This window comes from Homoserinimonas sedimenticola (assembly GCF_026094475.1).
GTDB classification, from domain to species: Bacteria; Actinomycetota; Actinomycetes; order Actinomycetales; family Microbacteriaceae; genus Homoserinimonas; species Homoserinimonas sedimenticola.
Genome location: NZ_JAPELL010000001.1, coordinates 653,171 through 882,364 on the forward strand (window position 1 = coordinate 653,171; position 229,194 = coordinate 882,364).

The 229,194-nt window shown below is 67.6% G+C and carries 214 protein-coding genes, 3 tRNA genes and 1 pseudogene (1 of these 218 running past the window's edge); 62 read left to right on the plus strand and 156 right to left on the minus strand.

What is annotated here, in order from left to right; genetic code table 11:
- Positions 1-91: 91 nt before the first annotated feature.
- Positions 92-361: an oligoribonuclease gene (locus OH146_RS03015; protein WP_265157243.1), complete on the minus strand. Its 270-nt coding sequence runs from the start codon at positions 359-361 to the stop codon at positions 92-94.
- A 57-nt stretch (positions 362-418) separates the two neighbouring features.
- On the opposite strand from OH146_RS03015, the gene orn reads away from it, so the two are divergent.
- The 5 genes from orn (at position 419) to OH146_RS03040 (ending at position 2,339) form a co-directional block, all read left to right on the plus strand.
- Positions 419-1,039 carry an oligoribonuclease gene (orn, locus tag OH146_RS03020; RefSeq protein ID WP_265157245.1) on the plus strand — a complete coding sequence of 207 codons (621 nt, stop codon included), beginning with the start codon at positions 419-421 and terminating at the stop codon, positions 1,037-1,039.
- A 55-nt stretch (positions 1,040-1,094) separates the two neighbouring features.
- Positions 1,095-1,170: transfer RNA gene (locus OH146_RS03025), tRNA-His, on the plus strand.
- A gap of 77 nt (positions 1,171-1,247) precedes the next feature.
- Complete coding sequence (clpS, locus tag OH146_RS03030; RefSeq protein ID WP_265157246.1) at positions 1,248-1,532, plus strand: ATP-dependent Clp protease adapter ClpS; 285 nt, start codon at positions 1,248-1,250, stop codon at positions 1,530-1,532.
- The gene (locus OH146_RS03035; protein WP_265157248.1) at positions 1,529-1,996 is read left to right on the plus strand and encodes a DUF2017 domain-containing protein; all 468 of its coding nucleotides are present in this window, start codon (positions 1,529-1,531) and stop codon (positions 1,994-1,996) included. The genes clpS and OH146_RS03035 overlap by 4 nt, the downstream gene beginning before the upstream one ends.
- Positions 1,989-2,339 carry a metallopeptidase family protein gene (locus OH146_RS03040; protein WP_265157250.1) on the plus strand — a complete coding sequence of 117 codons (351 nt, stop codon included), beginning with the start codon at positions 1,989-1,991 and terminating at the stop codon, positions 2,337-2,339. The genes OH146_RS03035 and OH146_RS03040 overlap by 8 nt, the downstream gene beginning before the upstream one ends.
- A 19-nt stretch (positions 2,340-2,358) precedes the next feature.
- Here the strand turns inward: OH146_RS03040 and dinB are convergent, their stop codons facing one another.
- Both dinB and OH146_RS03050 read right to left on the minus strand, forming a co-directional pair.
- Entirely contained in the window at positions 2,359-3,594 is a 1,236-nt protein-coding gene (gene dinB / locus OH146_RS03045; protein WP_265157252.1) for a DNA polymerase IV, read from the minus strand.
- A gap of 52 nt (positions 3,595-3,646) precedes the next feature.
- The gene (locus OH146_RS03050; RefSeq protein ID WP_265157254.1) at positions 3,647-4,363 is read right to left on the minus strand and encodes a M23 family metallopeptidase; all 717 of its coding nucleotides are present in this window, start codon (positions 4,361-4,363) and stop codon (positions 3,647-3,649) included.
- Between the two features lie 150 nt (positions 4,364-4,513).
- Between OH146_RS03050 and OH146_RS03055 the strand changes: the two genes are divergently transcribed.
- Positions 4,514-5,068, plus strand: coding sequence for a YceI family protein (locus tag OH146_RS03055; RefSeq protein ID WP_265157256.1), 555 nt, complete (start codon positions 4,514-4,516; stop codon positions 5,066-5,068).
- Positions 5,069-5,116: 48 nt separating this feature from the next.
- On the opposite strand, the gene OH146_RS03060 is transcribed toward OH146_RS03055, so the two are convergent.
- The gene (locus tag OH146_RS03060) at positions 5,117-6,046 is read right to left on the minus strand and encodes a cation diffusion facilitator family transporter (protein WP_265157258.1); all 930 of its coding nucleotides are present in this window, start codon (positions 6,044-6,046) and stop codon (positions 5,117-5,119) included.
- A 50-nt stretch (positions 6,047-6,096) separates the two neighbouring features.
- Positions 6,097-7,056, minus strand: a complete 960-nt coding sequence (gene ku, locus OH146_RS03065) for a non-homologous end joining protein Ku (RefSeq protein ID WP_265157260.1) — start codon at positions 7,054-7,056, stop codon at positions 6,097-6,099.
- 70 nt (positions 7,057-7,126) lie between these two features.
- On the opposite strand from ku, the gene OH146_RS03070 reads away from it, so the two are divergent.
- Positions 7,127-9,688, plus strand: a complete 2,562-nt coding sequence (locus OH146_RS03070) for an ATP-dependent DNA ligase (RefSeq protein ID WP_265157262.1) — start codon at positions 7,127-7,129, stop codon at positions 9,686-9,688.
- 42 nt (positions 9,689-9,730) lie between these two features.
- On the opposite strand, the gene OH146_RS03075 is transcribed toward OH146_RS03070, so the two are convergent.
- Positions 9,731-9,985 carry a hypothetical protein gene (locus OH146_RS03075; protein ID WP_265157264.1) on the minus strand — a complete coding sequence of 85 codons (255 nt, stop codon included), beginning with the start codon at positions 9,983-9,985 and terminating at the stop codon, positions 9,731-9,733.
- Positions 9,986-10,172: 187 nt separating this feature from the next.
- Between OH146_RS03075 and OH146_RS03080 the strand changes: the two genes are divergently transcribed.
- The 6 genes from OH146_RS03080 to OH146_RS03105 all read left to right on the plus strand — a co-directional run bounded on the left by OH146_RS03080 (position 10,173) and on the right by OH146_RS03105 (position 17,486).
- Positions 10,173-11,060 (plus strand): SDR family oxidoreductase, encoded by an 888-nt coding sequence (locus OH146_RS03080; protein ID WP_265157266.1) that lies wholly within the window; start codon positions 10,173-10,175, stop codon positions 11,058-11,060.
- Between the two features lie 29 nt (positions 11,061-11,089).
- Positions 11,090-12,184, plus strand: a complete 1,095-nt coding sequence (zapE, locus tag OH146_RS03085; RefSeq protein WP_265157268.1) for a cell division protein ZapE — start codon at positions 11,090-11,092, stop codon at positions 12,182-12,184.
- A gap of 36 nt (positions 12,185-12,220) precedes the next feature.
- A complete protein-coding gene (locus OH146_RS03090) occupies positions 12,221-13,936 on the plus strand; it encodes a long-chain-fatty-acid--CoA ligase (RefSeq protein WP_265157270.1) in 1,716 nt (571 codons plus the stop codon).
- Positions 13,933-15,483, plus strand: coding sequence for a glycerol kinase GlpK (gene glpK / locus OH146_RS03095; protein ID WP_265157272.1), 1,551 nt, complete (start codon positions 13,933-13,935; stop codon positions 15,481-15,483). The genes OH146_RS03090 and glpK overlap by 4 nt, the downstream gene beginning before the upstream one ends.
- A gap of 100 nt (positions 15,484-15,583) precedes the next feature.
- Positions 15,584-15,757 carry a hypothetical protein gene (locus OH146_RS03100; RefSeq protein WP_265157274.1) on the plus strand — a complete coding sequence of 58 codons (174 nt, stop codon included), beginning with the start codon at positions 15,584-15,586 and terminating at the stop codon, positions 15,755-15,757.
- A gap of 223 nt (positions 15,758-15,980) precedes the next feature.
- Complete coding sequence (locus tag OH146_RS03105) at positions 15,981-17,486, plus strand: sugar transferase (protein ID WP_265157276.1); 1,506 nt, start codon at positions 15,981-15,983, stop codon at positions 17,484-17,486.
- Positions 17,487-17,682: 196 nt separating this feature from the next.
- Here the strand turns inward: OH146_RS03105 and OH146_RS03110 are convergent, their stop codons facing one another.
- Genes OH146_RS03110 through OH146_RS03130 form a run of 5 tightly spaced genes read right to left on the minus strand, consistent with a single transcriptional unit; the run spans position 17,683 to position 23,704 of the window.
- Complete coding sequence (locus tag OH146_RS03110; protein WP_265160623.1) at positions 17,683-18,711, minus strand: glycosyltransferase; 1,029 nt, start codon at positions 18,709-18,711, stop codon at positions 17,683-17,685.
- A gap of 5 nt (positions 18,712-18,716) precedes the next feature.
- The gene (locus OH146_RS03115; protein WP_265157278.1) at positions 18,717-20,888 is read right to left on the minus strand and encodes a glycosyltransferase; all 2,172 of its coding nucleotides are present in this window, start codon (positions 20,886-20,888) and stop codon (positions 18,717-18,719) included.
- Entirely contained in the window at positions 20,881-22,068 is a 1,188-nt protein-coding gene (locus OH146_RS03120) for a glycosyltransferase (RefSeq protein WP_265157280.1), read from the minus strand. Before OH146_RS03120 ends, OH146_RS03115 begins: the two co-directional genes overlap by 8 nt.
- Complete coding sequence (locus tag OH146_RS03125; protein ID WP_265157282.1) at positions 22,065-23,105, minus strand: glycosyltransferase family 2 protein; 1,041 nt, start codon at positions 23,103-23,105, stop codon at positions 22,065-22,067. The genes OH146_RS03120 and OH146_RS03125 overlap by 4 nt, the downstream gene beginning before the upstream one ends.
- Positions 23,102-23,704, minus strand: coding sequence for an acyltransferase (locus OH146_RS03130; protein ID WP_265157283.1), 603 nt, complete (start codon positions 23,702-23,704; stop codon positions 23,102-23,104). Before OH146_RS03130 ends, OH146_RS03125 begins: the two co-directional genes overlap by 4 nt.
- Positions 23,705-23,981: 277 nt before the next feature.
- On the opposite strand from OH146_RS03130, the gene OH146_RS03135 reads away from it, so the two are divergent.
- From OH146_RS03135 to OH146_RS03160, 6 genes are read left to right on the plus strand one after another with little or no spacing between them, the layout of a single operon-like run.
- On the plus strand, positions 23,982-24,812 hold the full coding sequence (locus OH146_RS03135; RefSeq protein ID WP_265157285.1) for a hypothetical protein: 831 nt from the start codon (positions 23,982-23,984) through the stop codon (positions 24,810-24,812).
- 37 nt (positions 24,813-24,849) lie between these two features.
- Positions 24,850-26,355: an O-antigen ligase family protein gene (locus OH146_RS13860; protein WP_265157287.1), complete on the plus strand. Its 1,506-nt coding sequence runs from the start codon at positions 24,850-24,852 to the stop codon at positions 26,353-26,355.
- Between the two features lie 8 nt (positions 26,356-26,363).
- Positions 26,364-27,212, plus strand: coding sequence for a glycosyltransferase (locus tag OH146_RS03145; protein WP_265157288.1), 849 nt, complete (start codon positions 26,364-26,366; stop codon positions 27,210-27,212).
- Positions 27,209-28,741 (plus strand): lipopolysaccharide biosynthesis protein, encoded by a 1,533-nt coding sequence (locus OH146_RS03150; protein ID WP_265157290.1) that lies wholly within the window; start codon positions 27,209-27,211, stop codon positions 28,739-28,741. The genes OH146_RS03145 and OH146_RS03150 overlap by 4 nt, the downstream gene beginning before the upstream one ends.
- On the plus strand, positions 28,738-29,922 hold the full coding sequence (locus tag OH146_RS03155) for a right-handed parallel beta-helix repeat-containing protein (RefSeq protein ID WP_265157292.1): 1,185 nt from the start codon (positions 28,738-28,740) through the stop codon (positions 29,920-29,922). The genes OH146_RS03150 and OH146_RS03155 overlap by 4 nt, the downstream gene beginning before the upstream one ends.
- Positions 29,919-30,788, plus strand: a complete 870-nt coding sequence (locus OH146_RS03160; RefSeq protein ID WP_265157294.1) for a polysaccharide pyruvyl transferase family protein — start codon at positions 29,919-29,921, stop codon at positions 30,786-30,788. Before OH146_RS03155 ends, OH146_RS03160 begins: the two co-directional genes overlap by 4 nt.
- A gap of 21 nt (positions 30,789-30,809) precedes the next feature.
- On the opposite strand, the gene OH146_RS03165 is transcribed toward OH146_RS03160, so the two are convergent.
- A complete protein-coding gene (locus OH146_RS03165; RefSeq protein WP_265157296.1) occupies positions 30,810-30,983 on the minus strand; it encodes a hypothetical protein in 174 nt (57 codons plus the stop codon).
- Positions 30,984-31,000: 17 nt separating this feature from the next.
- Positions 31,001-31,879 (minus strand): DUF3097 domain-containing protein, encoded by an 879-nt coding sequence (locus OH146_RS03170; RefSeq protein ID WP_265157298.1) that lies wholly within the window; start codon positions 31,877-31,879, stop codon positions 31,001-31,003.
- Positions 31,880-31,994: 115 nt separating this feature from the next.
- Between OH146_RS03170 and OH146_RS03175 the strand changes: the two genes are divergently transcribed.
- The gene (locus OH146_RS03175) at positions 31,995-32,447 is read left to right on the plus strand and encodes an SRPBCC family protein (RefSeq protein ID WP_265157300.1); all 453 of its coding nucleotides are present in this window, start codon (positions 31,995-31,997) and stop codon (positions 32,445-32,447) included.
- Positions 32,448-32,457: 10 nt separating this feature from the next.
- Here OH146_RS03175 and OH146_RS03180 read toward each other — a convergent pair whose 3' ends face one another.
- A complete protein-coding gene (locus OH146_RS03180; protein WP_265157302.1) occupies positions 32,458-33,597 on the minus strand; it encodes an Rv2578c family radical SAM protein in 1,140 nt (379 codons plus the stop codon).
- A 32-nt stretch (positions 33,598-33,629) separates the two neighbouring features.
- Positions 33,630-34,181: a hypothetical protein gene (locus tag OH146_RS03185; protein ID WP_265157304.1), complete on the minus strand. Its 552-nt coding sequence runs from the start codon at positions 34,179-34,181 to the stop codon at positions 33,630-33,632.
- Between the two features lie 126 nt (positions 34,182-34,307).
- Here OH146_RS03185 and OH146_RS03190 point away from each other — a divergent pair, with 126 nt between their 5' ends.
- Positions 34,308-34,610 (plus strand): GNAT family N-acetyltransferase, encoded by a 303-nt coding sequence (locus OH146_RS03190; protein ID WP_265157306.1) that lies wholly within the window; start codon positions 34,308-34,310, stop codon positions 34,608-34,610.
- 6 nt (positions 34,611-34,616) lie between these two features.
- On the opposite strand, the gene OH146_RS03195 is transcribed toward OH146_RS03190, so the two are convergent.
- From OH146_RS03195 to OH146_RS03255, 13 genes are read right to left on the minus strand one after another with little or no spacing between them, the layout of a single operon-like run.
- Entirely contained in the window at positions 34,617-35,009 is a 393-nt protein-coding gene (locus OH146_RS03195; protein ID WP_265157308.1) for a hypothetical protein, read from the minus strand.
- Positions 35,006-35,908, minus strand: coding sequence for a cytochrome c-type biogenesis protein CcmH (locus OH146_RS03200; RefSeq protein ID WP_265157310.1), 903 nt, complete (start codon positions 35,906-35,908; stop codon positions 35,006-35,008). Before OH146_RS03200 ends, OH146_RS03195 begins: the two co-directional genes overlap by 4 nt.
- The gene (locus OH146_RS03205) at positions 35,905-36,399 is read right to left on the minus strand and encodes a TlpA family protein disulfide reductase (protein WP_265160625.1); all 495 of its coding nucleotides are present in this window, start codon (positions 36,397-36,399) and stop codon (positions 35,905-35,907) included. Before OH146_RS03205 ends, OH146_RS03200 begins: the two co-directional genes overlap by 4 nt.
- Positions 36,399-38,345: a cytochrome c biogenesis protein CcsA gene (ccsA, locus tag OH146_RS03210; RefSeq protein ID WP_265160627.1), complete on the minus strand. Its 1,947-nt coding sequence runs from the start codon at positions 38,343-38,345 to the stop codon at positions 36,399-36,401. The genes OH146_RS03205 and ccsA (OH146_RS03210) overlap by 1 nt, the downstream gene beginning before the upstream one ends.
- Positions 38,345-38,731 carry a cytochrome c maturation protein CcmE gene (locus tag OH146_RS03215; RefSeq protein WP_265157312.1) on the minus strand — a complete coding sequence of 129 codons (387 nt, stop codon included), beginning with the start codon at positions 38,729-38,731 and terminating at the stop codon, positions 38,345-38,347. The genes ccsA (OH146_RS03210) and OH146_RS03215 overlap by 1 nt, the downstream gene beginning before the upstream one ends.
- Positions 38,728-39,480 (minus strand): cytochrome c biogenesis protein CcsA, encoded by a 753-nt coding sequence (gene ccsA, locus OH146_RS03220; protein ID WP_265157314.1) that lies wholly within the window; start codon positions 39,478-39,480, stop codon positions 38,728-38,730. The genes OH146_RS03215 and ccsA (OH146_RS03220) overlap by 4 nt, the downstream gene beginning before the upstream one ends.
- On the minus strand, positions 39,480-39,863 hold the full coding sequence (locus tag OH146_RS03225) for a c-type cytochrome (RefSeq protein WP_265157316.1): 384 nt from the start codon (positions 39,861-39,863) through the stop codon (positions 39,480-39,482). Before OH146_RS03225 ends, ccsA (OH146_RS03220) begins: the two co-directional genes overlap by 1 nt.
- Positions 39,860-40,321 (minus strand): hypothetical protein, encoded by a 462-nt coding sequence (locus tag OH146_RS03230; protein ID WP_265157318.1) that lies wholly within the window; start codon positions 40,319-40,321, stop codon positions 39,860-39,862. Before OH146_RS03230 ends, OH146_RS03225 begins: the two co-directional genes overlap by 4 nt.
- A gap of 1 nt (position 40,322) precedes the next feature.
- Positions 40,323-42,845, minus strand: coding sequence for a cytochrome c oxidase subunit I (locus tag OH146_RS03235; protein ID WP_265157320.1), 2,523 nt, complete (start codon positions 42,843-42,845; stop codon positions 40,323-40,325).
- A 4-nt stretch (positions 42,846-42,849) separates the two neighbouring features.
- Positions 42,850-43,896, minus strand: a complete 1,047-nt coding sequence (gene coxB, locus OH146_RS03240; RefSeq protein WP_265157322.1) for a cytochrome c oxidase subunit II — start codon at positions 43,894-43,896, stop codon at positions 42,850-42,852.
- A 17-nt stretch (positions 43,897-43,913) separates the two neighbouring features.
- On the minus strand, positions 43,914-44,300 hold the full coding sequence (locus OH146_RS03245; RefSeq protein WP_265157325.1) for a cupredoxin domain-containing protein: 387 nt from the start codon (positions 44,298-44,300) through the stop codon (positions 43,914-43,916).
- Positions 44,297-46,069, minus strand: coding sequence for a GMC family oxidoreductase (locus tag OH146_RS03250; RefSeq protein WP_265157328.1), 1,773 nt, complete (start codon positions 46,067-46,069; stop codon positions 44,297-44,299). Before OH146_RS03250 ends, OH146_RS03245 begins: the two co-directional genes overlap by 4 nt.
- Positions 46,070-46,074: 5 nt before the next feature.
- Positions 46,075-47,025: a gluconate 2-dehydrogenase subunit 3 family protein gene (locus tag OH146_RS03255; protein WP_265157330.1), complete on the minus strand. Its 951-nt coding sequence runs from the start codon at positions 47,023-47,025 to the stop codon at positions 46,075-46,077.
- A 218-nt stretch (positions 47,026-47,243) separates the two neighbouring features.
- On the opposite strand from OH146_RS03255, the gene OH146_RS03260 reads away from it, so the two are divergent.
- Entirely contained in the window at positions 47,244-48,608 is a 1,365-nt protein-coding gene (locus OH146_RS03260; protein ID WP_265157332.1) for a cytochrome c oxidase assembly protein, read from the plus strand.
- Between the two features lie 8 nt (positions 48,609-48,616).
- Here the strand turns inward: OH146_RS03260 and OH146_RS03265 are convergent, their stop codons facing one another.
- Both OH146_RS03265 and OH146_RS03270 read right to left on the minus strand, forming a co-directional pair.
- A complete protein-coding gene (locus OH146_RS03265; RefSeq protein WP_265160629.1) occupies positions 48,617-50,140 on the minus strand; it encodes a DUF7059 domain-containing protein in 1,524 nt (507 codons plus the stop codon).
- A gap of 41 nt (positions 50,141-50,181) precedes the next feature.
- Entirely contained in the window at positions 50,182-50,631 is a 450-nt protein-coding gene (locus OH146_RS03270) for an ankyrin repeat domain-containing protein (RefSeq protein ID WP_265157333.1), read from the minus strand.
- A gap of 73 nt (positions 50,632-50,704) precedes the next feature.
- Between OH146_RS03270 and OH146_RS03275 the strand changes: the two genes are divergently transcribed.
- Positions 50,705-51,286 carry a YdeI/OmpD-associated family protein gene (locus OH146_RS03275; protein ID WP_265157336.1) on the plus strand — a complete coding sequence of 194 codons (582 nt, stop codon included), beginning with the start codon at positions 50,705-50,707 and terminating at the stop codon, positions 51,284-51,286.
- Between the two features lie 4 nt (positions 51,287-51,290).
- On the opposite strand, the gene OH146_RS03280 is transcribed toward OH146_RS03275, so the two are convergent.
- Both OH146_RS03280 and OH146_RS03285 read right to left on the minus strand, forming a co-directional pair.
- Complete coding sequence (locus tag OH146_RS03280) at positions 51,291-52,028, minus strand: YidC/Oxa1 family membrane protein insertase (RefSeq protein ID WP_265157338.1); 738 nt, start codon at positions 52,026-52,028, stop codon at positions 51,291-51,293.
- Between the two features lie 113 nt (positions 52,029-52,141).
- The gene (locus OH146_RS03285) at positions 52,142-52,462 is read right to left on the minus strand and encodes a hypothetical protein (protein ID WP_265157340.1); all 321 of its coding nucleotides are present in this window, start codon (positions 52,460-52,462) and stop codon (positions 52,142-52,144) included.
- 125 nt (positions 52,463-52,587) lie between these two features.
- On the opposite strand from OH146_RS03285, the gene OH146_RS03290 reads away from it, so the two are divergent.
- Positions 52,588-53,637: a zinc-dependent alcohol dehydrogenase family protein gene (locus OH146_RS03290; RefSeq protein ID WP_265157342.1), complete on the plus strand. Its 1,050-nt coding sequence runs from the start codon at positions 52,588-52,590 to the stop codon at positions 53,635-53,637.
- 13 nt (positions 53,638-53,650) lie between these two features.
- Here OH146_RS03290 and OH146_RS03295 read toward each other — a convergent pair whose 3' ends face one another.
- Both OH146_RS03295 and OH146_RS03300 read right to left on the minus strand, forming a co-directional pair.
- Positions 53,651-54,382 carry a DUF4097 family beta strand repeat-containing protein gene (locus OH146_RS03295; protein ID WP_265157344.1) on the minus strand — a complete coding sequence of 244 codons (732 nt, stop codon included), beginning with the start codon at positions 54,380-54,382 and terminating at the stop codon, positions 53,651-53,653.
- Positions 54,383-54,485: 103 nt separating this feature from the next.
- Entirely contained in the window at positions 54,486-54,779 is a 294-nt protein-coding gene (locus OH146_RS03300) for a DUF503 domain-containing protein (RefSeq protein ID WP_265157346.1), read from the minus strand.
- 48 nt (positions 54,780-54,827) lie between these two features.
- Between OH146_RS03300 and OH146_RS03305 the strand changes: the two genes are divergently transcribed.
- Positions 54,828-55,499 (plus strand): NAD(P)H-hydrate epimerase, encoded by a 672-nt coding sequence (locus OH146_RS03305; RefSeq protein WP_265157348.1) that lies wholly within the window; start codon positions 54,828-54,830, stop codon positions 55,497-55,499.
- On the opposite strand, the gene OH146_RS03310 is transcribed toward OH146_RS03305, so the two are convergent.
- The 3 genes from OH146_RS03310 to OH146_RS03320 are packed head-to-tail and all read right to left on the minus strand — an operon-like array spanning position 55,483 to position 57,115.
- Positions 55,483-56,475, minus strand: a complete 993-nt coding sequence (locus OH146_RS03310) for an NAD(P)-dependent alcohol dehydrogenase (protein WP_265157350.1) — start codon at positions 56,473-56,475, stop codon at positions 55,483-55,485. The two genes, OH146_RS03305 and OH146_RS03310, sit on opposite strands and share 17 nt — an antisense overlap.
- Complete coding sequence (locus tag OH146_RS03315; RefSeq protein WP_265157352.1) at positions 56,472-56,702, minus strand: helix-turn-helix transcriptional regulator; 231 nt, start codon at positions 56,700-56,702, stop codon at positions 56,472-56,474. Before OH146_RS03315 ends, OH146_RS03310 begins: the two co-directional genes overlap by 4 nt.
- A complete protein-coding gene (locus OH146_RS03320) occupies positions 56,696-57,115 on the minus strand; it encodes a hypothetical protein (RefSeq protein WP_265157354.1) in 420 nt (139 codons plus the stop codon). Before OH146_RS03320 ends, OH146_RS03315 begins: the two co-directional genes overlap by 7 nt.
- A 115-nt stretch (positions 57,116-57,230) precedes the next feature.
- Between OH146_RS03320 and OH146_RS03325 the strand changes: the two genes are divergently transcribed.
- The gene (locus tag OH146_RS03325; protein WP_265157357.1) at positions 57,231-57,752 is read left to right on the plus strand and encodes a metallophosphoesterase family protein; all 522 of its coding nucleotides are present in this window, start codon (positions 57,231-57,233) and stop codon (positions 57,750-57,752) included.
- Here the strand turns inward: OH146_RS03325 and OH146_RS03330 are convergent.
- Entirely contained in the window at positions 57,742-58,077 is a 336-nt protein-coding gene (locus OH146_RS03330) for a hypothetical protein (protein ID WP_265157360.1), read from the minus strand. The two genes, OH146_RS03325 and OH146_RS03330, sit on opposite strands and share 11 nt — an antisense overlap.
- A 104-nt stretch (positions 58,078-58,181) precedes the next feature.
- Here OH146_RS03330 and OH146_RS03335 point away from each other — a divergent pair, with 104 nt between their 5' ends.
- Genes OH146_RS03335 through OH146_RS03345 form a run of 3 tightly spaced genes read left to right on the plus strand, consistent with a single transcriptional unit; the run spans position 58,182 to position 60,687 of the window.
- On the plus strand, positions 58,182-59,192 hold the full coding sequence (locus OH146_RS03335; RefSeq protein WP_265157362.1) for an NYN domain-containing protein: 1,011 nt from the start codon (positions 58,182-58,184) through the stop codon (positions 59,190-59,192).
- Between the two features lie 44 nt (positions 59,193-59,236).
- Positions 59,237-59,902, plus strand: a complete 666-nt coding sequence (locus OH146_RS03340; protein WP_265157364.1) for a SatD family protein — start codon at positions 59,237-59,239, stop codon at positions 59,900-59,902.
- Complete coding sequence (locus OH146_RS03345; RefSeq protein WP_265157365.1) at positions 59,899-60,687, plus strand: hypothetical protein; 789 nt, start codon at positions 59,899-59,901, stop codon at positions 60,685-60,687. The genes OH146_RS03340 and OH146_RS03345 overlap by 4 nt, the downstream gene beginning before the upstream one ends.
- Before the next feature lie 43 nt (positions 60,688-60,730).
- Here OH146_RS03345 and OH146_RS03350 read toward each other — a convergent pair whose 3' ends face one another.
- Complete coding sequence (locus OH146_RS03350; RefSeq protein WP_265157367.1) at positions 60,731-61,759, minus strand: LLM class flavin-dependent oxidoreductase; 1,029 nt, start codon at positions 61,757-61,759, stop codon at positions 60,731-60,733.
- Positions 61,760-61,852: 93 nt separating this feature from the next.
- Here OH146_RS03350 and OH146_RS03355 point away from each other — a divergent pair, with 93 nt between their 5' ends.
- Together OH146_RS03355 and OH146_RS03360 are read left to right on the plus strand one after the other, a co-directional pair.
- Entirely contained in the window at positions 61,853-62,062 is a 210-nt protein-coding gene (locus OH146_RS03355; RefSeq protein ID WP_265157369.1) for a hypothetical protein, read from the plus strand.
- Positions 62,063-62,182: 120 nt separating this feature from the next.
- Positions 62,183-63,046, plus strand: a complete 864-nt coding sequence (locus OH146_RS03360) for a serine/threonine-protein kinase (protein WP_265157371.1) — start codon at positions 62,183-62,185, stop codon at positions 63,044-63,046.
- Positions 63,047-63,052: 6 nt separating this feature from the next.
- Here OH146_RS03360 and gatB read toward each other — a convergent pair whose 3' ends face one another.
- The 7 genes from gatB to OH146_RS03395 form a co-directional block, all read right to left on the minus strand.
- Entirely contained in the window at positions 63,053-64,585 is a 1,533-nt protein-coding gene (gene gatB, locus OH146_RS03365; protein WP_265157374.1) for an Asp-tRNA(Asn)/Glu-tRNA(Gln) amidotransferase subunit GatB, read from the minus strand.
- Positions 64,585-66,126 (minus strand): Asp-tRNA(Asn)/Glu-tRNA(Gln) amidotransferase subunit GatA, encoded by a 1,542-nt coding sequence (gene gatA / locus OH146_RS03370; RefSeq protein WP_265157376.1) that lies wholly within the window; start codon positions 66,124-66,126, stop codon positions 64,585-64,587. The genes gatB and gatA overlap by 1 nt, the downstream gene beginning before the upstream one ends.
- Positions 66,123-66,470, minus strand: coding sequence for an Asp-tRNA(Asn)/Glu-tRNA(Gln) amidotransferase subunit GatC (gene gatC / locus OH146_RS03375; RefSeq protein ID WP_265157378.1), 348 nt, complete (start codon positions 66,468-66,470; stop codon positions 66,123-66,125). The genes gatA and gatC overlap by 4 nt, the downstream gene beginning before the upstream one ends.
- Positions 66,471-66,506: 36 nt before the next feature.
- Positions 66,507-67,862, minus strand: a complete 1,356-nt coding sequence (locus OH146_RS03380) for an alpha/beta hydrolase family protein (protein ID WP_265157380.1) — start codon at positions 67,860-67,862, stop codon at positions 66,507-66,509.
- A 97-nt stretch (positions 67,863-67,959) separates the two neighbouring features.
- Positions 67,960-70,224: an NAD-dependent DNA ligase LigA gene (ligA, locus tag OH146_RS03385; protein WP_265157382.1), complete on the minus strand. Its 2,265-nt coding sequence runs from the start codon at positions 70,222-70,224 to the stop codon at positions 67,960-67,962.
- Positions 70,225-70,297: 73 nt separating this feature from the next.
- On the minus strand, positions 70,298-71,404 hold the full coding sequence (gene mnmA / locus OH146_RS03390; protein ID WP_265157384.1) for a tRNA 2-thiouridine(34) synthase MnmA: 1,107 nt from the start codon (positions 71,402-71,404) through the stop codon (positions 70,298-70,300).
- Between the two features lie 199 nt (positions 71,405-71,603).
- Positions 71,604-72,791, minus strand: a complete 1,188-nt coding sequence (locus OH146_RS03395; protein WP_265157385.1) for a cysteine desulfurase family protein — start codon at positions 72,789-72,791, stop codon at positions 71,604-71,606.
- A 95-nt stretch (positions 72,792-72,886) separates the two neighbouring features.
- On the opposite strand from OH146_RS03395, the gene glgX reads away from it, so the two are divergent.
- Complete coding sequence (gene glgX, locus OH146_RS03400; RefSeq protein ID WP_265157387.1) at positions 72,887-74,917, plus strand: glycogen debranching protein GlgX; 2,031 nt, start codon at positions 72,887-72,889, stop codon at positions 74,915-74,917.
- Positions 74,917-75,390: a Cys-tRNA(Pro) deacylase gene (gene ybaK, locus OH146_RS03405; RefSeq protein WP_265157390.1), complete on the plus strand. Its 474-nt coding sequence runs from the start codon at positions 74,917-74,919 to the stop codon at positions 75,388-75,390. Before glgX ends, ybaK begins: the two co-directional genes overlap by 1 nt.
- Before the next feature lie 81 nt (positions 75,391-75,471).
- On the opposite strand, the gene OH146_RS03410 is transcribed toward ybaK, so the two are convergent.
- From OH146_RS03410 to OH146_RS03430, 5 genes are all read right to left on the minus strand, one after another.
- On the minus strand, positions 75,472-76,086 hold the full coding sequence (locus tag OH146_RS03410; RefSeq protein ID WP_265157392.1) for a signal peptidase I: 615 nt from the start codon (positions 76,084-76,086) through the stop codon (positions 75,472-75,474).
- Positions 76,087-76,124: 38 nt separating this feature from the next.
- On the minus strand, positions 76,125-76,886 hold the full coding sequence (locus OH146_RS03415) for a hypothetical protein (protein WP_265157394.1): 762 nt from the start codon (positions 76,884-76,886) through the stop codon (positions 76,125-76,127).
- A gap of 53 nt (positions 76,887-76,939) precedes the next feature.
- On the minus strand, positions 76,940-78,400 hold the full coding sequence (locus OH146_RS03420) for an RICIN domain-containing protein (RefSeq protein WP_265157396.1): 1,461 nt from the start codon (positions 78,398-78,400) through the stop codon (positions 76,940-76,942).
- Positions 78,400-78,975, minus strand: coding sequence for a M73 family metallopeptidase (locus OH146_RS03425; protein ID WP_265157398.1), 576 nt, complete (start codon positions 78,973-78,975; stop codon positions 78,400-78,402). Before OH146_RS03425 ends, OH146_RS03420 begins: the two co-directional genes overlap by 1 nt.
- Before the next feature lie 151 nt (positions 78,976-79,126).
- A complete protein-coding gene (locus OH146_RS03430; protein WP_265157400.1) occupies positions 79,127-79,621 on the minus strand; it encodes an alternate-type signal peptide domain-containing protein in 495 nt (164 codons plus the stop codon).
- Between the two features lie 395 nt (positions 79,622-80,016).
- Here OH146_RS03430 and OH146_RS03435 point away from each other — a divergent pair, with 395 nt between their 5' ends.
- Both OH146_RS03435 and glgB read left to right on the plus strand, forming a co-directional pair.
- The gene (locus tag OH146_RS03435) at positions 80,017-82,092 is read left to right on the plus strand and encodes an alpha-1,4-glucan--maltose-1-phosphate maltosyltransferase (protein WP_372508451.1); all 2,076 of its coding nucleotides are present in this window, start codon (positions 80,017-80,019) and stop codon (positions 82,090-82,092) included.
- A gap of 23 nt (positions 82,093-82,115) precedes the next feature.
- Positions 82,116-84,260: a 1,4-alpha-glucan branching protein GlgB gene (glgB, locus tag OH146_RS03440; RefSeq protein WP_265160632.1), complete on the plus strand. Its 2,145-nt coding sequence runs from the start codon at positions 82,116-82,118 to the stop codon at positions 84,258-84,260.
- A gap of 84 nt (positions 84,261-84,344) precedes the next feature.
- Here glgB and OH146_RS03445 read toward each other — a convergent pair whose 3' ends face one another.
- Positions 84,345-85,286, minus strand: a complete 942-nt coding sequence (locus OH146_RS03445) for a tetratricopeptide repeat protein (protein WP_265157402.1) — start codon at positions 85,284-85,286, stop codon at positions 84,345-84,347.
- The gene (locus tag OH146_RS03450) at positions 85,283-87,073 is read right to left on the minus strand and encodes a DUF8094 domain-containing protein (protein WP_265157404.1); all 1,791 of its coding nucleotides are present in this window, start codon (positions 87,071-87,073) and stop codon (positions 85,283-85,285) included. The genes OH146_RS03445 and OH146_RS03450 overlap by 4 nt, the downstream gene beginning before the upstream one ends.
- Before the next feature lie 284 nt (positions 87,074-87,357).
- On the opposite strand from OH146_RS03450, the gene OH146_RS03455 reads away from it, so the two are divergent.
- Together OH146_RS03455 and OH146_RS03460 are read left to right on the plus strand one after the other, a co-directional pair.
- The gene (locus OH146_RS03455; RefSeq protein WP_265157406.1) at positions 87,358-90,036 is read left to right on the plus strand and encodes a DivIVA domain-containing protein; all 2,679 of its coding nucleotides are present in this window, start codon (positions 87,358-87,360) and stop codon (positions 90,034-90,036) included.
- Positions 90,037-90,053: 17 nt separating this feature from the next.
- Positions 90,054-91,097: an AI-2E family transporter gene (locus tag OH146_RS03460; protein ID WP_265157408.1), complete on the plus strand. Its 1,044-nt coding sequence runs from the start codon at positions 90,054-90,056 to the stop codon at positions 91,095-91,097.
- On the opposite strand, the gene OH146_RS03465 is transcribed toward OH146_RS03460, so the two are convergent.
- From OH146_RS03465 to OH146_RS03510, 10 genes are all read right to left on the minus strand, one after another.
- Complete coding sequence (locus OH146_RS03465; protein WP_265157410.1) at positions 91,094-91,816, minus strand: alpha/beta hydrolase; 723 nt, start codon at positions 91,814-91,816, stop codon at positions 91,094-91,096. The genes OH146_RS03460 and OH146_RS03465 overlap by 4 nt on opposite strands.
- A gap of 9 nt (positions 91,817-91,825) precedes the next feature.
- Positions 91,826-92,119 carry an Rv1322 family protein gene (locus OH146_RS03470; RefSeq protein WP_265157412.1) on the minus strand — a complete coding sequence of 98 codons (294 nt, stop codon included), beginning with the start codon at positions 92,117-92,119 and terminating at the stop codon, positions 91,826-91,828.
- Between the two features lie 13 nt (positions 92,120-92,132).
- Complete coding sequence (locus OH146_RS03475) at positions 92,133-92,711, minus strand: aggregation-promoting factor C-terminal-like domain-containing protein (RefSeq protein ID WP_265157414.1); 579 nt, start codon at positions 92,709-92,711, stop codon at positions 92,133-92,135.
- 146 nt (positions 92,712-92,857) lie between these two features.
- Positions 92,858-93,418, minus strand: coding sequence for a DivIVA domain-containing protein (locus OH146_RS03480; protein WP_265157416.1), 561 nt, complete (start codon positions 93,416-93,418; stop codon positions 92,858-92,860).
- Positions 93,419-93,452: 34 nt separating this feature from the next.
- Positions 93,453-94,439, minus strand: a complete 987-nt coding sequence (locus OH146_RS03485) for a phosphatidate cytidylyltransferase (RefSeq protein ID WP_308214939.1) — start codon at positions 94,437-94,439, stop codon at positions 93,453-93,455.
- Complete coding sequence (frr, locus tag OH146_RS03490; protein ID WP_265157418.1) at positions 94,440-94,994, minus strand: ribosome recycling factor; 555 nt, start codon at positions 94,992-94,994, stop codon at positions 94,440-94,442. It lies immediately after the preceding gene.
- A 58-nt stretch (positions 94,995-95,052) separates the two neighbouring features.
- Positions 95,053-95,769, minus strand: coding sequence for a UMP kinase (pyrH, locus tag OH146_RS03495; RefSeq protein ID WP_265157420.1), 717 nt, complete (start codon positions 95,767-95,769; stop codon positions 95,053-95,055).
- A 99-nt stretch (positions 95,770-95,868) separates the two neighbouring features.
- Complete coding sequence (gene tsf / locus OH146_RS03500; protein ID WP_265157422.1) at positions 95,869-96,696, minus strand: translation elongation factor Ts; 828 nt, start codon at positions 96,694-96,696, stop codon at positions 95,869-95,871.
- A gap of 36 nt (positions 96,697-96,732) precedes the next feature.
- The gene (gene rpsB / locus OH146_RS03505; protein WP_265157424.1) at positions 96,733-97,668 is read right to left on the minus strand and encodes a 30S ribosomal protein S2; all 936 of its coding nucleotides are present in this window, start codon (positions 97,666-97,668) and stop codon (positions 96,733-96,735) included.
- A 241-nt stretch (positions 97,669-97,909) separates the two neighbouring features.
- Positions 97,910-99,595: a BCCT family transporter gene (locus OH146_RS03510; protein WP_265157426.1), complete on the minus strand. Its 1,686-nt coding sequence runs from the start codon at positions 99,593-99,595 to the stop codon at positions 97,910-97,912.
- A 135-nt stretch (positions 99,596-99,730) separates the two neighbouring features.
- Here OH146_RS03510 and OH146_RS03515 point away from each other — a divergent pair, with 135 nt between their 5' ends.
- A complete protein-coding gene (locus tag OH146_RS03515) occupies positions 99,731-100,300 on the plus strand; it encodes a murein hydrolase activator EnvC family protein (RefSeq protein ID WP_265157428.1) in 570 nt (189 codons plus the stop codon).
- Positions 100,301-100,313: 13 nt separating this feature from the next.
- On the opposite strand, the gene OH146_RS03520 is transcribed toward OH146_RS03515, so the two are convergent.
- The 6 genes from OH146_RS03520 to OH146_RS03545 form a co-directional block, all read right to left on the minus strand.
- Entirely contained in the window at positions 100,314-101,318 is a 1,005-nt protein-coding gene (locus OH146_RS03520) for an FKBP-type peptidyl-prolyl cis-trans isomerase (RefSeq protein WP_265157430.1), read from the minus strand.
- Positions 101,319-101,440: 122 nt separating this feature from the next.
- A complete protein-coding gene (locus OH146_RS03525; protein ID WP_265157432.1) occupies positions 101,441-102,352 on the minus strand; it encodes a tyrosine-type recombinase/integrase in 912 nt (303 codons plus the stop codon).
- Position 102,353: 1 nt separating this feature from the next.
- A complete protein-coding gene (locus OH146_RS03530; protein WP_265157434.1) occupies positions 102,354-103,280 on the minus strand; it encodes a phosphodiesterase in 927 nt (308 codons plus the stop codon).
- A gap of 53 nt (positions 103,281-103,333) precedes the next feature.
- Entirely contained in the window at positions 103,334-104,554 is a 1,221-nt protein-coding gene (dprA, locus tag OH146_RS03535) for a DNA-processing protein DprA (RefSeq protein WP_265157436.1), read from the minus strand.
- Entirely contained in the window at positions 104,551-106,080 is a 1,530-nt protein-coding gene (locus OH146_RS03540) for a YifB family Mg chelatase-like AAA ATPase (protein ID WP_265157437.1), read from the minus strand. Before OH146_RS03540 ends, dprA begins: the two co-directional genes overlap by 4 nt.
- Positions 106,080-106,451: a YraN family protein gene (locus OH146_RS03545; protein ID WP_265157440.1), complete on the minus strand. Its 372-nt coding sequence runs from the start codon at positions 106,449-106,451 to the stop codon at positions 106,080-106,082. Before OH146_RS03545 ends, OH146_RS03540 begins: the two co-directional genes overlap by 1 nt.
- Before the next feature lie 161 nt (positions 106,452-106,612).
- On the opposite strand from OH146_RS03545, the gene OH146_RS03550 reads away from it, so the two are divergent.
- Positions 106,613-107,878, plus strand: coding sequence for an LCP family protein (locus tag OH146_RS03550; protein WP_265157442.1), 1,266 nt, complete (start codon positions 106,613-106,615; stop codon positions 107,876-107,878).
- Positions 107,879-107,936: 58 nt separating this feature from the next.
- Here the strand turns inward: OH146_RS03550 and OH146_RS03555 are convergent, their stop codons facing one another.
- The 5 genes from OH146_RS03555 to OH146_RS03575 form a co-directional block, all read right to left on the minus strand.
- Positions 107,937-108,260, minus strand: a complete 324-nt coding sequence (locus OH146_RS03555; RefSeq protein WP_265157444.1) for a DUF2469 family protein — start codon at positions 108,258-108,260, stop codon at positions 107,937-107,939.
- A 38-nt stretch (positions 108,261-108,298) separates the two neighbouring features.
- Positions 108,299-109,021, minus strand: coding sequence for a ribonuclease HII (rnhB, locus tag OH146_RS03560; RefSeq protein WP_265157447.1), 723 nt, complete (start codon positions 109,019-109,021; stop codon positions 108,299-108,301).
- Position 109,022: 1 nt separating this feature from the next.
- On the minus strand, positions 109,023-109,772 hold the full coding sequence (gene lepB, locus OH146_RS03565) for a signal peptidase I (RefSeq protein ID WP_265157449.1): 750 nt from the start codon (positions 109,770-109,772) through the stop codon (positions 109,023-109,025).
- 83 nt (positions 109,773-109,855) lie between these two features.
- Positions 109,856-110,203 (minus strand): 50S ribosomal protein L19, encoded by a 348-nt coding sequence (rplS, locus tag OH146_RS03570; protein WP_265157451.1) that lies wholly within the window; start codon positions 110,201-110,203, stop codon positions 109,856-109,858.
- Between the two features lie 156 nt (positions 110,204-110,359).
- Entirely contained in the window at positions 110,360-110,881 is a 522-nt protein-coding gene (locus OH146_RS03575; protein ID WP_265157453.1) for a hypothetical protein, read from the minus strand.
- Positions 110,882-110,951: 70 nt separating this feature from the next.
- On the opposite strand from OH146_RS03575, the gene OH146_RS03580 reads away from it, so the two are divergent.
- Positions 110,952-111,923 (plus strand): TIGR03557 family F420-dependent LLM class oxidoreductase, encoded by a 972-nt coding sequence (locus tag OH146_RS03580; RefSeq protein WP_265157455.1) that lies wholly within the window; start codon positions 110,952-110,954, stop codon positions 111,921-111,923.
- 52 nt (positions 111,924-111,975) lie between these two features.
- Here the strand turns inward: OH146_RS03580 and trmD are convergent, their stop codons facing one another.
- From trmD to OH146_RS03595, 3 genes are read right to left on the minus strand one after another with little or no spacing between them, the layout of a single operon-like run.
- A complete protein-coding gene (gene trmD / locus OH146_RS03585) occupies positions 111,976-112,686 on the minus strand; it encodes a tRNA (guanosine(37)-N1)-methyltransferase TrmD (RefSeq protein ID WP_265157457.1) in 711 nt (236 codons plus the stop codon).
- A gap of 9 nt (positions 112,687-112,695) precedes the next feature.
- Complete coding sequence (locus OH146_RS03590; RefSeq protein ID WP_265157459.1) at positions 112,696-113,475, minus strand: sirohydrochlorin chelatase; 780 nt, start codon at positions 113,473-113,475, stop codon at positions 112,696-112,698.
- A complete protein-coding gene (locus tag OH146_RS03595; RefSeq protein WP_265157461.1) occupies positions 113,472-113,879 on the minus strand; it encodes a nitrite reductase (NAD(P)H) small subunit in 408 nt (135 codons plus the stop codon). The genes OH146_RS03590 and OH146_RS03595 overlap by 4 nt, the downstream gene beginning before the upstream one ends.
- A 198-nt stretch (positions 113,880-114,077) precedes the next feature.
- Here OH146_RS03595 and nirB point away from each other — a divergent pair, with 198 nt between their 5' ends.
- Genes nirB through OH146_RS03610 form a run of 3 tightly spaced genes read left to right on the plus strand, consistent with a single transcriptional unit; the run spans position 114,078 to position 118,656 of the window.
- Positions 114,078-116,687: a nitrite reductase large subunit NirB gene (nirB, locus tag OH146_RS03600; RefSeq protein ID WP_265157463.1), complete on the plus strand. Its 2,610-nt coding sequence runs from the start codon at positions 114,078-114,080 to the stop codon at positions 116,685-116,687.
- Positions 116,681-117,466 (plus strand): uroporphyrinogen-III C-methyltransferase, encoded by a 786-nt coding sequence (gene cobA / locus OH146_RS03605; RefSeq protein WP_265160636.1) that lies wholly within the window; start codon positions 116,681-116,683, stop codon positions 117,464-117,466. Before nirB ends, cobA begins: the two co-directional genes overlap by 7 nt.
- Entirely contained in the window at positions 117,466-118,656 is a 1,191-nt protein-coding gene (locus OH146_RS03610) for a uroporphyrinogen-III synthase (protein WP_265157465.1), read from the plus strand. The genes cobA and OH146_RS03610 overlap by 1 nt, the downstream gene beginning before the upstream one ends.
- Here OH146_RS03610 and rimM read toward each other — a convergent pair.
- From rimM to OH146_RS03635, 5 genes are all read right to left on the minus strand, one after another.
- Positions 118,638-119,225: a ribosome maturation factor RimM gene (rimM, locus tag OH146_RS03615; RefSeq protein WP_265160638.1), complete on the minus strand. Its 588-nt coding sequence runs from the start codon at positions 119,223-119,225 to the stop codon at positions 118,638-118,640. The genes OH146_RS03610 and rimM overlap by 19 nt on opposite strands.
- The gene (locus tag OH146_RS03620) at positions 119,218-119,454 is read right to left on the minus strand and encodes an RNA-binding protein (RefSeq protein ID WP_265157467.1); all 237 of its coding nucleotides are present in this window, start codon (positions 119,452-119,454) and stop codon (positions 119,218-119,220) included. The genes rimM and OH146_RS03620 overlap by 8 nt, the downstream gene beginning before the upstream one ends.
- A 4-nt stretch (positions 119,455-119,458) precedes the next feature.
- On the minus strand, positions 119,459-119,965 hold the full coding sequence (gene rpsP / locus OH146_RS03625) for a 30S ribosomal protein S16 (RefSeq protein ID WP_265157469.1): 507 nt from the start codon (positions 119,963-119,965) through the stop codon (positions 119,459-119,461).
- 128 nt (positions 119,966-120,093) lie between these two features.
- Positions 120,094-121,065: a DMT family transporter gene (locus tag OH146_RS03630; protein WP_265157471.1), complete on the minus strand. Its 972-nt coding sequence runs from the start codon at positions 121,063-121,065 to the stop codon at positions 120,094-120,096.
- Between the two features lie 70 nt (positions 121,066-121,135).
- Positions 121,136-121,969 (minus strand): LLM class F420-dependent oxidoreductase, encoded by an 834-nt coding sequence (locus tag OH146_RS03635; RefSeq protein ID WP_265157473.1) that lies wholly within the window; start codon positions 121,967-121,969, stop codon positions 121,136-121,138.
- Positions 121,970-122,069: 100 nt separating this feature from the next.
- Between OH146_RS03635 and OH146_RS03640 the strand changes: the two genes are divergently transcribed.
- Positions 122,070-123,251, plus strand: coding sequence for a glycosyltransferase family 4 protein (locus OH146_RS03640; protein ID WP_265157475.1), 1,182 nt, complete (start codon positions 122,070-122,072; stop codon positions 123,249-123,251).
- A 33-nt stretch (positions 123,252-123,284) separates the two neighbouring features.
- Here the strand turns inward: OH146_RS03640 and OH146_RS03645 are convergent, their stop codons facing one another.
- Both OH146_RS03645 and ffh read right to left on the minus strand, forming a co-directional pair.
- Positions 123,285-124,100 carry a maleylpyruvate isomerase family mycothiol-dependent enzyme gene (locus tag OH146_RS03645; protein ID WP_265157477.1) on the minus strand — a complete coding sequence of 272 codons (816 nt, stop codon included), beginning with the start codon at positions 124,098-124,100 and terminating at the stop codon, positions 123,285-123,287.
- Positions 124,101-124,135: 35 nt separating this feature from the next.
- Positions 124,136-125,701 (minus strand): signal recognition particle protein, encoded by a 1,566-nt coding sequence (ffh, locus tag OH146_RS03650; protein WP_265157479.1) that lies wholly within the window; start codon positions 125,699-125,701, stop codon positions 124,136-124,138.
- A gap of 22 nt (positions 125,702-125,723) precedes the next feature.
- Here ffh and OH146_RS03655 point away from each other — a divergent pair, with 22 nt between their 5' ends.
- From OH146_RS03655 to lipA, 3 genes are all read left to right on the plus strand, one after another.
- A complete protein-coding gene (locus OH146_RS03655) occupies positions 125,724-126,254 on the plus strand; it encodes a gamma carbonic anhydrase family protein (RefSeq protein ID WP_265157481.1) in 531 nt (176 codons plus the stop codon).
- Positions 126,255-126,305: 51 nt separating this feature from the next.
- Complete coding sequence (gene lipB, locus OH146_RS03660) at positions 126,306-126,941, plus strand: lipoyl(octanoyl) transferase LipB (RefSeq protein WP_265157483.1); 636 nt, start codon at positions 126,306-126,308, stop codon at positions 126,939-126,941.
- Positions 126,942-127,012: 71 nt separating this feature from the next.
- Entirely contained in the window at positions 127,013-127,969 is a 957-nt protein-coding gene (gene lipA / locus OH146_RS03665; RefSeq protein ID WP_265160640.1) for a lipoyl synthase, read from the plus strand.
- A 6-nt stretch (positions 127,970-127,975) separates the two neighbouring features.
- Here the strand turns inward: lipA and ftsY are convergent, their stop codons facing one another.
- Positions 127,976-128,851, minus strand: coding sequence for a signal recognition particle-docking protein FtsY (gene ftsY / locus OH146_RS03670; protein ID WP_265157485.1), 876 nt, complete (start codon positions 128,849-128,851; stop codon positions 127,976-127,978).
- 100 nt (positions 128,852-128,951) lie between these two features.
- On the opposite strand from ftsY, the gene OH146_RS03675 reads away from it, so the two are divergent.
- From OH146_RS03675 to OH146_RS03685, 3 genes are all read left to right on the plus strand, one after another.
- Entirely contained in the window at positions 128,952-129,941 is a 990-nt protein-coding gene (locus OH146_RS03675) for a TIGR03885 family FMN-dependent LLM class oxidoreductase (protein WP_265157487.1), read from the plus strand.
- Positions 129,938-131,605 (plus strand): alpha-amylase family protein, encoded by a 1,668-nt coding sequence (locus tag OH146_RS03680; protein WP_265157489.1) that lies wholly within the window; start codon positions 129,938-129,940, stop codon positions 131,603-131,605. Before OH146_RS03675 ends, OH146_RS03680 begins: the two co-directional genes overlap by 4 nt.
- A gap of 130 nt (positions 131,606-131,735) precedes the next feature.
- Positions 131,736-132,302 carry a histidine phosphatase family protein gene (locus OH146_RS03685; protein WP_265157491.1) on the plus strand — a complete coding sequence of 189 codons (567 nt, stop codon included), beginning with the start codon at positions 131,736-131,738 and terminating at the stop codon, positions 132,300-132,302.
- 35 nt (positions 132,303-132,337) lie between these two features.
- Here OH146_RS03685 and OH146_RS03690 read toward each other — a convergent pair whose 3' ends face one another.
- From OH146_RS03690 to OH146_RS03705, 4 genes and pseudogenes are all read right to left on the minus strand, one after another.
- Positions 132,338-133,591, minus strand: a complete 1,254-nt coding sequence (locus tag OH146_RS03690) for an MFS transporter (protein WP_265157493.1) — start codon at positions 133,589-133,591, stop codon at positions 132,338-132,340.
- A 73-nt stretch (positions 133,592-133,664) separates the two neighbouring features.
- Positions 133,665-134,219 carry a DUF3553 domain-containing protein gene (locus OH146_RS13865; RefSeq protein WP_265157495.1) on the minus strand — a complete coding sequence of 185 codons (555 nt, stop codon included), beginning with the start codon at positions 134,217-134,219 and terminating at the stop codon, positions 133,665-133,667.
- A 100-nt stretch (positions 134,220-134,319) separates the two neighbouring features.
- Positions 134,320-135,297: pseudogene (locus OH146_RS03700) on the minus strand (RecQ family ATP-dependent DNA helicase); the annotation flags it as partial.
- Positions 135,298-135,373: 76 nt separating this feature from the next.
- Positions 135,374-139,099, minus strand: coding sequence for an AAA family ATPase (locus OH146_RS03705; protein ID WP_265157497.1), 3,726 nt, complete (start codon positions 139,097-139,099; stop codon positions 135,374-135,376).
- A gap of 165 nt (positions 139,100-139,264) precedes the next feature.
- Here OH146_RS03705 and OH146_RS03710 point away from each other — a divergent pair, with 165 nt between their 5' ends.
- On the plus strand, positions 139,265-140,311 hold the full coding sequence (locus OH146_RS03710) for a GNAT family N-acetyltransferase (protein ID WP_265157498.1): 1,047 nt from the start codon (positions 139,265-139,267) through the stop codon (positions 140,309-140,311).
- 54 nt (positions 140,312-140,365) lie between these two features.
- Here OH146_RS03710 and OH146_RS03715 read toward each other — a convergent pair whose 3' ends face one another.
- The gene (locus OH146_RS03715; RefSeq protein ID WP_372508452.1) at positions 140,366-141,349 is read right to left on the minus strand and encodes an ABC transporter substrate-binding protein; all 984 of its coding nucleotides are present in this window, start codon (positions 141,347-141,349) and stop codon (positions 140,366-140,368) included.
- Positions 141,350-141,392: 43 nt separating this feature from the next.
- Positions 141,393-141,860, minus strand: coding sequence for a MarR family winged helix-turn-helix transcriptional regulator (locus tag OH146_RS03720; RefSeq protein ID WP_265157500.1), 468 nt, complete (start codon positions 141,858-141,860; stop codon positions 141,393-141,395).
- 104 nt (positions 141,861-141,964) lie between these two features.
- On the opposite strand from OH146_RS03720, the gene OH146_RS03725 reads away from it, so the two are divergent.
- From OH146_RS03725 to OH146_RS03735, 3 genes are read left to right on the plus strand one after another with little or no spacing between them, the layout of a single operon-like run.
- Positions 141,965-142,873, plus strand: coding sequence for an SDR family oxidoreductase (locus OH146_RS03725; RefSeq protein WP_265157503.1), 909 nt, complete (start codon positions 141,965-141,967; stop codon positions 142,871-142,873).
- Positions 142,874-142,884: 11 nt separating this feature from the next.
- Positions 142,885-143,766 (plus strand): amidohydrolase family protein, encoded by an 882-nt coding sequence (locus OH146_RS03730; protein ID WP_265157505.1) that lies wholly within the window; start codon positions 142,885-142,887, stop codon positions 143,764-143,766.
- Between the two features lie 43 nt (positions 143,767-143,809).
- On the plus strand, positions 143,810-144,262 hold the full coding sequence (locus OH146_RS03735) for a MaoC family dehydratase (protein WP_265157507.1): 453 nt from the start codon (positions 143,810-143,812) through the stop codon (positions 144,260-144,262).
- 187 nt (positions 144,263-144,449) lie between these two features.
- Here the strand turns inward: OH146_RS03735 and mutM are convergent, their stop codons facing one another.
- From mutM to OH146_RS03810, 15 genes are all read right to left on the minus strand, one after another.
- A complete protein-coding gene (gene mutM, locus OH146_RS03740; protein ID WP_265157509.1) occupies positions 144,450-145,418 on the minus strand; it encodes a bifunctional DNA-formamidopyrimidine glycosylase/DNA-(apurinic or apyrimidinic site) lyase in 969 nt (322 codons plus the stop codon).
- Between the two features lie 9 nt (positions 145,419-145,427).
- Positions 145,428-146,156, minus strand: a complete 729-nt coding sequence (rnc, locus tag OH146_RS03745; protein WP_265157511.1) for a ribonuclease III — start codon at positions 146,154-146,156, stop codon at positions 145,428-145,430.
- A gap of 19 nt (positions 146,157-146,175) precedes the next feature.
- The gene (gene rpmF / locus OH146_RS03750; protein ID WP_147720795.1) at positions 146,176-146,379 is read right to left on the minus strand and encodes a 50S ribosomal protein L32; all 204 of its coding nucleotides are present in this window, start codon (positions 146,377-146,379) and stop codon (positions 146,176-146,178) included.
- A 2-nt stretch (positions 146,380-146,381) separates the two neighbouring features.
- On the minus strand, positions 146,382-146,966 hold the full coding sequence (locus OH146_RS03755) for a YceD family protein (protein ID WP_265157517.1): 585 nt from the start codon (positions 146,964-146,966) through the stop codon (positions 146,382-146,384).
- 34 nt (positions 146,967-147,000) lie between these two features.
- A complete protein-coding gene (locus OH146_RS03760) occupies positions 147,001-148,329 on the minus strand; it encodes an aspartate aminotransferase family protein (RefSeq protein ID WP_265157519.1) in 1,329 nt (442 codons plus the stop codon).
- Between the two features lie 52 nt (positions 148,330-148,381).
- Positions 148,382-150,601, minus strand: coding sequence for a transglutaminase TgpA family protein (locus OH146_RS03765; RefSeq protein ID WP_265157521.1), 2,220 nt, complete (start codon positions 150,599-150,601; stop codon positions 148,382-148,384).
- On the minus strand, positions 150,598-151,869 hold the full coding sequence (locus OH146_RS03770) for a DUF58 domain-containing protein (protein WP_265157524.1): 1,272 nt from the start codon (positions 151,867-151,869) through the stop codon (positions 150,598-150,600). Before OH146_RS03770 ends, OH146_RS03765 begins: the two co-directional genes overlap by 4 nt.
- A gap of 10 nt (positions 151,870-151,879) precedes the next feature.
- Complete coding sequence (locus OH146_RS03775; RefSeq protein ID WP_372508453.1) at positions 151,880-152,878, minus strand: AAA family ATPase; 999 nt, start codon at positions 152,876-152,878, stop codon at positions 151,880-151,882.
- 73 nt (positions 152,879-152,951) lie between these two features.
- Entirely contained in the window at positions 152,952-153,944 is a 993-nt protein-coding gene (locus tag OH146_RS03780) for an iron-siderophore ABC transporter substrate-binding protein (protein ID WP_265157525.1), read from the minus strand.
- 46 nt (positions 153,945-153,990) lie between these two features.
- Positions 153,991-154,809, minus strand: coding sequence for an ABC transporter ATP-binding protein (locus OH146_RS03785; RefSeq protein ID WP_265157527.1), 819 nt, complete (start codon positions 154,807-154,809; stop codon positions 153,991-153,993).
- Positions 154,806-155,855 (minus strand): FecCD family ABC transporter permease, encoded by a 1,050-nt coding sequence (locus tag OH146_RS03790; RefSeq protein WP_265157529.1) that lies wholly within the window; start codon positions 155,853-155,855, stop codon positions 154,806-154,808. The genes OH146_RS03785 and OH146_RS03790 overlap by 4 nt, the downstream gene beginning before the upstream one ends.
- Entirely contained in the window at positions 155,852-156,934 is a 1,083-nt protein-coding gene (locus OH146_RS03795; RefSeq protein ID WP_265157531.1) for a FecCD family ABC transporter permease, read from the minus strand. Before OH146_RS03795 ends, OH146_RS03790 begins: the two co-directional genes overlap by 4 nt.
- Positions 156,935-157,900, minus strand: a complete 966-nt coding sequence (locus tag OH146_RS03800; protein ID WP_265157533.1) for a siderophore-interacting protein — start codon at positions 157,898-157,900, stop codon at positions 156,935-156,937.
- Between the two features lie 51 nt (positions 157,901-157,951).
- Complete coding sequence (gene coaD, locus OH146_RS03805; protein WP_265157535.1) at positions 157,952-158,455, minus strand: pantetheine-phosphate adenylyltransferase; 504 nt, start codon at positions 158,453-158,455, stop codon at positions 157,952-157,954.
- Between the two features lie 46 nt (positions 158,456-158,501).
- Positions 158,502-160,661 (minus strand): ATP-dependent DNA helicase RecG, encoded by a 2,160-nt coding sequence (locus OH146_RS03810; protein ID WP_265157537.1) that lies wholly within the window; start codon positions 160,659-160,661, stop codon positions 158,502-158,504.
- A 52-nt stretch (positions 160,662-160,713) separates the two neighbouring features.
- Between OH146_RS03810 and rsmD the strand changes: the two genes are divergently transcribed.
- Positions 160,714-161,268: a 16S rRNA (guanine(966)-N(2))-methyltransferase RsmD gene (gene rsmD / locus OH146_RS03815; protein WP_265157539.1), complete on the plus strand. Its 555-nt coding sequence runs from the start codon at positions 160,714-160,716 to the stop codon at positions 161,266-161,268.
- Between the two features lie 126 nt (positions 161,269-161,394).
- Entirely contained in the window at positions 161,395-163,653 is a 2,259-nt protein-coding gene (locus OH146_RS03820) for a sialidase family protein (protein WP_265157541.1), read from the plus strand.
- Between the two features lie 4 nt (positions 163,654-163,657).
- Here OH146_RS03820 and thiL read toward each other — a convergent pair whose 3' ends face one another.
- A complete protein-coding gene (gene thiL / locus OH146_RS03825) occupies positions 163,658-164,632 on the minus strand; it encodes a thiamine-phosphate kinase (RefSeq protein WP_265157543.1) in 975 nt (324 codons plus the stop codon).
- Between the two features lie 24 nt (positions 164,633-164,656).
- Between thiL and OH146_RS03830 the strand changes: the two genes are divergently transcribed.
- Entirely contained in the window at positions 164,657-165,160 is a 504-nt protein-coding gene (locus OH146_RS03830) for a DUF3515 domain-containing protein (RefSeq protein WP_265157545.1), read from the plus strand.
- A 9-nt stretch (positions 165,161-165,169) separates the two neighbouring features.
- Here the strand turns inward: OH146_RS03830 and OH146_RS03835 are convergent, their stop codons facing one another.
- The 27 genes from OH146_RS03835 to OH146_RS03965 all read right to left on the minus strand — a co-directional run bounded on the left by OH146_RS03835 (position 165,170) and on the right by OH146_RS03965 (position 205,362).
- A complete protein-coding gene (locus tag OH146_RS03835; RefSeq protein WP_265157547.1) occupies positions 165,170-166,312 on the minus strand; it encodes a D-alanine--D-alanine ligase family protein in 1,143 nt (380 codons plus the stop codon).
- 90 nt (positions 166,313-166,402) lie between these two features.
- Entirely contained in the window at positions 166,403-167,968 is a 1,566-nt protein-coding gene (locus OH146_RS03840) for a Mur ligase family protein (RefSeq protein WP_265157549.1), read from the minus strand.
- Positions 167,968-168,702 (minus strand): alpha/beta fold hydrolase, encoded by a 735-nt coding sequence (locus OH146_RS03845; RefSeq protein WP_265157551.1) that lies wholly within the window; start codon positions 168,700-168,702, stop codon positions 167,968-167,970. Before OH146_RS03845 ends, OH146_RS03840 begins: the two co-directional genes overlap by 1 nt.
- 963 nt (positions 168,703-169,665) lie before the next feature.
- Complete coding sequence (locus OH146_RS03850; protein WP_265157553.1) at positions 169,666-170,262, minus strand: RHS repeat-associated core domain-containing protein; 597 nt, start codon at positions 170,260-170,262, stop codon at positions 169,666-169,668.
- A gap of 485 nt (positions 170,263-170,747) precedes the next feature.
- Positions 170,748-174,116, minus strand: coding sequence for an RHS repeat-associated core domain-containing protein (locus tag OH146_RS03855; RefSeq protein ID WP_265157554.1), 3,369 nt, complete (start codon positions 174,114-174,116; stop codon positions 170,748-170,750).
- Positions 174,117-174,259: 143 nt separating this feature from the next.
- Positions 174,260-175,297, minus strand: a complete 1,038-nt coding sequence (locus OH146_RS03860) for an NAD(P)H-dependent glycerol-3-phosphate dehydrogenase (RefSeq protein WP_265157555.1) — start codon at positions 175,295-175,297, stop codon at positions 174,260-174,262.
- Positions 175,297-176,061 carry a lysophospholipid acyltransferase family protein gene (locus OH146_RS03865; RefSeq protein ID WP_372508454.1) on the minus strand — a complete coding sequence of 255 codons (765 nt, stop codon included), beginning with the start codon at positions 176,059-176,061 and terminating at the stop codon, positions 175,297-175,299. The genes OH146_RS03860 and OH146_RS03865 overlap by 1 nt, the downstream gene beginning before the upstream one ends.
- A 10-nt stretch (positions 176,062-176,071) precedes the next feature.
- A complete protein-coding gene (gene murA, locus OH146_RS03870; protein ID WP_265157556.1) occupies positions 176,072-177,412 on the minus strand; it encodes a UDP-N-acetylglucosamine 1-carboxyvinyltransferase in 1,341 nt (446 codons plus the stop codon).
- A 23-nt stretch (positions 177,413-177,435) separates the two neighbouring features.
- Positions 177,436-178,050, minus strand: a complete 615-nt coding sequence (gene leuD, locus OH146_RS03875) for a 3-isopropylmalate dehydratase small subunit (RefSeq protein WP_265157557.1) — start codon at positions 178,048-178,050, stop codon at positions 177,436-177,438.
- A complete protein-coding gene (gene leuC, locus OH146_RS03880) occupies positions 178,050-179,561 on the minus strand; it encodes a 3-isopropylmalate dehydratase large subunit (protein WP_265157558.1) in 1,512 nt (503 codons plus the stop codon). The genes leuD and leuC overlap by 1 nt, the downstream gene beginning before the upstream one ends.
- A gap of 89 nt (positions 179,562-179,650) precedes the next feature.
- Positions 179,651-180,277 carry an FHA domain-containing protein gene (locus OH146_RS03885; RefSeq protein ID WP_265157559.1) on the minus strand — a complete coding sequence of 209 codons (627 nt, stop codon included), beginning with the start codon at positions 180,275-180,277 and terminating at the stop codon, positions 179,651-179,653.
- A 240-nt stretch (positions 180,278-180,517) separates the two neighbouring features.
- Positions 180,518-181,150, minus strand: coding sequence for a GPP34 family phosphoprotein (locus OH146_RS03890; RefSeq protein WP_265157560.1), 633 nt, complete (start codon positions 181,148-181,150; stop codon positions 180,518-180,520).
- 65 nt (positions 181,151-181,215) lie between these two features.
- Positions 181,216-181,890: a hypothetical protein gene (locus tag OH146_RS03895; RefSeq protein ID WP_265157561.1), complete on the minus strand. Its 675-nt coding sequence runs from the start codon at positions 181,888-181,890 to the stop codon at positions 181,216-181,218.
- Positions 181,891-181,933: 43 nt separating this feature from the next.
- Positions 181,934-182,980, minus strand: coding sequence for a hypothetical protein (locus OH146_RS03900; protein WP_265157562.1), 1,047 nt, complete (start codon positions 182,978-182,980; stop codon positions 181,934-181,936).
- 8 nt (positions 182,981-182,988) lie between these two features.
- Positions 182,989-183,198, minus strand: coding sequence for a hypothetical protein (locus OH146_RS03905; protein WP_265157563.1), 210 nt, complete (start codon positions 183,196-183,198; stop codon positions 182,989-182,991).
- Between the two features lie 75 nt (positions 183,199-183,273).
- A complete protein-coding gene (locus OH146_RS03910) occupies positions 183,274-183,540 on the minus strand; it encodes a hypothetical protein (RefSeq protein ID WP_265157564.1) in 267 nt (88 codons plus the stop codon).
- A 124-nt stretch (positions 183,541-183,664) separates the two neighbouring features.
- Positions 183,665-188,164: a type VII secretion EssC family protein gene (locus tag OH146_RS03915; RefSeq protein WP_265157565.1), complete on the minus strand. Its 4,500-nt coding sequence runs from the start codon at positions 188,162-188,164 to the stop codon at positions 183,665-183,667.
- Positions 188,161-190,503 (minus strand): transglutaminase TgpA family protein, encoded by a 2,343-nt coding sequence (locus OH146_RS03920; protein WP_265157566.1) that lies wholly within the window; start codon positions 190,501-190,503, stop codon positions 188,161-188,163. Before OH146_RS03920 ends, OH146_RS03915 begins: the two co-directional genes overlap by 4 nt.
- Positions 190,500-191,747: a DUF58 domain-containing protein gene (locus tag OH146_RS13870; protein WP_265157567.1), complete on the minus strand. Its 1,248-nt coding sequence runs from the start codon at positions 191,745-191,747 to the stop codon at positions 190,500-190,502. The genes OH146_RS03920 and OH146_RS13870 overlap by 4 nt, the downstream gene beginning before the upstream one ends.
- Before the next feature lie 5 nt (positions 191,748-191,752).
- A complete protein-coding gene (locus tag OH146_RS03930) occupies positions 191,753-192,721 on the minus strand; it encodes an AAA family ATPase (protein WP_265157568.1) in 969 nt (322 codons plus the stop codon).
- 32 nt (positions 192,722-192,753) lie between these two features.
- On the minus strand, positions 192,754-198,354 hold the full coding sequence (locus OH146_RS03935; protein WP_265157569.1) for an Ig-like domain-containing protein: 5,601 nt from the start codon (positions 198,352-198,354) through the stop codon (positions 192,754-192,756).
- A gap of 127 nt (positions 198,355-198,481) precedes the next feature.
- Positions 198,482-199,195, minus strand: coding sequence for a hypothetical protein (locus OH146_RS03940; RefSeq protein WP_265160645.1), 714 nt, complete (start codon positions 199,193-199,195; stop codon positions 198,482-198,484).
- Complete coding sequence (locus tag OH146_RS03945; protein ID WP_265157570.1) at positions 199,195-200,871, minus strand: serine/threonine-protein kinase; 1,677 nt, start codon at positions 200,869-200,871, stop codon at positions 199,195-199,197. Before OH146_RS03945 ends, OH146_RS03940 begins: the two co-directional genes overlap by 1 nt.
- On the minus strand, positions 200,871-201,986 hold the full coding sequence (locus OH146_RS13875) for an FHA domain-containing protein (protein ID WP_265157571.1): 1,116 nt from the start codon (positions 201,984-201,986) through the stop codon (positions 200,871-200,873). The genes OH146_RS03945 and OH146_RS13875 overlap by 1 nt, the downstream gene beginning before the upstream one ends.
- Positions 201,987-201,995: 9 nt before the next feature.
- The gene (locus OH146_RS03955; RefSeq protein ID WP_265157572.1) at positions 201,996-202,826 is read right to left on the minus strand and encodes a PP2C family protein-serine/threonine phosphatase; all 831 of its coding nucleotides are present in this window, start codon (positions 202,824-202,826) and stop codon (positions 201,996-201,998) included.
- A gap of 71 nt (positions 202,827-202,897) precedes the next feature.
- Positions 202,898-203,938: a TerC family protein gene (locus OH146_RS03960; RefSeq protein WP_265157573.1), complete on the minus strand. Its 1,041-nt coding sequence runs from the start codon at positions 203,936-203,938 to the stop codon at positions 202,898-202,900.
- A 182-nt stretch (positions 203,939-204,120) separates the two neighbouring features.
- Entirely contained in the window at positions 204,121-205,362 is a 1,242-nt protein-coding gene (locus tag OH146_RS03965) for an MFS transporter (RefSeq protein WP_372508455.1), read from the minus strand.
- Positions 205,363-205,447: 85 nt separating this feature from the next.
- Between OH146_RS03965 and OH146_RS03970 the strand changes: the two genes are divergently transcribed.
- Positions 205,448-206,143, plus strand: a complete 696-nt coding sequence (locus OH146_RS03970) for a TIGR00645 family protein (RefSeq protein WP_265157575.1) — start codon at positions 205,448-205,450, stop codon at positions 206,141-206,143.
- A 62-nt stretch (positions 206,144-206,205) separates the two neighbouring features.
- Entirely contained in the window at positions 206,206-206,628 is a 423-nt protein-coding gene (locus OH146_RS03975) for a GIY-YIG nuclease family protein (protein ID WP_265160646.1), read from the plus strand.
- Positions 206,629-206,679: 51 nt separating this feature from the next.
- On the opposite strand, the gene OH146_RS03980 is transcribed toward OH146_RS03975, so the two are convergent.
- Positions 206,680-206,755 (minus strand) — tRNA-Glu (locus OH146_RS03980).
- Positions 206,756-206,843: 88 nt separating this feature from the next.
- Positions 206,844-207,761 carry a diacylglycerol/lipid kinase family protein gene (locus OH146_RS03985; protein WP_265157576.1) on the minus strand — a complete coding sequence of 306 codons (918 nt, stop codon included), beginning with the start codon at positions 207,759-207,761 and terminating at the stop codon, positions 206,844-206,846.
- 60 nt (positions 207,762-207,821) lie between these two features.
- Here OH146_RS03985 and OH146_RS03990 point away from each other — a divergent pair, with 60 nt between their 5' ends.
- Positions 207,822-208,457 (plus strand): MBL fold metallo-hydrolase, encoded by a 636-nt coding sequence (locus OH146_RS03990; RefSeq protein ID WP_265157577.1) that lies wholly within the window; start codon positions 207,822-207,824, stop codon positions 208,455-208,457.
- Between the two features lie 47 nt (positions 208,458-208,504).
- Here OH146_RS03990 and OH146_RS03995 read toward each other — a convergent pair whose 3' ends face one another.
- The 9 genes from OH146_RS03995 to OH146_RS04035 form a co-directional block, all read right to left on the minus strand.
- A complete protein-coding gene (locus tag OH146_RS03995; RefSeq protein ID WP_265157578.1) occupies positions 208,505-208,732 on the minus strand; it encodes a DUF2795 domain-containing protein in 228 nt (75 codons plus the stop codon).
- A 126-nt stretch (positions 208,733-208,858) separates the two neighbouring features.
- Positions 208,859-209,449 carry an aggregation-promoting factor C-terminal-like domain-containing protein gene (locus OH146_RS04000; protein WP_265157579.1) on the minus strand — a complete coding sequence of 197 codons (591 nt, stop codon included), beginning with the start codon at positions 209,447-209,449 and terminating at the stop codon, positions 208,859-208,861.
- Between the two features lie 396 nt (positions 209,450-209,845).
- A complete protein-coding gene (locus OH146_RS04005) occupies positions 209,846-211,162 on the minus strand; it encodes an MFS transporter (RefSeq protein ID WP_265157581.1) in 1,317 nt (438 codons plus the stop codon).
- 55 nt (positions 211,163-211,217) lie between these two features.
- A tRNA-Gln gene (locus OH146_RS04010) sits at positions 211,218-211,292 on the minus strand.
- A 72-nt stretch (positions 211,293-211,364) separates the two neighbouring features.
- Positions 211,365-212,360 (minus strand): NAD(P)/FAD-dependent oxidoreductase, encoded by a 996-nt coding sequence (locus OH146_RS04015; RefSeq protein ID WP_265157583.1) that lies wholly within the window; start codon positions 212,358-212,360, stop codon positions 211,365-211,367.
- 2 nt (positions 212,361-212,362) lie between these two features.
- A complete protein-coding gene (gene gltX, locus OH146_RS04020; protein WP_265157585.1) occupies positions 212,363-213,838 on the minus strand; it encodes a glutamate--tRNA ligase in 1,476 nt (491 codons plus the stop codon).
- A gap of 129 nt (positions 213,839-213,967) precedes the next feature.
- Entirely contained in the window at positions 213,968-214,531 is a 564-nt protein-coding gene (locus OH146_RS04025; protein ID WP_265157587.1) for an HAAS signaling domain-containing protein, read from the minus strand.
- Complete coding sequence (locus tag OH146_RS04030; protein WP_265157589.1) at positions 214,528-214,854, minus strand: hypothetical protein; 327 nt, start codon at positions 214,852-214,854, stop codon at positions 214,528-214,530. The genes OH146_RS04025 and OH146_RS04030 overlap by 4 nt, the downstream gene beginning before the upstream one ends.
- Before the next feature lie 278 nt (positions 214,855-215,132).
- Positions 215,133-215,906, minus strand: a complete 774-nt coding sequence (locus tag OH146_RS04035; protein WP_265157591.1) for a fumarylacetoacetate hydrolase family protein — start codon at positions 215,904-215,906, stop codon at positions 215,133-215,135.
- A gap of 175 nt (positions 215,907-216,081) precedes the next feature.
- Between OH146_RS04035 and putP the strand changes: the two genes are divergently transcribed.
- Positions 216,082-217,581: a sodium/proline symporter PutP gene (gene putP / locus OH146_RS04040; protein ID WP_265157593.1), complete on the plus strand. Its 1,500-nt coding sequence runs from the start codon at positions 216,082-216,084 to the stop codon at positions 217,579-217,581.
- Positions 217,582-217,605: 24 nt separating this feature from the next.
- Here putP and OH146_RS04045 read toward each other — a convergent pair whose 3' ends face one another.
- The gene (locus tag OH146_RS04045; protein WP_265157595.1) at positions 217,606-218,715 is read right to left on the minus strand and encodes a branched-chain amino acid aminotransferase; all 1,110 of its coding nucleotides are present in this window, start codon (positions 218,713-218,715) and stop codon (positions 217,606-217,608) included.
- Positions 218,716-218,735: 20 nt separating this feature from the next.
- Positions 218,736-219,797, minus strand: coding sequence for a 3-isopropylmalate dehydrogenase (locus OH146_RS04050; protein ID WP_265157597.1), 1,062 nt, complete (start codon positions 219,795-219,797; stop codon positions 218,736-218,738).
- 167 nt (positions 219,798-219,964) lie between these two features.
- Between OH146_RS04050 and OH146_RS04055 the strand changes: the two genes are divergently transcribed.
- Positions 219,965-220,225: a DUF6458 family protein gene (locus tag OH146_RS04055; RefSeq protein WP_265157599.1), complete on the plus strand. Its 261-nt coding sequence runs from the start codon at positions 219,965-219,967 to the stop codon at positions 220,223-220,225.
- 66 nt (positions 220,226-220,291) lie between these two features.
- On the opposite strand, the gene serA is transcribed toward OH146_RS04055, so the two are convergent.
- From serA to mnhG, 9 genes are all read right to left on the minus strand, one after another.
- Complete coding sequence (gene serA, locus OH146_RS04060) at positions 220,292-221,884, minus strand: phosphoglycerate dehydrogenase (RefSeq protein ID WP_265157601.1); 1,593 nt, start codon at positions 221,882-221,884, stop codon at positions 220,292-220,294.
- A gap of 108 nt (positions 221,885-221,992) precedes the next feature.
- The gene (locus OH146_RS04065; RefSeq protein ID WP_265157603.1) at positions 221,993-222,367 is read right to left on the minus strand and encodes a hypothetical protein; all 375 of its coding nucleotides are present in this window, start codon (positions 222,365-222,367) and stop codon (positions 221,993-221,995) included.
- A 1-nt stretch (position 222,368) separates the two neighbouring features.
- Positions 222,369-222,764: a hypothetical protein gene (locus OH146_RS04070; protein ID WP_265157605.1), complete on the minus strand. Its 396-nt coding sequence runs from the start codon at positions 222,762-222,764 to the stop codon at positions 222,369-222,371.
- A 32-nt stretch (positions 222,765-222,796) separates the two neighbouring features.
- Entirely contained in the window at positions 222,797-223,495 is a 699-nt protein-coding gene (locus OH146_RS04075) for a dienelactone hydrolase family protein (protein WP_265157607.1), read from the minus strand.
- Between the two features lie 282 nt (positions 223,496-223,777).
- Positions 223,778-224,803, minus strand: a complete 1,026-nt coding sequence (ilvC, locus tag OH146_RS04080) for a ketol-acid reductoisomerase (RefSeq protein ID WP_265157609.1) — start codon at positions 224,801-224,803, stop codon at positions 223,778-223,780.
- An 80-nt stretch (positions 224,804-224,883) separates the two neighbouring features.
- Entirely contained in the window at positions 224,884-225,390 is a 507-nt protein-coding gene (gene ilvN, locus OH146_RS04085) for an acetolactate synthase small subunit (protein WP_265157611.1), read from the minus strand.
- Between the two features lie 3 nt (positions 225,391-225,393).
- Positions 225,394-227,184, minus strand: coding sequence for an acetolactate synthase large subunit (locus OH146_RS04090; protein ID WP_265157613.1), 1,791 nt, complete (start codon positions 227,182-227,184; stop codon positions 225,394-225,396).
- A 71-nt stretch (positions 227,185-227,255) separates the two neighbouring features.
- Entirely contained in the window at positions 227,256-228,950 is a 1,695-nt protein-coding gene (gene ilvD / locus OH146_RS04095) for a dihydroxy-acid dehydratase (protein WP_265157615.1), read from the minus strand.
- Positions 228,951-229,012: 62 nt separating this feature from the next.
- Positions 229,013-229,194, minus strand: partial view of a monovalent cation/H(+) antiporter subunit G gene (gene mnhG / locus OH146_RS04100; RefSeq protein WP_265157617.1) — the end only. The gene runs 205 nt beyond the window's last position; only the last 182 of its 387 coding nucleotides appear in the window; the start codon falls outside the window, past its right edge; it ends in the stop codon at positions 229,013-229,015.

A 229,194-nucleotide genomic window follows, 5' to 3' on the forward strand; every position in this document is an offset into this window, starting at 1 on the left:
ATTAGAAGGCTCCTGCTCTATCCCCTGAGCTACGGAGGCGGGCATTTAAGAGGATACCGCCCGACCGGTGAGGTGTTGAAGGGTGCCGAGGTCACTCGACCTCGGCGGGGTCTTCCACCTCTTCGCTCTCGCCCGGGTTGAAGGTGTAGGTGACGTGGTAGGTGCCGCCGACTTCGCGCCAGCTGCTCGCCTCGTAGCTGATCATCGCTTCGTTGCCGAGCTCGGAGGCCAGCACGGTGAGCGAGTCATCCCATGTTCCGTCGGTGCTGATGCGTCGGTCGGTCTGCCCGTCGCTCGGTCCGCCGCTGAAGATTGCTACGTACTCGTCGCCTTTGGCGATCGTCGGCTTCGATTCGGTCATACCTCCTTGGTACCACCGTCGCCGCCGCACGTCAGGGGGCGACGATAGGATTCCACAATGCCAAGCACCAATGACCGTCTCGTTTGGATCGACTGCGAGATGACAGGACTCGACCTTGACAAGGATGAACTCGTGGAGGTCGCGGTCGTCATCACCGATTACGACCTCGTCCCGGTCGACCCCGGTTTCTCGATCGTCATCAAGCCCGACCAGTCGGCCCTCGACAACATGGGTGATTTCGTGCGCAACATGCATGAGGAGTCGGGGCTGCTTGAGGAGATCCCCCACGGCGTGAGTCTCGCCGATGCGGAGTTCTCCGTGAACGAGTACATCCTGCGTTTCGTTCCCACTGAGCGGCGGGCGCCGCTCGCGGGCAACACGATCGGCACAGATCGGATGTTCCTGGCCAAGTACATGCCTCGCGTCGACTCCCACCTGCACTACCGGAGCGTGGATGTGTCGTCGATCAAGGAGCTCACGCGCCGCTGGTTCCCGCGGGTGTACATGAATGCGCCCGTGAAGAACGGCGGTCACCGGGCCCTTGCTGACATCCTGGAATCGATCCGTGAGCTCGACTACTACCGCAAGGCCGCCTTTGTCGCCGACCCCGGGCCGACGACAGAGGAGCTTCAGGTGATCTCGTCGGACGTCGTGAACGAATTCGCGTCGCGTCTGTAATAGAATCATCTGGTTGCCATCGCCGCGCGACTTTCTCGAGCGTGTGATGCACATGGTGGGCGTAGCTCAGTTGGTAGAGCGCTGGCTTGTGGTGCCGGATGTCGCGGGTTCGAGTCCCGTCGTTCACCCCAGTGGAGCGGCCCGACGAAAGTCGGACCGCTTTTCGCTTTCCCGTCGAGTGCGACGCCGCGTGTGAAAGGCTGGGTTCATGCCCGACACGCTCGAACACAGGGACGCGCGCGTGGAATCTGCCGTGGATGCCCCGTGGCAGACGATCGTCTGGAACGACCCCGTCAACCTCATGTCGTATGTGAGCTACGTCTTCCGCACCTACTTCGGTTTCACGGCCGTCGAGGCGGAGCGTCTCATGCTCGCCGTGCACTTCGATGGACGAGCTGTCGTGGCGACGGGCAGCCGCGAGGAGATGGAACGCCATGTCGAGGCGATGCACGACTACGGCCTGTGGGCGACCCTGTCGAAGGAGGGTGCGTGAGACGTTTCGAGCGACAAGCGGATGGTTCCGTTGTTGCTGAGATTGAGGATGCCGAGGTCACCCTTCTGACGACGCTCACCCATCAGGCGGCCGCTGTTGTCGGCGATGCGGACCTCGATGACCCTGCTGTGCAGCGCATCCTGCCGGACGCGTATCCGGACGACGCCGAGGCATCCGCGGAGTTCCGTCGCTTCACGCAGGCGGATCTGGCCGGGCGCAAGCTTGCGAATGCGGCGCGCATCCTCGACTGTTTGGAGCGGGTCGACTCCGGGAGTCTGACGCTCGGGCACGAGGATGTCACCGCCTGGTTGCGGGGGCTCACCGACATCAGGCTGATCCTGGCTACGCGGCTCGGAATCGAGACGGACGACGACCTGGGAGCATCCGCCGATCCGATGATGCGGGATGTGTACGACTGGCTCGGCTTCGTGCAGAACTCTCTTGTGGAGGCGATCGATGCCTGAGCTCTCCGCTGAGGAGTTCGAGCGTCTCGTGATCGAGGAGCTCGACCTGCTTCCCGACGACATGGTCGACGGTCTCGACAATGTCGTCTTTGTCACCGAGGACCGCCCCGAGGACGGCTCCCTCGATCTCCTCGGCGTCTATGAGGGGGTCGCGCTGACGGAACGCGGGCAGTACGGCTTCGGGGAGCTTCCGGACCGCATCGTGCTGTTTCGCGAGCCGCTGCTCGCCATCTGCGATGATCTGGATTCACTGCGCGATCAGATTCACGTGACGCTGGTCCACGAAATCGCCCACTACTACGGCATCGACGATGCGCAGCTTCACGAGCTCGGTTGGGCGTGATCAGACGGTAACGGCCGGATCAGTCTTCGCGCAGCCTCTCCCCACGCGGACTGCTCAGGAGTGACGCCGGCCGCAGGCTGTCAAGCCCGAAGCGTTGCGCGACCCCGTCGACCGTGCGCTCCGCATCCCGCCACCCCGGCTCGGTTTCCCACAGGGCGAGCGGAGCGCCTCCCGCGGCGGCGAGCTGCTCAGCACGCACCCCGATGAGGCGGACGGGCGGATGCTCGCCGAGCGCGTCCAGCAGGGCGCGCGCCTCGGTGTAGATGGTGCGGCCGAGGTCGCTGGGCGTCGCCAGGCGATGGGAGCGGCTGATGGTGGTGAAGTCGGCGTATCGCACCTTGAGCGCGACGGTTCCCGCCTCAAGCCCGCCGCGGCGGAGGCGCTCCCCGACACGGTTCGAGAGGCGCAGCAGTTCGCGTCTGAGCTGATCGTCGTCGCGCACGTCGGTGCTGAAGGTCATCTCGTGCCCGATGCTCTTCTCGACGCGCTCTGGGGTCACCTGCCTGTGGTCGATGCCGTTAGCAAGGTCGTGCAGCTTCGCGCCCAGAGCCGCGCCAAGGCTCCGCTCGAGGGCCGACCTGGGGCTCGCCGCGATGTCGCCGATCGTGTGCAGGGCGTGCCGCTCCAAGGCCTTCTCGGTTGCGGCACCGACACCCCAAAGGGCCGAGACGGGCAGCGGATGCAGAAATCGCAGGGTTTCAGCGGCGGGGATCACGAGGAGCCCGTCAGGCTTTGCTCGCCCGGAGGCGAGCTTGGCGACGAACTTGGTGGATGCGGCCCCGACAGAGCAGGCGAGCCCTGTTTCGGCGCGCACGCGCTCGCGGATCCTCTGGGCGATCTCCCCCGGGCTGCCGAGGACGCGCCCGGCGCCCGACACGTCGAGGAACGCCTCGTCGATGCCAAGGCGCTCCACGAGAGGCGTCATGTCGTCGAAGATCGCCATGACCTGCCGCGAATAGTGGCGGTACTTCTCGAAGTGCGGCTCGAGTACGACGGCGGAGGGGCACAGCCGCTTCGCCTGGCTGAGGGGCATCGCGGAACGCACGCCGAAGCGCCGGGCGGGATAGTTTGCCGCCGTGACGACGGACCGGGGTGAGTCGTGCGCGACGACCACCGGATGCGCGGCAAGCTCCGGTCGGTCGAGGAGCTCGACGGAGGCGAAGAACGCGTCGAGGTCGACGTGCAGGATGGGCGAGGTGGAGCTGTCGACGGTGGGCGCGCTCACCTGCCGCTGGCTGCCGTCCTGCTTGCTCACCCCCTAAGGCTAAGCGCAGCCGCCGACGCTGGCAGAAGCCCGGCTTGCGGCATCAGATTCGCGCGGCGATCCACTCGTAGGGGTTGACGGATGCGCCGCCACCCGGCCGCACCTCGAAGTGCAGGTGGGCGCCGTTTGCATTGCCCGTTGCCCCCACGCGACCGATGATCTCTCCCACCGCCACCGTGTCGCCGACGTTGAGCGGCATCGATCCGACCTGCAGGTGCCCGTACACGCTCGTGACAGCCTCCCCGTTGACGACGTGGTCGATGGTCACCGAGACGCCCATCGAGCCACCGCCGGCCGGTTCGGCCTTGCTCACGACCCCGCTCGCCATCGTCGCGATGGGGGTGCCAGCACCGGGGAAGATGTCGATGCCGTGGTGGAAGTTCGAACTGCAGTTCGCGCACACACGCGGGCCGTAGCCGCTCGCCACTGAGCTTCCGAACGGGAGCGGGTACTGCAGGGAGGGTGGAGCGATCGCGGCATAGCTGTCGCGCGGCACGGCCGCGAGTGGAAGGGCGCCCGCGACGACGAGCTGCTGGACGGCAGGAGCCGTGACATCCGCTGCAACCTGCTCAGGGGCGGCCATCGCAGGCAGGGCAAAGGCCGCTCCCGAGACGACGACGAGCCCGCCCGCGAGTTGGGCGACGCCCGAGCGAATTCGCTTCACGAGGGAGACGTGGCGAAGTCGGCGCTGAAGGGCGGGCGCAAGGGCAGGGACTTCGATGAGCGTGGGCGCGACGGAGGATACGTGGAGATGGGGCAAGTGGAGCGGTTCCTTGAAAGACGATCGGGTGGGCGCACTTTCCCGCGCGCACAAGCCCACAAGTGAACGTGACAAATCTGCCATTCTCCTGAGAGAAACAATTTTGACGAGGCGGGAATACGGCAGTTTTCCATGCGGTTGCATGGACTCATGACCAACACACTCGCACCCCACCCCCAGTACACCGTCGGAACGTGGCAGATCGACCCGACCCACTCGACGATCTCGTTCAGCGTCAAGCACCTCATGATCAGCAAGGTGCGGGGCACCTTCGAGAAGTTCTCCGGCACGATCGTGACCGCCGAGAACCCGGCGGAGAGCAGCATCGAGGCGACCATCGAGATCGCCTCGGTCAACACCAACCAGCCCGACCGCGACAACCACCTGCGCACCAACGACTTCTTCAAGGCCGACGAGTTCCCCACCATGACCTTCCGCTCGACCGACTTCGACGTCGACGGTGACGACTTCACCGTGACGGGTGACCTCACGCTGCGCGGCGTGACGAAGTCCGTGACTCTCAAGGGCGAGTTCGGCGGCATCATCACGAACGGCTACGGCCAGACCGTCGCCGCCGCGAGCGCCACCACCAAGATCAACCGCCACGACTTCGGCGTGAGCTGGAACGCCGCCCTCGAGGCCGGCGGCATGACCCTCGGCGACGAGGTGACGATCTCCCTCGAGCTGCAGGCAGTCAAGGCCTGAGCGGGTTCCGGGCATCCGTGACAATCCGCGGATGCCCGGGCCGTCCGTTCAGGGATGCTGCCTCGGTTCCCGCTCCGCGTGCTCCCTCGGTTCGAGCTGAAACGTCGAGTGCTCGACGTCGAAGTGGTCGGCAAGGCACGCGTCGAGCGACGTGAGGAGAGCGGAGGCCCGCCCCTCCGCAAGCACCACGTCCTCGACCACGACATGGGCCGAGAACACGTTCTGGCCGGGAGTCACTGCCCACACATGAACGTCGTGAACGTCGACGACGCCGGGCGCGGCCAGGACATGCTCGCGGATGAGGGTGACGTCGGTGCCCCGCGGCACCTCCTGCCCAAGCACGGCGACGACGTCGCGCAGGATCGCGAAGACTCGCGGGAGGATCAGGACGACGATGAGCAGGGACGCAATTGCGTCGGCGGCAGTGAAGCCTGTCACAAGAATGACGACCGCGGAAACGATCACGGCGATCGACCCGACGAGGTCGCCGAGCACTTCGAGGTAGGCCGCCCGCATATTGATGGTGCTCTTGGCTCCCGCCCGCAGCACCAGAAGAGCGATGACGTTGGCGGCGGCGCCGAGGATCGCGACGAGAAGCATGGGCGTCGCGTCAACGCCTGAACCCTCGGCCGCGAAGAGGCGCGAGAGTGCCTCGACGGCGACGCCGATCACTACTGCGGCAAGCAGCCCCGCGTTGACGAATGCCGCGAATACTTCGACCCTGCGATGCCCAAAGGTGCGCTTCTCGCTCGCCGGCCTCTCAGCGACGACGGTCGCGACGAGGGCGATGACGAGCGCGATGAGATCTGAGAGCATGTGCCCCGCGTCCGCGAGAAGCGCAAGGGAGCCACTCACTATGGCGCCAACGACCTCCGCGACCAACACGGCCGCGATGATGACGATCGCAATCAGGAGCCGACGGCGGTTAGCGCTGCCGACACCGTGCTCGTGACTGTGGTCGTGATCGTGGAAGCCCATCGGCACCACTTTACGTGGGCTCGTGCCGTTCCTTCCGAGGCATCCGGGCGTCAAGCGGACTTGCGCGTACCGCCTGTCGCCTTGGTGTTCTTCTTGGCAGCCGGACGCTTGCTGCCCGACTCCTTCGACTCGGACTTCTTGGTCGCCTCACCCTTCTTCTTCGAGGCAGGTTTTGACGCGGGCTTCTTGGGCGCCGACTTCGAGCTGCTTGCGGCACCAGACTTCGAGCGGCTCTTCTCGACACTGCGCCGCAGGGCCTCCATGAGGTCGAGCACCTCGCCGGCGCCCTCCCCCTCCTCCGTCTCACCGAAGGTCGCGTCGGTGTCGAGGGATTCGCCCTGCTCAAACTTCGCCTCGATCAGCTCGCGCAGCTGCTCCTGGTACTCGTCAGTGAAGCGCGAGGGGTCGAAATCTGCCTCGAAGGATTCGACGAGGGCTTCCGACATCTCCAGCTCTCGCTGGGAGATCCGCACCCGCTCGTCGAGGGCCGGGAAGTGCGCCTCGCGCACCTCGTCCTCCCACAGGAGCGTCTGAATCATGAGCACATCGCCGCGGACCCGCAGCGCCCCGAGGCGGGTCTTCTGTCGCAGCGCGAACTGCACGATGGCGGTGCGATCGCTCTCCTCCAGGGTCCGCCGAAGCAGGGCATACGCCTTGATCGACTTGGAGTCGGGCTCGAGATAGTAGGCGCGGTCGAGCATGATCGGGTCGATCTGATCGCTCGGCACGAACTCGACGACATCGATCTCACGGCTCTTCTCGACAGGCAGCGAGGCGAAGTCCTCGTCCGTGAGCACCACCGTGCGCTCTCCGTCGTCGTAGGCCTTGTCGATGTGGGCGTAGTCGACGATCTCGCCGCAGATCTCACACTGTCGCTTGTAGCGGATGCGACCGCCGTCGCGATCGTGCACCTGGTGCAGCGAGATGTCGTGATCCTCCGTCGCGCTGTACACCTTGACGGGCACATTGACGAGCCCGAAGGCGATGGCGCCCTTCCAGATCGCTCTCATGGCTCACATTGTGCGCTCCTTTCTCCCGCATTCACAGGGTTCCCACGGAATGCGGAGCACTATGGGCAATATGGCCACTCGAGAGCGCAGCACGGATCAGGTTGTCGACATCGACGGCAACCGGCTCAAGATCACGAACCTCGACAAGGTGCTCTACCCGGAGACGGGAACGACCAAGGCCGACGTGCTCGACTACCTCTCGCGCATCGCCGACGCCATGATCCCCCACGTGGCCCACCGACCTGCGACTCGCAAGCGCTGGGTGCACGGAGTGGGAACCGCGGATGCTCCTGGGCAGGTGTTCTTCCAGAAGAACCTCGACAACTCGGCCCCCGCCTGGGTTGCCCGCCGGGACATCCAGCACAGCGATCACGTCAACACCTATCCGCTCGTGAACGACCGGGCGACGCTCGCCTGGCTGGGTCAGATCGCCGCCCTCGAGATTCACGTGCCGCAGTGGCAGTTCGGCCGGACAGGGGTGCGCAAGAACCCGGACCGGCTCGTCCTCGACCTCGACCCGGGCGAGGGCGCCGGCCTTGCGGAGTGCGCCGAGGTCGCACGCCTCGCCCGCAGCATCCTCCAGGACATGGGCCTCGACCCCTTCCCCGTTACCAGCGGGAGCAAGGGTATTCACCTCTATGCCGCGCTCGATGGCGCGCAGGATTCCGACGCCGTGTCCGCCGTCGCCCACGAGCTCGCGAGGGCGCTCGAAGCTGATCATCCCGATCTCGTCGTGAGCGACATGAAGAGGTCCCTGCGACGCGGAAAGGTGCTCGTCGACTGGAGCCAGAACAACAGGTCGAAGACGACCATCGCACCGTACTCGCTCCGCGGCCGCCTGCGCCCCACCGTCGCCGCCCCCCGCACATGGCGAGAGCTTTCACAGCCCGGGCTCCGACACCTCGAGTACCGAGAAGTGCTCGAGCGGGTGCGTCGGCGCGGCGACCCGCTCGCCGCCCTCACAGCGGGGCACCTCGGGTCACTTGAGCCGACGCGTGAGCGGATGGAGGGCTTCGACGCGAGCCCGACGGCACTGGAGCGTCTCGAGAAGTACCGCAGCATGCGGGACCCCGCCAAGACCAGCGAACCCATGGGCGGCAGCGGCTCGACCAACCCCGAGCGTCCCAGCTTCGTCATCCAGGAGCACCACGCGCGACGCCTGCACTACGACTTCCGGCTCGAACACGAGGGCGTGCTGGTGAGTTGGGCGATCCCGAAGGGCGTGCCCGACGACCCCGGCAAGAATCACCTGGCGGTGCAGACCGAGGACCACCCGCTCGAGTACGGCACCTTCGAGGGTTCCATTCCTGAAGGGGAATACGGCGCGGGAGAGGTGACCATCTGGGACACGGGCACCTACGAGCTCGAGAAGTGGCGCGAGGGTAAGGAGGTCATCGCGACCCTTCACGGCGAGAAGCACGGCACCCATCGCTATGCCCTCATCCATACGGGTGGCCGCGACGGCAGGGACGAGAACAACTGGCTCATCCACCTCATGGCGCCCAAGGACGAGCGAAAGACCCGGCGCGGCACGAGGCGCGCGGATGCTGCGAGCACAGATGCTGCGGGCACGGATGCTGCGGGCACGGATGCTGCGGACAGGGATGCTGCGGACAGGGATGCTGCGAGCACGCCCTCGCGGGCAGCATCCGCCTCTCCCCCCTCTCCTCCCTCCCCCATGCTGGCGTCGAGCGGAGGCGAGGGTGACCGCGCCCTGTTGCAGAAGGAGGCGGAAGACTGGGCTTTCGAGATGAAGTGGGACGGCATTCGCGCGATCGCTGTCGTGGCTGGCTCCGAGTTGAGACTCATCAGCCGCAACGGAAATGACCTCACGCGCGCGTACCCCGAGCTCGCCGAGATCGCTGACGCGGCAGGCGGCGACGCCGTGCTGGATGGCGAGATCGTCGCGTTGAACCGTGCGGGGCGCCCCGACTTCGGGCGACTGCAGGACCGCATGAACCTCACGAAGACGGCAGAGATCGAACGCGCCCGGGACCGAACGCCCGTGCACTACATGGCCTTCGATCTGCTTTGGCACGGTGGCGAGTCGCTGCTGCGCCGCCCATACGACGAGCGCCGCGAGGCCCTCCTCCGAGAAATCGAGGAGACAGAACGCGTGCAGGTGCCACCCGCCTTCGACGGCGACCTGGAGGGGGCGCTCGAGACGAGCAACACCCTGGGGCTTGAGGGGGTGCTTGCCAAGCGGCGTGCCTCGACCTATACACCGGGTCGACGCTCACAGAGCTGGGTGAAACTGAAGCACCACCGCACGCAGGAGGTCGTCATCGCCGGCTGGCGCCCGGGCTCAGGCTCCCGCAGCGGCAAGATCGGCTCCCTGCTGCTGGGAGTTCCCGACAGCGAAGGCCACCTGCGCTATATCGGCCGCGTCGGCACGGGATTCAGCGAGAAGCAACTCGACGATCTTCGGACGCGGCTGCGGCGGCGCGAGCGCGTCACGAGCCCGCTCGACGACGTGCCGGCAGCGGATGCGCGCGACGCCACCTGGGTGACGCCCGCCCTCGTCGGCGAGGTCGAGTTCACCGAGTGGACGCGCACAGGTCGGCTGCGGCATCCGAGCTGGCGGGGTCTGCGGCCCGACAAGGAGGTCGCCGACGTAAAAGTCGAGGCGTGACCTGAGCGGTCACGCCTCGACTTGCGCTTCTGAAGCAGCGAACTATTCGATGCGGCGACGCGCGCTCTGCAGCGTTGCGAACTCGCCGACAATCGCGCCCGTGCGATCCGTCACGCGATAGCCTGCACCCCACAGCTCTTCGATGAGCCCCGCGAAGTCGGAGCCGCGCTTGGCGACCCAGACGCCGTGCCCCATCTCCGTCCATGCGATCTCGGCACTGCGCTGTGCCTCCTGCCGTTGAATCGTGCGAGCCGAATCGGTCCGCACCACCCCCCGCTTCTCGATTACCGACGTCATGCGATCACCATCACCCTCGTGCATCACCGGCTCACGGCAGCCCCGACAAGGCAGCATGCGCAATGAGTGAAATCCGGATGTCGCGACCCGATTCGCGACGTACCGTGAACGTACCCCCAATCGGGGTACACATCAACAGAGAATCCGCTGGGAACCGAGATCGTAGTGCGCACGTAACCTCGCGGCCATGAGCGACAACTCTTCCAACCCCGACCCGACGACGGAGTACCGCGAGGAGGGGTTCCCCAAGCAGAATCAGGACCAGCCCGGCACGATCGACGAGATGTCCCCCGAACCCGATCACGGTGAACACTCGTATCGGGGCAGCGGAAAGCTCGAAGGACGCCGCGCACTCATCACGGGTGGTGACTCCGGCATCGGCCGGGCGGTCGCGATCGCCTTCGCTCGCGAGGGCGCCGACGTGGCGATCTCCTATCTGCCCGAGGAGCAGGAGGATGCCGAGACGACGCGTGGCCACATCGAAGATGCGGGACGCAAGGCCCTCCTGCTGCCCGGCGATGTGCGCGACGAGGGATACTCGACGAGTCTCGTCACCCGCACGATCGAGGAGCTCGGCGGGCTCGACACCCTTGTGCTCAACGCGGGCTACCAGGAGGACCGCAGCTCGCTCGCCGAACTGCCGACGGAGGAGTTCCAGCGCGTCTTCGAGACCAACATCTATTCAATGTTGTGGATCGCCCGCGCTGCCCTGCCTCACCTCGAGGCTGGCGCCACCATCACTGTGACGTCGTCCATTCAGGCGCTCAAGCCCTCGCCGGGTCTCATCGACTACGCCATGACGAAGGCGGCTCAGGTCGCCTTCACGAAAGCTCTCGCGCAAGAGGTCGGGGAACGCGGCATCCGGGTCAATGCGGTCGCGCCGGGGCCGATCTGGACCCCCCTCATCCCTGGCACCGACTGGCCAGACAAACTGCCGAAGTTCGGGCAGGACACTCCGCTCGGACGCGCTGGGCAGCCTGCCGAACTCGCCGCCGCCTACGTGTACCTCGCCTCGGATGACGCGTCCTACGTCTCGGGGGCCGTGCTCCCGGTCACGGGCGGCAAGACGCTCTGACCTCTGCCGGCGAGCGGTAGCGTTGTGGGGTGAGTTCCACCCCCAGCGCCGCCGACCTCCGCGAGAGCATCGAGAGCGCCGCCGCCGCATCCGGCATCTCCCTTGACGAGCACCAGCGCACGGCAGCGGATGCTCTCGCCGCGTTCGGCGCACGCGTCGCGTCTGCGGGAACGCCGTCGCGTGGCGGCGGCCTCTACCTCTGGGGCACGGTGGGTCGCGGCAAGACCTGGCTGGCGGATGCGCTCGTCGCCGCCCTCCCCCTCGAGCGCACGCGACGACGCCATTTCCACTCCTTCTACCGGGATCTCCAGGCTGACCTGTATCGCGAGGGCGTGCCGGAGCCGGGGGCGATCGACGCCGCGATCGACGCGCTCGTTCGCGACGTCGAGCTCCTCTACTTCGACGAGTTTCACCTTCATGACGCGGGTGACGCGACCCTCGCACTGCGCGTGCTCCGCCGGGTCATCGAGGGGCGGGTCCCGCTCCTCGCCACCTCGAACTACCCGCCAGAGGGTCTCCTGCCAGATCCCATGTTCCACCACCTCTTCGAGCCTGGAGTGCTGCTCATCGCAAACGAGCTCGAGGTCGTCTCCCTCGAGGGGTCGACCGACTACCGACGGGTCGAGCGCAGCGACGAGCACCGCGAGGGCTTCGCGCGGGGCAGCTGGCAGGCGCACCTGCCCGCCCCTGAGCCGCGCGAGGACGAGTCCGTCGAACTGCGTGCGGGGGGCCGACCCGTGCGGGCACGGCGGGCGGATGCTGCGGACCTCTGGATCACCTTCGAGGAGCTGTGCGAGCGCGCCACGGCGGCGGCGGACTACCTCGCATGGGCCGAGCGCTGGCGTCACTGGGTCATCGAAGCGGTCCCGCGGCTCACGGAGTGCTCCCCGCAGGCGCGTCAGCGCTTCCTCAACCTCGTGGATGTGTTGAACGACCGCGGCGTGCCGGCGGTTTTTGTGAGCGAGCTCTCGCCCGAGCAGGTGCTCGCAGGGGCGCCCGTCCCCACCGCGCGGGGTGCGGCAGCCGATCGGGAGGAGTGGGGACTGGGTCTCGACGGGCTGCCGATCGACGTGGCCAGAACGGCGAGCCGCCTCGCCCTCCTTCAGAGGCCCGTCGCCGTCTGAGCGCTGGTAGGCCCGCGCCGAGATTAGGCTGTCCTGGTGAACCAGCAGCTCCCTCCCGACACCTCTTCTCGTCCCTGGCTCGAGAGCTACGCGCCCGACGTGCCCCACGACATCGAGGTACCCGCTGGCAGTCTCCTCGACATCGTGGAGGGCTCGGTGCGCGAGTTCCCCAATGCCATCGCGCTCGAGTTCTTCGGTGCGGAGACGAGCTATTCGCAGCTCGGCGAGCAGATCGAGCGGGCAGCGGAGGGGCTGAGGGCCCTCGGGGTCAAAGCGGGCGACCCCGTCGCACTCGTGCTGCCCAACTGTCCCCAGCACATCGCGGCGTTCTATGCCGTGCTGCGGCTTGGCGCGATCGTCGTGGAGCACAACCCGCTCTATACGGCGCGGGAGCTTCGGCACCAGTTCGAGGACCACAATGCGAAGGTGGTGATCGCCTGGGACAAGGTGGTCGAGCACATCCAGGCGTTCCCCTCCGATCTTCGGGTCGACGCGATCGTGTCCGTCGATGTCACGCGCGCCATGCCGCCGTTGATGCGCGCCGCGCTGCGCCTGCCGATCCCACGGTTGCGTGAGACTCGGGCCTCGCTGACGACGCCCGTTTCGGGCACCGTACCGTGGCACGAGTTGCTCGCCTCGCCCCGCCTCTCCCCCGATGTCGCGGGGCCCTCAGCGGGCGACGTCGCCGTTATCCAGTACACGAGCGGTACGACGGGTCGCCCCAAGGGGGCCACCCTCTCGCACGGCAATCTGGGGACGAACGCCGCACAGGCCCGCGCCTGGGTGCCGACCATCCAGCGCGGAGACGGCTGCGTCGTCTACGCGGTGCTGCCGATGTTCCACGCCTACGGATTGACCCTGTGCCTGACCTTCGCAATGAGCATGGGTGCCCGCCTCGTGCTGTTCCCGAAATTCGACCCGGACCTCGTGCTCAAGGTCGCGCGCAAGCATCCGCCGACCTTCCTCCCCGCCGTACCGCCCATCTACGAGCGCCTGCTCGCAGCAGCTGAGGTGAAGGGCGTCTCGCTCTCCGGCGTGCAGATCGCGATCTCGGGCGCAATGCCCCTCACGACCGCGCTCGTGGAGCCGTGGGAACGTGCCACGGGCGGATACCTCGTGGAGGGCTACGGGCTCTCGGAGTGCTCCCCCGTGCTCATGGCGAACCCTGTCTCCGAGGCACGCCGCGCGGGGACCGTGGGGCTTCCCCTCCCCGGAACCGAGGCTCGCGTGGTCGACCCCGAGGACCCTGCGGTCGAGCGTGCCCTCGGCGAAGCGGGCGAACTGCTCGTGCGCGGCCCCCAGATCATGCGCGGCTACTGGAAGAAGCCGGAGGAGACGGCAGAGGTCTTCGTCGCCGACCCCACGGGTGGCGACCCGTGGTTCCGCACTGGCGATATCGTCACGATCGACGCTGCCGGCTTCGTGACGATCGTGGACCGCATCAAGGAGCTCATCATCACGGGTGGCTTCAACGTGTCGCCGAGTGAGGTCGAGGAGTCGCTCAAGACCCACCCCGATGTCGTCGACGCAGCGGTCGTAGGCCTGCCGAGCGAACGCAACGGAGAGGATGTCACCGCCGCCGTCGTGCTCCGGGCAGGCGCGGGCGCGCAGCCCGAGGCGATCCGCGACCACGTGCGGCCGCTGCTCACCCCCTACAAGGTGCCGCGACGCGTCGTCATCGTCGATGAGTTGCCGAAGTCCCTCATCGGCAAAACCCTGCGCCGGGTCGTGCGCGATAACCTGCTGGAATGAGCGACGAGGCCCGGAACCCGCAGCGCAGCCCCGACGAACGCTACGTCCTCGCGATCGATCAGGGCACGACGAGTTCCCGGGCCATCATCTTCGACCATTCGGGTGCCGTCGTGAGCATCGGCCAGAAGGAGCATCGCCAGATCCTTCCCCGTGCGGGATGGGTCGAGCACGATGCATCCGAGATCTGGGCCAACGTGCGCGAGGTGATCGGGCAGGCGCTCTCCCGCGCGGACATCACCCGCCATTCGATCCACGCGGTGGGCATCACGAACCAGCGTGAGACGACGGTCGTGTGGGACGCCGGGACAGGCCGGCCCATCTGCAACGCGATCGTGTGGCAGGACACCCGAACGCAGGGCATCGTCGACCGCCTCGCGCGAGACGGTGGCCTGGACCGCTTCAAGGAGGCCACGGGCCTTCCCCTCAGTACCTACTTCTCCGCCACGAAGCTCGCCTGGATCCTCGAAAACGTCGAAGGGGCCCGCGAGCGGGCGGAGCGCGGCGAGCTCCTCTTCGGCACAACAGACACCTGGGTGCTCTGGAACCTGACGGGCGGCACGCGCGGCGGGTTGCACGTCACGGATGTCACGAACGCGAGCCGCACGCTCCTGCTCGACCTGCGCACCCTCGAGTGGCGCTTGGACATTCTCGACGTCTTCGGAATCCCCGCCTCGATGTTGCCCGAGGTGCGCAGCTCCTCAGAGGTCTACGGGGTCGCGTCCTCGTCGAGCCTCCTGCGCGAGACCCCGATCGCCGCAATCCTGGGTGACCAGCAGGCGGCCACCTTCGGCCAGGCCGCCTTCGGGGCGGGCGAGGCGAAGAACACGTATGGCACGGGGAACTTCCTCATCGTTGGCACAGGCACGGAGCCCGTGGCGAGCTCCAATGGCCTGCTGACGACGATCGCCTACAAGCTCGGAGACGGTGAGACGCACTACGCACTAGAGGGGTCGATCGCGGTCACGGGCTCGCTCGTGCAGTGGTTGCGCGACAACCTGGGGCTCATCTCCTCGGCCGCCGAGGTGGAGCAGCTCGCGCTCTCGGTCGATGACAACGGCGGTGCCTACTTCGTGCCGGCCTTTTCGGGCCTGTTCGCCCCGCACTGGCGACCGGATGCTCGTGGCGCCCTTGTGGGACTCACCCGTTTTGTCACCAAGGGTCACATCGCGCGGGCCGCTCTCGAATCGATCGCCTTTCAGACTCGCGAGGTGCTCGATGCCGCGACGGCGGATACCGGGGCGACGCTCGCCGAGCTCAAGGTGGACGGTGGCGCGACCGCCAACAGCACCCTCCTGCAGTTTCAAGCGGACATCCTCGACCTCCCCGTCGTGCGCCCTGAGGTGGGCGAGACGACGGCGCTCGGAGCGGCATACGCGGCGGGTCTCGCGACGGGATTCTGGCGCGACCTCGACGAGCTGAGGGCCAACTGGCGTGAGGGCGCCCGATGGGAGCCCACGATGGCCTCGGCCGAGCGGCAGCGACTCAATCGCAACTGGGACAAGGCGGTCCTGCGCACACTCGACTGGGTCGACGACGACGTCTCGTGAGCGCTCTCGCAGCCGCGGTGACCCCTTTTGGGGACACGCCGATGGCGCAATGAGCCCATTATGAGAAGACATTCATGTGGCACGCCGTTACGCTTGAGACATGGCCATCAGCAACGTCGCTTCTGCGCCCATCACCCCGACCGCGTCGATCCCGGTCGCCCCTTCTCCTGAGCTTTCGAGATCCGCTCGCCTCGACCTCCTTGCCGCGGCAGCACTGGGATTCGCGGGCGTTGTCGCCAGCCTCGTGGTCTTTCTCGCCATCACGCACCCCTGAGCTCGAACGAGCCCTGAGCGGTCGATAGGGCCTCCCCTCTCGGGCGGCCTGATTTCGGTGATGTTTCGTCGCATCCGCTGCGACATTAAATCGCTCGTGCGCCCCTAGAAAGGGGGGTCTGCTCTCGTTACCGTGGCATTCTCACCACGCATTCGCAGCACCCTCACTGCGATGAGTTGGCGCGACCTGGAACCACCGGGAAGCGGAGCGAGAAGGAGAGACCGTGACCGTAGCGATCCGCACGAACGACCTCGCCCAGTCGGCCTTCGCCCCAGCCCTTGAGCGAACGACGACGGCGAGCTGGGCGCAGCGCTTCGCAACACGGCTGGCCCTCAGCGACCTCTTCGTCGTGCTGATCGCGGTATTCGGCTCCCAACTGGTGTGGGTGCACGTCCACTCCTTCATGTCGGGCGACCCCGCGAGTACCAACGCTGCCCAGCCCTTCGCCTCCGTGTACTCGCTCGCCGTGAGTCTCGCTTGGCTCCTGCTCCTCACGGTCTCGGGGAGCCGCGACCGTCGCATCGTCGGCGTCGGCGCGATGGAGTACCGGCGAGTGGCGCAGGCCTCTTTCGCGACCTTCGGCGGCCTCGCGATCGTCGTCTACCTCTTCGACCTCCAGCTCGCCCGCGGGTACTTCCTCATCGCCCTTCCCGTGGGGCTGCTCGCCCTGACCCTTGTCCGCTGGTCGTGGCGTACATGGCTGCGAGCCAAGCGCCGCGAGGGCGACTACTCAACACGGGCCCTCCTCGTTGGCTCGCCCGAGTCGGTGCGGCACACTGTCAACGAGCTGGCACGCATGCCCGAGGCTGGCTATGCGGTGCTCGGCGCCTGCCTGCCGCTCGAGCGTCGGCATGACGACGCGGGTGTCCCCGTCGTCGGCTCCTTTGAGACGGTCTTCGAGGCGCTTCGCAGTTCGGGGGCCGACACGGTCATCGTTACGAGCTCCGACGAGCTGTCGGCCGAGCGCATCCGCCGCCTCAGCTGGCAGCTGGAGCCGGGGCGCCAGCACCTGATCGTCGCGCCCAGCCTGACCGATATCGGCGGGCCCCGCATCCACACACGCCCCGTAGCGGGGCTGCCCCTGATCCACGTCGAGACGCCCCGCTATGAGGGCCCCAAGCTCTACCTCAAGCGCGCCTTCGACGTCGTCGCGACATCCCTCGGGCTCGTGCTCCTCTCCCCTGTGCTCGCACTCATCGCCCTCGCGATCAAGCTCGACTCGGCCGGCCCTGTGCTCTTCGCACAGCCCCGCATCGGCCGCAACGGGCGCGAGTTCAAGATGCTCAAGTTCCGCACGATGGTGCCCGACGCCGAGGCGGTGCTCGAGCGGATGCGGCAGAACGGCGAGTTCGACAAGGATGACGGCAACGGTGTGCTCTTCAAGATGCGCGACGACCCGCGCGTCACGCGCATCGGCAAGTTCCTGCGCCGCTTCAGCATCGACGAGCTCCCGCAGCTCATCAACGTGCTCACGGGCGACATGTCGCTGGTCGGTCCGCGTCCCCCGCTTGCCCGGGAGGTCGCCGAGTACGACGGGCATGTGCACCGCCGCTTCCTCGTCAAGCCCGGCGTCACCGGCCTCTGGCAGGTGAGCGGGCGTTCCAACCTCTCCTGGGAGGAGAGCGTGCGCCTCGACCTCTACTACGTGGAGAACTGGACTCTCACCGGCGACCTCATGCTCCTGTGGCGCACCGCCCGAGCGGTCCTCGCCCGCGACGGCGCCTACTAGGCCGCCCGCACCACAAGCCCGATATGAGCTCGCGCACCCGGTCGGGTGCGCGAGCTCATTCTTTCCGGCGTGGGAGAACCGCGACCGGGTGAGGATCGTGGGGACCGGAATCACCTGATGCCGGCACACCCGCGCCACGAGAAAAACAGAAGGGCCCGGCCGGCGCGCGCGAGAACGCACGGCCGCCGGCGTCAGGTCAGCGAGCGGTGGCGAGCTCGTACGCCTCGCGCAGGCTGCGCTCGAGACGCTCGCGGGAGCACCGGCGCCTCACCACGGCTGTGCGCATCTCGACGTGATGGCGGTAGGCCCCGTCGTGCGAGAAGCGACGCACGGCCTGGGCAAGCTCACGTGCCGAGCCACCCGCCGTCGCGTAGCCAAGAGAACGCATGCTGGGGATCGTGCGGCTGATGACGGGCACCCCGAGCGATGCCGCCTCGATCGCCGATACAGGCCCGCCCTCCCACGAGGCAGTGTGCAGGTAGAGGCTCGAGCGCGTCAGCAGGTCCCGTACCTCATCGGGCTGCTTCCAGCCCGTGACGGTCGCGCCCGAGGCGCGCAGCATCTCGGGCACGCCTGCGGGACCATCACCGATCCAGACGAAGCGCATCCCGTCGTCTTGGCAGAGGTGCGCGACCTCGGCGAAGAGTTCGGGAGCCTTCTGTGACCCGAGCCTGCCCACCATCGTGACCGTCGGTTCCGGCGCGGGGCGCTCGCTCGACGCTGTCGCAAGTTCGGGGGTTAGCGGAGACGGGTTCGGTGCCACGACGACGGGGTTGATGCGGCTGAGGGTGCGGCTCAACATGCCCTCGTACGGGCTCACACTCAGTGTCGTCTGGGGCCGCTTGGCGAGCACATACTCGAGGGCGCTGAAGCCCCAGCGGACGGCGCCCGAGATATCCGTCCGCTCGAAGGCGAAACAGTGGGGCGAGTAGACGATGTGGGTGCCAACGGGCAGGAAGGCACGCGCAGCCCCCGCGAAGGAGGAGTGCAGATGCACGACATCCGGCCGCATGCGACGCACCGCACGCTCGACAGTGCGATAGAACCCCAGCAGTCCGCCGTCGTAGCTCGCAGCATCCACCCCGGCCGGCCAGCCGTGGGTCGACTGACCCTCGCGGCCCCGCGAGAGCACGGCGTGCTCCAGATCCGGCGTCGCTCGCACATAGTTGACGATCGCGCTCTGGACGCCCCCGCCGAGGGCCTCCGTGACGTGCAGGATGCGCATGCTGCTCACGCGACAGCGACTGGCGCGCGGTCTTCCGCCGAACGCACCACCCACCGCTGATTCTCGACGAGGTCATCGAGGGTCAGCTCGTCTGCCTCGCGAACGAGCGCGAAACCGCGGGCGGAGACGTAGTCGGCGAGATCGTCCTGGTGCCCGTCGACATGCTCACCGTGGGCCGCACGGCGAGGGATGACGATGGGGCGCTTGCCGGCCCGCAGAACGCTGAGAATGGACCCCGTGCCCGCGTGCGACACCACGATGTCGGCCGCGGCGATCTCCCGCGAGAGTTCCTCCGCCGGGAGGCTCACAACCGTTTCGATGTCGAGGTCGCTGACATCCGTCGGACCGACCTGCCACAGCACTGACCAATCGGACGGGATGATGGCGTGCAGGCGGCGGATCAGTCGCTCGAATCCGTAGTGGGCATTGCCCCCGACAGAGACCACGACGCGCGGCTTGTAGCCCTCTGGGGGAAGCGGCACCTCTTCGACGCTCAGGCCGTCGAAGACCGAGAGGGCGAAGCGCCAGCGGTCGTTCGTGGCGAAGGGGTACTGCACGTAGCGCTGGACACCGGGGATACGGTCGATGACGCGCCCGGTGGCGGAAAGCTCCCGCACACGCGTGCCGCTCTCGATATAGGAGAAGGGCACCTTGAAGATCTTGGCGGCGAGCAGCGCGGAGAGCGCCATCTGCGCACCGGTGCTGTAGACGTGGGTGATGTTCTCGCGGCGGAACACCTTCGCAAGCGACACGGCATCGCGGAGCACTCCGAGATACGCGCGCGGTGCGCGGTTCGGGAGACCGAAGACGCGCTCACCCCGCAGCAGCGAGCGGCTCTGCGCCGTGACATCCGTGACCCACAGCACTCGCTCTGTGCCCGCGATGCGGGAACGCAGCGAGTGCAGTTGCGTGAGGTGGCCGCCGCTCGTAGCGATGAGCATGACGGAGGATTCGGGACGCGTCGAGCGGTCGCGTGACATTGAGGGCTCCTTTGTGGATGGTGTTTCTGATCCGCGATGGGTGCGGTTCCCCGCGGCGCCACGCTGCGCCCAAGTGAAGAGTGCGAACTGCGAGTGAGGGGGCGATGAGAGCGCCGTGAGACACGCGTCACGAGTCGTGCGGGCGATGCCCTCCCAGTCGAGTGCGGAGAGATCCGGCTCGGACGAGCGAGGCGCTTCGCGCAGCCAACGCACCGCGTCGGCAAGCGTCTCTGCGTCGAAGTCCCCCTCATACGTCGACACCCAGTCGGGTCCCATCGCCTCGGCCAGTTCCGACATGGCTCCGATCGCGGGGACGACCACGGGGCGACCGGCCGTCAGGGCGAGGATGGCGGAACCTGAATTCTGGATGGCCCGGTAGGGCAGCGTCACAAGGTCGGCGGCGCGCAACCAGAGCGCAAGCCTTTCGTCATCCAGGGCGGCGAGCTCGAGCGTGGTGGCTCCTCCAGCCGCACGATCCGCTTCGGCGAGTTCCTTCAGCTCTGCCGCGACCTCGTCGTCGGAGGGCTTGCCCGCCACGACGATCCGCAGCCCCACCGCCTCGGGACGCCCCCGCAGGGCCGTCGCCGCGCGCACCAGGGCAGCCGCGTTCTTGTAGGGCCGCACCTGGCCTGCGAAGAGCACTACCGTCTCCCCGCGGTCGACTCCGAGGGCATCGCGCGCGTCCTCCCGCGTCGTCTCGAGCGGGTACTCGCCGCGATAGTGGCCGTGGGGCGTCACAAAGGCAGGAACCCAGGAGAGGGCCGGCCACTCACGCAGCGCCGTGCCCACGCCCGAGAGGGAGAGGGCGAGGATGGTATCAACGCTGCGTTCGAGCGTGCGGCGGTACCACCGGCGGACGAGCGACGATGAACGCTCTTCGTGCGGAGTCGGGTTGTGCACGGTCCAGATGACACGCGTGCCCATGACGCGACGAGCCCGGGCGAGAGCAAGGCGAAACACGGCAAGGCGCATGACGTGCCGCCAGGTGCGGTGGCCAGAGAGGAAGGTCAACTCCGGCCAGTGAAGGTGCACGATGTGCGGCGGTCGACGCACGAGACCGGAGAGCGAGAACTCCTCCACTGCGACGCGTGGAGAGTCATCGAGCCCCTCGAGAGCGCTCGCGAGCAGATAGTTGTAGGGGTTCGCATGCCGCGTGGAGAACGCGGGCGCCGAGGCGATCCTCAGTACCTCATTCATGCGTTCTCCCCTCTCGTGCCGAGGTGTTCGACTCGGCTCTCACTCCGAGGGCGAGGTCAAGGATCTGCTCATGCCGTGCACGCCACGAGTTCTCGGCGACAAAGCGCAACCGCTCCTCCTCCTGGGCGGGGCCGAGCGCGAGGGCCTCGTCGATGCGGGCGGCGAAGGCAGCGACATCCGGTGTCAGTAGCACCCGCTCGCTGATGCCTCGCACTGGGCCGAGATCGATCGAGAGCACGGGTGCGCCGCCGGCGAGGTACTCGTAGATCTTGAGCGGGCTCATGGCCTCGGTGAGTCGCGTGCGATTGTGAGCAACCATGCACACGTCGCTGTTGCGGATGGCGGCGACGAGCGGCTCTCGCCCGACCGGTGGGCGCACGTGAATGTTGGGCACGCTCGCGACAGCCGCGACCGACTTCTCCTCACCCACGACCCCGAGGAGCACGATCTGCAGATCGGGCCGCGCATCGGCGAGAGCGCGGAGCCCGTCGGTATCGAGCCGGCTGTCGAGGGTTCCGACGTACAGTGCGCGCGGGTGCGGGATCGACGCGAGCCAGTCCGGCTCCGGCGGCGTCGGCCCCTCCCACTCGCTGGGCTCGACGCCGTTGGGAACGACCCGGGACGGCCCCTTCGGCTGAATGCGGTCGATGATCTGCTGGGAGACAGCAGCGACGCTCGCGCCGCGCTCCGCGATCTCCTCGTAGGCGGCGCGGATTCCCGGCCACCACGGCTCCCTGGCGGGCAGCTCCGTCCAGTCGTCTCGCGCATAGTAGGTGACGGATGCCGCCCAGTCGAGTGGCGCGAAACCCGCGACGAGCGGACTCGCCGTGATGACGTGCGGAGTCCGCAGCCCGAGTCTCGATGCAGCGCGTCGCACGGAGGCGTCGTAGTCCTGGCCGGCCGCGCGCAGCTGAGGAATACCAACCGGGTCGCTCCCCCGCAGACGCAGGGGCGTGTGCAGGTCGACTCGGTCCCGGCGCGGGAAGCTCGCATCGCCGCGCCCGAGCAGCTTCTTGACAACGCGCTTGACGATACTCCGATGAGGATTTGCGACCAGGAGACCGTCGACGCGCGGGTGATCGAGCAGGGTCAGCAGCAGCCTGTCCGGCGGGCGGTTCATGCCGCGCTGCACGGCGTCGTCGTAGGTCTCGAAGGTGAAGGTGAAGACGAAGTCGTTCACGCGGCCGCCTCCTCTCCTCGTGGGCTGACGTCGGGTTCTCGACCGAAAAGGGTCTGCTCGGCGCGGGGATACCCGGGCAACCAGGCGCTCCTCAGCGCCCATGCACGCGACCACATGGCATCGCGGCGTCCCGTGAGCTGCTCGAGCGCGGCGCGCAGGCGCACCCCCGCAAGCAGGAGCCTCACTGCAACCGTCGAACTCGGTCGGCGCCAGATCGAGCGGAACATCGTGACCTTGCCCGCGAGCACCATCGCCATCTTGCGACCGCGATCGCCCGTCGAGGCGCCCACCGAGTGCGTGATGGTGGAGGCGGGCACGATGACGGGACGGTGACCGTTTCGGGCCGCTCGAAGCGAGAACTCGGCATCCTCGCCGTAGAGGAAGTAGCGCTCATCGAGACCCCCGAGCTGCAGGAAGTCGCGCCGGCGCATGAGGAGGAGGCATCCGGTCACGATGGGCACCTCGCGCACGGTGTCCCGCTGCCAGCGCCCAAGGGATTCGGGGTCGAAGACGCGAGATCGAGGGAACGCCGTCGAGAGTCCCGTCGCGAAGCACAGTAGCGACCACATGCTGGGCGCACCCCAGCACGAGCTTGGGTCGAGGGAACCGTCGTCGCGAAGCGTGCGGCCGCCGTAGACGCCGTGCTCGGGGTGGTCCTTCGCAAACGAGAGAAGCTCGGCAAGCGAGCGCTCCCGCACGATCGTGTCGGGGTTGAGGAGCACAAGGTACTCCTCCTCGGCATGTGCGACGCCCAGGTTGACGGCCCGGGCGAAACCGAGGTTTCGCCCAGATCGCACGACCGTTGCGGCGGGGAACTCGCGCTCGATCGCCTCGGCCGAGCCGTCCCGCGAGTCGTTGTCGACCACGATGACGTGCAACGGCACATCGTGCTTCGCAGCGAAGACGGAGGCGAGGCACGCCAGGGTGCGCTCGCGCGTGTTGAAACTCACGACGATGACAGCAAGGCCGGGCCGCTCGTCGCACGTCCGCCGCTGCAAGGACGCCGCAAGGCTGCTGGATGAGCGCTGTGAATTCACGGCCGGCCCCCCATCGGCGTGATGACGGCGCCCGCCTCCTCGCCGTGCTCCGCTCTCGCGAGAGCGGCATCCGCCGAGTCATCACCGCGGTGGCCTATGACCCGCGCGGGCACGCCTCCCGCAATGCTGCCGGCGGGGAGGTCGCGCGTGACGACCGCCCCGGCGCCCACTACGCATCCCGAGCCGATCGTCACCCCCGACGTCACGACGACATAGGCGCCGAGCCACACGTCGTCTCCCAGGGTGATGTCCCGCTCGATCTTCTCCTGATCCATGACGGGAATCCCCGGCCGAATGCCATAGTTCGACGCCGTGATGACGACGCCCGGGGCCAGCAGACACTTGGCCCCGAGCACAATGCGACCCGTCGAGTTGCCGGCCCACAGCATGCTGCGTTCACCGATATGGGTGCCGTCGCCGAGGCGGATGCGTTCCGCATTCCGAAACGAGACATTGGGGGCGAACGTGACGTTGTCGCCACGGTCGAGGCGCGACAGCTGACGAGCGTGGCTGTAGGAGTAGAAGTGGGCGATTCGAAGCCCGTGGAGGTAGGTTCGCACACTCGTCAGCGAGCGGACGACGTCGGTGATGGAACCCATGGGCGATCCTTTCGACGGGGTCGGTCCAGCTATGACAGACGAGCACCGCAACATGAATCCATCCGCGCTGGTACATGAGGTTTTTCTCACGCGCACCGCGTTGATTTCGCAGGAAGTCGCTGCCTAGGGTGAACTCCATTCCTGCGGCAAAGTCGCCGATTCACACCCACCACCAGCCGCTGGCCGTGGTCCGCTCTCGGTTCGCTGCCCGTCGGCGCCGCTGCAGCGACCGCCCTACCGGCACCGCCAACGCGGACGACACCCAGGGAGATACACGATGGATATAGGCCTTTTCTTCAAGGCGCTGTTCCGACACCCGATCCTTCTCGTGCTCGGCGTGCTCGTATCAGTGGGCGCAGCCCTCTTCTCGGGATTCACTCTCGAGAAGGGCACTTTCGAGCCCCGCGCCGAGCAGGACTACTCGGCGTCGACAACAGTGCTGTTGGAATCACCGAAGCAGTCTCTCTTCTCTGCCGAGATCCCGCCGCGCCCCATCATCGAGGGCCAGACGGCGGGCGACACCCGAAATCTCGCAGACACAGCCGTCATCTACGCATACCTCATCGGCAGTGATGCCATGCGTGAGCTCGTGGAGCAGGAGGTGGGCCCGCTCGGCGAGGACGAGAGCGTGAGTGCCATCCAGCGCACGACCCAGCCCGACGGCAGCGAGCGCTTCCCCGGCGACTACCACCTGCCGATCATCGACGTGCTGGGCACCTCGACCTCGCCTGCCCGTGCCGAGGCGATCTCGACAGCCGGAGCCGAAGTCTTCAAGCAGTACGCCGCCGCACAGCAGGAAGCGGAGGCAGTCCCCGAGGCCGACCGCGTGACGTTCCCCACTCTGCGCACGAGCGAGGCAGAGGCCCTCGAAGGCAGCAACCCGATCCTTCCGATCCTCGCGGTCGGGGTCGGCGTGTTCCTCGCCTTCGTCGTGCTCATCCTCATCGTCGACAACGCGGGACGTGGGCGCCGCGAGGCCAAGGCTCGCAAGAAGGAGGAGGCCGCGCTCGAGCGTGAGCGCGCCCGTGAGGAGCTGTACGGCGACGACGCGCTGAACCCCTCGGTGCGCCGCCCGGAGCACGCCGAGGACCATGCGCTCACGCACTGACAACAGCACTGGCGACAGCACCGGCCACGAGCGATCGGTGTCTTCGGCACAGGTCTCGTCGACACCGCTCTCGTCGGCACAGGTCTCGTCGGCACAGGTCACCTCGGAAAAGGAGGCGGCGACGAGTTCCACGGGCGCCGCGAGAGTGCGGGAGAAGGGCACCGGTTTCGTTCTGAGCTGGAAGTTCCTGCTCCTGGTGCTCATCGGAATCATCATGATCGTGCCCGCGCGGCGCTACGCCCTGCCGATTCCGAGCGCCTTCGCCCTCGAGCCCTACCGCGTCGCGGTTGCGCTTATCGTCGCACTCATCGTCGTAGCGATGCTCACCGATCGTGGCTTCCGCTGGCAACGTCTCACGTTCGGCGGCCTTGTCGTGTTCTATCTCGTGACGCAGGTCATCTCGATCGGGGTTAACGTCCCTGGACTCGTCGACGAGGGCCTCGCTGAGAACGCCGTCTCGAGCCTCGGCAGCGTCGTTCTGATCTCGGCCGTCTTCTTCGTCGTACGGATGCTCTCCACGAGCGAATCCGTCATCGACAGTGTCGTGAGCTTCACGGTCGTCGTTGGCGCGTTCATCGGAGCCTGCGTCGCGCTGGAACGGGTGACCCGCGTCAACGTGTTCATCCTCTTCGCGAACTCGCTGCCGTTCCTGCAGGCCACGTCGCTCGAGGAGAGCGAGTTCATCAAGCAGGGCACGGCGCGGGCCTTCGGGTCTGCGCAGCATCCGATCGCCCTCGCTGTGTTCCTCTGCATGCTGATCCCACTTGCGATCTACCAGTCGCGTCACGCCCGCTGGCCCGTCCAGCTCGCCAACAGGCAGCTCTTCTGGCTCGGCTGCACCCTGTGCCTCGGTGTCGGCATGATCTCCGCCGTCTCGCGCACCGGCTTCGTGATGCTCGGAGTCATGACGATCATCTTCATCATGATGCGGCCGAGCGCGATCAGTCGACTGCTGGTATTCGGCATTCCCGCCCTCGCACTGGCCTTCGTCGTTTCGCCTCGCAACATGCTTTCGATGCTGAGGGAGCTGACAAATCCCTCGGCGCTCATCGAGTCCCAGCTGACCGCTCCCGGCATGACCGGCTCCGGTCGACTCGCCGATCTTGGCCCCAGCCTGCAGCAGGCATCTGTGCATCCCATCTTCGGCACGGGGCTCGGCAGCCGCATCACGACGGGACGACAGGCCAACGCCTTCATCCTCGACAACCAGCTGCTGAGCACGCTGCTCGAGTCGGGCATCCTGGGAGTCATCGGCGTCATCGCCATGATCCTTGTTCCGGGCATCCGCCTGCTCGCTCTCGCCCGCCGCACGAACGCCGCCGAGCGAGGGTTGTCCGACCGCCAGCGTGACCTCGCGCTGGCGACCGGCATCGGCATCATCGGCTACTTCGTGGCCCTCTTCTTCCTCGACGCATTCCTCTTCATCCAGACCTTCCTCGCCTTCTTCCTCCTGCTCGGCATCGGCTCCTGGGCGGCATCGCAACAGACGCGGTACCGCGCCGTGCCCGCAAGCGTGCAGGCCATTCCGGTGGGTGCGAAATGAATCTGAGCGTGATCGTCCCAGCTCACGACGAGGCCGGGGTCATCGGCCGTTCGCTCCGCCGCATGCTGGAGGGAGCACCGGAGGGGCTCGAGGTGATCGTGGCGGCCAACGGCTGCTCGGATGACACCGCGGAGGTCTGCCGGGCCACCGCCCCCGAGGTGACCGTGCTGGAGCTCGAGACCTCTTCCAAGATCGCGGCGCTCAATGCCGCGGATGCCGCGGCAAGCCGATTCCCGCGCGCCTATGTCGACGCCGATGTCGAGGTGAGCGGGGAGGCTCTCGCGGCCCTCGCCGCCCTCCTCGATCGTCCGGGCGGCCCGCTCGTGGCGAGCCCCCGCATGGTACTCGACCTCGAGGGGGCGAGCGTCTTCGTCAAGATGTACTACCGCATCTGGGAGCGCACAGCATTCCGCACGCAGGGCCACGTCGGTTCGGGTCTCTACGCGCTCTCGCGCGAGGGTCGCGCCCGCTTCGGAGTCTTCCCCTCGGTCGTAGCGGACGACCGCTACGTGCAGCAGCTCTTCAGCCTCGACGAGCGTGCAACGCTCCACGATCACCATTTCGTCGTGCGCCCGCCCCGCACCCTCCATGCCCTCATAGCGAGGGGCGGTCGGATCGCAGCGGGCAATCAGGAACTCGCCCGGCTCGGCCTCGCCACGCGCCCGGAAGGCCAGAACGACACGGCGGAGCAGTCCGGAGTTCGCAGCGTGCTCCCCCAGCTACCGACACGGCCCACACTCTGGCTTCCCTTCGTCGTCTACTGCGTCACACAGCTGGCAACGCGGATCGTCGCGGAGCGCAAACTGCGGCGCGGCCAACTACACCACTGGGATCGGGACGAGACGAGCAGGGCATGAGCGACTCCCTGGCCCGCCAAACCTCGCGCGGCTCTATCGTGACGATTGCCGGGCAGTGGTCGCGGACCCTCCTCCAGCTGCTCTCGACGGTCGTACTCGCCCGGCTCCTCGCTCCCGATGACTTCGGCTTGGTCGCGATGGTCACCGCAATCGTCGGGGTCGCCGAGCTACTGCGAGAGTTCGGTCTCGGCAGCGCCATCGTTCAGGCCAGCAAGATCGACGAGCGGCAGTGGTCGTCGCTCTACTGGCTGTCTGCGCTGCTCGGGATCCTGTTCATGGGGCTCGCCGCAGCATCCGCTCCCCTCGTCGCCGCCGTCTATCAGGATGAGCGCCTCGTGCTCCTCACGGTCGCCCTCGCCCCCACCGTGCTCATCAACAGCCTCTGCATGCCGCTCCAGGCGCGACTGCAGAGGGAGCTTCGCTTCCGGAGCCTTGCGACCATCGAGGTCGTCGCGATGGCGGTCGGCGTCGCCGCATCGATCGCGGCGGCCCTCCTCGGCGCCGGCGTGTGGTCGCTCATCGTGCTCAACGCCGTGACCTTCACCTGGCGGCTGATCTCGCTCTCGTGGGCCGTGCGCCCGCACTTCGGTGCGCCGCGCATCGAGCGTTCCGTGCGCCCCCTCATGACGATCGGCGGCAGCGTGCTCGGGGTGCAACTGCTCAACTACGCGGCCAGGAACCTCGACAATGTCGTCATCGGTCGTGCTCTCGGCGCCGGCGTGCTCGGCATGTACTCGCGCGCCTACGCCCTGCTGATGCTGCCGATCAATCAGCTCAACGGGCCGCTCGCGCGGGTGGCGCTGCCCGTGCTCAGCCGTCTCCGCGATGAACCGGAACGCTATCGCCGCTACATCCGCGCTGCCCTGCTCGTGCTCGCCTACGCGTCCCTCCCGACCTTCGCGATCGCGGCCGCGCTCTCCGAGCCCCTCGTCGGTCTCCTCCTCGGCGAGCAGTGGGCCGAGGCCGCCCCCATCTTCAGCCTCCTGGCGATCGCCGGCGTCGCCCAGGCGCTAGGCAACGTCTCCGGGTGGATCTACATATCGCTCGGTCGAGCCCACGTGCAACTCGTCTACTTCCTCATCACGAAACCCCTCGTCGTCGCGTCCTTCGTCGTGGGAGTCCTGCTGGGTGGCGTGCACGGGCTCGCCCTCCTCTACGGCCTCGTGTCCCTCGCTCTCCTCGTTCCGGGCTTCCTGGTCGCCATCCGCGGCACGGCTGTCACCCCCGCGGATGTCGCGGCTCCCGTCGTGCGCCCCCTCCTGCTCACGCCACTCTGCTTCGGTGCCGCCTACCTCGGTTCGGTCGCGATCACGGCACCCGACATCGTGGAGCTCCTGGTGGGCGGCGTGTGCGGGCTGGCCCCGCTCGCGCTCTCGCTCGTACTGCCGGCCTACCGCCGCGATCTTCGCCAACTCACCGACTTCATCGCCCGAGCCCGCTCGCGGGGCGACGCTTCGCCTCCCCCCGAAGGCGCACCGGGCGCTCCCAGAGAAACGAATGTGCCCGATCCCGAGAGGAGCACAGCATGACCACCAGCATCCGCAGCTGGCGCCGTACCCGCACCACGGGTTCGCTCATCGGAGCAGTGTGCGCGACAGCCCTCCTTGTCGCGGGCTGCACGGGAGGCGACATCGACCGCGACGAGGAGGCGACTCCGAGCGCGAACGCACTCGTGGTCTCCCCTGACGGTTCGGGCGATGAGTGCACGGCGGAACAGCCTTGCGCCCTCGAGAGCGCCCTCGGGCAGGCCATCGCGGGCAGCATCGTGCAGCTCCTGGGAGGCGAGTATGGGGAGATCGACCTTGGCGCGGTGGGCAGCCTGGAGAGCGTCGCGGACAGCGTCATCGTCGAGCCGGCGCCGGGAGCCGAACCCGCGATCGACGCCATTCGCACCAACGCCCCCAACATCACGTGGCGCGACCTCGCCGTCGACGGAGTGATCTACCTGGACGACGACGCCGATGGCACGACGCTCGACGCAGTGCACGTGCAGAGTTCCGGCCTCTTCATCCACGCCAGCGACGTCACGGTAACCGAGTCGCTCTTCGAGGGCGGGAGCTCGATCGACGGCATCCAGTTCTCGGGCGCCTCGAACGTGCTGATCGAGAACAGTGTGATCCGCGACTACGACCAGACGGCGGATAACGATGTGCACGCGGACTGCGTGCAGATCTTCGACAGCAGCAATCTGGTGCTACGCGGTAACTACATCGGCAACTGCCACAACGCGAGCATCATCTTCTCGCCCGGCAACGGTGACGGCATAAGCAATGTCGTGATCGAGGCCAACCACATCCAGGGATGCGTCGTCAAGAACGAACTGTGCGGCAACGGCACCCTCCTCGACCTGCGCGAGTTCGCCTCCGATGTCGTAGTACGCAACAACACCATGATCGACGGCTCGGTGCTCGTGGAGGATCTCCCCGGCCTCGTCTTCGACCGCAACGTGATCGACTACGTCTCGAACTGTGACATGCCCATGACCAACACGATCGTCGCTCGGTGGAACACCGGGCTGTGCGACGAGCCGGCCGCGATCGGCGAGGACGGCAACCGCGTCGACGAGGTCGAGGTCATGGATCGGGCGGCCGGCGACCTGAGGCTTGTGAACCCGGATGAGGCGACGATCGACGGCGCGGGTGACGCGTCGCCCGCCGAGGAGTCGTTCGACGGCGAGAAGCTCAGCGAACAGCAGGCGGGGGCGGGATGACCGACACGATCGCGAGCACCGCCATCGGAACCCGGCAGGGCCAGGTCGCTCTGGGTGACGGCAACGGCGTGCCCGTCGTGCACTGGGATCCGCTCCGCCGCACTGGCCGCTGGGGGCGTCCCTCCCGCTGGTCACGGCCGGTGCGCAACTTCGGTGACCTGCTCGGTCCCATGATCGTTGCCCGCCTTGCGGCGGGTCTCCCCCGCCCGCCTGAGCCCGATCGCCGGCTCGTCGCGGTCGGCTCCATCCTGCACTTCGCCGCGCCCGGCGATGTCGTGTGGGGCACCGGGGTCAACCCCAAGGGTGAGCTGGATGCCGCAGTGCTCCGCACCCTCGATGTGCGTGCCGTGCGCGGCCCCCGCACGGCGCAACTGCTCCGCGAGAGCTACGGCCTCGAGGTTCCGTCCGTGTATGGCGACCCCGGGCTGCTCCTGCCCAACGTGTTCCCGGAGCTCTCGGAAGCGCCGTCGAGGACGCGCCGTGCCGTCACGGTGATTCCCAACCTCAACGATCTTGCGCCGCGGAGCACTCTTCCCGCCTCCTGGCGTGGCCACGTCGTCAATCCGCGGTCAAACGTCACCACGATTCTCCGTCGCATCCGCGACAGCAGCCTCGTTGTGGGTTCCTCGCTGCACGCGGTCATCGTGGCCGAAAGCATGGGCATCCCCGCGAGGGCGGTCGCGACCCCGCACGAGGACCCGTTCAAGTACGAGGACTACTACTTGGGGACTGGCAGAGATCCAAAGGGCCTTCTCGCATCGTCAGTCGAGGAGGCTCTGGATCTCGGGGGTGCGCCGCCGCTCAATTGGGACTCGCGTCCCCTGCTCGACGCCTTTCCGCGTGAGCTATGGACCGGTCAGCGTTAGCACCTGACCGGCGCAGCTCGCCTATCGGTCGGCGCGCTTGAGAACGTGCACGGGGATCGCGATCGCAACCGCGACCGCGAGGATTCCGGCGGCGAACGAGGCCAGCTCAAGACCCTCGATCTCGGGCGCGTAGCCCATGAGGACCAGACCACCGGCGAAGATGAGGAAAGACAGCACGAAGGCGACGATGTTCATACCCCGACTCTACCGCCTCAACGTACCGGCCCAGCGCCCTCAGAGCCCTCCGTCACGAAGTCGATCAGGTGCTCCACGCGGCCCAGCAGCACAGGCTCGAGGTCGGCGTAGCTGCGCACGGTGCCGAGGATGCGCTGCCACGCCCGAGCGATGTCGGCCTGGTCAGCGTGCGGCCATCCGAGGGCAGCGCAGATGCCCTTCTTCCACTCGATGTTCCGCGGCACCGTCGGCCATGCCTCCAGGCCCAGGCGGGCCGGCTTGACCGACTGCCAGATGTCCACATACGGATGCCCGACCACGAGGACGTGCGCACCATGCGGACCCTTCGCGACGGCGTCAGCGATGCGCTGCTCCTTCGAACCGGGCACAAGATGGTCGACGAGCACCCCCACCCGCCGCTCCGCGGAGGGGCGGAAATCCCGGATGATGGCCTCGAGATCGTCAATGCCCTCGAGGTATTCGACGACGACGCCCTCGACCCGCAGATCGTGCCCCCAGACCTTTTCCACGAGTTCGGCGTCGTGCCGCCCCTCAACAAAGATGCGACTCGCGCGGGCGACTCGCGCCACGTGATCGGTGACCGCGACGGAGCCGGAGGCGGAACGCAGCATCCCGCTCGTCGCCTTCCGCGTCGGCGCGACGAGCGTCACCGGCTTTCCCTCGAGGAGAAAACCCGGACCCAGTGGAAAGACGCGAACGCCGCCCGAGTAGTCTTCGAGCTGCACATTGCGTCCCTCGATTCCGACCACGGCACCGCAGTAACCGGTATCGGTCCATTCGATGACGAGGTCGTCTTCGGCCTCCACTGAAGGGGGCGGAGCGGGTCGCCTTCGACGCGAGAAGTCGGCGAGCACATCGGAGCTGTAGCGGTCGGGCCCGAAGCGGTCATCTGTCACCGCTCGAGGCTATCTGTTGCTCTGCGATCCCTGTGAATAGGGCCCGTCTCAGGCTCGCGTGACTAACGTCCGAAAGCGGGAGGAACTCCCTGACGACAACCGAAGGAGCATTGACATGGCCCAGGTAATCGAGACCATTGACGTGGACGTTCCCGTCCGGACCGCATACAACCAGTGGACCCAGTTCGAGTCCTTCCCCCACTTCATGAGCATGGTGAAGTCGATCACCCAGATCGACGACGAGACCACGCACTGGGAGGTCAAGATCGGCGGCCAGGACCGCGAGTTCGATGCGAAGATCACCGAGCAGATCCCTGACGAGCGCGTCGCCTGGAACAGCATCGGTGGTGACGACAACCACGCCGGCGTCGTCACCTTCCACAAGCTGAGCGACACGGAGACACGCGTGACGGTGCAGCTCGACTGGGAGCCGCAGGGCCTCGTCGAGAAGGCCGGCCAGGTGCTGCAGTTCGATGACGCCGCCATCAAGTCGGACATGAAGAACTTCAAGGAGTTCATCGAGGGCCGCGGCGCCGAGACGGGTGCCTGGCGCGGTGAGATCGACTGATCGCCGCTGCTCAGAAGAGCGTCGGCTGGGTCATCGCCGGTGCGGCGAGACCCGGCGGCAGCTCCTCTGCCATCAGCGAGGAGGGGGCATCGGCCCCTGACACGAAACGGGCGGATGCCGCAGGGCGTTCGCCCGTTCGCTGTTGCCGCCCCTCATTGAGCGCACGCGACATGACCCCTCCCGTCGACGGGTCCTCGCGCCCGCGCTCCAGGCCGTGTGCGCGGATGAGGGGCTTGATCTTCGCCGCCAACCACGCGCGGTATTCCTTGGGCGCATACGTGCCACCCGAGTACATCCGTCGATATCGGCCGAGAAGCTCCGGATGCTCGCGCCCGAGCCATTCGTAGTACCACTCCTTGACCCCGGGCTTGAGGTGCAGGGCTGAGTAGGTGACGGACGTCGCCCCCGCCGCCTTGATCCGCGAGAGAGCATCGTCGAGGTGCTCCCGCGTGTCGGTCAGGTAGGGAAGGATCGGCATCATGAAGACGGTGCAGTCGAAGCCCCGCTCCCGGGCCGCGGTGACGGTCGCGAGCCGCGCACTCGCGGTGGGGGTACCGGGCTCGACCGACTGCTGCAGCTCGTCGTCGAAGATCGCGATCGACATGGCGAGATCCACGGGCACGTGCTGCCGCACCTCCTCCAGGAGCGGCAGGTCGCGGCGCAGCAGCGTGCCCTTGGTGAGGATCGAGAGCGGTGTTCCCGTGCTGGCGAGGGCCGCGATGATCCCTGGCATGAGCCGGTAGCGTCCCTCCGCCCGCTGGTACGGGTCGGTGTTGGTGCCGAGGGCCACCGGATGCCTCCCCCACGAGGCCCTCGATACCTCCTTCGCGAGCACCTCGGCGACGTTGACCTTCACAACGATCTGCGTGTCGAAGTCTCGCCCCGAGTCGAGGTCGAGGTAGCCATGAGTGGGGCGCGCGAAGCAGTAGGTGCACTGGTGCAGGCACCCGCGCATGGGGTTGATGGTCCAACCGAAGGGCATCTTGCTCTGGCCTGGCACGCGGTTGAGGGCGGATTTCGCAAGCACCTCGTAGAAGGTGATGCCCTCGAAGTCGGGGGTGCGCGTCGTGCGCACGAGGTTGTTCAATCGGGCGAGCCCGGGCAGGGCATCCGCCTGTTCCTCGTTGATCTCCTGACCGCTCCAGCGCATGCCTCCATTAGAACATATGTTCGAACAAGGCGTCAGCCCTCGGGAACGGGCAAGGGGTCATTCGGACCGGGCGGGTGCAGCACCACGTCGATCGCCTCCTCGCGAGTGATGTGTCCCGGGAAGTTGTAGTGAGCGAAGCGCCCTGTCGGGTCATTCGGATCCTTTGGCATCGCGATGGACGAGCGGCGGAGCACCTCGGCCATCACCTCCCGCTCCTCTGGAAGGGAAGACTGGCCGCGGCGCACCACGATGGGGAATTCCAGGAACTTGCGCTTGCCACTCGTGAGCACCAGGTTTACCTGCCGCTTGTCACCGCGGCCAAGCGAATAGAGGAACGCGGCATCCACCTGCTCGAAGGAGAAGGTGCGCTTGCCGACGCGAATCTGCCCCGCCTCGAGGCTGACCACAGCCTGCGGGTAGCGAAGCCGGATGAGAAGGTGCACGACGACAAGGGACAGCACGAGGCCAACCGGCGCCATGAGCATCGAAAGCCCCAGATCTGCGTCGAGCAGATTAGAGACCTGCACGCCGAGTATGGCGACCCACAGGGGAATGAACACTACGACCGGACCCGGATATGTCATCCTCAGCGAGCCTGGGCGCCCAAGCTTCACCCACTCTGCCTCCCTAACTGGGCGCGCGTCGGCTGACATGAGCGCACCTTACATCGGGGAGGTGGAAATATCAGCGGCGTGAAGCAGGATGGACACATGAGCGACGCCACCGTGACCCCCAATGAAGCCGCGCACCGCTACGACCTCACCCTCGACGGCGAGCCGATCGGGCACCTCAACTACCGTGACGACGGCGACCGGCGCGTCATCCTGCACACCAAGGTCGACGACGATCAGACCGGTCACGGCTTCGGCACGCAGCTCATCGTCGCCGCCCTCGACGACATCCGAGCGAAGGGGCTTCGCACCGTCACGCTCTGCCCCATGGCCGCCGCCTACGTCAACAAACACCGCGACTACGACGACATCGTCGATCCGCCGCAGGTGCTCGACGACTGAGGAGCGCTACTCCCCCGGCATGGCGACTGCGAGCTCGGCATACATACCCTGAGCGTGATGGCCCGTCAGGCTGCAGTCGAGCTCGAGCGTCTCGCCTCCGCTGGCGGTGATGAGCAGTTCGTACTCCTCGCCGGGCGCGAGCTCGGGGGTCGCCCAGGTGCCCCCGATCCCCGAAACAACGAGATCGTGGTCGGTCGCCCCCGCATTCGTCACGAGCAGGCGCACCTCACCCGCAGCGGCCTGGGCCGTCCCCGTCACGATGTCCCACTCCGTGAGGCCGATCGCGATCTCGCTGCTCGGCGGGGCCAGCGACGGCGAAGGACCGGTCGTGGCGGGGGCGCACGCCGTGAGCAGCAGGAGGGCGAGCGCTGCGGGCGCGGGCCAGAGCATCCGTCTCATGTTCTGCCTTCCGTCAGCAGCTCGCGGACCTCGGTGGCGGCCGGATGCTCGGGCTCCAGCTCCATGAAACGCTCGAGCAGCTCTTCACCGCCCTGCACGCCCCCCTCCCAGAGGATCGTGCCGAGCAGAAGGAGCGCGGGGGTGTGCTCCGGTTCGATCGCGAGGATGCGTTCGAGGGCGGGCACCGCATCCACAGGGCGGCCGTCGCGAACGAGCACGGTCGCATGGAGGTAGGCGATGTCGGTGTCGAGGGGGCGTAGCCTGCTCGCCGCCGCATAGTGCTGCTCCGCCTCGGCGAGGAGACCCGCGTCGTCGAGGGCCCGCGCGAGCGCGAGCTGAAGCTGTGGGTCGCCCGAGTCGCTCTCCACTGCGTCTCGCAGGACTCCCACGGCGGGGGCCGCCCCTTCGGCCGTGGTGGGTGAGTGAGAGCCGGACGGCTCCGCCGCACTCGTGACCGCCCAGGCAGCGATGACACCCGCGAGCGCCGCAGCCGTCACGGCGAGGGGAATCCAACGCCTCCCCCGGTGCCGACGGGTCACGATGAGGATGACAGCGGCCGCGATGATGACGGCGGGCACGAGCCACAGCAACCACCCTCCCGCGAGCGGCGAAGGGTCAAGCAGAACCTCCGTGCCGTAGCGTTCCGCAAACCAGGCGCGGATTTCTCCCGCGCTGCGCCCCTCCTCGAGCTGCTCGTCGATGACGGCGCGCATTGCGGCCGCGACGGGGGCGGAGGAGTCGGCAACCGACTCGCCGACGCAGCTCGGGCATCTCAGGCTCTCGGCGACCTCACGCGCGAGGTCGCCCCGCTGGTTCGGCGCGAGGACGGCGGTGAGGATGCCGACGAGTGCGAGCGCGACGGCGCCCGCGATCGAGAGACCCACGGCCCAGCGCCTCATCCCTGCACCTCCGGCACCACGACGTCCGCGATCCACTCGTCGGTGACAGGTCCGAAACGCACCGCCGCGATCTCCCCCTCTCTATCGACGAGGAAGGACTGCGGCACACCCGTGACACCCCAGTCGATCGAGATCGCCCCATCGGCGTCGACCACGCTGGGGAAGGTGGCGCCCTCCTCCTCGACGAAGCGCTGTGCCGCATCGGGGTGGTCCTTGAAGTTGACCCCGAGGACGACGAGACCGTCGTCGCCCCATTCCTGTTCGGCCTGGGAGAGCGGCTGCACCTCCTCGCGGCAGGGACCGCACCACGAAGCCCACACGCTCACCACGACGACGGAACCCTGAAGTTCGGCGAGGTCGTGGTGTCTCCCGTCCATGTCGACGCCGGCGAGCGGCGCGGCCGGCTGGGAGACATCGACCGCGGGGCCGCAGGCGCTCAGGGCGGCGACCGCCACGAAGGCAACGGCCGCGCGGGCGCCCCGGCGTCGCATCACGCTGCACCCCCTGCTGCGCCCCCAGCGCCCACCACTGCCGTGTCGGGCACACCCGTGTGGCCTGATGTCGACCGTGTGCTCGGCACTCCCCCTCGCCGCGGCCTGGCGGGCCATGCCGCAATCGCGGCGCCCGCCACCGCAACGCCGCCTGCGACCCACAGCCAGGAGACGAGCGGGTTCACGGCGAGACGAATCGTCGCGGTGGTGTCAACAGGGTCGAAATCGAGCAGCGTCACGTACACGTCATCGAAGAAGAGGGGCCGGATCTCGGGGGCGGCGAGCATCGTGGAGTGCTCCTCATACCAGCGCAGCTGGGGTCGCGCTTCGCCGAGCGACTCGCCGTCGCGTTCCAGCAGCAGGCGGGCCTCGGCGATGTCGCGTCGACCGTCGTCCACCCTGTCCACCGAGACGAGCGTGGCGCTCGTGTCGCCCGCGAGCACGGTCTGCCCGACGGCCACTGTCCGTTCGGTGACGGCACCGATCCCGCTGCCGACGACGGCGAGCGCGGCGATAGCGACCCCGAGGTGGGCGAGGAGAGCACCGGCCCTGCGGCGGCGCCCTGGGGCGCGGCGGACGATGCCGACTACGAGACTCACGAGAACGAAGGCGGTGAGCCCCGCGGCGAGCGCGAGCACGACATCCCGCACCACAAGCGCCACCACCCCGCTCGTCGCGGCGGCCGTCACCGCCGGCAACCAGATGCGACCCAGCAGGGAACGCACCGAATCAGCGCCCCAGCGCAGCCAAGGACCGACCGCCATGACGACGAGCAGCACGACGGCGAGGGGGGCGAGAGTGCGCTCGTACCAGGGGGGTCCCACCGAGAGTCGGTCGCCCGAGACCGCGAGCACGACGGTGGGCAGCAGCGAGCCCGCAAGCACAATGAGGGTGACGAGCGCGAGGGCCACCCTGTTGATCTGCAGTGCCGTTTGGCGCGAAAGCACGGCGGCCCGGGCATCCGAATGAAACAGGGATCGCCCGTGTAGTGCGAGTACGACCCAGCCGGTGACGGCCGCAAGGAGAACCGCCAGCAGAAGGGGCCCGAGGGGCGACACACTGAAGGCGTGGATGCTCTGGATCACTCCCGAGCGCGTCAGGAAGGTCGCGAGGACCACGAGCGCGAAGGCGGCACCCCCGAGCACGATCGCCCACGGTCGCCAGCCGGCGCTGCGCATCCTCGGGCCGGTCACGTGCAGGAGTGCCGTGGCCATCAGCCAGGGCATGAGCGAGGCGTTCTCGACGGGGTCCCACGCCCAATATCCGCCCCAGCCCAGCACGGCGTAGGACCACCACGCTCCGAGCAGGATGCCCGCCGTCAACGGAATCCACGCGACCACAGTCCAGCCCCGCATGAGTCGCGCCCACGCGGCCCCCGTCGACCGCGTCAGGAGGGCGGCGCACGAGAGGGCGAAGGGAATCGCGAGAGCCGTGAAGCCGAGGTAGAGCAGGGGTGGATGGATGCCCATCGCCGCGTGGTCCTGCAGGAGCGGGCTCGGGCGGTCGGCGATCGAACCCTCGGCGAGGGTGAAGGGCGAGGCGACGATACTCACGGCGGCGAACGCCGCGACGAAGGCGCACAGCACGGCGGCGGCAGCCCCGAGCATCCGCGGCGGGAGGCGATGGAGTCCGTGAACGACGAATGCGACAGTGACAATCGCGAGGCATAGCAGCCAGAACAGGAGCGAGCCCTCCATGGCCGACCACAGCGCGGTGAAGCGGTAGTAGGCGGGAAGGGCCTCCTCCGTGACCTTCACGACATAGTCGACGGCGGTGTCGCGCGCCAGGAGCGCGAACTCCATGAGGGCGACCGCCGCCAGCACGGCAAGCAGCGAGAGCACGGTCGCCAACCGGGCCCACTGCTCCCGTCGCGCGAGCCAGAGAGCGGCCGCGGCGAGGGCGAGGATGCCGCAGCTCACGGTGAGCGCGTTGCCGATGATGCCCATCACTGCGACGGCGGTCGGTACTCGTTGGAATGGCGGAACAGCAGCTGCTCACCGAGCAGCACCCCGCTGCGGGTCCAGCGCCCCTCCACGACCGCCCCCTCACCCTCGCGCACGGAGTCGGGAAAGCGGCCCGGGTAGGCGACGCGCACACGGGTCACCCCGTCGGTGATGACCAGGGTCGACTCCTCGACGGCCTCGCGCACCGAACCCACGACGACGAGGCCGCCCACGCGCACGAGGCCGTCACCGTAGCCCTCTGCGACGGCCTCTGTGGGCGTGCGGTAGTAGATGAGGGCGCCGTCATTCGCCAACAACCCCACCGCACCGAGCCCCAGACTCGCGGCGACGAGGGCGGCGATGCTCAGTCGGCGGCGCGCACCGTTCATACGACCTCCGTGCGGCGCGGCAGCGCGTCATTCGTCTCCGAATCCGCCAGGTCGCTCCCCAGGCCGGCGACGCCGGCGGATGTCGCCCCATCCGAGTTCCGCCGAAGGACGGCGATGCGCCAGCGCAGGAGCCACACCGTGAACACCGTAAAGGCGAGGAACGAGACGCCGAGCGCAAGGCCCATGAGCTCGTGGAGGGGCGGCGTCAGGCTCGGGGCAAGCACGGTCGGCGGCTGGTGGAGGGTGCGCCACCAGAGCACCGAGAAGTGGACGATGGGCACGATCGCGAAACCACCGGTGCCCAGCATCGCGGCGGCGCGGCGGCCACGCTCACCCCCGAGCGCTCCGCGCAGAGCGAGGTACCCGAGGTAGATCAGCCCCATCGCGACGGTCGTTGTAACGCGCGCATCCCACACCCAGGCGGTGCCCCAGGTGCCGGCACCCCAGATGCTTCCCGTGAGGAGGGTGATCGCCGTGAAGTCGATGCCCGCCTCCGCTGCTGCCCGCGCCAGCCGGTCGGCGCGAGCATTGCGCGTCTTCAGGTACCAGACGCTGCCGAGCAGCACGAGCGCGAAACACAGATATGCGCTCCACGCCGCGGGAGCGTGCAGATACATGAGTCGCTGGATGGGGCCCTGCACGGCATCCGTGGGTGCGACGAGCGTCGAAAGCACGACCGCGACGGCGGCCGAGCCGAGCACGGCGGCAAGCCAGAAGCGGTCTCGGCGTCTCGCCTCGCTGCGCGGCATCATTGCGAGTAGAGGTAGGCGGCGATGTCCCGCGCGTCCTCCTCCGTCACCCCCAGGTCGGGCATGAGGGTTCCCGGTGCGATCTCTTGGGGATTCTGCAGCCATTCGATGAGCTCCTCCGGATGATTGGACACGTGGCCCGCGATGAAGTCACGCTCGCTGAACCCGTGCAGGTCGGGCGCGACCGATTCGTCGTCGACGCTGTCGATGTCAGGGATGCTGTGACACGACGTGCAGCCGTATTCGAGGATTGCCTGCCGTCCGCGCTCGGGGCTTCCGCCCTCCACGATGGTCGACTCCTCGTCGATGCCACCGCCGCAACCGGCAAGGGCGAGCCCGGCCAGAAGCGCAGCGGATGCCGCGGTGAAATGCTTCTTCGTCATGAGCACACCTCGAACACGAGAGGGTTGGCGGTGATGAGGATGATCCCGTAGCAGAACAGCAGCGACAGGACGGCGGCTGTCACCCCGAGAAAGCTGAGGACTCCTGGGCGATTTGCGCTCTCCCCGTTACCCCCGTCGCTCTCCGCCTGCTGCGTCGCGGCTCTGGAGTGGCGCGCCAGCACCCATCCGACGACGCCGGACAGCGCCGCGAGCACGAGCAGGACGATGTTCATAACGAGCAGAATCACGAAGAGCCCCGCCGCAGGCGCATCCGAATCCGCGCTCGCGGCGGCGGAGCACGTGAAATCCTGCACGCCCCACGACAACCAGAGCGAGGCGAGCCAGGCTGCGGGGGAAGCAAGCACGGCGATAGCCGCCAACGCGAGGTGCTTCCGCCGCGCGCGCGGATCGCGAGCGGCGCCCCGCTCACCCGACGCCATCACCCTCTCGGTCGTCATGTCAGATCACCAACCTCGGAAAGAGATCGATCGTCGCCCACGTCAGCAGCCACGTCGCGACGGTCGCCGCCCAGAAGATCGAGGAGTAGCGCAGAAGCATCCCCGGCCTGCTGTCGCGCCGGTGCCGCAGCCTTCCCATGACGGCAATGCCCGTGCCGAAGAGCGCTGCCAGTGTGACCAGCGACTGCGTCGCGAGAAGCGTCCAGACTGAGGACTGGTACGCGTGCTCGCTGGGGTCGATGTCACCCCCGAACCAGACGAGGCAGACCAGAAGCAGGGCCGCCGCCCCCGCCACAAGGGCGATGACCGCGGTCGTGAGGTGCGCGGTGCGCACACCAGGAGTGACGGTGCCCCATTCGACGTCGCCGCTGCGCCTGCTGCCCCAGCCGGTCGCGACCGCGGCGACCAGCAGCGCGATCGTCACGGCGACGAAGGCGAGGGTGTTGTCGACCATGCCGCCGACCGGCCACACTGCGGCATTCACCTGCAGGTAGAGCGCGGAGAACGCGAGAGTCGCGACAGCGATCACGGCAACGATCGCCGCCGAGGACGCGGCCCACCAGCCGATGGAGCGACTGCCGCGCGCCTCGAAGGGGAAGCGCCCCGCAAGCGGGGAGAGGTCGTTGCGGGCGAACTCCGATTCGTTGCGCCATGCCCATCCGGCAAGCCCGACGACCGCGATGAGGATGCCGAGGAACGACAGCGGATACCACTGGGTCAGCATCGCCACGGCGATGACCGCGAGGCCCACGGGAGAGACGAGGGGCCACAGGGTCGGTGATGGCATGAGCACGGCACCGTCGGGCTCCCCCGAGACGACCGTCGTCATGGGACTCGCACGGAACTCCTTGGGCTGATGCTCGAACGCCTCACGCACGGGCTCCGCGTAGGGGTGGTCGTCTGGGGCGGGGTTCCACCCGGGAGTGCGACTCGCCACAACCGGGATTGCGGGCCAGTTCTCCGACGGAGCCGGCGAGTCAGCAACCCACTCGAGGCTGTCGCCGTGCCATGGGTCTTGCGGAGCGGGACGCCCCCAGAACCAGGAGCGCACGAAATTGAGGGTGAGCACAAGCACCCCGGCGGCGAGCACGAAGGCTCCGATGGTGGAGAGCAGGTTGACGAAGTCGAGTCCGAGCTCGCGCTCATAGGTGTACACGCGCCGCGGCATACCCCAGAGCCCCGTGAGATGCATGGGGAAGAAGGTCGTGTGGAAGCCGACGAAGATGAGCCAGAAACTCACGTGACCCGCAATGGTCGAGTAAAGCTTGCCCGTGAACTTGGACCACCAGTGGTGGAGACCTGCGAAGACGGGGAAGAGCATGCCGCCGATGAGTACGTAGTGGAAGTGGGCGACGACGAAGTAGGTGTCGTGCACCTGCTGGTCGAAGGCGACCGAGGCGACCATGACGCCCGTGATGCCGCCCGCGACGAAGGTCACGATGAAGCCGATCGCGAACATCATGGGAACCGTGAAACGGGCCCGGCCCAGCCAGAGCGTCGCGAGCCATGCGAACACCTGGAGTCCGCTTGCGAGGGTGATCGCCATGCTCGATGCCGTGAAGAACGAGAGAGTGATCGAGGGCAGGCCCACCGAGTACATGTGGTGCACCCAGAGCCCGAGGCTCATGACCGCGGTCGTCGCGAGAGCGACCACGACGAGCGGGTAGGCAACGAGCGGATGCCGCGCGTGCACCGGGATCACGTGGCTGATGATCGCCGCCCCCGGCAGGAACATGACGTAGACCTCCGGATGCCCGAAGATCCAGAACAGGTGCTGCCAGAGGAGGGGGTTGCCTCCCGACTGGGTGTCGAAGAAGGCCGTGCCGATCGTGCGATCGAGCTCGAGGAGCACTGAGGCGACGATGAGCGGGATGAAGGCCACGATGATCGTGAACGAGACCGCGAGCATCGTCCAGGCGAAGATCGGCATGCGGTTCAGCGACATCCCCGGGGCGCGCGTGCGCAGTACGGCGACGCCGATCTCGATCGCCGCACCGACGGCTGCGATCTCTGCAAGCGTGAGGCCGAAGAGCCAGAAATCCATGGCCTTGTCGGAGAACTCGGGGCCGCTGAGGGGCACGTAGGCGAACCATCCGGCATCCGGAACCATCGCGAAGATGTAGCTGGAATACAGGATGATGCCGCCCAGCAGGTAACACCAGTAGTTGAAGGCGTTGTAGCGGGGAAACGGCAGATCTCGCGACCCGATCATGAGCGGCAGTAGATAGCTCGCGAGGCCCTCGAGGAAGGGCACGGCGAAGAGGAACATCATCGTCGTGCCGTGCATCGTGAAGAGCTCGTTGTAGGTGTCGGGCTCGAGGAAGTCGTTTTCGGACTGCGCGAGCTGCAACCTCATGAGGAGGGACAGCACGCCTCCGACGAGGAAGAGCAGGAACGCCGTGACCATGTAGCGCATTCCGACGTTCTTGTGCTGCACCGCCGAGAAGAACCCGCGGGCTCCCGGGGCGTTATCCCAGGTCTGCGAGTGGGCCTCTTTCGGCTCGATATGGCTCGTGCTGGTCACTCCGCTACTCCAGACTCTCGAGGTAGGTCAGGAGGGCCTGCAGTTCCTCGCCCTCGAGATCCGTGCCTGGCATCTTGTTGCCCGGCTTGATGGACTGCGGATCGAGGATCCAGCCGGCGAGATCGCCGCGCGTATTAGGAAGGATGCCCGCCGCGAGGGTCTCGCGGCTTGCAATGTGCGTCAGGTCAGGGCCGATGGTGGCATTCGCCGCGGTGCCCTCGATCGTGTGACAGTAGACACAGGACGACGACATGAAGACCTCGCGACCGAACGCGACCTCCTCGCTCTCCTCGTCGCCCGGGGTCCACTCGGCGGGTTCCTGCCTAGCCTCAAGCCAGGACTCGTACTCCTCTGCCTCGTGCGCCACCACGACGATGCGCATGAGCGCGTGCTGCAGCCCGCAGAACTCGGCGCACTGCCCCCAGTAGAGCCCCGGCTCGTCCGCGTGGAGCCAGAGGGCATTCGTGCGCCCCGGGATCATGTCCATCTTTCCGCTCAGCTCCGGCACCCAGAAGCTGTGGATCACATCGTCAGAGGTCACCTCGACCCGCACTCGTTCTCCGACGGGGATGTGGATCTCGTTGGCGGACACGACATCGTCTTCGGGATACACGACCTCCCACCAGTACTGATGGCCGATGACCTCGACGGTCGGCGTCTCCCCCGCCTGGGCCGGGTCGATGTCCCGGGTGACAAGGGTCGACGCGACCGTCACACCGGCGATCACCAGCCCCGGCACGATCGCTCCCGCAATGCCGACGATCCAGATGGCACGTCGCCCGTTGGCCGTCGCATCCGCATCAGGGTCGGCGCCCTCGTTGCGCGCTCGCTCCTCTCGTGCCCTGCGGCGCCGAACGAGGGCCACGACGAGCACGACGGAGACGATGACCCAGACGATGACGCCGATCCACAGCATCAGTTCCCAGAGACCATTGACCGCCTCCGCGCGCTCGCCCTGGGGATTCAGAATCGACTGCTGACCCTCGCGACTGCATCCGGCGAGAGCGATCAGGAGACCGCCAACGATGGTGGCGCCTAAGCCCCTACGCATGATCCTTCCCCGAGCCATCACTGCTCCTCCACCTGGATCACACCCACGATCTCTCCGTGGATGCTGCAGCGGTACACATAGGTGCCTGCCATGTCGAGGCGCAGAGAGAACGTCTCCCCCGGGCTGATGACTCCCGACTCCCAGCCCTCCGCGCCCGCGGGCACGATGGGCTCCTGCGCCGCATCGAGCGGCTCCGTGGTCACTCCATGTCGGCGCGACCCCGCATTGCTCCACCTCACCTCGGTGCCGGCGGGCACCGTGATCGTGCTCGGCTCGAAGCCACCGGCGGCCTCGCCATCGTGAATCTCCACGAGGACGGGAGGCGGCGTGCCCACGCCGGCGCAGCCAGCGAGCGCGGCCGTGAGCAGGAGCGCGGCGATCGAGGGGGCCAGCCGCGCGGTCATGACAGCAGCTCGCCGGGCGCGTCGAAGTAGCGGTCGCGAATAGCCTCCGCGGTGCGGTAGGCGAGTGCGGCCAACGTGAGGGTCGGATTCGGGCTCGGGTTCTGCGGGTAGAGCGCCGCGCCCGTCACGAAGACGTTGGGCGTGTCCCAGACCTGGCCGTAACTATTGGTGACGCTGTCGCCCGGATCGTTACCCATGATGCATCCGCCCGTCGCGTGTGTGCTCTGGTAGACGTCGTAGCGATAGTCGGGCAGTTCTCGCGTGTAGGTGGCCCGGTCCGGCCCCATCGCGTCCAGCATCTCGGCGCAGCGCTCCGCGATGAAGCGGTACATCCTGCGCTCGTTCTCGCGCCAGCCGAACGTGATCCGCAGCAGAGGTCTGCCCCAGGCATCCTTGTAGTTGGGGTCGAGGTCGCAGAAGTTTCCCGCGTAGGCCGGGCTCTCACCGTTGATTCCGACGCTGCCGACGCTGTCCCAATTCTGCGCGAACGACGCCTTCCAGTCGGCCCCCCACTGTCGGTCAGTGAGCCCCTCGAGCAGGCCGTTGGCCGACTCCAGCGGCTGCCGCTGCCCCGCGGAGGCGAAGATGCGGGCGCCGCCGATGAAGTCGAGGTCAGAGTGATCGAAGTGATCACTGTCATAGTCGAAGACCTGAGGAGCCGTGCATCCGTTGCCCATGTAGAAGTGGAAGCGCCGCCCCTCCCAGACGCCCTTCGCGGGGGTCTGACTCATCTGGTAGGTGTAGTTCTTACCCACCATCCCGCGGTCATTGCCGATGCCGTCGGGGTGCGCGTCGCTTCGAGCGAGCAGCAGGTTGCGAATGTTCTCGAGCGTGTACGAGGAGGAGACGACGATGTCGGCTGGCTGGAAATGCTCCTCGCCGTCGGCGTTGACGTAACGCACCCCTGTCGCCGTGCCATCGGGAGCCGTCTCGATTCCGATGACGTGACTCCGGGTGCGCACCTCGTAGCGTCCCGTCTCGAGCGCGGGCGGCAACCAGGTCGTGATCGGACTGGTCTTCGCGCCGACCTCGCAGCCATAGCGCGTGCAGAAGCCGCAGTAGAGACAGGCCGCGCGATTGTTGCCGAATCGGTCGGTGTAGCCGCGCGAAAGGATGCCCGCGGGAGTCGGGAAGGGGTGCAGCCCCAGCTTCTTCGTCGCTGCGCTGAACATCTGCCCGAAGGCGCTCTCCGCGAGTGGCGGATTGGGGTACGGCCTGCTTCTCGGACCCTCGAAGGGGTTGCCGCCCGGAATGATGGTTCCGCCCAGGTTTCCCGCCTGCCCCGAGATGCCCATGTCGTACTCGACCGTGTCGTAATAGGGCTCGAGGTCGTCGTAACTGATCGGCCAATCCTGCACGGTCATCTCGTCGGGAATGCGGTCGGCGCCGTAGCGCTCCGTGTAGTGCGTGCGGTATTCGAACGTCTCTGGAGCGAACCTCCAGCTGAGGGCGGTCCAGTGCACCATGGAGCCGCCGAGCCCCTGCCCCGGGTTGAAGGAGCCATACTGCCGCATCGGCAGCGCGGGGGAATTCGCGTCAGGCCTCCACGTCCATGACACCTGTGAGAGGTCCTGCATCATGGCGTAGCGGCTCTCATGAGCGAGCGCGTCGTGATTGTGGCCGAAGTCGGGGTAGGTCCAGCGATCGTCACCCTGCTCGATCGACACCACCCGATGGCTCGTCTCAGGGAGGATGAGGGCGGCTAGCATTGCGGCGGTCGCACCGCCCCCGATCGTCACGATCTCCACGCGCTCGTGTTCTGTCGCCACCTACGTCACCCCTCTCGCACGCCGGGAAGCTGCCGCTGCAGAGCCTCGAGGGGGATGCCGTCGCCGCGATCCGTGTTCATCTCGGGCAGGCTCTCTATCGATTGGGTCCTGCGCCGAGTCCCGCGGAGCATCTCGGTCGGCGAGTAGGCGCGCTGAATCCCCGGATATCCCACGAGGATCCACCCCGCCATATCCTCGTTTCCGCGATGCAAGGGGTCGGAGAACATCCCCTCCATCGTGTCGGCGCGGAGAGTGGAGAAGAACGCTCCCGCGTCGATATCGGCGAAGATCGCCCTCGCCGCATCCATCTCTCCCGAGTTCTGCGAGCCCCCACCCTGCTGCTGCCCGCTCGGCGAACCTGTCTGCCCCCTTGCCGACTGCCCCTCTGACGCCTGCTGGATGTCATCGAGCACCGTCAGGATGGCGTCCTGCTGGTCCTCCGCGAGGTCGGCGAAGGCCGAGTCGAAGCGGCTCCGCGAGTATTCGTCTAGCTTCGGGATGCCGCGTCGATACATCTCCTGCGGCAACACCCCCGACTGGTAGCCGTAGCGATAGAGCTGGTCCTCCGCGACAGCGATCGCACCCGGCATGGCCGCGGCAGATCCGGACCTGATGACGTCCACGAAGGGCCCCGAAAGGTAGCTGGGCTCGGCGAAGCCCTCGAAGGAGGCAAGCTTGGCGTCGATGTAGGCGACCACATTGGCCTGTCGCGCTCCCGGATCCATGTCGTCTCCGGGAACGATTCGGGCAGTGATGGCGTCGACCGTGCGCATCTCCTCACCCGTGAGATACCCCGACTCACCCGGAGCATGGACGTGGTTGTGTTCCGGCCCGACCGTCAGGGTGTCGGAGGTGCAGGCGACGAGCATCAGACCGCCGAGAGCCGATCCGGCACCGATGAACGCCCTTCGGGTGATCCCCTCTGGGGCAACCGCCTGCACAGCCGGATCCGGCATGCGCTTCTCCTCCCGATCGAGACTCGCCTGCATCTCGACCGACACTAGGTGTGGCCGTCGAACGCCGTAAGCCGTTATCAGCGAAAACTCAGACTCCGGCACAACCCTCGAAGGGGCGGCGTTCGACAGTGCGGCATTCGAGAGCAGGCGTTCGACAAGCAGGTGGCGGCAGCGGTGCCTCGTTCAGAGGAGGCGGTGTGATGGCGGAAGGCGGCCATATGCTCGCGAATGTCGGGCTCATCGTCCTTCTTCTCTCGGCGGGGCTGTGGTGCTTCGCCCTCCTCACGACCGGTGCCCGGGCGCAGAGCTCCAGCTCGGATGCATACCTCGCGGGCGTGCTCTCACGTTTCGCACCGCTGGGGTTCGCCTGCGCCGTCGCGGTCTCCGCCTGCGGCCTTGCCGCTTCCACCATCACGGTGGCGCACCCTGCAGATCTCGTGGCGACCGCGGGCGGGATCCCTCCTCTCGGTGGGCTACTCCTGCTCTGTCTTCTCGTCGTCGTGGGGCGGATGCATCGGCAGATCCTTCTGCGGCAGGCCGCCGCCGCACAAGACGGGGCTGCCCTTCAGAACCGAGCCCTGCGCCGCCGCTTCCTCGCCGAGGAAGCGATCATCCTCGTCGCCACCGTCGCCGTGTCGCTGACCCTCACCCTTCCCGCTGTCAGCGCAGGCGGGCACGACCACGCGGCATCCGTCGCCTCGACCCCCGAGATGGCTCTCCTCGGATACGCGCTGCCCGAGCCGCCCGGGCTCGGAGCTCTCCTTACGCTGCATGCCGATGCCTTCGGGATCCTCTTCGCCGCCGTCAGCGCGCCCCTCTACCTCAGCGGAGTTCGCGCTCTGCATCGCCGTGGCGACCGGTGGCCGCTCGCGCGGACCGTCGCGTTCCTCGCGGGAGTCGTGAGCGTGCTTCTCGTGACCTGCACCGGCTTCGGCCGCTATGCCCCAGCGCTCTTCAGCCTGCACATGGTGCAGCACATGGTGCTCAATATGGTCTCGCCCCTGCTGCTCGTGGCAGGAGCCCCCGTGACTCTCGCCCTCCGCGCGCTTCCCGTGCGGGAGCGCCGCGTCCTCCTCGCGGCGACCCACAGCCGCGCCGCCGCGATCGTTTCACACCCCGTCGCCGTCACCGCGATCTTCGTCGTGAGCCTCTACCTCGTGTATTTCACCCCACTGTTCGAACTCGCCATGCGCAACCACTGGGGTCACTTCCTGATGCAGCTGCACTTCCTCGCATCCGGGTTCCTCTTCTTCTGGTTCGTCATGGGAGTCGACCCCGACCGCAACCGACCAGGACCGCTCCACAGGGTGCCGATCCTGCTGACCGCGATCCTCTCCCACACGGTCTTCGCCGTCGTGCTGGTCTTCGGCGTCACGCCCATCGGCGCCGAGTTCTATCGCGACCTCGCACTGCCATGGGCGCCCGACCTGCTGAGCGACCAGGCGCTCGCGGGCGGCATCTCCTGGGTGCTGGGCGAGCTCGTGACGGTGGGGGTGCTGGTCGCGCTCATCATGCGCTGGTTCGCGGGTGCCGAACGCGCAGACCGCGCGCTCACCCGGAGGCGCGCCCGCCAGCGGGTGTGACTTGCGCGTCAGGCCAGGCGCAAGAATCCCGTGACGACCAGTTCGCGCACGGTCGGCAGCACTTCCGCGAGCAGCGCCGTCTCGTCCACCTCCAGCAGGTGGGCGATCGCGCCGACGATGGCCCGGATGCTCAGCTCCCCGTCGCACGCACCCACGACTCCCGCGACCGCCGTCTCGACCGGGAAGGTCCGGGCGAAGCCGCCGCCCTGGCGCAGCGTCATGACGGTGGGATGCTCGTCGCCCGGCCAGTAGTGCCGCTCCTCCGTGACATCCGCCGCGACGACGAGCCGAGCATCCGCGAGCCCGCGCTCGCCGAGCGAGACGAGGGCGTCGTGAGCGCGGAGCGTCTCGGAGATCGTCTCGCCGAGTGCGCTGGTGCCGAGCGGTCCGTGGAGGCGTTCGAGCCGGCGCAGAGTGGGGCCACCGACGACGGGCCGACGCAGGGTGAGGTATCCGAAGCCGATGCGCTCGACCCCGCGGGCGTCGAAGTCGTCGAGCCATGCGCGGTACAGCGCGTCGAACTCCGGCGTGCCGGGGCGCGTGCCGCCGTCACGGATCCAGGTCTCCGCATACTCCTCGACCGACTGCACCTCACGCTCCACGACCCAGCCGTCGAGCCCGGATGCATCGACCCACGCACCCACCCGCTCGAGGCCGTCCTCCCCCGTGCGGTACTCCCAGTTGCCGAGCAACTGGGCGATTCCGCCCGGGGTCAGGTGAGCGGCGACGCCCCGCACGACCGTGGCGACGAGTTCGTCGCCAACGAGCCCCGCGTCCCGGTACTCGTAGCTCGGCACCCCGTCCTGCCGAGGGGTGATGACGAAGGGCGGGTTGGAGACGATGAGATCGAAGCGTTCCCCCTCGACGGGCTCGAAGAGGCTTCCCTCGCGGAACTCGATGCTGTCGATCGCGGCGAGGGAGGCATTCACGCGAGCGAGCTCGAGCGCTCTCACGGAGATGTCGGTCGCGACGACGCGCCGCGCATGACGGGAGGCGTGGAGCGCCTGGATGCCACAGCCCGTGCCGAGGTCCAGCACAGAGTCGACCTCATTGCGCACGGTGAGGCCGCTGAGAGTGCGGGACGCCCCGCCCACCCCGAGCACGTGCGACTCGGGGATGGGTTGGCCGAGCGCAAGCTCACCTAGATCGCTCGCGAGCACGAAGCTTCCGGCGCCGTGCGCATCGATGAAGTCATAGGGGCGAAGATCGAGGCAGGGCCACACCCTCTCACCCTCGACGCGAGCAAGCCCGAGGGCGACCGCCCCCTCAGCACGGAGGGTCGGGAGAGCCGTCTCGAGCGCCGCCCTCTCGGTGGGCATCCCCAGCACGAACACGCGTGCCAGAGTCGCGGCGGGCGACGCCACGGTGTCGAGCACGCGCAGCGCGGGAACCCGCTGGCCGCGGAAGAGAGCCGCATCCGCCTCCTCACCCCAAAGCGCGCGCAGAGAGTCCACCGTGAACCTCGCAGACGCGAGGTCGTCACGCAGCGCGGTGACCAGTTGCCGTGCTGCGTTCACAGTGCCTGGGCTCACGGTGTCTGGGCTCACGGGGTCTGCGCTCACAGTGTCTGGGCTCACGGTGTCTGGCGCCCCGGCCCGCCAGCGGATGCCTCGGACTCGAGCAGGCTCTGCATCTCCACGATCCCGAACTGCCGGGCGATCTCGAGTGCAGTGTGGGACCCGAGGTCGGGGTCCGCCCCCGACGCGAGGAGGCGACGGACGATGGGCGCATTGTTGCGGAACACGGCGCAGGCCATCGCCGTCTGCCCCATGTCGTTCACGCGATCGACATCGGCGCCGCGTGCGAGCAGGGCCTCCACCGCCTCGTCATGCTGGTGATAGGCGGCCAGGATCAGGAGCGAGTCACCCTTAGCGTTCGTCAGATTCGCGGGCACGCCGGCATCGAGCACGCGGGCGAGTTCCTCCGTCTGCCCACTCCGCGCCATCTCGAAGATCGACTCAATGAACGCGAGCTCCTCATCGCTGAAGCTCGGCGTTTCGGCACCTGTCTGGGCGTCGTCCATGCTCTCCCCTTTCGCCTTTCCTCAACGGTACCCGCGTCGCCGCGGCCCCGCTGTCGGTGCTGTGGCGTAGCGTATGGCCGTGGTCGCACACAACGACAAGCCCATCGTCTATCCCCACTCCGCGGCGGAGTGGGAGGCGTGGCTCGACGAGCACGGTGGTGAACATCCCGGCATCCGCCTGCAGCTCGTGAAGAAGGGCTCGACGAAGCCGGGCATCCGCTATCCGGAAGCCCTCGATGTCGCCCTGTGCTTCGGCTGGATCGACGGGCAGGTCAGCGCACTAGACGCGGACTTCACGCTGCAGTCGTTCACCCCCCGCCGTCCGCGCAGCGTCTGGTCGCAGCGCAACCGCGATTACGTCGCCCGGCTGACCGCCGAGGGTCGGATGCGCCCGGCAGGAATCGCCGCGGTCGAGGCTGCTAAGTCCGACGGCAGGTGGGATGCCGCGTACCGGGTCGCAGGGGCGCCGGTGCCCGACGACCTGCAGGCGGCGCTCGACGCATCGGCCGCAGCATCCGCGACCTTCGCGACACTCAAGTCTCAGGCGCGCTTCGCCATCATCTTCCGCACCAACGGCGCCAAACGCCCCGAAACCCGCGCCCGTCGCATCGCAACCTTCGTCGAGAAGCTCGAAGCCGGGCAAACCGAGTTCTGAAGCCTCAGCGTGGCGCCAGCACGCGTCTGAGCAGCACCCGCTCTCCCAGGGTCCACGACGAGCTCACCGCGAGATAGAGCGCCGCAGCCAGCGGTACAACGGCGGCGACGACGACCGTCGCGAGTGCAAGCCAGCTGAGTGGGCCGCCGGGAGCGAACGCGGCGGGAACATCCCCTGCCGCGGGCGCGGTAGCAGCGAAGGCGATCGTCGTGCTCCGCGAGAGCAGGGCGACGACGACGATCACGCCCAGCACGATCGCGTGAGCGAGGAGATCGACGCTACCCGTGATGGCGGCGAACAGCGAATCCCCCAGCGCCGTGCCGAGGAACGTCTCGTCGAGCAGGGCATTCGCGTGGCCTGCGACGACCGAGAAGGCGAAGAGCGCATAGAGGGTCGAGAGCACGGGCGCCTGCAGGAGGAGAGGCAGGCACCCCGCCAGGGGCGATGCCTTCTCCTCGGCATAGAGCGCCATCGTCTTTCGTTGCAGGAGCTCGGGGTTCTTGCCGAACCGCCGCCGGAGTTCGGCGAGCTTGGGTGCCAGGTGACGCCGGGTGAACTCGGCCCTGACCTGGGAGATTCCGACGGGGATGAGCAGCGTGCGAACGCAGATGGTGATGAGGATGACGGCGACGCCCGCCGCGGAGGAACCGAAGAGGGGGTCGAGCCCGCCGACGAAGCCGACGACGAGCGAGTAGGCGGCGTCGAGCACCGCGGCGATCGGGGGAAGAGTGGTGATGTCCATGACGTGTCCTTGACGAGAGGAAGAAGAGGTCGATGCCGAGCGGTAGGCGCAGCGAGCATCCGTAGTGGTTCCGAGCCGTGCGCTGACAGCGCCAGGGGCGTCGGTGAAGGGATTCAGGCGGTGGCAGCGACGAGTGCGGGAGCACGGGTGCGCGGGCGTCCCGCAGTCTTCGGATGCTGCGGCTCGGGCACCGAGTCGAGTGCCTGTCGGTGGGCCCTCGCGCGCCGTCCCACGCCGCTCGAGCCGAACGCGGACACCGCGCGGGACGACAGGCGAGCAGCGCAGAGACCGACCATGAGTGCCGCTGCGAAGAGCACGACGGCGGCGGGGGCATCCGACTCTGCCAGAGCGAGAGCCACGGCGAGCGCGAGTGGCACGACGAGCAGCGCCGACAGGAGCTGCGTGAGCCCCTCGAATCGACCGCATACTCGCATGCGACGAGAGTAGCAAGCACCCGGCCAACGGCCGCGCTGGAGATGCGGGTCGGGCGTCGCCCACCGGCGAGCCGCCGCAAGACCGGTATGTGATCCGCAGTGTCGGACTCCGTAGACTGCACACCATGCGTGCAACGGTGATCCATGGCGAACGCGACGTCCGCCTCGAAGAGCTTCCCGACCCCGCGATCCTCACACCTCGCGACGCCCTCGTGCGCGTCGTCGCGGCCTGCGTGTGCGGTTCCGACCTCTGGTCGTACCGCGGTGTCGAGAAGGTGCGGCAGCCGCGCCCCATCGGCCACGAGTTCATCGGCGTCGTCGAAGAGGTGGGCGCCGAGGTCACGGATGTCACGCCGGGCGACTTCGTGATCGCGCCGTTCTACCACTGCGATAACACCTGCATCAACTGCCGCAACGGGGTCTCGACCTCATGCCAGCACGGCGGGTGGTGGGGCGCCCCCGACAGGGAGGGTCACCTCGCGAGTGGCGCGCAGGGCGAGCGCGTGCGCGTGCCCAACGCTGACGGAACTCTCGTCGTCACTCCCGAGCATCCGTCCGACGACCTCATTCCGGGGGTGCTGACGCTCGCCGACGTCATGGGGACGGGCCACCATGCCGCCGTCTCCGCGGGGGTGGGCCCAGGATCGACCGTCGCTGTCGTCGGCGATGGCGCGGTCGGCCTCTGTGCCGTCCTGGCTGCGAAGCGCCTCGGAGCAAGCCGGATTGTGGCGATGTCGCGGCACGCGGACCGTCAGGAGATCGCACGCGAGTTCGGAGCGACCGACATCGTCGAAGAGCGCGGTGACGAGGGAGTTGCGCGGGTGAAGGACCTTTTCGACGGGATCGGGCCGGACTGCGTGCTCGAGTGTGTCGGCAGCAAGGAGTCGATGGATCAGGCGATCCGCTCCGTACGCCCGGGCGGCATGGTCGGCTACGTGGGGGTGCCCGCGGGCGGGCCGGAGCTTCCCGTGGGGCGCCTCTTCCAGTCGAATGTGGGCGTGCGCGGCGGCGTTGCCCCCGTCCGCGGCTACATCGAGGAGTTGCTCCCGGAAGTGCTCTCGGGGGCCATCAACCCGGGCCGCGTTTTCGACCTGCAGCTTCCCCTCGCGGATGTCGCAGAGGCCTATGCCGCGATGGACGAACGGCGCGCCACCAAGGTCCTGCTCCGCCCCTGACCGCTGAGGAGAATCACTCCTCCACAACGCTGATGGAGCCGTTGGACGTCTCCAGGTCAAGGTGCACCTCGGCGTCCTGATCGCTGCCGACCTCGCTTTCGGTGCGGCCGTTGCTCGTCTCCATGTCGACGCGGTAGTCGCCCTCGGGCACGATGAGCGTGATGGATCCGTTCGACGTGCGGGCCGTGACATCCTGCTCGCCGTCGCTGTGCAGGTCAATCGAGCCGTTGGAGGTTTCAACGTCAACCTCTCCCCCGCTCAGTTCGCGCCCCTCGATGCGACCGTTGCTGGTGCTCGCGCGCACACTGCCGTCGATCTCAGCGAGGATGATCCTGCCGTTCGAGGTCTCAACGTCGACCTCGCCGAGCGCGCTGAGGTCGAGCCCGCCGTTGGTGGTGCTTCCCGAGACGGGAATCCCCGCGGGAACCTCCAACGTGTAGCTGACGGAGCACTGCGGCCCGCAGTCCTCCAGCACGAGCTCCCCGTCCGAGACGCGGTGCGTCTCCTCGTCGGGCAGGTCGAAGCGGTAGCGAAGTTCCCGGTGCACTGTCACCACGTCCTGATCTTCGACTCCGCGGACGGTGATGCTGCCGGAGTCGCCGTCGAACCGCACGGACGTCACCTCCTCCTCCACGTCGAGGGTCTCCTCGAAGGTCTTCTGTGGAAGAAGGGCGCAGCCGCTGAGCGCGACGACACACACTGAGGTGACCAGGGCGGCGACCGTCGCACGGGTGCTGAGAGACATGGGGAGCTCCTTCGAAATGGGCGGGCAACATCTCGAAGGTTAGGGCTCCGTCGTGTCCGCTCGATATGGGGGACTCCCCCGGTTCCACCCTGAGTCTCACGGGCTACTCGTCGAAGCTGGAGTGCAGCGTGCGGTGCACACTCAGCAGCTCGAACTCCGGATGCTCGGCCACGACGGCCTCGATGCGGTCGAGCACCTCGCCCGCATGGGCGGCACTCGACGAGACGGCGGCCGCCCCGACGAGAGCGCGCCGGTGTAGGTCGTGGTGCCCAACTTCGGCGACGCTCACCTCGAAGCGCCGGATCTCCGCGATGAGGGGCCGCACGAGGGCGCGCTTCTGCTTGAGCGAGCGCACGTCGCCGAGGAGGATGTCGAACTCGGCGGCCGCGATCCACATGCGAGCCACGCTACCCCGCGCCTGCCTCCCCCGTCGTATGGTGTGCGCATGCAGGCCTACTCCGCAGCGCAGATCCGAGCGGCCGAGGCGCCCTACCTCGCGGCCGGCGTTCCCCTCATGGCGCGTGCCGCTGCAGCGCTCGCCGCCGAGATCTCTACACTGCTCGGCGCGCCCGGACATGTCGTGCTACTCGTGGGCTCCGGCAACAACGGCGGCGACGCCCTCTTTGCGGGGGCCGAACTCGGCCGTGCTGGGTGGCGCGTGTCGATCGTCCCCACCTCCCAGCGCCTGCACGAGGAGGGACTGCGGGAGGCCGAGGCTGCCGGTGCCGCCCTTGAGCCGACGGATGCCGCAGCCGATCTCACCCGCGCCTGCGATGTTCTCGTTGACGGCATCCTGGGCACGGGCTCCGCGGCGGACCCTGCCCTGCGCGGGGCGGCGCGCGCGGTCGTGGACGCGGTGCTCGCCGTGCTCCGTGAGCCGCGGCATCCGCTCGTCGTGGCGGTCGACATCCCGAGCGGGGTGAATCCCGACGATGGCGGGGTGCCCGACCCGCTCGTGCTGCCCGCCGACGTGACCGTCACGTTCGGCGCCATGAAGACAGGGCTGCTGCGATCGCCCGCCCGCGAGTTTGCGGGCCGCGTCGTGGTGGCCGACATCGGCATTGGCGACGAACTCGCCACGCTCGACGAAGGCGACGGGCTCAGCCGACCGCGATGACGACCTTGCCCGTGATGAGGCCCTCCTGCACGAGCCGAATCCCAGCGGCAGTCTCGGTGAGCGGCAGCATCCGATCGATCCTTGGCCGCAGCGCGCCCTCCTGCATGAGCTGCGCGAGCTCCTCGAGGTCGGCGGATGTTTCGACCGAAGTCAGTCCGACGAGCCGCTGAGGCACGAACGGCGACAGCAGGCCCGCGCGCAGCGTGCGATCGAAACCCCCGAGGAGCGCGCCGTCGGTCTCGGAGCCGACGATCACGAGGGTCCCGCGAGGGGCGAGCACCCCGCGCAGCTCATCGAGCGAGCGGTGCCCGCCCGCATCGAGGATGAGATCCCAAGTCTCGCCCGCGTCGCCCAGTCGCTGCGTCGTGTAGTCGAGGACGGCATCGGCGCCGAAAGTCTCGACCGCCGCGATCTTCGCCGTTCTGCAGACTCCCGTCACATGCGCACCCATCGCCTTCGCGATCTGCACCGCGAAGCTGCCCACCCCGCCGCTCGCGCCGAGCACGAGCACCCGAGCCCCCGCGGCGAGGCGACCACTATCGCGAAGCCCCCGGAGTGCCGCGCACCCTGCGACGGCGACTGCAGCAGCATCTTCGAACGAGACAGCGTCGGGCTTGATCGCGAGCTTCTTGGGGTCCGCCAGCGCGTATTCCGCGAAGGAGCCCTTCGCGACGCCGAACACCTCGTCGCCCACGCGCAGGGAGGTCACACCCTCGCCGACGGCATCGATGACGCCCGAGACATCCATGCCGCGCGTCCTCTGCCGCGGTGCACGCAGCCCCATGAAGAGTCGCAGCATGAGGGGCAACCCCTCCATGAGATGGATGTCGCCGCGGTTGATGCTCGCGGCGGCGACACGCACGCGTACTTCACCTCGGCCTGGAGAGGGAACGAGCACATCCCCCTGCTGCAGGACGTCGACACCTCCGTACTTGTCCTGCGTGATGGCAGCCATGGACGTGGTCGCGATTGTCATGAGGTCGTCTCCTCGGTCGGGTAGTGAAATACGTCATCGAGCGGCACCTCGAGGGCCTGCGCGATCTGAAATGCCATCTCAAGCGAGGGGGAATAACGCCCCTGCTCAATCGCGATGACGGTTTGACGGCTGACGCCGACCCGGGCGGCGAGTTCGGCCTGCGTCATCTCATCGCGGTCGAAGCGCAGTCGGCGGATCGAGTTGGTGACCTTCGTCGACTTCACCACGGCATGCCCGAGCGGTAGGCGACGAGCTTTGCGATCGATGCGACGATGGCCGACACGGCGAAGGCGAGATAGATCACGTTTGCGATCCAGAAATGCTCTGCCTGGACCATCGCGAGGAGCAGCGCCGCCAGCGCACCCGCCACGAGTACGCCGTGCCCGATGAACTCGCCGAAGCGATCGATCTCGAGATCGCGTCGATCCCGCTTCTCGCGCTTATCCGGATGCATGAGGAACATGTGGGCGATGATCGAGGCGACGATCGCTCCGCAGATCGTCCAGAGCATGGCCGGTACGTAGTCGACGTTGGGGAGGGGCTGGCTGCCCACCCGGGAGAGGACCAGGCCGACGTAGACCCCGTATCCGGTGACGGCGAGAACGAGCATGACCCACACGCTCCGGTGTTCGTACGACATCGTTCCTCCATGTAAAGAAAAGCTGACACGGAGAATGTATGAGATGACAGACATCGTGTCAAGAAACTCTTACACCACCCTCGCGCTTCGGCTCATGGCCTGCGACGATGAATCAATGACAACCCGTCTGCTGCTCCTCGCCGACACCCACGTGCCGAAACGGGCAAGAACGATCCCTGAGCAGGTCTGGCGCGCCGTCGAGGAGGCGGACATCGTGATCCACGCGGGCGACTGGGTCGAGCCGGACGTACTCGATGAGCTGGAGGCCCGCAGCTCCCGACTCCTCGGCGTCTGGGGAAACAATGACGGCGACGAGCTGCGCCGACGCCTGCCGGAGGTCGCCTCCGAAACGATCGAGGGCATCCGCTTCTCGGTCGTTCACGAAACCGGGTCGGCGTCGGGCCGGGAGAGGCGATGCGACGCCGCCTTCCCCGACACCGACGTGCTCGTCTTCGGGCACAGCCACATCCCCTGGGACACGACAACCGAGAACGGCGTGCGCCTGCTTAACCCTGGATCCCCGACCGATCGGCGCCGCCAGCCGCACTGCACCATGATGACGGCGGTGGCCGACGCGGGCGCCCTCCGCGACGTCGAGTTCGTGATCGTCGAACGCGGGGAGGGCCCTACTTCTTGAGGGCGCGGATGACGCGGCTCAGCGCCTTGCCCGCGACCCACGTCAGCGGGATCGCGACCGCGAGAAGCGGGATGAGCGCGGGCACGAAGCGCGGACCATTCTCGCCCGGCACGAACATGCCGATGGGGATGCTCGCGCCACCGCCTCCACCACCCTCACCCTCGCCCTCACTGCCCTCGGGGGCGCTGCCGCCTCCGAAGCCGAAGCTCACGAACGAGACGGGCACGGCCTCGACCCCGCCGATCTCGATCTTCTCGCCGTAGTTCACCTTCGCGCCCACGGAGCTCGCCACCCGCTCCGACAGCGTCTGCACGATGTTTGCCATGGCGACGAGACTAGCCCTCCCGCCATTCACCGAATAGGACGCAGTGTTTTCCTCAGTCGGTCGCCATTGTTCCGTCTTCCAGCCGCAGGCACCAGACTGGGCACATGCCTGAACCCACGGAGGGACGCGTCGCCGTCTACATCGACTTCGACAACATCGTCATCAGCCGCTACGACCAGGTCCACGGTCGGGGCCACTTCCTTCGGGAACAGATCCGCACGATCACGGCCGACAGCGTTCGCGACGACCGCGACCTCGCGGCGCGACTCGAGCGGGCGACCGTCGATATCGGTGCCGTGCTCGACTATGCCTCGTCGTTCGGCTCGATCGTCATAAGCCGCGCTTACGCCGACTGGTCGATCGAGGTCAACGCAAGCTACCGCGACCAGCTGATGGAGCGTGCGGTCGACCTTGTGCAGCTCTTTCCTGCCGTGAGGTCGATGAAGAACGGGGCCGATATCCGCTTGGCCGTCGACGTCGTCGAGGACCTCTTCCGCCTCCCCGACCTCTCCCACGTCATCATCGTCGCGGGCGACAGCGACTACATCCCTTTGGCGCAGCGAGCTGCGCGGCTCGGCCGCTACGTGGTCGGAATCGGCGTCGCCGGATCGACCAGCAAGTTCCTTGCGGCGGCCTGCGACGAATTCGCCGACTACGACGCCCTTCCCGGCATCGGTGACGACAGTGTGGAGGACGAGGAGGACGAGACCTCCGCGGCCGAGCCTGCGAAGACGGATGCCGAGGCTTCCGCCGAAACTCAGGCGGAGGGTCGGGCACGCCGGCGCGCGAACCCGAAGGCGGCGACGGAGACGACGACCGCCTCGGCGCCGAGCAAGCGCGCCAAGCAGGCCGCGCAGCAGGCCGCATCCGCTCTCCTGACGCGAGCCCTGCGGCTCGGCCACGCCAAGAACGACGCCGACTGGCTTGCGAGCTCCGGCGTGAAGAACCAGATGCTGCGAATGGATCCGTCGTTCCAGGAGTCGGCTCTCGGATACAAGAACTTCACGGAGTTCCTCAAGTCGCGAGGCAACATCGTTCAGATCAAGGAGGAGGGGCAGACACGCTTGCTTCGGCTGCGAAGCGCCTCGGCAGACGAGGGCGACGGCCGCTCATAAGGACTCCGCTTATATTTGCCTGAAATTAGCGATAGGCTTATAGAATGGTTCCTCCGAAACGGGCGATAGCCGTGATCGCCGACCTCTCCAAGTCGCGCACACACAGCGATAGAGCGGGCCTGCAGCGCGCTGTCGAGGATGCGTTCGGTGCCCTCGCAAGAGCGGTGCCCGCCGAGGAGCCGCTGCAGCCCACAATCGGGGACGAATTCCAGGCGGTCTACGCCGATCTCCCTACAGCCGTGCGCGCCTCCCTTCTCGCGCGTCTCTCTCTCCCGGAGGGCGTGGACTGCCGCTTTGGGCTCGGCCACGGCGAGTTGCGATCAATCGGCGAGGGTGCGGCCGGTGTGCTGCAGGACGGCTCCGCATGGTGGTCGGCCCGCGAGGCCATTGGTCAGGCCAGGGAACGGGAGTACGGTCGTCAGCCTTTCGTTCGCACCTGGTTCTGCAGTGCCGAGGGAGCGCCGCTCGACGACATCGCGCCCGCAGCGGAGAGCATCGTCAATGCCTACCTCATCACGCGCGACCACCTCGTGAGCGCGATGTCGGCGCGCGAGAAGCGATTGCTGCTGGGCCAGCTCACCGGGAGCACGCAGGCGGAACTGGCGCACGATGAGGGGATCACGCAATCCGCCGTCTCACAGAACCTCCGCCGCAGTGGCGCCGCAGCAGTCCTAGCGGGTGAGACGCTAGTCGCAGGAGGTCACCCGTGACACTAGTCGCCCTGCTCTTCATCGCCATCGGCGTGGCCGACATCACGCGAGAGCGCTTCCGCAGACCCATCGGTCCCATCGTCGGCGGCACTGCCGGCATCCTCGTGCTCTGCCTCTCTGCCTGGGGGCTAGGGGCGCCCGTCGGGCCGGTGCTCGCCCTCGCCGGCGCCACGCTTGCCTGGATTGCGGCAACCGCCATCCCCACCGGCGGGCAGAGCGGATACCTGAAGCTGGCACTGCTCGGCGCGCTCATCACGGCAACGTGGGCGTTCCCGATCGCCTCCGATGATGGCGCCCCGCTCGCCCGCTGGTATGCAGCACTCCCCTACTCGTTCACGACCGAGATCAACGTCGACGCCTTCATGCTCGGACTCGGTTCCGTGCTGTTCCTCATCGAGACGGCCAACATCATCGTGCGCCTCATCCTGGCCGCAGCACCGCGCGCCACCGCGAAGACCGTGACGACCGCGGATGCCACGACACCCGCTCGGCGCTCCTGGTTCGGTCGCGGCGCTACCGTCGCCGTGAGTCCGGCGCCGCAGGGTGTGCTGCCGCTGAAGGGTGGCCGGATACTCGGCCCCTTCGAGCGCCTCTTCCTCTTCGCTCTCGTGATGGCCGGGCAGTTCACGGCGCTTGCCGCGGTCGTGGCAGCCAAGGGGATCATCCGCTTCCCGGAGATCTCGAAGGACACGGCCGACGGCTCGAAGGCCGAATACTTTCTCGTCGGTAGCTTCGCGAGCTGGGCGGTCGTGCTGGTGGTCGCACTGATTGCCCTCTCCCCGTGAGCAGCAGCCAGGGACTCATACCCGAGCAATATAAGGGTATAGCTTATCCGAGCAGTTCCCGGACACGGGGAATGACCTCGCGGCCGTAGAGCCCGATTGAGGACATGAGCTGCTCATGCGGCATCGTCCCGTTCGAGTATTTGAGGTCGAAGCGCGAGAGCCCGAGCCCCTCGACCGTGCGCACGATCTTCTGCGCGACCGTCTCGGGCGAGCCGACGAAGAGAGCACCGGATGCGACCTCCTGCTCGTACTCCGCTCGCGATAGCGGTGGCCAGCCACGCTCCTTGCCGATCTGGTCGCGATTGGCCTTGAAGTGCGGATACAGCTCTTCGCGTGCCTGCTCATCGCTTACTGCGATGTAGCCGGGCGAGTGGGCTCCAATGGGAAGCTCCTCGCGGCCGAACTGTGCAAGCGCCCTCCGGTACAGGTCCGCGTAGGGTGCGAAGCGCTGCGGGTCACCCCCGATGATTGCAAGCATGAGCGGGAGTCCGTAGTGGGCAGCGCGCACGACGGATTCCGGGCTCCCTCCGACTCCCACCCAGGTCCTGAGCGTGCCCTCCTCAAGCTTGGGATACACGTGCTGGTCGGCGAGAGAGCCGCGTACGGTGCCCTCCCACGTCACGGCCTCATTGCCGATGAGCCGCGAGAAGAGGTCGATCTTCTCCTCAAAGAGCTGCTGATAGTCGGCGAGGTCGAGCCCGAAGAGGGGAAAGGACTCCGTGAACGAGCCCCGGCCGATGATGACCTCGGCTCGACCCTGGGAGAGGGCGTCGACCGTGCTGAAGCGCTCGAACACCCGAACGGGATCGTCGGAACTGAGAACCGTGACGGCGGACCCGAGTTTGATCCGAGTCGTGCGCGTCGCGATTCCCGCCAGCACGACCTCGGGTGCCGAGACCGCGAAGTCCGCGCGGTGATGCTCTCCGACGCCGATGAAGTCGACACCCAGCTCGTCGGCGAGCACGGCCTGCTCGACGAGGTTGCGGATGCTCTGCGCCTGCGAGAGCGGATGGCCCGCGGCATCCGTCGTCACATCACCGAAGGTGTCGAGCCCCAGCTCAAGCGTCGCCATGATTCTCTCTTCCCAGACCATGCATCTACATGTATCGTGAACCGACTCCCCGCAGAGACTATTCCCCCCGTCGCCGTCCCTGAGAATGGAACCATGAGCACCCCCGCCGATCGACGCTCTCCCTATCGCACCCTCGCCGCCTGGGCCGTAGCCGCGGTCTCGATCGTGCTCACGATGTTCTTCGCCGGAATCCTCTTCCGTGATCCGAGCCTGCCTGCCGCCTGGATCGGGCTCGCCTGCTTCTCCCTCGCCGCCGTGGGAGCCGTGACCACCGTCGAACTTGAGCGACGCGCCCGCAACTGACGGCTCGCCGAATACTCCCTCATCGGCCGCTGGACAGCGCCTGCGAGCATCCCCGCGCCGGAAGATCACGAACAGGTATCGGCGCCCATGAAGGCGTGCACGGGGAGCTAACCTACGAGCATGACTGACCAGGTGGCGCCCGGAACCGAGGTGCTGCTGGGAGGCCGCTACCGCCTCGGCCCCGCCCTCGGTTCGGGAGGCGCCGCAGCGGTTCACCGCGCCCGGGACATGCTCCTCGGCCGCGAGGTTGCCATCAAGGTGTACCGCTCCGCCGCAACCGACCAGGCCGAGATCGACCGGCAGGAGGCGGAGATCCGCACGATTGCCGCGCTCAACCACCCGAGCCTTGTCACTGTCCTCGACGCTGGCGTGTACCTTCCAGAGAAGGACAAACCCACCATCTTCCTCGTCATGGAGCTGCTCAACGGCGAGAACCTTCACGCTCGCATCCAGCGGGGGCGTCTCTCCTCCGAGGAGGCCGCCCTCGTCGGCTTCGACATCGCCGACGGCCTGCAGTACCTCGCCGACCGCGCCGTCGTGCATCGCGACATCAAGCCCGGCAACATCCTTCTCGTCTCCTACAGCAGCGGCGAAGCGCGCAGACGGGCGAAGCTCATCGACTTCGGCATCGCCAAGAGTGACGGACAGCCCGAGATGGCCACCCCGGGCACCACGACCGGCACGGCACCCTACCTGAGCCCGGAACAGGCGAGCGGCGAGGAGGTGACGCCCGCGAGCGATGTCTACTCGCTGGGGCTTGTCATACTCGAATGCCTGACGGGAGTGCGCGCCTTCCCCGGCGAGGCCATCCCCTCGGCCGTCGCCCGGCTCATGCGCGACCCCGACATCCCCAAGTCGCTCCCCGACGCCTGGCGCAGCCTCCTAGCGGAGATGACGGCGCGGACGCCCGAGGACCGCCCCGGTCTCAGGGACGTCGTCCTGCGACTCCGCGGGATCGCCGTGGCCGAACTCGCGGAGCACTAAGCCCGGCTACTGCTGCTGCGCCCTCTCGAGCACGAGCTCTCGCACGCGTGCGGCATCCGCCTGGCCCTTCATCGCCTTCATGACGGCACCGATGACCGCACCGGCGGCCTGTACCTTGCCGTCACGAATCTTCTGAAGCACATCGGGTTGCGACTGGAGAGCCTCGTCAATCGCCGCGACCAGCGCGCCGTCATCCGAGACCACGGCAAGCCCGCGGGCCTTCGTGACCTCCTGCGGCGAGCCCTCGCCCGCGATCACGCCCTCGAGCACCTGGCGCGCGAGGCGGTCGGTGAGCTCGCCGTCCTCGACCATCGCCACGAGCTCGGAGACGTGCGCCGGCGAGACGAGAGTCCCGGCATCGACACCCCTGTCGTTGGCGATACGAGCGATCTCGCCCGTCCACCACTTGCGCGCGGCATGAGCGGATGCACCGGCCGCCGTGGTCGCCTCGACCTCGCTGAGCAGACCCGAGTTGACGACATCCTGGAATTCCAGGGCGGTGAAGCCCCAGGCCTCCTTGAGGCGGCGTCGACGCACCGCTGGCGCCTCGGGCAGGGCCGCCCGCAGCTCCTCGATCAGCTCACGCGAGGGCTCAACGGGCAGCAGGTCGGGCTCGGGGAAGTAGCGGTAGTCGTCGGCGTCGCTCTTCGGGCGCCCCGCCGAGGTGACGCCCGTGTCCTCGTGCCAGTGGCGCGTCTCCTGGATGATCGTGCCGCCCTTCGCAAGGATGGCCGCCTGGCGCTGGATCTCGTAGCGGATGGCCCGCTCGACGCTGCGAAGACTGTTGACGTTCTTCGTCTCCGTGCGGGTGCCGAGCGGGGCCGGCTCCTCACCGGGAGCGGTGCGCGGCCGCAGCGACACGTTGGCGTCACAACGCAGGTTGCCCCGCTCCATGCGAGCCTCGGAGATGCCGAGACCGATCACGATGTCGCGGATGGCGGCGACATACGCCTTGGCGAGTTCGGGGGCGTTGTGCTCGGCACCGAAAATCGTCTTCGTGACGATCTCGACGAGCGGCACGCCCGCGCGGTTGTAGTCCACGAGCGAATACTCGGCGCCCTGGATGCGGCCCGTCGCGCCGCCGACGTGCGTGAGCTTGCCCGCGTCCTCCTCCATGTGCGCGCGCTCGATCGGCACCTCGAAGAGCGTGCCGTCGGGCAACTCGACCTCGACGGAGCCGTCGAAGGCGATCGGCTCGTCGTACTGGCTGATCTGGTAGTTCTTCGCGAGATCCGGGTAGAAGTAGTTCTTGCGGGCAAAGCGCGACGACGGCGCGATCTCACAGCCGAGCGCGAGCCCCAGGCTGATCGAATACTTCACCGCCTGCTCGTTCACGACGGGGAGTGAGCCGGGCAGCCCGAGGTCGACCGGCGTGATCATGGTGTTGGGCTCACCCGTGCCGCCATCCGCGGCCGCAGGGTTCGGGGCATCCGAGAACATCTTCGTCTTGGTGTTGAGCTCGACGTGCACCTCGAAGCCGAGCACGGGCTCGAACATCTCGAGGGCCTTGTCAAAGTCCATCAGTTCTGCCTTGGCCATCAGACCGCACCCTCCTGCGCCGCGAACTCCTCACCGAACGCAAGGTTCGGCGCCTGGGAAATGAGCGAATGCCCCCACTGCTCCTCGAGCAGGGCCTCGAGTGCCCCACCCACCGTGTAAAGCCGGGCGTCCTCATGCGCTGGGGCCATGATCTGCAGGCCGGCGGGGAGACCGTCCTCCTCGGCGAGGCCCATCGGCACGCTCATGCCGGGGACGCCCGCGAGGTTGGCGGGGATCGTCGTCACATCGTTGAGGTACATCGCGAGCGGGTCTCCGAGCTTCTCGCCGAGCGGGAAGGCCGTCGTGGGCGCTGCGGGCGAGACGAGCACGTCGGCCTTCGCGAAGGCGGCGTCGAAGTCGCGCTGGATGAGCGTGCGCACCTTCTGCGCGCTGCCGTAGTAGGCGTCGTAGTAGCCCGCGCTGAGCGCGTAGGTGCCGAGGATGATGCGCCGCTTGACCTCGTCGCCGAAGCCTGCCTCACGCGTCGCCGCCATGACCTCCTCGACCGTGCCGCCATTCGGCAGCTTCGCGCGCATGCCGAAGCGCACCGAGTCGAACTTGGCGAGGTTGCTCGAGGCCTCTGCGGGCAGGATCAGGTAATAGGCCGCAATCGCGTAGTCGAAGCTCGGGGCGGAGACCTCGACGATCTCGGCACCCGCAGCGGACATCGTATCGAGCGCCTTGAGGAACAGCGAGTGCACACCGGGCTGGAAGCCCTCGCGGTCGAGCTCCTTCACGACCCCGACGCGCACGCCCTCGAGCGAACGCGAGGCAGCGCCCGCGCGGGCCGCCTCCGCGAAGGAAGGCCAGGCATCCGTCAGCGACGTCGAGTCGCGCGGGTCGTGCCCGCCGATCACATCGTGCAGTAGCGCAGCATCCAGCACCGTGCGGGTCACCGGACCGACCTGGTCGAGGGAAGAAGCGAGAGCGATCGCACCGTAGCGGGATACTCCGCCGTAGGTGGGCTTGACGCCGACGGTTCCCGTGACAGCACCGGGCTGACGGATGGAGCCACCCGTGTCGCTGCCGAGCGCGAGGGGCGCCTCGAAGGCCGCGACCGCTGCCGCAGAGCCACCGCCGGAGCCACCCGGGATGCGGTCGAGGTTCCACGGATTACGGGTGGGGCCGTAGGCCGAGTGCTCCGTCGACGAGCCCATGGCGAACTCGTCCATGTTGGTCTTGCCGAGGGGCACGAGGTCGGCCTCGCGGAGCCGGCGCACGACGGTCGCGTCGTAGGGCGGCACCCAGCCCTCAAGAATTCTGGAGCCCGCCGTCGTCGGCATGTCCACGGTGCAGAGCACATCCTTGATCGCGACCGGCACGCCGGCGAGGGGGCCGAGCGCCTCCCCTGCCGCACGCCGCGAGTCGACGGATGCCGCAGTCTCGAGGGCCGCGTCGGAGACGTGGAGGAAGGCGTGCACATCACCATCTACCGCAGCGATGCGGTCGAGGTGCGCACGCGTCGCTTCGACACTCGAGACCTCGCCCGATGCGAGCTTCTCGCTCAGAGCTGCCGCCGTGAGCCTCGTGAGATCTGTCACTGTTCCTCCCCCAAGATCGCGGAGACGGCGAACCGCGAGCCATCGTGCTCGGGTGCACCCGCGAGAGCCTGCTCGGTCGTCAGGGTTTCGCCGACGACGTCGTCGCGGAACACGTTTGAGAGCGGGATGGGGTGCGACGTGGCGGGCACATCCGGCGTCGCGATCTCCGAGACCTTGGCGATCGAGTCCACGATCGCCCCCAGCTCACCCGTGAGCCTCTCGATCTCCTCAGGCGTGAGGGCGATGCGAGCGAGGGAGGCGAGGTGAGAGACCTGCTCCGTCGTGATCTGCTCGTGCGGCGCGGCCTGGCCCGGTTGAATCGGGCCGGTCGAGTTCTGAGACATGAAGCTCCAAGCTGAATGAACGGGGATCGGCCAATTCTATCGGCCGACGGCCATGAGGTGCCGACCTGAACTCCCCGTCACGAGGTCGCCGCGCCCCAGCCCGATGAGGGCGAAGTTGCGCATCGACTCCGAGCCGTGTTCGAAATAGCCGAGATGGCCGGTCACGGCGCCGAGCGTGTCGCCCACCACATCGTCGATTCCCCCCGCCACACCCATGATGACCGCGCCGAACTCAGCGCTGCCAGGGTCTGCTCCATGAAAGGCCGTGTCGACGACCGGATCCCACGACGCCTCCGCCACGAACACCGAGCCCCTGTCCATCCCGAAGTCCGCTGCCCGCTGCACACCCACCCCGGGCGAGCCGACGATCGCGATCGCGTCGATCTCGAGCGCGCCCCGTGCGAGAGCGAGGGATGCTGCCGTCGAACCGTAGGAGTGCGCGATGAGCGACACGTGAGGCGGGTCGGCGGCGCGGGCGCTGCGCAGGCCTGCGACGGTTTCCTCCAGCCGTTCTGATCCCTCTCGCGCCTGGTCGAGCATGCCGACGGTGAAGAGGTTGGGGGTTTCGTAGCCCATCCAAGCGACCGTCGCGACGGATGACTCGTAAGTCAGACCCGCAACCTCGGAGTGCAGGAGTGCGAGCTCATCGCGGTGAATGTCGAGGGCGATCTCCGTCCAGTCGACGATCTGACCCTGCACCGTGAAGAACATCCCAGGCACGAGATAGCTGACGTAGTCGGCAGTGTCGAGGTCCCCAAGCGCCACAACCGCCTTGCCCGGCCAGCTGTCGTCGACAGCGATCAGCGAGCGAGCGGGGATGGCGCCGGGTCCGCCGAGTGCCGCTTCGATCTCGCGCAGCATCGCGAGCTGGGTCTCGGCGGCAGTGTGGGCCGTGCGCCCCCCATCGCCCCTCTCAGCCTCACTCGTGGCCGTCTCGATCGCCTGCCGCAGATAGGCGCGGTTTGCGACGTCGCGTGCCGCGTAGGGAACCCCTTCGAGGTTGCCGACGAGCCGCGGCAGAGAACCCACAAGCGTGTCACGCTGTTGCTCTTCTAGCTGCGACCACCACGCGACGACGCCGTCCGCGGGTGGAGGAGATGCGAGTTCATCGACGATCTCCCCGGAGTATGTCGCCGCGAACCTCTGCAGCGTCACGACGTCGGTACGCGCGAGAGCCTCGAGCAGTTCGAGCCCCGAGAGCGCGGCAAGCTCTTCGGGGTTCTGCGGCGCGTCCGCCGAGAGTGTGGGGAGTCCCTCCGTCGCCACGTCATAGTCGATCTGCACGGCCGTGACGGATGCCTCGGGCGGCTCGTCAATGCTCGCGGCGATGGTCGATGCAAGTCCGAGGAGGATTGCCGACGCCGCGATCAGTGCCACAAGGCGAAGCAGCACGCGGAGCCCTTCGAACCAGGGATTGGACAGGTGTATCCCTGAGTCTACGTCGCCTCTCCTGAGAGAATCGCCCCTCGTTCGAGGGATATGACTTAGCTCACTCCCCCAGCGCCGCCGGCCCCTCCGTGACGAGCACTGCGAACTGGGCGGCATCGATGATCCGTACACCCAGTTCCTCCGCCTTGGCGAGCTTGGAACCGGCCCCTGGCCCGGCCGCGACGAAGTCGGTCTTCTTCGACACGCTCGACGCGGCCTTGCCTCCCGCCGCGATGATCGCCTCCTGGGCACCCTCGCGCGTGAACCCCTCGAGAGTCCCCGTAGCCACAACGGTCACCCCTGCAAGTGGTCCCCCTGCGGCGGCGGCAGCGCCGGGGCCGGGGTGTCCCGGCGTCGTGAACTGCACGCCCGCTGCCGCCCACCGGTCCACGATCTCCCGGTGCCAGTCCACCTCGAACCACTCCAGCAGCGAGTCCGCGATGATTCCGCCGACGCCGTCAACCGCAGCGAGTTCCTCCCGCGAGGCCGCTCGGATCGCATCGAGAGAGCCGAAATAGTCGGCGAGCGCCCGTGCGGCCACGGGGCCGACATGCCTGATGTTCAGGCTCACGAGGATGCGCCACAGTGGCTTCGTCTTCGCCGCCTGCAGGTTCTCGATCAATTCGATCGCTCCCTTCGACGGCACGTTCTCGGCATCGCCGGCGAATCCTTCGGCATCCGCATCGAAGGGCGGGTCGGCGTCGCGTCCCGTGAGCCGCCGGCGGCGCTGGAAGGGGGTCACGACCTTCTCCTCGCCGTTTTCATCGAGCTTGACGAGGCCCGTCTCGGAATCCCGCACCGTGACGCGGATGGGGAAGAGCGTCTCCAGGCTCAACTCGAAAAGCCCCGCCTCCGTCTCGAGCGGGGGCTGCTCGGGATACAGCGGCTGCGTGAGCGCCGCCGCGCTCACCTCGCCAAGGCCCTCGACGTCGAGCGCTCCCCTGCTGCCGATGTGCTCGACGCGGCCGCGCACCTGCGCCGGGCAGGCGCGGGCGTTGGGACAGCGCAGGTCGATGTCACCCTCCTTGGCGGGCGCGAGTGGCGTTCCACACTCGGGGCAGTTGTTCGGCATGACGAACTCACGCTCGCTGCCGTTGCGCAGTTCGACGACAGGACCGAGGACCTCTGGGATGACGTCGCCCGCCTTGCGCAACACCACGGTGTCACCGATGAGCACGCCCTTCGACTTCACGACATCCTGATTGTGCAGTGTCGCCTGCCGCACCTCACTGCCCGCGACCCGCACCTTTTCCATGACCGCGAAGGGCGTGGCGCGTCCCGTGCGGCCAACGCTCACGACGATGTCGAGCAGCTTCGTGTTGACCTGCTCCGGCGGGTACTTGTAGGCGATCGCCCAGCGCGGCGCGCGGCTCGTCGCCCCGAGCTCGTCGTGGAGGGCGAGCTCGTCGACCTTGATGACGATGCCGTCAATCTCATGCTCGACCGACGCTCGATTCTCGCCGTAGTGCTCGATGAACTCCTCGACGCCCGCGATCTCCCCAATGACGCGGTAGTGCGAGCTGATCGGCAAGCCCCACTCGGCCAGGAGGTCGTAGACCTGCGACTGTGCAGCCACGGGCGGGTTGGGCCATGCGCCGATGCCGTGCACGAGCATCCGCAGGGTCGAGAGCCGGCGATGCATCTGGGCAAGCTTCTCGGGAGACTTGCCCTCAGCCTTCTGCCGCAACGAGCCCGAGGCGGCGTTGCGCGGGTTGGCGAAGACCCTCTCGCCCGCCTCGGCCTGCTCCGCGTTGAGTTCACGAAACGCCTCGACGGGAATGAACACCTCGCCGCGAATCTCGACGAGCGGCGGATGCCCCGTGCCCGCGAGTCGCTGCGGGATCGACTCGACCAGCCGCACGTTCTCCGTCACATCCTCCCCCGTGCGGCCGTCCCCGCGTGTCGCCGCCGTCGTGAGCACGCCGTGCTCGTAACGGAGATTGATGGCAAGGCCATCGATCTTGAGCTCGCACAGATAGTCGATGTGCCGGTGCGCATCGCGCTCGACGCGAGCCGCCCATCCGGCGAATTCCTCGAGGGAGAACACGTTGTCGAGGCTCAGCATGGGCTCCGCATGCTCGACGGGGTCGAAGAGGGTCTGGGCCCTGCCCCCGACCGTCTGTGTCGGGCTGTCCTGACCCTGCAACTCGGGGAACATCCGCTCGATCTCGTCGAGGCGACGCATCATCGCGTCGTATTCCTCATCAGAGACGAGCACCTCGTCGCGCTCGTAGTAAGCCTCGCGCAGTTCGAGGATGCGGGCGGTCAACTGCTCAGACTCGGCCTTCGCCGACTCGAGCGCTGGAGGGGTCACGGACTCTGCCACGGCTCAAGTGTAGGCACGACCTCCGACACAGAACTCGAAACAGAGCTGCACCCCAATACAGAGGGGGTCGCGCTCAGGCCCGCACGGGGGAAGCGCTCACGGTGCGATCGATCGTGCACTGCCCGAGCACCCGCGTGCCCTGGTAGAGAACCGCCGTCTGACCTGTCGAGACGCCGTTGAGGGGCACATCGGGGCGGATGACGAGCTCGCCCTCCGTGACGCGGGCTGTCGCGGGAACCGGCTCCGAGTGAGCACGGACCTGCACATGGCAGGCAAAGCCCTCGAAGGCATCCGCCGGCGGCAGGCCCGCCCAACTGAAGCGGGTGCCCGCCACCTCTGCGAGGTCGAGGGCCTCGCGGGGACCCACGACGACCGTGTTCTCCTTCGGGCGGATGTCGAGCACATAGCGGGGGCGACCATCGACGCTCGGGACACCCAGGTTGAGCCCCTTGCGCTGCCCGATCGTGAACGCCGCGGCACCCTCATGCCGACCGACGGCGGTGCCGTCCCGATCGAGGATGACGCCCGGCTCGGCACCGAGACGTTCGGCGAGAAAGCCGCGCGTGTCACCGTCGGGGATGAAGCAGATGTCGTGACTATCGGGCTTGCTCGCGACACTGAACCCTCGGGCCGCCGCCTCCGCCCGCACCTCCGCTTTGGAGGGGGTGTCCGCGAGCGGGAACAGGCAGTGGGCGAGCTGCTCCGCCGTGAGCACCCCGAGCACATAGGACTGGTCCTTGGCCCAGTCGGCCGCACGGTGCAGCTCCCGGTTGCCGTCCGCGTCCTCGCGGACCGCCGCGTAGTGCCCCGTCACGACCGCATCGAAGCCGAGATCGAGAGCCTTCTCGAGCAGGGCCGCGAACTTGATCTTCTCGTTGCAGCGCATACAGGGGTTCGGGGTGCGTCCCGCCTCGTACTCGGCGATGAAGTCGTCCACGACATCGGCCTTGAAACGCTCCGAGAAGTCCCACACGTAGAAGGGAATGCCCATGACGTCGGCCGCGCGGCGCGCATCCATCGAGTCCTCGACGGTGCAGCATCCGCGACTGCCGGTGCGCAGCGTGCCCGGCATGCGACTGAGGGCAAGGTGCACGCCCACCACCTCGTGGCCCGCGTCAACGGCGCGCGCGGCCGCAACCGCAGAATCGACACCGCCACTCATCGCCGCCAGAACTTTCACCGCAACAGTGTACGTTCCCGGTCTGGACCACCCCCGAGCCCCCGAGTTGCAGTCGCTCTTCGGAAACTCAGGAAAACCGGATGCCCCCATCAGCCCCGCACGTGGCGGGCCGTTGTCTCGCGCTCGGCGCGCACGTCGCTTTCCTGAATTTCCGAGCGAGGGGTGCTGGCGGCTCGCGCTGGGACGTGCCGCGGCGGGCTCAGACGGGGCGCGCGCTCGAGCCGGCCCGGCGCGCACGCTCGACCGCCGAAGGCAGGGCCGCGAGGAGCGCGGCAACGTCGTCTGCCGAGGAGTCCTGGCCGAGGGTGAAGCGCAGGGCGCTGCGCGACTCCTCCTCGCTGAGCCCCATCGCGAGCAGCACGTGCGAGGGTTCCGGCACGCCCGCCTGGCAGGCGGAGCCGGTGCTCGCCGAAATCCCCGCCATATCGAGCATGAGCAGCAGCGAGTCGCCCTGGCATCCCTCGAAGGTGAAGTGGGCATTGTTGTCGAGCCGCACTTCGCGGTCTCCGCGGAGGACGGCACCCGGCACGGCCGCGAGGACGCCCTCGATGAGCGTCTCCCGCAGCGGTGTGAGAGAGGAGAGCGGATGCTGCGCCGCAACACCGAAGCCGACCGCGGCCGGCGCATCCTGTGTCCCCGACCGAACTCCCCTCTGCTGCCCGCCGCCGTGCAACAGGGCTTCGATGTGGGTCGTGCGCGCGAGAGCGAGCGCACCGATTCCGAGCGGTCCGCCGATCTTGTGCGCCGAGACGCTGATGGCCGCCGCCCCGCTCTCGCGCAGCGAGACGGGGAGGTGGCCGTACGCGGAGACCGCGTCGATGTGCACGGGCACCCCGTGGGCGCCGGCGAGCGCGGTGAGCTCCTCGACCGGCTGGATCGTGCCGACCTCGTTGTTGGCCCAGAGGAAGGTGAGGAGTGCGATGTCGTCGTGCTCCTGCAGGGCGGATGCCACGGCCTCGACCTCGATGCGACCGTCACCGTCGATCGGCAGCCACTCGACGGCGGCTCCCGCGTTCCGTTCGAGCCACTCGACGGTGTCGATCGTGGCGTGGTGTTCGCCGCGCGGAACGAGGACGCGGGGGCGGGGTCTCGATACGCTCGCTCCGCTCCCTACTCGACCGGCGTGGGGAGCATTGCGGGACCAGAAGAGTCCCTTGACCGCTGAGTTGACGGCTTCAGTGCCGCCCGACGTGAAGACCACTTCGACGGGATCGCAGCCGAGCGAGGCGGCGACTTGCTCGCGTGCTTCTTCGAGCATCCGCCGTGCGTTCTGCCCGTGCCCGTGGATGGAGGAGGGGTTGCCGACGAGGCCGAGGGCGTCGACGAATGCCTCCCGCACTTCGGGCAGCATGGGGGTCGTGGCCGCATGATCCAGGTAGACCGGCATTCTGCTCCTCGTGATCGCGCGGGCGGTGCTCGTGACCGCATTTGGGGGTGCTGGCTGGTTACAAGCACGACACAGGCCCTGATTACTCTAGAACGATGGCCTCCATCGATCATCTGCGCGACCTCGGGGTCCGGGCCGGTGCCGACGGCGGCGAACTGCGGGTGTGGTCCGCGAACGCAAGCGCCATCGAGGCCTGCATCTTCGACCTGGAGGATGCCGACCGCGTTGTCGCGACGGCACCCCTGCAGCGTGACGCCCACGATGTGTGGAGTGTGCGGCATCCGCTTCTGACGACGGGCGCCTGCTATTCGCTGCGGGTGCGCGGCGAGGGAGCCCGGTTTGATGAGCGGCAGGACCTGCTCGACCCCTACGCGCGGGGGCTCGTGCGCAACAGCGGCGGGCAGTGGCGCTCGTACGTGCAGGACGAGTCATTCGATTGGGGCGGCGCGCAGAAGCCGCGTATCCCTCTCGATCACACGGTCATTTACGAGGCTCACGCTAAGGGCATCTCCAAGCTGAACCCGGCGGTGCCGGAGGAGTTCCGGGGAACCTATGCGGGGCTCGCCCATGAGAGCGCGATCGCCCAGCTCAAGGAGCTGGGCGTGACGACGATCCAGCTGCTGCCGGTGCACCAGTCGGTGAGCGAGGAGCGGCTGACGAAGCTGGGGTTCCGCAACTACTGGGGATACAACACCCTGAGCTACTTCGCCCCGCACCTTGAGTATGCGTCTGCGGCGGCGCAGGCGGCCGGCCCGGCGGCCGTGCTGCGGGAGTTCAAGGGCATGGTCAAACTCCTCCACGAGGCGGGCCTCGAGGTCATCCTCGATGTCGTCTACAACCACACCTCAGAGGAGGGGCCGGGGGGCCCGACGACGAGTTTCCGCGGTATCGACGACGCCTCCTACTACCGACAGTCCCCCGACGGCACCTACATCGATGTCACGGGTTGCGGCAACTCGCTCAACACCTCGGTCCCCGCAGTGCAGCGCCTCATCCTTGACTCGCTGCGCTACTGGGCGAACGAGGTGCAGGTCGACGGCTTCCGCTTCGACCTGGCGGCAACGCTGGGGCGGGGTGCTTCGCACGAGTTCGACCCCGAGCATCCGCTGCTGAAGTCCATCGTTGAGGATCCCGCCCTGCAGGGGGTCAAGATGATCGCCGAGCCGTGGGATGTCGGTGCGGGCGGCTGGCAGACGGGCAATTTTCCGCTGGGCTGGCTCGAGTGGAACGACGGCTATCGAGATCGGATGCGCGACTTCTGGCTGAGCGATATCGCGGCTGAGCGCGCGCACGGTGCGGCAAGCCAGGGCATCGGCAGCATGACCCGTCGGTTCGCGGGTAGCGCGCATGTCTTCAGCGAGCAGCGCGGGCCGCTCGCGAGCGTCAACTTCATCACGGCGCATGACGGCTTCACGATGGCGGATCTGACGTCATACAACCGCAAGCACAACCTCGGCAACGGGGAGTTCAATCGGGACGGCACCGACAACAATCACTCCTTCAACCATGGTTGGGAGGGCCCGAGCGACGACCCGACGATCACGACCTGCCGCCGCAAGGCCATGCGCAATCTGCTCGGCACTCTCCTGCTCTCCGCCGGCATCCCCATGATCACGGCGGGTGACGAGTTCGGTCGCAGCCAGCGCGGCAACAACAACGCCTACTGTCACGACGACGAGCTCAGCTGGCTGCCGTGGGAGCACGAGGACTGGCAGCGCGACCTCTTTGAGATCTCGCAGCGACTCCTGCGGCTTCGGCGCGAGAACCCGGCGCTGCGGCCCGTGCGTTTCGGTCGTCTCGGCGAGACGGTGCCGTCGGCGAGCGAGATGCACTGGTACAACGCGGCAGGGCAGGAGATGTCGATTGAAGACTGGGATTCGCCCCGACAGCGGATTTCGCAGTACATCGCCGCCTCGACCCCCGAGGTGGAGGAGTTCAACCGCATTCTCCTCATCGTGCAGGGCCGGGAGTCGGAGGAGACGGTGACGCTCCCCCGACACGACGGCGTGGAGACGTACACCCTGCTGTGGGATTCCGCACTCGATATCACCGGTCCCGATGTCCATGCGCCGGGCGACGCCCTACGGATGGCGCCCACGTCGATGCAGCTCTTCCGCGCCGACTGATGGCTGTCGGCACCCCCGCGACGGTCGCGCTGGATGCTGCGGGCATCCGTTTTGTCGTTCACGCCTACACGCACGACCCGGCCAACAGCAACTTCGGGCTCGAAGCGGCGGAGGCGATCGGCGTGGACCCGGACCGCGTCTTCAAGACCCTGCTCGCAGAGGTCGACGGGCGGCTGGTGGTGGGCATCGTGCCGGTGTCCGGAAAGCTCGACGTGAAGGCGCTCGCGGCGGCGGTCGGTGGCAAGCGGGCGACGATGGCCGACCCGGCCGTCGCTGAGAGGCGCACGGGCTATGTCGTGGGCGGCATCAGCCCGATCGGCCAGAAGAATCGGCACGAGACCGTTATCGACGAGACCGTGGAGCTCTACGATACGGTCTTCGTGAGCGGCGGCCGACGCGGTCTCGACCTCGAGCTGGCACCGGGCGACCTCGTCGATGTGACGGGCGCGATCATCGCCGACATCGCCCGCTGAACGAGCAGGGTCGAAGAACCGTGGTTGGTGATGGCGGCGGCTCGAGTCCGCCCCCGACGGTCTCGACGCTCGCTGCCGCCATCACCGACGGGCGTCCGCTGACTGGGCGGACTCGCCACCCGAATGGGACGCCTCGGTGCGGCGCTTGCGCGCGGCACCGGCGATCCCGCTGGCGAGCATGTATCCCGCGTAGAGGAAGAGTCCTACGGCGAGAGTCGGAATCAGCCAGCCGCGCGCCCCTCCGCTGACGAGGTTGTTGACGTAGCCGATCCACGGCACGGAGTACCAGACCTTGCCGCGAATCTGGACGGGTTGCACCTGGGCTGCATCTGCTGCGCCGTTGGCATCGCCCTTGGTCGTGAACCGCAACTCCCCGTCGGTCGACTGCGTAACTGCGATTACGCGGTGCGTTACGACGGCCTCCTTGCCTGACTCGATTTGATAAGTGATGGGATCCCCAATGCGGATGTCCTGAGCGTCGGTGGGCCTGACGATCACGAGGGTCCCGGGTGGGTACGTGGGCTCCATCGATCCCGTGAGCACGGTCATGGGCGTCGAGCCCGTCGCGGCGGGGACGACGATGACGAGAACGCCGAGCAGGATCACGAAGGCGAGCAGCCCGGAGCTCAGCCCGACTCCGAGGTAGTAGAGCAGGCCGCGCGACTTCTTCTGCTCCTTCATGGAACGACGGCTCACCAGCTCTTCCGAAGCCGCGCCCCCAGTCTCTTCGCCGGTCATACGAGTTGTTCCGTTTCGTCTTCGGGGCGTCGGCGACGCACGATCAAGAAGTAGACAAGGTTACCGAGGAAGAAGGCGCCGACCGGCAGCAGGACCCAGTACTCCTCGAGCAGGTGCCAGGTGTTGGGATCGATGCCGAGAATTTCGGGAACGCTCAGCACGGGGAGATCGGGTTCGTTGGGAACCAAGCCTCCGCTCTGGCTGGGGCCCTGCTCGACGACCGCACCGACCGTTGCTCCCGGGGGCTGGACGGGCGTGAGCGAAACGCTCACATCGGGACCACCACAGTCGCTGGGCGAGAGACTACCGGGAGTCGTGTCGCTGAGCGACACCCCAAGGCTGGCTTCTGCGATCGCTCCTTGACCCCGTGTTCCATCGAGATTTCCGATCGCCGCGGTGAGATCGATGCGAGCGGTCGTGTCCGGAGGAACGACCTCTCCCTCTGAGAGCACCCAGCATGGTTCGGCGAGGGCGACGGGAGTGGCCTCACCCTCCTGACTCGCCGTGTCGGCGGCAATGGTCAAAGCATCCGCGAGATCGTCATCCGAGACCGAGACGTCCTTGAGAACAATGCGGAGGAACCCGGGATTCTCGCCTGCGTTTCGCACATAGAACGATCCCGTCTGGCTATCGCCGGGCACCATGTTCGCGATGTCGGTGAACACGCTCCCGGAGAGCTCAGTCCCGTACGCCGTCCCATCCGCACTCACGAGCACGACATCGGATGCCGCGACCGCACTCGTGGGCGCGCCAAGCACTGTCGCGACTCCTGCCACTGCTATCGCAGTTGTCGCGAGAGCCCGCACGAGCATCACGAGCTCACCTGTGTTCCCGCACCGTTGCAGGAGAGGCTGTAGTAGCCGAAGATGAAGCCGTTCCAGTTCTTGTCCACCGAGATCCGCCAGACCCCATCGGTGCCGCCATCCAGCTCGATGGTCTTCGTGCCCGAATTGCCGGAGAGCGCATCCGGGGAGAGAGTCACGGATGTCGACGTGCGGGAGTCAGGCGTGACCACGCTGCTCTGATTGTTGCTGGTGTATTGCCGTACGACATACGTCTGGCTCGTCGCTGGCGACCAGGTGAGCACAACGTTGCGCCCGGAGGTGCTGCAGGTGAGCGAGGTGATCGTGCTCCACGCCGTGTCTTGAGTGAATACGTACCGCTGCGCGGTCGTCGCGCCACAGACAGCCTGGGTCATCGGCGTGACACCACCGCTCGCAGTGCCTCTCGTCAGGCAGAGGCCGCTGGCTCGATTGACCAGCTGGTACACGCCCGAACTGATCTCCTGCGCCTGCCACTGCGCGCTTGTGGTGGAGGCCGTGGTCATGACGATCCCCGTTCCCGGGGTGGTGCTGTTGCCTGCGGCGGCGAAAGCGCGGCCGCTCGAGAGCTGGGTGACGATGCGGTAGTAGTTGCCGTCCGCGACAAGGCGCCAGCGCTGATTCGTCTTACCGGCGTCGTTGTTGCTCTTGCAGGCGTAGCTGATGAGAGCCTGCCCCTCCGTGTCGGAGGCGCTGTTGACGTCGAGGCAGCTGGTGTTCGTCGTGTCGGCTATCCGCATCCAATGTCCGGTGCTGAGGCTTGCCGCCGGGTAAATGTGGCTTGTCGCCTGGGCCGCCGAGCCCGTGGCGGTCGCAGACCACGAGGAGCCGGCGATCGTGAGCGTCGAGGTCACGGTGGGCGTGATTGTGAAGGCTCCCCCCGAGACGCCGAGGTTGGTGCGCTCGGCCGCGGTCGCGCGCACGCAGTACGTGATGCTGGCGCCAGGGGCAAGCTCGGTCGTGAGGGCCGGAATGCTCGCCCAGGTCCCTTGGGCAGCGCCGACGGGTACCGACTGCGTCGCACAGGTCGCGGGGCTGCTCGTGCTCCAGGCGGTGACGGTGAACTGCGAGACCTTGGCGGCGTTGGGCGCCGCGACCGTCGCATTGAGCTTGGTGGAGACGGGCCGCGCCACTGACTTGTTCGCGCTCTGCGAGGCGGCGACGTTGCTCGTGTTGGTGACGGTGACGGTGCCCGTGACCGTGTTGGAGTGGTTCTGGAACGTTGCCGCGTCCAGCGCTCCGACGAAGCTGGTCGTGACGGCAAGCTGGGCCCCTGTCGCTGAACTCGTCACCGCCGTCGAGGCGGTCCACACGGCGAAGGTGACTCCGGCGCCCGAGGCGAGGAGAAGTGAGACGAGGGCGCCGATACCCACGCTGTGGAGGAGGTTCCGGCGCATGCCTCGCCGAGGCGAGTTCTGACGCGCCAGGCGCGAGAAGAGCCCGGTACGCATCAGGCGACCTTCTGGGTTGCGCCGAATGTGAAGGTGAAGGGTATGACGGCCCCCTGACTGGCCTGCGAGGCACTTGCCTTGAGGGCGACCTCGATGCAGACGGTGGAGGATTCTCCGTCTGCCCAGACTCCCAGCGGAACCGGGGTCGCCGTGAGGCTGTTCGCGGCGGATATCGCCGTGCCCGGCGCGGGGCATGCACCTTTGACGATTCTCACCTCATAGTCCTGTGAGGCGGCGGCCGTCGAGGTGGTCCTCGCCGTGACATCCGCCTCGACCGAGCCGGTGTTGCCGAGCGTGACCGATTGACGCACGCGATCACCTGGGAAGAGCCCCGTCCACGCGGTCGGGCTGATGGAGGACGACCCCGCGGTGAGCGTAAGGGAGCCGCTCGTGACGATTCCCGCCTGAACCGGTGCAGCGTCCGCCCATAGGCCGTATGTTCCCGCGGCCAAAGAGCTCGCGATGAGGGATGCACCGGCCACCGCCGATGCGGCAGTGAGAATCCGACGGATCGTCGATGTGGGGGCGGGAGCAGTGCGGAGCGAGGCGGAAGCCCGACGCGTGATCCTGGTCATGGCGTCTGCTTCACCTCCTCGTCTCCTGGTTCGCGTCACGCACAAGGGCGCATCTGGTCATGGTTTGCGGCGCGCACTAGGCGCCCGCAGTAGCTGTCGAAGGGCGCCCGGCGGGTGCGGTGTACACCCGCCGGGCACGCTTCCTACTGCCTTACGGGATCTGCGTAACGGTGATCTCGACGTCGGAGAGGTCGAGGTCCTGGAGCTGACCGGTCGAACCGCTGACCGTCGTCGGGAAGTCGACCGTGATCTCGACGTCGACCGTGTAGGTGCCCGCGTCCAGGTCGCTGAGGTCGGTGACGGCCACGCCACCCTCCGTGACGTCGAAGTCGGCCGTGACGGTGGCGCCGTCGATCGTGGAGACGATGCTCGTGACGTTCTCCCCGAGCTCGAAGCTGAGGTTGTCACCGCTCGCGGTGACGGTGAACTGCTCGGTGTAGGTGAGGGAGTCGCCGGGGACGATGAGCGCGATGCTGTCATCCCAGGTGCCGGCCACCGTGCTGGCGATGGAGAGCTCACCCGAGGAGACGGTACCGGCGCTCGCGACGGTCGCGGAGTCGTTCCAGTAGGCGAGCGTGCCCGCTCCACCGAGGAGGAGGACGATGCCAGCGGCGCCGGCGATGGAACCCTTGAGGAGCTTGTTCATGATGCTTTCCTTTCGCTGACATCGCGAAGGATGTCGGGTGGGTGGCCCGAAGCGTGCACGCGGATGCTCTGCCCTTCTGGGCAGGCGGCGTCGCGTGTGCAAGACATTCGGGTTGTCTTGTTGGGTTGTCCGCTGCGGGGGTCAGGCCGCGGCGGGGTGGTGCTGGGTAAGGCTGGGAGTCGGTATATCGGGTGATATTCCGTCTGGGTTGTTCCCCCGCTGATGACTGTACGAACGTGTCTGTCTCGCTGCATGGAATCTCTGTCCCCAGTCATGGGGGTCCCCCCAAATACGGACACGTTCCGTCCCCCGGTTTCGGCGAAATGTCCCCCTAAAGCCGTACAGATGCCCACGTTCACTCCCCGCCCGCAGGGCAAAGGACTAGCGTCGAGTTCGTGGCCAGAGCGAACGCGAAAACCCCGACGAACCGAGACGAGACTGCGTCGACGGCGGCACCGCCCGCCGGTTACTCCCTCAAGACGGGTCGAATCGCCATCAGGGCGTGCTCGCCCCAGCAACCGGAGAACCTGTGGCCCGCCAAATCCTTCGTCGGCGAAGTGGTCCCCTTCGAGGCCACTGTCTTCATGGAGGGCCACGACAGCCTCGGCGTGACGCTCCTCCTCACCGACCCCGAGGGCACTCAACAGAAGCACCGGATGCGCCCCCTCGCCCCCGGCACAGACCGCTGGCGCGCCGAGGTGCAGCTCACCGCCGAGGGCTCGTGGTCCTGGAGCGTGCAGGCGTGGGTCGACGAATGGGCGACCTGGCTGCACCACGCCGAGATCAAAGTGCCCGCGGGCATCGACGCCGAGCTCATGGTCGATGAGGGCGCCGAGCTCCTGCGCCGCGCGGCCGCCGAAACGGGCAGCGCCCCGATGAAGAGTGCGGCCAGGACGCTCGGGGATGCCACGCGCACCCCCGAGGAGCGGCTCGCCGCAGCATCCGATGCCAAGCTCCTGGCCGAGATCGAACGCAATCCCATCGCATCCCGCACGACGCTCAGCATGCCCCTCGAGCTGCGCGTCGAACGCACCCGCGCGGCCGTCGGCAGCTGGTACGAGTTCTTCCCCCGCTCAGAGGGCGCCAAGCGACTCAAGAACGGCTCCGTCAAGAGCGGCACCTTCCGCACGGCGGCAAAGCGTCTGCCGGATGTCGCGGGCATGGGCTTCGACGTCGTCTACCTGCCGCCCATCCATCCCATCGGCCGCGCCTTTCGCAAGGGCCCCAACAACACGCTTAACGCCGGCCCGGGCGACCCCGGTTCCCCGTGGGCGATCGGTGCGGAGGAAGGTGGCCACGATGCGATTCACCCCGACCTCGGCTCCCTCGCCGACTTCAAAGCCTTCGTCTCAAGCGCCAAGAAGGCGGGGCTCGAGGTCGCGCTCGACCTGGCGCTGCAGTGCTCCCCCGACCACCCCTGGGTAACCGAGCATCCCGAGTGGTTCACGAAGCGCGTGGACGGCTCGATCGCCTACGCCGAGAACCCGCCCAAGAAGTACCAGGACATCTACCCCCTCAACTTCGACAACGACCCAGAGGGGCTCAGCCGAGAGATCCTGCGCGTCGTCGAGCACTGGATCGCGCAGGGCGTCGCGATCTTCCGGGTCGACAACCCGCACACCAAGCCGCTGTGGTTCTGGGAGTGGCTGCTGGGCGAGGTGTATTCGAAGCATCCGGAGGTCGTCTTCCTCGCGGAGGCCTTCACGCGACCGGCAATGCTCCGCTCCCTCGCGCAGGTCGGCTTCCAGCAGTCCTACACGTACTTCACGTGGCGCAACACGAAGCAGGAGCTCGAGGACTACCTGACCGAACTCACGCGCGAGAGCGCCGACTACCTTCGGCCCAACTTCTTCGTCAATACGCCGGACATCCTCACGGAGTACCTGCAGTTCGGCGGCCCGGCGGCCTACAAGGTGCGGGCGGCGATCGCAGCGACATCCTCGCCCACCTGGGGGGTCTACGCGGGCTACGAGCTCTTCGAGGATGTCGCGCGCCCCGGCTCTGAGGAGAACATCGACAACGAGAAATACGAGTACAAGGTCCGGGACTGGGCTGCCGCCGAGGCAGAGGGTCGCTCGCTCGCGCCGTACCTGCGCGAACTCAACCGCATCCGCTCCGAGCATCCCGCCCTGCGTCAACTGCGAAACCTCGACGTGCACTGGAGCGACGACGACTCAATCCTCGTCTTCACCAAGCACCTCGACGCCCGCTTCGTGCGGTCGGGCCAGTCAGACGGGATCATCGTCGTCGTCAACCTCGACCCGCACGCCGTGCGGGAGACGACGGTGCATCTGGACCTCACCCGCCTCGGCCTCGAACACGGCACCGAGTTCGGCGTCACGGACCTCGTGACGAAGGCGAGTTTCACCTGGTCCTCCGACAACTACGTGCGCCTCGACCCCTACGTCGAGCCGGCACACATCCTGAGCGTCGACTACCGCGGACGCCGCGGGGAAGGGAAGGCACAGTGACACGGCACCGCCCTGACGAGAGCATGACGCCAGACACCGCAACGGTCCTCGCGATCGCGGAGGGCCGACACCCCCACCCCCACAGCGTGCTTGGCCAGCACGTCTACGGTGACAGCGTCGTGATCCGGGCGCTGCGACCCCTCGCCGAGACCGTCGAGGCGGTGCGGGATGACGGCAGCCGCGTGAAGCTGAGCCATGTCGCGGAAGGACTGTGGCAGGGCATGGAACACGGCACCCCCCGCCCGTATCACCTCGACACGAGCTACGACGGTGCCCCGCGCTGGATTGCCGAGGACCCCTACCGCTTCAGTCCGACACTCGGCGACGTCGACGTCTACCTCTTCGGTGAGGGCCGGCACGAAGAACTGTGGCGGATGCTCGGTGCGCGGGTTCGCCATCACGAAGGAGTCGAGGGGACCGCCTTCGCCGTATGGGCGCCCCACGCGCGAGCCGTGCGGGTCATCGGCGACTTCAACGGATGGAACGGGGTTGCGCATGCCATGCGCAGACTTGACGAGAACGGCGTGTGGGAGCTCTTCGCGCCCGGCCTCACCCCCGGTCACAACTACAAGTTCGAGATCCTCACCCGGCACGGGGAATGGGTCAGCCGCGCCGACCCCATGGCGCGCTACACGGAAGTACCGCCCAAGACGGCTTCCGTCGTGGGCACGAGCGACTACGAGTGGGGCGACGGTGCCTGGCTCACGGAGCGAGCGGACCGCGACCCCCACAACACCCCCATGAGCGTGTACGAGTTGCACCTCGGTTCATGGCGCCCCGGCCTCGGCTATCGCGACCTCGCCGACCCGCTCATCGAGTACGTGACGGAACTCGGTTTCACGCACGTCGAGTTCCTGCCGCTCGCAGAGCACCCCTACGGCCCCTCCTGGGGATACCAGGTGACCGGGTACTACGCCCCGACCAGCCGCTTCGGGCATCCGGATGACCTGCGCTACCTGGTGGACCGGCTACACCAGGCAGGCATCGGCGTGCTCATGGACTGGGTGCCGGGGCACTTCCCCAAAGACGAGTGGGCGCTCGGGAAGTTCGACGGCCAGCCGCTCTACGAGCACAGCGACCCCCGCCGCGGCGAACAGCCCGACTGGGGCACCCTCGTCTTCAACTTCGGGGACTCGCAGGTGCGCAACTTCCTCGTCGCCAACGCCCTGTACTGGCTTGAGGAGTTCCACATCGATGGGCTGCGTGTCGACGCGGTCGCGAGCATGCTCTACCTCGACTATTCACGCGACGAATGGTTGCCCAACGAATACGGCGGCCGAGAAAACCTCGAGGCCATCAGCTTCCTGCAGGAGGTCAACGCGACCGCCTACAAGCGCAACCCCGGCATCGTCATGATCGCGGAGGAGTCGACCGCGTTCCCCGGCGTGACCCGCCCCACGGCGGGCAACGGCCTCGGCTTCGGCCTCAAGTGGAACATGGGCTGGATGCACGACTCTCTCGAGTACGTGAAGGTCGACCCGATGTGGCGCTCGCACCATCACCACGACATCACCTTCAGCCTTCAGTACGCCTTCAGCGAGAGCTTCATGCTGCCGATCAGTCACGACGAGGTCGTGCACGGCAAGGGTTCGCTCCTCGGCAAGATGCCGGGCGACCAGTGGCAGAAGCTGGCGGGCGTCCGCGCCTACCTCGCCTACATGTGGGGCCACCCCGGCAAGCAGCTGCTCTTCATGGGACAGGAGTTCGGCCAACCCTCCGAGTGGAGCGAGCAGAGGGGACTCGACTGGTGGATCCTCGATCAGCCCGCGCACCAGGGTCTGCACCGGCTGGTGGGCGAGCTCAACCGGGCCTATCGCGACCATCCGGCCCTGTGGCAGCGGGACAACGACCCTCGCGGCTTCGAGTGGCTGGTCGGCGATGACAACACCAACAATGTGGTGGCGTTCACGCGCTGGTCGGCGGAACGCGAGCCGCTCGTCGTCATCGTCAACTTCTCGGGCATCCCCGTCGGGCCGTACCGACTCGGGCTCCCCTGCGACGGCGAATGGGTCGAGCTGGTCAACACGGATGCCGCGGAGTTCGGTGGCTCGGGAGTCGGCAACTACGGCGTGGTGACGGCCGAGGCAACCCCGTCACACGGCCAGCCCGCCTCCGCGGAACTCACCGTGCCCCCGCTGGGAGCCCTGTTCCTCACGCCCCAGCGCTGAGGAGCAGCCCCGGCGGGCTACCGCAGGTTCAGTAGAGCAGGCTCAGTACCGCAGGCTCAGTACCGCAGGCTCAGTACCGCAGGCTCAGTACAGCAGGTTGGTGAGCTGACGCCGGGCCGCGACGACCCGGGGGTCGTCCGCGCCCGCGATCTCGAAGTACTCCAAGAGCCGCGTGCGCACCCGGTCGCGGCCCGCCTGGTCGAGCCCGAGGAACAGGTCGAGGAGGCGCGAGAAGGCGTCCTCGAGGTGCCCGCCCGAGACATCGAGGTCAGCGACATCGAGCTGCGCGTCGAGATCGTTCGGCGCATCCCCGGCCGCCGTACGGATGCCAGCCGCCGTCTTGCCAACGAGCCGGTGCAGGAGCGAGACCTGCGCGAGCCCCGCGACGGCGAGCTGGTCGCGCGGGTCCTGAGCGATGGCCGTCTCGTAGGCGCGGATGGCGGCGGGGTAGTCGCCGCGCTCGATCGCCTCGTAGGCCTCCTGGTGGAGGGGCGGAAGCGGCTCCTCAACCGGCTCTTCGACGGCACCCTCCGCATCCTCGGCTGTGACGGTGCCCGTGACCCCGTTCTGCGCGGCCAACGCGAGAAGCTGCTCGAAGACGGCCCTCACCTGGTCTTCTGCCACCTCGCCCTCGAAGAGGGCGAGGGGACGACCGCCGACGACGGCAGCAACCGTCGGGACGGCGGCGACATTGAACGCCTGCTGCAGCTGTGGGTTGCGCGTCGCATCCACGCTCGCGAGCACCAGGCGCCCCGAGAAGGAACGCACGACGGAGGCGAGCTGCTGCCACGGGGCTCCCGCGTGGAACTCGACGACGACAGGCACCGTGTTGGAGAGCTCCAGCAGCCCCTGGAATGCGCTGTCACCGCTCTCCACCACGAGCGAAGGAACGCTCGGGCCCGCCTGCTGGCCGGCTCCCGTTTGGGGTGCGGTCGGCGCCTGGCCCGCGGGAGCGGGCGGACGCACGAGGGATGAGAGGTCGACGGCACCGCGAAGGTGCGCGCCCGAGGGTGGGACGTCCGTCATGGGAGTTCTCCTGCCGCTGTCACGCCTTCTGTCGCCCCGAGGAGACGGATCTTCTCGTCACTGCCTGCCGGCGGCACGTAGAAGAGCAACTGGTAGCTGTAGGTGACAAAGGCACCCTTGGTCGTCTCGGTGAGGCCGGTCATCAACTTTACCGTGGGCCCCACGTTGATGGTCGCTCCCGCCTCCGTGGGGGTCACGGTCTCGGTGTCGCCGAGGTTGATCGCGAGAAGGGCACCAGTGTCGTTGGTCGCGAGGGCGATGCGCTCCCCCGTGACCTCCGCCCGCGTGGTCGCGAGCGAGCCCGGACCTGTGACGGCTGCGGCGCGCGCCGCCCTGGCCTCTGGCCCGGCGATCGCGAGGAAGGTGTCGTCCTCGAGGTCGAACTCCTCCGCGTACTCGCTCTCGGCACCCTTCAGGAGCACGTCGTAGTAGGCCGCCGCCACCTCCTCGGGCGCCAGCGTGAGGAATCGGTTGTCGGGCGAGTAACGCACTGCACCGACCGTCTCGGCTGCGACCTGCGGGAAGGGCTCCTCGGTCGCGAGCAGGTTGACGGCGTACTGCACGTGATAGTTCTCGCGCGGCGACTCCTGGTTGAGCACATACGCCATGGGTGCAATCGACTCGTCCTCAGGGTCCTGCACGACGACGAGAGCAACGCGGGGCCAGGCATCCGTCTGCTGTGGCAGCGAGAGGACGATGGGTTCCCCATGCACGGGTGTCGGTGCAGGCTGAGCACCGTCGGCCGCCCGCATGACGTAGTTCGCGAGGCGGACCTCCAACGCGGGGCCCTCGAAGCGGGTGGCGAGGAGGTCGGGGTCGAGATTCGCATCGGCCTCGCTCGCGACGGTCGCGACATCCGCCATGATGCTGCGCAATTGCGTCTCGGTGACCGCGACGTCCTTGAGCGATGACTGGGCAGCCTCGACCTCCCCTGCCGACGGCGAGGGTGAGGGGGCGATCTCCTCGAACTGCGGCCAGCTGTCTGCCGAGCAGCCGGAGAACGCCAGGGTGCCGACCAGTATGCCCGGGACGACGATCATGCGCCGGCGACCGGAGGAACGGCGCCCGCGAGAGGACACGTCGTCGCCCGAGGTAGGCGCGGGGCGGACTGCCTTCGCCGCCTTCCTCGCGCTGTAACGGGGTGGCCGCGGGAGCTTCTGCTTCGTGCTGGACTTGCGACGCGGTCCCCGCATGCGGCGCCAGTGCGAGAGCGCCCACAGGTACAAGCCGATACCGACGAGAAGCAGCACGACCCCGGCCACGATGAGCGGGCCGGCCCAGGGAGTGCGGGTGTCGACAGGCCAAGAGATGCTCACTTCGCTCGGCGCCGGCTCTGCACCATCCGACATGATGAGCATCGAGATGCCCTCGGGCACGTTCGCTGTGAAGGTGAGTTCGTTCTCCCCCGTGAACTCTGCGAGCCACAGGTCGGAGCCGAGCGCCGTCGGCACAGTCTCCTCCTCGCCCTGCACCGTCTCGGACTCGAGGCTTCCGGTCTCCTCATCGAAGGTGAGCACGTTATGGGTCGCTTCGCCCACCCAGGCCTGCACGTCAGGGGTTCGCCCGTAGACGGCGACGACGTTCTCGGCGCCGCTGATGCTCAACCGCTGCCGGCCCTCGTGAGCGTGCAGAGTCCATCCATCGATCACGGTGATGGGCGCGTCCTCGCTGGTTGTGCCCTCCGCGACGAGACGATCGGGGCCCGCAAAGACGGTGCGCTGGGCGAGCCCCAAGCCGATGAGCACGAATGCGAGCACGAAGCTGACGATCGCTGCAGCGAATCGCAACGAACCCTCCTTCCCTGGCACCCGATCCTTGTCGTGGGGCACCTCTGTGGGAGAACGAACTCCCCCTCCACACCCGCGCGGCGCCCCTGCAACGGCAGGAGCGGCCTGGCACAGACATTCCAGACTAGTTCAGCGAGTCTGGATGCCGCCTAACAGGCGGCTGGATGCCGAAGCGCCCGGCATGCAGATGACAATACCTCGGGCATGGCCCCAAAGGGCACTGGGGCTAAACTCGGCACCGGGGCCAGTCGACGCTGGTGCCGCCTCGACCACAGGAGAAGACCGTGCCCATCGACGAGGGATCGTTCAGCACAACCATGCGCGGCTACAACCGCGAGGAGGTCGACACAGCCCTCCAGGACCTGCGCCGCGAACTCATCAAGGCCAACAGCGACAAGGCGGATGCTGCCAAGGAGATCAAGCGTCTCAAAGCCACCGTCGACGACCTGCAGGCCGAACTCGACGAGACCGGCAGCCCCACATATACGGGACTCGGTACGAAGCTCGAAAACACACTCCGCGTCGCCGAGGAGCAGTCGACGCGCCTCATCAGCCAGGCTGACATCGACGCCGAGAAGCTGCGCAGCAGCGTGCAGGCAGAGGTCCAGGCAGTGCGGAAGGAAGCCGCCGAGGCCGCCGATCGGCTGATTGCGGATGCCACAGCCCGCGCCGAGGCGATGCTCGCGAACGCGCGGGCCGACGCCGACGACCTCGTGACCCGGGCCCGCACGGAGGCCGAGACCGCGACGCAGGACGCCCTGCGCGAGGCAGCGAGCATCCGCGGCGCTGTTGCCACAGAAGCCGCAGAGGTACGCACGACGGCGAAGCGCGAGGCGGCAGCCCTGCGCGCGGAGGCGGAGCGCGAAGCCGCCGAGCTGCGGGTCGTTGTGGAGCGGGAGGCGAGCGAGGCCCGAGACGCCGCCGCGAGCCTCGCGCGAGAGACGGAGCGCGCCCGCGCGGAGTTCACGGCCGAGAACGAGAAGCAGCGCGGCGACCTCGAGCGCGAGATCGAGCAGAAGCGCACCGACCTCGACCGCCACGTCGAGCAGACCCGCAGCGAGCTCGCGGCCACTGTCGAGCAGACCCGGGCGGAACTCGAGCGCGAGATCACGGAAGCACGGACCGCCCTCGAACTCGACACGACCGAGGCGCGGGGCGCCCTCGAACGCGACACAGCCGAGGCACGAGGCGCCCTCGAACGCGAGACGGCGGAGGCCCACGCGACCCTCGCCCGCGAGACCGCCGAGGCTCGCGCGCAGCTCGCAACCGAGACAGCCGACGCCCACGCTGAGCTCGAGCGAGAGACGACAGAGCAGAGAGCCGCCCTCGAGCACGAGATCACCACCCGTCGCAGCGAGCTCGACCGCGAGATCACGCGTCGCCGCGAGGAACTCGAGCAGCAAATCGCCGACAGCACGGCCGCCATTACTCATGAGGTTGCCACGAAGCGCGCCGAGATCGATCGCGAGGTCGAGGCAAAGCGCACCGCAATCGACGCGGAGGTCGGGCAGAAGCGCTCGGAGCTTGAGCGCGACATTGCCGCTCAGCGAAGTGAGATCGACGCGGAAGTCGCGGCGAAGCGCGCCGACATCGACGACGAGGTCGACACGAAGCGCGCGCAGATCGACGCTGAAGTCGCAGCGAAGGCCGCGCAGATCGACGCCGACGTCACAGCGAAGGCAACGCAGATCGACGCCGAGGTCGCGGCCAAGCGAGCAGCGATCGACGGCGAGGTCGAAGCGAAGCGCGCCGCCATCGACGCCGAAGTCGCCACCACTCGCGCGGACCTCGAGCAGGAGGTGGAGAGCGCACGCATCGAGCTCGATGCCGAAATCACCGCCAAGCAGGCCGAGGTCGATCGTGAGGTGAGCGCGTCGCGCGCCGCCATCGAGCGCTATGTGGAGACCAGACGGAGCGAGATCGACGCCGAGGTCGAAGCGAAGCGCGCCGCCACCGACGCCGAGGTGTCAGCCAAACGCGAGGACATCGATCTCGAGGTCGAGACCAAGAAGAGCGCGGTCGACCGTGAGGTCGCTGCCGCGCGCGCGGAGCTGGAGCGCGACATTGCGGAGGAGCGGGGACGCCTGCACGACGACACCACGCGCACCCGCAGCGAGCTGGAGACAGAGGCCACGCGCATCCGCAGCGTCCTCGAACAGGAGGCGGAGAAGGTGCGCGCCGCCCTGGAGCTCGAGTCGACGCAGAGCCGAGCCGACCTTGAGCGGGAGATAACGACCGCTCGCAGCGCCCTTCACGAGGAGATCAGTCGCGCACGCGGCGAGCTTGAGGAGGACAGCACGCGGGCTCGCGCCGAGCTGGAAATCGAGATCGCCGAGCGACGTGCCGCCGTCGAAGAAGAGACGAGCACGGCCCTCAGCTCTCTTCGCCGCGACGTGGAGCAGCAGCGCACTGACCTGGCCCGGGACATCGAGGCGCAGCGGGCAGCCCTCAAGCACGAGGATGAGACGGTGCGCGCGGCCCTCGCGGCAGAGGCCGACGAGGCCCGCACGACGATCGCCCGCGAGACCGAACAGGCGCGCATCGACCTCGACGTCGAACTCAAGGCGCGCCGCGACGAGGCGGAGAAGGAGTTCCTCGCCAAGCAGCAGGAGGCGGTTGCGCAGACCCAGAAGTACCTGGAGGAGGCGCAGTCTCAGCTTGCCGAGGCAACCAAGCGGGCCGCCGAACGACGCGCCGAGGCCGACGCTCTCGAATCCGAGTCGAAGGCGGAGGCCCGCCGACTACGCGAGGAGAGCTCCGCCACCGCTGCGGAGATCCTCGCCAATGCGGAGAACCGCGCCCGCGCCATCGTGGAGCAGGCCGAGACCCACGCGGCTCAGCTCGTGTCGGACGCCGAGGAGCGGCTCGCCAAGATTAGGATCGAGCGAGAGGCCGTCGCCGGATACTTCGAGAACCTTCGCGGCATGCTCAAGGAGGCCGAGAGGCTCTCCAGCGACGACTGACCACGCGAGGGGGCCGGATGAAGATCCAGAACGCATTTCGATTCGGGCTTTTCGGCGGGCTCGGAGTGCTCGTTGCGATCGGCATCGGGGCCGCAGTCGGCAGCCTCGCGACGATCCTCACCTACATCGGGGCCGCGCTCTTCATCGCCCTGGGGCTCGACCCCCTTGTCTCCTTTCTCGAGCGCAAACGGTTCCCGCGCTGGGCTGCCATCCTGACCGTGCTGGCCGGGGTCGTCGCCGCCGCCACCGGTCTCGTCTTCGCCCTCATTCCCGTGATCGTCGAGCAGGTCGAGCGTCTCGTCGAGCAGGTACTCGATCTCATCCTGCTCTTCCAGAACGGTGACCTCGTCCAGGAGGTGCAGCGCAACTTCCCCGCGCTCAACGTGCCCCTCGTACTCGAGGAGATCACTAAGTTCATCGAGGAGCTCGACGTCTTCGATATCGGTGGCGGCGTGCTGCAGGCGGGCATCAACATCGCGACGGCAGCCTTCGGCGCCGTCATCATCCTGATCCTCACCCTCTACTTCGTCTCATCCCTGCACAGCATGAAGCGTGGCATCTACCAGCTCGTGCCGGCGTCGAAGCGGGGCAAGTTCATCGACATCGCCGAGCAGGTCATTGAATCGGTGGGTCGCTATGTGGTCGGCCAGGCCACCCTCGCGCTCATCAACGGCGTCCTGAGCTTCATCTTCCTGTCGATCATCGGCGCGAAGTACTCCGTGCTCCTCGCCTTCATCGCCTTCCTCTTCAGCCTCGTCCCGCTCGTCGGAACGCTGACGGGCTCGACCATCATCGTGCTCGGGGTGCTCGCCTTCAACGGGTGGCCCACCGTGCTGATCGCGGCGATCTACTACCTCGTCTACATGCAGGTCGAGGCCTACCTCATCAACCCGCGCATCATGAACCGGGCCGTCAAGGTGCCCGGGGTGCTCGTCGTGATCGCCGCCCTCGCCGGCGGAGCCCTCCTCGGCGTCCTGGGCGCCCTCGTCGCGATCCCCGTTGCCGCGTCGATACTGATCGTCGTGAAGCAGGTCTTCATCCCGCGGCAGAACGAGCTCTAGGCCGGCCAGGTCGTCGGCAGCGGCATCCGCTCGGGGTTCAGTCGTTCGACGATCTCACCCAGTACGCGGCGGGTCTGCTTCTCCCCCACCCAGAGGTGCTTGCCCTCCTCGACGGCCACGAGTTCCGCATCCGGCACGACCGAGAAGCGCTCCCGGGCCTCCTCAGGGCGCAGGAAGTCGTCGAGCTCCGGCACGACCGCCACCATAGGGATGCCCGTGCCTGCCCACGCGGCCAACTCCTCCTGGCTCGTGCGGTGCAGGGGCGGCGACAGCAGGATGAGCCCGGCGATCTCGTGCCCACGCCCATGCTTGAGGGCCACCTCGGTGCCGAACGACCAGCCGACGAGCCAGGGCACGGGGAGCCCGCGCTCGCGCACGAAGTCGACCGCGGCACGAAGGTCGAATGCCTCGGCGATGCCGTCGCCGAACGAACCCTCGCTCGTGCCCCGCGGCGAGGACGTGCCACGGAAGTTGAAGCGCAGCACCGCGATGTCCGCGAGGGCGGGCAGCCTCGCCGCCGCCTTGCGGAGGATGTGCGAGTCCATGAATCCCCCCGCCGTCGGCAGCGGGTGTAACGCGAGCATGGTTGCGACCGGGTCAGCGTCGACGGGCAGGGCCAGCTCGCCCACGAGCGTGAGCCCATCGGCCGTGTGCAGCTCGATCTCCTCCCGCCGCGCGGGAAGCTCGACGCCCGCCTTGATCTCGATCGTCTCCGTCACTCTCGCTCCCTACGTGATCTTCCAACAGTGAGTGTGCCAGTGCCGCCGCTCCGCCAGCGCATGCTCATCACCAAGCATCGCGTCGGCCCGCCACGCCACGACATGGGCCGTCCCCGGCGTGATGGGCGCGGGGCAGGCGGGGCACGTGTAGGTCTTGACGGCGGATGCCGCGGCCACAGGCTGCACGACCCACTCCCGCCCGCGCTTCACCTCTGTGCGCCTGCCGCCGAGTATCGACGCCGAGAGGTCGCGGTCCTCCCCGCTCGACCTGCGACGTCCGCGCGGACGGTTCGATCGGGGCATCGTCCCAGTCTAGTTAGTACCAGCCCTTGGCCTGGCTCGCCCCCCACGCGCCGCACGGGGTCTGGTAGCGCGCCTGGATGTATCCGAGGCCCCAGGTGATCTGCGTCGCAGGATTCGTTGCCCAGTCTGCGCCCGCCGAAGCCATCTTGTTGCCGGGGAGGGCCTGCGGAATGCCATAGGCACCACTCGACGGGTTGTGAGCGAAGGTGTTCCAGCCGGACTCCTTGTTCCACAGCGCCACGAGGCAGTCGTACTCGCCCGTGCCCCACCCTCGGGCGGCCACCATCTCGAAGGCGATCGCTTTAGCGGAGCCGGGGTCCGGGGTACCCGCCGCGGGCGCACCCGACGCCACCTTCGGCGGCGGCGGAGGAACGTAGGCTTTCACGGCAAAGGTGTCGCGGCCGAGGGGCTCGATGGCGACGGCCTGCACCCGAAGCGACTGGGCGACATCCGCATCGGCCTGCACCGTGGCATCCGCGCCAGCCTGGGCCGTCTGCGGGGCATTGGGAGCGACGACAGACACGAGCATGACGCCGGCAGCAACCGTGAAGGCGAAAAACTGCAACGCGAGACGCCCGTGCGAGCGCGACACAGCGCGGGCCTCCGCCCGGCGCCCCGCCCCCGCGGGACGTGCACGATGACTCTGCGCACGATGATTGGCTCGCCTACTCACAGTGAAGAGACCCTATCCCACTCCCCTGCAAAAGCACAGATTTCCGGACAGGAGCGGCTGCACTCTCACTCGACAGAGCGGATGATCTCGATGACGGCGTCGAGCAGCATGTCGACCTGAGCCTCACGGTAGCCGCCACGCTGCGGATGAAATGCTGCAGAGCGGATGTCCGAGACCTCGAGAGGCGCCCCCCGGGTGAGGTAGGCGAAGATGCGCTCGGCGAGAGCATCGACCTCATGGCGTCGGTAGCCGCGAGCGAGCAGGCTCACGCGAGCGAAGCGCTCCCCCGCCGGGCGCGAGAGCCGGTCGACGATCTCCTGCGCCACCTCGCGCTTCTCCGCGAGGAGCGCCGCCTCGCCCCCCTGGGCTGCGAGCCGCTGCCGCTCCCGCATCGCAAAGGCGTCCTCGAGACGCTCGAGCGCCGCATCCACCGCCTCGGGCGAATAGCCGCCCTTCTTCATGGCGAAGGCCGTCTCCCGAATCTGCCACGCACTGATCGCTGAGATCTCGCCGCGCTCCGCCGTATAGGCGCGCCGAGCATCCTCGAGGAAGTCTTCGACCTGCTCGATGTCGTAGCCAAGGCGATTCCGGCGGGTCTTCGGGAAGGTAGTGCTCACGGCGTCCATTCTGCCCTACTGGGCCGAAGGGACCGTGGCGGGCTCACCCGAACAGGTAGAAGAGCACCCAGGCGCCAGCCGCGCTGGGCAGGATCGAGTCGAGGCGATCCAGGAACCCGCCGTGGCCCGGCAGCCACGTGCTGATGTCCTTGATGCCGAGATCACGCTTGATCAGCGATTCGGTGAGGTCGCCGATCGTCGCCGTGAAGATCATTGTGAGACCGAAGATGACGCCCACCCACCAGGGCCGGTCGAGAAGCAGGACAGTCAGCAGGATGCCCGCGACCTGCGTCGCTACGACGGCGCCCGCCAGGCCCTCCCAGGTCTTGCCCGGACTGATGTGGGGCGCCATCTTGTGGCGGCCGAAACTGAGCCCCGTGGCGTAGGCGCCGATGTCGGCTGCGACGACCGTGATGATGAACGCGAGCACCCAGCGTTCCCCACCGTCCTGAGCCGTCAGAAGCACCGCGAAACCCGCCATGAAGGGTATGTAGACCTGCACGAGTGTGCCCCCGACGATGTCTCGCCAGAAGTCGATTGCGCTTCCGCGATGGCTCGGCCGCACAAGCTCGACCGTGCGCCACAGGGCGACGAATGCGATTCCCGCGAGAGCCGCGTACCACTTGCCGTCGGCCCCGAGGTAGAAGGCGACGGGCACAGCCGCCACGGCCGCAAGGACCGTGGGCAGACGTGGCACGTTCCGCCCTGCGAAGCGCAAAGCGCTCGCGAGCTCGAACGCGGTGAAGGCGACGAGGGCACCCGCAAAGAGCATGAAGAGCTCCTTGAGCACCATCAGGCTCAGCAGTAGAAGCGCCCCGAGGCCCAAGCCGATCGCAGTGGCAGCGAAAAGATTGCGCCCCGCTCGCGCCTCGATGCGCTCGTTCGTCGCCTCGATCTGCGCGCGGCGCACCTCGAACTGCGCCCGCAGATCGTCCGCGGTTGCGTGCGCGCGCGCCTCGAACTCGTCGCGCCTCGACTGCGCGCGGCCGGAACGCGGCGCGGGGGCGGGGCCGTCCGACTCCTCAGCCATTCAGACCTCGAGCAGCTCGGCTTCCTTCTTCTTGAGTGCCTCGTCGACCGCATCGATGTGCGTCTTCGTGATCGCCTCAAGCTCCTTCTCACCGCGCGCGATCTCGTCCTCGCCGACCTCGGATTTCAGCGCATCGAGGTCGTCCTTGGACCGGCGGCGGATGTTCCGGATCGACACGCGTGCATCCTCACCCTTCGAGCGCACCAGCTTGACGTACTCCTTGCGCCGCTCCTCGGTGAGCTCCGGCAGCACAGCACGGATGATGTTGCCGTCATTGCCGACGTTGGCGCCGAGGTGCTCAGCCTTCACGATCGCCTTCTCAATCTCCTTGAGAGCCGACTTGTCGAAGGGGGTGATGATGAGCATCCGCGCCTCAGGGTTGTTCATCGTCGCCAGCTGGCCGAGCGGAGTCGGGGTCCCGTAGTAGTCCACGAGAAGCTTCTGGAAGAGGGCCGGGTTGGCGCGGCCCGTACGGACGTTCGCGAAGTCCTCCTTCGCCGCATCGACCGACTTGCCCATCTTCTCCTTGGCCTCGGCCAAAACGTCGCTGATCACTGGTGCTCCTTCTCGTCTCAAGCGAGTGTACCGGCGCCGTCGACCGGTGAATGTACGGCTAGTTGCTGACGCGGGTGCCGATCTCCTCGCCGCGGATGGCGGCGGCGACGTTGCCGGACGGCTCCATCCCGAAGACCACCATGGGCATGCCGTTGTCCATGCAGAGGCTGAAGGCGGTCGAGTCGACGACCTTGAGACCCTGCACGAGCGCCTCCTGGTACGTCACCCGCTCGAGTTTCGCGGCCGCGTCGTTCTTGCGCGGGTCGTCGTCGTAGACGCCGTCCACTCCGTTCTTGGCAACGAGCACGACATCTGCGCCGATCTCCAGCGCCCGCTGCGCCGCAACCGTGTCGGTCGAGAAATAGGGAAGCCCTGCGCCCGCTCCGAAGATGACGACGCGCCCCTTCTCAAGGTGCCGCTCGGCGCGCAGCGGGATGTAGGGCTCGGCAACCTGCGTCATCGTGATGGCGGACTGCACGCGGGTCGCCGCCCCTGCCTGCTCAAGAAAATCCTGAAGGGCGAGCGCGTTCATGACCGTGCCGAGCATCCCCATGTAGTCGGCCCGACCCCGCTCCATGCCGCGCTGGCTCAGCTCAGCACCGCGGAAGAAGTTGCCGCCGCCCACGACGATCGCGACCTCGACCTCGGTCGCGGCCTCCGCGATCTCCCGTGCGAGGCTGCTCACGACATCCGGATTGACCCCCAGCTGACCGGCTCCGAATGCCTCCCCCGAGAGTTTGAGAAGAACCCTCCGCCTACCCGTCACAGATGTCATGCTCTCTCCCTCGATGTCGTGCTTACAGGCTATTGCGTCTGCCCGCGAAAAGGGGGTCCGCGACGCTGCGCGCCACGGACCCCCTCATCGGCTATTCGATCAGGCGCCGACCTTGAAGCGGGCAAAGCCTGTCAGGGTGATGCCGGCGTCCTGCGCAACCTTGGCGATCGTCACCTTGTTGTCGCGGGCGTAGTCCTGCTCGAGCAGGGCGACCTGCTTGTAGTAGGCGCCGAGACGACCCTCGATGATCTTCGGCAGGGCGGCCTCAGGCTTGCCCTCGCCACGGCTGATCTCCTCGACGATGCGGCGCTCGTTCTCGACGTCGGCCTCCGGCACGTCCTCCCGCGAGAGGACGGCGGGGTTAGCGAAGGAGATGTGCTGCGCGATGCCGCGCGCCACCTCGGCGTTGTCGCCCGAGTAACCGAGGACGACGCCGATCTGGGGCGGGAGGTCCTTGCTGGTCTTGTGCAGGTAGATCTCGAAGCTCTCGGCCTCGACCACGGCCACGCGGCGCAGCTCGAACTTCTCGCCGATGACGGCGGCCTCCTCATCGATCGCCGCGGCGACCGTCTTGCCGCCGAGATCGGCCGCGAGGGCCTCCTCGACCGTCTTGGCACCCGCGGCGGCCACAGCGTCGAGCACGCGCTCGCTCAGGGCGATGAACTTGTCACCCTTCGCGACGAAGTCCGTCTCGCAGGCGAGCTCGATCATCGTGGCGCTGCCGTCGCCTGCCTTCGCCGCGACGACACCCTCGCTCGTGGAACGGTCCGCACGCTTCGCGTTGCCCTTCGCACCCTTGAGGCGAAGGAGCTCGGTGGCCTTCTCGAGGTCACCGCCCGCCTCGACGAGCGCGTTCTTCGTGTCGACCATGCCCGTGCCGAGACGCTCGCGCAGGGTCTTGATGTCTTCCAGGCTGAAATCTGCCATGGGAACTCCTTGTTGCTAGTGGTCTGCTGGCCAGTGCTACTTCGCGTCGGTGGCGGGAGCCTTCTCCGACTCGCTCGCCTCAGCCTCGATCTTGTCCTCGGCCTCAGCCTTCGACTCGGGCGAGTGCTCGGGGGTCACGTCGCTGTCGGCGGGCTTCTCGGCGACCTGCGCGTCCGCGTCGTTCTCGGCGGTCATCGCGCCGACGCCCTCGGTCTGACCGAGCAGCTCGGCCTCCCACTCGGCGAGCGGCTCGACGGCGGAGACGTTGCCCTCGTCGGCGCCCTGGTGACGCTGAATGAGGCCCTCGGCGGCAGCATCCGCAATGATGCGGGTCAGCAGGCTGACGGAGCGGATCGCGTCGTCGTTGCCCGGGATCGGGTACTGCACCTCGTCGGGGTCGCAGTTGGAGTCGAGGATCGCGATGACGGGGATGCCGAGCTTCTTGGCCTCGTCGATCGCGAGGTGCTCCTTCTTGGTGTCGACGACCCAGATGGCCGACGGCGTCTTGGAGAGGTTGCGGATGCCGCCGAGCGACTTGTGCAGCTTGTCGAGCTCACGCTTCTTGATGAGGAGCTCCTTCTTGGTGAAGCCCTTCGTCGTGTCGTCGAAGTCGAGCTCCTCGAGCTCCTTCATGCGAGCGAGACGCTTGCTGACCGTCTGGAAGTTGGTGAGGAGGCCACCGAGCCAACGCTGGTTGACGTAGGGCTGGCCGACGCGCTGGGCCTGCTCGGCAATCGCGTTCTGCGCCTGCTTCTTGGTGCCGACGAAGAGGATCGTGCCGCCGTGAGCGACCGTCTCCTTGACGTAGTCATACGTCTTGTCGATGTAGGCGAGCGACTGCTGCAGGTCGATGATGTGGCTGCCCGAGCGCTCCGTGAGGATGAAGCGCTTCATCTTGGGGTTCCAGCGACGGGTCTGGTGTCCGAAGTGAACACCGCTGTCGAGCAGCTGGCGAATGGTGACGACGGCCATGGCCGTACTCCTTTTCTTGCACGACGGCAGGTGACGGCGGTCGTGCATCTTCTCAGTTGACTTCGCGCCGGGTGGCGCAGAACCTGGTGCCCGGCGCGCATCCGCCCCTGTCGCCTCGCGGCGGGGATGGGGACCGAGTGGATGCGGTGGCCTGATGGGCACGCGTAGTCACCCCGACGAGTCGGGATGCAGCGCCAACTATATCACCCGCAGTCGAGATCCACGGGGCTGTCGGGTCTGCTCAGAAGACGTCTGGTTCGTGATGGTCGCGTTGGGTTTGGCGCCGGCCCAGAAAGAACGGTCTGCGCGGCTCTCGTTCGCTCGGTTCATCAACCTCGAGGCCGTAGTACATGCCGATGCGGTCCACGAAGGAGTCCCGCTGGGCGCGCTCGTACGCACGATGCTCGCGACTAAAGGCGACGACCGTGGCCCAGCAGATGAGCAGCATGACGACGCTGAAGGGCAGCGCGGTCGTGATCGCGGCGGTCTTGAGCGCATCGAGGCCGCCCGAGAGCAGTAGACCGATCGCCACGAGTGCCGTGACGACGGCGAAGAACACGCGAATCAGACTCTTCGGCTCGGGCTGACCGCCCGTCGCGATCATGCCCATGACAAGCGAACCCGAGTCCGATGAGGTGACGAAGAAGACGGCGATCAACAGGATCGCCCCGAAGGTGAGAACGGTACCAGCGGGCAAGCCCTCCAGCAGGATGAACAGGGACCCTTCGAGATCGACCGAGCCGTCGGCACCGACGAGACCGCCGCGCCCGGCGATCTCCCGATAGATCGCCGCGCCGCCCAGCACGCTGAACCAGAGGAACGTGAGCGCTGTCGGAACGATCAGCACACCGGCGATGAACTGGCGGACTGTACGGCCGCGGGAGATTCGAGCGATGAAGATCCCGACAAAGGGAGCCCAGGACATCCACCAGCCCCAGTAGAAGGTCGTCCAGTTCGCCTGCCACTCCTCGCCCTCGGCCCCCGTGAATGCGCTCACAGTGAAGGCGAGACCGAGGAAGTTCTGCAGATATGCGCCGATCGACTGCACGAAGTCACGCAGCAGGAACTGCGTCGGCCCCGCGAAGAGAACGAAGAGAAGCAGGAGTGCAGCGACGACGAGGTTGGTGTTCGACAGCCACTTCATCCCTCGCTTCACGCCCGTCACGAGGGAGAAGATCGTGATGATCGTGATGACAACGATGATGACGATCTGAGCGAAGATCGAGCTCTCAGCGATACCCGCGCTCTCGAGGCCAGCGCTGATCTGCAGGACGCCGAGGCCGAGCGATGTCGCGACACCGAAGAGAGTGCCGACCAGGGCGATGATGTCGATCACGTTGCCCCAACCGCCCCTCACGCGCCGCCCGAGCAACGGCTCGAGCGCCCAGCGGATCGATACAGGCCGGCCACGACGGTGGATCGCGTAGGCGAGCGCGAGACCGATCACGACGTAGATCGCCCATGCGTGGAACCCCCAGTGGAGGAAGGTCTGAGACAGGGCCGCCTGGGCGAGCTGGCTCTGGTCGCCGCTCACGCCGGGTCGCGGGTTGGCGAAGTGACTGAGAGGTTCCGCAACGCCATAGAACACGAGGCCGATGCCCATGCCCGCTGCGAAGAGCAGCGCCAGCCATGACATGACGGAGAACTCCGGCTCGTCGGAGTCCTTGCCCAACTTGATGTCGCCGAAACGACTGAAGCCCATCCAAAGGGCGAAGAACACAAAGAGTGCCGCGATGAGCACGTAGTACCAACTGAAGTTGCGCACGATGAGCCCTTGAAGGCCGGCGAAGAGTGCCTCCGCGGACTCAGGCGCGATCAGTGCATAGGCGACGAAGACGGTGACGAGCACTGCCGATGGCCAGAACACCCACCCCTTAACAACCGTGGAAGGGGCAGTCGGGACATGGGTGGTCTCACTTGTCGCCATGACTGCCATGGTGCCCCGGTGTGGCACATCACAACAGTGGCCGAATGCTCCTCCACCGCCTTCTGCGACTCACGGCTTCCACAGACGACGTGCTTGAGCCGAGGGGCCAGTACCGAACTCCCCCAGTATTGCCACATGTCGCTTTCGCCGCCGAGGACCGTCTCCCGGTTCATCATTCTCGCGGGCCTCGTCATCGTCTCCATCGCCCCCACGGGCACCGGCTCGACGATTATGAGGGACGGCCCCGCACTGGCCGGCAGCGGCCGGGCGGCGGAAGCGACATCCCAATTCTGGCTCTGGCCCGTCACCGGGCCAAGGAGAGTGGTCAGGACCTATCAGGCACCGCCGACGCCGTACGCTGCGGGGCATCGAGGGATCGACATCGCCGTGGGCGTCGGAGGCGTAGTGCGCGCTCCCGAAGAAGGGGTGGTGCACTTTGCGGGAATGGTCGCGGGCCGCCCCGTAGTCTCACTGCGCCACGACGGCGGCCTCATCTCAAGCGTCGAGCCGGTGGAGTCGACACTCAAGGCGGGCGACGTCGTTGCCCGCGGTGACCCGATCGGCACGCTCTGGGCCGAGACCTCTCACTGCCCAGCATCGTGCCTCCACTTGGGAGTGCGGCGTCACGGTGAGTACGTCTCGCCCCTGAACTATCTCGGCGGCATCCCGCGCTCCGTGCTGTTGCCGCCGCGACCCGTCGCGTGAGCGGTCTAAAGGATCAGTTCCCGGTCGTGCCGAGGACGTCCACCACGAAGACCAGAGTGTCGGTGCCCGAGATGCCGGCGCTCGGGTTGCCGTTCTCGCCATAGCCGTAGCTCGGAGGGATGACAACCACAATCTGGCTGCCCACCGGCTGCCCCACGAGTGCGGCACCGAATCCCGGGATCACCTGGTTGGTGGCGAAGGTCGCGGGCGAACCTCCGGGCCAGGAGGAGTCGAAGGTCTCCCCCGTGGTCCAGTTGACGCCCGTGTAGTGCACCTCGACGCTGTCGCCCTCGCTCACGACATCGCCATCGCCCTCCGAGAGCACGGCAAGCGTGAGCTCGGCCGGCGGCTCGGCGTCGGGGATCGTCACGGTGGGCACGCCGTCATCGCCGTAGACGACCGAGGGCATACCCTCGGAGCCTGGTTCGACCGTCGTGATCTCTGCCGTGATGTCACGCGGTTCGACAACATCCATGACGAACACGAGAGCATCGTCCGCGCCGACGCCGAAGGCCTCGTTTCCTGTCTCACCGAATGCGTCCTCCGGGGGAACCACCGCGACGATGCGCTCACCAAGAACGGAGCAGTTGAGTGCCTCGACGATTCCCGGCAGATAGAGCGACTCGTCGAGCTCGAACGGCACGCGGTCCGACTCTTCCGTGTGCCCCGTTGTCTCGATCTGCTCGCCCGTGGAGCCGTTGTAGAGCGTGTAGGACACCGTCACGGTGTCCCCGAGGACGGCGGCCTCACTCCCCTCCCCCTCGATGACGACGGTGCGCTGAGTGCTCTCGGCGTCGAGAGGCGTGTCGAAGCTCACCTCGGGTGCCTCGCCGAGATCACCCTCGACGTTGACGGAGTCCGAGGCCTCACCCGAGGGTGCGCAGTCCGCAGCGGCACCCGTGCCGCCATCCGTGTCTTCCCCGTCCGCTGAGCAGGCGCTGAGGGTCAGTGTTGAGACAATCCCGAGCGCCAGGACGGCGGGGAGAGCGCGGCGGGTGGAAAGGGCGGAACGACGCACGGGGAACCTTTGGTGGGAGAGACGGGTGGGATGGTGTGGCCTGCAAGTATTCATCGGCCGCCCCAAGAATGTCACTGTTTCGGCTTTGCAAGTGCTGGGAGCCCCTCGCGAACCGCCGAGAGTCACGCCCTCGGATGCGCGGCCCGATAGGAGTCCCGCAGCCGGTCGAGCGAGACGTGCGTGTAGATCTGGGTCGTGCCCAGGCTTGCGTGCCCGAGCATCTCCTGCACGGCTCGGAGATCGGCGCCCCCGTCGAGGAGGTGGGTCGCCGCCGTGTGGCGGAGCGAGTGGGGGCCCGAGGGTCCGCTGCCGGGTATCGAAGCGAGGCATCTTGAGACAAGGCTGTAGACGGCTCTCGTGCCGAGGCGACCACCGCGATCCGCGATGAAGACCGCCCGAGCGGCGTCGTCACGAGAGTTCTGCAGGAGTGCGGGGCGCGCCGTCTCGAGATAGGCCAGGAGCGCACGCTTCGCCGGTGCACCGAAGGGCACGACACGCTCCTTCGCGCCCTTTCCTGTCACTCGGGCTGTGAGCCGGCCGAGGTCGAGTCGGTCGAGGTCGAGGCCGACGACCTCGCTGACGCGGAGGGCGGAGGCATAGAGGAGCTCGGCGACGGCGAGATCGCGAACCGCGCTCGGGTGGCCCGTGCTCGCGCGATCCGCGAGCGAGGCGAGCAGGCCGTCGATCTGCTCGCGGGTGAGGACCCGGGGAAGGTGACGGTCAGGGCGCGGCGCGCGGAGGCGAGCCGCGACATCCGCGCCGTCATGCTGCCGCAGGTGCCACTCGCTGAGGCCCCGCGCTGCTGCGGCGCGCCGGGCCAGCGAGGCCTTCGCAAGGCCTCGCTGCGATTCGGTCCAGAGCCAGTCGCGCAGCATTTCGAGGGACAGTTCGTCCATGGATTCGACACCCTGCTCCTCGGCAAAGCCGGAGAGGGCGCGCAGATCGGTGCCGTAGGCGCGCACCGTGTTGTCGCTGAAGCCGCGCTCGTGCGTGAGGTGCCGCAGGTAGGCGTCGATCGCGGCGTCGAGTCGCATCTCAGCTCGCCGGCTCAGTGCCGAGGTTGAACGGCGAGTCCTTCTTGGAGAACATCGCGATGCGCTCATCGGGCGACATCGCCTCGATCTGTGCGCGGTGTTCTGCGTCGACGCCGGAGATCTCGGGGCTGTCGCCGATGGGAATGAGGGAGTGGACGATGCGATCCGGGTAAGCGTGGACGATGTTGATCGACTGGCCGGCGTCGCGCCCAGAGAGCAGCCGGTCCTTCGCGCTGAGGTCGAGGGTGTAGCACGTGGCGGCGGCGACCGAGACGGGGATGCCGGCGACGAGGCTGTGCGAGGAGTAGTGCAAATGGCCCGCGAGGATGCTGCGCACATCCGTGCCCTCGATGACCTCGACGAAGCGGTGCTGGTCGTGCAGTTCGAGCATCTGCATCGCCCACAGCAAGGGTGTGGGGATGGGCGGGTGGTGCACGGCGATGAGGGTGCCGTGCTCTGCGGGCGTCGCAAGCACGTCGCCGAGCCATTCGAGTTGCTCCTCGCTGAGCGCGCCGTGATGGTAGCCGGGGACCGTCGTGTCGAGGGAGATGATGCGAAGGCCGCGGATGTCATACACCCGGTCCTGCGGCGCTTGCGAGCCTTCACCGAAGAGTGCCCGCGAGTACTGCAGGCGCTCATCGTGGTTTCCCATGACCCACACCACCTGGGCGCCCATGCGTTCGGCGACCGGCTCGACGGTTGCGCGCAGCCGCTCGTAGGCTTCCGGCTCGCCCAGGTCGGCCAGGTCGCCCGTGAAGACGAGCGCCTCCGGGCGGATGTCTGACCGCTCGAGCTGCGCCAGGGCCTTGCCCAGGTTCTGCTCTGTGTCGACAGCCCCGTAGAGCTTGCGCCCGCCAGCAAGGAAGTGGGGGTCGCTGATGTGGGCGATGACGTGGGAAGGATCTGGGTGTTGTCCGAGGGGGATCACGCGAACAGGCTAGTCGCGCCCCGCCGCGAACCGCCATCACCCCTGGCCCGTGTTCACGTTCTCACCCACCCACGCTCGCGTTCCTCGACGACGCCATCGAACGCGAGAAGTCCGAGCTGCGCCTGGGTCTCCCCCGGCGAGAGGCCAGCTCGCGACGCCACGTCCTCCGCAGTACGGGGCGATCGGCGGCTGAGTGCGTCGAGAACCCGGATGCTTCGAGGATCGCTCGCACGGTCGAGGCCGGCTTCGCTCTGCACACCGGGCACCTCCCCACTGCCACCGACTGCTCCCGGCACGAGCTCCGCCATCTCCGCGGCCGTCGTGACGCACACGGCATCGAAGTCGCGGATCAGGCGATGGCAACCCGCGGAGGCAGGGCTCGTGACAGGACCCGGCACGGCGCCCAGGGGCCGCCCGAGCGCGGCAGCGTGGCCGGCAGTATTGAGGGAGCCAGATCTCCACCCCGCCTCGAGCACGACAGTCGCTTGGCTAGCTGCCGCGATGAGGCGGTTCCGCTGGAGGAATCGCCACTTGCTCGGTTGCGCCCCCGGCGGCAGCTCTGTCAGGACGGCGCCCTCCTTCACCATGCGCGTCAGAAGGGCGTCGTGTCCCGAAGGATAGAAGCGGTCCACCCCTCCCGCGAGGAAAGCGACCGTGACCCCCGCGCTCGCCAGGGCAGCCCGGTGTGCCATCCCGTCGATGCCGTAGGCGGCGCCTGAGACGATCGCGAAGCCGCGGTCGGCCAGACCGGCGGATGCCTCCATCGTGACGTGTTCCCCGTAACCCGTGGCGGCGCGTGCTCCTACGAGGGCGATCGAGCGGCTCAGGGCGGCGAGCGCAGCGTCGCTTCCCCGAACCCAGAGCGCGAGCGGCGCGTGGTGCCCGAGGTCGTCGAGCCCCGCCGGCCACAGCGGATCGCCGGGAACCAAGAGGCGCGCGCCGATGCGGGCTCCCTGCCGCAGAGAGAGGAGCGCGGCGGGAGGCTTGAGCCGTGGCATCCACCGTTGGAGCGCCTTCTCCACCTCGTCGACGGAGAGCGCATCGACAGCGGCCGCGATGCGCGGGGCGTCCCAGCTCTCCACCAGCGCCGTCAGCGCGAGTTCCGCTCCGAGCGCCTCCACGAGCGCCCCCGCGATACGGTCGCCCGGCTCCGCGATGCCCGACCAACTCGCACGTGCGAAAGTCGCGACGCCCTCCTCACGGTCGACATCGTGGCCACGCAGGGCGCGGCAAGGCGCGCGAAGCTCGCCCTCGGGAAGACCGAACAGTGTCATGACATGCCTCGTCTCAGGAAAAGCGCCCGGCCAACGTGCTCGGGCGCGAGCGTGGGTGAATCGTCAAGGTCAGCGAGGGTCCACGCGGTTCGCAATACCCGGTCATAGCCGCGCATCGTGATGCCACCGCGCTCGAGAGCACGGTCGAGAGCGGCGGTCGTGGCAGGCGAGGGTCGGATGCCGTCGCTGCGCAGCCAGGCCCCCGCGACATGGGCATTGACCGACCACGGTGTATCTCGCAGGCGATGCCGGGCGCGTTCTCGTGCGCGCAGCACGTCTCCACGGGCGTCGCTCGTGCGGATGCCACCGCCCCTGCCCAATCTCAACTCGGTCGCCGTGACGCGGGTCACGCGCAGCTGGATATCGATGCGGTCGAGGAGCGGCCCGGAGAGGCGAGCGAGGTAGCGGCGGCGGGCGTGGGGCGTGCACGCGCAGGCGGCATCCTTGGCGCCGTACTGGCCGCAGGGGCAGGGGTTGGCGGCGAGGATGAGCTGAAAGCGCCCAGGGAAGGTCGCGACCGCGTTCGCCCGGTGAATCGTGATGGTGCCGGACTCGAGAGGTTGTCGCAGGGCGTCGAGGACGGAGGAGGAGAACTCCGGTGCCTCGTCGAGAAAGAGCACCCCGTGAGAGGCGCGGGCCGCCGCGCCGGGACGGATGACGCCGCTGCCGCCGCCCACGAGCGATGCCGCGGTCGCCGTGTGGTGCGGGGCCTCGAAGGGCGGCCGCGTCTGAAGAGTCGCCCCGACGGGACGACCGGTGAGGGAACGGAGTGAACTCACCTCGAGAGCCTGATCCTGCTCGAGTGGCGGCAGGATGCCGGGCAATCGCTCGGCAAGCATCGTCTTGCCCGCACCCGGCGGACCGAGCATGAACATGTGATGGCCGCCGGCGGCAGCGGCGATGAGGGCCTGCACGGCATCGGGGTTGCCGACGACATCCTCAAGGTCGGGAACTGCGGCGTTCTCGGTCGCCGTCTCGGGGACCGTCAGCGCCTCCACGGGCAGGGGGTCCAGCTCCGCGCCGTGCCAGATGGCGGCGTCGCGCAGTGAGGCCACGGCGACGACACGGATTCCGCCGACGAGCGAGGCCTCGCCCTCGTTACCGGCGGGCACCATGACGACCTCTGCACCGGTGCGAGCCGCCGCGACGACAGAGGGCAGGATTCCCGGGGTCGGCCTCAACCTTCCATCGAGCCCTAACTCCCCCACGTGCACGACACGCTCGACTGATTCGGCCGAGACCGCGCCGTCGGCGGCGAGCGCCGCGAGCGCGATCGCGAGGTCGAAGCCGGAGCCGTGCTTGGGCAGGGCGGCCGGCGAAAGGTTGACGGTGATCTTGCGGCTGGCAAGCGGGCAGCCCGAGTTGGAGGCCGCCGCGCGCACGCGTTCGCGAGCTTCGCCGAGTGCCGCGTCCGGCAGGCCGATGAGAGTGAAGCCGGGAAGCGTGTTGGAGATGTCGGCCTCGACCTCGACGAGTTCCCCCGTGAGGCCGAGCAGGGCGATGGCACGGGTACGTCCGACGGCCATCAGTACACCCGCTGCAGGTGCTCGACGACGGGGGTTGCCCCGCGCCGACGGACGATCGCGATGGCATCGATACGGATGCTGCGGCGCCCGTGTGCTCCCTCAGCAGTCGGGTTGGCGTCGCACCAAGCGAGCGCGAGCCTGCGGAGGCGGGCGAGCTTGGCCGCCGTGATGGCTTCGAGGGGATGTCCGAAGCCGAGGCCGGAGCGCGTCTTGACCTCGACGAAGACGGTGTCGCGGCCGTCAAAGGCGACGATGTCGATCTCGCCCTGCTCGCACCTCCAGTTTCGTTCGAGGATCGTGTAGCCGGCCCTCGTGAGGAATACCGCCGCGTGCTCCTCGCCCCAACGACCTAGTTCGCCTTTCACAGCCATGAAAACCTCCTGCGTCGAGCTTCTCGATCCGAAGGGAGCGAAATCGCCGTGCACGCGTCAGCTGGTGACAGCGGGAGGAGGACACCGCTGTGGAGGAGTGTGTGGATCGCGACCGCGAGTCACATCCCGCACACAGCATCCGCCGCATAAGATTTCGCGCTGTGACTTCTGAACCCGCCCGCCGTCGACGCGCATCCGGCCGCTCGCCCATCGCCCGCCATGGCCGCTTGCCCCGGCATGGCGTCGCTCGCGGCATGCTCGGACTTGTCGGCGCGGCTCTCGCCGTGACGCTCGTGAGCACCCTCACGGTTGCCGGCGTCGCGGTCGCGAGTATCACGAGCCAGATCAAGCCGGGCATCGAGCTGGCCGGTGAGGAGAACGTGCCCGACATCGGCGCTATCGAGGGCGGCGTGAACCTGCTGCTGGTGGGCAGCGACAGCGGCGGCGGCAATGCTGCCTATGGCGAGCGCGGTCAACACCTCAACGATGTCACGATCCTCCTCCACATCTCTGAGGACCACACGCACGCCACCGTCGTGAGCTTCCCCCGCGACCTCTTCGTCTCAATCCCCTCGTGTCCTCGCGAGGACGGTGACGGGAGCTACAGCGCCATGAGCTCCCAGAAGATCAACACCTCCCTCACATACGGCGGCCTCGCGTGCACCGTGCTCACGGTCGAGGAGCTGACGGGCCTGAGCATCCCCTACGCCGCCCTGATCGAGTTCGACGGCGTCATCCAGATGTCGAACGCGGTCGGCGGTGTGCCCGTCTGTGTCGCGAGCGACATCAACGACCGCCAGATCAACTTTTCCCTCGCGGCGGGCGAGCACGTGCTCTCAGGCTTCGAGGCGCTCCAGTTCGTGCGCTCCCGCTATGGCGTCGGCGACGGCAGCGACCTCGCGCGCATCAGCAACCAGCAGGTGTTCCTCTCCTCGCTCGCACGGACGATCAAGAGCGCCGACACCCTCTCCGACCCGGTCAAGGTCTACGGTCTCGCCCAGGCTGCGGTGCAGAACATGGAGATGTCGAACAGCCTCCAGAACGTCACGACGCTCGCCTCGATCGCCCTCGCACTCAAGGACATCCCGTTGGAGCGGGTCACCTTCGCGCAGCTCCCCACCTACTACGGCAACAGCGGCAGCCAGAGCGGCGTGCTGCTGAGGACGGATGACGCGCAGGACCTCTTCGACGCCCTCATCGCCGACCTTCCCGTCGCGATCACAGGGTCACTCGGAGACGGCGCCGTGGCTGACCCCTCCGTGCCCGTCGAGAGTGAGACGCCGGCCGAGACGACCGACCCCGCTGAGCCCAGCGAAACCGCCACCCCGGGCGAAAGCGCTGCCCCGGAGGATTCCGGCGTAGTGCAGCTTCCCGACTCGATCACGGGATCCTCCGCCGCGACCCACTCCTGCTCCGCGGGCCAGTAGCGAAGCAGGGACCGACAAGAACGCGCCCCCGAGGGAGAACGGCCCGCAGACGACGCGATTACTCGTCGAGTGCGAGCTCCTTCGGCAGCTCGAGCTCCTTGGCGTTGAGTTCCTCAACGTTGACGTCCTTGAAGGTCAGCACGCGGACCGCCTTGACGAAGCGGTCGGAACGATAGACGTCCCAGACCCACACGTCCTTCATCGACAGCTCGAAGTAGAAGTCGTGCTCCGTGTCCTGCCGGATCAGCTCGACCTCGTTGGCGAGGTAGAAGCGCCGTTCGGTCTCGACGACATAGCGAAACTGGGAGACCACGTCGCGGTACTCGCGGAACAGGGCCAGCTCGACCTCACGGTCGTAGTCTTCGAACTCGTCTTCGTCCATAGCGGGTCAATCCTACGCGCTTCAGTCGAGGAACCGATTCAGGACGGGGTGACGGATGCCTGCCCACGGATGGCCCCGAGGGAGACGACGTCGTCAGCACCCTCGAGTCCGTCGAGCAGGCTCGGCGGCCTTAGCCACGTCTGGCGGTGGAGCTCCGAGGGGCCGAGCGCGTCGATCGCGGCGTAGTGGGCCGCGCTACCGTAGCCCTTGTTGCCGCTCCAGCCATAACCGGGGATGCGAGCATCCGCATCGATCATCATCCGATCGCGGTGCACCTTCGCGATGACGGATGCTGCCGAGACGGAGGCACAGTCGCGGTCGGCCTTGACCCTCGGCACAACCGTGAGGGGTGCGGGCGAGTGGGCCGTGAGCCAGTCGAAGTGACCGTCGAGAATGACCGAGCACTCCTCGAGGGGAACGCCCGCCTCGACAAGGCTCGACAGGGCGCGGGACCCGGCCAGACCGAGGCAGGCCGTGATGCCCAGTCGGTCGACTTCCTCCGCGGTCGCAAGGCCTACCGCGTAGTGGAGGCTCCAGCTACGCGCGAGCGGTTCGAGCGCCTCCCGGCGGCGCTCCGTGAGGAGCTTCGAATCCCGCAAACCCTCGGGGATGCGGGGCATCCGTGGACCAACGACGGACATGCCCACCCCGACGGGGCCCGCGATCGCCCCACGACCCACCTCGTCGACGCCGATGACGTAGCGCGCACCCTCGCGGTGCATGCCACGCTCGATCCTGAGGTTCGGCGACGCGGTCGCCATGTCAGCCGACAGCCTGGGGGTCGTCGACACCCTCGAAGACCTCGGGGTAGTTGTCGAGCCAGGCCCAGTGACTGCTCGGCCAGCTGACCATGATGGCTCGGCCCACGACATTGTCGCGGGGCACGAAGCCACGGCTCGGCCCCGTCGCGTTGCAGCGCGAGTCACACGAGTTGTAGCGGTTGTCACCCATGACCCAGAGCGAATCCTCGGGAACCGTCACGGCGAAGTCGTCCTTGGAGACCTTCGTTACCCGCTCGGGCAGCTTGAGGTAGGGCTCGTCGAGAGGCACGCCATTGACAGAGAGCTGGCCGAAGGAATTGCAGCAGGCGACCTCGTCGCCGGGCAACCCGATGACGCGCTTGATGAGGTGATCGTTGCTGTCGGGAGCGCTCAGCCCCACGACCGAGAGAACCCAATCAATCGCCTCGACGATCGCCGGACGCTCCTCTGTGGGCATGGGCTGAAGCCAGCCGCCCGGGTCGCGGAACACGATGACATCGCCGTGCTCGAGCGCGACCACGTCGGGCACGAGCTGGTTGACGATGATCCGGTCATTGATCTGCAGCGTGTTCTCCATCGACGCGGACGGGATGTAAAACGACCGCACGAGGAACGTCTTGATGCCCACCGAGATGATGACGGCAGCGATGAAGATGAGGACGAGGTCCCGGAGGAACAGCAACGCGCTGCGACGTCGGCGACCGGATGGTGCGTCGGCTGCGGCATCCGCCGACGAAGAATTCTGTGACATTAAACCCCTGAGCTCCCCGCCAGTTTATGTGGTGGGGAGCTCAGGTGAACACGTTTGCGGCGTGCGTCGAAGAATGCGGGAGATCAGCTCTCGCGCTTCTCCTTGATCTTCGCCTTCTTGCCGCGGAGCTCACGCAGGTAGTAGAGCTTGGCGCGACGGACGTCACCGCGCGTGACGACCTCGATGTGGTCGATGACGGGCGAGTGGACGGGGAACGTGCGCTCCACGCCGACCTGGAAGCTCACCTTGCGAACCGTGAACGTCTCGCGGACACCCTGGCCCTGACGAGCGATGACGACGCCCTGGAAGATCTGGATACGCGAGCGGTTGCCCTCGATGATGTTGACGTGCACCTTGACGGTGTCACCGGCGCGGAACTCCGGAATGTCGGAGCGGAGTGAGGCCGCGTCGACCGCGTCGAGAATATTCATGGTGATTCGCTCTCTGCGACCGCCACAGGTCGACCGCGTTCTCAGTACTGCAGAAAGTGGAGTGGTGCCGAAGAACTGCCGGCTCCCCTGTGGCAGAGCCGTGCGCAGGCACAAACACTCATTCTGCCATAGCCCGGCGCCTGCGTGCCAATCGGGTCAGCGGTCGCCGCCCTGCTCTGCGGGCGGCTCAATACGGATGACCTGCCCCCGCAGGGGCGCGTCGGGCGTCGCCCCGCGGGCCGGATACATCGGGCTCGTGCGGTGCTGCTGCACCGACTGCACATTGGCCTCGATGTCGTCGATGACGGCCCGAACGCGTCGCCGCGTCTCGAGCGCCCACTGGATGATGGCAGACCAGAAGGCGGCGACTCCCACGATGAGCACGAAGAGCAGCATGGGTGCCGGGATCGCGAAGGGAGAAGCGGCGATGAGGGCGAGCCACAGCCCGATAATTGCGACGTCGACCCATGAGACGGCACCCTCGACACGCACCTGTCGGCGGATCCAGGTGAGGAAGAATACGACGGCAAGGCCCACCGCAAGTGCGATCCCGACGAGCGGCACCGCGAGGAGCCCGATATCGTCCCACCCGCGGATGCCCGCCACGAGCATGTACCAGAGGGGCAGCACGACGGGCGCCCACCGCAGGGCGACGTAGATGGCGCGCCGAAAAGCCATGGGTCAAGGGTACCTTCGGGTTGCCTGCAAGAACGTTGACGATTCAGTCGCCCGGGACCACCGTCGGAGCATGACACGCTTCGGATACACCCTCATGACCGAGCAGAGCGGACCGCGCGAACTCGTGCAGTACGCCGTCGCCGCCGAGAACGTCGGATTCGACTTCGAAGTGTCGAGCGACCACTACTCCCCCTGGCTCACGGAGCAGGGGCACTCCCCCTACGCGTGGGCGACGTTGGGCGCGGTCGCGCACGCGACCAATCGGGTCGAGCTCGCAACGTACGTCACGTGTCCGACCATCCGCTACCACCCTGCTCTGGTCGCCCAGAAGTCTGCGACGCTCCAGCTCCTCGCCGAGGGCCGCTTCATTCTGGGACTCGGGGCGGGCGAGAATCTCAATGAGCACGTCGTGGGCGAAGGCTGGCCGATGGTGGATGCTCGGCACGACATGCTCGAAGAGGCCGTCCAGATCATCCGCGCGCTGCACTCGGGAGACCTCGTCACCTGGGAGGGCCAGTACTTCCGCGTCGACTCGGGCCGCATCTGGGACATGCCGGACGAGGGCGTGCCGATCGGGATCGCCGTCTCGGGTGGCAAGTCGGTCTCTCGCCTCGCACCCCTCGCCGATCACATGATCACGACCGAGCCGGACGGCGAACTGGTCTCCTCCTGGCGGGATGCCGCCAGCGCGGGACCGGATGCTCGCATCATCGGACAGGTGCCGATCTGCTGGGCGCCGGACAAGGATGCCGGTGTCGAGCTCGCCCACGAGCAGTTCCGCTGGTTCGGGGGCGGATGGAAGGTCAACGCCGACCTGCCGACCCCTGCTGGCTTCGCGGCGGCCACGACCTTCGTGCGGCAGGAGGACGTGGCCCAGGCGATCGCCTGCGGTCCGGACCTCGACGACCTCGCGGAAAGCGTGAAGCCGTTCCTCGAGGCCGGCTTCACGGACCTCGCCCTCGTGCAGGTGGGCGATCGCTATCAGGAGCAGTTCCTTGCCGAGGCGGCCGAGCCGCTGCTCGAGAAGCTTCGCGCCCTGTGACAGTGGGCCCGGTGGCAGAGCATCGGTGACGCGTGCCCGCCCCCTGAGCGAGTCAGTCCAGCGCGGGAGGCGGCAGCAGTTCGGGACGTACGCGTCGCGTGCGCTCAACGCGCTGCTCGTAGCGCCAGGCGGCGATCGCCGCATGGTTGCCGCTCAACAGCACGGGCGGCACCTCGAGGCCCCGCCATGAGGCCGGCTTGGTATAGCTGGGGTACTCCAGCAGGCCCTCCTCATGGCTCTCCTCCACGAGACTCTCGGGGTTGCCGACCATGCCGGGAACGAGCCGGGTGATTGCCTCGATCATCGCCATCGTCGCGACCTCACCGCCGTTGAGCACATAGTCGCCGAGGCTGAGCAGGCGCACTCGCGCGCGCGTGGCCGTGTGCTCGAACACGCGCTGATCAATGCCCTCGTAACGACCGCATCCGAAGACCAGATGTCGCGCGGTGGCGAGCTCCCGGGCCGTTGCCTGGGTGAAGAGCTCGCCCGCGGGCGAGGGAAAGACGACGGTGGTCTCGGTCTCCGCGTCTCCCCCGTCGCCGAGGATGCTGTCGATCGCCTCCCCCCACGGCTCCGGTTTCATGACCATGCCAGCGCCACCGCCGTAAGGCGTGTCGTCGACCGTGCGGTGGCGGTCGTGGGTGTGATCGCGCAGGTCGTGGACGGCCACATCGATCAGGCCGCTCTGGCGCGCTTTGCCGAGCAGCGAGACGTCGAGCACGGAGAAGAACTCGGGGAAGATCGTGACGATGTCGATGCGCACCCGCAAAGTCTATGCAAGGCCCAGCGGCACTCCGGGATCCGTGCTGGCGCCCGTTCTCTCCAGCCTGAGGCGCCCGCTACGGTAGCGCTCCAGCACGACCTCGATGATCGAGGCATCCGGCGGCTCGTGGGCGGTCAGGAGAGGCGGCGAGACGAGGTCGGCCTGGGATGCTGCCGCGAGATCGGCGAAATAGCCAGGGGCAAGCAGGTAGGTGCTCACGATCACTCGGGAGCAGGGATACGCCAGACGCTCCTGCTGAACCGCCTCGGCGACGCTCGGCCCCGCGGCTGAGAGGAAGCCGACCCGCACGGGCGCCCCGAGCGAGGCGCCGAGCATCCGCCCCATCTCGAGGCAGTCCTCGACGGCCCGATCGTCGCTCGAACCGGCACACGCCAGCACGATGCGATCGGATGCGCGAAGCCCGAGCGTAAGGAGGCGCGCGATGAGAAGGTCGACCAGACGGCGGTCGGGACCGAGGGCATCCGCGAGCACGCAGTCCCTGCTCTCGGAGGCGAGGGTTCTCGTGAGGTCGACATGGACGTGGTAGCCCGCCGACAGCAGCAGCGGCACGACGACCGTCGACGTTCCCTGTGGAAGGGAGTCAAGAGTCGCCTCGACATCGGGCTGCTGCACATCGACGAAGCCGCCCCGGACGGGGACGTCGCCGAGAGCCAGCGCCACCGCGTCGACGAGGGAGGCGACGGCGGACTGGCCGAGGGGCGAGGAAGTGCCGTGCGAGATCGCCGCGAGCGCGATCTCGCCGGCGACCCGACCCTCGCTCCCGGTCACACGGGCACCTCCACCTCGATCACATCGTCGACGATGCGGGTGCGGAAGCATTCGAGAAAGAGGGTCGGGTCGCTGTAGCAGAGGCCCGTCTGCAGGTCATACACCTGCTTCAGAAGGGGCGACGCGATCGTCGGGCGGTGCCCCTCTCCCTCCGCCTTGCGTGAGCCTACGATGCCGCGCGCCATGACGGGCGCTCCCGTGTGGGGATCGAGATGACTCACGGCGTAGAGCTCGTCCGCGAGGGCGACGAGCGCCACCTGGTGACGTCCCGCGAGGGCCGCCTCCGCCCATCCGTTCTCGAGCTCGGCTCTGGGGCACACGGGAACCCATTCGCGCTCGCCTTCGCCCAGGCAGGATGCCTCGTGCTGACGTGAATCGTACTGGCGGGTCTCGAGGAGGGTCATGGGGTCCTTCCGTCGCTGCGGCACACCCATCCGGGTGCTCCGGCAACTCTACGAAGGGGATGTTTCGCCCCCATCACGGTCTGTTTCGCAATCGTGAACCCCTCCTCACAGCACGGGAGAGGGCCTGTAAGTCGAATGTGACGCCGCGGTCACAATCGGGCAATCGGACCGAAATCGCACGTACCTAGGCTCACAACCATGAGCCACGACGTCACCAGCAGTTCATCCCGCAGCAGTGCAGGCACAGCCCCGCGACACGTCGTCGTCGTGGGTGGCGGTCCCGCTGCCCACCGCCTCGCCGAGGCGCTCACGACGCGGGATGTCGCGGGCGCCCTGCGGGTCACCGTGATCTCGGAGGAACGGCACTCCCCGTATGATCGCGTCGCGCTGAGCCGCCGTCTCGAGGGCAGGGACGATCTCACACTCGCCACGGCGCCCTGGGAATCCGACACCGTGACGCTCCTCCTCGGGGACCGTGTCACGGGTATCGACCGCGAGGCTCGAACCGTCACGACCGAGAGCGGGGTCTCGATCGAATGGGACGAGCTCGTGCTCGCAACCGGTTCTCACGCGTTCGTTCCCCCTATCGACGGGGTCGAGCACGCCCGCGTCTACCGCACGATCGACGACGTCGACTGGCTTGTCGACGAGGTCGACCGCCTGGCCACGAGTCTGGGCCGGCGTCCGCGCGTGCTCGTCGCGGGCGGTGGACTCCTCGGTCTCGAAGCCGCGGGAGGGCTGCAGCGCCGCGGTGCCGACGCCGCGATCGTCAACTCCGCGGGATGGCTCATGAACGCTCAGCTCGACGAAGGGGCGGGGCAGGCGCTCGGCAAGATCATCGAGTCACAGGGCATCGAACTCCACCTCGCCCAGATGCCGCGCGCCGTGCACGTGGATGCGGCGGGAGCCGTGACATCCGTCGAGTTGACCAACCACAAGCACGTGCCCGCCGACCTCGTCGTCTTCGCGATCGGAATCCGGCCGCGCGATGAACTCGCGAGGGCAGCGGGGCTCGAAATCGGCGAACGCGGGGGCCTCGTCATCGGAACCGACTGTAGAACCTCGGATGCCCGCATCTGGGCGATCGGCGAGGTGGCCTGCTTCGAGGGCCGCTGCGTCGGGCTCGTCGCGCCCGCCAACGCCATGGCAGAGGTCGTCGCCGACCGGCTCCTCGGGGGCGCCGCCGAGTTCACCTCGGTCGATGACGCGACCAAACTCAAGCTCTCGGGCGTCGACGTCGCGAGCTTCGGGGACACGAGGGCCGAGCTGCCCGGCGCACTCGAGGTCGTCTACGCCGACCCCGCCCGCGGCCTCTATCAGAAACTCGTCGTCTCCGACGATGCCCGTACGCTCCTCGGGGGAGTCTTCGTGGGCGACGCCGAGCCCTATGCGGCGCTCCGCCCGCTCCTCGGCGCGCAGCTGAGTGCCGACCCGGGCGCCTACCTGTCGGTGGCAGGAGCCTCCGCTCCCGTGGACGACGAACTGCCGGATGCCGCCCTCGTCTGCTCCTGCAACGCCGTGACCGCCGGCGACATCCGCGCGGGCATCCACGAGGAGGGCTGCACCGAGCTCGGCACCCTCAAGACCTGCACCCGCGCAGGCACGCAGTGCGGCTCGTGCGTGCCCCTTGTGAAGAAGCTTCTCGAGGGCGAACTCACGAAGGCGGGCATCGCGGTCAACAACGCGCTCTGCGAGCACTTCTCCATGAGCCGGCAGGAGCTCTTCGACTCCGTGCGTGTGCTCGAGCTCACCTCCTTCGAGGAGATCCTCACTCGCTTCGGTGAGGGTCACGGATGCGACGTGTGCAAGCCCGCCATCGCCTCCATGCTCGCGAGCCACTTCGACGGGTACATCCTCGACTCCGGCCGCGGCGGGCTGCAGGACACCAACGATCGCGCCCTCGCCAACATGCAGAAGGACGGCACCTACTCGGTGGTTCCGCGTATCCCGGGAGGGGAGATCTCCCCCGCCAAGCTCGCCGTCATCGCGCAGGTCGCGACAGACTTCGGCCTCTACACGAAGATCACGGGCGGGCAGCGAATCGACATGTTCGGGGCGCGGCTCGACCAGCTGCCCGACATCTGGCGCCGCCTCGTCGACGCCGGCTTCGAGTCGGGACAGGCATACGGCAAGGCGCTGCGCAACGTCAAGAGCTGCGTCGGGTCGACCTGGTGCCGCTTCGGGGTGCAGGACTCCGTCGCCATGGCGATCCGCCTCGAGCTTCGCTACCGGGGGCTGCGCGCTCCCCACAAGTTCAAGTTCGGAGTGTCGGGCTGCGCGCGAGAATGCGCCGAAGCGCGAGCCAAGGACGTCGGCGTCATCGCGACCGATCAGGGGTGGAACCTCTACGTGGGCGGCAACGGCGGGTTCCAACCCACCCATGCACAGCTCCTCGCGGCCGACCTCGACGACGATGCGCTCATCCGCTACATCGACCGCTACATGATCTACTACATCCGCACGGCCGACCGCCTGCAGCGGACAGCGCGATGGATGGAGGAGCTGCCGGGAGGCATCGACCATGTGCGCGAGGTCGTCGTGGAGGACTCCCTCGGCCTCGGGGCAGAGCTGGAGGCAGCCATGGCCAAACACATCGGCAGCTACCAGGACGAATGGGCCGCCACCCTCGCCGACCCTGAGCGTCTGCGGCGCTTCCGCAGCTTCGTGAACGCCCCCGAAGCCCCCGACGTCGGCTTCCCGCGCGTCGCCGAGCGCGAACAGTGGCGCCCGGCCACGGCGGAAGAGGTGGCGGACCCCTCGACCGTGCTTCTCTCGGGCAGCACGATCCCCGTGCGGAGCGGATCGTGAGCGCCGGAGTGGGGCGCGTAACCCTCGTCGGCGGCGGCCCCGGCGCCGAGCACCTCATGACGGTGGGCGCCCTGCGCGCCCTCGCTGACGCCGACGTCGTGCTCTATGACCGGCTAGCCCCGCACGAGCGTCTCGCCGAGCTCGCGCCACGGGCGACCCTCATCAACGTGGGCAAGCTTCCCGGCCACCACCCCATCAGCCAGCGCGGCATCGAACTGCTCATGGTCGACCACGCTCGCGCGGGGGCCCACGTCGTGCGGCTCAAGGGCGGAGACCCCTACGTCTTCGGCCGGGGCAGCGAGGAGGTCATCGCGTGCCGAGAGGCGGGCATCCCCGTCGAGGTGATCCCGGGCGTGACGAGTGCTATCTCCGTGCCCGCCTCCGCCGGCATCCCGCTCACGCATCGCGGCGTGAGCCGGCTCTTCACGGTCGTCTCCGGGCACGCGCCCCTCAGCGAAGAGGAACTCGAACACCTCGCCGGGCTCGGCGGCACACTCGTCGTGCTGATGGGCGTCAGTTCTCTCCCCCACCTCGCGGCCGGACTGCAGCGCCACGGCGCGGCAGGCGATCTGCCCGTCGCGATCATCGAGCGAGGCTACAGCCGGCAACAGAAGACGACCGTCTCCTCGCTCGCCGACGTCGTGACAGATGCGACCCTCGCGGGCGTCTCCGCACCCGCCGTGCTCGTCGTGGGTGAGGTGGTCAGGCTCGCACACGCTGGAGCGCAGGATGCGGCCGAGGTCATGCGGTCCGCCGAACTGCTCGTGGAGAATGCCTGATGGGACGCGGACTTGTGGCTGACCCCATGCCGGGAGAGACGGACGCCGCAGCATCCGCTCACCCGGCCGCGCCCGAACTGACCGTGCCCGGGTTCCGCCACGACCAGCTCGAGGGGTTCCGCATCGGCGTGACCTCGCACCGACGAAGCGAGGACCTGATCGACGCCTTCGAACGGCGCGGCGCCACCGTCATGCACGGCCCCACCCTCCGGGTCACCCACGCCCAGGTCGACGGACCGGTGCTCGCCGACACGAGGGCAATCGTCGAAGCGCGACCCGACGTGCTCCTCGCGACGACCGGCTACGGGGTTCGTCGCTGGTTCGAGGTCGCCGACGCCGCAGGACTCGGCGACGAACTGACCGAGGTGCTGGGGAAGGCGAGGATCCTCGTTCGTGGCCCGAAGGCGCGGGGTGGCATCCGTGCCGCCGGACTCGACGACGACGGGATGAGCGACGCCGAGACGACCGAGTCCCTCGTCTCGAAAGCCCTCGAGGAGCTGCCAGCCGGCCTCACGGTCGCCGTGCAGCTGCACGGCCACACCGACGAACTTCAGCTGTCTCGACTGCGCGAGCGACACCGGGTGCTGACGGTCGCGCCCTACAGCTGGACCCACCTGGGCAGCACCGACGAGCGGGTGCAGCGGCTCGTCGAGGCGATCTGCGCCCGCTCCCTCGACGCCGTGACCTTCACAAGCGCCCCCTCCGTCGACGCCCTCTTCATCGCGGCGGAATGCATGGGTCTGCTCGACCCGCTGCAGGATGCCATGCGCAGCGACGTCTTGGCGGCAGCCGTCGGACCCGTCACGGCCGCGCCCCTCCTGGCCGCGCGCATCCGCGTGATCCAGCCGGAACGCTACCGGATGGGTGCCCTCATACGTCTCCTCTGCGAGCACCTCGAGACCACGAGCGTGCAGCGCATCGCGACCACCCACGGTCCCCTTGTGCTGCGCGGACAGCTCGTCGAGGTGAATGGTCGTCGGATGACGCTGCCGCTCACCCCCCTCGCGCTCCTACGGCGACTCGCCGTCGAGCCCGGCTCCGTGGTCTCACGCGCCGACCTCGTCGCGGCCCTGCCCGGCGCCCAGGACGATCACGTGATGGAGGTGGCCCTCAGTCGCCTGCGTCAGGCGCTCGACACGCCGGGGCTCGTCATGACCGTGGTCAAGCGAGGCTATCGGCTGGACGTCTGATCCGGCGCATCGTCGGCGTCGGGCAGCTCCTCGAAGAGTCCCGCCGGCGGAGTGACCGTGAGAGTGCCCGCCGAGATGTCCACTGCAGGCACGATGGCCTTGACGAAGGGCACAAGCACCTCGCCCGATTCGGTCTCGACGTGCAGCAGGTCCTGAGCGGGAAGATGCTCAACGCGAGTCACGCGGCCCACCACTGCACCATCGCGCACGACCGCGAGACCGACCAGCTGGTGGTCGAACCAGGCGTCCTCCTCGTCGGTCTCCTGAGAGACGTCCTGGTCGATCCAGAGGATCGCCTTGATGAGCGTCTCGGCCGTCGTGCGGTCGTTCACGCCCTTGAAGAAGGCGACGGGGTGCGAGTTGTACCAGCGGAGTTCGGCGAGTTCCAGGGTCTTGCCGTGCCAGGGAGAGGTGGTCGGCACCTGGAGGGTGAACACGGCGCCCGGCACGAAACGTCGCGCCGGGTCATCCGTGTACAGCTCGATCTTGATGGCGCCCTTGAGGCCGTGGGCCTTCGTCAGGCGTGCGACCCGAAGCTGGGTCGTGTCGGGGCGCGCTTCTCTAGTAATCGGTGTCCACCACGTCGACGCGCACCTTCTTGCCGTCGGCGATCGCCGACACGAGGGTGCGAAGTGCCTTTGCGGTGCGACCGGAGCGCCCGATCACGCGGCCGAGGTCCTCGGGGTGCACGCGCACCTCGAGGACCTCGCCACGAGGGGTGTCCTTCGCGTCGACCGCGACCTCGTCCGGGTGATCCACGATCCCCTTGACGAGGTGTTCCAGAGCGGCAGCGAGCAAGGGATCAGGCCTTGTCGGCGTCAGATGCCGTGACCGCGTCGACGTCGCTGTTGTCGACCTGCTCGGGCGTCTCCTGCACCGTCGTGGTGCCCGCCTCGACCTCAGCAGCGGCGTTGTCCGCGGCCTCGGCGTCAGCCTCGGCGACGGCCGTGTTCTTCTCGGCCGCCTTCGGCTTGAGCACGGGCTTCTTCTTCTCGTCCGCCACGAACGGCGTCTTGGGCTCGGCAACCTTCACGGTCGACTCGGCGTTCTTGTCGCCCTTGAACTTGCCCCAGTCGCCCGTGAGCTTGAGGATGGCGGCGACCTGCTCGGTCGGCTGCGCGCCGACGCTCAGCCAGTACTGCGCACGCTCGGAGTTGACCTCGATGAACGAGGGCTCCTCGGTCGGGTGGTACTTGCCGATCTCCTCGATCACGCGACCGTCGCGCTTGGTGCGCGAGTCGGCGACGACGATGCGGTAGTAGGGTGCCCGGATCTTGCCGAGGCGCTTCAAACGAATCTTTACAGCCACAATTCTCCTGTGTTTCTAGATATGGGAGCGAACTGACAGCCGTGAGCGTGGGGGCACACTCGGCCAGAAAGGTCTAATGGATCCCGGCGCCACCTGATTAGAGGGTCGGATGTCGCGGGCTCAACTCTCTATTCTGCCAGAGTTTCACCCGCTCTGCGCACCGCGGGTGTCGACGGACCGCTGCTCGCGGCGCGCCGGCTCAGCCCGACCCCCACGAGGCAGGTCACACCGCCGATGATCGCCAGGAGCGGGGGTATCTCGCCCAGGAGAAGCGCCCCCGCGAGCACGACGAGTGCCGGCACCACATAGGTCGTCACCCCGAGACGCCCCGCCGGCATCCGACCGAGCGCGTAGGCCCACGTGCTGAAGGCGATCGCGGTCGGCACGACACCCAAGTAGACAACGCCCAGCACGGAGGCGAGGGGGGCCGCCTGCAGCTCCGTCACGAGCGCCCCTGCGAAGGGCAGGCAGCCGATGGCGCCGATCACGCAGCCGAGCCAGGTCACCTGTGCGGCGGGAAGACGGCGCAGCACGGGCTTCTGGCAGAGCACCCCGATCGCATAGGTCAGTGCTGCGGCGAGCGCCCAGAGCACACCCCTACTGTCGCCGAAGCCGCTCCCCGTAGCGATGCCGATCAGCACGACCCCGATGAAGGCGACGAGCGCCCCGATCGCGAGCCAGCGGGGAATGCCCTCCCCCAGGAACAGCCCCGCCCCCAGCGCAATGAGCAGGGGCCCGATGTTGACGAGCATGGCGGTCGTGCCCGCATCCAGATACTGCTCGGCGACGTTGAGGGCGACGTTGTAGACGCTGAACCAGGAGAGGCCGAAGACGATAACGAGCAGCCACTCCCGGCGGGTCGGCCGTACCCAGCGCCGCCCGATCATGACGACCCCCAGGGCGAGCGCGCCCACCGCGAGACGGCCGAGTGCGAGCCCTCCCCCCGAGAAGTCTTCGGCGACGGCGCGGATGACGACGAAGGCGCTCGCCCACGCGACAAGCGTCACGACGATCGCCCAGAAGACTGCGGGAGAACCACGGCCCGGGCCCGCTGAGCTCACGGGAATCGGGGCGGGGGCGGCAGAGGCGGCGGAGGTCATGCGAGAACGCTACTCGCGGCCACCGACGCTCCTTCCTCCTCAGCGGCAACTTGGCACGAAACGAACGGAATCAGGCCGTCCGCCGGGCATTGTGCCCGTCGCGCCAGGAGAGCCAATCCCGCACGGCCTCGACGTCGTAGTCGGGCCCCGAGAGCCCGACGGTGAAGAGACTTGCACCCAGCGCGACCGCCGCGTCGGCAGCATCCGCCCCCGTCGCACCACCCGTCGTGCCCGCCGGCTTGCGGTTCACCTCGGTCGAGATCTCGATCTCGCTCGTGTCGCGACCGACGTCCTCGCCATGCTTCGCAAGGATGCCGAGCTTGCGCTCGAGCGTCGGCGCATCCGAGAAGCTGTGCCAGATATCGGCGTGCTGGGCGACGATGCGCAGGGTCTTCCGCTCACCGCCGCCGCCCACGAGGATCGGGATGCGCCGAGTCGGGGCCGGGTTCAGCTTCTCCCAGCGCTCACGAATGATGGGCAGGTTGTGCGCGAGCGCTGCGAGCCGCGTTCCCGGCGTGCCGAACTCATAGCCATACTCGTCATAGTCACGCTGGAACCATCCCGCTCCCGTGCCGAAGATGAAGCGGCCCTCTCCCCCTCGCGCGCTGATGTGGTCGATCGTGCGAGCCATATCCGCCTGCAGATTCGGATTGCGATAGCTGTTGCAGTTGACGAGGGCGCCGATCTCCACCCGGCGCGTCTGCTCGGCGAGCGCCGCGAGCATCGTCCACGACTCGAAGTGCAGGCCGTCGCGCTCGCCCGACAGGGGAAAGAAGTGGTCCCAGTTGAAGAGGACGTCGACGCCCAGCTCCTCAAGCTCCGCCGCGAGATCACGGATGCGCTCGTAGGGCGCATGCTGGGGAGCGATCTGGACGGCAATGCGGATGGGCCTCGTCGTGGTCATGTCTCCACCCTATGCACGCCGCCCTGCGCTTCACCCCCCGTTCACCGCCTCGCCACTCGCGCGCATTCGCAATGTCGTCGTGGAGGCGCAGCCTAGAGGCATGAGAATCGCGCTCGTCGCTGAATCCTTCCTCCCCCACGTGAACGGGGTCACTCACTCGCTGCTGCGAATCATCGATCATCTCTCCGAACGCGGCGACGACGTGCTCGTGCTCGCCCCCAGCGACGCGCAGCTGCCGAAGGAGCTCGCGGGCGTCGACATCGAGGGGCTGCCCGCATTCGCCCTGCCCAACTACCGGAATGTGCGCATCGCCACCGTGACGGTCGCGCGTGTCGCCAAGTCGCTCCGCCGCTTCCGCCCCGACGTCGTGCACCTCGCCTCGCCATTCGTGCTCGGCCTACAGGCGGCCATCGCCGCGGAGCAGCTCGGCATCCCCACTGTCGCCGTCTACCAGACGGATGTCCCGGCCTACGCCACCCGTTACGGCTTCGCCGGCGCCGAGCCACTCCTCTGGCGACAGGTGCAGAGAATCCACCAGCGGGCGACCCTGACGCTCGCCCCCTCGAGCTACGCCGAGCAGCAACTGCGCACGCAGCGGATCGACCGGCTGCGCCGCTGGGGGCGAGGAGTGGATGCCGTGCGCTTCTCGCCCGAGCGGCGCAGCGACGCGTGGCGCGCTCGAGTCGCCCCGGGCGGCGAGCGCATTGTCGGCTACGTCGGTCGGCTCGCAACGGAGAAGCAGGTCGAAGACCTGCGTGTTCTCGCGACCCTGCCTGATGTCCGGCTCGTGATCGTGGGCGGCGGTCCCCTGCGCACCCGTCTCGAAGAGCTCATTCCCAGCGCTCACTTCGCGGGCTTCCTCGGCGGCGACGAGCTCGCGACAGCGCTCGCGAGCTTCGACGTCTTCGTGCACCCCGGCGAGCTCGAGACCTTCTGTCAGACCATCCAGGAGGCCATGGCCAGTGGAGTGCCCGTCGTCGCGACGGGGCGTGGCGGCCCCGTCGACCTCGTCGACTCGAGTCGCACGGGGTGGCTCTACACCCCCGGCAACCTGCACGAGCTTCGCGACAGGGTCAACGACCTCGTCGGTGACGAGGCAAAGCGCCGCGCCTTCGGTGAGGCAGGACGGGCGGCTGTCGCTGATCGCTCCTGGAACACCCTGTGCCAAACACTCATCGGCTACTACGCGGAGGCGATGGCACTCCACCGCACTCGGCCGCACGGGGGCTGGCCCGTCTCGACGCCCCTCAGCCGACGCAAGCTGTCCGCGAACCGGGCGTAACGCCCCGGCGCATCCTCAGCGTGACGGTCGCGCTCACGCCGTCATCGTGAGGTTCGCAAGAATACGCTCTGCGAGCTCCTCGTCACCCTCGATAGCGACGGCGCCCTCGAGGGGGGCCCGTCGACCGCCCGCGAGCGCGATGTACGACTCGAGGTCGGTGCGGATGCGCACGGTCGGCTGCTCTGGGATCTCGGCGAGCGGCCGACCCCGGCCGTCATCGCCGACCCCGAACGCGACCACGGGAAGACCCGCGAGCTCAAACACGACAGTCGCGCCCGGGGCAGCGCCCGCGCGCTTGGCGATGACATAACCGAGGCTCTCGGCGAAGTAGGTCGCCGTGTGAATCGCACCCGGAGCATCCAGCCCACCCGGGAGGCCGACGGCGCGACGGATGTCCTGCTCATGCATCCACACATCGAGGGGCCGATTGCGCAGAAGGGTCTCCCACGTCCAGTCGAGGCCCGGCACGCCCAAACGCGGTCTGGCCGAAGCATCCGTCGGGGGCTCTGCCTCGAGCGCGGCGAAGCGCGCCGCCGACGATTCGCGGATCTCAGCGATGATCTCCCGCGGCGTGCGGCTGCGACGCTCTGCGACGCCGCTCTCCGTGAACTCCTTCGGCGGGGCGGGCAGAGAAGCGCTCGCCGTGGGCTCCGCCCGTGCGTCAGGAAGGGTCGCGAGAACCGACTCGAGGTGGGCGGTATGCGCCGCGATGTCGTGCACGCTCCAGCCGGGCAGGTCGGTCGGCTGCGACCACGCAGCATCCGGAAGCTGCTCGAGAAGGGCCACGAAATCGTCGATCGTGCGCCGAGCCACAGCGACATAGCCGGCGAGGCGCTGCTGGTCCCTCATGACCACACCCTATCCGCGGGGCGCCGGCGAGGGCGTCAGCGACCGCCGAGCATCTTCTGGAGCGCAGCGAGCTCCTCCTCGCTCGGGGTGCCGTCGCCCTTGGCGCCGCCGAGACCGAAGCCCGAGCCGGTCGGCGCGCTGGGGGCCGCCTTGCCGGCCGCGAGGGCCTTCTCCTCAGCCGCGCGCTTCGCGGGGTTTCCCGAACGGGACTTCTTCTGCGGGGCCTTGCCCTTCTTGCGGCCGCCGTGCCCGCCGCCGCCCGGGATGGGACCCATGCCGGGGATCTGGGGCATGCCGCCCTTCGCGACGGTCTTCATCATCTTGGCCGCCTGCTCGAAGCGCTGGATGAGTCCGTTGACCTCGGTGACGGTCGTGCCCGAGCCGCGCGCGATGCGCAGCCGGCGAGACCCGTTGAGGAGCTTCGGGTTGCGACGCTCCGCCGGCGTCATCGACTGGATGATCGCCTCGGTGCGGGTCAGCTCCGACTCGTCGAAGTTCTCGAGCTGCTCGCGCATGCCGCGCGCGCCGGGGAGCATTCCCATGAGCCCCTTGAGGGAGCCCATCTTCTTGAGCTGCTGCATCTGAGCGAGGAAGTCCTCGAGCGTGAAGCTGTCGGTCGCGAACTTCTCCGCGACCTTCTTCGCCTCCTCCTCGTCGAAGTTCTTCTGCGCCTGCTCGATGAGGGTCAGGATGTCGCCGAGGTCGAGGATGCGGCTCGCCATGCGCTCGGGGTGGAAGGGCTCGAACTCGTCGAGGCGCTCACCCGTGCTCGCGAAGATGATGGGACGCCCGGTCACCGAGGCGACGGAGAGCGCCGCGCCACCGCGGGTGTCGCCGTCGAGCTTCGTGAGCACGACGCCCGTGAAGTCCACGCCCTCCTGGAAGGCCTTCGCCGTCGCGACGGCGTCCTGGCCGATCATGGCGTCGATGACGAAGAGCACCTCGTCGGGGTCGACCGCCTTGCGGATGTCCGCGGCCTGCTTCATCATCTCGGCGTCGACGCCGAGGCGGCCGGCCGTGTCGACGATGACGACGTCGTGGACCTTGTCGTTGGCGTACTTGATGGCATCCTTGGCGACCTTGACGGGATTTCCGACGCCGTTGCCGGGCTCGGGCGCGAAGACCTGCACGCCCGCCTGCTCGCCCACGACCTGCAGCTGTGTCACGGCGTTGGGGCGCTGGAGGTCCGCGGCCACGAGGAGGGGAGTGTGGCCCTCTCCCCCGAGCCACTTCGCGAGCTTGCCCGCGAGGGTCGTCTTGCCGGCACCCTGCAGGCCCGCGAGCATGATGACGGTTGGACCCGTCTTGGCGAACTGCAGTCGGCGCTGCTCGCCGCCCAGGATGCCGATGAGCTCGTCGTTGACGATCTTGACGACCTGCTGCGCGGGGTTGAGCGCCTTGTTGACCTCGTCGCCGAGGGCGCGCTCGCGCACGGCGGCCGTGAACTGCTTGACGACGTCGAGCGCGACATCCGCCTCGAGCAGGGCGCGACGGATCTCGCGGACGGTGCCGTCGACATCCGCTGGACTGAGCTTGCCCTTGTTGCGGAGGTTCTTGAAGGTGTCCGCGAGGCGGTCGGTGAGGTTTCCAAAAGTGGCCATGGTGCCGACTAGTTTAACTGCCATGACACCATCGCCGCTGATCGTCACCATCGAGGGCAACAGCCCCGTCGTCGCCGAGACCGCGTGGGTCGCCCCCAACGCGACGCTCGTGGGCAGGGTGACGCTCCACGAGCAGTCGAGCGTGTACTACGGCACGGTGCTGCGGGCCGATGTCGACAGCATCACCGTCGGTGCGCGCAGCAACCTGCAGGACAACGTGACGGTGCACTGCGACGCCGGGGTGCCCGCGACGATCGGCGAGGGCGTGAGCGTCGGCCACGCCGCCATGCTGCACGGCTGCACGATCGAGGACGAGTGCCTCATCGGCATGAGCGCGACGGTCTTGAACGGGGCCGTCATCGGGGCGGGGTCGCTCGTCGCGGCAGGCGCCGTCGTACTGGAGGGCACAGTCATCCCTCCGGGATCCCTCGTGGCGGGCGTGCCTGCGAAGGTACGACGCGCGCTCACGGAGGAGGAGCGCGCGGGGCTCCGCGAGAACGGCGTCCGCTACCTCGGCTACACCGATCTCCATCGAGAGGCGCTGAGCGACTGACGCGCCGCCACGCTTATTTGGACTGAGTCCAATTAACGCTACGCTCGGCGAATGGTGGACATCATCCGGGTTGGTCTCGCGCCCCGCTTCGTTCCCTACTCCGAGGGCTGGGAGCTGCAACGACGCATCCATCGCGAGGTCGTGGACGGCCGCTCCCCCGACACGCTCCTGCTGCTGGAGCACGAGCCCGTCTTCACCGCCGGCACACGCACGGTCGAGAGCGAACGCCCCGTCGACGGTACGCCCGTCATCGATGTCGACCGGGGCGGCAAGATCACCTGGCACGGCCCCGGCCAACTCATCGGCTACCCCATCCTCCGCCTCCCCCAGCCTCTCGACGGGGTGGCGTACGTGCGTCGGCTCGAGGGCGTGCTGACGGGGGTGCTCAGTCCGTTCGGCATTGCGGGCAGGAGCATCCGTGGCCGCACCGGCGTCTGGGTTGACACCGTATCGGGACCCGCGAAGGTCGCGGCGATCGGAGTGCGGGTCGCCGAGGGCGTGAGCATGCACGGCTTTGCGCTCAACTGCAGCAACAGCCTCGAGCCCTACCGCCGCATCGTGCCCTGTGGAATCCGCGACGCCGGGGTGACGAGCGTCAGCGAGCTGCTCGGGCGCACGGTCACGCCGGCCGAGGTGGTCGAGCAGGTCGCCACGGCCTTCGCGGCCGAGCTGGAGGCGGCGGCGTGAGTGGCTGCGGTTCGTCGAATGGGTCTGTCGTCGCGGCATCCGGGCCCGCCCAGGCCCCCGGTGGTCGACGGATGCTGCGCCTCGAGATCCGGAATGCGGAGACGCCGATCGAGCGCAAGCCCGAGTGGATCAAGACCCGCGCCCGCATGGGACCCGAGTACTCCGCGCTGCAGGCGCTCGTGCGGGACGAGAAGCTCCACACCGTGTGCCAGGAGGCCGGCTGCCCCAACATCTACGAGTGCTGGGAGGATCGCGAGGCGACCTTCCTCATCGGGGGCTCGCAGTGCACGCGGCGCTGCGACTTCTGCCAGATCGACACCGGCAAGCCTGCCGACTATGACCGCGACGAGCCTCGCCGTGTCGCCGAGTCGGTCGCCAGCATGCGGCTGCGCTACGCGACAGTGACGGGGGTGGCGCGAGATGACCTGCCCGACGAGGGCGCGTGGCTGCACGCCGAGACCGTCCGGGCCATCCACGAGCGCACGCCGGGCACGGGCGTCGAGATACTCGCGACCGACTTCTCTGGTGACCCCGGGCTCCTCGGGGAGGTGTTCTCGGCGCGGCCGGAGGTCTTCGCGCACAATGTCGAGACGGTCCCCCGGCTCTTCAAGCGCATCCGCCCCGCCTTCCGCTACGAGCGCTCACTCGGAGTCCTGACGCACGCGCGCAACGCGGGTCTCGTCACGAAGTCGAATCTCATCCTCGGTATGGGCGAGGAGCGCCACGAGATCTCGCAGGCGCTGCGGGACCTCCGCGAGGCCGGCACCGACATCATCACGCTCACGCAATACCTCCGCCCCTCGCCGCGGCACCTTCCCGTCGCGCGCTGGGTGCGGCCCGAGGAGTTCGTGGAGCTGCGCGAGGAGGCCGAGTCGCTCGGCTTTTCGGGCGTGCTCGCCGGTCCGCTCGTGCGCTCCTCCTACCGAGCAGGGCGGCTCTGGGCGCAGGTCATGCTCGCGCAGGGCCGCGCGATCCCGCCCGAGTTGGAGCACCTGGCAGAGAAGGGTTTCGCGCAGGCGGCAGGCTAGGCTCGCTCAGCCGACGAGGTTCTGCACGAATACGTGCGGCGTGAAGCCCGTGAGGTCGCCGATCTTCTCGCCCTGGCCGATGAGCTTGATGGGGATGCCCGTGCGCTCCTGCACCGCGAGCACGAAGCCGCCCTTGGCGGAGCCGTCGAGCTTCGTGATGACGAGCCCCGTCACGCCCGCGTGCTGGATGAAGGCCTCCGCCTGTGCGACGCCGTTCTGACCGGTCGTCGCGTCGAGCACGAGCAGCACCTCGGCGATCTCCGTCTGCTTCTCGATGACGCGCCGGATCTTGGCCAGCTCATCCATGAGCCCGCTCTTCGTCTGCAGACGACCAGCTGTGTCGATGATCGCGATCTCGATGCCCTCCCGCATGGCCTTCTCGACCGTCTGGAAGGCGACGGATGCCGGGTCCTGCCCCTGCTGCTGCGGCCGCACGATCTGGGCGCCGCCGCGCTCCGCCCACGTGGCGAGCTGCTCGACCGCAGCCGCGCGGAAGGTGTCCGCCGCACCCACGACGACGCTGCGCCCGTAGTTGCCGAGGAACTTCGCGAACTTGCCGATCGTCGTCGTCTTGCCGACGCCGTTGACGCCCACGACCAGCACGACCGCGGGGCGCGCCGTGAGGGTGAGCGTGGGGTCGAGCTTGGCGAAGCGTTCCTCGAGGTTCTCCCGCAGCATCCGCTTGAGGTCCGTCGGGTCTGTCGTGTTGTAGCGCCGCACCTGCTCGCGCAGCTGCTCGATGACGGCATCCGTGATGTCGGGGCCGAAGTCGGCCGTGATGAGCGCCGTCTCGAGGTCGTCCCAGGTGTCCTCATCGATCGTCGGCTTCGCGAACATGCCGCGGAGGGCGCCGGAGAGAGACCAGGGGGTGCGTTCAGCCATGCCTCCAGCGTAGGCCAGCACCCGGCAAGCCTCAGCGACCACGCAGGGAGCCGTGGTTACGTCACCAGCGACAGCAGCCACATCAAGGAAGGGACGACCCGTGACCGTGATCGGCTGGCACGCCTCGCACGAGCAGCTCCACCCGAAGGACCTCCTCACCTCCCTGCAGCACGCGGAACAGGCGGGGTTCACCGCCGCGATGTGCAGCGACCACTTCGCTCCGTGGAGCGAGCGGCAGGGGCATTCGGGGTTCGCGTGGTCATGGCTCGGCGCCGCACTGCAGGCGACCGAGCTGCCCGTCGGGGTCGTCAACGCCCCAGGGCAGCGCTACCACCCCGCGATCATCGCGCAGGCGGCGGCGACGCTCGAGGCGATGTTCCCCGGGCGCTTCTGGGCCGCACTCGGCAGCGGTGAGGCCATGAACGAGCACATCACGGGCGACGCGTGGCCGCGCAAGGAGCACCGCAACGAGCGGCTGCTCGAGAGCGTCACGGTCATGCGCTCCCTGCTCGCGGGGCACGAGGTCAGTCACGAGGGCCACGTGACGGTCGATCGCGCGCGGCTGTGGACGAGACCGGATGCCCCGCCACCCCTCCTCGCCGCTGCGGTCTCTGCAGAGACGGCTGCGTGGGCGGCAGAGTGGGCCGACGGCCTCGCGACCGTCAACCAGTCACCTGATGCGCTGCGGAACGTCGTCGACGCCTACCGCTCCGCCGGCGGGCGCGGCGCCCTCGTGTTGCAGGTGCATGTGAGCTACGCGGCGAGCGACGAGGAGGCCCTCGCGATCGCCCACGACCAGTGGCGCACCAACGTCTTCTCCCCTCCGCTGTGCTGGGATCTCGACAGCGCCGAGTCCTTCGACATCGCGGCCTCGCACGTCGAGCCGGAGGACCTGCGCGGCTCCGTGATCGTGTCGTCCGCGACATCCGAGCATGCCGACAGGCTCGCCGAACTCATCGACATCGGCTTCGACGAGGTCTACCTGCACCATGTCGGCCGAGAGCAGCGCGAGTTCATCGACGCCTTCGGCGAGCGCGTGCTGCCGCAGCTCTCCGTCACCTCGAAGCTGTCGGGGGGTGCCGCCGCGTGAGGATCACCGACACGAGCGACCTGTGGTGGAAGAACGCCGTCATCTACTGCCTCGACGTCGAGACCTTCATGGACTGGAACGGCGACGGCCAGGGCGACTTCGACGGCCTCGCCCACCGCCTCGACTACCTCGCCGAACTCGGGGTCACCTGCCTGTGGCTCATGCCCTTCTACCCGACACCGGACAAGGACGACGGCTACGACGTCACCGACTTCTACGGGGTCGACAGGCGCTTCGGCAGCCTCGGCGACGTCGTCGAAGTGATCCGCTCGGCGCGTGACCGCGGCATGCGCGTGATCGCAGACCTCGTCGTCAACCACACGTCGGAGAAGCATCCGTGGTTCATGTCGGCGCGATCGAGCCGGACCTCCCCGTACCGCGACTACTACGTATGGCGCGATGAGATCCCCGAGGATCCCCGCGAGACCATCTTCCCCGGGCAGGAGGACGGGGTGTGGACCCTCGACGAGAAGACGGGCCAGTACTACCTGCACCGCTTCTTCCACCACCAGCCAGACCTCAACGTTGCGAACCCGCGGGTGCGCGAGGAGATCGGCAAGATCATCGGCTTCTGGCTCGAGCTGGGGCTCTCAGGGTTCCGGGTGGATGCCGTGCCCTTCTTCATCGAACACGACGGCGGGGCGAGCGCCGACTATGACGACCCGCACGTATACCTGCGCGAGCTCAGTGAGATGACGAAACGTCGCCGCGGCGACTCGATCCTGCTCGGTGAGGTCAACCTCCCATACAAGGAGCAGGTGCAGTTCTTCGGCGGCGACGATGGTGACGAGCTCGCGATGCAGTTCGACTTCGAGGCCATGCAGCGCTGCTACCTCTCCTTCGCGAGGGGCGACGCGCGGCCGCTGGCCAGCACACTCGCCAAGCGGCCTGCGCTCGCGCGGCGCTCGCAGTGGGCCAACTTCCTGCGCAATCACGACGAGCTCACGCTCGACAAACTGAGCGACTCGGAACGCGAGGAGGTCTTCGCCGCCTTCGGCCCGGAGGAGCGGATGCGCGCCTTCGGCCGCGGGATCACGCGACGCCTGCCCCCCATGCTGGAAGGCGATCCCCGCCGCATCCGCATGGCCTACAGTCTGCTGTTCTCGATGCCGGGTACACCAGTGCTCTTCTACGGTGAGGAGCTCGGCATGGGCGAGAACCTCGAGGCGGAAGGTCGCCACGCCGTGCGCACGCCCATGCAGTGGAACAGCGGAAAGAACGGCGGCTTCTCGACCGCCAGGCGTCGTGCCCTGCCCGGCCCTGTCACGGAGGGGCCCTACGGTCCCGAGTTCGTCAACGCCGACCAGCAGGTGCGCGACCCCGACTCGCTGCACAACTTCATCCGCCTGCTCACAAGCCGCTACCGCTCGTCGCCCGAGATCGGCTGGGGCGAACTCACGATCCTGAAGCAACCCCACGATGCGGTGCTCGCCCACCGGATGACCGGCCCTCTCGGGAGCATGATCGCGCTTCACAACTTCTCGGGCGAGTCCCTCTCGGTCGCCATCGACGTCGAGGGCGGCGATGAGGACACGAACCTCGTCGATCTGTTGCACGATGGCAGCACGGAGGTGTCGGCCGAGGGCACGGCGGAGCTTGCGCTCGGTCCGTACGGTTACCGCTGGCTTCGTGTGACCGACCCCGGCTCGCGCCGCATCGGGTGACGCTCTCGGCCCGCCCCATCGAGTTGCCCACTTCGCACGCTTCTGGGTCGGGTTCAGCAGCAGAAGTAGGCAATTCGATTGCGGGAAGCCGTTCAGGGAGAATGGATGTCTCCGACACGAGAGTGAGCACATGACGATCGCCTTCATCCGCCACGGCCAGACCGACTGGAACGCCGAAGGGCGCATGCAGGGAGGCAGCGACATCCCGCTCAACGATGTGGGGCGCGAACAGGCGCGGGAAGCGGCATCCGTGCTGGTGGATGGCGGCTGGGACGTCATCGTCAGCTCCCCCCTCTCGCGGGCCCGGGAGACCGCCGCGATCATCGCGGACGGCATCGAACTCGAACTCGGCCGCAGCTACGAGCAGCTCATCGAGCGCAACTACGGCGAGGGTGAAGGGCTGACGCGCGACGAGATCGAGTCGCGCTGGGGCTCCGTGCAGAAGACCCCCGGCATGGAAACCCTCGACTCGGTCGTCGGCCGGGGCACCGCCGCCCTGCAGCAGATCTCCGAGGAGTACGCGGGCCGCAACGTCGTGGTCGTGTGCCACGGCACGATCATCCGCTACACCCTCGCGAAGCTGGCGGGGCGACCCCTCGACCAGATCATGAACGGCTCCATCTCGACGCTCGACTACCGCGACGAGGCGTGGCGCGTACTGAGCGTCAACGGCGTCGAACTCGTCGTCGAGGCCTGAGCCCGGCCGTCAACGGCGGGGCGCCCCTCGACCCGCTATCGCCTTCGGTGAAGGGGCGCGCGCAGCACCGCCCACAGCACGACGACGCCGACCAGCACCATCGTCGTGGCCCCGAGACCTGAGTAGCCGAGCATCGTCAGCACGGGGCCCGACAGCGCGCCGCCGGCGGCGCCCGCGATGTTCATGAGCAGGTCCGAGACGCCCTGTACGCCCGGGCGATCGGTCACCGGGACCGAATCAACCAGGAGCGCCGAGCCCGCAATCGTCGACGCCGACCACCCGAAGCCCAACAGCACAAGGCTCACCGTCACGGCCGCATGCGACTCGCTCGCGAGCCAGGCGAGGACGAGAGAGGCGAGCAGAAGACCCTGCCCGCCCAGCAGCACGGGCAAGCGGCCTACCCGGTCGGAGAGCCAGCCGAAGACGGGTGACAGGGAGAACATTCCCGCGATATGGAGACTGATCGTGAGCCCCACGACCGCTAGGGATGCACCGTGCCCGTGCAGGTGCACGGGGGTCATCGCCATGATCGCCACCATGGTCGCGTGACTGAGCGCGACAGCGCCGACCGCAAAGCGTGCGAGCGGGGTCGCCCGCAGGGTCGCGAAACCGAGGCGTGGCCGCTCCCCCGTCGTCGCGCCAAGCGCGGCACGCGCCGTCAGCAGCGGGTCGGGCCTCAGCAGCACGGCGTACACGAGCACCGTCACTATCTGGGCGGCGAGCGCGAAGAGGAAGGGGCCCGTGAGGGCGGGGAGTCCGAGCATCCGCCCGACCGCCTCGCCCGGCTCTATCAGGTTCGGCCCGAGCACCGAGCCGATTGTCGTCGACCAGACGACGAGCGAGAGGTCGCGTCCGCGATGCCGCGGGGAGGCGAGGTCGCTTGCGGCAAAGCGTGCCTGCAGGTTAGTGGCCGTGCCCGCCCCCGCGAGCGCGAAGGCAAGGAGCAGCAGCGGGAACGACGGCAGAGCCGCCGCGACGATGAGCAAAACAGCGGATGCCGCGGCAAGAGCCGACCCTGTGGCGAGCGCCACGCGGCGGCCCCTCGCCCGCGCATACCGCGCCAGGGGAAGTGCGAGCACGGCCGCGCCCAACGTCGACATCGTCGACGCCATACCCGACCAGGCGTCGGCACCCGAGACTTCGGCGGCGAGGAGCGCCCCCACCGAGACCGTCGCGCCGATCCCGAGCCCGCCCACGACCTGAGCGGCCACGAGCACCCACACGATCCTGCTCTGCAGGTGCTGCACATCGGCGCTCTGCCCCGCGAGGGCGGTGGGACTTTCGGTCACTCGCCAATCCTAAGGAGACCCACCGACGTTTTCCCGCCGTCGCGCCTCAATAAGCTGCCGAATACTTGGCGTCTCACCGCGGCTCGAGCAGACCCCGCTCCTCGACGGCCTCCCGCGACAGCACCTTGTAACCCTCATGCTCAAAGAAAACCGTGATGCGATCCCCGTCAACATCCATGACCGTGCCGGCGCCGAACTCCTCGTGCGAGACGGGGGTGTTGGGGAGAAACGCGCCGCTCGCGTCGGAACCCGCGTCCGCGGCATCCGCGTGCCCGCTCTCACAGGTGTCGCAATTGCCGCACCTCTCGCCCGTCTCCTCCCCGAAATAGCCCAGTAGAAACGCACGGCGGCAGCGGCTCGTCTCGGCGTAGCCGCGCATCATCTCGATGCGTGACTCCTCGATGCGCTCGCGCTCCTCCGCCGCAGCACGGGCCCGTTCCGCAGCAGTGGCCGGGTCGACCTGCTCGATCACGACCGCGCCCCTGCGATCCCAGCGCACGAGACCGGCATCGGAGAGCAGGTTGAGTGCTGAGGTGACGGTGCGCGGAGACACCTCGAGTTCCGCGGCGATGCTCTTCGGCCGCGCAGCCCCGGGAGCCTCGACCACAGCGCGGTAGGCGCCCTCCACAACGCCCGCCCCCGGGAGACCCCGCCGCGAAGAAGCGCCTCAGCCCTAGATCCTCGGCACGGTAGTGCAGTCGCACCTCCGCCGGCTCCTCATCGCGGCCCGCACGCCCCGCCTCCTGGTAGTAGGCGTCGAGAGACTCCGGCGGGGCAGAGTGCACGACGAAGCGCACATCCGGCTTGTCGATTCCCATGCCGAAGGCCGAGGTCGCGACCACGACCTCGGCGTCGCCGTCATGAAAGGCCGCATGGACCTCTCGCCGCGCCGGTGCCCCCATGCCCCCGTGATAGGCGGATGCTCTCACCCCGCGCTCCGACAACGCGCTCGCATAGTCCTCCGTCTCGCGACGCGTCGCGACATAGAGCAGCCCCGTTCCGCTCCGCCCCGCGACATCGTCGACGACAGCGCGGCGTTTGCTCGCGTCATCCGCATGCCGCTCAACCGCCAGGTGAAGATTTGGGCGGTCGAAACCGCGGACCAGCACGAGAGGGTCGCGCATTCCCAGGCGAGCCGAGATCTCCCTCTGCACGGGGCCAGGAGCCGTCGCCGTGAGTGCGGCGACAGGAGGGCGGCCCAGACGCTCGGCGGCGGCCCCCAAGCGCAGATAGTCGGGGCGGAAGTCGTGCCCCCACGAAGAGATGCAGTGCGCCTCATCCACGACGAGAAGATCGACGACTGCCCGGCCGAGACGCTCAAGGACTTCATCTGACGCCAACTGCTCGGGGGCGAGCAGAAGGATGCGCGGGCCCTCGCCCTCGACGAGAGACCACGCCTCTGCGGCCCGGCGTGCGCCGACGCGAGAATTCAAAGCGGCCGCTGGGGGTGCATCGGGAGCCTCACGCAGGCCGTCGAGCTGGTCTGCCTGCAGCGCGATGAGCGGCGAGACGACGAGCGTGAGCCCGCCCCGCACGGCCGTCGCGAGCTGGTAGATCGCCGACTTGCCGTAGCCCGTCGCCATGACCGCGAGGGTGTCGCGGCCCTCCACGAGTGCCTCGACAGCCCGCAACTGCCCCGCCTGCACGTGCTCCCAACCGAATCGCTCGCGGGCGGTCGTCTCGATCTGCTTTTTGTGATTCACCACCCCAGTGAACGTGCAACCAGCAATGCGAGCACGCGGTGGACTCCCAGCCGCGGGGCTACTGCCAGCCCGCTGTGGGTCAGCTCGCGCGCTCCTCCGGCGCCACGACGCGCTGCCCGACGACTGCGCTCACACCGTCCTGCCGCATGGAGACGCCGTAGAGGGCATCCGCGATCTCCATCGTGCGCTTCTGATGCGTGATGACGATGAGCTGGGAGGTCTCGCGCAGATCCTCGAAGATCTGCAGGAGCCGACCCAGGTTGGAGTCGTCGAGGGCCGCCTCGACCTCATCCATGATGTAGAAGGGGCTCGGGCGCGCCTTGAAGATCGCGATCAGCAGTGCGACCGCCGCGAGCGAGCGCTCCCCGCCGCTCAACAGGGAGAGCCGCTCGATCTTCTTGCCCGCAGGCTTGACCGAGACCTCGATGCCCGTCGTAAGCAGATTGTCGGGGTCAGTGAGACGGATGCTGCCCGCACCGCCCGGGAACAGCACGGGGAACACCTCGTTGAAGGCCGTACGGGTGTCCTCGAACGCCGCCTGGAAGATGCCGCGCATCTTCTCGTCGAGCTCGTCGATGATCGTCAACAAATCCTTGCGGGTGTTCGTGAGGTCGGTGAGCTGCTCCGTGAGGAAGCGGTGGCGTTGCTCGAGCGCCGAGAACTCCTCGAGCGCGAGCGGATTGACACGGCCGAGCTGGCTGAGCTTGCGCTCCGCGCGTGCGAGCCGGGCCTCCTGCTCGGCGCGCACGAACGGCACGCCCTCGGGGCCCTCTTCTGGAAATTCAGGAACCGCGGCAGCCGCAGACTCGGAATCAGTGGGTTTCGGGTCGGCTTCGGCACCGGTTTCCTGAGTTTCCGACGCGGGCGCCGACTCGGCGTCCTGAGTTTCCGACGCGGGCGCAGCGTCTCCGTCCTGAGTCTCCGACGCGCGCGCAGCGTCTCCGTCCTGAGTTTCCGACGGGGCAGGCATGGCACCATCGGGCGGCACCGGCACGTTCGGCCCGTACTCGGCGATCAGCACGTCCTCGACGAGGCCGAGTTCCTGGCCGGCGCGCTCGAGCAGCGTCGAGAGGTGCAGCTTCTTCTCGTAGATCTGCATCTCGAGCCCGTGCACCGTCTCGCTCACGGCGTGCAGGCGCTCCCGGAGAGACGCCTCGGTTCGGCGCAGCTCGGCGAGCTCCTCGTTCTGCTGGGCCCTCTCTGCCTCGGCGGCGGCGAGCCGCACCCGTGCTTCCGAAACGGAGCGGTCGACGGAGTCGAGCACGGCGGGCAGGGCGTCGAGCACGCGCTGGGCCGCCTCCATCTGGCGGCGACGGATGACGGCCCTTCGGGCCGCGAGTTCCGCGGCTGCCCGCTCCGCCTCCAGCTGCTCCTCGAGCTGCCGCGCCCGCAGCTCCTGCGCGCGCACGCGTTCACGCGCCGTCTCGACCTGCAGCCGCGCCTCGACCTCGCGCTCGCGCGTCGCGTCGAGCTCCTCCGCGAGTTCGTCGCGGGCGCTGACATCGAGGATGGGTCGCGGGCGGGATTTCGCCGACTCCAACTCGGACTTGGCTCGCTCGGCGGCCGCCTCGGCATCGGAGACCGACTCCTGAGCGAGCGCGAGGCCCTTCTCGACGCGCTGCGCCTCCGCCTCGGCTGCCTCGACCTGCACGCGTGCCCGGTTGAGCTTCTCTGACTGGGCTGCAAGCTGGGAATCGAACTCGCGGAGGGCGGCGAGCGCTCGGGTCGACTGCTCCTTGGCGACCTGGACGACGCCGCGCTGCTCGGCGAGCTCGAACTGCGCCCGCTCGATCAGGGATTTCACCTCGCCGAGGCGCTCCGTCGCGGCATCCCGGTCGGCGACAAGTTCGAGGCGGGAGCGCTTCGCCCCCGAGCCGCCGCGCAGCACGTAACGGCTGAGCACGTCGCCGGCCTTGGTGATGACGGTGACGTCCCGCGATTCGAGCTCGGCCCACGCCTCGCGCGCGGCGGCGAGGTCTTCCGCGATAACGACGTGGGCAAGAATGCCGAGCACGCCGGCGGGCGCAGAGACCACTGATGTCGCAGCTACCGCTCCCTCGGGAAGGGGGCTTCGATCCGCGCCTTCGTCGCTACTCAACCCACGAGGCTCGGCGAGCACGAGCTCGACACGTCCCAGCTCGTCGTTCTGGACGTAGCCCAGCGCGTCGACGGCGGCGCCGCGGTCGTCGGCGAGCACAGCATCGGCGAGCGAGCCGAGTGCCGCCGCGATCGCCGCCTCGTAGCCGGGCTGCACCTGCACGTGCTCGGCCACGAGACCCCGGATGCCCGGGCGGGAGGCCTTCACGAGGGCGCTCGAGCCGTCCTTCTGGTCAAGCGCGCTCGAGAGAGCGCTCTGGCGGGCGGCGAGCGCATCACGCTCACGCTCGAGCGCGTGGAGTTGCTCGCGCAGCCGGTCGATCTCCGTCTCCGCTGCGGTGACCTCTGCCTGTGCCGTCTGGTAGGCGGCGTCGAGGTCGGTCTCGCTCGTGTCGTCAAGGGTGGCCTCCGCCTCGACCTGCTCGAGGGCGTCGCGGGCCTGGTCGCGGCGCGAGCGCGCGGCATCCAGGGCGTTCTGCTGTCGCAGCACTTCGCCCCGCACAGCCGCGAGCCGCGAGGCGGCCGTGTCGGCCTGCCCCGTGAGCTTCGAGATCTCGAGGTCGTGCTTCGAGACGAGGGAGCTTTGCAGAGCGATTTCCTCGTCGAGTGCATCGAGGGCGGCGCGGGCCTCCCCCGTGCGACCCTGAGCCTCCCGCCAGGCATCCTCGGCCTCGGCGATCGTCTCCTCGATGCGCAGCGCCTCGGCACGGGCATCCGCCACCATCTGCGGGGTCACGGCGGGCGTGACATCCGCCGTCTCGCCCTGGCTGCTCAGCAGCGCGATCTTCTGGTTGGCGAGGCTGTAGAGGCTGCGCAGGCGCTCCTGCACGGACTCGAGGCCGAAGGCGACGCGGCGGGCCTGGTCGACCGAGTCACCGACCTGCTCCTGCTCGATGCGAGCCTCGCGCAGTTTCGCCTGGTCGAGCTGCTCCTGCAGCACGATCCGTTCCGTTTTGCGCTCCGACTCGCTCCGGCTGTGTGCCGTGAGCGAGGCCCGCAGTTCGACGACCTCGTCGGCGAGCAACCGCGCACGCGCATCACGCACGATCGCGGCGATCGACTGGGCTTCACGCGCGATCTCCGCCTGCCGACCGAGCGGCTTCAACTGGCGACGGATCTCCCCCGCGAGGTCGCTCAGGCGCGTCAGGTTGGCCTGCATCGCGTCGAGCTTGCGGAGCGTCTTCTCCTTGCGACGACGATGCTTGAGGATGCCCGCCGCCTCCTCGATGAAGCCGCGGCGATCCTCGGGGCTTGCGTGCAGCACGGCGTCGAGCTGGCCCTGGCCGACGATCACGTGCATCTCTCGTCCGAGACCGGAATCGCTCAGCAGCTCCTGCACGTCGAGCAGGCGACAGTTCTCGCCGTTGATCGCGTATTCACTGCCGCCGTTGCGAAACAGGGTGCGGCGGATCGTGACCTCGGAGTACTCGATCGGCAGCGCCCCGTCGGAGTTGTCGATCGTGAGGGTCACCTCGGCGCGGCCGAGCGGTCCACGCGTGGCGGTACCGGCGAAGATGACATCTTCCATCTTGCCGCCGCGCAGCGTCTTCGCCCCCTGCTCGCCCATGACCCAGGCGAGAGCATCGACGACGTTCGACTTGCCGGAACCGTTGGGGCCGACGACACACGTCACGCCCGGTTCGAAGGCGAAGGTGGTCGGCTGCGCGAACGACTTGAAGCCCTTGATCGTGAGGCTCTTCAGGTACACGCGATGGCCCTCCCTGTTCACGCCCCGGATGCCCGCGCATCGGCCGCGCGGAAACTCTCGCACAACGGTACCGAAAGCAGCGGGAGAAGTCTGGCGCGACGCGACAGGCGCACCCTATGCTTTAGCGCCCCCACTCAACGCCGACGGCGCGAAGGAGCCCGAGACATGAGCATCGAGATCACAGAACTGAGGCTGCCCGACGCGATCGACGGCAGTCCGGATGCGGATGCCTTCAGCGAGATGGTGCGGGTGCGCAACGAGATCGAGGCGGCGATCATCGGCAACTACGACCTCGGGGTCGAGCCGGCCGAACTCCTCGCCATCGCCAAGAACCCCTACGACATCTGGCGCTGCTTCGTCGCGCGGATCGACGGGCGCGTCGTCGCCCGCGGGCTCTACGAGGTGCAGGGCCGGGACGACGCCGACTCCGCGTGGTTCCAGATCGAGGTGCTCCCCGCCTTCCGCAGGCGCGGCGTCGGCGGCGCCCTCTACGAGCGGCTCTCGGCCATCGCCCACGATGAGGGCCGCAGCATCCTGCAGAGCAGCGCCTACCACCTGCCGGGGGGCGAGGGCGAGCACATCACCTCACCGACGGGCTTCGGCTCCGTGCTCGCCGACGATGAGCCCGTCCGGTTCCTCACCTCCCGGGGCTTCCGCTTGGCCCAGGTAGAGCGGATGAGCCGACTCCCGCTGCCCTCCGGCGTCGGCGAGCCCGTGGCGCCCGAGGGATATGAGGTCCTCACGTGGGAGGGCGCGACGCCCGAGGAGCATCTCGCCGACATGGCGGTGCTGCACGCCCGGATGAGCACCGACCCGCCCCTCGGCGAGGTCGACTGGACCCCGGAGGTCTGGGACGAGGAGCGGGTGCGCGACAACGACGCGCGCCGGGGCGAGGACGGCAGGCTGTGGCTGACGGCCGTCGTGCGGCACGGGGCGTCCGGCCGTCTCGTCGGTTTCACCGACCTCTCCGTGCCGCCCGAGCAGGATCGACCGGTCTTCCAGATGGACACGGTCGTGATCGCGGAGCACCGCGGACACCGCCTCGGGATGCTGCTGAAGCGCGCCAACCTGCACGCCCTCGACACCCGTGCCCCCGGGCATCCGGCGATCTACACGTGGAATGCGGAAGAGAACCGGCACATGCTTGGCGTCAACGAAGCGGTCGGCTTCGTCGCCTTCGGCTACGAGAGCTCGTGGCGACGGGACGTCTGACGCACGACGGCCCCGGCGCTCTCACGCCGGGGCCGCACGTGCAGTAGTGAGGAACTACTCGAGGATCAACTCGTCGAGGTCGATCTCCTCCTCCATGAACTCGTACTTCACCATGAGCTCCTGCAGAGCCTGGAGGGAGTCGACGTTGAGCTCGGGGCCGAAGTCCTCCATCGCGAGGTTCGCCGCCGCCTCCTCGGGCATGCCCAGGAAGTCGGGCAGCATCGAGCGCGCCGCATCCACATCGCCATTGGCAAGCTCGCGCGTCTCCGCCAGGGCGTCCTGGAAGGCCTTGACGACGGCGGGGTTCTCGCTGGCGTAGGCGCCGCTCGTGAAGCCGACGAGCGTCGTCAGACCGGGGATGGTGTCCTGGTAGTTGTAGGTCACGAGGTGCCCGCCCTCGGCGATCGTCCTGCTCAGGAACGGCTCCGGCAGCCAGGCGGCGTCAAGCTCACCGGCGACGAGCTGTGCCTGCATCTCCGGGAACGGCACCTCGATCCACTCGACGTTGCTCGGGTCGCCGCCGTCCTGCTCGATCGCCTCCATGATCGTGAGGTCACCGGCCGCCTTGAGCGTGTTGACCGCGACGCGCTTGCCCTCGAGGTCGGCGGGCGACTGGATCGACTCGTCGAGTGCCGCGACACCGTTGATGTCGTCGCCTTCAGCGTAAGACGCGGCATAGTTGCCGACGATCTGCACATCGATGCCCTTGCTGGCGGCGAGGATGATGGGCAGCGGCTGGCCGATCGCGAAGTTGACCTGCCCCTGGGCGACAGCGGGAAGGATGGCCGCGCCACCCTGACCCGTCGAGAGGTCAACCTCGAGGTTGTATTTCTCGAAGATGCCCTCCTCGATGCCCAGCAGCAGGGCGGCGGTGGGCGCGATCGGGAGTGCCGCTACAGAGATGGTCGTCATCTCTGTCAACTCTTCAGCGCTCTCCAGATCGGGCTCGGAGTCGGCGCCGGCGCAGCCTGCGGCGACGAGTGCGGTCACGGTTGCGACGGCAGCGACGCTGCCGGCTCGCGTGAGGGAGAACTTCATTGTTTCCTCTTTCTCTTGGGTGCGGGATGCGCTCCGGTTCGGGTCAGAACGCCACCTTCAGGAGCAGTCGGGTGAGCGTCTCTCGCTCTTCGGGCGAAAGTTTGTGGAGGGATTCCTCGCGGGCCGCTGTCACGGCGTCCCTGGCCTTCGTGTAGGTCTCGATGCCGAGGTCTGTCGCCTCGACGATGTTGACCCTGCGATCCCGGGGGCTCTGGGCGCGCCGAACATACCCGGCGGACTCCAGCATGTCGATCACGGCGACGACCTGACTCGGGTCGAGCTGGAGGAACTCGGCGATGTCGCGCTGGGTCGGGCTGACAGCCCCGCAAGCGAGTGAGAGCACGGCGAACCCCCGCACGGGAAGGCCCAGGGGGCGCAGAGCCTCCCTCGCGTGCTGCGAGCCGATGGCGCGAACGCGGGCGACGAGGAATTCGATGTCGCCGAGCAGATCGGAACCGTCGACGCGCACATCGTCGTCGACGCGAGTGGCCGCAAGCTTCGCATCCGTCATTGGGTGGGCCTTCCGTAAAGGTTGATTGGAATAGTAATTGAATTTGTCAACGATTCGCAAGATCATTTAGAGTGCACACGCACACTCGACGAGGAGAGGGATCAATGGATCTTCAAGGAAACGTGGCCATCGTGACCGGCAGTGGCCGAGGACTCGGGCTCGCGTACGCCCAAGAACTCGCCCGTCGCGGCGCAAAGGTCGTCATCAACGATATCGACGCCGACACAGCACAGGCCGCCGTCGACAGCATCACCTCAGCGGGAGGCGAAGCAGCCGCCCTCGTCGGCGCCGTGGGCCCGACCGAGACGGCTGACGCCCTCGTCGCGAAGGCTGTGGACACCTGGGGCCGCCTCGACATCCTCGTCACCAACGCCGGGGTTCTCCGCGACACGGTGCTCTGGAAGATGAGCGATGAGGACTTCGACCTCGTCATCAACGTGCACCTGCGCGGTACCTTCACCTGCGTGCGCGCCGCCGCGACGAAGATGCGCGAGCAGGGCGAGGGCGGTCGCATCATCACGATCGGCTCTCCCACCGGCCAGGTCGGCAACTTCGGCCAGACCAACTACGCCGCCGCCAAGGCTGGCATCGTCGGCATGACCCGCACGTGGGCTCTTGAGCTCGCCCGCGCTGGCATCACCGTCAACACCGTCGTACCGGTCGCCGCGACCGCCATGACCGAGACCGTCCCCTTCTTCAAGCAGTTCGTCGACGCCATGGCCAATGGCGAGGAGATGCCGCCCTTCGCACGCCAGGAGCTGGGCTTCGGCACCCCCGAGGATGTCGCGGGCGTCATCGCCTTCCTCGCCTCTAAGGAAGCGGCGGATGTCACGGGCCAGGCCATCAGCGTCGGTGGCGACCGTCTCGCCCTCTACTCGCACCCCTCGATGATCGTCAAGGAGATCAAGGAGGGCGGCTGGAGCGCCGAGGACATCGCCGCGGCGTGGGGCGAGAAGTTCGCGCCGTCGCAGCAGCAGGTCGGCGAGAAGCTCCCCGAGCCGCCCGCCAACTGAGCGGAGCAGCCATGACCACCCGCTACGAGAGCGCGATCGACGCCGACTCACTCGTCGCCGTCGACACTCACGTCCACATCGAGTCGGAGCACGGCTGCCATTCTCTCCCCGATGACCTGCGGGTCGCCGCGGCGAAGTACTTCGCCAACGGCGGGGAGTTCCCCGGTGCAGACGAGACGTCGGCGATGTACCGCGAGCGATCGATGGCTGCCGTCATCTTCACGGTCGATTCGCAGCGCAAGCTCGACCACAAGGGCATCAGCAACGACGCCATCATCGACGGAGCCATCCGGCACCCTGACGTGCTCATCCCCTTCGTGAGCATTGATCCCGCCCGTGGCGAGGAGGGCGTCGCTGAGGCGCACCGGCTCGTGACGGAGCGCGGGGCGCGGGGCTTCAAGTTCCACCCCACAGTGCAGGACTTCGATCCGAGCGACCGGAGCAACTGGGACCTCTTCGATGCCGTCGCCGAGCTGGGTGTTCCCGCGATCTTCCACACGGGCCAGACCGGCATCGGCGCGGGCACCCCGGGGGGCCACGGCTTTCGCCTCGGGCTTTCCAACCCGATGCTGCTGGATGGGGTCGCCGCGGCGTTCCCGAAGATGCAGATCGTGATGGCGCATCCGTCGGTCCCCTGGCAGGACGAGGCGATCTCGGTCGCGACCCACAAGTCCAACGTGTGGATCGATCTCTCCGGCTGGTCGCCCAAGTACTTCCCGCCGCAACTCGTGAAGCAGTTCAATTCGCGCCTGCAGGACCGCGTGCTCTTCGCATCCGACTACCCCATGATCCATCCGGATCGCTGGGTCGCAGACTTCGCCGAGCTCGAGGTGAAGGATGCTGTGCGCCCCAAGATCATGCGCGAGAACGCCATCCGGCTGCTCGGGCTCTGAACGCAACCGGCTCTGCCACCACAACAACCTCAGGAGATACACAATGGCCACCACCACCACTCTCGCCGAGCTGAACGACCTCGTCGGCAAGGACCTCGGCACCAGCTCGTGGATCGAGATCACCCAGGAGCGCGTCAACACCTTCGCCGACGCGACGGACGACCAGCAGTGGATCCACGTCGACCCCGAGCGCGCCAAGGAGGGCCCATTCGGAGCACCCATCGCCCACGGCTTCCTCACGCTCTCGCTGACGATCCCGCTGTGGGGCGAACTCCTCGACGTGACGGATGCCACGACCAAGGTCAACTACGGCCTCAACAAGGTGCGCTTCCTCTCCCCCGTCAAGGTGGGCTCGCGAATTCGCCTGGCGGCGACGATCGCCTCGGTCGAGGAGGTCAAGGGCGGTCTGCAGATCACGGTCGACATGACAGTCGAGATCGAGGGCGCTGAGAAGCCTGCCGCTGCCGCGCAGGCGATCCACCGCTTCTACGCGTAAGCACCGCCTGCCAACGGGCCGCCCTGATGGGCGGCCCGTTGTCGTTTCCCACCGAGTTGCCCACTTTTGCGGCACTCCGCCGCACAGGAACCACAAAAGTGGGCAACTCGAGATGGGGACGGGCGCATCCCGCACGCCGACCCGATGTCGCCGAATGCCGCGCGGCGGGCTTCAGCGTGACGAAGTGCTACCCGGCGGCCCGACGCCGCTGGCAGTGCGCGCAGAAGTGGGAGCCCCGGTTCATGAACTGCTCGCGCACGATCTGCCGCGAGCAGCGCGGACACGGTTTGCCCTGCTGCCCGTAGGCGTTGAGCGAGTGGGCGAAGAAGCCTGACTCGCCATTGACGTTGAGGTACTGCGTGTCGAAGCTCGTCCCGCCCTCCGCGAGAGCCTTCGTGAGCACATGCCGCACCTCCTGCAGCAGCCGCTTCGCGCGCGGGCGACTGAGAGCATCCGTCGGCTCGTCGTAGTGGATGCGCGCGGCCCAGAGTGCCTCGTCGGCGTAGATGTTGCCGATGCCGCTGATGAGCGTCTGGTCGAGCAGGGCCCTCTTGATGCCGGTGCGGCGCGCCGCGAGACGGGTGAGGAAGCGCCGCTCGTCGAAGTGCTCGTCGAGCGGGTCGCGGGCGATGTGTGAAACCTGGCTCGGCACGTGCCCCCCGAGCCCGTCGGCGGGCGCGACGAGGCGGTCGACCGCCATCGACCCGAAGATGCGCTGATCGACGAAGTTGAGCCGCAGGGGCCCGTGGGTGGGGTGTGACACATCGAGACGGATGCGCGTGAGCCGGTCATCCGTCGCCCGGTCACGCAGCAGCACCTGGCCGCTCATGCCGAGATGCACCATCAGCACCTCGGAGTCGCCTTCGCTCGCGTCGAATGGTCGCGTACCGGCCGCCGGCACGACCATTTCGCGCGACTCGGGCGCGGGCGCGGCGGCAGGCGAGGCGGCGGGCGCGAGTGGGATCCAGAGAAACTTGCCGCGACGCTCAGGGGTCAGCATCACGCGGTCCTCGAGCCGCTCCACGAAATCCTCGGCCGGGCCCTCATGGCGGCGCAGAGAGCGCTCGTCGAACACTGTGACACTTTCGATGCGTGCATCAGTGGCCGCCGGCGCGAGGCCCGCGCGCACGACCTCGACCTCGGGTAGCTCAGGCACGACGGATGCTCAGCCAGCGCTCTGCTGCAGCAGAGTCCATGCCTGCAGCGCGGCCGCCATCTCGGCATGCTTCTTGCTGCTGCCCTCGCCGGAGGCGACATCCTCGCCGTCCAGCACGACGGTGGCATGGAACCGCTTCAGGTGGTCCGGCCCGCTGTCCGCAATGCGGTAGGCGGGCGCCCCGCGGCCCAGGCGGGCGGCGAGTTCCTGCAGGCTCGTCTTCGGGTCCATTGCAGCGCCGAAGCGGTCCGGATCCGCGAGGAGGGGCTCGATGAGCCTCAGCACGAGCGCAGTGGCCTCATCGTGCCCCGCGCTCAAGTAGGCGGCACCGATGAGAGCCTCGACCGTGTCGGCGAGGATCGACGACTTGTCTCGGCCTCCCGTGAGCTCCTCGCCCCTACCGAGACGCAGGTAGTCACCCAGCTCGAGCCCACGCGCGATCTCTGCAAGCGCCGCGCTGCTGACGAGGCTCGACCGGCGCTTCGCGAGCTCGCCCTCGTCCCGCTCCGGGTGAGAGGTGTAGAGCATGACCGTGACGGCCTGCCCGAGGATCGAGTCGCCGAGGAACTCAAGACGCTCATTGTGGGCGATGCCACCATGCTCGTAGGCGTAGGAGCGATGCGTGAGTGCAAGCTCGAGTAGCTCGGGATCGAGCTCTACCGCGAGAGAGAGCGCGAGGTCGGCGGCATCACGGGGACCCGCTGCCGCGGCCCCCCGCCGCGAATCAGCGGAGTCCATGGATGCTGGACCCCGTCGATCAGACGTCGGCGACCTTGCGGCCCTTGTACTCCATGTAGAGTGCGGTGCCGGCGGAGTCCTCGACGACCTTGGCGCGGTGCGGCAGGCTGTAGACGACCTTGCCGCCCTCGATCGTCTTCACGAGTGCGGGCGCGGTGGCCTTCCACTGCGCGCGACGGGCACGCGTGCTCGCACGGGACATCTTCCGCTTGGGTACTGCCATGGCTATCTCTTCTCTCTATCGGCACCGTCATTCGAACGGTCGCCGAGGGCGTCATCGGTGGGAGCCTCGGTCAGGCCTTCGAGCCCGGCAAGCTTCGCCCAGCGAGGATCGATGGGTTCTTCATGCTCGTGACCCGGGTTGTCGAGTAGCCGCACCCCGCACTGGGGGCACAGGCCGAGGCAATCCTCTCGACATACCGGCTGGAACGGCAGTGACAACACCACCGCATCCCTGATCACCGGTTCAAGATCCACGTGATCATCTTGAACCTGATACTCAAAAGCTTCGTCCTTATCGTAGGCGAAAACCTCCTGGATTTCGACTTCGACCGGTTGCGTCACCTCCGTGAGGCATCGCACGCATTCCCCGGATGCCACGGCGTCGACGTCTGCCGTGACGAGAATGCCGTCGTGGAGCGACTCGAGGCGCACGTCGAGCTGCATCTCAGTGTCGGGGGCGATGCCGATGACGGCGTTGCCCATGCGCTCTTGGACGGTGACGTCGATCTCGAGTTCGCGCATCTCGCCCGGTCGGCGCGCAAGGTCGACCACGTTGATCATGAAGGGGGAACGGTTGTGTTGAGCCACCCGAAGAGTGTAGCCGCGCGGGCTGGGCGGGGCCTCAGCCCTGCCCGACGGCCGTCAGCGCCTCGTCATAGATCGCGAGGGCGCGGGCGACTTCGGCGGGGGTCACGACACACGGTGGAACGACATGGATGCGGTTCTCGACCGTGATGCTCAGTAGGCGCAGGTCGCTAAGCCGCTTCTTGAGGTCGGCCATGACGCTCGCGCCGACGGGTTCCCGTGTGCCGCGATCTCGCACGAGCTCGAGCGCCCAGAAGACGCCGCGACCCCGCACCTCCCCGATCATGGGGTGGGCATCCGCGAGGGCCTGAAGCCCGGGCCCCAGGTGCTCCTGCCCGATCTCGCGGGCGTGGTCCACGATCTTCTCCGAGCGCATCGCGTCGATCGTGGCGACGATCGATGCCATCGCGAGCGGATGCCCCGAATATGTGAGGCCGCCGGGGAACACTCGCTCGGTGAATACGGAGGCGATGGCCTCGGTCATGATGACCCCGCCCGCGGGCACGTAACCAGAGTTGGAACCCTTGGCGAAGGTGACGAGATCCGGCGTGACGGAGTCGCGCCCGTCGCCGAAGTCGCCGCGGAACGCCAGCCATTCGCCTGTGCGCCCGAAACCGCACATGACCTCGTCGAGGATGAGCGCGATGCCATGCTTCTCGGTCAGGGCACGAACTCCCCTGAGGTAGCCGGGCGGCGGCACGAGCACGCCGGCGCCGCCAGGAACCGTCTCGACGAGCACTGCCGCGATCGTGCCAGGCCCCTCGCTCTCGATGACACGTTCGAGGTGCCGCAGCGCCCGCTCCGACTCCTCCTCGGGGCTCGACGCCCAGAAGTCGCTGCGATAGAGGAAGGGCCCGAAGAAGTGGACATGGCCGTGCGCGTACTCGTTGGGGATCCGCCGCCAGTCCCCCGTTGCGGCGATCGCCGCCCCCGTGTTGCCGTGATACGAGCGGTAGCTCGAGAGAATCTTGTCGCGCCCTGTCGAGAGGCGGGCGAGCCGGATCGCGTTCTCCACCGCATCCGCCCCCGCGTTCGTGAAGAACACCTTGCTGAACGCGCGACCCGCGACATCGAGGATGCGACGTGCCGCCTCACCCCGCGAGAGCGTCGCGTGCTGCGGCGCAAGCGTCGCGAGTGTCTCGGCCTGCCGCGCGATGGCCTCGATGACGGCCGGATGCTGGTGGCCGATATTGGTGTTGACGAGCTGACTGGAGAAGTCGAGGTAGCGGGTGCCCTCGTAGTCCCACACGGTGCTGCCCTGCCCTCCCGCGATGGGGAGCGGGGAGAGGGCCCCCTGCGCACTCCAGGAGTGGAAGACGTGGGCGCGGTCGAGGTCGACGACGCGCGCGTTCAGGTCGGAACTCATGCCGCCACGCTATCGGCCCGGCGGCGCGCGCCGGTTTCGCCCGGCCGCAGGCTCACGAGATCGCGTTCACGAGCCGCTCGAGGAGGGTGCGCGGCCAGAGCATCGCCGCGAGCCGGCTGCGGGCCGGAGAGGCGCCGTGGAGACGGCGCAGCACCGCGCGAACCGAGCTCGTGACATCCGCGGCACCGCTGCCTGCCGGGCGGTATGCCTCTCCCTCGACCGCGCCGAGTACGGCGTCAAGATCGTGGTCTGGTGCGTTCATGGCGGCCGCAATCGCGGCGGCGTTGGACCGCGGTGTTGCTGTGGCCGACACGGGGATCTCGAGATCGCGCGCCGTCTCCATGAGTTCACGCCAGGCGAGCTCGGAACCCGCGCGGCCGCGGCGCACCAGACCGAGGCGGCGGCGGCGAAGGACCTCTCGCACGAGGGCGGGCAGGAGGGCCAGCGCGAGAAGGCCGAGAAGCACGAACACGGGAAGAGGCACGCCGGCCTCGTCATCATCACCCAGGACGTCGACAGCGCCCACGTCACCGCGCTCGGGCGCCTGGGTGCTCGGGCTCGCGCTCGGCAGTGGGGTGGGGGTGTCGGGCAGGAGGGGCGTCTCGGCGCCGAGCTCGTCGAGCGCGCCGGATTCCGCATAGTCGGCGGGCTCGCCCCGCTGCGTCGTCGGCTCGAAAGGTATCCAGCCGACACCCTCGAAGTAGAGCTCGGGCCACGCGTGCAGGTCGTCGGATGTCACGCGCCAGCGCTGCTCGTCGCCCCCCGTGTCGACCTCCTCTCCGGGCAGGAAGCCGAGCCCGATCCTGGAGGGGATCCCCAGCGTCCGCGCCATGAGCGCCATCGCGGAGGCGAACTGCACGCAGTAGCCGCTCTTCACGTCGAGGAAGGCCGCCACGGCTCCCGCACTCGTGTCGTCGTAGCCGTCGCGCTCGGGCGCGATCTCGGAGTACTCGAATGGCCCGGAACGCAGGTATTCCTGCAGGGCGAGTGCGCGCTCGTAGCTTGTCGCGCTGCCCGCCGTGACTGATGCCGCGGTCTCCGCGATCACGGAGGGCCACGCCGTGTCGGCCGCCGCGAGGGGTGCGAGGTCCTCGGGCACGATGGTTCCGGCCGCCTGCAGCTGCTGGGGAGTGGGGGTGAGAACGAGCGACGTCGCGACAAAATCGGTCCCTCGCACGCTGCGCCGGTCGAGGCGGAGGGCCGTGAGTTGCGGGTCCCACTCGGCGTCCTGCTCAAGGCCCTCCACGCCGAGCGCCGGGTATGGAAGGGGCACCCAGGCTCCGCCGAGGGAGCTCACCTCGACGGCGGTCACCTCCGTCTCGCGCAGGACGGCGTCGCTGAGCCCGCGCGGGGCGGGTGCCACTTCGGGTAGGGAGTCCGGGTCGGGAACGGGATCGCCCTCCCAGCCTTCCTCGGTGAAGCGATCGACGGAGGTCAGCCGCAGGTAGTGTCCCGCCCCCGACTCGGTCGTGTAGTGGAGCGCCGTGATGGTCTCCTCACGGCGCAGGTCCTCCCCCAGCGTCACGACGGGGTTGACGCCCGATCGGATGGACCCCGTCGTCGCGGAGCCCCCGCCGCTTGCCGAGGGCGTGGGGGCGATCATGGTGGCGACGATGGCGGCGGCGACTCCCCCACCGACGACCCCGACGACATCCCAGGCGCGTCGTCCCCGCGAGGGCCGCTGTGCGACCAGCACAAGGAGCCAGGCGACGATCGCGAGCGCGATCCAGAAGTAGTCGTCAATCGGGACGATCGCGGCGGGTGCGAGGGCGGCGGGGATGAGGAGGCAGCCGGTCAGCGCCGGGGTGCGCAGGGTTGCCGCCCAGAGATCACAGAGCACAGCGAGGAAGCCTGCCCCCGCTGTGAAGAGCAGGATGACGCCGGGGTCGGCGATGGCCGGCGCCGGTTGGGCCGCAAGGGAGGCGAGACCCTGCCCCGCCACCTGGGCGAGCGCCTCGAGCGTGGCCGGGGTGGGCAGACCGAACAATGTCGTCTGCGGAGCCGAGCCTAGCGAGACGACGACCACGGCGGTCAGTGCCGCCGCGAGGGTGGGAATGGATGCCCGGAGCCCGCGTCTAACCTCGGGCACGAGCGCGCGTGCTCCCGCCGCGGCGCCAAGCACCAGGGTCGAGGTCAGTGCGATCGCGAACCACCAGTCGTTCTGCTGCAGCACCTCGCGATAGCTCGCGAACGCGAGCGGGATTGCGAGTGCGAGCGCCGCGGAGCTGCGCCAGGGCGGAGCCACGGGGGGTTGCGGACGAGCGTCCCTCATGCGGCACCCCTCTTCAATGAGGACGCCCAGGCGTCGCGAGGCTCGTCGACGACCCCGACGGGAATGCAGGTCCACCCGGCCGCTGCGAGTCGTGCAAGGTCCTCGTCGGAGCTCCAGGCGGGCACGAACGCGACGGCGGAGTCGTAGGGCGCTCGCCCCGCCACCAGATCGCCGACAGTCGCGTCATCCAGCTCGGCGAGCACGGCGAAGATGGAGCCAAGACGGGAGCTGCCGAGACGGCCGGGCGGCACCAGGGAGACGCCTGTCGTGCGCTCGAGGGAGGTGAGGGCGACGCGAGCGAGGCCGTCGAGGTCGGCGCCCGCGTGAGCGGCGAGCTGCGGAGCCCCCGTCTCAATGAGGTGCACGCGGTAGCCGATCGCGTCGAGATGCACGGCGAGTGAGGCGGCCATCGACACCGCCCACTCGAAGGAGTCGCTCTCGAGCGGGTCGCCCGGCTCCGCGTCCGGGTGACGATCTCGCCGCGTCTCGAGCAGAACGCTCACCTCGGCGGCGCTTCGCTGCTCCTCCTGCCTCACCATGAGTTCACCGTGGTGGGCGGAGGCGCGCCAGTGGACTCGGCGCAGGGGGTCGCCCACTCGGTAGGCGCGGGTCGTGAGCTCGTGCTCTCCCCCTGTCGCCCGATGGTCGGCCCGGTGCGCCTGCCCGTCGGCGCGGCGGAGGCCGAAGGTTGCGTCGTCGAGTGCCTGTACCTCGGGCAGCACCAGCAGGCGCGTGGTGTCCCCCGCCTGCACGGTCGCGGTCGCGAGGCCGAATGGGTCACCGACGGTCACCCGCACCGGGCCGACCTCGATGTCGCCGCGGAGGGGCGGCTCGAACTCCCACGAGACGGACACCGCCGTCTGCACGTCACCCCATCGGCCGCGCAAGGGCGGCAGCTCCGACGACTCGCTTGAGCCGGTGGCGCCGCGCGCGAGCATGCCTGCGGGCGAGACCCACCGCCATCCGTCGGTCCAGGTGGCGGCACCGACGGCACGCAATGACCGATTGGCGATCGTGAGGTCGACCGACAGCGGATGCCCGGGCATGACGCGTTCGGATCCGAAGGAGCGGTGCACCGCGAGTGCGGGGCGGCGGTGCCGCGCGGCAAGCACGGCCGCCGCGACGACCGCGACGAGCATGACCGCCACAAAGAGGATTGCGTCGATCCTGGAGGTATAGGCGACGACGAGCCCCACGAGACCCAGCGCCAACACGACGCGGCCCCTGAGGGTCAGCGCTGTGCCGCGGCGGCGTCGCTCTCGAGCCACGTCGTCGCCCCTAACGGTGAGCCTTCGCGGCGATCGGCACGGGGGTGGCCGCCACGATGCGCTGCACGATCGCCTCCGCGACCCCCGTCGCGGTCGACCCGACGACCTGACCGGCGGGGATGACTCGGTGCGCCAGCACGGGCACGGCGAGCGCGTCGAGGTCGTCGGGGAGCACGAAGTCCCTTCCCGCGAGTGCGGCGCGGGACTTGGCGGCCCGCACGAGCTGCAGGGTGGCGCGAGGGCTCGCCCCGAGCCGAAGTTCCGTGTCCATGCGAGTCGAGTGGGCGATCGCGACGGCGTAGCGTTCGACGGCGGGCGCGACGTACACGGCGCGGACGGTGGCGATCATCTCCAGGAGCTCGTCGATCGTGACGACGGGTGTCAGCCGGTCGAGCGGGCTCGACGACTCGCGCGTGCGAAGCATCGCCTGCTCGGCGGCCTCGTCGGGGTAGCCCATCGAGATCCGCGCCATGAAGCGGTCGCGCTGCGCCTCAGGCAGCGGGTAGGTGCCATCCATCTCGATGGGATTCTGCGTCGCCACGACCGCGAAGGGGGCGTGCAGAGGATGTGTCACACCGTCGACCGTGACCTGCCGCTCCTCCATGCTCTCGAGCAACGCCGACTGGGTCTTGGGGCTTGCGCGGTTGATCTCGTCGCCGATCACGATGTTGGCGAAGATGGGGCCGGGAGTGAACTCGAAGCGGCGCTCGCCCTGGTTGTACACCGACACCCCCGTGATATCGGAGGGCAGCAGGTCAGGAGTGAACTGGATGCGGCTGACCGAGCAGTCGACCGAGCGCGCGAGAGCGCGAGCCAGCATCGTCTTGCCGACACCCGGCACGTCCTCGATGAGCAGGTGCCCCTCGGCCAGGAGCGTCGCGAACGCGAGCTCGACGGCGGCGCGCTTGCCATCGATGACCGTCTCGATGCTCGACAGGACCGCTGCCCCAAGAGTCTCGAAGCGCTCGGCCGACATGGTCGTGGGCACCGGGGCGGCGTCGTTCAGCATTCAGAAATCACCTCTCGGGTGAGTCTTTCATCTCAACGGCACCGCACACCAGTGCCCACGTTCCGGTTGAACGTCAGTCGATCGCGGCGGCGGCCTCCGCGAGGATGCCGACGTACTCCTCGACCCCCCACGTCATGGAGAGCACGGTGGGCGGCGACACTGCGGCGATGAGGTCGGAACCGATCACGTTGGCGACACCGCCATTCGCCACGGCGGGGATGGACTGGGCGTAGGGCTGGGCGAGGAATGTCTCGGCCGCCTCCTCCGTGTCGCTGTAGTTCACGATGAGGTCGCTCTCGAGCAGGTCGAGCTGCTCGTAGCTCAGGGTGTAGTAGAAGGTCGACTCGCCGTTGGCCAGTTCGTCGACGGCGGGGGCGTTCTCCAGACCGAGCCCGAAGAGGAACTCGACGCGCGGGTCGGCCGCACGGTAGACGTAGAAGGTTCCCGCGACATCCCAGATGGCGGCGACCGTTTTGCCCTCGAGCTCGGGGTGCGCCTCTGCCTGCTCCACGAGGGTCTCCTCGACGTCGGCCACAATCGCCTCGGCTTCCTCCGCCATGCCGAGGGACTCGCCCACCATGGTGGCGACCTCGCGCCACGGCGTCGTCCACGCCTCGTCGGGGTAGGCGACCGTCGGCGCGATGTCGGAGAGCACCTCGTACTGCTCCTCCGTGATGCCGGAGTAGACGGCGAGGATCAGGTCGGGCTCGAGCTCGACGATCTCCTCATAGGCGGGCTCCTCCGTCGTGGCGGGGAACATGGTCGGCGTCTCGGCGCCGAGCTCCTCGAGCTCCTCGGCGATCCACGGCAGCACGCCGTCCTCGTTGGCCCCGTAGGTCTGGGCCTCCATTCCGACGGGTACGACGCCGAGGGCGAGCGCGGCATCCGCACTGCCCCAGCCGAGTGTCACAACGCGTTCGGGGTTCGACGGCAGCTCCGTCTCTCCGAAGGCGTGCGTGATGGTGGCCGCGCCGCCCTCCTCGTTTGGGGTGTCGCCGCCGTCGGTGGCGCATCCGCTCAGCGCGATGACAGCGGCTGCGACGAGCGCGATGGATTTCTTCTTCACGTGTTCTCCTGGTGTGTGGGTTGTGCGGGAATGTAAGGGACTGGGGTCAGGCGCGCGCCGGCGCGCCGTGGAAGCGCCCGATAGGCACGACCATGGGGGCGCCGCAGACGGGGTCGTCGACGACGCGGGCATCGAGCCCGAAAGCGGCGCTCACGATCTCGGGGGTGATGACCTCGCGCGGTCCGCCAGAGGCCACGATGCTGCCGCGCGACATCACGACGATGTGGTCGGCGTAGCGCGCCGCGAGATTGAGGTCGTGCAGCACCATGACAACGGTCGTGCCGCGCTCCCGGTTGAGGCCCATCAGCAGGTCGAGCACCTCAAGCTGGTGGGTGACGTCGAGGAAGGTCGTCGGTTCGTCGAGGAGCAGGATGTCGGGATCCTGGGCGAGGGCCATGGCGATCCAGGCGCGCTGCCGCTGGCCCCCCGAGAGCGCCTCGACCGGACGATCGGCGAGCTCCGTGCAGTCCGTCGCCGCGAGAGCCTCTGCCGTGACGCGGTCGTCCTCGCTCGTGTGCCGACCGAACCACCCCTGGTGTGGGTAGCGACCGCGTGCCACGAGGTCGGCGACCGTGATGCCCTCGGGCGCCGTCGGCGACTGCGGCAGGATGCCGACGATGCGCGCGAAGTCGCGGCCTGAGTAGGAGCGAATGTCGCGACCGTCGAGGGTCACACGACCGGAGCCGGGCGTGAGGATGCGGGCGAGGCCACGCAGGAGGGTCGATTTGCCGCAGGCGTTCGAGCCGACGATGACGGTGATCTCGCCCGCAGGGATTGCGATGTCGAGATCCTCGATCACGGACCTCGAGTCGTAGGCGAGGCTCAGCGCCTCCGCCTGAAGCGTGTGGCTCGGCTTGTGCGTCATGGTGTCTGCCTTCCGCGATCGGCAGTGGCCAGTAGCCACAGGAGGTAGGGGGCGCCGATGATGCCCGTGACGATGCCCGCGGGCACAGCCGCCCCCGGCAGCAGGTTCCCGCCCACGAGGTCCGCGACGAGCACGACGATCGCCCCGACGAGCGCGGAAGGGATGAGGGAGAGTCGACCGCCCCCCACGATCCTGCGGGCGATCGGCGCCGACACGAAGGCCACGAATGCCACGGGGCCCGCGTAGGCTGTCGCGACCGCCGTGAGCGCGACGGCGACGACGAGGATCGTGAGTCGCGTGCGCTCGACCCTGATGCCGAGACTGGCCGCCGTGTCATCGCCCAGCTGCAGCATCCGTAGGCGCGGGGCCACGACGGCTGTGAGAGTGAACAGCGCCGCGAGGGCGAGAGCGACCACGAGGTTGTCCTCCCACTCCGCTCCCCCGAGGCCGCCGACGATCCAGACGAGAGCCTGGCTCGCTTCGCGTACGTCGCCGCGCGTCGTGAGGTAGCCGATCGCGGCCTGGGCGACGAACGCGAAGCCGACGCCGATCAGCACGAAGCGGTAGCCGGAGATGCCCCCGCGTGCTGACAGGAGGGCGATTGCCGCCGCGACCACGATCGCGCCGGCGAAGGACAGGAGGGAGAGGATGGCACCGCTCACGCCGAGGATGAGGATTCCGAACGCCGACGCGACGCTCGCTCCGCCGCTGATGCCGATGATGTCGGGGCTCGCGAGGGGGTTGCGGAGGAGGGTCTGGAAGAGCGCACCCGCGATTCCGAACGCCGCGCCCACGAGCAGCCCGAGCACGATCGAGGGGAGACGGAGCCTGAACAGCACGAACGCCTCACGCGCCTCCCCCTGCCCAAGGAGGGTGAGGATGAGCCGATCGGGGCTCAGGGGATACGCACCGGTCGCGACCGCCGTCGTCACGACCGCGGCCAGCAGGAGCGACAGCACGACCGTGGTGACGACTGCGCGCCGAGCGATCCCCGCGCGGACCTGACCGACCGGGGCCTGCTGCCGTGCCGAGGTTGCCGTACTCACAGCGACCCCAGCCTGACTCGTCGCACGAGGGCGATCATGACGGGCGCGCCGACGGCGGCGACGACGAGTCCCACCTCGAGCTCGCTCGGGGCGACGACCAGGCGGCCGAGCACATCCGCCAGCAGCACCAGCACGGGGCCGAGCACGAGCGAGAACGCGAAGATCCAGCGGTAGTCGGGCCCCGTGATGGCGCGCGCGATGTGCGGGATGACGAGACCGACGAAGACGATCGGCCCGGCGATCGCGGTCGCGGTGCCGCAGAGGAGCACGACCGAGACTCCGGCGAGAGCTCGCGTAAGGGCAGCATTGTGCCCGAGGCCCCGAGCCACATCGTCGCCGAAGGCGAGAAGGTTGAGGTCTCGCGTGAGCAGGAGGGCGAGCAGCGCGCCCACCGCGATGAAGGGCCACAGCACCGTGAGGATGTCGACGCCGCGCCCCGCGAGGGACCCCACCTGCCAGAAGCGGTAAGCGCTGAGGGTCTCGATGTCGGTGATGAGCAGGAGGGTCACGACGGATGTCGCGGCCGCCGTGATCGCCGTCCCCGCGATCGCGAGCTTGACCGGCGTCGCCCCGTCTCGGCCGAGTGCACCGATCCCGTAGACGAGCGCCGCCGCCGCGGCCGCCCCCGCGAAGGCGAACCAGATGAAGCCGAGGGGAGCGGTCACGCCGAAGACCGCGATCGCAATCACAACGAGCAGGGAGGCGCCCGCGTTGACACCGAGGATGCCCGGGTCGGCGAGCGGATTGCGCGTCACACCCTGCATGAGGGTGCCCGCGAGCCCCAGCGCGAGCCCCACCGCGATGCCGATCAGGGTGCGCGGCACCCTCAGGTCCCGCACGATCACCTGGAGGGGATCCCCTGGGGCGGTCGTGAAGAGGGCCGCCAGGACGTCGGGGAGCGGGATCGCGCGCGTGCCGAGGGCCAGGCTCAGCACGACCGCCACCACGAGAAGCACGACGGATGCCGCGAGCCCCCACGCGCGGATGCGACGACGCCGACCATCCGCACGCGGCGCGGGCGCAGCATCCGTCACGGCGCCCGGCTCGGTGGCCTTCGCGCCCGCTGTCGCCACGGTCACCTACTGCAGCTCGGACTTGCCGCGACGCCAGTAGCCCATGAAGGCGATGCGCTTGCGGTCGATCCCCGTCTCGGTCACGAGGAACCGGCGGAGTGACTTGATGACGGATGACTCGCCCGCGAGCCAACCGTAGAAACCCACCTCAGCGCGCTCGGGCGACTCCCACAGCAGCTCGGAGTCGACATCCACATCGGTGATGGTCTGGGCGCGGGCAGCGCGAGCCGCCGTGACGATCGGCTCGTTCTGCGCGACCCACTCGCGGACGGCCGCGTCGAGCAGGCTGCCGTGCTCAGCGCCGTTACGGCCGAGCCACGTGACCTCGACGCCCTCGTGGGCTGCGACGGGCAGGGCATCCGCTGCCCCGGGCACCTCGATGAAGGCGCGCGCAGAGACGCCGAGCGGAAGGGATTCAAGGATGCTGCAGATCGCCGGTGCCGCCGTCTCGTCGCCGATGAGGAGCAGCTCGTTGGCGTCGCCCGGATGCCAGTCGATGCCGACCGCGGAGTCGATGCTGCGGGCGTTGGGGCCGACGACGATCAGCGGGTCGCCCACCTTCGCGCCCATGAGCCAGCGGGACGCGGGCCCGCCGCCGTCGGTGTGGAACACCATGTCGACGTCGATCTCGCCCTCCCGGGGCCGCGCGGCGCGAATCGTGTAGGTGCGGAAGGGGCTGCGAAGCTCGTCGGGGAGCTCGCGCCACCGCGCATACCAGGTGCCTGCCGCGATGACGTCCGGGTCATCCGCCCCGACATCGCACAGTTCGCCACGCCGCGGACCCTCCTCCAGCGGGAAGACGAGCTTGATGCGCTGGTCGAGGCCGTCGACGCCGAAATCGGCGAGGCTTTCGCCCGCGAAGGTGACCCGCACGAAGTGGGGGCTCAGCCGACGCAGCGCACCCACCGTGACAAGGTAGGGGCGGTAGGCCGGGCGGGCATCCTTCTCGACCGCGACATCCAAGGTAAGCATTGCCTAAGTATGGCATGCCTAACCTTTGAATGCGACCCCCATCGTCGGCAGCTACGAGTCCATCGTCGGCGACTCGGGCGACTGCAGGAAGTCAGCGACCGCACGCGGCACATAGGGTGCGACATCCCCGCCGAGCGACGCGACCTGCCGCACGAGCGAGCTCGAGACATGCGCATGCGCCGGGTCGGGCAGCAGGAACACCGTCTCCACGCCCGCCAGGTTGCGGTTGACGATCGCCATGGGCGTCTCATAGGAGACGTCCACGCCCGAACGCACGCCCTTCACGAGCACGCTCGCGCCGACATCCGTGCAGTAGTCGACCAGAAGGCCCACCATCCAGGAGGTGACGCGGATGTTGCCGGGCAGCCGAGCATCCTGAATCGAACGCTCCAGCAGGTTGATGCGCTGCGCCACCGGCAGAAGGGCCGTCTTGTCGGGATTGTGCACGACGAGCACGTGAATCTCGTCGAAGAGCCCAGCGGCGCGCTCGATGACATCGAGGTGGCCCCGCGTGACGGGGTCGAACGATCCGGGTACGACGGCGATCCTAGGCATGTCCCCCACCCTATCGAGCCACCCCCGGCGGAGGCCCAGCTGTGACTCAGCCCTGCGCGAGAAACTCCCGGGCACTCTCGTCGAGCCGACGCGCCAACGCCTCCTTCAGCGCAGGATGCCCGGCCAGGGTGGGATCGTCGGCGAGGGTCTGCTCGGCGACCGCCCGGGCCTCCGTGATGAGGCCGGCATCCTTCGCGACCCGCAGCAGGCGCAGACTCGACCGGCCGCCGGATTGCACGCTGCCGAGCACGTCGCCCTCCTGCCGCAGTTCGAGGTCCTTCTCGGCGAGCGCGAAGCCATCGAGAGTCGCCGCGACCGCCTCGACGCGCTCGCGGGCAAGCGACTCGCTCTCCGCCCGAGTCACCATGAGACACAGCCCGGGAAGCCCGCCTCGGCCGACGCGGCCTCTCAGCTGGTGCAGCTGGGAGACGCCGAAACGGTCGGCGTCGAGGATCACCATGGTCGAAGCATTCGGCACATCGACGCCCACCTCGATCACAGTCGTCGCAACGAGCACATCGATGTCGCCCGCCGCGAAGGCTCGCATGATGGCGTCCTTCTCCTCCCCCTGCATGCGCCCGTGGAGCGCCTCGATTCGCGCGTCGGCGAGGGCGGGGTTGGCTCGAAGCTCCTCAAGCACACCGACAACGCTCGCGGGCTTCACGCCCGGCGTCTCCTCCGGGGCAGGCGCGTCGCTCTCCTCCTCGCTGCCCGCGTCGATCGCGGGGCACACGACGAAGGCCTGCCTGCCCTGCTGCAACTCCTCCCCGACCCGTTGCCATACCCGCGGCATCCACCCGGGCCTGTCGGCGAGGGGCACGACGTGCGACTCGATCGGCTGTCGTCCGGAGGGGAGCTGCGCGATCGTCGACACGTCGAGGTCGCCGAAGACCGTCATCGCGACCGTGCGGGGGATCGGGGTCGCCGTCAGCACGAGCACGTGCGGCGGCACAGAGCCTTTGCGCCGCAGGGCCTCCCGCTGGGCGACGCCGAATCGGTGCTGCTCGTCGACCACGACAAGCCCCAGGTCAAAGAACTCGACCGAGCCGCTCATGAGTGCGTGAGTGCCGACGATGATGTGGGCGCTGCCCGACACGGCGGCGAGGGTCGCCCGGCGCCGATCGGCCGTGGGCATCTGGCCCGTGATGAGGGTCGGCCGCAGGCGCGCGGCGAGGTCGGGACCGAGCGCCGCCACGATCGACCGCAGGTGCTGCGCCGCGAGAACCTCGGTGGGGGCGAGCAGCGCCGACTGGCCGCCCGACTCCGCGACCGCGAGCATCGCCCGCAGCGCCACGAGCGTCTTGCCCGACCCCACCTCGCCCTGCACGAGGCGATTCATGGGAACCTCCTGCCCGATATCGTTCGCGATCGCCTCGCCCACGGCAATCTGGTCGTCGGTGCGCGAGAACGGCAGGGCGGCGTCGAAACGCTCGAGGAACCCGCCCGGCTGCGGATGCCGCGGAGTCGCGCGCCTCGCCCGCAGGGCCGCGCGCTGCTCCAGCAGGGCCGCCTGCAGCACGAAGGCCTCCTGGAAGCGCAGGGACTTGCGCGCTGCGCGCCACTCGATGTCCTTCGTGGGACGGTGGATCAACTCGAGCGCCCGACGGTGGTCCATGAGGGTGCGCTCCTTGCGGACGCTCGCAGGCACGGGGTCGGGCAGGGGCGGAAGAGTGTCGAGCACCACGCCGACAGCTTTCGCGATCTGCCATGAGGGAACCGTCGCGGTTGCCGGGTAGATCGGCACCGGCTGCTGCGCCCACCTCTCGTAGGCGCCAGAGTCGGAGCCCGAGGCATCCGTGTCGAAGAGTTCGTAGTCGGGGTGCGCCAGCTGAAGACTGCCGCGATAGTCCCCCACCTTGCCCGCGAAGATGCCCCTGACCCCCGGGCGCAGGTCTTTGGCGCGCCAGGACTGGTTGAAGAAGGTGAGCGAGAGGACGCCCTTGCCATCACTGATGCGCACCTCGAGGATCGACCCGCGCCGGTTTCGCATGGGACGGTCGCGCACCTCCACGACCTCGGCGACGATCGTGACGTTCTCGTCAACGGGAAGCGCACCCAGCTCCGTCAGTTCGCCCCGCAGAGCGTAGCGGCGCGGATAGTGGCTGAGCAGGTCGCCGACCGTCTCGAGACCCAGGTTTCGGGAGAACGACTGCGCCGTGCGACCGCCCAGCGCGGAGGAGAGCTTGGCATCGAGCGGCGAATCCACGCAACGAGCGTACCGGCGACCCCCGATATGCCCGGGAAGCTACGCTCGAAGGATGACGCGCATCATCGCCGGGTTCGCCGGATCGCTCGCCATCGCGGTGCCTCCCAAGGGCACCCGGCCCACGAGCGACCGGGTGCGGGAGGCGATCTTCTCCGCGCTCGAAGCCCGGGACGCCATCGCCGGCGCGACCGTGTTCGATCTCTACGCGGGATCAGGCGCGCTGGGGCTCGAGGCGGCGAGTCGCGGCGCCGCAAGCGTGACGCTTGTCGAGAGGAATGCCGCGGCATCCGCCATCTGCCGCCGCAACGCCCAGCTGATCTCGTCGCGCGCTCCCCGGGGCGTGCGCATCACTGTCGCGCCGGTCTCGGTGCAGAGCTTCCTCACCAGCGGGCCCCCTCCCGCCGACCTCGTCTTCATGGACCCGCCCTACGACCTCGGCGATGACGCCCTCTCGGCCGATCTCGCCGCGCTGCCGCTCGCGCCCGGGGCGATCGTGCTCGTGGAGCGCTCGTCCCGCTCGGCAGAGCCGACCTGGCCCGTCGGCCTCGAACTCGACCGCAGCAAGCGGCATGGCGACACCACCCTGTGGTGGGCGTCGGCGGAATAGCTGCTGCAAACACTCCTCCACAGCGCCCAGATCTTGGCGTTGTGCACAGAGTGCCTGCGCTGTCGCGTGACCGCTGTCGTCGCTCAGTAGCGTTCCCGTGCCCTCGAGGCGCGAAAGGAACCACTGATGATGCCACGCCGCATGACCACCGCCGCCAGCGCGGCACTGCTTGCACTCGTGCTCGGGGGATGCTCCTTCCCCGCATTCGCCGAGCGCCCCCTCGTCGAAGTCGGGACGGAACGGATCGATGTTCCCGAGTCAATGCTTCCGAGCGAAGACTCGATCTCGGTGGGCGCGATCCTTCCCGCCACCGACGGGGCGCCCTGGGCCTTCGGCGGAGCTCGCGCTCCCGTCGGCGGTACGGCCGAACCGACCGTGTGGACGAGTTCCGACGGGCGCACGTGGACCGATGCCGTGGTCGACGACGTCGACGGCTCCTTCTCGGGAACGCTCGCCGGTAGCGCAGAGATCACGGCGCTCGCGGGCGAGGTGTGGAAGGACGGCCGCTACACCCCTGCTCTCTGGACTTCGCACGACCGGATGACCTGGACGCCGGTCGCCGTGCCGGGAAGCTTCGCCGCGTCGGGCCAGATCGATCTCGTCACCGTGGTCGGCTCAGAGGTACATCTGATCTCGACCGACAACGAGGGGGCGGCGACGGGAGTCACGATCGCCGATGGGGAGCCCCGTGAGCTGAGCCTTCCCGCGGTTGAGGGAGAGGACCTCCTCAACGTCGGCGGACTCGCTGGCAACGGCGAGGGCACTCTACTGCTCACGACCGCACCCTCTCCTCGCGGCGTGAGCGCCGCGACGGTCACCTACCTGTCGGACGACGGCGGTGCGACGTGGAAGCGCGGCGGAGAGATCGGCGACGAGGCAAGTTGGGTTGCCGCGGTAGCCCCTGTGCGCGACGGCTTCGTCGCAACGGGATCCGTCGCCGACGCAGCGGGCACCGCTCAGGCCAGGGCATGGTTCTCCCACGATGGCGAATCCTGGCGCGAGGAGGCCCTTCCCTTCGGCAACTACGAGGGCTGGCAGCCGACGGCGGCAGGAACATGGCTCGGCGTTCCCAGCACGTCGGACGGGGGACTTGTCGTCATGCTTGCGGCCGATAACGCGCTGAAGGCCGCGATCCTGCATCGCGATGCGGAGGGCGCGTGGCAGAACGTGACACTCACCGCGGCCACCCCCGGGAACGGTGTCGGCGGCTATGCCGCCATGTCGGGTGAGCAGATTGTCGGCCTCACCAGTGGAAGCGGAGAGATCCGCCTCGGTCGGGTTGTCGACGGGTCGTGGCATCGGACGATGACGCTATCGAAGCGCGAGGACATCCTTCGGATCACAGATGTTCACACCACGAAGGAGGGAGCCGGTCTCACGCTTTCGCGCCCCGCCTTCACCTACTCACCGCTCGGATGGTGGCGCTCCTTCTCGGAGATCAGTGGCGGGATGCTCCGTGGCGGAGAGATCGTGGAGGCCCGTCTCGTGCCAAGCCGACTCGAATCTCTCACCTCCACCGAGCACCTCCGAGTGCCCGAGGGCGAACTCGTGCTGGGGACCGAATTCACGGCGACCGGCGAGGTGCTCGTACACGGTTACTTCCGCGCGACGGAGAGCGAAAAGCACCAGGCCGTCACGGGCTTCCCCACCGCCGGGGTACTCTCTCCCGACGCTCTCCACTATTTTGACGGCGAGTGGATCGCCGTTATGGAGAGGCGAGCATCGGCGGCGGTCGGTACGCCGACCTACACAGAAGTGTGGTCGTCGACCGACGGCATCACGTGGAGCAAGAAGACGGATGCCGCGGGTGACGGCGCGAACACCGACGGAACCAGCACGGGCTACTCGGCATCATGCGTGCTCCCTGACGGTTCGCTCCTGCTCGTCGGGCATAAACGTGATGCGGCGGACCGCTACTTCCCCACTGCCTGGAGATTCGACGACGAATGGCTGGAGGTCGATCTGGGCGATGCGGCGGCGCGCGAGGGCTACGCCACGAGCTGCGCCTCTCGAGACGACGGCATCGTCCTCTCCCTCGCCACGCAGGGTCACCGAACACTCATGCACAGTGTCGACGGCACGAATTGGGCCGCCGTGTTCGACGCGGAGCCCTGGATGGTGTTCGCTGACCCCATCGCCGTCGACGGGGGCTACGCGTCGGCCGGCATATGGCGAGATGGCGCGCACGAGGTCGGTGCGGTGTGGCTCTCCGCGGACGGCACGGAATGGACCCCGGTCGCGATCCCGGCGCCCCGCCCGTTCGGCGTCACGCGGATCGACGCCGTCGGGGACGACCTACTCGTGTCGCGCTCCGCAGACTCCGGGGCGCCAGTCCTCATGATCCGGAACATCGCAGATGCGATTCAGGAGCACGCGACTCGATGAGGACTCAGCCGAGACCGCCCGCCCAGCCCTCGTAAGGGTCCCAACCCTCAACATCGTGCGGCGCGCCATCCAGCAGCACCTCGGAGCCGGCAGGCTCGACCACGGTTCCCACCCGGCGAAAGCCGCCGGGGAGCGGTGCCCCCGGAGGGAAGGTTGCGAAGAGCGAATGATCCTCCCCACCCGCGAGAGCAAGAGCGACGTCCTCCCCGAGCGTCGCCGAATCGAAGTCGATGCTCACCCCGCTCGCCTGCGCAACACGCGCCGCATCCCGGGCGAGACCGTCGCTCAGGTCGAGCATCGCCGTAGCCCCCGCGGCAGCCGCGAGTGCGCCATCCGCAATTGGCGGGGACGGCCGGCGCTGGGCGAGCGTGCGGTCAGCGACAGCGGATGCCCGTGCCGCATCCGGCTCGCCAGCCTCGTCCACGCCCTCGCTGAAGAGCAAGCGCAGCCCTGCCGCCGCCGCACCGAGCGCCCCCGACACGGCCACGACATCGCCCGGCCGCGCCCCGGAGCGGGTGACAAGCGGCCGTCCCTCCAGGTCGCCGAACGCCGTCACGGCGAAGGTCATGGTCGGCGACACGGAGAGATCGCCGCCCACAACGCCGCAGCCGGGCGCGAGCGCCTCGCAGGCGTCGCGGAGACCATCGGCGATCTCCTCGAGGGCGGTCACCGGCGTGTCAGATGGGAGGGCGAGCGCCACGACGAGGGCGGTCGGCGTGGCACCCATCGCCGCGACATCCGACAGGTTTGTCGCCGCCGCCTTCCAGCCGAGGTCGTACGGGCTCGACCAGGCGAGCCTGAAGTCGGGGCCGTGGATCATCATGTCCGTCGTGACGACGAAACGGCCGTCCGACGCTGCGAGCACGGCGGCGTCATCGCCCGGCCCCAGCAGGGTCGCCCGCGACTCCGGCAGGCGCGGAAAGATGCGGCGGAGGGCGCCGGCCTCCCCGGCGGACGAGAGGGTCTCGGCGTCGCACATGATTCACACGGTAGCCTGACAGCGATGTTCTCGAAGACCCGAACGGCCCGCGTTCTCGCCGCCGCCGGCACGATCGCCGCCCTGAGCGGGTGCTCCCCCGTCGTTCCCATGACAGCCGCCCCGGATGCAACGTCAGTCGAGTGCGCCGACGTGACGGTGCGACTGCCCGACGCCATCGACGAACTCGAGCGCAGGGAGACCGACGCACAGTCGACAGCGGCGTGGGGCTCACCCGCCGCCGTATTCTTCCACTGCGGCGTCGAGGTCCCCGGCCCGTCCGCCCTTCCGTGCTTCTCGGTGCGCGGCATCGACTGGCTGCGCGACGACGCGGATGCCCCCACCTTCGTCTTCACGACCTACGGGCGCGACCCTGCCGTGCGTGTCGTGGTCGACAGCACCGTCTCGTCGGGCACCTCGGCTCTCGTCGCCATGGCCAACGCGGTCGGTACGGTGCCCGCCGAGCGCGAATGCACCGCCGCGGAGGACGTGCTCGGCGTGCCCGAGGTCAGCGGCGACGGCGCAGAGTAGGCCTCTCCCCTACCCGCGTGGGCCGTCGAGGCCCACGAGCTTGCCCGCGATGCCGCCGGCGGCGCGCAGTGCGGCGCCCGAGCCGAAGCCTCCTGCGGGGAGCGTGAAGGGCTTGTCGCGGGCCTCGACGAGGGCATCGCGCAGCACCTCCGCGGCGGGCCGCTGCGGCGCCCAGAGGTAGAGCGACATGGCCCCGGGGATCGAGTTGACCTCGTTGACATAGAGCTCGCCGCTGGCCTCATCAAGCAGCAGGTCGACGCGCACGATGCCGGTCAGGCCGGTCGCGTCGGCGACACGGCGCGCAAGCTCGGCGGCACGGTCGGCGACCGTCTCGGGGACGTCGGCCGGGAATTCGCGCGGGGCGCTCGTGAGCCCGGCATCCGCTCCCGCCTCGCCCGCGAGGTACTTCTCGGCGTAGGAGTAGAGCCCCGACTCGCTGTTGCCGCGCAGCGGCTTCTCCAACTGCGTGACCTCAAGCGTGGGAGCCGTGCGGAAGCTGATGTTCAGGTCGACGAGTTCCGGACGATAGGGCTCAAGCACGGCGCCGGCCCGCAGGTGCGTGCTCGCCTTGCCGATCGCCCGCGCCGCGGCGATGTCGTCGACGATCTCGATGCCGATCGAGGAGCCGCCGAAGCGAGGCTTGACGATGTACGGCCCCCCGAAGCTCGGCTCGCTCAGCTGCGAGAGCGGTTCGCGCGGGAGCGAGGGGATGCCCGCGGTCGCCATGAGCCCGCCGAAGGCGAGCTTGTCCATGCCGACCGCCCCGGCGAAGAGGCTCGACCCGGTTGCGGGGATGCCCAGCAGACTGAAGAGCGCCGCGGCCCCGCCGCCCTCGCCGACACCGCCGTGGAGGCACAGCAGCGCCGCTTCAGGGCTGAGCTCGTCCTCCCCGAAGCGCTTCTTGATGAAGAGGCCCGCGTTCTCACCGAGCCGCACATCGATGGCCTTGGAACCCTTCGGCACGCCCTCGAGGTAGTCCTTCGCCTCGGTCTTGTTCGGCACGAGGAAGAATCCGCCGGCGGGTGCCCAATAGAGGGGCAACACGGTGTCGCCCGCGTCGAGAAGTACGCGCTCCGACTGGAGGCCCGTGAGGATCGAGATCTCGTGCTCGGGAGAGGGACCTCCGAAGACGACCGCCCAGATGTTGCTCATGTTCCTCCGGCGCGCGACGCGCTAACGTGCGGCCCGCATCCGGCCTGATCACCGGCCAGCCCCGATGCGTCCCCTCAGGCGCTTCGCCGATCAGGGGTAGTGGTCTGGCAGGTCGTTCTCATAGAGGATAACGCCTCGGTCCCCCGCCTGATCGAGAGCCGCCTGCACCGCGTCTGGCCTGCGATCGAAGACCAGCGCGGGATGCGCTGCGCCCTCCGCACCCGCGAGCAGCGCCGCGCGGTTGGTGCGGCCGACGACGAGCAGGGTTCCGCCGCGTGCGGTGACGGATGCTGCGAATGCCCGGTTGCGCTCGAACTGCACGCTGCCCAGCTCGACCATGCCCGGGGTGACCACGACGAGGGTTCCCCCGCGCTCCTCCGCGAGGGCTGCCGCCCCCTCGAGGGCACGCTCGGACCCCACGGGGTTGGAGTTGTAGGTGTCGTCGATGATGACGGTGCCGTTCGGTGCCTCCTGCACCTCGGCGCGGTGCTGCGAACCGGGCAGGGCCGTGAGCCGCGGGCCGATCGCCGCCGGCTCCATCCCAAGGGCGAGCGCGATGCCGACCGTGACGGCGACGTTGACCGCGTGCCCCGTGCCCGAGAGCTCGAGGGGTGCCGTCGAGGTGCCGGCGGGCGTCGCCATCGTGACGACGCCGGTTGCGGCATCCACCACCACGTCGGCCTCAGTGCCAGGCACTGTGGAGACCGTGATGACGCGTTTGCCCTCGGCGCGGCAGCGTTCGATGAGGGCCCGCAGCTCCGGCTCATCGACGGGCAGCACGACCGTCTTGGCGCGCTCGGTGATCTCGCCCTTGGCGCGGGCGATGGTCTCCTTGGTCTTCATGCGGGCGAGGTGGGCCTCGCCGATGGTCGTGATGGCCGCGACATCCGGGGGGAAGCTTTCGCTGAGCTCGCGGATCTCGCCGGGGCCGTAGACACCCATCTCGGCCACGAAGACCTCGGTGCCGGGCACGACCCGGTCGTTGACGGCACGGGAGAGGCCCATGAGGTTGTTGAAGGATGCCGGGCTTGCGACAACCGAGAACGCTCCCGCGAGCACGTGGGCGACATAGCCCTTGGTCGAAGTCTTGCCGTAGGAGCCCGTGATGGCCACGACGGTGGGGCGCACCTGGCCGAGGCGTTTGCGTGCGCTCACGAGGTATTTGTGCGAGAGGCGCTTCTCGACGGCGTTCATGGGCACGAGCACGGCATCCATGAGCACGGGCGCGAGGAGGATCGTGAGCGCGGCTCCCGCAGCGCCGAGGATCCACCAGAAGAGCGCCCCGATCGCCAGCAGCGCGACCGAGAACGCGAGGGCAAGGCGCCGGGCCCGGGGTGTCCAGTTGAGGGGCGCGCTCGTGCCGCGCACACCGAGCCCGAACGGGAGGAGCGCGGCGGCGAGGAGGGCGAGGAGCGCGGTAATGGCGGAGGCCAGCTCAGCCCCCGCGACGCCGAGGAGCACGGCGGCCGCCACGAGGAGCAGGGCGAGCGCTGTCGTGATCGCGTTCTCGATCCGGCGCGCCACCCAGAGTGCGGCGATGCGGCCGACCCAGCCGGCGATGTAGTGCTCGCGCTGGGCGACGCGCAGCCAGCGCAGCACGGCAAGCGCTGCGGCGCCGAGGCCGAGCACGAGGGTCACGATCAGCAGGGGCGTCATCAAGGCAGCTCCTCCAGCAGGTCGAGTAGTTCTTCGCGGACGGCGGTGACAAGCTCGCCCTCCAGCAGGTGGCCGGTACCGGGGACGATGCGGAAGCGCGCTCCCGCGATCAGCTCGCTCGCAGCACGACCGGCGTCGGCGGGGGCGGCGGTGTCGTGCTCGCCCCACACCGTCCGCACGGGAGCGCTGATCTTTGCGAGGTCGTCGCGGTAGTCCTCCCCCACGACCCTCACCATGACGTCGCGCATGACGCCCTGTGCGGCGCGGTAGTCGGCCGAGCCGTGCTTCTGCCGCTGCGCCTCGAGCGCCTTCTGCGAGACGAGTCCGCGCTTCGCGAGCCAGCGGACGAGCCGGTAGGAGGCGGCGGCCTTGGGTGCCGCCTGCAGACGCAGGAGCGGGACCCCCGTCAGCACAAGGCCCGTGACGAGCTCCGGATGCCGCGCCGCAAGCCGCACGGCGACGCGCCCGCCGAAGGAGTGCCCCACGATGACGGCGGGGCCGTTCTCGCGCAGCACGTCGACGAGGTTGGCGGCGTAGTCTTCGCTGCCCCAGGCATCCGCGGGTTCTGGCGTGATGCCGAAGCCGGGCAAGTGGATCGCGAGGGCGTCGAGGCCCTCGACCACCCTGCCGAAGTCGGCACCCGTGCGCGCCCAACCGTGAAGTGCGATCACCCGTGCGGGGCTTGCCCCCGTCTTCTCGGCAAGCAGCCGCCCGTCTGCCAACGCCGTAATCACCCAGCCACAGTACACCGAGGCCTCCCTGGGCGGTGGGCTGACGAGCCGACCCGCGGGCACGGAGAACTCGCCCTCAGATCGTTGGGGACGCGAGTATGCGATCCAGCGGGCCACTGATCTGGTTGTGCCTCTCGTGCGGGCTGCGATCGGTCGTTCCACGGCAACCCAGCTCGTCGAGAATCACCTCGAGGAGTCGCTCATTCGAAGGACGGCAGCGCTATTCGGCCTGACCAGATCGAGAGGCGTATCCCGTCAACTAAGCGACCCCAGAAGGACGACTGCTGTGATGACTGTGAGTGCCACCAGGGCGCCGGCGACGCCGATCCAGAGTGGGCGCAGCTGCGCTCGTCGCCCCTTGAACGCGTAGGTACCAGCCAAGAGCGCAAACAGAACCAGGGTCGCCGCGACGCCGATTAGGAGGAAACAACCACGATCGAGTTCCATGATCAACAGTTCGGTTAGTAACGGTAGCGCTCGGTCAGAATCCACGATCGTCGCCCCGCTAGTGGGATGGATGCCGCTGGGGACTGCTGCACAAGTAGGTGACATCTGATCTGGGTTGCACGCGGTATACGAGTACGGGTTGGTCTCCTGCTAGTACCCTTAGGATCCGATGCATTTACCAGAATGCAGCTTCTGTAGTGCATTGCTGTCAGCCTGGATTTGGCGCGACTTTTCTCCCGGCACTCGTGCTCGGCTCGCAGTCGGGCACTCAGTCGTCTTCACGATGTCGGTGGTAATAGATGACGAACGCCAGACTGCATAAGAAGCCAACCACGCAGGCGCTCAATCCGAACCATGCACCCTCAGAGGAATCAGTCGTCGCTATCTGCCAGACAGATAGGATTGCTCCAACTGCGAATGCAATCGTGCACAGCCACTCGATTACGAGCCGACCGTCGTTGCTTGATTGGTTCTCATCCATTCTTGCCCGCCCGTGTTAGTTGAACCCGCCCCGCGACTTCAGGACCTGTTTATGAGTGTTCCGACGTTATACACGAGACTTGCCGCCGAATAGGCGAATCGAACGGCACCGGGAGCACCGAGCACTAGTGTCGGGGCGCCTGCCACGAGGGCAACGGTGGAGTATCCCAAACTGAGCACCGCCACCGACGTTCTGGTGATGGCCTGCCAGCATTCGAGCGAGGCAGTTCCGGTCGGGTCAATTGAGTTGACTGGGTTACACGCCGCATAGGAGTACGGGTTGGCTTCCTGCCCCGACGGATCGAACTGGGTGAACCGTCCCGTGCTGGCGTCGTAGTAGCGGGCTCCGAGTTTGTAGAGCCCGGAGGCTTCGTCCCAGTAGCCGCTGATGTAGCGCAGGCTGTTCTTGCCGATGTCGAGGTTGCTGCTGATGGCACGTTGTTCTCCGTAGGGGCTATAGGAGTAGCCGCCGTAGTAGGTGCCGGTCTTGCTAAACATCCCCACCACCGAGTTGAGGTGGTCGGTGACGTAGTAGTACCGGGACCCACCACCGAGCCTGGCGCCGACCGCGTCCCCGTCGGGGGTGCGGGTGAAGCCGCGCTGGGAGCCGACCGCGCCGGAGAGTTCCTCCCCCATCAACCCCAGACCGCTAGTGAGGTAGCTGGTCGTGGTGGAGGAGGCGAGCCACTGGACAGCCGTTCCGTTTCCGCAGGATCCGCGCTGAAACTCACTCGCCGCGACGTTCTCTCTGGCGTGCAATCGCTCGGCCCACGGTCGCGATGACAAGCAATCCTGTGCCTACAACTACTCCCCTCAGGAGCAGATGCGGTTCTGGTATCGCTAACGACCAAACCAGCACGCCAAGAAAGACGGCCGCAACCGCAGTAGCCGCAATCCACATCCGGCGATTCTGATTGCTGGCCCTATTCACAGCGTTCTCATAACCGTTAGGGAAAAGCCGACGAATACGACAGTAGTTGCGATTAGTAGCAAGAAGCGGACAGCCCGCTTTCTTTCGATGGGCGTGTGCATCTCCCGTGGGTGGACCAAGAACCATCTTGCGCTCGCCGCGAGAATGAAGATATACAGTACGCCAGAGACTATCCAAGCTGCTATGAGCATCAGAAGGGTCCTTGGTAGTCCTGCATGAGGAGCGCCGCGCTTGTCGTGCCGAACACCCCGCATCCCCACACGCCGAGGGCACCGATGCCTCCCGTGAGCCCCATGACCAAGACGGCGCAGGTTGCCGTTATCGCACCACCGATTAGACCCCCGATGGCATGACCCAGGAGCGTGTTGGCAGAACTCTGCCAGGTGGCCAGGCCAGTCGGGTCCGCAGCTACCACCGGGTTGCACCCGGCATACGCATACGGGTTGGCTTCCTGCCCGGACGGGTCGAACTGGGTGAACCGTCCTGTGCTGGCGTCGTAGTACCGGGCTCCCAGCTTGTAGAGGCCGGATGCTTCATCGAAGTATCCGCTGATGTAGCGCAGGTTGTTCTTGCCGATGTCGACGTTGCTGCTGATGGCGCGTTGTTCACCATAGGGGCTGTAGGAGTAGCCGCCGTAGTAGGTGCCGGTCTTGCTGAACATCCCCACCACCGAGCCCTGGTGGTCGGTGACGTAGTAGTAGCGGGACCCACCGCCGAGCCTGGCGCCGACGGCGTCGCCTTCGGGGGTGCGGGTGAAGCCGCGCTGGGAGCCGACCGCGCCGGAGAGTTCCTCCCCCATCAACCCCAGACCGCTAGTGAGGTAGCTGGTCGTGGTGGAGGAGGCGACCCTCCCCAGCTGGGTCGTGTTGCCCTTCCCGAAGCTGTCATAGGTTCCCGAGCCGATGCCGGTGACCGCACCGCGACTGTTGTAGGTCGCGGTCTGCCCGGTGATGCCGTTGACCGTCTGATTCCCTGCCGCGTCATACGCCCAACTGGTCGTATCGGCGGTGGCGGCGGTGAGCCTGCCAGCCGCATCGTACGTGTAGTCGATCGTGCCGGCTGCGGCACCGGTGGCGCCGGTCCTCACCTGCTGGGTGCGGTTGCCGGCGTTGTCATAGGCGTAAGCCCACCACGCGCTGGTGGTGGCCCCGACTTTCTCGGTTGCGGTGGCGAGTCGGTTCAGGGAGTCATACCCGTAGGTGGTGATCGCCCCGGCGGTGATGCCCTCCTCGGCATGGCTGGTGCGGGTTTGGATGGCGGTGCGGTCAGCGGCGGGGCCGGAACCGCCGGGGGCGGTGTAGGAGTAGCCGATGTCGACTTTCACTGCGCCGGTGGTGTCCTTGGCCCGGATGCGGAGGATGCGTCCGGCGGCGTCGTAGCTGGTGTCGATGCCGGCGTTGCCGGGGAAGGTGCGGCGGGTCTCGTTGCCGTTGGCGTCGTAGCCGAACTTGATACATCCCGAGTTCGCCGGGGACCCCGCCGCCGAGGTGCAGGCACCGCCGGGTTCGATCACCCGCACGAGTTGGTTGGCGTCGTCGTAGGCGTAGGTGACCTGCCCGTAGATGGCGTCGTAGTAGCCGGTCATGTTCCCGGCCGCGTCATAGTCGTAGAACATGTTGACCGTGGAGGAACGGATGATCTGCTGCACCGTCATGCGTCCCAGGACGTCGTAGGCGTACTGCTGGAACGGGCCCGTGCTGTCGGTGTCCTTCGACTTCAACCCGTTGAAGTAGTACGAGGTCGTCAACGTCTGCCCGCCGTCGAAGGTGGTGGAAACGATCTCGTCGCGCACGTTATACCCGTAGGTGGTGGTGTCCCCGTTGCCGTCGGTGACCGTCAGCACCCGGCCGAGGGAGTCATGGGTGTAGGTGGTGGGCCCTTGCGGGGCCGGTGGGGTGACCGTGGCGAGGTTGCCGTCCGCATCGTAGGCGTAGCTGGTGGTGTGCCCGTTGCCGTTGGTCGAGGTGCACACCTGCCCGGCGAAACCGCCACAGACTGCACCGTTGGTTTCGTAGGTGTACTGCTCGGGCACCGCCCCGGTGCCCCCGGCGGTGGTGTCGGTGACCTTCGTCAGATTCCCCGCCGCGTCGTACTCGAACGCCTTCCCGTTGCCGGCCGCATCCGTCGTGCACTTCGGCTGGAACGCGGTCCCGCCGGTTCCGGCGCACCCCACCCCGGTGGCATACGCGGCGCTGGCCGCCGCCCCTGTCGGCAGCGACACCCCGACCGCATTGTTCAACGCATCGTAGGAGTAGGTGGTCGTGTTACCCGGCGTGCTGCCGGAGGCGAGCGCATCCGTTGTGGTCGCCACATCACTGTTCGGCGTCCACGTCTGTGACCGGGTCCGGTTCAGCGGATCAGTGACGGACGTCACCCGGCCGGAGCTGTCGATCGCGAAGGTCGACACCTTCCCCCGCGGATCCGTCAGCGCCGTCTGCCCGGACGCGTAGGCGTAACTGGTGGTGCTCAGCGACGTCGAGGACGACGCCGCCATCCGCTCCACCGCCACCACCCGGTGCTGGGCGTCATACACAAACTCCGCCTTCGTATCCGCGGCCGCCGACGTGCCCCGAGTGCGGATCTCCGTCAGCCGACCCGCCGCATCATACGAATACTCCTCCCACAACCCACCAGGCGAATCCACCCGGGTCAACTGACCGGAAGAATTGTGGGAGTAGGTGACGGTGCGACCGGCAGAGTCAGTGATCGAGGAGATCACATCCGCCCCACCCGCGGTGCCCCAGGTAATCGTGTAGCTACGACCGGAAGCCTCCGTCACCGACGCCACCTTCGCCCCGCTCGTATACGAATAGGTTGCCCCGACCCCGTTGCGGTTCTCATTCTTGATGATCCACCCGGAACTGTTGAACTCGACCCGCTCCCCGGTCTGGTTGTAGGTCAGCACCTTCGAGTACGGCTCATCCGTCAAGGTCGCGTTGAACCCTGCCGGCGTCACCCACGCCGACCCACTCCTAGTGAACTGCGCCGTGAACCCGTTAGGGCCGGTGAAGGTCGCCGTCGTCGAGGTGACCGCAAGCCCCACATCCTTCGCCGACAACGGCGACGACCACCCCGCGCCGAAGGACCCGACCGAGGAGGACAACCCGTTGTAGAAACGGTCATTGCGCACCGACAAACCCGGACCGTGCAGCATCCCCTCATTCGCCGTCAACAACAGGTTGCCGTTCGCCAGATTCACCCGAGCAATCGTGCTCACCGAGATCTCAGTCTCATCGAATGCGAAATACGGCAGCGCCCCCAACCCGGGAGCGCCCACCACGGTGCCCACCGGAGCCCGACGCAGCTGCGACCTCTCACCCAAAACCCGATCCTCCGCAGGCGCCTCCCACGCCTCCTCCGGAGCCGCAGGCTCCGGAATCACCGCATCACCAGCAGCAGCCTCCGGCACCCACCCCTCGCTATAGGGCGTATCCGGCACCTCAATCAGAGACTGATCGTCAGGATCCTTCGACGGCATCGCCGACACCCCCGTCGAGGTGACAAGCACAGCGCTAATGGAAATAATCGCGAGCAGACCAAGATTTCGAGCAGAACGCATACCGAAAGACCAACCTCAATGTCGGGGAAACGAGGGGTGAAGCGACTACTCCCCCGACGCTACGACGACGAACCCTCAAAGTTCAGTCTTGAGTTCTCCCTCAAAACCAGGCTACGGTTATTAGCGCCGATGCCACCGTGCCCTCACTCCCCCTGGGGCAGCTCCGAGTCGGTGGTGAGGTGCGGCGCGAGGTCGCGGGGGCTCATGGTGCCGGCGAGCACCTCGGCGACCTGCGAGACGATCGGCATGACGACACCCTTCGCCTGCGCGAGCTCCAGGATCGGGGCGACCGAGGCGAGGCCCTCCGCCGTCTGGTTCATCTGCTTGACGACGTCGGCGAAGGAGAGCCCCTGCCCGAGCAGGCGGCCCGCCGTGTTATTGCGGGAGAGCGACGACTCGCAGGTCGCGATGAGGTCACCGAGGCCCGCGAGGCCGGACAGGGTCGAGGCTTTGGCGCCGTAGGCGACCGCGAAGTCGGTCATCTCGACAAGGCCGCGCGTGATGATCGACGCCTTCGTGTTCTCGCCGTAGCCGACACCGTCGACGATGCCGATCGCGACCGCGATGAGGTTCTTGAGCACGCCGCCGAACTCGGTGCCCGTGACATCCGTGTTGACAAAGGTCCTGAAGTAGGGGTTTGTCGCGAGCATCGCGACGCGCGTCGCCGTGTCGAGACTGGCGGAGGCGACAACGGCCGCGGTCGGCTGCTCCTTCGCGATCTCGAGCGCGAGGTTGGGTCCGGATGCCACAGCGATGCGATTCGCGTCGAGCCCGAGCTCCTCAGTGATGACCTCGCTCATGCGGGCCCTCGTGCCCTTCTCGACGCCCTTCATCAGGCTCACGACGAGGGCGTCACGGGGAATCATCGTGCCGAACTCGCGCAGGTTGCTGCGCAGCGTCTGGCTCGGCACGGAGAGGAACACGACCTCGGCCCCGTCGAGCGTCTCCTCGATCACGTGGCTCGACCAGAGGGTGCGCGGCAGGTTGATGCCCGGCAGGTAGTCGCTGTTGCGCCTGCTCTCCGCGATCTCGCGGGCGAGCTCGGCGCGGCGCGCCCACAGCGCGACATCCGCTCCCCCATCGGCGAGGATCTTGGCGAACGTCGTGCCCCAGCTGCCGGCGCCGAGCACGGCGACGCGCGTCGCCCCGGGAACAGGGATGCGAATGGGCCTCGTGCTCATCAGAAGCGCCCCGTCTCACTCTGATTGTTGCGGGCGGGGTCCCAACGCTCGGCGGGCGCCTCCTCCTGCCGAATGTCGGCAAGGAGCGCGGTGATCGCGTCCATGACCCGCTCGGTCGCCTCCGTGAGCACGGCCGAGGAGATCGGCCGACCGCGGAACTCCGAGAGGTCGACCGGATCGCCGATCTTCACCGTGATCGTCTTGCGCGGGAACAGGCTGATCTTGCGCCCGTAACGCGGCATCACCAGCTGCGTGCCCCAGTGGGCCGCGGGGACGAGTGGCACCCCCGCCTCGAGCGCCATCCGCACGGCCCCCGTCTTGCCCCGCATGGGCCACAGGTCAGGGTCGCGCGTAAGGGAACCCTCGGGGTAGATGACGACCGCGAGCCCCTTCTCGACGAGCGTCGCCGCCGCCTTGAGAGGCTCCGAGCCGCGCGCGCTCCCCGCCCGCTCGACCGGGATCTGCCCCGAGGCGCGCAGGATGCCACCCACGATCGGGTTCTTGAAGACGGATGCCTTCGCCAGGAAGCGGGGCATGCGATTGAGCTTCCACATGACGACGCCCATGACGACGGGGTCGATCTCGCTGTAGTGGTTGGGCGAGAAGACGAATGCGCCCTCCCTGGGCATCTTGTGTCCGTCGATGATGCGGAAGCGCGCGAGCGCATACATGATCGGCAGGATGACCGCCGCGAGGAAGCGGAAAGTCGGCGTCTTCTCCGATTTGGGCTTCGACGACGGCGTCGAGCTCGTGGTCTCACTCACAGGGGCGGAATCACTCTCCGTAGACGACGTCGGCACCCAGCGCGTGCAGCTTCTCGATGATGTGCTCGTAGCCGCGACTGATGATGCCGATGTTGCTGATGGTCGACTGGCCCTCGGCGCTCAACGCCGCGATGAGGTGACTGAAACCACCGCGCAGGTCGGGCACGTGCAGCGGCGCCCCGTGCAGCGGGGTCGGGCCCACGATCGTCGCCGCCTGCTCGAAGTCGCGGCGCGCCACGCGGCGCGGGTGGTCGGGCAGACCCTTCTCGTGCACGACGATGCTGGCGCCCATCTTTCCGAGCGCCTCCGTGAACCCGAAGCGGTTCTCGTAGACGGTCTCGTGCACGATCGAGGTGCCCTCAGCCTGGGTCAGCGCGACGATGAGCGGCTGCTGCCAGTCCGTCATGAAGCCGGGGTGGACATCCGTCTCGATCGTGACCGCCTTGAGCGTGCCGCCAGGGTGCCAGAAGCGGATGCCGTCGTCCTGCACGTCGAACGCCCCGCCCACCTTGCGAAAGACGTTGAGGAAGGTCATCATCTCGGACTGCTTGGCGCCCTCGACGAAGATGTCGCCCCTCGTGACGAGCGCCGCGCAGGCCCAGCTCGCGACCTCATTGCGGTCGAAGAGGGCGCTGTGACGGTAGCCATCGAGGCGGTCAACGCCCTCGATCAGGATGACGCGGTTGGGCTCGACCGAGATGATGGCGCCCATCTTCTGCAGGATCGCGATGAGATCCATGATCTCGGGCTCGATCGCGGCATTCTTGAGCTCCGTGACGCCCTTCGCGCGCACGGCAGTGAGGAGCACCTGCTCGGTCGCCCCCACACTCGGGTAGGGCAGCTCGATGTTGGCGCCGTGCAGCCCGTTGGGGGCCGTCAGCTCGATGCCCTCGAAACTCTTGTCTACGACAGCGCCGAAGGCACGCAGGGCGTCGAGGTGGTAGTCGATGGGACGGTCACCGATGCGGCATCCGCCGAGGTCGGGGATGCGCGCCTCGCCCAGCCGGTGCAGCAGCGGCCCGCAGAACAGTATGGGGATGCGGCTTGCCCCGGCATGCGCGTCGATCTCGGCGAAGTGCGCCTTCTCGACGTTGGCGGTGTCGAAGTGCAGCTCCCCCGCCGTCGGGCTCGTCACGCCGACACCGTAGACCTCCAGCAGGCCCCGAACGACCTGGACGTCGCTGATGTCGGGCACCCCGCGCAGCACGCTCGGCGTCTCCCCCAGGAGCGCCGCGACCATCGCCTTCGTCACGAGGTTCTTGGCGCCACGCACCTGGATGCGACCCTGGAGCGGCTTGCCGCCGTTGACCACGATCTCGTCGGAGGAGAGACCGACTCGCTCGGCTGCCATCCGGGAGTCCTTCGTGAGCGGGTTCACTCGGCGACCGCTGCCGCTCGGGCGGGAAGCGTCGTGGGACGCCACGCCGCACGACGGGACTCGAAGTCGGTGATCGACTCCTCCTCGCGGAGGGTCAGGGCGATGTCGTCAAGGCCTTCCAGGAGGCGCCACCGCGTGTAGTCGTCGATCTGGAACGGGATCTCGAGGTCGCCCAGCGTCACCGTGCGGGTCTCAAGATCGACCGTGATCTCGACGCCGGGCTCCGCCTCGATGCGCTCCCAGAGCGCCTCCGTGTCTTCCTCCGAGATCTGCCCCGCGAGCAGACCCTGCTTGCCCGAGTTGCCGCGGAAGATGTCGCCGAAACGCGGGCTCAGCACGGCAGCGAAGCCGAAGTCGCGCAGCGCCCACACGGCGTGCTCACGGCTCGAACCCGTGCCGAAGTCGGGCCCGGCGACAAGCACGCGTGCCCCCTGATATTCGGGGCGGTTGAGCACGAAGTCCTCATCCTGACGCCAGCCGTGGAAGAGGGCGTCTTCGAAGCCCGTCTTCGTCACCCGCTTGAGGAAGACCGCCGGGATGATCTGATCGGTGTCGACGTTGGAGCGTCGCAGCGGCGCCGCGACCCCCGTGATCGTCGTGACTTTCTCCATCAGGCGCCTACCTCGCTCACTGCCGTGGGGAACTGACGCGCGACGGCGTCATAGATGGGGGTGTCGCTGACCTCCGCGGGGCCCGAAGCGGATGCCGCGGCATCCGTCTCCTCCAGGTCCCACGGGCTCGACAGGGTGCCGCGCACGGCGGTGGCCGCCGCGACAAGCGGCGACACGAGGTGGGTGCGACCGCCCTTGCCCTGGCGGCCCTCGAAGTTGCGGTTGGAGGTCGATGCGCAGCGCTCACCGGGGGCAAGCTGGTCGGGATTCATGCCGAGGCACATGGAGCAGCCGGCGAAGCGCCACTCGGCACCGAACTCGGTGAACACCTTGTCGAGGCCCTCGGCCTCTGCCTCAAGCCGCACTCGCGCCGACCCCGGCACGACCATGACGCGAACGCCCTCCGCCTTCTTGCGCCCCTTGACGATCGAGGCGAAGGCCCGGAGGTCCTCGATGCGGCTGTTAGTGCAGGAACCCATGAAGACGGCGTCGACCGGGATCTCCTTCATAGGCGTGCCCGCCTCGAGCTCCATGTACTCGAGGGCGCGCTCGGCCGCGGCGCGCTCATTGGGGTCGATCATGGTCGACGGGTCGGGCACCGTGTCACTCAGGGAGACGCCCTGGCCGGGGTTGGTGCCCCACGTCACGAAGGGCTCGAGCTCGTTCGCGTCGAGGAAGACCTCGGCGTCGAAGACCGCGTCGTCGTCGGTCGCGAGCGTGTTCCAGTACTCGACCGCGGCATCCCAGTCCTCACCCTCGGGCGCGTGCGGGCGGCCCTTGAGGTAGTCGTAGGTGGTCTGGTCGGGCGCGACCATGCCGGCGCGCGCGCCCGCCTCGATCGACATGTTGCAGATCGTCATGCGGCCCTCCATCGAGAGCGAACGGATGGCGCTGCCGCGGTATTCGAGCACGTAGCCCTGGCCGCCACCCGTGCCGATCTTCGCGATGACCGCAAGGATGATGTCCTTTGCCGTCACGCCGGGACGCAGCTCGCCCTCGACCGTGATCGCCATGGTCTTGAAGGGCTTGAGCGGCAGGGTCTGGGTCGCGAGCACGTGCTCGACCTCGCTCGTGCCAATGCCGAACGCCATCGCGCCGAAGGCGCCGTGCGTCGAGGTGTGACTGTCGCCGCAGACGACCGTGATGCCAGGCATCGTCAGCCCCAGCTGCGGTCCGACCACGTGCACGATGCCCTGCTCGACATCCCCCAGCGGGTGCAGGCGCACGCCGAACTCCTCGCAGTTGCGGCGGAGCGTTTCGATCTGCGTGCGGCTCGTGACATCCGCGATCTGCTTGTCGATGTTGAGCGTAGGCGTGTTGTGATCCTCCGTCGCGATCGTCAGATCGGGGCGGCGCACGGGGCGCCCCGCCATGCGCAGACCGTCGAACGCTTGAGGGCTCGTGACCTCGTGGACGAGGTGGAGGTCGATGTAGAGAAGATCCGGGTTGCCGTCTTCGCCCCTGACGACGACGTGGTCGTCCCAGACTTTCTCTGCCAGCGTCCTGCCCACAGTGGTGCCTCTCTCTTGGATCCGAGCGCGCCGGAATGCACGCGCTCAATCTCGACATTCTACGGTGCCGAATCTCGAAGCGTGCTGCGTCAGCCGCGCTGGGCGCGGATCTCGAATTCGCCCAGATGAATGGTCGCGCCATTCTCGACCGGATGAGGTGTTCCCGGAACGACATCGACCTCATCGCCGTTCGGGTAGCTCAACCAGACCCCGTTGGTCGAGTTGAGGTCGTGAATGAGGAGAGCGCCGGATGCCTCGGCCACGAGTGCGGCGTGGGTCTTCGAGACCGAGCGCTGCGGGTCGTCGACCGCGAGCAGCTCGGCGGAGGGCCACTCGGGAAGAGCCGCCGGATCGCGTCCGAGCAGGAGCGAACCGTGCGTCAGACGACGCTGACCAGACCCCGCGATATCGATCGTCCAGCTTGGCTGGCGGCTGGGGGCGACCCGCGTGGCGTCATCGACCTCGGCGGTCGGCAGCTGCGGCGGAAGGCCGGGAGCGACGGTCGGCACAAAGACCGGGGCTTCCTTAGCGACGACAGGTTCGCTGCGACGGGGCGTCTCGACCCGGTAGGTCGCCGAATCGAAGTTGGCCATGCCGGGCGGCAGGCTGATGAACTCGGACTCGTCAGGCGGAGCGGGAGCCGCAGCATCCCGCGCCGTAGGAGGCGGAGTCACGGGCGCTGGCGGAACGACGAAGTTCGCATCATCACCGGTCACCGCTACCCCCTCCTGTCGCGGGCAATGCTAGTACAGCCGACCCTGCTCCGGCCTTCCTAGCCGGCGCAGAGGCCGGTCCCCGTGAAAGCCCGCTCCACTGACATCACCGGCGCGACGATGGAGCCGCCTCAATCGCGCCGTGGGTCCGTGAGCGAGCCGACCTTGCCGACGACATCGGCCCGACCACCGGCCGCACACGGGCATGCTAGTACAGCCGCTTCGGGCAACACGGACCCCGAGCTAGCTCTCGTATCCGGCTCCGGGGCCTGCCGTCGCCCTCTCCGCCGCGAAGATCTCGATGAGAGCATCACAAATCTCTGGCGGATACCAATCGCGCTCGATTACAGGGGCATTCTCGACACCGTGCGGCCGTTGAGCACCACGATTGAAGCGGTCATCCGCGTTGCGCATCAGGTCGACGAACACGGCGTCGCGGATGTCTGAAACCGCTTCCGGAGTGAGCCATGCTGCGTTCAGCCGAAAGATCGCATCCCGCTGCTGGGCGCCATCGACAATCCAAAGAGAGGACCTGAGGCCGCCGAACCGCCCTTCTCGCCGAATCACCCCTCGTTCGATGAGCGCCTCCTGAACTGCAGAGGCCACAGGCTTCCATACCTTTGGCAGTATTCCGAAGGCGTCTCGAGGTTTCGTGCCCATCGACATCATCGCGACAAGGGCGCCATCGAGGGCAGGAGCGCCCACCGGATCGGCTGACAACACAACGAGCTTGTGCTTGCCCTTGCGCGACATGAAGCCGGTTTCGGGCACAGACCCTACCCGCCCCAACAGCACCAACTCGGCGAGAGCCGCCGCAGCAACCTCCATGCCGCCCACGTGCAGTTGTCCATCGCCGATGTCGAGGACGAGTTGCACGTCTTCACATAGCAGCGGCGTCGTCGCTGTGTATGCCGTTCCGGAACCGGAAGTCTCCATCTGAATCAGGCCTTGACGAAGTCGGTGACGAAACTCACCAGATCGCTGAGCGTCTCTGCTGCCCCCACGTTCTCCACGAGCTTCTCGGGCTCGCTGCTGCCTGTTTCCCCGAACGCGTATCCGTAAACATCGTGATCGCGGCGGAAACTGAAGGCGCGGCTCTCTTCGAGCGTTGCCATCTGCACGATCACCCCGGACTTCTCCGCCTGCTCTGCCAGACCGAAAGCGCTCCGAGCGACGACATCCGACGGCACGGACTCGGGGTCAAGGATGATGAACCACCAGGTACCGAGAATTCTCGGTTGCGCGAGCAGACCACCGTGCGGGGACTCGATGAACAGTCCAAGGTCGGCAGCGTCATCGGCGGCGCCGGAGATCGACGTCCAGCGCACGGCGTTCGTCAGAATGTACGCCACGACCAGCGCTGAATCGAGCAGGGTGAACTCTCCTCCCTCCGCGAACTTGAGCTGGCCACGCGCGAGAAGCGCCGCCCCTCCCGTCAAGATGGTCTCGTCAACACTCGGGACGGGCGCCACATTGAGCACTTCGGCGCTCCTGTCAGCCTTCGGCCCCGGCGCGACGCTGAGGAGGTACTCGAGTTCGGCAACGGAGTAGCCGATATCCGGAACCTGCTCCTGCTGCGCTGTTCCCGGGGCAGCAGCCGCGTTGGTCTCAATCATCGTAGATCTCTCAATCGCTTCGAGTCAGCACAGTCTCGCGGTGCTACCAGGGCCAGACGTCATCGACGAAATCCCCGACGCTGGATGCGGCGTCGCTCACGAAATCAACCGTAGCGCTCGCGGCGTTGCCGATGTGGTCAAGGCCGGTGTTGCCATTCTCATCTTCGCCGAAGAGCCAGCGACCGGCGGTGTAGGCGAGCCCTGCTCCAGCGAAGACGAGGCCGACGGGAGGGGGAGCGAGAGATCCGATGCTGGTTACCGTTCCCACAAGGCCGTCAGCGACAGCCCAGGCGTCATCGGAGCTGACCTCGCCATCCATCATGCCGCTCACGCCCGTGGCGATGTTTGCGACGCCTCCGACGGCCCCCAGAACACCGAAACCCTTGCCGGCGACCGTGGCAACCCTGCTTGCCGCTGAGACGACACCGGCGTTGGGTACATGAAGTCGAGAGATCCATGCGGGCGGCTTGGCATGTCGGCCAACCGAATGGATACCGCTCGGGTTGATGAGGTTCCACGGCTTCAACTTGTTGCCTGAGACATACATCGAGCGCAACCACCACGGCGCCGCGCTCGAACCGAGGGTGAACTGGCGTAGCGCCTGGCTGCCCGCCGAAGTCCCTCTCAGCCACCAATTCCTGACGTTCATGCCCGTGGCCCATGCCGGAGATCCCTGCATGGCAAGCATTCGAACCGCAGCGGGAAGCTCCAGGATGGTGCGCGGCCATGAAATCCAGCGACGCCACCACGAGATGTCTCCCAGGACTCCGTAGGTCCCTGCGGCAACGTCAAGGAATCCGTTGCCTGACGCTTCGTGCTGAGCCGCCGCCTCTGCACCAAGCCGTTGAAGGAGCGCCGTTGCCGCACTCTGCGCCGAGATGATGGACGAGCGGGCAGTAGAGACATGGTGCAATGACCATGGCGCAACGGTGCGTTCGCCCGAGTCGATGCCGTACGCATGAGGGGCGTGGGCGGCTGCGGTGGTCGCGAAAAGGTCGCTGGCGATCACGGAGAGAGCATCCACCTGGGCCTGCATGGATGACCGCTTGTCGGCAACAACCTCGGGGTCCATGCCCCATACGTCATTCATGCGTGCTCCTACTCGACCGTCTCGAAGGACACACTGTCCATGTGACCGGCGGCGGCGATGAGCAGCGTGTGCACCTGGTCGTGCCAGTCCTGTGCGAAACGGTCGGCGTCTGGCCCGCTCCAGATGCCCGGGCCGACGATCTCTCCGAGCAGGCGTTCGAGATTCGTGTCGATCCCGCGCACTTGCGCTGCGGCACCCGACATTTCCCACGATGACATCAACATACGGACCCTCTCGAGAATGAGTGAACCGGCTCAGTGGTCGACGCGCAGTGCGCCGACCACCGATACCGACTAGGAGGAGGCGATCCGCTGGTTCTCAGCGTCCTCGCGAGCAGCGGTTGCCGCCGTACGCATCTGCTCTGCAGCGTTGCGCAGGTTCTGCGCGATAGTGCCCGTCCACTGCTCCTCAAAACGGTTGTAGTCCGTTCCCGTCCAGGTCGTGCCCTGAAGCTTCGTGGTCAGCGTGGTGAGCACGGTGTCAAGGTCTCCCGCCTTGGTGTCAAGCTGTGTCGCCAGCTCGTCGACCTCTTCGGGAATCATTCCGAGTTGACCGCTCATGTCTTTCTCCTCTTCTCTCTGTTGGCACTACAGGCTCCGCGTAACCCCCTCGCGGCGATTACCTCACGGAGTGACTCTAGCGGTGGTGAAAACCTGCGGCGATGGGCAGCTCTCCCCATGGTGATCAGATGTCAGGCAGAGCCATCTGCACTGTCCGGACCTTGCCCGCCTGCACGAAGTTGCCTCGACCCTCCGGGAACTCCGACCGCTTGATGCGAGGGAACGACGTCTTGAACAGCAGATCGCCCTCATGAGGCTCAGGCTGGAGCGCGAAGCCTCGGCGAGCCGCTTTGAACTCCATAAGCAGTGGCCAGGACTGGCTCCACGTGCTGTTCTCGGACTCAGCCACGACGAAGTGGTCGTTGCGCTTTGCAGCCTTGATCAGGGCCGTGAGGTCCTGATCGGCCGGAGTGCTGAGAAAGTCCGTAATCGACTCGATGAGTATCGCGAGGCGCGCCCCCTGCGTTGCAGGGGCGGAGGCGCGCTCCAGCAGGCTCTTGGCGAGAGTGGCGGCAACATCAGGGCTAGTCGCGGTCCCCGACCATCCCGGCGCCAGCGACAACGATGATCTCGCGTTGCCGAAGTAGAAGAGTTCGACTCCGGGAGGGCCCTCCCGAAGAGCCTGCGCAAGCGTTGCCAGAGCCGTTGATCGACCACTCGCGGGTGGTCCGGTCAGCATGAAGGCGCCCTCAGGCACAATCGCAAACGGCTGCAGATCGTCCGAGGCGACGCCGATAGCGATCTGACCCGGGCGCGTGCGCGCTCCTCGCAGTTCCGACAGTGCAATCTCGCCGGCTAGCCTCTCGATCGCCGGGGCGTCGGCGATTCCATTGTCCCGCATGGCTTTCGCTAGCTTCTCGATCGCTCTCGCCTGCTCGGCCACGTTCGCCGTTCCGCCGAAGACGGCGACCTGGGTCTCGAGCTGGTCGAGCACGGCGCGGCCAGGCGGGGACGCGGCGGAGAGGACATCCGATGGCGCGTCGACCATTGCATAGTCGTTCTCATCCGTCAGTCGTAGTGTGACCTTGCGCTGGAAGGACGCGCTGACGGAGGGCGAGATCGAGCCGGGCCTGTCAGCCGACACTATGACATGGATGCCGACCTGTCGGCCGTCGGAAAGCACCTGGAGAAACTGGTTGAACAGCGACGATGATGCTGTGAACTCGTACTCCTGTCGAAACGTCGCCATACCGTCGATGAGCAAGAGCACGCGAGGTTCCTTCGGCTGTGAGGCGAGAGCACGATACTCGGCCACCGTGCTCGCCCTGACGGCCCCATAGCGGAGCACACGATCATCGATCATCTCCCGCAGCATTCGGATCAGTCGTCCCACCCGCTCCGTGTCATCGGCGCCAATCACCGCGCCAACGTGCGGCAAAGCCTCAAGCATCCGAAGTCCACCTGAGGCGAAGTCGAGGGCGTAGACCTGCACTGGCCCGCCACGCGGGGTGATCGCGGCAGCGATCGCCAGCGATCTGAGCGCGACGCTCTTGCCCGAGCCACCCGTGCCATACACGGCGAGGTGGCCGTCGATATCGGGACGGAAGTAGACGGGATACTGGCTCTGCTTCTCGGCATCATCAACCACTCCGATCACGAGCTCCGCATCGGTGCGCTGCCGCAGCATGCTCAAATCGTAAACAGGTGAGAGCTCATCAAGCCATGGCTTGCGAGGGGCAGGAATTCCCGCGGCGGTAGCAGCCTGCGACATCGAGGTCACGAGCCTCGCGGTGTCATTCGGACCAAGGTTGACGTCCTCGTCGCTTCCCTGAGGCTTCGGAGCCTCCCACTTCCGCTCTATGCCGAACGCGAGCTCTGCCACCTCGACCGAGGGCGCCGACTGTGCGTCACTCGTCCATCCGCCCGCATATCCCGTCTGAAAGCTGGTGAGACGCCCCGGCCCCGTTTTGGCGATGCCCCTTCCCGGCACGGAGGGGTCAAACCCGGCGGCGACCGCTGAGCCAACAACGTCGGTTGAATCCGACTCATCGGCCATACGAAGGGCAACTCTCAAGTTGGTGTTCGCTCGCAAATTGTCCTTGATGACACCGGCGGGGCGCTGCGTCGCCATGATCAGGTGGATGCCCAGGGAACGGCCACGCTGCGCTATATCGACGACACCATCAACGAACTCGGGCACCTCCCCCACGAGAGCAGCAAACTCGTCGATGACAAGAACGAGAGCAGGGGGACATTCCGGGTCACCCCGCTTCTCAAGCTCGATGAGATCCTTCACCTTTTTGCGGTTAAAGAGGTGCTCGCGAAAATGTAGTTCCGCCCGAAGGCTGGTCAGCGCTCGACGCACCAGGTGCGGACTGAGGTCAGTGACCAATCCGACCGTGTGAGGGAGGTCGACGCAATCGGCGAAGGCGGATCCGCCCTTGTAGTCGACAAAGAGAAAGGTCACTCGGTCAGGGCTGTACTCCGCGGCCATGCCCAGCACCCAGGCTTGGAGGAACTCGCTCTTGCCCGCACCGGTCGTTCCGCCGACTAGGGCGTGCGGACCATGCGTGCGGAGGTCGAGATGGAGAGAGTCGACGTTTGACTGACCGACGACTGCTCGGAGCTTGCCCGCACGGCGTGCCTTCAACGGGGCATCGGGAGTGCGGTCATTGACGGATTCGTTCTGATTCCAGCGGTCGATGACCGCTTCGCTCGAGGTGGCCATATCGTGGCCCAGCAGATCGAGGAATGACACCGACCGGGGAATATCACTTTCGTCTGCGATGAATGCCCCCGCATCCGCGACGGCAGCCAGCCGACGCGCGAACTCCAGAGCACGCGATGTCGAGACGCGACTGATCTCTACATCGTCGATGAGTTGTCCAGTGCGAACGAGACCGACCTTGGCCTTTGGCTCTGCCTCGTGAACCTCCAAGAAGGTCCGGCACGCAGCCGGTAGCGACGTGCGCGTCGTGGCGATCCAGATCGGGAACACTCCTGCAGCGGGAGCTTTTTCAATGAGTTGAGTGACCCGTGCGCGGTCAATCGGAGCGTCATCTGAGATAACCACGATGACGCAAGGCAGCTCGGGCGGCTGATCGGAGCTGCTGGGCTTCTCGTCGCCGACCTCGGCACCGCGGGCCATCACGGCGTCATCGAGCGCCAGTGCTCCCCTGTTTTGAGTCGCGCGCTCACGGCTCGCGCTCAGTCGAGACTCCACCAACTCCTCAAGGTCAGCCAGCAGCTTCGTTCCGGTTGCAGCGCCATCAGCGAGGTGGACGCCAGGGAGGGGGCTGCCGGTTGCGCCTGTATGGGGCAGCCACTTGATCCACTCAAGGTCCTTCGACCACGACGGGCTCAGGATTGCACTGAAGGCAAGCTCTGCGGGTGAATGCAACGCAGCCAACTGCACGAGCACGCTGTGGGTCGCCTCGAGGACGGGTACCTCGTCGCCGCTCAAGCCGAGAGCGCCGGCGTCGCGGAGGCTGTCGACGATCGGCACACCTGAAATGTGTTCGAAGTAGTCAATGGTTGCATCGAGACGCTCGGCGTACTCCGGCAGACCATTGGCATTGTTCTTGCCACGAATCTCATTTCGAGACGGTGCCGTACCGATCCCAAGCCGTACGTTGAGGAATGACCAGTGCTCTGGCCGACGCGTCCACAGGAGCGGCCCCAAGCAGTCGGCATCATCGAGGAGTTCCTCGGTCGAGGGCGCCTCGGCGAGACGCACCTGCCGTTCGAGAGTGACCTCCTTCTCCATCAGTTGTCCCAGCTGGGAGAGCTTGCGCGTGAACTTCTCGATGTCCGCCTTGAGCTTGCGCCTCTCCCTCATGCGCTGCGTGAAGTAGGTACCGGCCATCATGATCGGCGACAGAGCGACGAACACGAGCGAGAGCGGACTCTGCGTAAACGCGTACAGGATCGGGCCCATCAGCAGAGGAGCGACGAGCGCAAGCCAGGGGAAACCTATGGGCTCAGACTCTCGGGGCACGTCGGGCCCGTCATACTGCTCGCCCGGGTACCGAGCTTCGATGCGAGGCGAGCGATTGAACGCGATTGGGCCGACCCGCGTTGCCGTTTCGACCGGCGTCGAACGCACAAATAGCTCGATGCGGAGGACGGTGTCACCCAGGGTGACTGTCTGACCGGAGGTGAGGCTGACTCGAGTGACTTCGCCACCGCCGACCACGATTCCATTGGCAGAGTTGAGGTCGATTAGATCGACCGTATCCCCCACTTCCAACCTGGCGTGCCGCTTGGACACGAGCGGGTCGGTGAGCCGGAGGTCACTGTCTTGCTCGCGTCCAATGACCATCGACCCCACACGCAGTTCAAAGTCCCTTCCTTGGTCAGGACCAGCGTCAACCCTCATGATGCCGACGGGAGGACTCAGCTCGGTTGTCGATGAGCCTCCCCGCTGCACGACCTGTACTCGAGCTCCCGATGCGATCACAGCCTCCGCGATGGGCGTATCGGGGTCAAGGATGCGGGACGAGGGCGCTCCGGGAAAAGAGACCTGCAGAGTCGAATCCGTCGGTACGTCGACCTGAGCCGGTGAGAGTGGGTCAGCCACGAGGAGTTCAGCAGCGACGTCTCGGACGGTCGCGGCCACATCCGTGGTGATGACGACATCGACATCGGCGCCCGTCGGCCGCGCCAGCGTGAGCTTCAGCTTCATTTCTTCTCTCCCCCGTCAGAGACGCGCCGCGCCCAGTCCCGCGCAGAACGCACCCGGTAGCGACTGAGCAGGCGGCGCATGCGAGTGACACCCGCGCGGCTCGCGGCGACGGCCGCCGCGGCCTCCGTCCACGTTTTCTCGGAGCGCTCCGCGCTCACGTCCTGGCCTGAGAACACTGCTTCATCCGCATCGACCGCAAGCGAGCGAAGGCCGAGAGGCTGCTCGGCCGCGACCTGCGTCTCGAGTGTCTCCGCCACCCGCATGCGCGTGCTCGCGGAGGGGACCGCGTATCCAAGCTCCGAGAAGCGATCGACCATCTCGTCCCAGGCACCCGCAACACGGTCGTGTGGTGCCGCGGCCATCCGTCGCCGTCGCATCCGGCGTCGCTTGATGATCGCGACGACGAGCATCGGGCCGAAGATGATCAGCGCGGGAATGAGCAGGCTCACGGCCAGGACGTAGACCCACCCCGGCAGCACGAACGGCAGCGCGTCGTCCTCCTCGTCGCTCTCCTCGAGCTCGACGGGCGACAGGAGGTCTTCCTCCTCGTTGTCGACGCGCGGGGGCTGCCGCACCTGCGGCTGGGGCTCGCTCTGCGGTTTGGGCGTCTGGTCCTGAGGAATGTCTGTCTCATCGGGGGTCGGGTCGAACGCGACCCAGCCCACATCGTCGAAGGCGACCTCGACCCATGCGGTCACGTCATCACCCGTCACCTCGACGGGGGAACCGGCGACGACCTCCGGCGCGAAGCCCATCACGACGCGCGCGGGAAAGCCGAAACTTCGCGCCATGAGCGCAAACGCCGAGGCGTACTGCTCCTCGTCGCCCACCATCTGGTTGCGCTCCAGAAGCTCTGTGATGCGGTCAGCACCGTGCCCCGCTCGCGACGGCACCGTGTCGTTCGCCCGACCGTGACTCAAGAAGCCGGTGCTGGCGAGGGCGATGCGAATCGCCTCCAGCTGCTCCGCGGGGGTCGAGGCGGATGCCGCGAACTCCTGCGCCTTCGCGGTGACAACATCGGGCACTGATTCGACGGGCGGCAACTCGAGCGACGCCGTGCCGACGTCGCGCAGGTCCTCGATGGAGATCGGCTGTTGCACTGTCGCATCCACACGGTAGCTGTCGCCCTCGTCGAGGCCGGAGGTGATGACCGCCGTGCCGGTTGCCGCGTTGTAGCGCACGTCATCCGTCGACTCTGCGGCCTCGCCCGAGAGGAACTCGAGGTCATCCGCGTAACCGATCGTGGGGATCCAGACATCCTCGTAGCCGACCATCGTGAAGACGACATCCTCACGCTTCTCGGGCGTGACGAAATCCTGCTCGGGCAGTGATCGCCCCACGAGTGCGAAGGAACCCGAGCCGTTGGTACTGGTCTGCGGCCCCGTGACGTTCCACAGTTTTCCCGAGAAGGAATCCAGGGCGGCGAGACGGATGACGTCGCCCTCCTCGAGGCCGCTCACCGTGAACATGACGTCATCGGTGACCTGCTTCGTGTAGTGCCGGTAGCCCGAGAGCGGACTCGGATACTCGAGAGGGTCGAAGGGGGGCTCGATCTCGTCACGCAACACAAAACGCTCGTCCTTGGGAGGAGCGAGCCAGAAGCCCGCACCACCGCCGACAAGCACCGATGCCGCCACGATGACCGCGGTGCCCGCGAGCTTTCGGTTGCGCAGCCGCGCCGAGCCTTCCGCAGCGACGCTTTCTCCCCCCTGACGTCGCCACCCGAGCCAGATGAGGGCGAGCGACGCAAAGACGACACCACGGACCCCGGCCTGGAACGGCTCATCCGTGCCGATCAGGATGCCCGCAAGGTACAGGGCGAGCGGGCCGAGCAGGGCGACACCGAAGCGCCACGCTGTGCGAGGGCGGCTCGACAGCCAGCGGCAGGCGAGACTCACCGAGACGATGGAGGTCAGCCACGTCGCGATGTACGGCACAACGGCGATGTACTGGGGAGCGCCGACGGGCGTGCCCAGGGTGACGATGTCGCGCCATCCGAAGACGGAGCCGACCGCAATGCTGGCGAGCGATTGCAACGAGGGGAGCACACCGAAGAGGGCCTGCTGCGGCACCGCCAGCGCACTACCGAGCACGAAGTATGCCGCGAGGGCGACCACAACGGTCGGAATGAGGCTCAGTCGAAACAGCGACGTGAGGATCGCCGTGGCGGTGCCGACCACGAGGCCGCCGATCGCGGGGATCACGAAGTTGTAGGGGCCGAAGGACGGTTCAAAGCCGAGGATGCCCACCGCCGCGAGCACAGTGAGTACTGTCACGTCCGCCCAGGTGCGACCCGTCAGCATCCGCCGGGCACCGGTCTGGGATGTCTGTTCGCTCACGCCGCCAGCCCCCTGATCACCTTCGGAAGATCCTCCAGCGCGCCGATCGTGATGAGGGTGAGGCCGGCGACAGCCGAGAACTTCGGCTCAGCCCCCGCCTGGATGCGGAACGCGACCTGGCTCGTGTCGGCGCCGAAGAGCGACTGGATGCTGCGGAAGTCGGCCGTTGTCATCTGCGAGCCCGCGATCGTCATGACAACGCTCGGCGCCGGCAGTCGCCGCGTCATTTGGCGCGCGAACGCCCGCATGCTGCTGTACGCAGACCCGACCGGCTCGAGCCGGCTTGACGAGTCGAGCATGCTCGTGACCGTCGCGGTGCGCCACATACCGCTCTCGCTCACCACGTTCATCTGGGTGCCGTCGAGGATGACCTGCGAGGCGATCGAGGCGGTCACCGAGATCGCCAGCTCGAACTCCTCCTCGGATGCGTAGAGGTCATTGCGCGTCGCGTGGATCATCGTCAACTGCGAGCGCCGCGTCTCCTCGAACTGGCGCACCATCAGCTGCCCGATCCGCGCGGAGGTGCGCCAGTGCACGTAGCGGCGGTCGTCTCCGGGGACATAGGGGCGCAGGGCGTGGAAGGCGATGTCGTTGTTCGTGATCTTCTTCGACACCTGACCCTCCAGGTCGCGCACGAGCCCGGCGGCGCTCGGCACGAGGCGCACCGTCTTGGGATGCACGAAGAGGTCGACGGCATCTGCCCATTTGAGTGCGCGCCGCATGAGGCCTAGCTGATCGCCCTTGACCGATTCGGCAGGGCCGGCGACGATGACGGCCCGCTTGTGGGTCGGCACGGCGAAGAGTTCCTCGTGCTCCTCCTTCGGCTTCATGGCGGGGAGCTGGAACTCCGCCACCCCGCGGCCGACGGGAAGCTCCATGCGTGTGGGCGGCAGGTTGCGTGCGCCGGTGTTGGTCACGAGCATCCGCCCCATCGCCCGATCTCCCACGACCACACGTCGCGGATTGAGCTCGATGAGCACGCCATACGACGCCCGCCCGAAGACGAACAGCATGCTGATCAGCGCGGCCGCAAGCAACACCGTGCCGAGGTAGGTGAACTCCTGCCAGCCGTAGATGGCGCTCAGCACAAGAGCGATTCCTCCCAGTATCAGCACGAGCCAGCCTGCGGGCGTGACAATGCGCAGGAGCGGCGCAAGTGCGCGCCACACCGCCCCGACGACGGGCATGCTGATGTTGCCGACGGCCGTGAAGAACCGACGGATGCTGTGGAGGAACCGCTGCACAGTCGTTACGCGGCGCGGTACGTGGGCGGCTCGATGCCGACCAGGATGCGGCTGATGACGTCTTCGGCCTTCACGCCGGCGAACTCCGACTCTGGGTCGAGGATGATGCGGTGGGCGAGCACGGGCACGGCGAGATCCCGTACGTCGTCGGGGGTCGCATAGGTGCGGCCCTGGCTGACCGCCCAGGTGCGAATGGCGCGGGCCAGCGCCATGGCTCCTCGCATACTCACGCCAAGCACCACGTCGCGATCCTTGCGGGTTGCGTCGACAATGTCGCTCAAATAGGTCATGACCGACTCATCGACGAACACCTCGTTGGCGAGCGCCGCCATCGCGACGATCGACTCCGGCTTGATGATGGGCGACACGAGGGATGCGCGGGCGCGCGTTGCGGAATCCATCAGCAGCTCGACTGACGTGGCCCGGTCGGGGTAGCCGAGGGTCGTCTTGATGAGGAAGCGGTCGAGCTGCGCCTCGGGAAGCTTGTAGGTGCCCGCCTGCTCGACGGGGTTCTGCGTTGCGATGACAAGGAACGGCGCGCCGACCGGGTGCCCCTCACCGTCGATCGTGACGACACCCTCCTCCATGACCTCGAGCAGGGCGCTCTGGGTTTTGGGGCTCGCGCGGTTGATCTCATCGGCAAGCACGATCGACGCGAAGATCGGTCCCTTGTGGAATTCGAAGCGCCCCTTCGACTGGTCGAAGATCTGCACACCACTGACATCGGACGGCAGCAGGTCGGGCGTGAACTGGATGCGCGAGGTCGTGCCGTCCAGCGTGTTGGCGAGAGCCTTCGCCAGCACCGTCTTGCCGGTGCCCGGGTAGTCCTCCAGCAGGACATGGCCGTCGCTCACGAGCGCCGTGAGCACGAGACGGATGACGTTCTCCTTGCCCTTGATCGCCTTCTCGACGTTCGCGATCAACTTCTGGAAGGCATCCGCGAACCACGTCGCCTGCTCCTGGGTTACTGGCATTCTCTGTCGCTCTTTCTCGTCACGATGGTGGATCAGCAGGGGGTTGTATTGCCCCAGCGCGTGAGGGCGGTTTCGTAGATCACCTGGTTGGCAGCGTTCTCGAAGCGGACGCGCAGCATCTCGTTCGGATACGTGCCACGAGTGTGGTCGCTCCACGACAGTGTGTCGTGTGTGCCGCTCGCGGGGAGGTAGGTGAGCCCGGGTCGGGTGAAGCTACCGTCGCTCCACACGGTGTAGACCTTGTAGTTTCCCGGCGCGATGTTGCTGAAGCGGACGCCGTGGTAATAGCGGGTCTCGCCTTGGTGGGATCCACGGCACATCTCCACGACCGTGGGCGGTGGGGGCGGCGCGTCGATACGGCCAGAGACGGGGCCCGACGCGGCACCGGCGCCCGCGCGGTTCACGGCTCGCACCCAGAGCGAGTGGTCGCCCTGCGGAAGATTGCTGCGGGTATGACTCGTGCCCGTGACGGTCGACCAGTTGCTGCCGTTCGTGCTGACCTGGTACTGCAGGTTGGCGCTGGACGGTGCACTGATGGCGTCCCAGTTCCACCGGATCGCACCATTGGCCGTCGAGTCAGTGACCGTTGCACGGAAGTTCGAGGGTGCGGGCGGAGGGGGAAGCTGAGTGACGGTGCCCGACGCCGTTGCCGGGGCGCTCTCCTTGCCGCCCGAGTTGATCGCCGTCACCGACAGCGTGTAGGTACCCTCGCTCAGCCCCGAGACACTGCCGGAGCGGGCCGGTCCCGAGCCCGAACCAACCTCGGATGCTCCCCGACGCACAGACCAGCGATAGGTCACCTCACCTCCATTGGGGTTCGATGCTCCCCACGAGACGTCAATACGACCGTTCGGCGCCTGAAGCGTCTCTGTGACCTCCAAATTGCTCGGGACCGTGGGCGTGCCGTAGGGGATGACGGCGTTGCTCGGCGGCGACCATGCCCCGAACCCATGCTCGTTCTCGGCGCGCACCGAAAAGGTGTAGCTCGTGCCGTTGGTGAGTCCGGTGATGGTACAGGAGGGCGGGGCGCAGTCCGTAGGCATCGCGGCGCCCGTATTGTCGCGCACCTCGTAGCCCGTGATCTCCTTGCCGTTCGACGCGGGCGCTTGGAACCCGATCACGACCGTGCCCTCGTCTCCCTGGTCGGGAACAGTGGGCTTCTGCACCTGATCTGGCACGTCGCTCACGGTCAGGGTGATGGTGCCGTTCACCTGACGATCCTCGTCCTCCGTCGCATCCTCGACCGTGTAGATAACTTCGACCACGCCGCTCTTCAGCGAGGGAGACGGGGTGATCTTGACGCTGCTGTCGGTGTGCGAGACCGTCGCGGGCTCGCCCGAGTTCGATACCCGGGCATCCACGATTCGGAGCGGCTCCCCCGTCGTCTGGTAGGGGTTCGAGTCGTTCGCGAGCGGCTGTGACGTGATGGAACCGCCGCCGTCCCCGCCACCGCGCTGCATCTCCAGCGTGTCTTCCACGGCGACCGGTAGCGGACGGGTTGAGCCCACCACGGTGACGTTGATCGTGCCCGGCACCTCAAACTGGTCCCACCGCAACGTCACCCCGAGTGTCAGTGTCGTGCCCTTTGGCGTGTTGCGGGGAACCGTCATCGTCAGTTCGCTGCCCGACAGCGACGCCTCGAGACCGGATGACTGCCCCGTGATGTTGGAGTACGTCACCTCCTGCAGGATCTGGGGGTTCGGATGCCCCGTGGACGCACGCAGGTCGACAACCGTCTCTTCACCCACCTCGATCTGCGTGTTCGGGGTCGTGAACTCGGGCGGTGTATCTCGGAACTCCGGGTCGCCCACCACGATTGGGAGGGTCAGATTTGCCCGGTTGCCCTTGGGGTCGTTCTCCGAAGCGCCATCCGTGACGGTGAAGTTGATCGCCGCGGGACCACGGTAATCCGTGGGCGGGGTGAACTGGAGGGTGTCCTTGTCGACATAGCTGGACTCGCCATTGGACTGGATCGCGGTGACCGAGGACTCATCGAAGATCCAGGCCTCACGGCCCGACGGCACGGTCACGATGTCGGAGAGGTTCCACTCCCCCGATTCGTTCATCGACACATACTGGGTCGGAAGGGCGGGGTTGATGTAGGGCGGGTCATCGAAGCCCTCATCGACCGCCGCCGGCACCAGGATGAACGCCATGGCGCTGAGCTCATCCGCCTCGTTCGTCACCCGGTAGGCGATCGCCTGCCGCTTCTCCCCCGGGGTCACCTCGATCTGCCCGCCCTGCTCGAGCAGCTCCGCCGAGCCCGCGTTCGGCCCCTCGACCGAGACGACCAAATCGGAGTTCGGGCCCGCCGGGTTGAAGGCATAACCATCGAGGACGTCAACGGTCACGGTCTCCTCGCCCGCGATGTCCTTCGTGAGAATCGGAACATCCAACGCTGTCGGCGGCAGGAGTGGCGCGTCCTCGGTGACGGTCACAAGCACGTAGCTCATGACCGAACCGCCCCGGTCGTTGCTCAGTTCGTAGCGGATTGAGAACGACTGCTCCTCGTTCGGAGCCTCGAGCACCAGGAAGCGCCGGTCGATGACCTCAGCCGAGATCCCCTCCGGTACATCCGTCAACTCCTCCGAGGCCTTGATGGGGGCGCCCTGCGGATCCGAATCGTTGGCCAGCAGGTCGACCTGCGCGAGTCGCCCCGGCCTGATCGACACACTGTCGGGCACCGCTGTGGGCTCCTGAAGCTCATCGGGCTCGGGGATGACCGCGATCTTGATCTCCCCGACGCCCGTGGCACCGAAGGCGTCGTAGACCTCGTAGGTGAACACATCCGTGCCCGCCGCTACAGAGGATGCCTCGTAATAGAAGTAGTCCGGCCCTGTCTCGCCCACCGTGCCCAACTGTGGGTTCGTAGGGAAGTTGAGCAGCTGCGCCGAGTCGCCGTCAGGGTCGATCCCGCTCAGGGGCACATCGATGCGGATCGCGTTGCCCGCCAGCACGCGGGCGACGAGCGGCTGCGGCTGCGGGTCCTGGTTGTTCGCCTCGTCCTCTTCGACCACGGTGAACACCACTGTCGCTGCCGCCGTCTCGCCGAAGGGGTCGAGCACGCGATAGTCGACGCGGTACTCTCCCGGCTCGCGGGGGGCCTGGAAGCGCACGCGGTCACGACTGACGAAGGCGATGCCCGCGGTAGGTTCGGAGATGAGCTCCTCCTGGAGGAACATGAGCGAGTCATCCGGGTGGTAATCGTTATCGAGCACGTCGACCGTGACGATGTCGCCCACCCGCACGCGCGCCGCGTCGTTCTGCGCCACGGGGGGCTGGTGCTTCGTCAGTGCCGGCACCGGCACGACCGTGACGCCAGCGGTCGCACTGGAGACGCCGTCGGAGATCGTGTAGGTGAAGGACACCTGCGCCGTCAGCGCCTGAGGGGACGTGACCCGCACGCTCGTCGAGGCCAACAGCTCCACTACAAGGCCCTTGGCCTTGTACTCCGCCGGTACATCAACACTCTGCACGGCCAGGACCCGGCCGGACGGCGACGCGTCATTTGACAGCACTGACACCGTCGTCGGTTCATCGCCGCGCAGATAGGCGACATCCTTCACGGCAACCGGCGGCAACGAGGCATCCGCCGGCAGTTCCAGAACGTCAAAGCGGATGATTCCCACACTCGACGTCGCCCCCGCCGACAGCGTGTACTTCACGTAGTGGATGCCCGGGTTCGATGCGGAGAAGCTGACGGTGCCGGTCTCGGCGCTGAAGGTCGCGCTCGTGGCGCCACCCGGCTCCTCGATCGCCACAAGAGTCAGCTGCGCCCCCGAGGGAGAGATGTCGTTGAGCAGAGGCTCGACCAGTACCGTCTCATCCACGAATGTCTGCGCGAAGTCAGGCGTGCCCACGGGGTTCAGGGTGCCCGCAGGCTCCACCTTCACCACGAGGGTTCCGGTAACGGCCTCTCCGCGGCCGTCGGTGACCTGAAAGGCGACCTCCTTCTCGCCCAACTCCGACGTCTGGTGCGTGAAGGTCACGAAGCCGTCGGGAGTGAACCGCACCAGATCGCCGGACTTCGGCGACGCACCCAAAAGGAATACGTCGTCGCCGTCAGGATCCTTCCAGTCGGCCAACACGTTGTAGGTGACCGTCTGATTCGCCTCGACGCTCACCCCGCCGATGCGGACGGCCACGGGAAGCTCGTTGGACTCGTCGGGCACAACCCGGAGGTTCAGGCGCGCCGAATCGGTGCCCCCGCGGCCATCGTCGACCGTGTAGTTGAGCGAGACGCCTCCGACGAAGCCGGCAGCCGGGGTGAACTGAAGGGCGCGCGAGCCGTCGATAGGGTCGATGCGCCCCGTCGACTCGGCGAGGTTGTCGTAATCGGAGATGACGAGCACGTCCCCGTCGGGGTCGGTGTCGTTGTCGAGCAGCGGCAGAATTGTCGTGCGACCGGGCCTCACACCGAAGTCGTCGTCATTGGCGGTCGGCGGCCGGTTGGTGTCGGTGCGCTCCGCCAGCGTGTCCTCGAAGGATTGAATGGCCGACTTCTCGTCACCGATCTCCTCGGTCTCCTGTTCCTCCGGCGGGGTGACATCTTCCCAGTTCTCCACCAGGCGCATGTTCTCGTCGACCAGCCACACGTCCCCGTTGTCGAGGTTGTTCAGCGCGATGACACTGCGATTGACGCGGAACTCGAGCACACTGCCCCGGGTCGGCTCGGCGATTTCGACCGGTTCCGCCGTCTGGCCGTCGCACGCAAGGAGGTACCTCTGCGCGCCTGCCCACGCCCCGTGCGCGCACCCCTCGAGGAACACCGGCGCCGCCACCTGCGTGGGATCCGTCACGGGCGAATCGATGTCGGCCGCCACCGCCTCGACAGAGCCCGAACCAAGGTCGACCTTGAGCAGGGACTCTCCCGTCGCGACCACCGCATAGTTCGACTCGGGGCCTGTCTGCTGAAGGCGCAACCCCGGCTCATCGCCGAGGTCATGAACCGAGCCGTCCTCCGTGACCAGTTCGTTTGTCGTCTGGTCGAAGACAACCGCCTTCTCGCCGACAGCGGCGAGCTGGAACTCTCCCAGCTCGGGAAAGTCACTCTCGACAGGCTGGTCGGCCAGCGACTCCAGCCGGTACAGCACCTCGTCGCTGCTCGACACCGCCAGCACGACTCCTTCAGACGTGACGGTGACGTGCGCTCCCTCGCCGAGTTCGGCGATGGGCGGCTGCGACACATAGTTGAACTGCAGGTCTCCCAGTGCCGGGATAGCCCACAGCCGACCATCCGTCGCCAGAATTGCGACGACGTCGCCGCCGTACGCAACCTCCGCACCCTTCGGCACCTCGATCGCCGAAGTGACCTGCGTTGTCGCGGCATCCACCGACTCCACGCGCCCCGCGACAGGATCGTGCATGAAGAGGGTGTCGCCATCCTGCAGCACCGTGAAATCGGCGCTGGATGCCACGACCGAGCCGTTGAGCTCGTCGATCTGCCGATTCAGCCGCCCACCCAGCAACTGCTCGCCGTTGGTGACCCACACATCCCGGGACGCCAGGTCGACGTCGGAGACGGGAAAGCCCGGGTGCAGCGCCGCGATCGTAAGGGGAATGCCCGCGATGATGGCGAACACGAGTGTCGATGCGATGGTCTTGCGCGAACGGCCTGCGATTCTTCGCCGCACCAAGGAACCCCCATCCCTATCGTGAGGACGCCGTGAGACGTCGAATACTGCGACCGCGAATTGTCGCCATCAACCTAGCAGCAGTTCGCTAATTCGATGCGCCAGAGGGATGGGTAGGTCCTCCCCATCAGACCGCAGGGGCAGAACGGTCGCGGTCGTTGCGCTCCAGCAGGTAGAGATCATCGGCGCTGACCAGCCGAGTCGCCACCGCATATTCGACGAGGCGCTGTCGCCGGTTGGTCGCAAGCTTGCCCCGTGCGCCGCGCAAGCCTGCGACACCCAGCTTGTCGAGCTTCTCGCAGACGTTGTCGAGTTTGCGGTTGAAGGTCGTCATCGGCCACCCGAGTCGCTGCGCCGCCTCAGCGGAGGTCGGGATCTCGCCCCTCCCCGGCGACGCCTGGGTCAGTACCTGTTCGGCGAGAGCCACGATGAGCAGTCGCTGCGAACTCGTGAGCGGAATCGGCTCGATCGTGGTGGAACCACCAGAGCCGGCGATTGCCGAGGAGGTGCCGTAGTAGTCCTTCGGTCCGTGGATCGCGAACTCGTAGGTCGTCGACCCCGCACTGAACATGACACTGAGCTGCGGGAACACGATCGGCAGGCGGGCGCCCGGTGCGAGCCACGCCTGCACCTGCCCCGACGCGTCGGTGACGGTGGCCGACAGCAGCGTTCCCACGTTGGAGAGCCACCACAAGCCAAAGTCTTCGTGGATACGCAGAAAACGCCGATGCAGGTAGGGATTGTCGTCGATCACGAGGTCTGACTCGCGCCCGACATGGAAGTCCGCGGGGTGCGCGATGTCATACCACTCGCCGCAGAACTCGACCCTCAGGGGGGCAATCATGACGGGTAGCACTCCTCCAGCGGGTTGGGCGATTGGCGCCCGGAGCGCACGATGCTGACCTCGACGCACACCGAAGCTCCCGCAGCGCCCGCCACCGTAAAGGTGCCATCGGCGATCTGCCGCACGGGCTCGCTCTCGCCGCGGTCGGTGCGACGCCAGATCATCATGTCGCCCTCGACAGGATCTGGATTCTCGACCGAGAAGACGACATCCGCCCCTGATGCGGCGACCGAGACAAGCGTGGGAGTGGGCACCGTGTCGACCACCACAGCGGAATCACCCCCGCCGCCCGGCGCCGTCGATGGCGTCGACTCGACGGGTGTGGGCAGCCCGCCGACGATCAGCGCAAAGGCGACTCCCATCGCAACGACTGCGAGGACAGCCCCGCCGATCCACAGCACAAGGCGATTCGCCTTCGACGCCTGAGGCGCAGCATCGACAGTTGCGTCAACAGCAGGTGTGCCGGCGCGGGAGTCGACGCTCTGCTCGTCGACCGCCAGGCCGCGCGGCCGCACTACCGTTTCACCGACGACCTGCTCAGCGGCCGTGTCCTGCCCACGCACCGTCTGGGCCCCCACCGTCTGCGCGCCCCTGATCTGGGTCGCATCCGTGGCCGACGCGGGAGCCGCTGCTGGAACAGCCGCGGGCGGCGGGGCGACCTGCTGCGCCTCGATGGTGGAGACACCGCGCGCCCGCGTGGCATCCTCATCATCTGCCCCGGCGTCTTCGCGAATCGAACTGTCGACGACCAGGTTGGGCACGTCGATCGTGGTCGGGGCGTAGCCCAACTCGAGTTCCACCCGCTGCAGTGCACGCGCAAACTCGACCGCCCCCTCGAAGCGGTCATCCCGATGCGTCGCCATGCCCTTCATCAGCACCGCGACAAGGGAACGGGGTACGTCATCGCGCTGCAGTGGGGTGACGAGCCCGCGCTCGATGCGCCCGATCAGGTCGAGAGCACCGTTCGATCGTCCACGGACCTCGAAGGGCGTATGGCCGGCGAGGAGGGTGTAGAGGGTTGCGGCGAGGGAGAAGACATCGGCACGGGCATCCGGCTTGGGGTCGTCCTCGAACATCTCGGGAGGCGACCAGGGCACTGACATCCCCACCGAGGCACTGCCGGTCGTGCCCGAGGTGTCCCCAGAGAGCGAGTCGAGGGTCGCCGTGTTCATCGGCGGACTGTCATCGAGCGCCGACGAGATACCGAAGTCGGTGAGAGCGGGCCATCCGAAGTCGTTCGTCAGGATGTTGGCGGGCTTGATATCACGGTGCAGGATGCCGGCGCCGTGCGCTGTCGCGACCGCTCCCGCCACCCGGATGCCGGTGCGCAACACATCGACGACCGAGAGAGGTTCGCGCTTGTATCGCTCCGCAAGGCTGGGGCCGGAGCAGTACTCCATGACGAAGTATGGGCGTTCGTCAGCCGCGACATCCGCGTGATAGATCGACACGATGTACGGATGCGCCGAAAGCTGCGCCATGAGATTGGCCTCGGCGACGAACGCCTCGCGGTTGGCCGCCGTGAGCTCCTCGGTGAGCAACACCTTGACGGCGACGCGGCGCTTGGGCAGGTGCTGGTCGTAGAGGAAGACATCGCTGAAGCCCCCCGACCCCAGCAGCTTGACGAAGGTGTAGCCGGGCAGCTCGGGAGGCGTTGCGGGAGCGCGTCGCATCACTCGCCCTCGCGCACGGTGAGCGTCACTCCACCGCCGAGATCCACCATGGTGCCCGGGATGATCGTGGTCGGCTCGCCCTGGCGCAGCTGCTGAGGAGGACGGCCGGGCAGGACGATCTGAGTGCCGTTGCGGGAGTGCAGGTCGGTGACCACCACGGTTCCCCCCTCCACCGTGAACTGGGCGTGGTTGCGGGAGATGTCCTTATCACCGGGGATCGTGATCAGACGCGGGATCGCTCCTCCCGACACCTTGCTGGCGCTCGGGGAGCGCCCCACGATCAGAGTCTGGTCGAGCACCTCCACCGAGCCATTGGAGAGTTCGAGGCGAAGCGTGGATGCAGGGCGCTCCGACGCCTTGCCCACCGCAGCAGATGCCCTGCGCTCAGCGCGGAGTCTGCGCAGGTCGCCCGTCATGATCGTCATTCCGTCATGGTCGCCCTCCTCCGCCGCGGCAGTAGCAGTCGACTCATGGCTGGCGCCATCTGGCTGCTCCTCGGGGTTCCCCACCGCCGCCTCCGAGACGGAGCGATACATTGTGGCGCCGAAGAGGTAGTCGTAGCCGTCATCAACGGGGGCGGCGGCCGACTCCACCGGGGCGTCGATCTCTCGCGCAGTCGCATCCGAGACATCCGTGACCGTGGCCTCGGGCAGGGGCGAGACCGCCGCAGTGACAGAAACGGCAGCGGGGCCAGGCGCTGATGCGACGTGGGCCGCCATCACTGCTCCCGCAGCGAGCGGCAGCGCAGGCGCCAGCGGTGACGCAGGTAACGCCAACCGGAAGGCCGAGCCAGCGGCAAAGAGCTTCTCCGTCCAGGTGCTGACCCCGGTGCCGTCGAGCAGATCGTCGCTGTCGCCAGAGGACACCGTCAGTTGCACCGGTCCGCGCACGATCGCGCGAAGCTCGTCGCCGGGCGACCAGGAGAGGAGCGCAAACGACGGCGTCGCCGAGAGGCCGCGCGCCGTCAGGACATCGAGGACGGCCTGAAAACCCGAGGGTAAGGCCTCCCACAGCTCCTGAATGCTCTGCCCCGCCTCAACAGCCAGCACGACGTCCCCGGTTGACAGGGCCACCCATGACCCATCGGTGCCCGGCTGGTACCAGTGCTCTCTCACGTGGTGCTCCTACTTCCTCGGTCGGGTCTCTTCAAGAAGCGAGGAGATGCCGCCATCGTTCGTGTCGTCATCCGCCTCACTAGCCGAATCAGCCATCGACGATGCGACCACGACGACCGACACATTGTCGCTGCCGCCCGCGGCGAGCGCCGCCTCAACAAGCCGCTCCGACACGGATTGGCCGGACGCGTCAGGGGCGTGGTCGGCGAGAAGCCGGGCAATCTGATCATCCGCGAGTTCTTTGGTGAGGCCATCCGAGCAGATGAGAAAGGTCTGCTCTCCCGTGACCGGTAGCAGCCACACATCCACGTCGGCCTCGTCGTGCACTCCTATGGCTCGTGTCACCACGTTGCGGTGAGGGTGCGTGAGAGCCTCGAGGGGCGTGATCTCGCCGGCATCCAGTAGTTCCTGCACGGCCGAATGGTCCACCGTGACCTGCGAGAGATGGCGACCGTCCCAGCGGTAGACACGACTGTCGCCGACGTTGAAGACCATCCAGCGATAGCTCTCTGCGGTCGTGACGAGCGCGAGCCCCGCTAGCGTCGTGCCGGAAACGGACACATCATCTGGTTCCCGTAGCCCAATGACCGCGTCGTTCGCCGAATGGATGGTCGCCACCACGCTCTCCGGACTCGGAGCGTCGTCGGTGCCGAGCGTCGTCGTGAACACGGAGACGACGGTCTGGCTAGCGCGGTCCCCGTACGCATGGCCACCCATGCCGTCGGCGACAAGAAACAGGGGCGGCGAGGCGAGAAGGCTGTCTTCGTTGACGGACCGCACGCGGCCGACGTCGCTGGCGTAGCTGACGTCGAGCGAGAGCTCGGCGCCGAACGGCGTCACGCCAGCATCCACTCTGCCCCCCACTGTCACGCGATAGTCACCACAACGTAGCAACCTTAGGGAGGTTCTGCCTACGCGCGCGGATGCTTCTCCTCATCCTCTTCGTCGTCGAACTTCGGCGCACCGATCGGCATCGCGAGCGGGCTGCGGCGCAGCTTGATGAGGCTCGCGATTGTCGCGATCGCCATGGCACCGACGATGACGCCGAGTGACATCCAGGTGCCGATCTCGGGGATCCACTCGATGTGCTGGCCGCCGTTGATGAAGAAGACCTCGTTCTCGTGCAGGGCGTGGAAGACGAGCTTGACACCGATGAAGGCGAGGATGAAGGCGATGCCGTACTTGAGGTAGACGAGACGGTCGATGAGGTCGCCGAGCAGGAAGTAGAGCTGGCGCAGACCCATGAGGGCGAAGACGTTGGCCGCGAAGACGATGAAGGGGCTCTGCGTGATGCCGAAGATTGCGGGGATCGAATCGATCGCGAAGACCAGGTCGGTCGTGCCGAGCGCGAGGAACACGATGATGATCGGCGTGAAGACCTTCTTGCCGTCGACGACCGTGCGGAGCTTGCCGCCGTCGAACTGCTCCGTGATGCTGATGCGGCGACGGAGGAAGGCGATGATCTTGTTCTCCGACTCCTCCTCTTCCTCATGCCCCGTAAAGGCCTGCTGCCATGCCGTGTAGAGCAGGAAGAGGCCAAAGATGTAGAAGATCCAGCTGAGGTTCTCGATCAGCACGGCGCCGATGAGGATGAAGATCGCGCGCAGGATGAGTGCAATCACGATGCCCACCATGAGCACCTCCTGCTGGTACTTTCTCGGCACCTTGAAGCGCGACATGATGATGAGGAACACGAAGAGGTTGTCGATGCTGAGGCTGTACTCCGTAAGCCAGCCCGCGATGAACTGGCCGCCGTGCTCAGCATCACCCAGGAGGAACATCATCGCCGCGAAGACGAGGGCGAGGCTCACGTAGAACGCGATCCAGAGCGATGATTCCTTCGTGGAGGGGATGTGCGGCCGCTTGTAGGCGAGCACGAGGTCGAAGAGGATGATCGCCGTCAGGACGATGAGGGATCCGACTTCGAACCAGACGGGCAGAGCGAGTTCCATGGACATCCATTCGTGGGGAGGGTATGACAAGGCCCGAAAGTCTCTCCCGCACCCAAAGGATGCCGTCGCACCCGGGACAGCATCAGCGGTGTCCGTATTGACGAGCGCGACGTGGGGCGAACCGCCCCTAGGGATACTCCCCTTCGCTGCAGTAATCGTACTTTATGGATCGGCGCGCGCCGTCAGCGCCGGAGGCGGCGCTCCAGGCCGAAGCTCAGTGCGGCGATTGCGACCCCGGCGAGACCGAGCAGGAGGCCAGCCCAGGCGGGTGAAAGATATCCGAGACCTGCCGCTATTGTCGCGCCACCCACCGCAGCCCCCACGCTGTTGCCGATATTGAGCGCGGAGTGGTTGAGAGCGGCGGCCAGCGAGGTGGCGTTGCCCGCGACATCCATGAGTCTCGTCTGCACGGCAGGCGAGATGGCGGCTGCCGCGAGCCCGACAAGCGCGGAGAAGGCGGCCGCTCCGACGATCGACTGCGCCGTGAGGGCAAAGCCGAGGAGAGCGGCGATGAGCACGGCGAATCCCGCGAAGAGCGTGAGGCGCACGTCGAGGTCCGTGAGCCATCCCCCGAGCACGTTGCCCACTGTCATGCCGACACCGATGCCCGCGAGCACCCATGGCACCAACAACTCCGACCGGCCGGCGACCTCGGTCACGACGGGAGCGATGTAGGAGTAGATCGCGAAGAAACCCCCGAAACCGATCGCAGCAAGCGCGATCGTGAGCCAGAGCTGCGGCCTGCGGAAGGCACTCACCTGGCCACGGAAGGAGGCAGCGGCGTCGCCCGGCTGCATCGGCACGGTCGCGAGCACGGCGACGAAGGTGGCCGCGAAGATCACGGCAACCCCGAGGTAGGCGACGCGCCATCCGGCCACCTGACCCAACCAGGTAATCGCCGGTACGCCGACAACGTTCGCAATGGTGAGCCCGCTCAACACGAGGGCGACGCCCTTGCCCCGATTGCCCGGGCCCATGATGTCGGCCGCGACGATCGACGCGATGCCGAAGTACGCGCCATGCGGCAGGCCTGCCGCGAATCGGGCCGCGAGCACGAGCCCGAAGCTTGGGAGGAGCGCGGAGGCGATCGTGCCGAGGGTGAACGCCGCAAGCAGCCACAGCAGCAGCTTCTTGCGTGGCAGGTGCGCCGTGCTGGCTGCGATCGTCGGGGCGCCGACCACGACGCCGAGCGCGTAGGCGCTGATGAGCCATCCCGCCTGCCCGATGCCCTCCTCCGGGGAGGCCGCGTAGAGCTCCGGCAGCAGGTCGGCCGCCAGGTTCGGCAGCAGTCCCATCGCGACGAACTCCGTCGCACCGATGCCGAAGCCGCCGAGGGCGAGGGAGAGCAGCGCGAGCCGCTTGCGGGCGGGAGAGAGATGCGTCACGGGACACCGTTCACGGTCGAAGGAGTACACGCTCTCCATCGAGTCGCGGGGCGCGGTCGGCCCACGACAATGCTACGCACGCGGACGCACGAGCATTCCCCCGAGCGCCTCTAGAATCGTTCTCATGAGCGAAGCCCCGTCCTTCCGTCCGCAGAGTGCCTGGGTTTCGGGAGTCGGCTACCTCATCTTCTTCAGCCGTTGGCTGCAGGCCCCCCTCTACCTGGGCCTCATCGTGGCTCAGCTCGTCTACGTCGTCGTCTTCATGATCGAGCTGTGGCACCTCGCCGAGAACGTCATGCACGACTGGATGCACATCGATGAGGCCGTCATCATGCTCGGCGTGCTCGGCCTCATCGACGTCGTCATGATCGCGAACCTTCTCATCATGGTCATCATCGGCGGCTACGAGACCTTCGTCTCCCGTATCAAGCTCGACGGGCATCCGGACCAGCCCGAGTGGCTCTCGCACGTCAACGCCAACGTGCTCAAGGTGAAGCTCGCGATGGCGATCATCGGCATCTCGTCGATCCACCTGCTCAAGACCTTCATCGAGGTGGGCGATCTCGGAAACGAGACTGAGAACGTGACCGGGAACGAATACACCGAGGCTGGCGTGCTGTGGCAGGTCGTCATCCACATGGTCTTCATCGTGTCGGCCGTCGCCCTCGCCTGGATCGACCGAATCTCGCACTCCCACTTCAAGCCCTCGGCGCAGAACGGTCACGGCACGCCGGCAGCGGTGGGACCCACCATGCCCGAGGCGCGTGAGGCGCAGGCCGCCCATTACGAGCGCCTCGCACGCGAGCTCCGACAAGGTTGAACACCCAGTAACGGATGTCAGGGACAGCGGATGTCACGGGCAGCGCGTAGTCTCACCGGGTGATGCCGTCCGCCGAAATGCCCGGCCCCTGTGCCCTCTGCGGTGAGGGCTCGGGCACCCGCGTCGGCGGCGACTGGACCTGCTCCCGCTGCGGCTGGCGCTATGGCGATGTGCCCGACCCCGACCTGCCCCTCCCCCGCATCGATGTCGTCTACTACCTTCGCTTCGAGCGGCGCGTGAAGATCGGCACAAGCGCACACCCGCGCAAGAGACTCGCGGCGATTCGCCACGACGAGTTGCTCGCCGTCGAGCCCGGTGGCCGCGCGCTCGAGCAGCAGCGCCACCGTGAGTTCGCTGCGCTTCGCGAGGGCGGCGAATGGTTCACCCTCACGGGCGAGCTCGCCGAGCACGTCTCCGCGCTGCGGCGGGAGGGCGAGCCGTGGACGCTCTACGCGCGATGGCTCAGCGCAGCACTTCGCGCCTGATTCCGGACACGAAGAAGCCCCCGATCCTGAGGATCGGGGGCTTCTTCTCTGTGGTGACCCCAGCGGGATTCGAACCCGCGTTACCGCCGTGAGAGGGCGGCGTACTAGGCCGCTATACGATGGGGCCGGCCGTGTCGACCCGGGCTGTCCTGCCCGGGCAACTCAAAGAGTATGGCATATCGCGGGGCCGTCTCCAAACTGATGCGGGCTCGCATTCACAGGAGCGGCGCGAGCACTCTGAGCGCCCCCGGCACAACCTCGACGGTGACGGGTAATTCACCGAGCCGTTCCCCGTCGGCGTAGGCGACCGCAGCATCCGCATCAAGGCGAACGCTGCGCGCCCGCACGATCGAAACGGACGGATGCGTCACATGCCCGCCCGTGTAGACGCTCGGAAACAAGCGGAGGAACTGGAGCTTCGTCAGCGGAGCCACGAGGAAGAGATCGAGTTCGCCGTCGTCGAGGCGAGCCTCGGGGGTGATCGTCATGCCGCCGCCGAACGACGTGCTGTTGGCGACCGCTGCGAGCATGGCTCGTCGCTCCAACGGCACCCCATCGATCTCGACGCGGTAGGCGACCGGACGAAAACGCAGGAGCTCCCACACGATCGCGAGCGTGTAGCGGCGCGGCCCGCGTGGCCAACGAAGGCGATTGGCGCGCTCGTTGACAACCGCGTCGAAGCCCGCGGAGAGCACACCCACAAACCACCGCGAGGTGCCGTCCGCCAGGGTTGCTCTCCCCGTGTCGATGACGCGGGGTTGGTGCTCGAGGGTAGCCACGAGCATCCGGGTCGCCGCTTCTGTGTTGCCAACCGGAATGCCCAGATTGCGTGCCGCGTCGTTGCCGGTGCCCGAGGGAACGATGCCGAGAGGCGTCTGAGTGCCCGCGACAAGATTTACGCCGAGGCTGACCATTCCGTCGCCGCCGACCACGACAAGGGCATCGGCACCGTGCTCGAGTTCGGCTGCGGCGGCCGCGCGGAGCTCCTCGAAGGAGGCGGCCGTCAGCGCCGACACGTCGTGACCCGCCGCGGAGAGTTCCGCGAGAGCCAAGGGCGCTACATCGCGCCCCCGGCCGAAGGCAGCATTCGGGTTGATGGCGACGACGATGCGTTTGCCCCGCGACGTCGTCATTCCCCTGACAATAGCGGTGCAGCCCTCCCCAGCTCGGGCACGACACCATAGGCTCGAGGCATGCGGATCATCAAGCGCGAACACGCCTGCCTCATTGTGGAAGACAACGGAGAACAGCTGGTGATCGACCCCGGCTCCTTCACGGCACCCCTCGAGGGAATCGACTCGCTCGCGGGGGTCGTGCTGACGCACGAGCATCCGGATCACTGGACGAAGGAGCACCTCGAGAGCCTGCGCTCGATCAACCCCAACGCTCCCATCTTCGGCCCGGCCGGCGTCGCTGCGGCGATCAAGGGTTTCGACATCACGGTCGTCGCCGACGGAGACGAGGTGACACCGGGAAGCTTCTCACTCTCATTCCACGGTAAGGAACACATCGTGATCCACCGCTCGATCCCCGTGATCGACAATGTGGGCGTCTTCATCAACGACACCCTCTACTACGGCGGCGATTCCTACACCGTGCCACCCAAGCCCGTCACGGTGCTCGCAGCCCCCGCCGGTGGCCCCTGGCTGAAGATCGGCGAGGCGATGGACTTCGTGGCGGAGGTCGCCCCCAAGCACGCCTTCCCCACTCACCAGGCACCCCTCTCCCCCATCGGCCAGAACATGGCCAACCAGCGGTTGCAGGCAATGACGGAACAGGGCGGGGGCACCTATCACGCACTCGAGCCGGGCGACACGCTCGAGGTATGACCCTCGAGCGCGTCGCCCGGCTCGTGGTGGGCGGCGCTTAGGCTGCGCTAGGCGCTGACGGGAACGCGAGCGTTCGCGGTCGTGTGGCCCGACTCAGAGGCGAGGGCCTGGCAGATCTGCCACGCCCCGTCATAGGAGCCGTCCGGAAGGCTCTCGAGCCAGCGGGCGAGGCGGCGGTCGACAAAATCGGTGCGCGCGAGACGAAGAATGTCGTCACGTGTCGCCGGAAATTCGATGGCCGAGAGGACCCCGGTGAGGGAGTGAATCGAGTTCATCAGTTTGCCTTTCTCGACGGACGGGCCGAGGATGCCCGTACTTCGGAAGTTAGACACGATCAGTCGATCCGTGAACCCCTCAGGCAGAGAAATCTGCAGGAAACCTGAATGCGCGACGCGGCGTGATCAGTACCAGCCGACCGACTGCGACTTCGCCCACGCACCGCAGGGCGTGCCGTAGGCGCGCTTGATGTAGTCAAGCCCCCAGCTGATCTGCGTGGCCGGATTGGTCTGCCAGTCGGCGCCATGCGAGGCCATCTTGGAGCCCGGCAGCGCCTGCGGGATGCCCGTGGCCCCGCTCGAGGCGTTCAGGGCGTCCCAGCGCCAGTTTGACTCCTTGTTCCAGAGATTGACGAGGCACGACGCCTGGTCGGCGCCCCAACCGTACTGGGAGGCCATGAGGTCGCGGGCGTAGGCCTGTGCGCCCGCCGGGCTGCGCAGGGCGGCGATGCGCTCCTCGGCAGCGCGTGCAGCCTCGGCGGCGATGCGATCCGCCTCCGCGACGGCGGCTTGAACGGCGGGGATGCTCGCCTCAACCTCGCTGACGAGGGCGGCGACCGCGGTCGGCTCGAGCGACTCGTGGTCGCCGAGGGCCGTCACGGATGCGGCGAGAGCCGAAGCATCCGCCTTGCCCGCGGCGGATTCGATGACGGGATGCGCCGACTGGATCGTGATCTCGGCGGTGAAAGAGGCGCGGGCCTTGGAGGCCCCCTCCACGGCGGTCTCCCGCTGCTCGCGGATGCGCTCGGCCGTCTCCTTGGCGAAGGCGGCGCGCTCGACCCCGGCGGCGGAGACCTGGAGTGTGACTCCCGTGCCGACAAGGCCACCGAGGGCGATGATCGCCCCCGCGATCAGGGTGGAGGGGCGCTTGAGGATGGGGCGCTGGAAAATCGGGCGTGCAGAGGTGTTGCGTGAAACGGGAATGAGCGTGACTTTCGACAGGGGGAACGCGCATGGGGCGTTCGCAGTTCGGGTTGGCGCCCCTCAGATGGGCGCATGCGGACAATCCAGCGTGTGAAATGAAGCTGGGCGTTACGTCGGAAGGACGCCCTTGCGGAGGGCTTTCCCCGGAGTTTTTGACGACTTGCTCAGCTTGAGGGTCCTTGAGAGGCGTTACGAGGCTGGGGTGCCTGCACCGCGCCCCTCGGCTACGGGCGCATCAACGGCGGCGAGAGAGCGCCGCGCCGACGGGATCGAGAAGATTCCGATGAGGGTGGCAACCAGGAGCGTCCCGGCGAAGATGATGACGGTGCGCTCCGACCACACGTCGGCGAGCGGACCGAAGATGATCATCGAGATGGGCATGGCGGTTGCCATGACGATGCCGACGAAGCCGAAGACGCGACCCTGCATCTCTGGTTCGACCCGCTCCTGCAGGATCGTCATGGTGGGGGCGTTCATCAGACTGTAGGTGGCGGCGACGAGGGCACCGAGGACGCAGAGCACCAGGAGATTTGGTGAGAGACCGAGGGTCGCGGTGAGCACGGCGGAGGCAAGCAGCGCGAACACGACGAAGCGGATGCGACGGCGGATCTTCGGGCCAATCACCGTCACGAGGGCGCCCGCCGCGAGGAAGCCGACGCCCCAGGCGAGCTCGTTGACGGTGAGCTTCCACACCTCTTCGCCGAATTCGCGGGCGACGAGCAGCGGGGTGAGGTAGCCGGGGGCGCCCGTGAGAAGCATGACGAGCGCGAAGAGCCCTGTGAGCCATTTCACCGAGGAGTGCGAGCGGATGTATCGCACCCCCGCGACAAGGTCGCCGAAGTAGGTCTCGGGCCCCTCACCACTACGTACGATCGTCGGCACCCGGATGAAGGCGAGCAGACCGACGCCGATGAGGGCCGTGGCGGCGTCGATGAAGAAAACGGCGACGATGTCCATGTTGGCGTAAATCACGGCTGCCGCGGCTGGCGCGAGCAGCATCATCCCCGCCTGCACCGACTGGAACATTCCGTTGACGCGCATGAGCTGGGCCTCGGGCACGATCTGCGGGATCATCGCTGTCACTGCGGGCGTCTGAATGCCGGCAAAGATCGAGCGCACCGCGAGCGCCGTGTAGATGACCCAGAGCGAGTCAATTCCGCTCAGCATGAGGAAGGCGAGCACGAGCGTCGCAACCGCGATCGCCGTATCCGCCCCCATGATGAGCAGCTTGCGGTTGTGCCGGTCGGCCCAGACGCCCCCGAAGATCGACACGACCGCCTGAGGCAGCATCCCGAAGACGAGGCTCAACATGAGCACCGTGCCGGACCCGGTCACGATCGTCAGATGCCACATGACGGCGTACATGACGAGCATCGACCCGAGCAGGGACACCGTCTGACCGGAGAGGAAGATGGCGACATCGCGCTTCCACCCCGGGCGGTCTACGGGGTTGCGGGAGGGGCTGGCGTCCTCGGACTGCGCGGGCTGCTCTGCGCCGGATGACATGGCGTCAATTATCGGACACGAACGGCCGATGCGCGCCTGTCTGCAGGAGAATATTTGGCTGGGGTACCTGGACTCGAACCAAGAACAACTGAACCAGAATCAGCCGTGTTGCCAATTACACCATACCCCAATGGTTCCGACCGGGGCCGGCACCGAGAGACAAGCTTACCCTACGCGGCGGGGTGGTTCGAACCCGCGCAGGCTAGCGGCCGTGAGCCGTCGGGATGCCGATGAGGTCGCGGTTGATGGTCGCCGCGACGCGCGCGCCAGAGCCCGCCGCGACGATGAGCTGCTGCGGCCCCGGCGAAGTGATGTCCCCCGCCGCATAGATGCCAGCGTGGCTTGTGCGACCCGCACGGTCGACGAGCAGGAGGCCCCAGGCATCCGAATCCAGACCAAGGGATGCTGCGAACTCGAGCTGGGCGTGCCACCTCGGCCGCACGAAACCACCCGACACGGGCACGACCTCGCCGTCCTCGAGCCGGACACCCGTCACGCCCTCTCGCCCGCCCTCGACGTCGGCAATCGGCCGCCGCTCGACGCGGACCCCTCGCTCGACGAGCATCTCCTCCTGACCGGGAGTGATCGCATCCGCCCCGTTCGTGAAGACCGTGAGGTTGTCGCTCCACTGCGCGATGAGGAGCGCCCGCCACGCGACATCCGAAGTCTCGCCGATGAGGGCGATCGGGCGGTCACTGTATTCGTAGCCATCGCAGGCGACGCAGCTGAAGAGGCCCATGCCGTAGAAGGAACGGATGCTCGGCAGAGCCGGCAACTCCTCGCGCAGGCCCGTCGCGAGCAGCACCGTTGCGGTGCGCACCGTGCGATCCGGGGCGCCGTTGATGCCCGCCGCCGTCACCTCGAAGAGGCCCGTCGACCCGGTCGTGTGGGTCTCGGAACTGAAGACGGGCTCCCCCGGCTCGGCGAGCGCCCTGATCGAGGTGACACGCGCCAGCTGGTGCTCTGCCTCGGGGTACGAGAGGTACTCCTCGCGGCCGAGTCGACGCAGCTCGTGGGGAGGCGTGTTGTCGCGGGTGAGGAAGCCATGCGAGATGAGGGTCGCGGAATGCCGCGGACGGTTGCCGTCGAGCACAAGCACGCGGCGGCGCGCACGCACCAGGTTGAGGGCGGCGCTCAGCCCCGCCGGCCCAGCGCCGATCACGACGACGTCGTAGTCGTCGGGCGTGCGCTCCAGCACCGTCACAGCCTTTCGGCGAGCCTCTGCAGGCGCGCCAGCGTGCTCTGCTTGCCGAGGAGCTCCATCGACTCGAAGAGGGGCGGGCTGATGCGGCGTCCCGAGAGAGCCGTGCGGAGCGCACCGAAGGCGTTGCGCGGCTTGAGCCCCATGCCGTCGATCAGGGCCGCACGCAGGGCCGCCTCGATGTTCTCGTGCGTCCACTCCTCCACAGCCTCAAGGGCGGTGACGGATGCCGCGAGCACCTCCGGCCCCTCGGCCCCGGGCATCGCGTTCGCGTCATACTCGATGGCGTCGTCCGGAGTGAAGAGGAAGGCGAGCAGGCCGCGCGACTCCCCCAGCAGCTGCATCCGCTCCTGCACGAGGGGTGCGGCCTTGGCCAGCAGCACGCGGTGCTCGCCGCTGTCGACGAGGTCGGTGAGGTAGGGCAGCAGGCGCTCCGCGAAGTCGTGCGGTTCGAGCATCCGGATGTGGTCGCCATTGATCGACTCGGCCTTCTTCTGGTCGAAGCGGGCCGGGTTGGGGTTGACCTGGGTGACATCGAAGGCCGCCACCATCTCGTCGATCGTGAAGACATCGCGGTCGTGCGAGAGGGACCAGCCGAGCAGGGCCAGGTAGTTGAGAAGGCCCTCGGGGATGAAGCCGCGGTCGCGGTGGTGGAACAGGTTCGACTCGGGGTCGCGCTTCGAGAGCTTCTTGTTGCCCTCCCCCATGACGAAGGGCAGGTGGCCGAACTGCGGGATCGCGTCGGTCACGCCGATCTCGATCAGCGCCGAGTAGAGGGCAATCTGACGGGGCGTGCTCGAGAGCAGGTCCTCACCGCGGAGCACGTGCGTGATGCCCATTAGCGCGTCATCGACGGGGTTGACGAAGGTGTAGAGCGGGATGCCGTTGGGACGCACCACGACAAAGTCGGTGAAGCTGCCAGCCGGGAAAAGGATGTCGCCGCGCACGAGGTCATGAAACCCGAGATCGTGGTCGGGCACGCGCAAGCGCAGTGCCGGCTGACGGCCCTCGGCGCGGTACGCCGCGCGCTGCTCCTCCGTGAGCTCACGCTCGAAGTTGTCGTAGCCCTGCTTGGGGTCGCGACCGTTCGCAATGTTGCGCGCCTCGATCTCCTCGCCTGTCGCAAAGGACTCGTAGAGGTGCCCGCTCGCCTTCAGCTTCTCGATGATCTCCTGATAGATCTCGCTGCGCTGCGACTGGCGGTAGGGCTCGTGAGGGCCGCCCACGTCGATGCCCTCATCCCAGTCGATCTTGAGCCAGCGCAGCGCCTCCAGCAGCTGCAGGTAGCTCTCCTCGCTGTCGCGCGACGCATCCGTGTCCTCGATGCGGAAGATCAGCTTGCCGCCGTGGTGCCGCGCGAACGCCCAGTTGAAGAGCGCCGTGCGGATCAACCCGACGTGAGGCGTGCCCGTCGGCGAGGGGCAGAAACGAACGCGCACATCGGCGCCGGATGCGGTGGAGAAGGAGGCAGACATCGCCCCCTATCCTATGGCGCGGTCGGGGGTGCGCGGCCTGCGGTCTTCGCTGCCGCTGACGCCGTGGTCTCGGCGCTCACTGCACCAAATGGTCGTTCCCAGCGCCGTTAGGCGACCATTTGGACCGAGTCAGACTCGCGTGCGCGACAGGCCGCGAAGAAGCAGCCAGATTCCGACGATGACGTTCACGAACCCGAGGAGCACGAGGGCCGTCCAGGTGATGTCGTAGGACGCCGGGACTAGCGGATTGCCCGCGTCCTGTGAGCGGGTTCCCAGAAGGGCCACCACCGCGCTCGCGGCCACGCACACGACCGGCACGCAAAGCGCGAGTAGCTTCTCCCACAGACGCCACACGGGCGACATGAGCACAAGCACGATGCCGACCAACCAGCCGAGCACGGGCACCAGCAGTCCCCCGAATGCCACCATCAGCGAGGCCAGGACGACGTACCAGCTCGATGCGCGCGGATGCTTCTGCGCGCGCGGCTCCGGCGCTGCCGCACGGGCCTCCGCCGCGATGAACGCCGGGTCGCCGAGCTGTTCGATGCGGGCGGCGGCGGCCGCGGCATCCAGACCCTGCAGCTCCTCCGCAATACCGGCGCGGATGTCGCGGGCCACGGTCTCCTCAACGCTCGCGAGCTCGGCGTCGAGTTGTGCGAGGTAGTTGCGCACCACCTGCGGTTCCTGGTTCATGAGGCGCCCTTCTTCGATGACAGCTCGCCCGTGCGGTGGAGCCCGACGACCAAGAGCCAGGCACCGACCAGCAGGAAGAGCGGGGAAAGCAGGTAGCCGATAGTTGCGACCAACTCACCCTGGAATGCCGCGACGATGACAAGCACCACAACGGGGGCGACGGCGGTCGCCACCACCTTCTCCCGGAGGCGCCACACTCCCGAGAACCACACCATGACGAGCCCCGCGATCCACCCCGCCACCGGGATGAAGGCGATCAGGAGCGTCGCCACGACGACGTACCAGACGCTGCTGCTCTTGCGCGTCTCGGGTGTCTCGGTCATGCGTTGTCCTCTCCGACGAGTTGCTGCACGGTGCGGGTGAAGGGGCCCCACTGCTCCCGGAACGCCGAGAGCTGCTTCGTGCCGGCGGGCGTCAGGCGGTAGTACTTGCGCGCGGGCCCTGACGCGGAGATGCAAGCGATGAGAGGACAAAAATTCGTCCCCGCGCTCCGAAACGAAGGCCGCGGGGACGAATATTTGTCCACTCGACGACGGAGGACGGAGGACGTAGGAACGAGGGCTACGCGGCGCACCGGGCGCGCCCGGCCGCGCGCGGCAGGTCAGACGCGGTTGCGCGCCGGGTTGCTGAGCGTGCCGATGCCCTCGATCGTGATGTCGACCGTCTGGCCATCGACGAAACCGCCGAGGCCGGCGGGCGTGCCCGTGAGGATGAGGTCGCCCGGCAGGAGAGTCCACACATCAGAGATGTACTCGAAGAGTTCGGGAATGCCGTGCAGCAGGTCGCGGGTGTTGCCCTTGCGGCGTGGTTCCCCGTCGACGAAGGTCTCGATCTGGAGGTTCGAGGGATCGAGCTCGGTCTCGATGACGGGCCCGATAGGGCAGAAGGTGTCGTAGCCCTTGGCGCGCGCCCACTGGCCGTCGGCAAACATCTGGTCTCGTGCCGAGATGTCGTTCGCGATCGTGTAGCCGAAGATGTGGTCCGCGGCGTCGGCAGCCTTGACCCGCTTGGAGATCTTGCCGACGACGATCGCGAGCTCGCCCTCGTGCACGATGCGCCCCTCGACGGGCGGGATCTGGATGGTCTCGCCCGGGCCGATGATCGCCGTGTTGGGCTTGAGGAAGATGAGCGGGTTGCTCGGCGCCGAGATCGTGTCCATCTCCGCCTTGTGCTCCGCGTAGTTGAGGCCGACGCACACAACCTTCGAGCGGGGAATGACCGGCGCGAGCAGGCGCACGTCGCTCAGCGGGATGCGCTCCCCCGTCGTCTCATAGCCCGCGAACATGGGGTCGCCCGCGAGAACGACGAGTTCGTCGTCATCCACGATTCCGTAGCGGGGGTCGTTGTCGGCGGAGTTGAAGCGGGCGATTTTCACCCGTCGAGTCTACCGCTCCGCGAACGTGCGAGAATCGCCCCCTTTCCCATTCAACAGAACGGATGCTGCGACTAACTGCAGCACTTCGGTGGCGGCCGAGGGGTGGCGCGTCGCTGCCGCGTGAGGCATGCTTGCGGCACAACGACACTCGCAACGAGGCGAAAGGGAGCGAGCCATGAGCGACCAGGTGTTCCAGATCATCGCGATCGCACTGTACTTCGCACTGATGCTGCTGATCGGCTGGTTCGCATTCCGGCGCACCAAGAACCTTGACGACTACATGCTCGCTGGGCGCGGGCTACGGCCAGGCGTCGCTGCCCTCAGCGCGGGCGCCTCCGATATGTCGGGGTGGCTGCTGATGGGATTGCCCGGCGCCATCTACGTCGCGGGTCTCGTGGAGGCGTGGATCGCCATCGGCCTCACGATCGGCGCCTGGCTCAACTGGAAGTTCGTCGCGCCCAAGCTCCGCGCCTACACGGAGGTGGCGGGCAACTCCATCACGATCCCCAGCTTCATCGAGCGGCGCGTGCGCGACAACACGCGCGTGCTGCGGGTCGTAGGCGGCGTCATCATCCTCGCCTTCTTCACCTTCTACGTCTCCTCGGGCATGGTCGCGGCAGGCATCTTCTTCGAGTCCACCTTCGGTGCGCCCTACCTGCTCGGCATGTTCCTGGTCGGCGGCATCACGGTGCTCTACACGCTCTTCGGCGGCTTCCTCGGCGCCTCCCTCACCGACGTGGCGCAGGGCCTGCTCATGTTCGCGGCGCTCCTCGTCATTCCCATCGTTGCGGTGATCACGATGGGCGGCCCCGCCGACACCGTCGCGTCGATCGAGGCCATCGACCCCGACCTGATGAGCCTCGTCTCCGGGGGAACCGTGGTCGGCATCATCTCCGCCGCCGCCTGGGGCCTCGGCTACTTCGGCCAGCCGCACATCATCGTGCGCTTCATGGCGCTGCGCACACCGCAGGAGGCGACCGCCGCCCGCCGCATCGGCATCAGTTGGATGATCCTGACCTCGGTGGGGGCCATTGCAACCGGTCTGATCGGCATCGGGTACTTCGCCCAGAACGCGGAAACCCTTGACGACCCCGAAACCGTGTTCCTGCGGCTCTCGCAGATCCTCTTCCACCCCTTCGTCGCGGGGCTCGTGCTGGCAGCCGTGCTCGCGGCCATCATGAGCACGATCTCCTCACAGCTGATCGTCACCTCCTCGGCGCTTGTCGAGGACCTCTACCGCATGGTCGCGAGAGATTCGGATGCCTCGCAAAAGAGCCTCGTCATGCTGGGACGTGTCGGGGTGCTCCTCGTGGCGATCGTCGCCATCGTCATCGCGCTCGACCGCACCTCCACAATCCTCGACCTCGTCGGTTTCGCGTGGGCTGGCTTCGGCGCATCCTTCGGACCCGTCATCCTGCTGTCGCTGTTCTGGCGCAAGCTCACCAACTGGGGCGCGATCGCAGGCCTCGCGGTGGGTGCCATCACGGTGTTCATCTGGGGCAACCTGCCGATCGGCGAGGTGCTCTACGAGATCGTCCCCGGCTTCGCGTTCGCCCTCATCGCCGCCGTCGTGGTCAGCCTCGCCACCTACCGCCGCAACGCCGATATCGAGCGGGAGTACGACGAGGCGATCGCGATGACTGGCTCGGTGCCGACCACGCCGCGGGCTCAGTAGCGACGTAGGAGCGTATCGATACCCTTACGCGTCGAGGCGGGTCAGCCAGCCGTGGCGGTCCTCCACGCGGCCGTACTGGATATCGGTGAGCTCCTGCCGCAGTGACATCGTGAGTTCTCCGGCCGCAGCATCCGCCGAACCGATCTCGAAGTCTTTGGCCTTGACGAGACCGATGGGCGTGATGACCGCCGCCGTGCCGCACGCGAACGTCTCGACGATGTCGCCGGATGCCACGCCCTCACGCCATTCGTCGATCGTGACCTGCCGGCGCACCGCCTGGTGCCCCCGGTCCTCTGCGAGCTGAAGCACGCTGTCGCGCGTGATGCCCTCGAGGATGCTGTCGGAGTCGGGGGTGACGAGGGTGCCGTCCTTGTAGACGAGCACGACGTTCATGCCGCCGAGCTCCTCGATGTAGCGACCCTCGGTCGAATCGAGGAAGAGCACCTGATCGCAGCCCTGCTCGTAGGCCTCGGCCTGCGCCAGCAGGGAGGCGGCGTAGTTGCCGCCCGTCTTCGCGGCGCCCGTGCCGCCGCGGCCCGCGCGCGTGAACTCGCTCGACAGCCAGATGCTGATGGGGGCGACGCCGCCCGTGAAGTAGGCGCCCGCGGGGCTCGCGATCACGTAATAGGCGACCTTGTGTGCGGGGCGAACCCCCAGGAACGCCTCCTTCGCGAACATGAAGGGGCGGAGGTAGAGGGAGGTTTCCTCTGCGCTCGGCACCCAGGCTCCGTCGACCGCGATCAGCTGCCGCAGCGACTCGACGAAGTACTCGGTCGGCAGCTCCGGGAGGGCGAGTCGGCGTGCGGAGCGCTGGAGCCGTGCTGCGTTGGCCTCGGCACGGAACGTCCAGATCGAGCCATCCGCGTGGCGGTAGGCCTTCATCCCCTCGAAGATCTCCTGGCCGTAGTGCAGCACGGCGGCGGCCGGGTCGAGGCTGATGGGGCCGTAGGGCTGCACGCGCGGGCGGTGCCACCCTCCCCCAGCAGACCAGCAGATGTCGACCATGTGGTCGGTGAAGTGCTTGCCGAAGCCCGGGTTGGCGAGAATCTCGTCGCGCTCCTGTGCGCTGCGGGCGGCAAGGTTCTTCGTCACCGCGAACTCGAGGGAGGAGGGTGCGAGGAGATCGTTCGTCATGGGAGGTCCTTTGCTCGTGTCTAATTCTGCGCGGAGGCGAGCGCTGCGGCAATCGCGTCGCCGACCTCGGCGGTGCTGCGGCGGGCATCGCCACGGGCGGCAAGGTCGGACTCGACGGCGGCGGTGACGCGCGCCGCGGCATCCGCGAGTCCAACGTGATCGAGCAGGAGTGCCGCCGAGAGGATCGCCGCCGTGGGGTCCGCCACCTGCTTGCCCGCAATGTCGGGGGCGGAGCCGTGGACGGGCTCGAACATGCTGGGGAAGGTGCCGTCCGGATTGATGTTGCCCGAGGCCGCCAGCCCGATTCCGCCGCTGACCGCGGCCGCCAGGTCGGTGAGGATGTCGCCGAAGAGGTTGTCGGTCACGATGGTATCGAAGCGAGCCGGGTCGGCCACCATGTGAATGGTCGCCGCATCGATGTGCTGGTAGTCGACGGAAACCTCGGGGTACTCCTTCGAGATGGCGTCAACCGTGCGCTGCCAGAGGCCGCCCGCGTGCACCAGCACGTTGGTCTTATGCACGAGCGTGAGCTTCTTGGCGGGACGCGCCTGCGCCCGCTCGAATCCGAAGCGTACGAGCCTCTCGACACCGTAGGCGGTGTTGACGCTCACCTCGTTGGCGATCTCATGCGGCGTGCCGGTGCGGATGCTGCCGCCATTGCCCACGTAGGGACCCTCGGTCCCCTCCCGCACGACCACGAAGTCGACCGTGCCGGGGTTGGCGAGGGGCGACGTGACGGAGGGGTAGAGCCTTGTCGGGCGCAGGTTCACGTAGTGGTCGAAGGCGAAGCGAAGCTTCAACAGCATCCCGCGCTCGATGATGCCTCCCGCGAGGCGCGGGTCCCTCGGGTCACCGCCGATGGCTCCGAGGAGGATGGCATCGTGCCGGGCAAGCTCGTCAAGGTCGTCCTGCTCGAGGATGCGGCCCGTCTCGAGGTAGTGCCCCGCACCGAAGGGGAACTGGGTCGTCTCGACCTCTGCCGAATCGGCGACGGCCACCTTCAGCACCTTCACAGCCTCAGCGGTGACCTCGGGGCCGATGCCGTCACCGGGGATGACGGCGAGCGCGAGTTTACGGGGCATTCGAGACTCCTGGTTCGACACAGAACATTGCCAGGCTCCAGCGTACCGGGCGCCGTCGTGCAACTTTTTTCCCCCGCCGCAGCGGTAGCGGGACTAGCGTCGAAATGGACAACGGCTCGGTTTGAGCCGGCGCCGCTGTCACCTACATGAACGAAAGGACTCAGCTCATGGGTATCGGTTCAGGCATCGCCCTCTTCGTCATCGGCGCGATTCTCGCCTTCGCGGTGAATCTCGACCTCGGCGGAGTGGTCAACCTCGACCTCATCGGCTACCTCCTCATGGGGGCCGGAGTCGTCGTGTTCCTCATCTCTCTTGTCATGTCGATGCGCCGTCGCTCCTCCGTGTCGACTGTGCGCCACGTCGATGGCGGTGGCGAGCGCGTCACGCAGCGTGAGACCCGCAGCGATCCCAACGATCCTGTCGCCTAGGCACTTCCCGACAAACGGCAGAACGCCCCCGCTGCACGCGGGGGCGTTCTGCCGTTGCGAGAAGCGTCAGGACTCCGTGATGTCGATCTCCTGCATCACATCGGCGTCGATCGCGGCGCGCACCGACTCGAGCAGGCTCTCGGGGGCCGGCGAGTCGATCGTGAGCACGCTGAGCGCCTGGCCGCCGGCCTCGCGGCGGCTGATCTGCATACCCGCGATGTTGATGCCTGCGTCGCCGAACTCCTTGCCGTAGACCGCGACGATGCCGGGACGATCGGTGTAGACCATGACGATGTGGTGCTTCTCGAGCGGCACCTCGACGTCGTGGCCGTTGACCTCGACGAGCTTCTCAATCTGCTTGGTGCCCGTCAGCGTGCCGGAGACAGAGACCTGCGTGCCATCCGTGAGGCCGCCGCGGATCGTCAGCAGGTTGCGGTACTCGTCGCTGACGGGATCGGTGATCAGGCGGACCTCGATGCCACGCTGCTCGGCGAGGAGGGGGGCGTTGACATAGGAGACGGACTCGCTCACCACATTGGTGAAGATGCCCTTGAGCGCGGCGAGCTTCAGCACCTTGACGTCGAGATCGGCGATTTCGCCACGCACCTCGATGTCGACGCTGGAGACGGGCCCCTGGGCGAGCGCGCTGAACACCTGGCCCAGCTTCTCCATGAGCGGGATGCCGGGGCGCACGACCTCGTCAATAACACCGCCTGCCACGTTGACGGCGTCGGGCACAAGCTCGCCGCCGAGGGCAAGACGCACCGACTTGGCGACGGAGACGCCCGCCTTCTCCTGCGCTTCGTCGGTCGATGCGCCGAGGTGCGGCGTGAGCACAACGTTGTCGAGCGTCGCAAGGGGCGAGTCCTTGGGCGGCTCGCTCACGAAGACGTCAAGACCGGCGCCCGCGATCTGCTTGGTCGAGAGCGCCACGTAGAGCGCATCCTCGTCGATGATGCCGCCGCGGCTGCAATTGACGATGCGCAAGGAAGGCTTCGCCTTCGCGAACTCGGCGGCGCCAAACAGTCCCGTCGTCTCGGGGGTCTTCGGGATGTGGATGGTGATGAAGTCGGACTGCTCGATGAGTTCGTCGAGCGAGACGACCTGCACGCCGAGCTGCTGGGCCCGGGTGGGAGTGACGTAGGGGTCGTAGGCGATGAGGTTGGCACCGAAGCCGGCGAGGCGCTGCGCGACGAGCGTGCCGATGCGCCCGAGACCCACGATGCCGATCGTCTTCTCGAAGAGCTCGATTCCCGTGTACTTGGAGCGCTTCCACTCCCCCGCCTTCATCGACTCGTGCGCATCCGGGATGAAGCGGGCGAGCGAGAGGATGTGGCCGACCGCGAGTTCGGCGGCCGAGATGACGTTCGACGTGGGAGCGTTGACGACCATCACGCCCGCCGTCGTCGCCGCCTTGATGTCGACGTTGTCGAGGCCGACGCCCGCGCGGGCGATCACCTTGAGCTTCTTGCCGGCGGCGATCGCCTCCTCGTCCATCTTCGTCGCGGAACGGATGAGCACCGCGGATGCCTCGGCGAGCGCCGACAGCAGCGCCGGACGGTCAGTGCCATCCACCGATCGGATGTCGAAGTCGGGGCCGAGGGCCTCGACGGTAGCGGGCGACAGTTCTTCAGCGATCAGCACGACCGGCTTTGCCACGAAATGGTCCATTCGTCGGGAGGAGTGGGTGTCGTGCCGCGAGGCTTGGGGCCGCGGCTCGGCCAGTTTAGTGCACGTGCGACAGCGCCCTGCAGAAGGCCGCCGCCGTCACAGGAGGGTGCGCGCCAGCGCCGTGAAGGTCAGCGCAGCTGCCGCGACTACGGCGAGCCCTGCCAGGTAGAGCAGGGCCTGCGCCCCCACGCGCCGCTTTCGCCCCAACCACCACGCCGCCGCGAACGCGACGACGGGTGCGGCGACATTCGCAGCGAGGATCACCCATGGCGGGGCGAGCGGGTCAAGGCCCTGCGAGACGCGGAAGGCGTTGCGCGCGTCGCTCAGCTCGATCGCCCCGAAGAGGTTCGTGAGCGCTTCAAAGAGGTCGTAGGCGAAGAAGAGTCCGAAAAGCACCGCGAGGGCAATCGTGAGCCAGCGCGGGCCCGGCTTCGCGGCCTCGGGAGTCGTCGCCGCAGCATCCGTCGTCATCTCAACCTCCCAGCACGAAGGGCCACGGCACGAGCAGAAGGACGCCCACGATGAGCCAGACGAGACGTGTGCCGGAACGACGTACGAGCCCAAACACGGCTGCCATCCAGATCACGGGCGATGCGATCGCGAGGAACTCCCCCAGTTGATACATGATCTCGTCGAAGAGACCGGGCTGGGTGAAGTCGTCACGCTGCACCGCGACGGCCCAGCCGACGCAGTAGAGCAGGAAAATGCCTGCCGTGATGCCGTAGGCGACAAGCAGAGCCGAGCTCGTTCCGCCCGGCTCGGCTGCTGCGGGGGCAGTGCGGCCCTCACGCGCCGACGCAGGACCCGCCACATGGCTCGGATCGTCGTCGTCCCAGCGCAGGGCGTCGTCGTCGGAGTCGGCGGTCATGCCTCGACTCTACTGCGAACGGATGCCGCGGCTCAGGCCACGTGTCGCCGTAGGAACTCCGTCGCCCGTGACAGCGCGAGGGCCGCTGCATCCGCGTTGTAATTGCCCGCCGGGTTCTCGTCATTGGCGAAGGCGTGTGCCGCGTCGTAGTAGAAGAACTCGACGTCGGCGCCCGACTCCTCACGGATCTGCTGCTCCTGCTCCTTCGCCTTGTCGACGGAATACAACGTGTCGTTTTTCCCGTAGTGCCCCTGGATGGCGGCGCGCACACCCGCATACGAGGAGGGCACGCCCTGGCCGACCCCATAGAACGGCACGGCCGCGCTCACTCTCTCACCCTGCTGCGCTGCGAGCGCGAGCACGAAGCCGCCGCCCATGCAGAAACCGATCGCACCGACCGTGCGGCTTGTGACCGCGTCGAGGCCGAGAAGATAGTCGAGCGCCCCCGCGAGCATGGTCGCGGCCTCCGCCTCGGGAAGGGCGGCCATCATCTCGGCGGCCTCCTCGCCATCGTGGGCGACGCGACCCCCATAGAGGTCGGGTGCGAGCACGACGAAGCCCTCCGCCGCGAAACGGTCGGCGACATCCTTGATGTGATCGACGAGACCCCACCACTCCTGGATGAGGATGATGCCCGGCCCGCTGCCCGACTCAGGGACAGCCAGGTAACCGTATGCCTCGCGCTCGCCCGAGGGGAACGTCACATTCTGGTGGGGTGCCTGCTCGACCACGTCGTCTCCTATCTTCCGCCTTTGCACACCAGTGTAGGCAGGCGGTCAGACGCGAAAGGGCCGGCACCCTTGTGAGGTACCGGCCCATATCACCGCGAGTTCACGGTGGGCTTAGATCGCAGGACTAGCGCGCAGCGCTGCCGTCGCCGTCACGCCGCTTGCGGCCTGACCAAACAAGCACAGCGTCTGCGACTACGTGGGCGTCAGCGCGCAGCGCTGCCGTCGCCGTCACGCCGCTTGCGGCCTGACCAAACAAGCACAGCGTCTGCGACTACGTGGGCGTCAGCGCGCAGCGCTGCCGTCCACGTAGTCCTCGTCCTGCTGCTTCCAGGCGAAGAGGGCGCGGAGTTCCTTGCCGGTGGCCTCGATGGAGTGCTCCTGCTCCTTCTCGCGCAGCGCGAGGAACTCCTGGCCGCCGTTGTCCTGGTCGTCGATGAAGCGCTTGGCGAAGGCGCCCGACTGGATGTCGGCGAGCACTGCCTTCATGTTCTCCTTGACGTCGGGCGTGATGACGCGCGGGCCGGAGACGTAGTCGCCGTACTCGGCCGTGTCGGAGATCGACCAGCGCTGCTTGGCGATGCCGCCCTCCCACATGAGGTCGACGATGAGCTTGAGCTCGTGCAGCACCTCGAAGTATGCGATCTGCGGCTGGTAGCCGGCCTCGGTGAGCACCTCGAAGCCGTACTGCACGAGGTGGGACATGCCGCCGCAGAGCACGGTCTGCTCGCCGAAGAGGTCGGTCTCGGTCTCTTCTGTGAAGGTGGTCTTGATGACGCCGGCGCGGGTGCCACCGATCGCCTTAGCGTAGGAGAGGGCGAGATCCCAGGCCTGCCCCGAGGCGTCGTTCTCGACGGCGATGATGTCGGGGATGCCGCGACCCGCGACGAACTCGCGGCGCACCGTGTGACCGGGGGCCTTCGGTGCGACGAGGATCACGTCGACGTCGTCGGGTGCCTCGATGTAGCCGAAGCGGATGTTGAAGCCGTGCGCGAACGCGAGGGTCTTGCCCGCCGTGAGCTTGCCCTTGACGTGGTCGTTGTAGATGGTGCGCTGGTGCTGGTCGGGCGCGAGGATCATGATGACATCGGCCCACTCGGTCGCGTCGGCAACGCTCTTGACCTCGAAGCCCTGCTCCTGCGCCTTGGGTGCCGACTTCGAGCCGTCCTTGAGCGCGATGACGACCTCGACGCCGGAGTCGCGAAGGTTCTGGGCGTGGGCGTGGCCTTGCGAGCCGTAGCCGACGATAGCCACCTTCTTGCCCTGGATGAGCGACAGGTCGGCGTCCTTGTCGTAGAAGATCTCGGTCACTGTGTTTCTCCTTGTTGTGCTGTGTAGGTCGGTGCTGGTTTTGACACAGCCCTGGCGGGCCTGCTCAACCTGCAGCTTGGTCAATTCTTGAAGATTCGTTCCGTGATGCTCTTGGAGCCTCGGCCGATCGCGAGCAGTCCGGACTGCGCGATCTCCTTGACCCCGTAGGGCTCGAGCACCCGCAGTAGTGCCTGCGTCTTTGCCGTGTCCCCCGTGACCTCGATGACCACGGCATCCGTTGCGACATCGACGATGCGCGCCCGGAACAGAGTAGCCGCTTCGAGGATCTGGCTGCGCGTCGTGTTGTCTACACGCACCTTGATGAGCATGTGCTCACGCTGCACCGTCTGAGCAGGATCGAGCTCGACGACCTTGATGACGTTCACGAGCTTGTTGAGCTGCTTGGTCACCTGCTCGAGCGGCAGCTCCTCGACGTCGACCACGACCGTGATACGCGAGAGGCCGGCGATTTCGCTCTTGCCGACCGCGAGGCTCTCGATGTTGAAGCCGCGGCGGGCGAAGAGGCCCGCCACTCGGGTCAGGAGGCCCGGCTTGTCCTCCACGAGGAGGGAAAGGACGTGACTCATGGCTTACTCCTCTTCCCACTCGGGGGCGTGCTCGCGGGCGTACTGCACCGATGAGTTGCCGACGCCCTGCGGCACCATCGGCCACACCATGGCGTCGCGGCTGACGACGAAGTCGATCACGACGGGACGGTCGTTGGTCTCGTTGGCGAGGCGGATGGCGTCGTCGACCTCTTCCTTCTTCGTGACGCGGATCGCGAGAGCCCCGTAGGCCTCGGCGAGCTTCACGAAGTCGGGGATCATGACGGTGTCGTGCCCCGTGTTGAGGTCCGTGAAGGAGTGACGCCCGTTGAAGAACAGGGTCTGCCACTGACGCACCATGCCGAGCGACGAGTTGTTGATGATCGCCACCTTGATGGGGATCTCGTTGATTGTGCAGGTCGCGAGTTCCTGATTGGTCATCTGGAAGCATCCGTCGCCATCGATCGCCCACACCGTGCGCTCGGGGTTCGCAACCTTGGCACCCATTGCCGCGGGCACGCTGTAGCCCATCGTGCCGGCGCCGCCCGAGTTGAGCCACGCGCCGGGGCGCTCGTACTTGATGAACTGCGCCGCCCACATCTGGTGCTGGCCCACCCCTGCAGCGTAGACACCCTCCGGCCCCGTGATGGCACCGATCCGCTCGATGACGTACTGCGGTGAGAGCAGGCCGTCGTCGGGCTCGTCGTATCCGAGGGGATACTGCTGCCTCAGATTGTCGAGACGTGCCCACCACTCCGCGATGTCCGGCCGCTGTTGGCCGGTCGCGAGCGAGAAGGCTGCGGTGAGGTCAGCGATGACGTCCTTGGCATCGCCGACGATGGGAACATCGGCCGTGCGGATCTTGGAGATCTCGGCGGGGTCGATGTCGACATGGATGACCTTGGCGTGGGGAGCGAACTCGCTCGCCTTGCCCGTTACGCGGTCGTCGAAGCGCGCGCCGAGCGAGACCAGCAGGTCGGATTCCTGGATGCCGAGCACGGCAGGGACCGTGCCGTGCATGCCCGGCATTCCCAGGTGCTGCTGGTGCGAGTCGGGGAAGGCGCCGCGGGCCATGAGGGTTGTGACGACGGGAGCGCCCGTCGTCTCGGCGAGCGCCAGAAGCTCAGCGGATGCTCCGGCACGCACCACCCCGCCGCCCACGTAGAGCACGGGGCGCTTCGCCTCGGCGAGAAGCTGGGCAGCCGCCTGGATTTGCTTGCCGTGCGCCTTGACGACGGGGCGGTAGCCGGGAAGCTCGACGGAGGTGGGCCACACGAAGGGGGCGCGGCCCTGCTGCGCGTCCTTCGTGATGTCGACGAGGACCGGCCCCGGGCGACCCGTCGACGCGATCTCGTATGCCGCGGCGAGGGTCTTCGGAATGTCCTCAGCCTTGGTCACGAGGAAGGAGTGCTTGGTGATCGGCATCGTGATGCCCACGATGTCGATCTCCTGGAACGCGTCGGTGCCCATGGAGGTCGAGAAGACTTGGCCCGTGATGGCGAGCAGCGGCACGGAGTCCATGTAGGCATCCGCGATGGCCGTCACGAGGTTCGTGGCGCCGGGACCTGAGGTCGCGATCGCGACCCCGACCTTGCCGCTCGACGACGCGTAGCCCTCGGCCGCGTGGCCTGCGCCCTGCTCGTGACGCACAAGGATGTGGCGGATGGTGGGCGACGACATGAGCTCGTCGTAGAAGGGCATGATGGCGCCGCCGGGCAGGCCGAAGACGTCCTTCACGCCGAGGTGCTCCAGGGAGCGGAGGATGGCGCCGGAGCCGGTGAGGATGTCCGGCGCGTTGGGAGGACTGCTGGGAGTGGGCGGAGTGTCCGCTGACATCACTTGGATCCTTGCATCGTGAACACGAGTGGTGGAGCCGGTGCTGGGCCCGGCACTGAAGGAGGGGGCGACTACCCCGTGATCGCGCCCTCCGAGGCGGAGCGCACGAGCTTGGAGTACTTCGCGAGAACGCCACGGGTATAGCGCGGAGGAAGTGGAGCCCAACCGTCGCGGCGGGCTGCCAGCTCGGCCTCGTCGACGAGTAGGTCGAGAGAGCGGGCTGCGATATCGACCCGAATCAGATCACCATCGCGCACGAAGGCGATCGGACCTGCGTCGACCGCTTCGGGTGCTATGTGGCCGATGCACAGGCCGGTTGTGCCGCCTGAGAATCGTCCGTCCGTCAAGAGTAGTACATCTTTTCCGAGCCCCGCGCCCTTGATCGCCGCCGTGATGGCGAGCATCTCGCGCATGCCCGGCCCGCCCTTGGGGCCCTCGTAGCGGATCACCACGATGTCGCCGGCCTTGATGGAGCCCTCGGTGAGAGCATCCATGGCGGCACGCTCGCGCTCGAATACTCGTGCCGGGCCCTCGAAGACGGCGGCGTCGAAGCCCGCGGTCTTGACGACGGCGCCCTCGGGGGCCAACGTCCCCTTGAGCACGGCGAGGCCGCCCGTCGCGTGGATGGGGTTGTCGAGAGTGCGCAGCACCTCTCCGTCGAGCGGGTCGATGTCGAGCTCTGCCAGGTTCTCGGCGAGGGTCTTACCCGTCACTGTCAGGGCGTCGCCGTGCATGAGACCCGCGTCGAGCAGTGCCTTCATGAGCACGGGGAGACCGCCGTGCCGGTCGACGTCGTTCATGACGTACTTGCCGAAGGGCTTGAGGTCGCCGATGTGCGGAACGCGATCGCCGATGCGGTTGAAGTCATCGAGAGTGAGCTCGACCTCGGCCTCGTTGGCGATCGCCAGGAGGTGCAGGATGATGTTCGTCGAACCTCCGAGGGCCATGCCCACGGCGATCGCGTTCTCAAAAGCCTTCTTTGTGAGGATGTCGCGTGCCGTGATGCCGAGACGCAGCATCTCGACAACCGCCTCTCCGCTGCGGCGCGCGTAGTAGTCGCGACGGCGGTCGGCCGAGGCCGGCGAGGCCGAGCCGGGCAGGCTCATTCCCAGGGCCTCCGCGACACTCGCCATGGTGTTGGCCGTGTACATACCACCGCACGCGCCCTCGCCGGGAGCGAAGGCGCACTCGATCCGCTTTGCGTCGGCCTCCGACATCCGTCCGGCCTTGACCGCGCCGACCGCTTCGAAGGAGTCGATGATCGTGATGTCCTTCTCGGTGCCGTCACTGAGCTTGACCCAACCGGGGGCGATCGAGCCCGCATAGAGGAAGACGGATGCCAGGTCGAGTCGCGCCGCCGCCATGAGCATGCCGGGGATGGACTTGTCGCAACCGGCCAGCACGACCGAGCCGTCGAGCCGCTCGGCCATCATGACGGTCTCCACTGAGTCGGCGATGACCTCGCGGGAGACGAGCGAGAAGTGCATACCCTCGTGACCCATCGAGATGCCGTCGGAGACGGAGACGGTGCCGAACTGGAGGGGGTAGCCGCCGCCCGAGTGCACGCCCTCCTTGGCTGCCTGGGCGAGCCGGCCGAGACTCAGGTTGCAGGGGGTGATCTCGTTCCAGGAGCTTGCGATGCCGATCTGCGGCTTCTCCCAGTCAGCATCCCCCATCCCCACGGCCCGCAGCATCCCTCGTGACGTCGTCGCCTCGATTCCGTCGGTGACGACGCGGCTGCGGGGTTTCATGTCGATCTCAGGCATGCGGCAAGTTTACTGCCCCGCGGAGATGCCCCTTCCCCACAGAAGACGAGACGGAGCGCTCCTCAGACACCGGGAGAACCTTCCTCACGGGCCCGCTCCTCCTGGGCCGCCTCAATGGCGTCGTCGAGCTCGTCGGCGTAGAGGTAGGCCTCGTCGACGTTGCCTGCGCGGTACCCAGCCCGCCCGATCATGTGTGCCGAGATCGGGGCCGTGAGCATCTGGAACAGGAGAATCGGGATGAGGG

Excerpts from the sequence above, each read along its gene's own strand:
- OH146_RS03015 (WP_265157243.1), bottom strand. The coding sequence starts at position 361 with ATGACCGAATCGAAGCCGACGATCGCCAAAGGCGACGAGTACGTAGCA.
- orn (WP_265157245.1), top strand. The coding sequence starts at position 419 with ATGCCAAGCACCAATGACCGTCTCGTTTGGATCGACTGCGAGATGACA.
- clpS (WP_265157246.1), top strand. The coding sequence starts at position 1,248 with ATGCCCGACACGCTCGAACACAGGGACGCGCGCGTGGAATCTGCCGTG.
- OH146_RS03040 (WP_265157250.1), top strand. The coding sequence starts at position 1,989 with ATGCCTGAGCTCTCCGCTGAGGAGTTCGAGCGTCTCGTGATCGAGGAG.
- OH146_RS03055 (WP_265157256.1), top strand. The coding sequence starts at position 4,514 with ATGACCAACACACTCGCACCCCACCCCCAGTACACCGTCGGAACGTGG.
- OH146_RS03060 (WP_265157258.1), bottom strand. The coding sequence starts at position 6,046 with ATGGGCTTCCACGATCACGACCACAGTCACGAGCACGGTGTCGGCAGC.
- ku (WP_265157260.1), bottom strand. The coding sequence starts at position 7,056 with ATGAGAGCGATCTGGAAGGGCGCCATCGCCTTCGGGCTCGTCAATGTG.
- OH146_RS03070 (WP_265157262.1), top strand. The coding sequence starts at position 7,127 with ATGGCCACTCGAGAGCGCAGCACGGATCAGGTTGTCGACATCGACGGC.
- OH146_RS03075 (WP_265157264.1), bottom strand. The coding sequence starts at position 9,985 with ATGACGTCGGTAATCGAGAAGCGGGGGGTGGTGCGGACCGATTCGGCT.
- OH146_RS03080 (WP_265157266.1), top strand. The coding sequence starts at position 10,173 with ATGAGCGACAACTCTTCCAACCCCGACCCGACGACGGAGTACCGCGAG.
- glpK (WP_265157272.1), top strand. The coding sequence starts at position 13,933 with ATGAGCGACGAGGCCCGGAACCCGCAGCGCAGCCCCGACGAACGCTAC.
- OH146_RS03100 (WP_265157274.1), top strand. The coding sequence starts at position 15,584 with ATGGCCATCAGCAACGTCGCTTCTGCGCCCATCACCCCGACCGCGTCG.
- OH146_RS03110 (WP_265160623.1), bottom strand. The coding sequence starts at position 18,711 with ATGCGCATCCTGCACGTCACGGAGGCCCTCGGCGGGGGCGTCCAGAGC.
- OH146_RS03115 (WP_265157278.1), bottom strand. The coding sequence starts at position 20,888 with ATGAATGAGGTACTGAGGATCGCCTCGGCGCCCGCGTTCTCCACGCGG.
- OH146_RS03130 (WP_265157283.1), bottom strand. The coding sequence starts at position 23,704 with ATGGGTTCCATCACCGACGTCGTCCGCTCGCTGACGAGTGTGCGAACC.
- OH146_RS03135 (WP_265157285.1), top strand. The coding sequence starts at position 23,982 with ATGGATATAGGCCTTTTCTTCAAGGCGCTGTTCCGACACCCGATCCTT.
- OH146_RS03150 (WP_265157290.1), top strand. The coding sequence starts at position 27,209 with ATGAGCGACTCCCTGGCCCGCCAAACCTCGCGCGGCTCTATCGTGACG.
- OH146_RS03155 (WP_265157292.1), top strand. The coding sequence starts at position 28,738 with ATGACCACCAGCATCCGCAGCTGGCGCCGTACCCGCACCACGGGTTCG.
- OH146_RS03160 (WP_265157294.1), top strand. The coding sequence starts at position 29,919 with ATGACCGACACGATCGCGAGCACCGCCATCGGAACCCGGCAGGGCCAG.
- OH146_RS03165 (WP_265157296.1), bottom strand. The coding sequence starts at position 30,983 with ATGAACATCGTCGCCTTCGTGCTGTCTTTCCTCATCTTCGCCGGTGGT.
- OH146_RS03175 (WP_265157300.1), top strand. The coding sequence starts at position 31,995 with ATGGCCCAGGTAATCGAGACCATTGACGTGGACGTTCCCGTCCGGACC.
- OH146_RS03180 (WP_265157302.1), bottom strand. The coding sequence starts at position 33,597 with ATGCGCTGGAGCGGTCAGGAGATCAACGAGGAACAGGCGGATGCCCTG.
- OH146_RS03185 (WP_265157304.1), bottom strand. The coding sequence starts at position 34,181 with ATGACATATCCGGGTCCGGTCGTAGTGTTCATTCCCCTGTGGGTCGCC.
- OH146_RS03190 (WP_265157306.1), top strand. The coding sequence starts at position 34,308 with ATGAGCGACGCCACCGTGACCCCCAATGAAGCCGCGCACCGCTACGAC.
- OH146_RS03195 (WP_265157308.1), bottom strand. The coding sequence starts at position 35,009 with ATGAGACGGATGCTCTGGCCCGCGCCCGCAGCGCTCGCCCTCCTGCTG.
- OH146_RS03200 (WP_265157310.1), bottom strand. The coding sequence starts at position 35,908 with ATGAGGCGCTGGGCCGTGGGTCTCTCGATCGCGGGCGCCGTCGCGCTC.
- OH146_RS03205 (WP_265160625.1), bottom strand. The coding sequence starts at position 36,399 with ATGCGACGCCGGGGCGCCCGCGCGGCCGTTGCCTTCGTGGCGGTCGCC.
- ccsA (WP_265160627.1), bottom strand. The coding sequence starts at position 38,345 with ATGGGCATCATCGGCAACGCGCTCACCGTGAGCTGCGGCATCCTCGCC.
- OH146_RS03215 (WP_265157312.1), bottom strand. The coding sequence starts at position 38,731 with ATGAACGGTGCGCGCCGCCGACTGAGCATCGCCGCCCTCGTCGCCGCG.
- ccsA (WP_265157314.1), bottom strand. The coding sequence starts at position 39,480 with ATGCCGCGCAGCGAGGCGAGACGCCGAGACCGCTTCTGGCTTGCCGCC.
- OH146_RS03225 (WP_265157316.1), bottom strand. The coding sequence starts at position 39,863 with ATGACGAAGAAGCATTTCACCGCGGCATCCGCTGCGCTTCTGGCCGGG.
- OH146_RS03230 (WP_265157318.1), bottom strand. The coding sequence starts at position 40,321 with ATGACGACCGAGAGGGTGATGGCGTCGGGTGAGCGGGGCGCCGCTCGC.
- coxB (WP_265157322.1), bottom strand. The coding sequence starts at position 43,896 with ATGCGTAGGGGCTTAGGCGCCACCATCGTTGGCGGTCTCCTGATCGCT.
- OH146_RS03245 (WP_265157325.1), bottom strand. The coding sequence starts at position 44,300 with ATGACCGCGCGGCTGGCCCCCTCGATCGCCGCGCTCCTGCTCACGGCC.
- OH146_RS03255 (WP_265157330.1), bottom strand. The coding sequence starts at position 47,025 with ATGCCGGATCCGGCTGTGCAGGCGGTTGCCCCAGAGGGGATCACCCGA.
- OH146_RS03260 (WP_265157332.1), top strand. The coding sequence starts at position 47,244 with ATGCTCGCGAATGTCGGGCTCATCGTCCTTCTTCTCTCGGCGGGGCTG.
- OH146_RS03270 (WP_265157333.1), bottom strand. The coding sequence starts at position 50,631 with ATGGACGACGCCCAGACAGGTGCCGAAACGCCGAGCTTCAGCGATGAG.
- OH146_RS03275 (WP_265157336.1), top strand. The coding sequence starts at position 50,705 with ATGGCCGTGGTCGCACACAACGACAAGCCCATCGTCTATCCCCACTCC.
- OH146_RS03280 (WP_265157338.1), bottom strand. The coding sequence starts at position 52,028 with ATGGACATCACCACTCTTCCCCCGATCGCCGCGGTGCTCGACGCCGCC.
- OH146_RS03285 (WP_265157340.1), bottom strand. The coding sequence starts at position 52,462 with ATGCGAGTATGCGGTCGATTCGAGGGGCTCACGCAGCTCCTGTCGGCG.
- OH146_RS03290 (WP_265157342.1), top strand. The coding sequence starts at position 52,588 with ATGCGTGCAACGGTGATCCATGGCGAACGCGACGTCCGCCTCGAAGAG.
- OH146_RS03295 (WP_265157344.1), bottom strand. The coding sequence starts at position 54,382 with ATGTCTCTCAGCACCCGTGCGACGGTCGCCGCCCTGGTCACCTCAGTG.
- OH146_RS03300 (WP_265157346.1), bottom strand. The coding sequence starts at position 54,779 with ATGTGGATCGCGGCCGCCGAGTTCGACATCCTCCTCGGCGACGTGCGC.
- OH146_RS03305 (WP_265157348.1), top strand. The coding sequence starts at position 54,828 with ATGCAGGCCTACTCCGCAGCGCAGATCCGAGCGGCCGAGGCGCCCTAC.
- OH146_RS03310 (WP_265157350.1), bottom strand. The coding sequence starts at position 56,475 with ATGACAATCGCGACCACGTCCATGGCTGCCATCACGCAGGACAAGTAC.
- OH146_RS03320 (WP_265157354.1), bottom strand. The coding sequence starts at position 57,115 with ATGTCGTACGAACACCGGAGCGTGTGGGTCATGCTCGTTCTCGCCGTC.
- OH146_RS03325 (WP_265157357.1), top strand. The coding sequence starts at position 57,231 with ATGACAACCCGTCTGCTGCTCCTCGCCGACACCCACGTGCCGAAACGG.
- OH146_RS03330 (WP_265157360.1), bottom strand. The coding sequence starts at position 58,077 with ATGGCAAACATCGTGCAGACGCTGTCGGAGCGGGTGGCGAGCTCCGTG.
- OH146_RS03335 (WP_265157362.1), top strand. The coding sequence starts at position 58,182 with ATGCCTGAACCCACGGAGGGACGCGTCGCCGTCTACATCGACTTCGAC.
- OH146_RS03340 (WP_265157364.1), top strand. The coding sequence starts at position 59,237 with ATGGTTCCTCCGAAACGGGCGATAGCCGTGATCGCCGACCTCTCCAAG.
- OH146_RS03350 (WP_265157367.1), bottom strand. The coding sequence starts at position 61,759 with ATGGCGACGCTTGAGCTGGGGCTCGACACCTTCGGTGATGTGACGACG.
- OH146_RS03355 (WP_265157369.1), top strand. The coding sequence starts at position 61,853 with ATGAGCACCCCCGCCGATCGACGCTCTCCCTATCGCACCCTCGCCGCC.
- OH146_RS03360 (WP_265157371.1), top strand. The coding sequence starts at position 62,183 with ATGACTGACCAGGTGGCGCCCGGAACCGAGGTGCTGCTGGGAGGCCGC.
- gatB (WP_265157374.1), bottom strand. The coding sequence starts at position 64,585 with ATGGCCAAGGCAGAACTGATGGACTTTGACAAGGCCCTCGAGATGTTC.
- gatC (WP_265157378.1), bottom strand. The coding sequence starts at position 66,470 with ATGTCTCAGAACTCGACCGGCCCGATTCAACCGGGCCAGGCCGCGCCG.
- OH146_RS03395 (WP_265157385.1), bottom strand. The coding sequence starts at position 72,791 with ATGCCGGTCTACCTGGATCATGCGGCCACGACCCCCATGCTGCCCGAA.
- glgX (WP_265157387.1), top strand. The coding sequence starts at position 72,887 with ATGGCCTCCATCGATCATCTGCGCGACCTCGGGGTCCGGGCCGGTGCC.
- ybaK (WP_265157390.1), top strand. The coding sequence starts at position 74,917 with ATGGCTGTCGGCACCCCCGCGACGGTCGCGCTGGATGCTGCGGGCATC.
- OH146_RS03420 (WP_265157396.1), bottom strand. The coding sequence starts at position 78,400 with ATGCGTACCGGGCTCTTCTCGCGCCTGGCGCGTCAGAACTCGCCTCGG.
- OH146_RS03425 (WP_265157398.1), bottom strand. The coding sequence starts at position 78,975 with ATGACCAGGATCACGCGTCGGGCTTCCGCCTCGCTCCGCACTGCTCCC.
- OH146_RS03430 (WP_265157400.1), bottom strand. The coding sequence starts at position 79,621 with ATGAACAAGCTCCTCAAGGGTTCCATCGCCGGCGCCGCTGGCATCGTC.
- glgB (WP_265160632.1), top strand. The coding sequence starts at position 82,116 with ATGACGCCAGACACCGCAACGGTCCTCGCGATCGCGGAGGGCCGACAC.
- OH146_RS03445 (WP_265157402.1), bottom strand. The coding sequence starts at position 85,286 with ATGACGGACGTCCCACCCTCGGGCGCGCACCTTCGCGGTGCCGTCGAC.
- OH146_RS03460 (WP_265157408.1), top strand. The coding sequence starts at position 90,054 with ATGAAGATCCAGAACGCATTTCGATTCGGGCTTTTCGGCGGGCTCGGA.
- OH146_RS03470 (WP_265157412.1), bottom strand. The coding sequence starts at position 92,119 with ATGCCCCGATCGAACCGTCCGCGCGGACGTCGCAGGTCGAGCGGGGAG.
- OH146_RS03480 (WP_265157416.1), bottom strand. The coding sequence starts at position 93,418 with ATGGACGCCGTGAGCACTACCTTCCCGAAGACCCGCCGGAATCGCCTT.
- OH146_RS03485 (WP_308214939.1), bottom strand. The coding sequence starts at position 94,439 with ATGGCTGAGGAGTCGGACGGCCCCGCCCCCGCGCCGCGTTCCGGCCGC.
- pyrH (WP_265157420.1), bottom strand. The coding sequence starts at position 95,769 with ATGACATCTGTGACGGGTAGGCGGAGGGTTCTTCTCAAACTCTCGGGG.
- tsf (WP_265157422.1), bottom strand. The coding sequence starts at position 96,696 with ATGGCAGATTTCAGCCTGGAAGACATCAAGACCCTGCGCGAGCGTCTC.
- rpsB (WP_265157424.1), bottom strand. The coding sequence starts at position 97,668 with ATGGCCGTCGTCACCATTCGCCAGCTGCTCGACAGCGGTGTTCACTTC.
- OH146_RS03510 (WP_265157426.1), bottom strand. The coding sequence starts at position 99,595 with ATGGCGACAAGTGAGACCACCCATGTCCCGACTGCCCCTTCCACGGTT.
- OH146_RS03515 (WP_265157428.1), top strand. The coding sequence starts at position 99,731 with ATGTCGCTTTCGCCGCCGAGGACCGTCTCCCGGTTCATCATTCTCGCG.
- OH146_RS03525 (WP_265157432.1), bottom strand. The coding sequence starts at position 102,352 with ATGCGACTCGACGCCGCGATCGACGCCTACCTGCGGCACCTCACGCAC.
- dprA (WP_265157436.1), bottom strand. The coding sequence starts at position 104,554 with ATGACACTGTTCGGTCTTCCCGAGGGCGAGCTTCGCGCGCCTTGCCGC.
- OH146_RS03540 (WP_265157437.1), bottom strand. The coding sequence starts at position 106,080 with ATGGCCGTCGGACGTACCCGTGCCATCGCCCTGCTCGGCCTCACGGGG.
- OH146_RS03545 (WP_265157440.1), bottom strand. The coding sequence starts at position 106,451 with ATGGCTGTGAAAGGCGAACTAGGTCGTTGGGGCGAGGAGCACGCGGCG.
- OH146_RS03555 (WP_265157444.1), bottom strand. The coding sequence starts at position 108,260 with ATGGACGAAGACGAGTTCGAAGACTACGACCGTGAGGTCGAGCTGGCC.
- rnhB (WP_265157447.1), bottom strand. The coding sequence starts at position 109,021 with ATGGCGACCGCGTCGCCGAACCTCAGGATCGAGCGTGGCATGCACCGC.
- lepB (WP_265157449.1), bottom strand. The coding sequence starts at position 109,772 with ATGTCACAGAATTCTTCGTCGGCGGATGCCGCAGCCGACGCACCATCC.
- rplS (WP_265157451.1), bottom strand. The coding sequence starts at position 110,203 with ATGAATATTCTCGACGCGGTCGACGCGGCCTCACTCCGCTCCGACATT.
- OH146_RS03575 (WP_265157453.1), bottom strand. The coding sequence starts at position 110,881 with ATGGCTTTTCGGCGCGCCATCTACGTCGCCCTGCGGTGGGCGCCCGTC.
- OH146_RS03580 (WP_265157455.1), top strand. The coding sequence starts at position 110,952 with ATGACACGCTTCGGATACACCCTCATGACCGAGCAGAGCGGACCGCGC.
- OH146_RS03595 (WP_265157461.1), bottom strand. The coding sequence starts at position 113,879 with ATGACCCTCCTCGAGACCCGCCAGTACGATTCACGTCAGCACGAGGCA.
- nirB (WP_265157463.1), top strand. The coding sequence starts at position 114,078 with ATGAGCCACGACGTCACCAGCAGTTCATCCCGCAGCAGTGCAGGCACA.
- OH146_RS03610 (WP_265157465.1), top strand. The coding sequence starts at position 117,466 with ATGGGACGCGGACTTGTGGCTGACCCCATGCCGGGAGAGACGGACGCC.
- OH146_RS03630 (WP_265157471.1), bottom strand. The coding sequence starts at position 121,065 with ATGACCTCCGCCGCCTCTGCCGCCCCCGCCCCGATTCCCGTGAGCTCA.
- OH146_RS03635 (WP_265157473.1), bottom strand. The coding sequence starts at position 121,969 with ATGACCACGACGAGGCCCATCCGCATTGCCGTCCAGATCGCTCCCCAG.
- OH146_RS03640 (WP_265157475.1), top strand. The coding sequence starts at position 122,070 with ATGAGAATCGCGCTCGTCGCTGAATCCTTCCTCCCCCACGTGAACGGG.
- OH146_RS03645 (WP_265157477.1), bottom strand. The coding sequence starts at position 124,100 with ATGAGGGACCAGCAGCGCCTCGCCGGCTATGTCGCTGTGGCTCGGCGC.
- ffh (WP_265157479.1), bottom strand. The coding sequence starts at position 125,701 with ATGGCCACTTTTGGAAACCTCACCGACCGCCTCGCGGACACCTTCAAG.
- OH146_RS03655 (WP_265157481.1), top strand. The coding sequence starts at position 125,724 with ATGACACCATCGCCGCTGATCGTCACCATCGAGGGCAACAGCCCCGTC.
- lipB (WP_265157483.1), top strand. The coding sequence starts at position 126,306 with ATGGTGGACATCATCCGGGTTGGTCTCGCGCCCCGCTTCGTTCCCTAC.
- lipA (WP_265160640.1), top strand. The coding sequence starts at position 127,013 with ATGCTGCGCCTCGAGATCCGGAATGCGGAGACGCCGATCGAGCGCAAG.
- ftsY (WP_265157485.1), bottom strand. The coding sequence starts at position 128,851 with ATGGCTGAACGCACCCCCTGGTCTCTCTCCGGCGCCCTCCGCGGCATG.
- OH146_RS03685 (WP_265157491.1), top strand. The coding sequence starts at position 131,736 with ATGACGATCGCCTTCATCCGCCACGGCCAGACCGACTGGAACGCCGAA.
- OH146_RS03710 (WP_265157498.1), top strand. The coding sequence starts at position 139,265 with ATGAGCATCGAGATCACAGAACTGAGGCTGCCCGACGCGATCGACGGC.
- OH146_RS03715 (WP_372508452.1), bottom strand. The coding sequence starts at position 141,349 with ATGAAGTTCTCCCTCACGCGAGCCGGCAGCGTCGCTGCCGTCGCAACC.
- OH146_RS03720 (WP_265157500.1), bottom strand. The coding sequence starts at position 141,860 with ATGACGGATGCGAAGCTTGCGGCCACTCGCGTCGACGACGATGTGCGC.
- OH146_RS03725 (WP_265157503.1), top strand. The coding sequence starts at position 141,965 with ATGGATCTTCAAGGAAACGTGGCCATCGTGACCGGCAGTGGCCGAGGA.
- OH146_RS03730 (WP_265157505.1), top strand. The coding sequence starts at position 142,885 with ATGACCACCCGCTACGAGAGCGCGATCGACGCCGACTCACTCGTCGCC.
- OH146_RS03735 (WP_265157507.1), top strand. The coding sequence starts at position 143,810 with ATGGCCACCACCACCACTCTCGCCGAGCTGAACGACCTCGTCGGCAAG.
- rnc (WP_265157511.1), bottom strand. The coding sequence starts at position 146,156 with ATGGACTCCGCTGATTCGCGGCGGGGGGCCGCGGCAGCGGGTCCCCGT.
- rpmF (WP_147720795.1), bottom strand. The coding sequence starts at position 146,379 with ATGGCAGTACCCAAGCGGAAGATGTCCCGTGCGAGCACGCGTGCCCGT.
- OH146_RS03760 (WP_265157519.1), bottom strand. The coding sequence starts at position 148,329 with ATGAGTTCCGACCTGAACGCGCGCGTCGTCGACCTCGACCGCGCCCAC.
- OH146_RS03765 (WP_265157521.1), bottom strand. The coding sequence starts at position 150,601 with ATGAGGGACGCTCGTCCGCAACCCCCCGTGGCTCCGCCCTGGCGCAGC.
- OH146_RS03775 (WP_372508453.1), bottom strand. The coding sequence starts at position 152,878 with ATGCTGAACGACGCCGCCCCGGTGCCCACGACCATGTCGGCCGAGCGC.
- OH146_RS03785 (WP_265157527.1), bottom strand. The coding sequence starts at position 154,809 with ATGACGCACAAGCCGAGCCACACGCTTCAGGCGGAGGCGCTGAGCCTC.
- OH146_RS03800 (WP_265157533.1), bottom strand. The coding sequence starts at position 157,900 with ATGCTTACCTTGGATGTCGCGGTCGAGAAGGATGCCCGCCCGGCCTAC.
- coaD (WP_265157535.1), bottom strand. The coding sequence starts at position 158,455 with ATGCCTAGGATCGCCGTCGTACCCGGATCGTTCGACCCCGTCACGCGG.
- rsmD (WP_265157539.1), top strand. The coding sequence starts at position 160,714 with ATGACGCGCATCATCGCCGGGTTCGCCGGATCGCTCGCCATCGCGGTG.
- OH146_RS03820 (WP_265157541.1), top strand. The coding sequence starts at position 161,395 with ATGATGCCACGCCGCATGACCACCGCCGCCAGCGCGGCACTGCTTGCA.
- thiL (WP_265157543.1), bottom strand. The coding sequence starts at position 164,632 with ATGTGCGACGCCGAGACCCTCTCGTCCGCCGGGGAGGCCGGCGCCCTC.
- OH146_RS03830 (WP_265157545.1), top strand. The coding sequence starts at position 164,657 with ATGTTCTCGAAGACCCGAACGGCCCGCGTTCTCGCCGCCGCCGGCACG.
- OH146_RS03835 (WP_265157547.1), bottom strand. The coding sequence starts at position 166,312 with ATGAGCAACATCTGGGCGGTCGTCTTCGGAGGTCCCTCTCCCGAGCAC.
- OH146_RS03840 (WP_265157549.1), bottom strand. The coding sequence starts at position 167,968 with ATGACGCCCCTGCTGATCGTGACCCTCGTGCTCGGCCTCGGCGCCGCA.
- OH146_RS03850 (WP_265157553.1), bottom strand. The coding sequence starts at position 170,262 with ATGGGGGAGGAACTCTCCGGCGCGGTCGGCTCCCAGCGCGGCTTCACC.
- OH146_RS03855 (WP_265157554.1), bottom strand. The coding sequence starts at position 174,116 with ATGCGTTCTGCTCGAAATCTTGGTCTGCTCGCGATTATTTCCATTAGC.
- OH146_RS03860 (WP_265157555.1), bottom strand. The coding sequence starts at position 175,297 with ATGAGCACGAGGCCCATTCGCATCCCTGTTCCCGGGGCGACGCGCGTC.
- murA (WP_265157556.1), bottom strand. The coding sequence starts at position 177,412 with ATGGCAGCCGAGCGAGTCGGTCTCTCCTCCGACGAGATCGTGGTCAAC.
- leuD (WP_265157557.1), bottom strand. The coding sequence starts at position 178,050 with ATGGAGAAAGTCACGACGATCACGGGGGTCGCGGCGCCGCTGCGACGC.
- OH146_RS03895 (WP_265157561.1), bottom strand. The coding sequence starts at position 181,890 with ATGATTGAGACCAACGCGGCTGCTGCCCCGGGAACAGCGCAGCAGGAG.
- OH146_RS03900 (WP_265157562.1), bottom strand. The coding sequence starts at position 182,980 with ATGAATGACGTATGGGGCATGGACCCCGAGGTTGTTGCCGACAAGCGG.
- OH146_RS03905 (WP_265157563.1), bottom strand. The coding sequence starts at position 183,198 with ATGTCATCGTGGGAAATGTCGGGTGCCGCAGCGCAAGTGCGCGGGATC.
- OH146_RS03910 (WP_265157564.1), bottom strand. The coding sequence starts at position 183,540 with ATGAGCGGTCAACTCGGAATGATTCCCGAAGAGGTCGACGAGCTGGCG.
- OH146_RS03915 (WP_265157565.1), bottom strand. The coding sequence starts at position 188,164 with ATGAAGCTGAAGCTCACGCTGGCGCGGCCGACGGGCGCCGATGTCGAT.
- OH146_RS03930 (WP_265157568.1), bottom strand. The coding sequence starts at position 192,721 with ATGCCAGTAACCCAGGAGCAGGCGACGTGGTTCGCGGATGCCTTCCAG.
- OH146_RS03945 (WP_265157570.1), bottom strand. The coding sequence starts at position 200,871 with ATGCGACGCGCTCCCGCAACGCCTCCCGAGCTGCCCGGCTACACCTTC.
- OH146_RS03960 (WP_265157573.1), bottom strand. The coding sequence starts at position 203,938 with ATGGAACTCGCTCTGCCCGTCTGGTTCGAAGTCGGATCCCTCATCGTC.
- OH146_RS03965 (WP_372508455.1), bottom strand. The coding sequence starts at position 205,362 with ATGGAGAGCGTGTACTCCTTCGACCGTGAACGGTGTCCCGTGACGCAT.
- OH146_RS03970 (WP_265157575.1), top strand. The coding sequence starts at position 205,448 with ATGAGCGAAGCCCCGTCCTTCCGTCCGCAGAGTGCCTGGGTTTCGGGA.
- OH146_RS03975 (WP_265160646.1), top strand. The coding sequence starts at position 206,206 with ATGCCGTCCGCCGAAATGCCCGGCCCCTGTGCCCTCTGCGGTGAGGGC.
- OH146_RS03985 (WP_265157576.1), bottom strand. The coding sequence starts at position 207,761 with ATGACGACGTCGCGGGGCAAACGCATCGTCGTCGCCATCAACCCGAAT.
- OH146_RS03990 (WP_265157577.1), top strand. The coding sequence starts at position 207,822 with ATGCGGATCATCAAGCGCGAACACGCCTGCCTCATTGTGGAAGACAAC.
- OH146_RS03995 (WP_265157578.1), bottom strand. The coding sequence starts at position 208,732 with ATGAACTCGATTCACTCCCTCACCGGGGTCCTCTCGGCCATCGAATTT.
- OH146_RS04005 (WP_265157581.1), bottom strand. The coding sequence starts at position 211,162 with ATGTCATCCGGCGCAGAGCAGCCCGCGCAGTCCGAGGACGCCAGCCCC.
- gltX (WP_265157585.1), bottom strand. The coding sequence starts at position 213,838 with ATGTCTGCCTCCTTCTCCACCGCATCCGGCGCCGATGTGCGCGTTCGT.
- OH146_RS04025 (WP_265157587.1), bottom strand. The coding sequence starts at position 214,531 with ATGAACCAGGAACCGCAGGTGGTGCGCAACTACCTCGCACAACTCGAC.
- OH146_RS04030 (WP_265157589.1), bottom strand. The coding sequence starts at position 214,854 with ATGACCGAGACACCCGAGACGCGCAAGAGCAGCAGCGTCTGGTACGTC.
- putP (WP_265157593.1), top strand. The coding sequence starts at position 216,082 with ATGAGCGACCAGGTGTTCCAGATCATCGCGATCGCACTGTACTTCGCA.
- OH146_RS04045 (WP_265157595.1), bottom strand. The coding sequence starts at position 218,715 with ATGACGAACGATCTCCTCGCACCCTCCTCCCTCGAGTTCGCGGTGACG.
- OH146_RS04050 (WP_265157597.1), bottom strand. The coding sequence starts at position 219,797 with ATGCCCCGTAAACTCGCGCTCGCCGTCATCCCCGGTGACGGCATCGGC.
- OH146_RS04055 (WP_265157599.1), top strand. The coding sequence starts at position 219,965 with ATGGGTATCGGTTCAGGCATCGCCCTCTTCGTCATCGGCGCGATTCTC.
- OH146_RS04065 (WP_265157603.1), bottom strand. The coding sequence starts at position 222,367 with ATGACGACGGATGCTGCGGCGACGACTCCCGAGGCCGCGAAGCCGGGC.
- OH146_RS04070 (WP_265157605.1), bottom strand. The coding sequence starts at position 222,764 with ATGACCGCCGACTCCGACGACGACGCCCTGCGCTGGGACGACGACGAT.
- ilvN (WP_265157611.1), bottom strand. The coding sequence starts at position 225,390 with ATGAGTCACGTCCTTTCCCTCCTCGTGGAGGACAAGCCGGGCCTCCTG.
- OH146_RS04090 (WP_265157613.1), bottom strand. The coding sequence starts at position 227,184 with ATGTCAGCGGACACTCCGCCCACTCCCAGCAGTCCTCCCAACGCGCCG.
- ilvD (WP_265157615.1), bottom strand. The coding sequence starts at position 228,950 with ATGCCTGAGATCGACATGAAACCCCGCAGCCGCGTCGTCACCGACGGA.